Here is a 230686-nt window from a genome sequence, read left to right on the forward strand (position 1 = left end):
AAGGCGCATAGAATATCATTTATATGCTGATTTCCATTCACCGGAATTATGATTTCCTTACACCGGACTGGTGATGGATTCCACACCGGATTATTCACGGCTTCCTGTAAAGCTATCTGTGCTACTTGATGATTAATCAGTACTGCACATTTATTGTTGTTGAAGGGACATTCTTGCATTATGATATGCCTCCTTCCGTTTTTGCCTTTAATCCATGCCGGCATCTCATTGATACTTTTCCTTCGATGAAAACGTCGTATGCATTGTTTGTAATACGGTCCATGATAGCTTCCGCTATAGGGCTTCCTTCGTCGTATTCTGAATCAATACGTCCATACTACTCTTCATTATTGTACTGGCTACAAAGAATCATGGAACCTTTTGGACTATTAATCCTCTTTTCCACGGTTTCAAGAAGGTCATATCTTTCCTGTGCGGTAAGTTTTCGAATTAGCCATTCATCAATAATGAGAAGTTCTGCCTTACAGTAAGCATTCATTACCTTACGAAATGTTCCGTCTGATTTTGCGAGTGAAAGTTCATCAAGCAATTCAGGCATTCTGATATATCGTACGGTTTTGAATTTCCGGCAGGCAGCATTCCCCAGTGCACATGCTATGTAGGTCTTGCCCGAACTGGCGGCTCCCTTCAGGATGATATGATGACTTTCATTTATATACTGACATGTTGAAAACCTAATTAACCGGGCTTTATCAAGCTTGCGATCCGGCAGATACTCTAATCCTCAATACAAGCGGAAGATATAGAAAAGGTGGCTCTTTTTATAAGATTCTTTAGTTTGTTCGCCTGACGCCGGTTCCATTCAGCATCAACAAGAAGAGCTAAGCGTTCTTCGAATCCCAATGAGTTGAATGACCTGAAATCGTTGATCTGATTTTGAAATTCATCAGCCATGGCACTACAGTTGAGAGCCTTCAGTTTTTCGAAAGTAGATGCGTTAATCATTCTGCGTCACCTCCGTTTCTGTAGGCTGCATGACCACGGGTTATACCGTTGCTTCTTTTTTCATTTGGTTGTCTTATACCTTTGACATCAGAGGTAAGTTTATCCTGTCTATTCTTAAGGATGGTAATAATACTTCTTAATGATGGCTGTATTGTAACCGTTAAAAGTCTTTCACAGGCTTTTCTATACGGTAGTTTCCGTATTTTTCGGCAGCTTTCATTAATCCGATACAATACTTGTATCCCTGTTCCGGTTCTTTTTCGGAATATAAGAAATGATTAACCGTTTTTAATATAGATAACCCGATACTTTCAGCCCAAGCAACAAACTCGTCAGGATTATAAGAAAGATACTTCTGATGATTGAGTGGAATATGCATCCTTGATGCAGATAGAATCTCTCTGAGGGTTAGTTTTTCTGGCATGTGAGGCGACGCGGCCACCATGATAAAAAACCTCTACCATTGCATTGGTCAAACGAATATCTACCTGTTCCCCGATTTAATTAAATGGAATTGAGTATTTATTGATTCCGTCACTTATGAGATGGTCGTTTTGAACCTTTGCAGTGGACCAGACTGCCGGTTCGTAAGGGGCTTTGGGAAACGGCTGCATAAACATAACAGCTGCAGGAAAGTACAGCCATAAACAGGTATGCAGGAGTCGCTTCACCTGTAACTTCATCGAATATATCAATTGTCCCACCAGCCCAGTCAACTTCCATTTCATCACCCGGTCTTTACTTCTATCCGGCAGGCGTGTCGGATATGGCAAAGGATGTGAAGCCTTCTGCCCATGGCGAGCTTGAGATTATCACACTCAATGAGAGGTACCTCGATCAGAACCGCCTGGATGTGCAATTGTTAGGGAGTGGCTTTGCTTGGCTCGATATCGGCACGATGGAGAGTCGGCTTGAGGCGGCAGAATTTGTACATAAGGTAGAAACACGCCAGGGAGTGAAGATTTCAGCTCCGGAGAAAATCGCATTCCGATATGGTTGGATTGATAAGGAAGAGCTGTTAAAGTCAGCCGAAAAATACGGAAAGAGTCCTTACGAACAACACTTAAAGGCGGTAGTAGAAGGGGAGGTACGTGGATAATGAAAGCAATAGAAACGTAGATTCCCGAAGTAGTGATTATCGAAACAGATGTATTTGCTGATTATAGAGGATACTTCACAGAGACATATAAGAAACCAAAATATGAAGCAATTGGCATCACAACAGAATTTGTACAGGATAGCATGAGTTTCTCTGCGCAAAAGGGAACCTTGCGTGGTCTCCATTGGAAGAATCCGCCTTCTGCTAAGGCAAAGCTGGTTTCCTACACAAAGGGAAAGGTGATTGATGTTGCCGTAGATATTCTCAAAAGCAGTCCAACATCTGGTTAGTGGGTAAGTTGCGAACTAAGTGAGGAGAATCACAGACAGTTTTTTATTACCCATGGGTTTGCACACGGATTCCTTATGTATACGGTTTGTTGCACAGTAAGTAGGTAATAATCCGTTCATAAAATTAGCCCTCCGTTTTCTGGAGTTTTAGGAGTTGCTTCCAAAACTCTAAAATTTAAAAACTAATTAAGATAGATTTTTACAAAAAATAGAAGTCACTATCTTATTTGACATTTACTGCCCCAGCGAATCGAGTTGCGGCTCTTGCAGATTAAACCTGTTTGTTGTAAAATATAATTACAAAATATAGCCTTAATTAAAGAAATCAATGGAGCATGTAATATGTCAAATATAAAAGAGTTAATATTTAAAAAAAATTGGGAAATTTGGGATAAAAAGGTTTTAGAAGAAGTTGAATTTTCACTGGACAGTATTCAATCAGAGGATATAATCTCTATATCTTTTGGTGAATTACAGGATTTTAATTCAAGGAATATGCCTGCTTTATTGGTGTTGATTTTTCGTATTTATGAAATAACTGGTAAACAGATTTCTCTTATAAACATAGCGGATAAAATCTATAACTATCTTTTGGTGAGAGGAATCTTCAAACTTACACAGTTACGGGCTGACAGGAATCGGATTAAGAAGAAAGTAGAAGTTATTCAGGAATCAGAATCACTTATACCGATAATGTATATCCGGACCCAGGAAGGAATATTTGACTATCATGTTAAATTGCAGCAGGTATTGAATAGAAGCGGTATTAACGATCAATTTGCTCTTTTAAACATGATAATGGAACTTCTGCAAAATGGGGAAGAGCATGGAAGAGGGGAGCTCGCAAAATCTGATGCTGAGAAGAAGGCAAGGTATGGAAAGATTGATCTTTATACATTTTGTGATGAGTGGAATGGAAAGCTTTGTCTAGTGGTAATGGATTTTGGTATTGGATTTTTGGAAAGCCTACGTCAGAATAAGGGATACGAGAATCAAATTTTGACTAATAAAGAGGCAATTACAAAAGTGCTGGAGGACCATATTTCCTGCAGAAACGTAAATGGAGGAATGGGATATATCTGCATTGAGAATATTATAGATAAACATAATGGAAAGTTACTGATTTCATCAGGAGATGCAACGGTAATTTATCGGAATGGAACAGTATATTATTTGGATGACCATAGAAGAATTAGAGGATCAGTTGTATATATTGAAATTTGCAAATGCTAAACAAAATACTGCTTACAATTTATTTGTAAGCAGTATTTTTATGTAATATGATGAATAATGGGTATTAATTGTAGAAAAAAATTTTTTTTCAGAAACTATTGTAAAAATTCATCAGATATGCTAAGATAAAGTTACTTGATATTCACTTATTAAAAGTGATGAATGGAGGAGGGGAATGCGTGCGATGAGAATAATAGGGATAATTGGTTTTGAGTTAAAATAAAAAAATAGTATTATTTTTGGCTCTAATATTCACATTCTAAAAGTGAACAATATAAAAAACATTAACTTGATAATAATATTAAGAAACGATATATTTAGTGATTATTTTGAGCTTTTCACAATCATAGAGTTGACCGCAAGAAGAATTTGTGGAAAGTTTATGCAGAGATTATACAACAGGAAGAACTATAATAATTAAAAAGCAGGAGAAAACTGCAGGGAGGGAGAAAAATAATATGAAAAACAAAGTAATTACAGTATTTTTAATTGCTATTCTGACGATAGCAACATTTTCAGGATGTTCAGATCAAAGAGCAGACAGCATTCCTTATCCGGATGAATTTATTGTTCCAAAAGCAGAAAAAATAGAATCTTCTGCTCAGGATGAAGAGAAAGTCCTCCAAAAAGAGAAGAATGAACGCAGTGAGGACGCTACAGAGAAAAGCGGAGAGATAAGAAATAAAGTGGATGCAGCAGATAATACGACGCCTCATGTGGCCAATAATTTTTTCGACGTATCCGGAAGTATGAGACGTTCGGCGGAAGTTGTGAACATTCATTCGGCGGCCAGTAAATCCGAAGCAGGATTTGAGAGACATTACTACACATTAGATTCAAAGCAGAATCTAATGGAGACAGACGAAAGACTTAGTCTCAGCGGCCAGTACGGGGTCGGCGCAGTGATTGATTTGATTGGAACTGTAGATATTCCGACAGACTCGAACGGAGTCAATATCCTTACCACAGATTTGCAGACTGGAACAAGCTGTACAGAGATTGGGGAGTGGCTTGTGAATACGGGAAGCACTGGATATACATTTTACGTGTTCACCATGACTTATGATGGAAGTCTTCAATTTAGGGCCTATACTTCCAACAGCGTTAAAGAAGATGTTTCCATATCGGATTGTTATTTCTCTGAAAAAGAGTTCCTGATGGTTGTCTTCGGTCAAAACAATCTGGTTGAGGCCTTTGATACGCGTTTTCAATCTAAAATTGGTGATTCTCTCAACTATGATAAGTGTCATGTTTCTCTTAACGTAAAAGAAGAACAGCCTAAGAGTTTTCTGGAATTGCATTCGAGCAAATGCTTTACAGACAATCTGGCCAATATTACATATGACGGGACAAACTACTGCTATGGATTAGCAGAAGCTGTTACCAGAGACACAGAGTTTACTTTGGATAATACATTTGTGTATATGAAAAGTAAGAAGTCTGCAAATGCTGATACAGATGCCGTTAAGGCTGTTCTTTATGGAACATCTGATGAGGGAATTCCTGAAATTATAAAAGACGAAACTAAAATAAAGGTGTTAGAGTTTGATCCTGAATCAAATATGTACAGGGACAGCAGTGTGGGATTTGATGTGGATATAGAATCATGTCCGAATGGTATGAAAGCAGCAGAGGATGAGGAGCTCAATGCTGAATTAGGCGGTAATCTTGTGGCAAAAGGCCCTGTACTTGCTGTTACTGCAGAGAACAAGGCGCTACCAAAAGGATTATATGCAGTGGAAGTACAGCTTGTATGCGCAGCAACAGGTGAAGCTGCTAGTCTGCAGAAGTTTGCTGTTTCCCATAGTGCAGGGCTGGAGGAATACATCTCTGCCCTGAAAACAGAATGTATATCAAAAAAGGTAAATGGCAAAGCTAGTACATCCAGATATAACTATGTAGGGAATCCGGATGATTCTGTGTTCACCAGTCTGCTGGAATTTGAACGGCTGGCTGATGAATTGATTGCTGCAGGGGTGGAGTCCGGGGCTGATAACAATGCTATTACATTCCGACTAATCATTGACAATAGATAGTATCTGTTTTGATATGAAGTATTATAGATAAAATGAATGGAGGACACAGTTATGAACAGTGAATTTACTAATTTTTTCCGCAGTGTAGGAGTAATGATCATGTTAATGGTTTTGGTTACTTTGGGATTATACCGTATTGCTTATATTACCGGGGCGGGAAATGCGGCATTTTATCAGAGCCTGTTGTTTGTCTTCGGACAGGCAGTGGTGCAGATTTTATTTTATGGTCTATGGTACCGCAAGGTTAATCGTCTGGCAGCAGATATGTATGATACTACAGAAAAAAGAAGTATGGCATTCCGCTATAAAAACAGATATCTCCTATTGGCAGTAGTTGTAACAGGATTAATTGCAGGTATTGCTATATCAGCTATGTTGGTACATGTGATTTTTGTGGGAATTAGTTTTACATATTGCAGCAGTTCGGTATGGACTATGTTTTTTGTAGGCAATGTTGCATTGTTTGTACTGATGCGTTTTTGTGGATTGCCAAACCGGGTGACCAATACATATTAAGGGAGATTTGACTATATAGGGAGGATATACATTATGGATAATATGAATTATGTGTTCTTAGAGGGTGGTACCGGAGTCAGAGTCGGTCTGGCAGTCTGTCACTTGGCTGACTGTAAAGCTTATGCATCAAAAGGAAAAGCAGAAGGGTGGAATATGGTATATGAGACCATGGATGCAGGTGCTGAAGAAATCGGTGAGATATTGAAGCTTTTGTCAGATGATGAGCAGTTGGATTTCTGTGATCCGTCCATTAACTTTGCATTTCTGAAGATGGCCGAGCGTGTCAAGAAAAAGCTGCAGGAAGAAGGTGATTTTTGCCTGGAGAAAGTGGCTCCGGAATGGTTTAAAAATGAGCTGCTTCTTACAAAGGAAGAATTGCAGAGAGATCTTCTTGGGGGGTATTACCGTGATCTTGTAATTGGCAGCATTGCGTCTGCTCTGGCAATGGACTGTGCAATGGAAACCCAAGAAGACAAAAAGGCAGGATTCCAGGCTATTGTAGATGCGGTTGTAGCCTCAAATAACAGATATGAGGTAAGAGTGGCATTTGCAGGATCAGGAATCGGTGGTGAAGGTCGTACTAACTTGTGTATGCATCCGGCCATGCTTAAGAAACTCTGTATTGAAAGCGTCATAAAAGAGCTACACATGCAATATAACGATGCAGAGACGTATGTGGAGAAGAATTTGAAGATTGCTGTCATCATGCTTGGAGGTGCATTTCGTTTTCCTGCAATTGAGGGGTTGGATCAGGATGTTGCAGGTCTGGTTGCCGGGACGCTTAGAAATTATCCGAAAGATTCTGCTGATGCGGTGAATCTGTTTTATCTACTGGAGCATGACTGTATGCCGGTACAAGCAGAGTTTCCTTCTGATTCTGGGCTGCAGTTTAAACATGCACATGCCATTGAGCTTGTAGCTGTAGCAATGATTGAGAATTTTTTTAATAGAACCACAGAAGAGGTAGAAAAAAGATGTCCCGTTATTCCACATTACTCTCTTCCAGGCAATTCACGGACAAATTGGGAGAATCTTGGCCTTCCTGATAGTTACCGTATGGCAATGAGTGCTCGTCTTCGGTTTGATGCTGCCTTGTTTTACTGGGTTCGTCCGCAACTAATCTTATCCTCTAAAGAGAGAAATGCAGGTAAGATTTATGATTCAGAGATACTAAGTAAGATGTTTGGCGGGAAAACAGGAAAACGATTGGAGTCTGCAATAGCGGATATTGGATTTGATGTGGACAGTAAGATGATAACCCCCCTCTCAGTTCTTTTGGATAAAGAGACAAGATGGCTTTCTTATCTTAGGGATGTGTGCCTAACAGGAAAGAATTGGGAGACTGGGGCAATGCCTGCAGAATCATTTGGAACAAGTCTTTTTCCTGTAGATCAGATAGATAAACTTTTGGAGCATACACATATTCGGTATGTGGGAGGAATGACAGGTTATAAGCTTGATGCACTGACAGATTGTCCAGAAAGTAACAGATATCATACGGGAATGACACTTGACAGAATCCGTTCACAGATAACATATACCAATCATGGAACACCCAGGGACTTTAAGGAAATCATGGGCGGGCTGTATGAGATGTGCAGTAAAGTAAAGGAGAAAAAATATGGCATTTTCGGAAAGTAGAGAGATAAATAGTGTCAGAAACAGCGAAGTAAATGGCTGCATGGATTTGGAAGGCATTACAATTCAGGAAACTGCTGATTTGATTATGACTGCTGCTTCCAGAGATAATACATATCAGAATGCAAAGAACATTTTAAATGTGTTTGGTAATATTAAAGCCTGGATGCTGAATGCCAATTGCGAGAATGAAAAAATTGCAAAGGCAAATATAAACCATATGAAAGTAATGTATACTTATTGGGCCGGAGCTATTTATAAAGGGTATAAGGTGGAATTTAGAACATATGCCTTTAACAAGGAGAATCCAATAGAAAACAGGTGTATCAATGATCTGAAAAAGATGAGTGGCTGGAGAGAGTCGTCGGAGGCTATACTGGAAATGGCAATTGGAGACCGTACGGTTGGTATTTTTGTTCCTGAATGGAAATGTTTTATTCCAGGAGCCAGTTTCTGTGAAGAATCTATCGACGGGGAAACTCCTGATGATTATTTGAATGCAAATCTCCACATAAAGAAACGCTGTAGGGCTATGTTGGGAAATTTAGTAGAAAATGGGACGGATGTAAAAGTTATCAAGGTACTTTTGGAGCAGCTCGGAGGAAATATTTCTCCAGAAGAACGCAGGATTTATGAAGGTGAAGTGGCAGAGATGCTTTCCGTTGATGTGACCACATATATAGAAAAGACAGCGTCAGGCGCCAATGCCGCAACTATATGCGGACATATGGGGACCAATCATGAGGAAAAACTCCTGAGCCGTCCGGTTTTGGTCAATACGGATGTAAACCCGGTTATCGGACCGGGTATGAAGCAAATTGGAAATAACTTTGTCGTTATTCCGCCCGTGATTCATGTGGACAAGATTAATGATTCGGAATATGCTTTTGGGGAACTGGATATGTATGGGATTCCTGAATGGATTGAGTATACAGCTGAACTGGATGGGAATCTATACCATCAGGTGTATGCTAAGGGTGATAAAGGGTTTAAAACGTGTCGCCCGCAGAACTATATAGATATGTCCTATATGATCCCGGAGGGAATTTTGAAAAAGTATAATTATCTTGTGCAGGATTCGGCAGCGGGTTCCCTGGGGCTGGACGAGGTGGATGTAGGTTGGAATGTTTATCCATATGACGATGAGACTAATGTGGCTAAGCTTGTTACTAAGCAGCATCCGGATGAGAAGTGTGAAATTCATCAGCGGACAGAGAAAATCACACGAATGGAGCTGTGCGATACCCATGGCAATATTCTGGGGACTATCTTTCCGGAAGTAAGAGCGGATTTTGAAAAAAAAGACAATATAGCTTATTTATCTCTGGACCCTGCGGGAGCAGTTAGCGTAAGGCTTATGACGCTTTCCGGTAGCGGTCGGTCAGGAGATATTTGCTATATGAATCTAATACATCCGGTGACACCGATGGCAAAAGGTGAACTGCATCGTGCGGTGGAGCGATGCCTGTTTCCTTTAGAAGGCAAAGGGACACATTTTGATTCTCTTTTGCAGAAGTTCTTTCCTAAAGGCTTTGGCGGATGGGCTGGATTAATGGTAGAAGGCAGAGTATGGCTGCCGGATCAGAATGCATTGTTTGATGCATTGAAGGCTTGTCCGGGTACAATGAGTGCTGCTATGACCGATTTAGGAGTTGTAAGCAATATGAAAGAGATGTTGACCCGTTCCAATTTGAGTCCAAAGGATAAGGAGTCCTGTATGTCAGCTTTGAAGTTATATATTGGTACCATGATTTTGGAAGGAGTTTTTGCTCTTGCCAAAGAGGGGTATGCAGTTAGGGCTGAAAATCTGAAAGTTTTAATCTCTTATCCTGAAAACGGCTCAGGGGAAGGTGTTACCAGATTAATAATACGCGCCATAAGAGGGGCTTTAAGCTTAGTTAACGAATATATGGTGCCGGATAATCAGTTGGTGGTTGATGAAAATGTATTCTTTTACTCAGAAAGTGAAGCAACTGCAGAGTGGCATAAAAATAATCCGCCTGGAAAAAGCTTTATGGGAAGAAATGTTGCAGCGGGAACTCCAGATTATGGACATTCCACTCACGATTATTCTCTCAGAGTAAATGATCATTTATATATGTTTTCCATTCCTTATGCTGCTCAATATATCACGAACGCTACCCTGGCGAAGGTTTATGATGGAAATGCATGTGCTCTGATGCGATGTTTTTTAGGCGGAAGTCAGGAACTTAAAATCAGGGCACTTGAGTCTATTGAGCAATCTATGGAGTCTTCACAGGGGAAGCTTTATGAACGACTCGGGTTTGTCCTTTCATTAAACAGGCTGTTTAGTAGTTGTGTTTTTAAAGTGACGGGAAGTAATGCAGATATTTTTCAGATGAAGGTTCAACAGATTACAGAGGCAAAACTTAATATTGCAATTCCTGCTTATGCTTATACGGTTATTCGTGCACTTAAGGACGGAGAACTTAAGCTTGACAGTAGTATAATATTGGCTCCGGTTGGAAAAGGATCTTTGGCAATAGATAATACTGTAGATGATTTTGAGCGGCGTTTTATTCAGCGTTTAAATAATCAGATTCAGTATATGATCAATAACGATGAAAAATTCCCGAAGAATACAGTTTTTACTGGGGTAATTCAGCTTCTTCCAAATAATGACAGGGAAAAAATCAGTGTTGCCCAGGGAATGATTGATATTGAAGAGAATAGTGGAGCAGATAGGTCAGGCTATATCTCTGTAATTCCTGATCCGATTGAGTATTATCTTGATCTGGCATATAGTGTAGATCAGTCCGGTATAGCTGCCAGGGAGGAAGTGAGCATAGAATTGGAGAAGTTTAATACTCCTGCAATGAGAGCAAGATATAATGCCATGCGGGAAGAGATTTATGATCAGGCATTTGATGCACTTGTCAACAGTTATAGATATGAACAGTTTGAGGAGAGTTTTAATCGTTGGGGATATACGGGTATTGAAGAGGGCGTAGCATACGATGAGGCAGGCATCCTGGATGATACAATTCGCACAATAGTAAAGCAACAGTTTCAAAACCTGGTCGCTGAATTGAAACAGTGCAGAAAAGAGCTCGTTATGTCTTGTCCCTACATCGAAAAGGAGATGATGTGCAGTGCCATGATTGACCTTGCAATTGAGAGATTGTGAGGTGAGAATATGTTTGAAGCAGCAGAAGGAGTAATTATAGGGGCTCAGTCAACCTCTTTAAGTGAGGACTCTTTATTTTGTGTTGTGTTGGTGATGATTCTGGTATTACAGATATTGCTTACGGCTGGCATGGTTATCATAATAATGAAACATATAGATTCTTCCAGAGACCTGAGAAATATACTAAGAAAAGTTGATAAAATGGAGGAAAAGCTTGCAAGGAATGCAGGAAAAAGACAGAAAGAAAAAACTTTTGTATCATACGGTAACGAGAATGATACTCCTCCCCTTGCAAATATATATTATCAGGAATCAACAGACAACATAGTGCAGAATTCGGATAGGCAAAAAAGCATGGAAACACAACCTGATTCTAGTAATCAGGTGATAAATGATCTGGCAGATAGATGTCAGTGTTGTGGTCTGTCTGTCAACGGTTCCGTTCACTACAATCCTGAGGGACCGGCAAAATTCGATGTAAAAGAACTGGAGGAAGCAGAATTCGTTCTACGCTCGGACATGACAGTTATACCTGTGAGTAGTAGCTTTTTGGGATATAATAATGATCAATATTATAGAAGCCGAGAGTTTTTCGTCGTATATGATTTTCAAGATAAAAATGGTAGAGATGTTGTTTGGCAGGAGCCAGTAAAGCTGGTTGCAGTCCAAAAACCGGCAGTTGTAGAAAAGATAGATAACGGTTACCAATTATTAAAAAAAGGCATTCTGATTGTTGAAAAAAAATAATTTTTTCATTACAGAGAAAATGTTGTAAAATTTTCTCTGTAATGATTATCTTTATTCATATTAAATCAAATCTCTGGTGAAAAAGCTGCTTTTTACACCATCTTTTTCGGCTCGGAATCGAATCCTAAGTATTAAATAAAATAATATATATTTTTTTTGTGGGATAATACTATTGTAAAAGAGGATTGATTGTGGTATTATGTCTTTGTTTGGAATCACTTATATAAAGTGAGCGTGTTTTAGAAAGAGAGTTGTATAGGTTATGATTATAAATTTAATGGAAATCATAAGACAGATTTCCAATGCGGATTACTGGTATCTTGCTGGACGTGATAAAGCACAACAAATATTTTCATTAGCATTGGAAGAAAAACTGTCAGACAATACTGAAGTGAATAGAAGGGTTATTGTTGATTGTAAAGATATTCCCCTGGCAACATCTTCTTTTATAGATGAATTGTTTTTTATCCATATTTTTGATTCAAATTGTCGTCATGGTAATTCTATATTAATTTTAAAAAATGTTAGTGATGAGCTTTATTTTAATCTGAAAATGGCTGTTGAAGGCAAAAAAGGATTAATTGAGGAAGCAAAAAAGAAAAATAAATTCTTTTTGACCATAGAGGATTTAAAAAAGTATAAGGAAAGCCATAGCAATGTTAGCAGCTGTCAAGTGGGAAGCCCCTATTTATTATGCGAGCGTAATGGGGGATTAGAAATCCTCGGTTTTTCAGAAGGCGAAAAACAAAAAGTGCTACTGGAAAATATTATACAAGGAGCCAGGTACACAACAAGTCTTTTGGCTTTAAAAGAAAATATTTCAAATACAGCTGCTGCAAACAGGCTGACACGCTTGTACGAGAAGAATCTGGTATTTCGCCAAATAAAGCCAGAGTCAGTTCCGGAAATCTATGAATATTTTTATTCTTGATATAAATAAATCAGCGCCTTTTTATGCCAACAGCAGAAGAATAAATCTAAAGGACAGTTTACAAAATCTCAAGCTCAAGATAAAACTTTTATATATCCCCCTCCCTTATGTATAATGAAACTAGCAAAACATTCTTGTATACTCAAGACGCAACAGGGGCAGGAGGTTTTATGGGGATACATAATTGCATTGCTGCTAAAGAATCATTACCGAAAAAATGTGGAACAATGGGAAAATTCATACCGGCAGATACCAGGCTGACATTTTGTCGTATAAAACACTAGAGGAAATGAAAGACAGCTTTCTCACAGTAAAAGGAGATTATGACGGTTTTTATGTGAGTGGAATTATACTTTATCATGCAATCCAGACCTTTGGTAAAAAGGGCAGAGATGTAGTGATTGGTTATTCCCCTATAGATATAAAGAATACATAAAGGATTTTCATCCAGAAAATGATATCAGTAAAAAATCAGCAGTTTATCATCAGAAGTTAGATTATTGAGATAAAATCCGGCATTGAAATGCGGAAATGCAATAATACAGAATTATGGGTAGATTAATTAAATTAGATTAATAAAAACGTCTGGGCATTCTTTATATTCTAAAGATTACTCAGATGTTTTTATATATGACTTTAATGTGTTGTTGCTCAAAGACAAGAAAGAATCGCAGGACAGACGTAAGCGATATATAACAACCTGTGTGCTCGAACTAGGGAACCCTACACAGTCAGGTTCTCAGGGGGGTTCTGTAATTCCAGGTTATCATCAATGATTCCAGAACACTTCTTTTGTATCAATGGACTCGATGGCGTCAGCTGTTCTATGCCTGTGAGCTCATCTTTGGAATACGGCATATACAGGAGCAGGGTATACAGATATTTGAATGCGTTCAGGTTGTTTGCCCTTGCTGGTTCGATAAAGCTCATTACGATGGTGGTCACTTTGGCACATTCCATGGTTAAGGGGGTAATTCACTGCTATCCAGGGCCAGAATTTAGTCCAGACAGGCGCCTCTTCTAAAGACGTTTCTGCTTACGCTCTTCAGCCGCAAGGTCTTTAAACAGACGTTCTTTAAAAACAGGCGGTTACAAAAGGTAACACCCTTTACAGTTGGTAGGAGGGATATATCATCTGTCGCCCCTTCCGCTGGTTTATCCATAGTCTGTTCGGAATGGATATCCAAAAGATTCAGGAATTTCTGCCGTTCCTTTGGGAATGTTTCAAAAAATTTCCTGCGGCAGTGAGCTATGCAGCATACCTCAACGATATCCAAGGTGCGTCCATATGCGGTTCTGTAAGCAATTGACTCGTGTGCCTGTGGTTTATAGTAGTGTCTTGAAATCCAGTGGTATACAGGGTAAGGTTGGCGCCTGTGATAGATAAAATAGGCTGTATGGTGGAGTAACGGTAACTGACTTTACCATGTCGGAAGAGCTGATTGCCGGAGAAACCTCTCCATCTTATGAACGAAATCGGACAGGTATTTTGAGATACTTTTCCCTAAAGGCTCTACACGGATCATATTCGAACCAACATATTTTTTTGAAAATTGGGTACATAATTTGCTGAATATCTTCGGTAATTAAAAGAAAGAACTAACCGTTTAATTAATATCCGCTTAGACGCTATCTTTCAGTTGCACCTTTTCAAATTTAAATGTAAAATACAATAAAGATATCAGCAATAAATTATACCTAAGAGAGGAATCGCACATGAGCAACGCAGCGGAAACCGTTACTATAGACAATCTCTGGCAAGCAATCACATCCCACCAGGGAGAAACCTTCTACACAAAGAAAATGCTCCCCTTTACCTATACCATCAAAGGCGGCGAGATGTTCACAGACCGCAGAGAGCGCTCCATCACCAGGAGCACCTTTGAAAACGCATACAAAAAAATAAAAAATGCCCCCGACAAAATCACCGGCCCCAAAGCATTGAACATGTACGGCGCCCCATATGTGTGGGCAGTTTTGGCAAAGGTGACAGATATTTGCCAATCATAACCGATACATTCCTATACCTTTAAAAATCATTTTACCATATAAAAATAAGCCAACAAACTCATAAGTGAGGTATTAAAAACCATGCCCGGCTACATCATCCACTTAACCGCAGCGAATTTTTTCCTAAATTCGCTGCCATTTTCACACCCGTTAAATCAGCCAAAAGCCAAAAACGCCTTCCTGGTCGGCAATTTACTGCCCGACACCGTTAAAGACAAATTCCAATCCCATTTCCGAAGCCCTGACACCTTGCAGGAAATTGTCCAATATCCCATACTGTCCAAATTTCTTGATAAATACCGTGACCTTCTCCCGGATCCAAGCGTCCAGGGTTATCTCTTCCATCTATACACAGACTACCGTTTTTTCACGGAATACATGCCCCGCATTGTGCGTTTTACAGACATTCAAGGCAGGTATACCACAAAGAAAGACGACATCGTCTGGGCTCAAATTCAGAAAACCAAGAAAAAAGTAAAGGCAGCAGACTTCTTCTCCGAAGACTATTATTACGGTGATTACACCCGCATGAACACATGGCTGGTCATCCATTACAGACTTCCTCTCCAGATGGATGTCAATATAAAAAATCCCGGCATTTCTGAGGTAGTATATTCCGATATTTCAGAAATCCTGGAGGAACTGAAGTCCTATCTGCTGATGCCTCCGGAAGCGGCAGATGATCTTGCTGTTTTTAATAGGAAGGAACTTCTCAATTACATTTACTCCATTGCCAACCCAAAAGAATTAAAAAAAGTAATTGATTAATGATTTATGTAATGTTAATATAATAATGTTGTTTGAAATGGGAAAGAATAGAAATGATGGCAACACTTTCTTATTTTAAATATATACGAGAGGAATGGAAAGAAGATGAAAAAAGGATTAATTGCAGCAGCAATTATTGTATGCATCGGAATTACCGCCGGTACCGTATTTCTGGTACTTAATCGGGACAAGACAGCACCGGAGATAAAAGTTCCTGGGGACAATACGCTGACTTATGTGGCGGGGCAGGATAAGAAGCTTCTTCTGGAAGGCATCACGGCAGTGGATGACAAGGACGGGGATGTATCAGATACCCTTATGGTGGAATCCGTAAAACCAACTGCTGACGGAACCCAGGCTGAAGTAACCTATACGGCAATGGACAACAGCCGCAATGTTACAAAAAAGAAACTTATGGTAAATTATCAGGCTTCCGGTGAAACAGCACCGGCGGACAGCGGCCAGGCTCCGGAAGGAACGGAGGAAGGCCAGGAAAGCGGGGAAGCAGGAACAGAAGCGCCGGCTCCCGAAGGGGAAACAACAGGTGAAGGTACGGGAGAGGGCGAAGCTGCCCCGGCAGATCCGTCTGCCGACCCGGCTGCCCAAGAGCAGCCTCCTCAGGAAACTGCAGGCGGTGCAGAGGCAGCGGAGGCGGCGATTGCACAGCTTCCGGCCGGCAGCCCACAGTTTCGTCTGAATGAATATGAAGTGACGCTGCCTGTGGGAAGCAAGTTTGATTACAGTACATATATTCAGGATATCACCGACGATAAAGATGACAGAAGCACCCTTTTCAGACAGATTCAGCTGCAGAATCCGGTGGATACCAATACACCGGGAACCTATGAAGTAGTGTATTATGTTGTCGACAGCGATGGAAATCAGTCAAATACTGCCATTTTAAAGGTAAATATCCAGTAGACAAACAGAGGACTTTCCTTTATAATGGTGGGTGAATTTATGGTAAAGGTGGATAAGATTATTGATTATAGACACACACTGCCACATTTTGCCCGGTGTAGATGACGGAGCAAAAAATGCGGACGAAACACGCAGGATGCTGCGAATGGCGTTTAAGGACGGCATCGATGAAATTATTGCTACACCACATTTTAACTGCGACATGGACGCGTCTGTGTTGGAAAAAAGGATGGGAGCCTATCTGCGTACCTGTAAGTACGCAAAGGAAATGAATCCAAAAGCCAGGATATATCTCGGAAACGAGTTGTATTACAGTGAGGGAGTGGTGGATGCCCTTGACAGAGGCGATGCGCTGACTCTGAATCAGACAAAGTATGTTTTGGTAGAATTTCCTGTTTATTCGGAATTCCGCTATATACGGCAGGCTGTGCAGAATCTGCAGTATGCCGGATATCTGCCTGTGATTGCTCATATTGAGCGCTATCAGGGCATGAAGAAAGAAGAACAGGTTGCAGAGCTGGCCGGAATGGGAGCCTGCATGCAGGTTAATGTTTCCAGCGTTATGGGTAAAGCAGGCTGGAGTACAAGATGGTATTTATTAAAATTAATGAGGCACGGACTCATTCATGTACTGGGCACAGATGCCCACGGTGCGACACACAGACGCCCGGAGATGAGAGATTGCCTTTCTTACATAGATAAAAAAATCGGAAAGACATACCGTGAGGAAATCAGCACAATAAATCCGTCAAGAATTATCAGAGGAGAATACATAAGTGGATAAGTTAGAAATCAAAGGAGAAATTTCATTATCAAGCCGGGAACGTGAAGTTTACCGTACCTTGAGAACCAACCTGGAATTTACGGGTGTGGAGAACCGGGTCATTGCAGTCACAAGCTGTACACCGAATGATGGAAAGAGTACAGTCGCTTACAATCTGGCGCTGGCGCTGGCAGAGAGCGGCAGGAATACACTGCTCATCGATGCGGATATGAGAAAATCCGTAATGGTTCACCGTTTGAAACTGGAAGGTGCTGTTAAGGGACTCAGCCATTATCTTTCCGGCCAGGCTGAATTGGGAGATGTGGTATATGGAACGAACAAGAGGAATCTTTTCCTGGTTCCAACGGGAATTTTCCCCAGCAACCCTACAGAGCTTTTGGGAAATGAGAGACTGCTGAAACTGCTCACAGGTCTGAAGAACACATTTGATTATATTATCATTGATACGCCACCTCTCGGAAGCGTTATCGATGCAGCGGTTATCGCTCAGGTGTGTGACGGATCCATTCTGGTTCTGGCAGCGGATAATTCCTCCAGGTCAGAGGCGAAAGGTGTGGTCGGACAGCTGAAGGCAGCTAACAGCAACCTTCTGGGTGTTGTTCTTAACAAGGTGGATGTACATACAGGAAGCTACTACGGCAAGAAGTATGGCGGGTATTATGGAAATAAATACGGCGGATACTATTAAAATCAACAAGACACCGTAAGAAAAATTTTGCAATGAAAGAGGAACAAAATGAATAATAAAGAATACGATGACGAAATGGAGATTGATTTAGGTGCCCTGTTCCATGTACTGATACGGAAATGGTGGCTGATCGCCATCTGTGCGATTATGGGCGGAGTGATCGCATTAGGCGGTACAGCGCTCCTTATCACGCCTAAGTATGAATCAAAAGCGCAGCTTTATATTTTAAATAAGACGACAAGTGTTACATCCCTGGCAGATATTCAGATTGGTAGTGAACTGACAGCCGACTTTGAGGTGATCGCCACCAGTAAGCCGGTTATTGATGCCGCTATTGAACGCATCAAAGAGGAAGAGGACAAAACATTTTCCAGAAAAGAGATACTGGATGTTCTGACTGTAGTAAATAAATCCGGTACACGAATTCTGGAAGTGAAAGCTATAGATGAGAATCCGGCAGATGCCTGTATCATCGCAAATGCAGTTGCCGAGGAAACAGCAGACAGAATGGCAAGTATTATGAAATCTGACCCGCCTACAACTGTGGAGAGCGCGGAGGTTTCAGAAAAACCTGTCAGCCCCAGCCTGCTGAAGAATACCGCTATCGGTATTTTGCTGGGTATCCTGCTTGTGTGCGGCGTGCTTACCGTGAGGTTTATCATTAACGACAATATCAAGACAGAAGAAGATGTTGAGAAATATCTTGGTCTTTCCACACTGGCGATCGTTCCCTATGTGAAAGGCAAGGATAAGAAGAAAGAGGAGCTTCGCAAATTGAAAGAGGCAGACAATGGAAAAGAAAAGAAGAAGTAAATTATTCTGGGTATTTTTGATCATATTTCTGGCAGCCGTGGCTTTTGCTGTATATTACTATACCAGTCAGCAGAAGAAAGAAGAAGTATATGATAAGCTGAAAGAAAGCAATAAGACAGAAGAGACAAAGGATACTGAAGAACCGAAACAGGAGCCGGCAAAGGAAGCGGCAGCAGAGCCGGAGAAAGAGCCTGTGGAGATTCCCATTGATTTTGCAGAGCTGCAGAAAATGAACCCGGAAATCTATGCATGGATACGGATTCCCGGCACAGAAGTGGATTATCCTATTGTGCAGCGGCCCGAGGATGACGCCTACTATCTGGATCACACGATAGAGGGCGAAGAGGGACTGCCCGGATCTATTTACACGGAATCCCTCAACAAAAAAGATTTTACGGACAAGAATACAGTGATATACGGACATAATATGAAAGACTGTACCATGTTCGGCGGCCTGAAGGATTATAAGGACAGTGCTTATATGGATGAGCATTCAGAGGTGTATATTTATACACCGGAGCACATTTTTACTTATAAGATTTTTGCGGCGGTTACTTATGACAGCAGACATATTATGGTGGCTTTTGATTTTACCCAGGAAGAGCAGTTCCAGGCGTATCTGGATTCACTCAGCCAGGTGAGAAATATGGCATCCTATATCAATACAGACATTCCGGTCACAACATCTGACCGAATTATTACAATGTCAACCTGCAATGGAAATAATGATCAGCGTTTTCTTGTAGAGGCGGTACTGATAGATGAAAAGTAAAGAAAAAAAGAGACTGGTTGTGATAGTTTCTGTACTGATCCTTCTGCTGCTGACTCTGGCTGTGGTGGTTTATGTTGTGAAAAATAACAGCAGAGCAAAGACAGTTGCGGACAATATGGAGAAAAGCACAGGCGCATCCGTTTCCCAGGCCAGCGATGATACCATCACTTATAATGGCCAGAAATATGAGTATAATAAAAATCTTACAAATATTTTATTCATGGGTGTGGATAAAAAAGAAACGGTTACTCTGAAGGACACGCCGGGAGTAGCAGGACAGGCGGATTGTGTTATGATCATATCTTTGGATAAGGAGACACAGACAGCGCGTATTCTGCAGATATCCAGGGATTCCATGACAGATATTGATATCTATGACGCAAACGGCAATTATTATACCTCCGTAAATGCGCAGCTTGCCACCCAATATGCCTACGGCAATGGGGAGCAGAGCAGCTGCTGGGCCATGAAGAAGACGGTATCGGAGCTGCTTTTTGATTTGCCGATAGACGGCTATGTGTCGTTGAATATTGACGCGATCAGCACAATGAACGACGCAGTGGGCGGTGTGGAGATCACCATACCGGAAGATTATACGATGATTGACCCTGCGTTCGTAAAAGGTGAGACTGTGAAACTGACAGGAGAGCAGGCGGAGAAATATGTGCGTTACAGGGATACGGATGTACAGGGCAGCAATAATGGGCGTATGCAGCGCCAGGTGCAGTATATTCCGGCTCTGATCTCCTCCCTGAGGAATAAAGTCGGCGCGGCCGGTGATTACTATGAGGCGTTTTATCCGGTGATCAAGCCGTATCTGGTGACAGACCTGAATGCTGACCAGATTAACGATTTAGCCCGCTATCAGCTTGGTGACAGCGAAACCCAGTATGTTCCGGGAGAAGCCGTTGCAGGCGCGGAACATGAAGAGTTTTATGTGAATGATGAAGAATTACAAAAAATGTTGATAGAAACGTTTTATACATTGCGAAAGTAGATGAAAATATACCCGTAATCCCACTAATATCAAGGGATTGCGGGTATGTTCATTTTTGACAAAGTGTGAATCGGTTTTTTGAAACAACATCTGCGCTTATCGGTGAAGGTCCTTTTAAAGCGGAAACGGACAGTTTTGCATCCGCCGTTCATAATAAATTTGGGGGAAATGGCATGACTGAAATTTTCTGAAAATTATCACCGAATCAAAGGTCAGAGCGTCGTACTGCCTCTTCGGTCCAGGAGTGCGGCCTGCATAAATGCGGAAAAAACTAGAAGAAATTTCACTTGAATCCATATATATACCGCCTATGAACTGCTGGAACACAATATATCCCCGGCGAGGCGGCAGCTGGTCCGAAACATGAGAAGTTTTATATAAATGATGAAAAATTAAAAAAAATATTGATAGAAATGTTTTACAAATTACGAAACTAGTGTTATAATAACTTCAAGCTTGTTAAATGTAATAAAGCAAGAAGAAACAAAAGGAGGATTTTATCATGAAGAAACTTATTGCTTTAGTGTGCGCAGCTGTTATGACTGTTAGCTCAGCCGTTGCAGTATTCGCACAGCCAAGTGTACAGGTTACAGGTGTTGTAACCAAAGCTCAGGCAGCTACAGATGCCAACGGTAACGCAGTTACTGTTGAGATCAAGGCAGTTCCTGACGAGTACAAAGAGGCCGTTGAGAACGTTAAAAAAGAGGAAACTCTGAAAGAGGTTCTTGGCGCTGACTTCAAAGAAGGCATGCAGGTTGTAGATGTAAAAGACATCTCTGTTCCGGACGGAACAACATTCCCTGTAACCATCACATTTGAAGTAGCTGGTGTTACAGAAGGTTCTTCTGTTGCAGTTCTGCACTACAACGGAAGCGCTTGGGAGAAGGTAGAAGCAAAAGCTGGTGCTGGTACAATCACAGCAACCTTCACATCTCTGTCTCCAGTAGCATTTGTTGTTGACAAAGACGCAGCAGCAAAAGCATCCACATCACCTAAAACAGGCGAAACAAACGTTATGATGTGGACAGGTATCGTAGCTGTTATTGCAGTAGCTGGAATGGCTGTTACATACAAAAAAAGAAAAGAAGCATAATTTTTAATGCTTAGGAACCCGGGCGAAAGCCTGGGTTCTTTTTTTCTGAAAAAACCCTTGACAGTGACCTTACGTCACCCCTTATAGTAACCTTATCAGAGAAAAAGCAAAGGAGAATACCACATGAAAGTATTAGTAACAGGCGGTGCCGGTTTTATCGGAGGAAACTTTGTACATCACATGGTGAATAAATACCCGGATTATGAGATCGTAAACCTGGATCTGCTCACCTACGCCGGCAATCTGGAAACTTTGAAACCAGTGGAAGATAAACCGAATTACAAATTTGTCAAAGGTGATATTGCGGACGAACCGTTTATTATGGATCTGTTTGAGAAAGAAAAATTTGATATTGTAGTGAATTTCGCGGCAGAGAGCCATGTAGACCGTTCCATTGAAGACCCGGGCATTTTTGTGCAGACCAATGTTATGGGAACAAGAGTGCTGCTGGATGCCTCTAAAAAATATGGTGTAAAGCGTTACCATCAGGTATCCACCGATGAAGTTTACGGGGATCTGCCCCTTGACAGACCGGACCTGTTCTTCACAGAGGAAACACCGATTCACACTTCAAGCCCCTATTCCTCCTCAAAGGCCAGCGCCGATTTATTTGTACTTGCTTATTACAGAACCTTTGGACTGCCGGTGACCATTTCCAGATGTTCCAACAACTATGGTCCCTATCATTTTCCGGAAAAACTGATTCCGCTGATGATCAGCCGCGCCCTGGCAGATGAGGAGCTTCCGGTATACGGAAACGGTGAAAATGTGAGAGACTGGCTGCATGTGTCAGACCACTGCGAAGCGATTGATCTGATCATCCATAACGGAAGAGTCGGTGAGGTTTACAATGTGGGCGGACATAATGAGAGAACAAATCTTCAGGTTGTACAGACAATTCTCAAAGCCTTGAATAAACCGGAAAGTTTGATCAAATATGTCAAAGACCGTCCGGGACATGACATGAGATATGCCATTGACCCGACAAAACTGGAAACAGAGCTGGGATGGAAGCCGAAATATAACTTCGACACAGGAATTGCACAGACCATACAGTGGTATCTGGACAATGAGGACTGGTGGAAACATATTCTCAGCGGCGAATATTCCAACTATTTTGATAAAATGTACGGAGAGCGCCTGGCTTAAGCGCGCGGCAGGATAGAAGCAGACGGAAGGGAGGGATTTTGTGGCGCATTATTATACCACCGGGGAGTTTGCCCGGATGGCTCATGTGACAATCCGAACCATACGGTATTATGATAAGAAAGGTCTTTTAAAGCCCAGTTTTGTCAATGAATCGGGATACCGCATGTATTCCGATGAAGATTTTCTGAGACTCCAGAAAATCCTCTCCCTGAAATATCTGGGATTTTCATTAAAAGAAATATCAAATATGACCATACATGATACCAGTTCCGATATTCTGGAATCCCTGAAGATGCAGATCGATTTGGTGCAGAAGAAGATTGAGAATATGAACCAGATGGAGCACGCCCTGCAGAATACCATGCAGATTGTTCAGCAGACAAACCAGATTGACTGGAATGAGATCCTCAATCTGATCCATCTGACCGATATGGAGAAGATGCTGGTGGAGCAATATAAAAACGGAGCCAATTTAAATATCCGCATTTCCCTCCACGAACGGTATTCCTCCAACCCCCAAGGGTGGTTTGCTTGGCTCTGCGAACAGATCGATCTGGACCAGGTGAAAAATGTCCTGGAAGTGGGATGCGGCAACGGGCAGCTCTGGAAACACGCACCTGATGCGGTGCTGCAGGGAAAATATATCTGCCTGTCTGACGCTTCGGGCGGAATGGTGCACGATGCTGCAGTGAACATTGGAAACGAGAGAAAGAAGTATTTTGATTTCAGAGTTCTGGACTGTCAGAAGCTTCCATTTCCGGACGGGCACTTCCAGCGGGTGGTTGCCAATCATGTGCTTTTCTATGTACAGAACATAGCAAAAGCTCTGGAAGAGAACAGCCGTGTATTGAGTGAGGACGGCATCTTTTACTGCAGCACCTACGGGACGGGGCATATGCATGAGATCACAGAGCTGGTGAAGGAGTTTGATCCCAGGATATCTCTGTCAGAGGTGGCCCTCTATAAGCTGTTCGGGCTGGAAAACGGACAGAAGCTGTTGGAGCCGTATTTCTCCTCTGTGGAGAAACGTATGTACGATGACAGTCTGTGGGTAGATAAGCCGGAGCCGCTGCTTGATTATATTTTGTCCTGTCATGGGAACCAGAGTGAACTTCTCTATCCCAGACAGAGAGAGTTTAAGCAGTTTTTGGAGGAGAAGATCCAAAGAGACGGAGGCATCTCCATCAGTAAAGAAGCGGGGATTTTTATTTGCAGGAAATAAATCGTCTCTGCCGGGTATAACGGGCAGGGAAAAGAAAGGATGAAGGTTATGAGAGTTTTAGTGACAGGTGTAAAGGGACAGTTGGGACATGACGTAATGAACGAGCTGGCTAAGAGAGGCCATATAGGCGTTGGCGTGGATGTGGAGGAGATGGATATCACAGATCCCCAGGCATGCAGAAAAGTGATCGGGGAGGCGGATGTGGAAGCTGTTGTCCACTGTGCTGCCTACACGGCTGTGGATGCTGCAGAGGATAATGTGGAGGTCTGCCGCAAAGTCAATGCTTACGGTACAGAGAACATTGCGAAAGTATGCCGGGAGCTGGGTCTGAAAATGATGTATATCAGCACGGACTACGTGTTTGACGGGGAGGGCACAAGACCCTGGGAACCGGATGATGAGAGAGATCCGCTGAATGTGTACGGGCAGACCAAGTATGAGGGTGAAGTGGCAGTGACAGACCATGTGGAGAAATTCTTCATCGTGAGGATCGCCTGGGTCTTTGGCGTGAACGGCAAAAATTTTATCAAGACCATGCTGAATCTGGGCAAGAAACACACGGATATCAATGTGGTGGAAGATCAGATCGGTTCTCCGACCTATACTTATGATCTGGCTGTTCTGCTTGTGGATATGATCGAGACAGAAAAATACGGCTTTTATCATGCCACAAATGAAGGTCTCTGCAGTTGGTTTGAATTTGCTTCTGAAATCTTCCGTCAGGCGGGCATGAACGTAAATGTACATCCTGTAAGCTCTGAGGAGTTCCCGGCAAAGGCAAAAAGACCTCATAACAGCAGGATGAGCAAGGATAAACTGGAGGCAAACGGCTTTAACCGCCTTCCTGCATGGCAGGATGCCCTGGCGCGTTACCTGCAGACCGATGAGCTGCAGAAACTGCTCCACGAAAATTAAAAAATGCGGGATTCACGTGCTTTTTGACCGGAAAAAATATACTTGCGCAGCCGGGTCTGCGCAAGTAATGCGCTGCCTGTGCATAAGAGCAGGTGCCGGAAATCTAAAATACAGGAAGAAACAGAGGTACAGAGTATGAAGGGAATTATTTTAGCAGGCGGATCAGGAACAAGACTGTATCCACTGACCAAGGTGACATCAAAACAGCTTTTACCTATCTATGATAAACCTATGATCTATTATCCGCTGTCCGTACTTATGGAGGCGGGAATCAGAGAGATACTGATCATTTCCACACCGGAGGATACTCCCAGGTTTGAGGCTCTTTTGGGAGATGGGCATCAGTTTGGCATTGAACTGTCCTATGCGGTACAGCCAAGCCCGGACGGACTGGCACAGGCATTTGTCATCGGTGAGGATTTCATCGGAGATGACGGTGTTGCCATGATCCTGGGTGACAATATTTTCTACGGACACGGACTGAAAAAGAGACTGTGCGCAGCGGCAGCCCGTACAGAAGGAGCTACCGTGTTCGGTTATTATGTGGATGATCCGGAGCGGTTTGGAATCGTGGAGTTTGACAGTGAGGGCAAGGCGGTTTCCATTGAAGAGAAACCGGCACAGCCAAAGTCCAATTACTGTGTCACTGGCCTTTACTTCTATGACAATAAGGTGGTGGAGTATGCCAAGAATCTGAAGCCGTCCGCAAGGGGAGAGCTGGAGATCACGGATTTGAACAGGATCTATCTGGAGCAGAACGAGCTGAACGTGGAACTTCTGGGCCAGGGATTTACCTGGCTGGATACAGGAACACATGAGTCTCTGGTGGAGGCAACTAATTTCGTAAAGACCATGGAAGACCATCAGCACAGAAAAATTGCCTGCCTGGAGGAGATCGCTTACCACAATAAATGGATTTCCAGGGAAGAGGTCATAGAGGCATATGAGGTTCTGAAAAAGAACGAGTACGGTGCCTATTTAAAAGATGTACTGGACGGAAAATATCTGGTATAGTAACCGCGCTGGCTGCCTCGGGATTTTCCGCGGGACAGTGGCGTGTGAACAGGAAATAGAAAGTATTCCAAGTGCCGCGGCGGTTTTTGCCATAGTCTGACAGAGTGGGAGTACATGGGTATGGGACAGTATACAGGCGAACTGATACACTATTTAATAAGAGATATCGCGGATGTGGGGAAATACTTTTTTGCAGGACTTGCCGCATTTTTTGCGGCTGGCCTGACGATTTCTCTGCTGACAAAAGTCCGGGGACAGAATGAGGGACAGCGCAGGCGCTTTTTAGGCGCGGCAGTTCTTGCGGGATATCTGTGTATGCTTCTGTTCATCACATTTTTGTCAAGAGAACCGGGCAGCAGGGACGGGATTGACTGGATGCCTTTCAGTACCCTTGGCAGTGGGCCGCGCGGGGATGCTTTTGTCCTGGAAAATGTCCTGCTGTTTGTTCCGTTTGGTGTATTGCTGCCCGTGGTCTCCGTGAAAATGAGGCGGGTTTGGAGTACATTATGTATGGGATGTGCAGTCAGTCTGTCCATTGAACTTTTCCAGTTCCTCACAAAAAGAGGATATGCCCAGACAGACGATGTGCTCACCAATGTGCTGGGGACGATTTTGGGGTATGCCGGTTATGCAGTATTTTGCCGCTGCAAGAAAAAAATACTTGCAATCTCGCAGCACTCATAGTATAATTATACTCGTTGTAAAAAAGAGATGGTCCTCTGCTGCACACTGCATTAAGAACATCCAGAGTATAAGGAGAAAAGATTATGAACGAAATCATCAAAAACATCGAAGCTGCTCAGATGAAAGCAGAAGTTCCGCAGTTTAATGTGGGAGATACCGTAAGAGTACACGGTAAGATCAAAGAGGGTAACCGCGAGAGAATCCAGATTTTTGAAGGCGTTGTGCTGAAAAAACAGGGTGGAAGCAATCGTGAGACCTTCACTGTAAGAAAGAATTCCAACGGAATCGGCGTTGAGAAAACATGGCCGCTGCATTCCCCCAATGTGGAGAAAGTGGAAGTGATCAGACGCGGTAAAGTAAGACGTGCAAAACTGAACTACTTAAGACAGCGCGTTGGTAAAGCAGCTAAGGTAAAAGAATTAGTAAAATAATAATGTTTAGAAAACAGGGACACATACTTATGTATATGTCCCTGTTTCTAAATGGATAAGAGGATGCTGCCATGAAGAAAAAAGAAAGTAAAGGACCGGAGTTTTCCAAAGACGGCCATGTGCGCCCTCTGCTCATATGGGTATTCGAGATCGCAGTGGTTCTTGTATTAGCTGCAGTGGTATCCATTTTTTTCTGCCAGACCATTGTCATGCAGGAGGGCGGCATGGAACCCACACTGGCTACGGGAGACAAGGTATTGATCAATAAAGTGTCATACAAGCTGGGCGAGCCGGAGAGGGGCGATATTGTGGCCTTTAAGAAGGACGCCAAGCAGCATTCCAGTATGCATGTAAAGCGCATCATCGGTCTGCCGGGTGAGACGGTGCAGATTAAGGACGGGCTGATCCTGATCAATGGGGAGACTTATATGGAGAAGAAGGATTTTCCAAAAATCAGCAATCCCGGACTGGCAGAGACACAGATCACACTGGGAAAAAACGAATATTTTGTACTTGGAGACAACCGGAACAACAGTGAGGACAGCCGTTTTGCCGAGGTGGAAAATGTAAAGCAGAAATATATTGTGGGCAAAATATGGCTGAGAGTTTCTCCTTTTGGAAAATTCGGCCTCATCAAGAGCTGACAGACAGAGAGGAACAATTATGAATTATCAATGGTATCCCGGGCACATGACGAAAGCAAAGCGCATGATGCAGGAGAATATAAAGCTGATCGATCTGATCATTGAGGTGGTGGATGCCAGAATCCCCGTTTCCAGCAGAAATCCTGATATCGACGAGCTGGGCAAAAATAAAGCCCGGCTGATTCTGCTGAACAAATCGGATCTGGCAGACGAGCGGCAGAATGAAAAGTGGACCCAGCACTTTACGGAGAAAGGGTTCTTTGTCGTGAAGGCAAATTCCAAAAGCGGGGCAGGCATCCGCCAGGTGCTTCCTGTGATCATGGAGGCCTGTAAGGAAAAAATAGAGAGAGACAGGAAAAGAGGCATTCAGAACCGTCCGGTCAGAGCTATGGTAGTGGGGATTCCCAATGTGGGGAAATCCACATTTATCAATTCCTTTGCCGGAAAAGCCTGTACAAAGACCGGCAATAAGCCGGGTGTGACAAAAGGAAAGCAGTGGATACGCATCAATAAAAATGTGGAGCTTCTGGATACACCGGGCATTCTCTGGCCAAAATTCGAGGACCAGAGCGTAGGCGCCAAGCTGGCTATGGTGGGCTCCATAAAAGATGAGATTCTGAATCTGGAGGAACTTTCCCTGGAGCTTCTGGGATATCTCCATAGAGATTATGAGGGTATTTTAAAAGAGCGCTATGACGTGGAGGAATCCGAGGACCGCCTGAAAATGCTGGAGGCCATTGCCGTAAACAGAAACTGCCTGCAGAAAGGCAGCGAGCTGGATTATGGAAAAGCATCCAACATTCTGCTGGAGGAGTTCCGGAACGGAAAAATCGGCAGAATTACGCTGGAACAGGTGTGAAACCCGCAGCCGGCCATTAAATCCGTTTTACAGTGGGCCGGGTCAGCGCAGCAAATGCGCAGATCTGTCTGTACTGCTGCAGCGGGGTGTTATTGAAAAACAAAGGATGAGACAGAAGATGAAAAGTATTCAGGAAATCCGTACAGAATTTCAGAATGCAGCGGAAACAGAGCTGGATGATCTGTGCGCTCTTTATCTGGAGGATGAGCGGAAAGGTGTGCAGGCCCTGATCGGGAAGGCCAGAAAACAGCAGGAAAAGCTGGAGGCGGAGCGTGCACGTATTGAAAAAATGAAAGCCTATGAGTATCAGTATGAGCATCTGGGCTATGTCTGCGGCATCGACGAAGCCGGAAGAGGCCCTCTTGCAGGTCCTGTGGTTGCCGGAGCCGTGATCCTTCCAAAAGACTGCAGACTGCTCTATTTAAACGATTCCAAGCAGCTCTCCGAGAAGAGGCGGGAGGAGCTGTATGATGTGATCATGGAAGAGGCAGTCAGTGTTGGCGTGGGATATGCAGGGCCTGCCAGGATTGACGAGATCAATATTCTGCAGGCAACCTATGAAGCCATGCGGGAGGCGGTATCCAAACTCACAGTCCGGCCCCAGATCCTGTTAAATGATGCGGTGACCATACCGCAGATGTATATTCCCCAGGTTCCTATTATAAAGGGCGATGCCAAAAGTATTTCCATTGCCGCTGCCAGTATTATCGCCAAGGTGACCAGGGACCGGCTTATGAGGGAGTATGACAAGGTGATGCCGGAATACGGGTTTGCCTCCCATAAAGGATACGGAGCGGCGTCCCATATAGAGGCGATCAGGAAATACGGGCCATCTCCCATTCACCGTGCCACTTTTATCAGGAATTTTATAGACTGAGGATGACAAAATATGAAAAGATCCGCAAGAGAGACAGGAACGTGGTATGAAGAGAACGCTGCCCGGTATCTGGAGCAGCAGGGTTACAAGATTCTGGAGAAGAACTTCCGCTGCCGGCAGGGTGAGATCGATCTGATCGCCATGGACGGGGAGTACCTTTGTTTTATTGAGGTGAAATTCCGGGAGAACGCTGACTGCGGCGGTCCGTTTCTTGCAGTGGATAACAAAAAACAGCGCCGGATATGTCATACGGCGCTGTTTTATCTTATGGAAAGAGGACTGCCGGAGGACACAGCCTGCAGGTTTGATGTGGTGGGGATCACGCCGGATGAAACGGTGCTTATAAAGGATGCGTTTTTATACCACATATAAAGAAAAAAGGGAGGACACAGATATGGAAATTCATTGGAAATCCGAGACAGAAAATCATATGAAGATACATGAAACAAATGGTGTCACATACCTGACATTCCAGGCTTTTGAAGAGCTTCCGGGCATTGTGCATGGATTTTCCACCAGACTGGGCGGGGTGAGCCGGGGCGACTGCGCTTCCATGAACCTGAGTTTTTCCAGAGGCGACCGCGAGGAGGATGTGAGGGAAAATTACAGAAGGCTTGCCGCCGCGGTAGGATTTTCACCGGAACAGATTGTCTGCTCTGACCAGACACATACCACGAATGTACGTGTGGTCACAGAGGCGGACAGAGGCAAAGGGTTTGCCGCTGACCGGGACTACACGGATGTTGACGGGCTTGTGACAAATGTACCGGGACTGGTGCTTGCCACATTTTATGCGGATTGTGTCCCCCTGTATTTTGTGGACCCCGGGAAGCGGGTTATCGGCCTATCCCATTCCGGCTGGAAGGGAACAGTGGGCAGGATCGGTAAGGTGACTGTGGAGACCATGCAGAGGGAATACGGCTGCAGGCCGGAGGATATTCTGGCGGCTATAGGGCCTTCCATCTGTCAGGAATGCTATGAGGTGAGTGAGGACGTGGCAGAACAGTTTATGAGCGCGTTTCCGGCTTCAGAACACGGGAAGATACTGATAAACAAAGGTCATGGCAAGTATCTTCTGGATCTCTGGGCAGCCAATGCGCTGATCTTTGCTGAGTCGGGTATTCTTCCTGCTCATATTTCTTATCCGGGAATCTGTACCTGCTGTAATCCTGACTTTTTATTCTCCCACAGAGCCAGTAAGGGAAAAAGGGGGAATCTGGGAGCTTTCCTCGGATTGTGCGAAATCAATTGACTTAATGCATAAATTTCAGGGTTGTTTTTTTGTGAATATTACATAGTTGTTACAAAAAACGTAAAAAAGCTTTGCATTTAGTAATCTATGTGTTATAATTATGCTCGTAATAAAAAAGGAGCTTAGAATATGAGAAATAAAAAATGTACAAGCTTATTTTTGACATTCCTGATTGCAAGTCTTACCATAACTCCGGTATACGCGTCTGCAACACAGAAAAAGATTACAGAAGCGGAACAGCAGAAAACTGAGACACAGAGTAATTTGAACGCCTCACAGGATAAGATCAGCTCTCTGGAAGCCAAAAAAGGTGATCTGGAGGCATACCTTACGGAGTTAAACCAGCAGCTTACGGACCTGAGTAAGAACCTCTCAGATTTACAGGAAAAGTCAGATGCTAAGCAGGCAGAGTTACAACAGATCGAGAAAGAACTGGATGATGCGAAAGCCCGCAGGGAAGAGCAGTATGAGAGCATGAAGCTTCGGATTCAGTACATGTATGAGAACGGCAATGATTCCTACATGACTATGCTGACAGAGGCAAAGGACTTCACTGATTTCCTGAACAAGGCAGAGAACATTATGCAGCTTACAAAGTACGACCGGAAGATGCTGGACCTCTACAAAGAGACACAGCAGGAGATTGAAGACAAAGAAGCCGGTGTAAAAAAAGAGCAGGAAGCGCTTGAAGAACTGAAGCAGGAAAGTATGGACAAGCAGGCGGAGGTATCCGACCTGGTGAGAAATACAACCAAGCAGATCGATACATATAGTTCACAGATTGACAGTGAACAGAGCGCGGCAAAAGAGCTGCTGGAGAAAGTGAATTCCCAGGAAGCCGTGATTGACAGCTTGATGAAGCAGCAGAAGGATGAGGAAGCGGCAGCAGCGCTTGCAGCGCAGAAAGCAGCCCAGGAGGAAGCAGCAAGAAAGGCACAGCAGGAGGCCGCAGAACAGCAGGCAGCCGCACAGCAGAGTGCCTCACAGGAATCCTCTGAGAGCTATAATGATGTACAGGAAGAGACTTCTTCCGATACAGAGACATCACAGGAGATCACAGAACAGGAAGATACCTCCTCTGATGATTCTCAGGGAAAATATCTGGGCAGGTTCAGACTGACCGGATATTGTAACTGTGCCCTATGTCATGGACAGGGATACACAGCCAGCGGAACTGTTCCCCAGGCGGGAAGGACTGTTGCCATGAATGGTATTCCGTTTGGAACAAAGCTTCTGATTAATGGAGGCGTCTATGTAGTGGAAGACAGAGGAGTACCTTACGGTAATGTGGATATCTATCACGATACCCATGACCAGGCACTTTCCTTTGGTGTGGGATATGCAGATGTATATCAGTTAAATTAAAAAAGACCTCCGTACAGGCGTTTGGATACGCTGTGTACGGAGGATTTTTTTGCTTTTCGACGTGCCGAAAACCGTGTGCGGATTTATGAGAAACGGTTCAGCAGCATATTGATTTTCTTCGTTGTAGAGCGGACTTTTTCCACAGACAGGTCATGGTTCAGAATGTCCATAATACTTGCAAGATATTTGCTCATATCTGCTTCCAGATAATAAGGACGGTTTAAAAGGTCCGGATTTCTGTAGTTCAGGTTGGTGGTGATGACGCGGTAAATATACCCTTTTTCATAATATTCATCAAATTTTTCCAGGCCGTCAGTGAAGAGTCCGAATGTGGTACAGACAATGACACGCCTTGCTTTCCGGTCTTTTAACTGTTTTGCCACATCCAGCATGCTTTCCCCTGAGGAGATCATGTCGTCAATGACGATCACATCTTTTCCCTCCACGGAGTCACCTAAGAACTCATGGGCCACAATGGGGTTCTTGCCGTTTATGATGGTAGAGTAATCGCGGCGTTTGTAGAACATACCCATATCCACGCCGAGGATATTGGAAAAATACACAGCCCTCTGCATGGCGCCCTCATCCGGGCTGATGATCATCAGATGCTCATTGTCAATCCTGAAGTTGTCGATGGACGCGCACAGGGTTTTCAGGAACTGATAAGTGGGCATAAAGTTGTCAAAACCGGACAGGGGAATAGAATTCTGCACCCGCGGATCATGTGCGTCAAAGGTGATGATATTGGATACCCCCATCTGCACCAGCTCCTGCAGTGCCAGCGCGCAGTCCAGGGATTCCCTCTTGCTTCTCTTGTGCTGACGGCTTTCGTATAGGAAAGGCATGATCACGTTGATCCTGTGCGCTTTTCCCGTAGCAGTGGCGATGATCCTTTTTAAATCCTGGTAGTGGTCATCCGGAGACATGTGGTTGACATGTCCGCTGACTTTATAGGTCAGGCTGTGGTTGCATACATCTACCATAATAAAGAGGTCCGTGCCGCGCACGGATTCATTGATGATGCCCTTCGCTTCACCTGAGCCAAAGCGTGGACACTTGCAGTCAAGAAGAAAAGTATCTGCTGTGTAGCCGCGGAAATTAAGTCCGGACTGATTGTGAGAATCTAATTCCTTTCTGAATTGTACCAGATGGGAATCCACCTGCTGGGCCAGCTCTTTGCAGCTGTCCAGGGCTGCTATTTTAATAGGTGCCACCGGAATGGACTTCTCCAATAAACTGATATTGACCATAATGACCTCCGTTAGAGTTTTTTTGACATATAATTACACATTAAGTTATAACATCAGAAAGTGAGCAGCGTCAAGGAAATTATTGCTTTTTTTATGCTTTATTGGTATGATAATAAATAGCGGGTATAAAAAGACCCGTTTAGAAATGAGGAGAAATTGTGAAAAAATGCAGACATATCATCCGGGAAGTGGAAGCCGGAAGCATTGCCGAGGAGCTGGAACTGGCTCCGGGGGATGAGCTTTTGTCTATCAACGGACAGGAGATTGAGGATGTCTTTGACTACCACTATTTGATGAATGATGAGTATATAGAGGTTCTTGTGCAGAAAGCGGACGGTGAGCAATGGGAGCTGGAGGTGGAGAAGGATTACGAGGAAGACTTGGGAATCGTATTTGAGAACAGTCTCATGGACGAATACCGTTCCTGCAGCAATCATTGTGTCTTCTGCTTTATTGACCAGATGCCCCCGGGCATGAGAGAGACCCTCTATTTTAAAGATGATGATTCCCGTCTCTCCTTTTTACAGGGAAATTATGTGACGCTCACCAATATGAGCGACCATGATATTGACAGGATCATCCACTATCATCTGGGGCCTATCAACATTTCTTTCCATACGACCAACCCCGAGCTTCGCTGTAAAATGCTGCACAACCGTTTTGCCGGGGACATTTTCCCTAAAGTGCAGAGACTCTATGAGGCGGGAATTGAGATGAATGGCCAGATTGTGCTCTGCAAAGGGCTCAATGACGGCAAAGAGCTGGAGAGAAGTATTGAGGAGCTGGCAAAATACCTGCCCCACCTGAAAAGCGTTTCTGTTGTGCCTGTGGGGCTGAGCAAATACAGGGATGGACTGTATCCGCTTCAGTCCTTTGGAAAAGAAGATGCCGAAAATGTGATTTCCCTGATTGAAACATGGCAGAAACGGTTATATGAAGAATATGGATTACATTTTATCCACGCAAGTGATGAATGGTATCTGACTGCCGGGCGCAAGCTGCCCCCTGAAGAGAGGTATGACGGCTACCTGCAGCTTGAGAACGGTGTGGGTATGCTGCGCCTGCTGGAGAACGAAGTAGAGGAGGCTGTCGCTGGACTTTCCGGAGATGAGCGGGCGCTGGAGGTGTCCTTTGCCACCGGTTCCCTGGCGTATCCTTTTATCCGCAGATACGCGGACCGGATCGAAACACTTTATCCAAAGGTTAAGATCCACGGATACTGTATCCGCAACCATTTCTTCGGAGAGAAGATCACAGTGTCCGGTCTTCTGACCGGGCAGGATATCATAGCACAGCTTCAGGGCAGGCCTCTGGGAGAATACCTGCTTCTGCCCTGCAATCTGCTCAGGAGCGGGGAGAATGTATTTCTGGATGATGTAACCGTAGAGCAGGTGGAAGAACAGTTAAAAATTCCCGTAAAAATAGTGGAAGAGGACGGCGCCTCCCTGGTGTCAGCCCTTCTGGAAAAAGAGGCGGGAAGAGCACATAGAAGGAGACAGATGTATGAGCAAACCGATAGTAGCAATTGTTGGACGACCTAATGTGGGAAAGTCCACACTTTTTAACGCCCTGGCAGGAGAGAAGATATCCATTGTAAAGGATACGCCGGGGGTGACCAGGGACCGTATTTATGCGGATGTGAACTGGCTGGATAAATCCTTTACGTTAATTGACACCGGTGGTATTGAGCCGGACAGCAGGGATATTATCCTGTCACAGATGCGGGAGCAGGCGCAGATCGCCATAGATACTGCAGATGTGATCATTTTCATTACAGATGTGCGTCAGGGTCTTGTGGATTCCGATGCCAAGGTGGCGGACATGCTCAGAAGAAGCGGTAAGCCCGTGATTCTGGTGGTGAATAAGGTAGATAATTTTGACAAGTTTATTATGGATACCTATGAGTTCTATAATCTGGGGATTGGGGAGCCGGTGCCGGTTTCTGCCACCGGAAAGCTGGGAATCGGTGATATGCTGGAAAAAGTGGTGGAGTACTTTGATGAGGACGCAGAAGACGGTGAGGAGGAAGATATTCCTAAGATCGCCGTGGTGGGAAAACCAAACGTGGGAAAATCCTCACTGATCAACAAGCTGATCGGGGAATCCCGTGTCATCGTATCCGATATTGCGGGAACCACCAGAGATGCCATTGATACAAAGGTGGAATGGAAGGATAAAGAGTATATTTTCATCGATACGGCAGGACTCAGAAGGAAGAGCAAGATCAAAGAGGAGCTGGAGCGCTACAGTATTATCCGTACCGTGACGGCTGTGGAGCGCGCGGATGTGGTAGTCATGATGATCGATGCCACAGAGGGCGTCACAGAGCAGGATGCCAAGATCGCAGGTATTGCCCATGAGAGAGGCAAGGGTATCATCATTGCAGTGAACAAGTGGGATGCCATCGAGAAAAATGATAAGACGATCTACAAGTTTACCAATAAAGTCAGAGAGGTTCTGTCCTACATGCCGTACGCGGAGATCATTTTTATTTCCGCTGAGACAGGGCAGAGGATACCAAAGCTTTTTGAGACCATTGATATGGTATTGGAGAATCAGACACTGCGGGTGCAGACCGGTGTGCTCAATGAGATCATGACAGAGGCCGTTGCCATGCAGCAGCCGCCTTCTGACAAGGGCAAGCGCCTGAAGCTGTTTTACATTACCCAGGTGGCGGTTAAGCCTCCTACATTCGTTATTTTCGTCAATGACAAGGAACTGATGCATTTCTCCTACACCAGATATCTGGAGAATAAGATCAGAGATACCTTTGGATTTAAGGGAACCTCCCTGAAATTCATCATAAGGGAACGCAAAGAAAAGGAGTAGGATGACAAATGCTGGTACGAATTGTAAGTCTGCTGATTGGTTATGCGTTTGGTCTGTTCCAGACCTCTTATATTTACGGAAGAAAAAACGGAATTGATATCCGGGAACACGGAAGCGGGAATGCGGGGACTACCAATGCGCTCCGCACCCTGGGCAAGAAGGCAGGGGCGGTTACCCTTCTGGGGGACTGCCTCAAATGCGCCCTGGCGATCCTGGCCGTTTATCTGCTCTTCGGCAGGAGCCACCCGCAGCTTGTCAGGCTGCTGGAGCTGTACGCCGGAGCCGGATGTATCCTGGGACATAACTTTCCCTTCTATCTGCATTTTAAAGGAGGGAAAGGGATCGCAGCCTCTGTGGGGCTGGTGGCAGCTTTTGACTGGCGGTTGTTTTTGATTTGTGCCGTGGTATTTTTTACGGCCTTTTTCCTGAGCCACTATGTGTCTCTGGGATCTCTGCTGGGATACTTCTTTTTTGCTGTGGGCGTGATCGTCTCAGGGCAGATCGGCAGATATGATGTGGACCCGGGAGTGCTCCATGAGATGTACATACTGGCTCTGCTTCTGATGGCGCTGGCCTTCTGGCGGCACAGACAGAACATTGTGCGTTTGATCCGCGGCAATGAGAACAAGATTTATCTGGGGAAACATTAAGGAAATACAGTATGGAGGGATAGCATGGCAAAAGTAAGTGTGATTGGAGCAGGAAGCTGGGGAACCGCCCTGTCCATGCTGCTTTGCGGCAATGGGCACGACACGGTTCTGTGGTCTCACAGGGAGGAACAGGCGGAGGAGCTGCGAAGGACAAGGGAGCATAAAGCAAAGCTGCCCGGTGTCAGACTGCCGGAAAAGCTTCACATTACCAGCAGTCTGGAGGAGGCGCTGGCGGGAAAAGATGTGATCGTTCTGGCAGTGCCGTCCGTGGCGGTCCGCTCTACCGCAAGGAAGATGAATCCTTATATCCGTTACGGACAGCTTATTGTCAATGTGGCGAAGGGGATTGAGGAGCACACCCTCACAACCCTGACGGATATGATAGAGGAGGAAATCCCCAATTCCCAGGCATGCGTTCTCTCAGGACCCAGCCACGCGGAGGAAGTCAGCAGGAATCTGCCTACGACCTGCGTGGTGGGGGCAAAAAGAAAAGAAACTGCGGAATATCTGCAGAATATCTTTATGAGTCCCGCGTTCCGCGTGTATATCAGCCCGGACATGCTGGGGATAGAACTGGGCGGAGCCCTGAAAAATGTCATTGCCCTGGCAGCGGGAACCGCGGACGGCCTTGGATACGGGGACAACACGAAAGCGGCGCTGATCACCCGCGGAATGGCGGAGATCGCAAGACTGGGAATCGCCATGGGAGCACGTCCGGATACCTTTTACGGACTTTCCGGAATCGGCGACCTGATCGTTACCTGCGCCAGCGTCCACAGCCGTAACCGCAGGGCAGGATTTCTCATGGGGCAGGGGCGCTCCATGCAGGAGGCCATGGATGAGGTGAATATGGTGGTGGAAGGCGTTTTCTCCGCGAAAGCCGGAAGGGAACTGGCAGAAAAATACGGGGTGGAGATGCCGATCATCGAACAGGTGAACCGGGTGCTCTTTGAGGGCAAGACTCCGGCGGAGGCCGTATCTGACCTGATGGTGAGAGATAAGAAAATTGAATCCTGGGATGAAAGTTGGAAGTGAGGGCGCAGTATGCCCTCATTTCTTTTCTAAAGAATTCTTTAGGGAACGTTAAGAAAAGTTTTCGGATTTCCAAATTGACAATTTAATAATTGTGATGTATGGTTGTACTAATGATGTAGTACAATGATAAAAATTGCACTGCATGAAAGATGCAGGGGAGGATGTGTGTATGGAAAACAATACAGAAGTGAAAAGAGAAGAGTCGCCGCAGAATCTGATTCGGCTTTCCGGAATCTGCAAAATATATAATCCGGGCGAGAATGAGGTGCGTGCACTGGACCATGTGGACCTGCAGATCGATGAAGGGGAATTTGTTGCGATCATCGGACAGTCCGGCTCAGGAAAATCCACACTTATGAATATGCTGGGGTGTCTGGATGTGCCCACAGAGGGGTCCTACTGTCTCCACGGACAGGATGTATCTCATTTAAAGGATAACCAGCTTTCAGAGATACGCAACCGGGAGATTGGATTTATCTTCCAGGGATTTAATCTGATCGCCAATCTGAACGCACTGGAGAATGTGGAGCTGCCTCTTATTTACAGAGGTCTCGGCAGACAGAAGAGAAGGGAGCTTTCCCGGGATGCCCTGAAGATGGTAGGTCTGGAGAACCGTATGGACCACAAGCCCTCGGAGATGTCCGGCGGACAGCAGCAGAGGGTTGCCATAGCCAGAGCTATTGCCGCCAGGCCGCCTGTGATCCTGGCAGATGAGCCTACAGGTAACCTGGATTCCGCATCCAGCAAGGAAATCCTGCAGATTTTGAAGGAGCTGCACAAGGAAGGCAGGACAGTTATCCTGATCACCCATGATGACGGCATTGCCGCCCAGGCCCGCCGTATTATCCGTATTATGGACGGAAAAATCGAATCAGACAGATTAAATGAGCATTACGAGGAAGGAGCACACCATGTTGAGAAAGAATAAAGAAAATCTTCCCGACACTGTGAAAACAGGAAAGAAAAAGAAAAAAGTGCCGCTGATCATCGGCGGTGTCGTTGTAGCTATTATTGCTGTGAGTTTTGCGGCATCAAAAATGACGCCGAAGGCTCTGCCCCAGGTACCGGTAAGCGCTGTCACCAAAGAGGATCTGACGGCAAAGGTGGATACCAGCGGTACTGTGGAGAGTCTCAGGACAAAGACATATTTTTCGCCCGTCAATGCCGCTATAGCCCAGTATCCTCTCAAGGTGGGGGAAGTGGTGAAGCCGGGAGACTCTCTGGTTGCTTTTGATGTGTCCACACTGGAACAGGATAACCAGAAGGCACAGCTCAATGTAAGCGCCACGGTAAACGGTTCCAAGGACAGTATGGCAAAGGCAGCCCAGACACAGCAGAAGGCCAATGAAGCAGCCGGTAAAGTCCCCACACTGCAGGCCAATGTGGACAGCTACCAGGAGTATGTGGCATCTCTGAAAACGGCCATTGCGGACAGGACAAGGGAACTGAGCGATTGGGCAAAGCAGACATCCACAGATGTCAGCGTGGCTCTGACCCAGGCACAGGCAGATCTGACCAAGCTGCAGCAGGACCTTGAAGCCCAGAAAGGCGAACAGCAGCAGATAAATGCCCAGGCAGAGGAGCTGCAGGCGTCTATTGCCGAGGCAAAGAAAAATAATCAGGATACCGCAGATCTGGAAAGACAAATGAAGGATTTAAAGGCCCAGGCGGAAAACATGGAGCCGGCGATCGATGATTTGACTTCACAGATCAATGACAAGAGTGATGAGGTGACACAGCTTCAGATTGATCAGATCGAAAGCCAGTCTGCTTCTGACCCGACAACCGATGCCCAGATTGTAGAGTGGCAGAATGAACTGGAGAGTGCCACCACAGAGCTCTCAGAGCTGCAGTCAGAACTTGCCGAACAGAAGAGTCTGGCAGACAGCGCGGATGGTGTACAGGTGACAGAAGCAGCCAAAGCGCAGATGCAGGCCACCAACAATATAGCCGAGCTGGAGGCAGCTACCCTGGAAGAACTGCTGGAAAAGGGGAAACAGGGACTTCAGGCTGAGTTTTCAGGAATCGTCTCCAAAGCAGACGCGTCGCAGGGCTCTGCAGCCACACAGGGCATGGAGCTTATTACCATTGCCAGCAACGAGGAGGTGGCAGTCAATGTGACCGTGTCAAAATACGATTATGACAAGCTGAAGGAAGGCCAGAAGGCATCCATCACCATAGCAGACCATACATACAAGGGAACTGTCTCACGTATCAGCAAGATGGCTACCACCAATGAAAAAGGTGCGCCGGTCATCTGGGCTGAGGTTAAGATCGACAATCCGGATGACAACATTTTCTTAGGCGTGGAGGCAAAGGTATCGATTGAGACCGGCAGTGCCAAGGGCGTTGTGAGTGTTCCTGTCAATGCGGTGAACACAGGAAAGGACAGTACCTTCTGCTATGTGGTCAAAGACGGCGTGATCGCCAGGCAGGAAGTGGAGACCGGAATTTCATCTTCTGAGTACACAGAGATCAAGAGCGGCCTGAAGCCGGGCGATTCCGTGATTACTGAGCTTCCGGACGGATTTGCGGAGGGCATGAAGGTGGATGAGGCGGCTGCGGGCAGCACGTCCGGCGCGCAGACTGCAGATGTGGTAAAGGAGTAGCCTATGGCACAGTTAGCAGAATACTTGAAGATGGCTCTGCAGAATATCAGGGCAAACAAAGGCCGCTCCCTTCTGACCATGCTGGGAATCATTATAGGTATCTCCTCTGTTATCACCATTATGTCAGTGGGTTCCGGATTTCAGGGTGAGATGAACCGGCAGCTCAATTCCATTGCCGGGGGACAGATCTGCATTTATTCCAATGAAGAGGGGCTCAAGCGGGAGGAATATATGAACGCGGATGATTTCGCCGCGATCGAGCAGGAAATCCCCGGAGTGACAGGAACTTCCCCTATATTTTCCGATTCGGGTACGACCCAGTCCTCAAAGGGCCAGTTTGATCTGTCCGTTACAGGCGGAGGAACGGCCCAGCAGGAGATTTCCAAATGGAAAGTGGTAAGCGGACGCTATTTTAACCAGAGTGATATCGATACAGGAAATAAAGTCTGTGTGATCAGTAAAAAAGATGCCATTTCCCTTTTCGGCACAGATGATGTTCTGGGCATGAATCTGGAATTCAGTGTCTACCAGAGCACTGTGGACTTTACCATCATCGGAATCGTGGAGCAGGAGAATCTGGGAAATATGGTTTCCGTGGATTATGGGGATGTGAAAAGAATATCCGCGGATATTCCTTATACGGCCATGGAGAATTTCGGCTATGACACTTCTGTGACCAATTATCTGTACATCACCACAGACGGCAGTGCAGATACCGGTCAGGTGGCAAATGATGCCATTGCGCTGCTGAACCAGCGCCACTACAGTCAGGGAAAGAATTATTATGACATGGAGGACTTCAATGACCAGATGAAGCAGATCAACTCCATGCTGAACATGATCACAGGATTTATCGCCTTAGTAGCAGGAATCTCCCTGCTGGTAGGCGGCATCGGTGTCATGAATATTATGCTTGTGTCCGTGACGGAGAGAACAAGAGAGATTGGCATCAGGAAATCCCTGGGAGCCAGAACCTCCTCTGTTATGGTCCAGTTTTTGGCGGAATCTGCTATTATCGCCTGCATTGGCGGTGTGATCGGCATCATTATCGGTGTGCTGCTGGCCTATGCGGTCTGTTCCATACCTACCCTGGGATTCGCACCGGGAATCAAGGTGTCTACAATCCTGATCGCAACCCTGTTTTCATCAGGGATCGGTATCCTTTTCGGCGTATACCCTGCCAGAAAAGCAGCGAAGCTGAGTCCCATCGAAGCGCTCAGAAGAAATTAAAAGAAATGAACAAATGAGAAGAAAAAGTACCGCACAGAGTGATATCTAATACTCCTGCGGTACTTTTTGTATGGGGAAAAACCCCGGTATGTATGATGTTTTTGGATATCAGTCCTTATAGTAGGGAATCATATCCTCAGGGATACCGGCAGTGCGCTGGTGGGCATCCATAGCAGTAATGGCATCCATCTCCTCACGGGTCAGGGAAAAATCAAAGATTTCCGCATTTTCCCTGATGCGTTCTTTGTGTACGGACTTGGGAATGACGGATATTCCCAAGTCCGATCTGTGCGGTAGTCTTTTGGTATTTTCTTCCGATTTCCAGAAGAAGCTGGCTGTGCAGATAGGCGCCCCGGGCAAGAGGCGCATAGGCCTGTACCGCAATATTGTTCTCCCTGCAGTAGGACAGAAGCTCCGGCTGGTTGAACAGCGGATGGAATTCCACCTGATTGACTGCGGGTACCACGTCGGAGACTTTTTTCAGCATTTCCAGGTCATGTATGTGGAAGTTAGAGACGCCGATAGATTTCACACGCCCTTGTGTCTGGAGCTTTTCCAGAGCTTTCCAGGTGTCTGTATAACAGCCGGGCACAGGCCAGTGGATCAGATATAAATCCACATAATCAAGTCCCAGGCGCTCCAGACTTCTGTTGAAAGTATCTTCCACGTCGCCGATTCTCTGTGCGGTATTCCATATTTTCGTTGTAACGAATAATTCCTCTCTTGGTATGGTAAGAGCCTTGATTCCGCGCCCCACGCCGTCTTCGTTTTTATAAACAGAAGCGGTGTCAATGAGACGGTAGCCGGCATCTGCGGCATCTGCGATCGCTTGTTCCACCTCGTTCTCACCGACGGCTTTGTAGACACCCAGACCCAGAAGCGGCATCTGGCGGCCATCGTTCAGAATGATTTTTTCGTTGAAAGACATAACAGTCCCTCCTTTAAATATTACCTTATTTCAATCCATGCTCACTGTGTTATTTCTGCCGGATACTTAGACAGTTTACCATAGAAATGTGAAATATTTACTCCGAATTTATTAACTTTTTAATAAATCCGTGCTACTATTATAAGAAGTGCAAGCTAAAATGCAACGAAATGCCAAAATATGGCAGTGGAGGATATCGAATGAAATTTTTTCATATGGCGGATCTGCACCTGGGAAAAAAGCTGCTTGGGGAGCCGCTGTGGAAAGAACAGCAGTATATATTAAGCCGTGTTGTGGCCATGTCTGATGAGGAGAAGCCGGAAGCTGTTTTGCTGTGCGGGGATATTTACGATAAGTCCATTCCCTCCTCGGAGGCTGTGGGGCTGCTGGACTGGTTTCTGGAAGAATTGTCCGTCCGTGGGATACAGACATTTTTGATCAGCGGCAACCACGACGGAGCCCAGAGGCTTCAGTTTGCCAGCGGGATCTTAAAAAAAGAAGGGATTCATATTGCGGGTACGTTTAAAGGGGGGCCGGAACATATTGTGCTGAGTGATGCGTTCGGCCCGGTTCATGTGTGGATGCTTCCTTTTCTGCGGCCCGGTATGCTCCGCCCATTTGCGGAGGAAATTCCGGAAACTTATGAGGAGGCCGTGAAAACCGCACTGCATGGCGCGGTGCTTCACAGGGAAGAGCGGAACCTGCTTCTGGCACATCAGTTTGTCACGGCAGGAGGCAGAAAGCCGGAAATCTCCGATTCGGAACAGCGTTCCCTGGGCGGTATCGATCAGGTGGATGCCTCAGTCTTTGGAGCATTTGACTATGTGGCGCTGGGGCATATCCACAGACCGCAGAAAATGGGGGATGTAAAGATACGGTATGCAGGTTCTCCCCTGAAATATTCTTTTTCTGAATGGAATCAGACAAAGTCCGTGACTGTGGCAGAGCTCAGAGAGAAAGGAAATCTGTCCGTCAGGAAGCTTCCACTGGAACCAAAAACAGAGATGGCTGTCCTAAAGGATACCATGGAGGCCCTCGCTTCGGAAAAATACAGGAAATACAGAGAAGGATATTATCTGTCCATAGTCATGACCGATGAGGAGACTCTGGAGCATCCGATGGAGAGGCTTAGAAAAATATTTCCTGGTATGCTGGAATTTGCCGTCGAAAACCGCCGGAGCAGATCCGGTGGCATATCGGGCAGTGCAGAGCTGCAGTGTCTGAAAAAAACACCCCTTGATCTGTTCGGGGAATTTTATGAAAAACAGAATGGGATTCCCATGTCTGACACAGAACAGGAGCTGCTTGAAGAGGTGATCAAAAGCATGGAAGAGGTGGGAGTATGAGACCGATAGAGCTGGAGATGGAGGCCTTTGGGCCTTATGCGGGCAATACCTGTATCTCTTTTGAGAATTGTCAGAGAGCAGGGCTGTTTCTGATCTGCGGTGACACAGGAGCCGGCAAAACGACAATCTTCGACGGCATTGCCTTTGCGCTGTACGACGCAGCCAGCACGGAAGTCAGAAAGCCTGAAAATCTCCACAGCGATTATGTGGAGGAGAAGGCCATGAGTAAAGTGCGTCTGCTGTTTTCCCACAAAGGAGAGCAGTATCAGGTGACCAGGACGTTTAATTTGAACAGGAAGCATGAAGCGCTTCTGGAGTGCCCGGACAAAAGTGTGCTGACGGGAAGAAGGGCAGTGAACCAGAAGCTGCAGGATATTCTGGGGCTTGATTACAGGCAGTTTAAACAGGTTTCCATGATTGCCCAAGGTGAATTCATGAACCTTCTGCTGGCAAAAAGTGACATGAGAAGCGAGATTTTCCGGAAAGTATTCGACACGGAATTCTATAAAACCATCGCGGACCGTCTGAAAAGCATGAGTATGCAGCAGCGGGAGGAAGAAAGGCTGAGGGAAGAGCGCCGCAGGCAGGTCCTGGAGTCCTGGGATGCGCTGCATCCGGAATGTACACTGGGGGACAGGGAAAAAGAGGATATTTTCGAGGTTCTTGACAGCCGTATCCTTTCCTCCCGGGAAAAGGAAAAGAGCAGCCGGAAGGAGGAGCAGCGCCTGGAAAAAGAGAAAGACAGAGCCCTTAAAAATCTGGAGCGGATACAAAAGGATAACGGAGAACTGAAGAACCTGGATGCCCTGAGAGGGGAGCTGGAAGGGACAAAAGTGCAGGCCGGACAGATCAGAGAGCTGGAAAAAAAGCTGTCTGAGGGGAAGAAGGCAAATCTTTATATCAAACCTCTTGCCGAGGATTGTGCAGCGAAAAAAAAGTTGGAAACTGACGAGGAAGTGCGTATAAAGGAACTGAAGTCTCAGACAAGGGAACTGGAACAGGAGAAAAAGGCACTGCTTATCCAGGCAGCCGCTGCGGAGAAAGAAGAGAAGCTCAGCGCAGAGATAGCAGCGCTGGAAGAACAGCTTTTACTTTACGGGAAATGGCAGCAGGAGGCTGAGGTCCTTCTGAAACTGGAATCACGAAAGGAAGAACTGCTGGAAAGTGCAGAGAAGCAGATCACGGCACAGAAGGAGCAGGCAATCGCTTATGAAACCTACAGGGAGGAATTTTTCAGAAGTCAGGCAGGCCTGCTGGCCAGGGACCTGGAAGAAGGAAAACCCTGTCCCGTATGCGGCTCCAGGGTACATCCGGCAAAGGCTGCCTGTGAAAAACAGGAGCTGAGCGAGGCAGCGCTGAAAGAGATGGAGGCACAAAAGGAGAAGACATCTGCAGAACTGCAGAGGACCCTGACAGCCCTTGCGGAGAATGAGAAGGAATGGCAGACCAGAATGGAGCATCTGCGCAGGGAAGAGGTACTGGCAGGTAAAAAAAGCGGTGCTGCCATGCAAAAAAAAGCCTCCTCACTGATAAAAGAGACAAACGCGCGCCTGGAGAGAAAGAAGGCGAAAAGCCGCCCGGGTCTTCCGTCCCAAGAGGCGGTCAGGAAAAGACTGGAGGAGAATGCGCAGCGCCGGGCAGCCGCGGAAAGAGAGACACAGATCTGTGAAAAACGAGGAGCCAGGCTGGCAAAGGAAAGAAAAGAGGCAGAAGGAAAGCTGCTTCTGGAAGTAAAACAGCAGAAGTTTCCAAGCAGGGCAAAGGCCATGGAGGCATGTCTGGACAGAGAAGAGCTGGACCGTATGGAGAAAGAAACACAGGCATATGAAAATCATGTGAGGGACTTGCAGATCAGGATCAGGAGTCTGGCGCCTTCCCTGCGCGGAAAGAAACTGTGCCCGGAGGAGGAGGTACGGGAACAGATACAGCGGGCGGAACAGCAGCTGAAAATTGTGCGTAATAAACTCCGGGAGGAGTACAGTGCTCTTGAAAGGACAAAAGAGGTGCGCAGACAGCTTCAGGTATTGTTTGAGGAGAGCAGCAGGACAGAGAAGACCAGGCTGGCTCTGCAGGGCCTTTCTGACACTGCCTGCGGCAGCCTGAAGGGAAAGCCGAAGATATCCCTGGAGCGCTATGTGCAGTCCGCTTATTTCCGTATGATCACCCAGGAGGCCAACAGGCGGCTGGAACACATGTCTTCAGGCAGATACGAACTGCTCGTGCGGGAGGAAAAGGAAAATCTGCAGTCCAGGTCCGGTCTGGATCTGGATGTCTATGATTACCATACCGGCAAGGTGAGAAGCATCCGTTCCCTGTCCGGCGGAGAGAGCTTTCAGGCAGCGCTGAGCCTGGCCCTCGGTGTCTCCGGGGTCATCGGGCAGTTTGCGGGAGGCATCCGGGTGGAGACCGTGTTTGTTGACGAGGGTTTCGGCAGTCTGGATGAGCAGTCTTTGGAGACTGCGGTGGAGACTTTATCGGCTCTTTCCAGGGAGGACTGCCTGGTGGGAATCATCTCCCATGTGCCGGAGTTAAAAGAGCGTATAGAATGCAGGATAGAGGTGGAAAAAAACAGGGGCGGAAGTTCCGTGTTTTTCACCGCTTGAACCTCTAAAAAAACATAAGAATAACTTGATAAAAAAGCCGAAAGCATGTATAATGAATTTATTGATAAATTATTGTCATTTACTGCGCCCAAAAGCGGGAAAAGCAGTAGGGAAAGGATGGAAAAATGCATTTAATCAACGACGAAAATGGCAACATGGTTCCTCACGGACATGACCATGAGCATGACCATGTTCACAGCCATGAACACAGCCACGGCTGCAGCAGCTGTTCAGAGGGCGAATGTGGCGGAAATTGTACAGAGGAAGTGGTAGCACTTTTGAACTATATGCTTTCCCACAACGAGCATCACGCACAGGAGCTTGATCAGATGGCAGATAATCTGTCAAAGCTTGGCATGGAAGATGCAGCCAAGACCATCAAGGAAGGCGTTGCTGATTTCCAGAAAGGAAATATGCGTCTGGGCCTGGCACTGACACTGGTAAAAGAACATTTGAAGGAGGCGTAGGCTATGTGTCTTGCAACTGTACAGAGAAGCGATGACAACACGGTCATCTGCAGAAATGTGAGCAGAATCGACGTAGATGGTGAAAAGCTTATCATACGTGACATCATGGGCGAGGAGCGAACCATTATCGGTAAAATATTAATGGTGGACCTTGCAAACAGCCTTGTTAAGCTGGACTGCCAGTAAGCAGCAGAAAAAGTATGGAGGACTTTCTGCTGTGCCAACACACGATTTTAGGGCTTCGGCCTTAAAAATAAATAAACAAAGCGGAGGTAGTAACTATGAAATTATCTGAAGCAATGAAGAACAAAATGCTCCTTTCATTTGAGCTGTTCCCACCAAAGACAGACAAAGGTATGGAAAATCTGCCGGGAACGATCGAGCATCTTTGTAAGTACCAGCCGGAGTACATTTCCTGTACATACGGTGCGGGCGGAACCAATGTGGGCAAGAACATGGATGTATGTAAAATGATCAAAGACGCCGGAACCATCCCGGTAACACATTTTACATGTATCGGTAACACCGCAGAAGGAATCAAAGAACAGCTTCAGAATTACCTGGACAATGGCGTAGATCATATGCTGGCACTTCGCGGCGACCTTCCATTCGGATGGACAGGAACCGGCGGAGATTTCGCTTACGCAACAGATCTGGTAGCTTATGTCCGCAAAGAATTCGGCGATAAGATCGAAATCGCTGTAGCAGGTTCACCGGAAGGACATATCGCATGCCGCAGTCTTGAATCTGATATCGCTGTCCTGAAACAGAAACAGGATAACGGTGCTGACTACATCATGACTCAGCTTTGCTGGGATATGGAGCAGTTCAAACGCTGGCTGGATGCCATCCGTACTGCAGGCGTTACAATGCCGGTTGACGTTGGAATTATGCCGATTCTGGATCAGGCTGCTACAATCAATATGGCACTGTCACGTAATGGCTGTGTAATGCCGCGTAAACTTTGCGAGATCATCTCCAAAAACTGGATCTTCCCGAATCCGTTCGACAAAGATCCGTTTGACGCTGCTGTTGATGAAAAGAAAGCAGCATTCAAAGAGGCAGGTATCGAGTACACGATCAGACAGATCGATGAGTACCGCGCACTGGGCGTTAACGGTATCCATCTGTATGCTCTGAACAAATGGAAAGACGTATCTGAAATCATTGACAGATGCGGTCTTCGCACACTTGTTTAAAATGTATTAAAATCATATTTTAGGAGGTGCCCTTTTCATGGCACATGTAATTGCAATTGCCGGCAAAGGCGGCGTAGGCAAGACGACCCTGACAGGCTTGATCATCCAGTATCTGGCTGAAAAAGGCAGGGGACCGATTCTTGCAGTAGATGCAGATGCGAATTCAAACTTAAATGAAGTCCTGGGCATGGAGCTTGAGGCAACTCTGGGCGATATCCGTGAGGAAGTGGCCCGTGCGGAGATGTCAAAGGAAAATCCCATTCCGGCCGGAATGACAAAAGCTGATTATATGGAATTCAAGTTTGATGATGCATTGATTGAAAATGATGATTATGACCTGCTTGTCATGGGACGTACCCAGGGGAAAGGCTGCTACTGCTTCGTGAATGGACTTCTGCAGGCTCAGCTTGCAAAGCTGCAAAAGAATTATCCATATATCATCGTGGACAATGAAGCCGGTATGGAGCATATCAGCAGAGGCGTTCTTCCCAGTATGCAGACAGCGATTCTGGTCAGCGACTGCTCCAGAAGAGGTGTTCAGGCAGTGGGCAGGATCGCGGAACTGATAAAAGAATGTGACATGCACCCGAAGCAGGTTGGGCTTATCATCAACCGTGCGCCGGGCGGGGTACTCAATGCGGGCACAAAAGAGGAGATAGAGAAACAGGGCCTCACCCTTTTGGGAATCGTCCCGCAGGATGAAACTGTATATGACTTCGACTGCGACGGTACACCCATCGTGAAGCTTCCGGAAGATTCACCGGTGAGAAAAGCGATCAGGGATATCGTGGACAAGCTGGAGTTATAAAACCGGGGAAGCGGACCCGGATAAAAAAGCAAAAAGAGGCGAAAAACAAGGAGGATATTCATGAGTGAATTCAAATTAACCACAGTAGAAGAATTTGAAGCTGCTACTGCACGTCTCCTGGAAACAGGTGCAAAAGTCGGTGCTGACGCTTGGCAGTTCCGCGTAAAAAATCAGACACCCCATTGTAAATTTGGTGAAGAAGGCGTTTGCTGCCGTATCTGTACAATGGGACCGTGCCGTATTACAAAAAAAGCTCCGAGAGGAATCTGCGGATGTGATGTACACGGTATCGTAGGACGTAACTACCTGAAATTTACAGCAGGCGGTTCTGCAACACACTCTGACCATGGCCGTGAAATCTGCCATACCTTATATGAATCTGCAGCTGATGGCTGTTATAAGGTAAAAGATCCGGATAAACTGATCCGTATCGCAAAAGAGTGGGGAATCGAGACCGAAGGAAAAGATATCTATGATCTGGCACACGAAGTTGCTGAGACAGGTCTGATGGAATACGGTAAACCTTTCGGAACTCAGAGATTCTTAAAGAGAGCACCGGAATCACAGCAGGAACTGTGGGAAAAGAATGAACTTGCTCCAAGAGCAATCGACCGCGAGGTTTCCTGTTCCTTACATATGAGCCACATGGGATGTTCTTCCAAACCGGAAGCACTGGTAAAACAGGCGATCCGTGCAGGCTTAAGTGATGGATGGGGCGGTTCCATGATGGGAACAGAGTTCTCAGACGTACTGTTCGGAACACCGAAGCCGATTGAGACAGAAGCAAACTTGGGCGTTATGGTTGAGGAGAATGTCAATATCGTTGTTCACGGACATGATCCCAGTCTTTCTGAGATGATCTGTGAATTCGCAGATGATCCGGAAATGATCGCGTACGCAAAAGAGATGGGTGCAAAGGGCATCACCGTATCCGGCGTATGCTGTACCTCAAATGAAGTTGCAATGCGCCGTGGTATTCCTATGGCCGGTAACTTCCTGCAGCAGGAAAACGTTGTTCTGACAGGTGCTTGTGAAGCGATCGTCGTAGACGTACAGTGTATCTTCCCGGCACTTGGTCCTTTGAGCAAATGTTTCCACACAAAATTCATCACAACTTCTCCGATTGCTCAGATGCCGGATTCTGAATTTATCAGATTCGATGCTCACACAGCAGGCGAGAAAGCAAAATTGATCGTTAAGACAGCTATCGAGAACTACAAAAACAGAAAACCCGAACTGGTACATATTCCGCAGATGAAACAGAAAGCAACTGTTGGATATTCCACAGAAGCGATCGTAAAAGCTCTGGACGGCGTAACCAACTCACAGGTAGATGAGCTGGGAACCACAAAACCGTTATTAGAGTGTATCACCTCCGGTGTTCTCCGTGGTGCTGTTGCAATGGTTGGATGTAACAACCCGAAAGTTCGTCCTGACTTAGCTCATATTGAACTTATGAAAAAACTGGTTGCTAACGATATCATCATCATCGCTTCCGGATGTTCTGCACAGGCGGCTGCAAAAGCTGGTCTGATGGACAAGAGAGCGAAAGATGTCTGCGGCGCCGGACTTAAGAGAGTTTGTGAATTGGCTGACATTCCGCCGGTACTGCACATGGGCTCATGCGTAGATATCAGCCGTATGCTGGTTCTGGCAGCTACATTGGCAAAAGACGCAGGTCTGCACATTTCCCAGCTTCCAGTTGTTGGCTGTGCTCCTGAGTGGATGTCTGAAAAAGCAGTTTCCATCGGTAACTATGTAATTGGTTCCGGTATTGATACCTTCTTAGGTGTTGACCCGTACGCTGCAGGTTCCAGTGAAATGGTTGAAATCCTGACCAACGGAACAAGAGAATGGGTAGAGGCTGCATTTACAGTTGAAAAAGATATTGAAAAACTGGGCGATGCTATGATCGCAAGAATCGAAGAGAAGAGAGCTGCTCTTGGAATCTAATCTTTATCAGGAAAGGTGAATGACATGAAAATTGCAGTAACAGGAAAAGGCGGCGTTGGAAAGACTACTTTTGCTGCGACGCTGGCGCGTTTATATGCGGATGAGGGAAGAAAGGTGCTTGCTGCGGATGTGGATCCGGATGCGAATCTGGGGCTGGCACTTGGGTTTGATGATGAAACTCTGGATTCCATTGTTCCCATTACTAAGATGCGGAAGCTGGTGGAAGAACGTACCGGGGCCAATGAGGAAAATCAGTTCTACCGGATCAATCCAAAGGTGGACGATATCCCGGATACATATTCCAAAGAAGTGAACGGAGTCAAGCTGCTTGTGCTTGGTACTGTGGAAACCGGCGGCGGCGGTTGTGTATGCCCGGAGCACGTCATGCTCCGCAGGATCATCAATAACCTGGTGCTTCACAGAGATGATGTGGTGATCATGGATATGGAAGCTGGATTGGAGCACCTCGGCCGGGGTACTACCGAATCCATGGACCAGTTCATTGTGGTCATTGAACCGGGTGCCAGAAGCGTACAGACTTATAAGAACGTAAAAAGGCTGGCAAAGGACCTGGGCGTAAAACAGGTTCGTGTTGTAGCCAACAAGGTTCGGAACGAAGAGGATGAAGCGTTTGTGAAGGCGCATATACCGCAGGAAGATTTGCTGGGATTCATTCACTATAACACCGAAGTGATGGATGCGGACCGTCAGGGTAAGTCTCCATATGACTTCAGCAATACTGTAAAAGAGGAAATTACAAACATTAAAAACATAATCGACCAAGGATTATGAGAAGGTCAGGAGGAAGAGAACATTGACATTATTTGAAACCGTATTTAGTGGAAATGACGCTGTCTATGGATTAACAGAAGGCGCTATTAATGCTGCAATCGAACAGCACGGTGCTGACAAGGCTGTCAGCTTCCCGAACACCGCTTACTGCTTACCATGCTACTATGCAGTGACAGGCGTGAAGGTTAAAACTTTAGGAGAATTAAAAGAAGCTTTAGGTGTAGTGAAAACTCTGATGACAAGAGAGATGAGATTAAATGACGTATTTATGTCAGGTGTTGCTACCGCTCTCTGTGCAGAGTTCATCGAAGTTCTGAAATATATCGACGGCGCAGAGCCGTATACAGAGCCCTGCTACGGACATCTGGCAGATGCTGTGATCCGTGAGCTGGGTGTACCCCTTGTAACAGGCGATATCCCCGGTGTTGCTGTTATCCTGGGAAGCGCTCCTACAAAAGAGGAAGCAGTTGCCCTGGTTAAGAGCTATCAGGCACAGGGTATCCTGGTAACACTGGTCGGCGGTGTGATCGATCAGGTGGCAGAGGCAGGCATGAAGACAGGCGCAAACTTACGTGTTATCCCGCTGGGCAAAGACGTGACAAGCGTGATCCATGTAGTATCCGTTGCTTTAAGGGCAGCCCTTATCTTCGGAAACGTAACACCTGGTGATGCAGCAAACCTGATGAAATACACCTTTGAGCGTGTACCGGCATTCGTTAACGCATTCGCTCCTCTGGACGATGTGATCGTTGCCTGCGGCGCAGGTGCCATCGCACTGGGCTTCCCTGTTATCACAAACCAGGAAGGCGTATCCACAGTACCGAAGAGCCTGATCTTACAGCCGGATGTTTCCAAATTCAACGCTACATCCCTGGAAGCACGCGATATCAAGATCAAGATCACCAATATCGACATTCCGGTTGCATTTGCATCCGCATTCGAGGGTGAGATCATCCGCCGCGGTGACATGCAGGTAGAGTTCGACGGTTCCCGTGTAGACTGTGCAGAGCTTGTTCAGTCAGCAGAGGCTACAGAGATCGAAGACCACAAGATCACTGTGATCGGACCGGAAGCAGATGAGATGGAGCTGGGCAGCAAGAACAGCATCGCTTATGTTGTAAAAGTTGCAGGCAAGAACATGCAGTCTGACTTTGAACCGGTTATCGAGCGTAAGTTCCATAACTACATCAACTGTATCGAAGGTGTATACCACACAGGACAGCGTGATATGCAGCGTATCCGTATCAGCAAGGATGCATTCAATGCAGGATTCCGCCTGAAACATATCGGTGAAGTTCTGTACGCATCTGTTAAGAATGAATTTGACGCTGTTGTTGACAAATGTGAAGTTGTGATCTACACAGATCCGGCAGAGTGTAAGAGGATCCGTCACGAAGTGGCAGTTCCTACCTTCAACAAACGTGATGACCGTCTGAAATCCCTGACCGATGAGTCTGTAGACGTATACTACAGCTGTATCCTGTGCCAGGCATTCTCCCCGTCACACGTATGTGTGGTAACACCGGAACGTCTGGGCCTGTGCGGTGCCGTTTCATGGCTGGATGCAAAGGCGACCAACGAGCTGGATCCAAACGGACCCTGCCAGGTCATCACGAAAGAGAAATGTATTGACGAGAGGATTGGTGAGTACGAGGACGTCAACGAAGCCGTACGCAAATTCTCCCAGGGTGCTCTGGAAGAGGTATCTCTGTACTCCATCATGGAAAAACCAATGACATCCTGTGGATGCTTTGAGTGTATCTGCGGTATCGAGCCGTTCTCCAACGGTGTAGTTATCACAAACCGTGAGTACGCAGGTATGACACCGCTTGGAATGACCTTCCCGGAACTGGCATCCATGACAGGCGGCGGTGTACAGACACCTGGCTTCATGGGCCATGGAAAACACTTCATCGGTTCTAAGAAGTTCATGAAGGCAGAGGGCGGTATCGAGAGGATCGTCTGGATGCCGAAAGAGCTGAAAGAATTTGTTGCTGAGAGACTGAACCAGACAGCAAAAGAATTATACGGTATCGACAACTTCACAGACATGGTTGGTGATGAGACCATCGCAACAGATCCGGAAGAATTAGTTGCATTCTTAACAGAAAAAGGACATCCGGCTCTTGGTCTGGACCCGATGATGTAAGATTTTGGAAGACAAAATCGCTTAATTGTAGTATCATGTAAACGGTGAATGCGCGTTTTACCGTATTCACCGTTTATAAAAAATATATTAAGGAGGCTAATGAGAAATGCCGTTTAATCAAAAACCACAGAAATTCAATGCAAACATTAACACAGTTGAAATTGGCTGCGGGGACAAAGCGATCAAATTAGGAGGGGAATGCACATTTCCTTTCTATACATTTGATGCTCCCACGGAAAATGCACCAAAAGTAGGCGTGGAAATTTCCGATATGGGACTTATCAACGTTCCGGGAATCCAGGAATATTATGCAGGTGCTGCCACAATGGCCGAGATCGCAAAAAAAGCGGAAGCAATGGAAGGTGCGGACTTCGTATGCTTACGTCTGGAAGGCGGGGATCCAAACGGCGCAGACAAATCTATTGAAGAACTGATCGCAGTTGTCAAAGAAGTCGGCGAAGCTGTTTCCTGTCCTTTAGTTGTTGAAGGTTGCAAGAATGTGGAAAAAGATTCTGAATTACTGCCGAAAGTGGCAGAAGCACTTCAGGGCAAGAACGTTTTAGTCCTTTCTGCAAGAGAAGAAGATTACAAAGCAGTTGGCGCAGCAGCAGGCCTTGCATACAACCAGAAGGTTGGAGCAGAATCCGCAGTAGATATCAACCTGGCAAAACAGCTTAACGTTGTTACAACCCAGTTAGGGGTAAAAGCTCAGGATATCGTAATGAACGTTGGTTCTGCAGCAGTAGGCTATGGTTTTGAGTACGTGGTATCCACAATGGACCGTATTAAAGGTGCAGCTCTTTCCCAGAATGATAACATGTTACAGATGCCTATCATCACTCCAGTTGCCGATGAGACATGGGGAGTAAAAGAGGCCATGGCTTCTGAGGAAGATATGCCGGAATGGGGACCGCTGGAAGAGAGAGGTATCAGTATGGAAGTACAGACAGCAGCAGCAGTTTTAGCTTCCGGTTCTGACGCTGTCATTCTGAGACATCCCAAATCTGTTGCAACAATCTCAAAAATGATTAAAGAATTAGTGTAATCGTAGAACAGGAGGATAAAAACAAATGGGATTATCAGGTATTCAAATTTTTAAACTGACACCAAAAAAGAACTGTAAAGAGTGCGGCTGCCCAACATGTATGGCTTTCTCCATGAAAGTGGCTCAGGGTGCTCTGGAAATTTCCAAATGCCCGCATATGTCTGAGGATGCTCTGGCTCAGTTATCTGAGGCAACAGCTCCGCCGATGAAGACCATCAAAGTCGGAAGCGGTGACAATGAATTTACTTTAGGCGGCGAGACTGTTTTATTCAGACATGAGAAAACATTCGTCAGCAAAACAAGATATGCGGTTTCACTGTGCACATGCATGGATGATGCAGCAATCGACGCGAAACTGGCAGCAATTCCGAAGGTAGACTACGAACGTATCAGCGAGAGAATGTTCGTTGAAATGATTTACGTGAACTACGAAGACGGCGCTGACAAAGACAGATACGTTGAAATCGTAAAGAAAGCAGCAGCTCTTGGCAGAACTCTGGTTCTGGGCTGTAAAGATGTAGAAGCTGCTAAAGCAGCTCTGGCTGTATGCAAAGACGGCAAACCGGTATTAAACGGTGCAGATGCCTCCAACTACGCTGAGATGAGCGCAGTTGCAACAGAGGCAGGTGTTGTACTTGGCGTTACAGGTGCAGACTTAAATGAATTATATGATACAGTTGCAGCTCTGGAAAAAGCAGGCAACAAGAACCTGATTCTGGATGTTGGAACAAAATCCGTAAAAGAAGCTTACGGCAACGCAGTACAGATTCGCCGTGCAGCTTTAAAAGATCAGGACAGAACTTTCGGTTATCCGACACTGGTAAATCTGGCAGTTCTGGCACATGGCGACAGAAATATGCAGCAGGCACTGGCTTCCCTGTTCACAATGAAATATGGTTCCATTGTGGTTATGGAGCAGCTTGATTATGCAGAAGCTCTGCCGTTATTTGGTCTGAGACAGAACGTATTCACAGACCCGCAGAAACCAATGAAAGTGGAACCGGGTATTTATGCATTAAATGGTGCAGACGAGAATTCTCTGTGTCTGACAACCGTAGACTTTGCTCTTACATATTTCGTGGTATCCGGAGAGCTGGAGCGTTCCGGTGTACCGTGTAACCTGATCATCAGTGATGCAGGCGGACTTTCCGTACTGACTGCATGGGCTGCAGGTAAATTATCTTCCACTTCTGTATCTAAATACATTCAGGAGAACGTTGAAGATAAAGTAAAATGCAGAAAACTGGTTATTCCGGGTAAAGTTGCCGTATTAAAGGGCGATATCGAAGCAAAACTTCCGGGTTGGGAAGTTATCGTTGCCCCGTTGGAAGCAGTACAGTTAGTTAAATTCTTAAAAGACCTGACTGCATAAAAGAGGAAAGACAGGCTGGCAGGGAGGATGCTTTTTAGGCATCTTCTCTGTTCGGCCAAAATGAATAATTTAAAAGGAGAACTATTATGGCAAAGTTTGTTACAATTGGTGAGAGAATTCACTGTATTTCCCCGTCTATCCGCAAAGCGATGGCAGAGCGTGATCCGGAACCAATCTTAAAACGTGCAAAAGAGCAGCTGGATGCAGGTGCAACTTATCTGGACGTTAATATCGGACCGGCAGAGAATGATGGAGAAGATTTAATGAAATGGGCTGTTCAGCTGATCCAGTCCAACTTCGACAATGTTCCTCTGGCACTGGATACTGCCAACAAAAAAGCAATCGAGGCAGGTATCTCCGTATACAACAGAAGCAAAGGAAAACCGATTGTAAACTCTGCTGATGCAGGCGGAAGAATCGAGAATATCGATCTGGCTGCAGCAAATGACGCTATCGTAATCGCTCTTTGCTCTGCAGAAGGTATTGCAGCAGACAATGATGAGCGTATGATGCACTGCCAGAACATGCTGGAAAGAGGTATGATGCTGGGTATGGAGCCTACAGATCTGTGGTTTGACCCGTTATTCCTGGTTGTTAAGGGAATGCAGGACAAACAGATGGAAGTTCTGGAAGCAATCAAAATGTTCAGCGATATGGGCCTGAATTCCACAGGTGGTCTGTCCAATAACTCCAACGGTATGCCGAAACATATTCGTCCGATTATGGATTCCGCAATGGTTGCAATGTGCATGATGCAGGGCTTAACTTCCGCAATCGTAAATCCATGTGATTTAAGACTGATGGAAACAATTAAATCCTGTGATGTTTTCAAAAACAACACATTATACGCTGACTCTTACCTGGAGATCTAATCACAGGCAGAGTCGTGTAATAAAAAGCGCCGGGGATATTTTTATCGCCGGCGCAGATAAAAATATACAGAAAGGCTAAATTCCTATGTTCAAAGTGACTTTTAAATTTGAAAACGGCGAAGACGTCACAACTTTCGCCCAGGAAGGAGAAATCCTTTTAGAAGTAGCGAGAAAAACGAATGTGGCTATCGATGCCCCCTGTTCCGGCAATGCTTCCTGTGGTAAATGCAAGGTGAAGCTGGTGGCAGGTGAAATGAATTCTCCAAAGACCCGTCACATCTCCGATGAAGAGTATGCAGAAGGTTGGAGACTGGCATGTGTGAGCAAGCTGACAGGTGATGTGGAGGTACAGGTACCCGACATTGCATCCGCTTACAGGAGCCGGATGAAAGTCGCAGATTTGAGTTCCAAAGAGGAGATTGCCATATTTGATCAGGCAAAATCCGATGTGGAAGCAGCAGGAATTACCTTGAAAAACAGTCTGGATATTATCCATGTGACTATGGATGAACCGACTCTGGACGATACCATGCCGGACAATGAACGTCTGATGCGTGCGATTAAAAGGGAAACCGGTGTAAAAAGAGTGCGTCTGCCTTATTCTGCACTGCGGAAGATTTCCGTTGTTTTCCGTGAAAATCATTTTGATGTACAGTGTATTGTGCGCAGGACAGCAAATGATATTTTTGTGTATGACGTTTACGGCAGAGATGAAAAAGTAGTAATCGGCGGTTTGGCTATTGATATCGGTACAACCACGGTATCTGCACTGCTGGTCAATATGCAGACAGGTGAGATCCTTGGGAAAGCTTCAGCCGGAAACGGTCAGATTCGCTATGGCGCGGATGTTATCAACCGTATTATCGAGTCTATGAAACCGGGCGGAAGCGAGAAGCTGCAGGATGCAGTGGTGAATGAGACGATCAATCCTATGATTGAGCAGATGTGCCGCTCCTGTGGATTCAGCCCCCTGCACATATACCGTATGTGCATTGCATCCAACACTACCATGAACCATCTGCTGACAGGAATGAATGGTGATCCAATCCGTATGGAACCATATATTCCTACCTTTTATAAAACAAATTCACTGTTTGCTTCTGATATCGGAATCAGAGTAAATCCGGATGCCCATATTATACTGGCACCGAATATCGGCAGTTATGTGGGCGGAGATATCACAGCAGGTACTTTGGTAAGTATGCTGTGGAATCGTCCTGAATTTTCTCTGTTTATTGATCTGGGTACCAACGGCGAGCTTGTATTCGGCAATTCTGATTTTATGATGAGCTGCGCCTGCTCTGCGGGACCTGCTTTTGAAGGCGGGGATATCAGCTGCGGTATGCGTGCGACGGACGGCGCGATCGAGGCATGTACCATTGATGCGGAAACGATGGAGCCCAGCTACTCTATTATCGGAGATGAGGGTGAGAAACCCATCGGTCTGTGTGGTTCCGGTATCATTGATGTGATCAGCGAATTGTTCCGAACCGGTATTATCAATCCGAAAGGAAAGTTTGTCCGGGAAGGAAAACGTGTCCGCCATGATGAGTATGGCATGGGCAGCTATGTGCTCGCATTCGAGGAAGAGTCGGGCACTGTCAAGGAAGTGGAGATTAATGAGGTGGATATTGATAACTTTATACGGGCAAAAGGTGCTATCTTCTCAGCCATCCGTACCATGCTTGTCTCTCTTGACTTTGATATCTCCATGATTGACGATGTTTATGTAGCCGGTGGAATCGGCAGCGGCATCAATATGAAAAATGCCGTGAGAATCGGTATGTTTCCGGATATTCCTCTGGAGAAATTCCATTACATTGGAAATTCTTCTTTGTCCGGCGCATATACCATGCTTCTGTCAAAGGAAGCAGAGCAGAAATGTTATGAGATCGCGTCCAATATGACGTACCTGGAACTTTCCACTGTACCGAGTTATATGGATGAGTTTGTAGCATGTTGTTTTATACCACATACGGATACGTCCCTGTTTCCGTCTGTAACAGAGCAGTAGAAGGTACGCTTGGCGGATCCGTTATTGCAGCGAATAAATAGACTGACTGAGGTGAAGAGATGAATTTTGAATACGCAAAGGACAGTAAAGAGCAGCGTCCTTATGAACATTATCTGAACGCATACAGAGAGATGGACCCGAAAGAAATCAGCGGGCGAACCGGTATTCCTTACGATGAGGAAAAAGGGCTTTTTACCGTGAAACTGATGGGAAGTACCTACCAGGTGTCTTTTCCGGATTATGAAATTCATCACGTGGAGGATTCCATTGGGGTATATCCGCTGGAGGACGCCATGAATGCCAAGATTCTCATTGTCCGCTTTTTGACAGAGAGAAGCGCAGCACCTGCATCAGGGAAATTTCTTACCTATCATGATGTTCCCTGGGGTGAGGTTTACTTCAGACAGTTCCAGGGCAGATGTCTGTTTCGGCTGGCATTTGGCTATGGAAATAAGCTTTCTGTGTTCCGTAAGATTATGGAACATTTGGGAGCAGAAAAATGTGCAGAGGGAGACTGTTCCTATAAACTGGAATTTATGGACAATCTGCATGTAAAGTTTATCTTGTGGGAAGGGGATGACGAATTTCAGCCTTCCGCACAGATATTGTTTTCTGATAATTTTGCTGTCACATTTGCCGCGGAGGATTTGGCGGTTGTGGGCGATATCAGTATCAACATGATGAAAGCATTAGAAAAAAAGTTGTCTTAAAAAAGATTGTTATAGTAGAGTAGGTATTACGCGTTAAGTGTCATGGGATGGGAAGTTGTCCATGAACGAAGGCAGCCAAAGGCTCCACGATGTAATATTGCGTCCGCTACTACATTAAAGGCAGATATGAATTCTTCTCTTTGGTGTAGTAAACTACTATGCCATAAGTACATAACGAGAAGGGACAGTTATGCTGTCCCCGGGAGACAACAGATGAAGGAGGATTTATATCTGATGAAAAAAGTGAATAATGTAAAAGTTTTGGCATTTACGGGTGTTCTGGTAGCAATGAGTATCATTCTGACCAGGCTGGTCGCAATCCCTATCGGTACCAGTATTCGGCTCACCGTAGGTCAGACGCCTGTATATCTCTGCGGCTTTTGGTTTGGCCCTTTGGTAGGGGGAATCTGCGGCTTTTTATCTGATTTCCTTGGGGCGATCCTACAGGGGTATGCACCGAATCCCATGATTTCTGTCACTGCTATTCTGGCTGGTGTGCTGCCGGGTCTGTTTCGTCATTTTTATACAAAGAAACTGGAAATCTGGCATGTGCTTGCAGTGATTGTTGTTCATGGAATCGTTGGTTCTCTTGGATTTACATGTCTGGGACTTCATATGTACTACGGAACGCCGTGGGTAGTTTTGTATGCCCAGAGACTGGTTCAGACACCGCTTCTGGTCGCACTGAATACGCTGCTGGTGTTCTTCCTCTATAAGAGTCCTCTGACAGCTATGGTAAATAAGAGCACCATGGTGAAAAATGGGCCTGTAAATGTGACTGACCATGCAAAATGATCCCCTAAAGGGATTTTATATAAAGCCGGAGAAATTCGGCAATGAAAGAAAGAGAGGTATGTGAGAGATGGGATTTTCAACTGTACCATGTAATGAATTTGTAGAAGTACTGGCATCAAAAGCACCGGTTCCGGGCGGCGGCGGAGCATCTGCTCTGGTTGGCGCTGTGGGAACAGCCCTTGGCAATATGGTGGGCAGCTTGACTGTGGGCAAGAAAAAGTATGCAGAAGTGGAAGACGAGATGTGGGAGCTGAAAAAGAAATGTGACGCCCTGCAGAAGGATTTCTTACGTCTGATTGAGAGAGATGCAGAGGTGTTTGAGCCCCTGTCAAAAGCATATGGTATGCCTCGTGCAACAGAGGAAGAGAAGGCTGAGAAAGCAAGAGTTATGGAAATCGTTTTAAAGGATGCCTGCTCTGTACCGATGGAAATTATGGAGAAGTGCTGTGAAGCGATTGAAGTGATCGTGGAATTTGCGGCAAAAGGTTCCACACTGGCAATCAGTGATGCGGGCGTTGGTGCAGCTTTCTGTAAAGCAGCTTTAAAGGGTGCCAGCCTGAATGTATATATTAACACAAAATCCATGGCTGACAGAGCTTATGCAGAAGAGCTGAATAAAAAAGCAGATGCAATGCTGGAGAAATATACGAAGATCGCTGACGAAACCTTTGACAGCGTGCTTTCCAGACTGAAATAATTGTTTGATACCTTATGTGACAGAAGCTGTGGCATAAGTTGCTGAGAGGTTACTATTCACGGCCAATGTCCCGCGAGGTGTTTTGCGAAGCAAAATCCCGAGTTAGCCAGCGCCAAAATGCAATTTATTGCATTTTGTACCCTAAAGGGCAGAACTGTGCATGGCGAAGCGTGCTACTGTTCATAGAACTGCGCTTTTTGCAGGGCTGTGAATAGTAACCTGAGTGCCCAAAGGGCAGGATAAAAAGATGCAGGAGGATTCATAGAGAATGGCAAAAAGATTACTGGGTAAAGAAGTAACAGCAGCATTAAACGAGAGAATTAAAGCAGACGTGGCAGCACTGGAGGAAAAAGGTGTAAAACCAACTCTGTGCATAATCCGTGTAGGTGAAAATGAAAGTGATATTTCCTACGAGAGAGGTGCAACAAAACGCTGTGAAACACTTGGTGTTGCATGCGAGAAAATTCTGCTTCCGGCAGATGTAAGCCAGGAAGAACTTCTGGCAACGATTGACAAGGTGAATAAAGATGACAAGATCCATGGTGTACTTTTATTCCGTCCGCTGCCGAAACACCTGAACCAGTCCGTTATTGAAAATGCACTGGACCCGGCAAAAGATGTGGACTGCATGACCGATGGTTCCATGTCAGGTGTATTTACAGGTAAGAACGTAGGTTTCCCGCCCTGTACCCCTCAGGCTTGTATGGAAATCCTTGACTTTTACGGAATTGACTGCACAGGTAAAAAGGCAGTTGTTGTAGGCCGAAGCCTGGTAGTAGGAAAACCGGCAGCCATGATGCTGATCAAGAAAAACGCAACGGTTACTATCTGCCATACCAGAACTGTGGATATGCCTTCTGTAGTGAGAGAGGCAGATATCGTTATCGTTGCTGCAGGACGCGCAGGTGTTATTGACGATACCTATTTAAGTGCAGGACAGACAGTGATCGATGTTGGAATCAATGTGAACGCGGAAGGAAAACTCTGCGGAGATGTTGACTTTGAGAAAGCAGAGCCTGTTGTGGATGCTATTACTCCGGTTCCGGGCGGTGTTGGAAGTGTAACTACTTCTGTACTGGTTGGACATGTAGTGGAAGCTGCAAAACGTAAATTTGCTTAATACATAAATAAATAGTTAGTATACATGCCCCTGGAAATCCATATCTGTGGATTTCCGGGGGCTTTGTTCTTGACTTTTCAGGCAGAAAGCAGTATGGTGCCCTATGATAACCTATGTGGTTATCTTTACAAAAACAGTAAAGGGTGATAGAAATGAGAAAGTTTAAAATTCGATGGCTGTTATTTATAGTTCTATTTTTCCTGGTCTATCTCGTAGCAGGAGCGGTGGGTCCGTTTGTCCATTATAAAAAGGTGTCAGAGGAGACAAAGAAGAACTTTTCCGTGTCAGAGTGCTACAGAGACCGCACAGGCGTGGACAGAGCGATGCTGCTGGAGACAAATAAGAGCGCATGGGATGAGAGAATCCGGCTGTTTCATCAGGCAAAGGAGCGAATTGTACTTTCCACATTTGACATGAGAGATGGAAAGAGCACAAGGGACTTGCTGGCTGTTCTGTATCACAGGGCAGAGGAGGGAATCAGAATACAAATTCTGGTAGACGGGGTGAGCGGTACCATCCGTCTGGAGGGGAATGAGCTTTTTTATGCTCTTTCTTCCCATCCGAATGTGGAGATAAAAATATATAATAAACTGAATCTGGCAATGCCCTGGAAAACCCAGGGAAGAATGCATGATAAATACGTCATTGTGGATGAAATGGCCTATATTCTGGGCGGCAGGAATACCTTTGACTACTTTATCGGCGATTATCCAAATAAAAATATGAGTTATGACAGGGAGGTACTGATATATAACACGAATCCAAAGCAGCGGGGAGAGGATGAAAGTTCCCTGTATCAGGTGGAGGCGTATTTCAGCCGCATGTGGGATAAAAAAGAGTGCAGGCTGTTTCATGATCAGGAAAACCTGAGGGAGGACCATAAGGTTAAGAGCATGATTGACATGCTGACCAAAAGATATGAAAAACTGAAAAAGGAAAATCCGGGTTTGTTCCGGGATTGTGATTACGGTGAGATGACCTGCGAAACAAACAAGGTGACTCTTCTTTCAAATCCAACGGGAATCTATGGGAAGAAGCCGGTATTGTTTTATGAACTTTCCGAACTTATGAAGCAGGCAAAAGAAAGAGTGATCATCCATACTCCGTATGTGGTTCTGAACGGTTACATGAAGAGAGAACTGACAGAGATCGCGGGGCAGGTACCGGACAGCAGAATGGTCATCAATTCTGTAGAAAACGGTGACAATTTTATGGCATCCAGCGATTATCTGTACAGGAAAAACGAGGTATTTAATACCGGTGTGCAGATTCTGGAATATGACGGCGGCGTATCTTATCACGGGAAATCTGTGGTGATTGATGAGGATATGTCTATTATCGGCTCCTATAATATGGACCTGCGCAGCACATATGTGGATACTGAGCTGATGCTGGCAGTACAGAGCAGGGAACTGACAGAGGAGTTGACCGGATATATGGAGGAGATGGAGAAGGACTGCAGGACCGTGACCGGACCTGATACCTATGAAGTACCTGAGCATATACAGGTGGAGGAGATCCCTTTCTGGAAAAAGGCTGCTATGCGTGTGGTCGGACTGATCATGCAGCCATTTCGCAGTATGGTGTAGAGAATATCCGGGAAAAGTCAGGGGAGATTCCAATCTATGGTTTTCATGGAATCATCCCGGATGTATAATAGAACTATGAGAAGTGAATCGTGTGATGAATGCAGGGAGAGGAGTTGATATCATGTCAATACGTGGTGCTGTTATGGTTCCCCATCCGCCGCTTATCATTCCGGAGGTGGGAAGGGGACAGGAGAAAGGGATTTCAGCTACAACAGCGGCATATGAGAAGGCCGCGCAGCATGTGGCGAAGCTCTGTCCGGATACGGTTGTGGTGACGACACCGCACACTGTCATGTATGCGGATTATTTCCATATCTCACCGGGAAGAGGAGCATCCGGGGATTTCGGACAGTTCAGAGCAAAAGAGATCCGGATGGATGCAGAGTATGATTCAGAATTGCGCAGCTATCTGTGCAGACTTCTGGACAGGGATGGGTTTATGGCCGGAACCAGGGGGGAGCGCGACAGCAGGCTGGACCATGGGGCTATGATTCCCCTGTATTTTCTGAAGAAACAGAACGTCAGATGTAAGGTCCTTCGTATTGGACTGTCAGGACAGTCACTGGAAGCACATTATCGGCTGGGACAGTATATCAGCCGGGCCGCTGATGCGCTTCACAGAAATGTTGTCATGATCGCCAGCGGAGATTTATCCCATAAGCTTTTGGAGAGTGGTCCTTATGGGTACCAAAAGGAGGGGCCGGAGTATGATGAAAGAATCATGCAGGTAATGGGAACCGGAAATTTCGGGGATCTCTTGGAATTCGGGGAGGAGTTCTGTGAGAAAGCAGCAGAGTGTGGGCACCGGTCTTTTGTCATCATGGCCGGGGCTTTGGATGGAAAAGCTGTAAACGTAAGGCGTTTGTCTTATGAAGGTCCGTTTGGCGTAGGATATGGAATCTGTACATATGAGGTTTCAGGTACGGATGAGAAAAGGCATTTTCTCAGTCAGTATGAAGAGATACAGAGACGAAAGCTGGAGAGTATGAGAGCATCCGAGGATGCCTATGTGAAGTTGGCAAGAAAATCCTTGGAGACTTATGTGAAAACAGGGAGAAAGACGGCGGTTTTGGAGAATCTTCCGGAAGAATTACGTTCCGGGCGTGCAGGTGTATTTGTCTCTCTGAAACTGCACGGAAGGCTGCGCGGATGCATTGGAACAATTTCACCTGTGACAGATTCCATAGCGGAGGAGATTGTGGAGAATGCCGTAAGCGCCGGCTGCCGTGATCCCAGATTTTCACCTGTCAGGGAGGAGGAGCTTGACAGACTCGTCTACAGTGTGGATGTTCTGGGGGAAACAGAAGAAATTGCATCACCGGAGGAGCTGGATGTAAAGGAGTACGGCGTGATTGTGTCTAAGGGGAGAAAGAGAGGTCTCCTTCTTCCGAATCTGGAGGGCGTGGATACCGTGGAAGAACAGATATCCATTGCCATGCAGAAAGCCGGTATCGATCATATGGAAGAGGGAATCAAGCTGGAAAGATTTCGGGTGACCAGACACAAGTGATAACAGGATGCGCATGAGTGCGGAGGAATCTTATGGGAAACGTATGTGGAGTTTGTATGCATCACTGCCGGCTGGAAGAGGGACAGACAGGACGCTGCAGGGCAAGGCGGAATGTGAAGGGCAGAATAGAATCTGTCAATTATGGAAGATGTACTGCGCTGGCGCTGGACCCTGTGGAGAAGAAACCGCTGCAGAGATTCTATCCCGGAAAAAAGGTCCTTTCTGTGGGCAGTTTCGGCTGTAACATGTCCTGTCCGTTTTGTCAGAATTTTGAGATTTCCATGGCCGGTGAACAGGAACTGGAATCTGTGCCCTTCAGCCCCAAGGAGCTGGCCAAGCAGGCAGAGGCGTTGAGAACGCGTGGAAATATAGGCATCGCTTTTACATATAATGAGCCTCTTGTGGGGTATGAATATGTGCGGGATACTGCCAGAGAAGTAAGAAAAAGAGGAATGAAGAATATCCTTGTCACCAACGGAGCATTTACAGAGGAGACAGAGGATGCTGTGCTGTCGTATATTGATGCCATGAATATAGATCTGAAGGGATTTACAGAATCGTATTACAAAAAATTGGGAGGGGACCTGGAAACCGTAAAAGCATTTATAGAAAAAGCCGTCAAAGTGTGTCATGTGGAACTTACCACACTGGTGGTGCCCGGAGAAAATGATTCTGTTTCTGAGATGCAGAATCTGGCCAAATGGACGGCATCCTTGAGCTGTGAGATTCCGCTGCATGTGACCAGGTTCTTTCCACGATGGAAGATGCAGGACCGGGAGGCAGCCGATGTTAGGAAGGTATATCGGCTGGCAGAAGAGGCAGGAAAGTATCTGAAGTATGTGTATACAGGAAACTGCTGATTGGGTGTCTTGGCGTGCGCAGGTTCATCACTGGAATTCAGGCATGTGTTTACGGTACCATATGGGCAGCATATTGCGTTGGCAGCGAGGGTTTTTGCGCTGTTCAATGCCGATAGTCTGAAAGAAGGATTTCCAGAGGCCCACATAGGGGTCAAAGCGGTCTTTGGAAGCTTCCATGTAGGAGAGCTCTTCATGTGTCACGGGAGTCAAAAAGTAGTCGCTGTCAGCAGGATGTACGACGGAAAGCATCCGTGTCTTGTCTACGATCATCCAGTGTTCTGAAGGCATACGGTCCTCAAAGTTGGGGGCAAGGAGTGTGAGGACATTACATTTGGGTTCAATGATGGAGAGCAGTACCTGGTTTTTCAGCCGGGAAAAGCGGACAAATTCCCGAAAGAGATGTGCTTCATTGGCTACCTTCCGGTCCAGCTCAAAGAGAGCGGATACGGCAGGATTACCGAACATCCGGGGGGTTTTTTCTCCGCAGACAAAACCAAGGATCATGTAGCGGTAGATAATATCCAGTTTGTCAGGATGGTCGGACATGGCAGCCCGGTAGATGTCATGATATGAATTTTCGGAAATTTTTTGCCTGACGGAGCGGATCACTTTTTGTACTTTCTCTTCGTCGGGGTCTACGTGGCGGTAGTCGCAGAAAAGTTCCGGGGACCAGATGGGTTCAATCTGGAGTTTTATGTTGTTGTGGCCCAGACGGGCGGACCAGGCGTCGTAAATGCAGGTCATCATGGATTCAAAGGTGTCTTGGCAGGTGAATATTACCATGTGGGGGGCTCCTTTCAAATGATATTGGGACGGGAAACTCGCAGGGAAGAGGCCGGGCCGCTCCACTATACATCGCTCACCGCAGACACGGTGCCCCGGCCTCTTCCCTGCGAGTTTCCCTGGGTATTGGCGGTTGAACGGTGTGAAAAGAAAAAACAAAAAAGACTATACTATAGCTGGCCGCTGAGGGTTTTTAGGGAATCCTCGGGGGCGGGGGTGGACAGGTGCAGGTCGTCGAAGAGGGAGAGCTGGCGGTAGGTTTGGGGATGATCCAGGGACCAGGTGGTTTTTTGGTCGGTGGAGGTGAGCTGGCGGGTGATGAAATCCTCTTCAATGGGGGTGCGGTACAGCATTTTGCCGCTGCAGGTGATAAAGTATTGGGCGCGTTTCAGGACGACGCCCAGTTTTTTTAGGGCCGGGAAATCCAGGCGGGTGGTCCGGCGGGCCTGGACGATCCGATAGGCGGATTTGTTGCCCAGGCCGGGGACTTTCAGCAGATCCTCGTAGGATGCGGTCTGAATCTCTATGGGGAACAGCCCCAGGTGGCGCAGAGCCCAGTCGCACTTGGGATCCAAAAGGATGTTGAAGTTCGGACGGCTGGGGTCCAGAAGGTCCTCTGCGTGGAAGCCGTAAAAGCGCAGAAGCCAGTCCGCCTGGTACAGACGATGCTCTCTTAAAAGGGGAGGGGCCGTGTCCAGGGAGGGAAGGGCGGAGTCCTCGTTCAGAGGGACATAGGCGGAGAAAAAGACGCGCTTTAAGTCAAACTGCTGGTACAGGGACTGTGTTACCTGTAAAAGCTGGTAGTCGTTTTCCGGGGTGGCACCGATGATCATCTGTGTGCTCTGGCCTGCGGGGACAAAAGAACGGTTTTGGGCAGCAGGCAGAGAAGGTGTGTTTTGGCGGAAATAAAAGGACGGACTTCCGGCATCCGATGAGGGTGCAGGATGGGCCGGGGAGGCAGAAGGGCCTGTCCCGGCAGGGGTCTGAGGGCCGTTCAGAGCTTTGCTGCCGGAAGAGCCTGTGATGGTGTCCTGTTTTTCTTTTTTGTCTTTGAAGATGGAGTTGGAGAGGTAGCGGTTGGCACTGCTGCGCTCCATCTGGGCAGACTTGCCTATGGAGAGGCGGTAGTCTGTGATGCCGTGCTGTATTTGTTTTATGGGCTTTAAGATATTCTCATGACTTTTGCCGGGTGCCAGGGCATGAAGGGACTCTCTGGTGGGAAGTTCCATATTGACGCTCATGCGGTCAGCCAAATAGCCAATCTGCTCAATGATCTCAGGAGCGGCTCCGGGGACGGCTTTGGCATGAATATAGCCGCGGAAATGGTATTTGGTGCGCAGCAGATAAAGGCTTCGATACATAAGTTCCATGGTATAGGTCGGTGTTTTTACGACGCCGGAGCTTAAAAAGAGACCTTCTATATAGTTTCTTTTATAAAATTCTACGGTAAGGCTGCAGATCTCATCCGGGGTGAAAGTGGTGCGCACTTTGTCGTTGGAACGGCGGTTCAGACAGTATTTGCAGTCATAGATGCACTCATTGGATAATAGAATTTTTAACAGGGAGATACAGCGTCCGTCAGAGGCAAAGCTGTGGCAGATGCCTGCAGCTACGGAATTGCCCAGACTGCCCTTCTCACCGCGGCGGTCAGAGCCGCTGGAGGTACAGGCCACATCGTACTTGGCCGCATCAGATAAAATCTTTAGTTTTTCTTCCAGGGTAAGGGATGATGATAAGTACATATTGCTCAAATCCTTCCGAATGTATGTTCTGCTTACAGAATAGCACAGGGAAGAAAAAGTGTCAAGAACAAATGTTCGGTTCTATGGCATTTTATGAAAGAAAAGGAATATCTGAAGGGCCGGAAGCATATAATTTAGCAGTACGATAAGGGGGTATTTTCATGGATACATATAACATTTATAAAGACATACAAGCCCGCACCAGAGGAGAAATTTACATAGGGGTAGTGGGACCGGTGCGGACGGGAAAATCCACATTTGTCCGCCGTTTTATGGAGCTGGCAGCACTGCCTAACATGGAAGAGACAGCACAGAAAGAGGTGAGAGACCAGCTCCCTTTAAGCGGTTCCGGAAAATTGATCACCACCGTGGAGCCAAAATTTATTCCGAAAGAAGCCGCTAAGATAAAAATCGGTGATGATGTGACCGCGAAGATCCGTCTCATCGACTGTGTAGGGTATATGGTGCCGGATGCAGCGGGCAATATGGAGGACGGCAAGGAGCGTATGGTCAAGACTCCCTGGTTCGGATATGAAATACCTTTCCATCAGGCAGCGGAGACAGGCACAAAGAAAGTGATCGAGGAACATTCCAATATCGGTCTTGTTATCACATGTGACGGTTCTTTTGGAGAGATCCCCAGGAATAATTACATAGAGAGTGAGGAGAAAACCGTTGCGGAGCTGAAAAAAGCGGGAAAACCGTTTTTGATCCTGGTAAATTCCCAGAAGCCCTACAAGGAGGAGACACTTGCTCTGTGTGAGGAGCTGAAACAGAAGTATCAGGCAGGTGTTCTGAGCGTGAACTGTGAGCAGCTCCGCAGGGATGATGTGACCAGGATCATGGAAAAAGTATTGTATGAGTTCCCAATCGTACAGATGGAATTTTTCATACCGAAATGGGTGGAAATCCTTCCTACAGACCATTATCTGAAAGCAGAGCTGCTTAGCTGTATCCGGGAACTCATGGGAAAAATGAAATACGTGAAAGATGCCACCAGGGATAAAATGGTTCTGAAATCTCAGTATGTGCGAAATCTGGTACCGGAGGCCCTGGATCTTTCCACCGGCAGGGTGAGGATACGGGTGGACATGGATGAGAACTGGTACTATGCTGTCTTAAGTGAGATGACAGGGGTATCCATTTCCGACGAGTATGAGCTGATCCATACCATGCAGGAACTGGCTAAAATGAAGGAAGAATACGTGAAGGTGCGGGAAGCCATCTCCTCTGTGAGAGGAAAGGGCTACGGTGTAGTGACACCGGATAAATCGGAAATTAAGCTGGAAGAGCCCATGGTCATTAAACAGGGCAGCAAATACGGCGTGAAAATTAAATCCGTCAGTCCGTCCATCCATATGATACGGGCCAATATTGAGACAGAAATTGCTCCCATCGTGGGAAGCGAGGAACAGGCAAAAGACCTGATCGAATATATCAAGACCAGCGATGAGAGACAGGAGAGTATCTGGCAGACAAATATTTTCGGCAAGTCCATCGGACAGTTAGTTGAGGACGGCATTCACACAAAACTGGTCCAGATCAGCGATGAGAGCCAGGTAAAACTTCAGGATACCATGCAGAAAATTGTCAATGACAGCAAAGGCGGACTTGTCTGCATCATCATCTGACGGAAGTGCGCTTTTACATTGACTTTTCCCGGGGAAAATTATATAATTACAACAGTGATTATATGACCCGGAAACGTTACGGAAGCAGGTGGAATTCCTGTGCAAGTCCGTTACTGTAAAGCCAGATACGTGCGGTGCCGGAGAGGGGGACGTCTGCGGCAACCGGACAGTTCAAAACAACAGGATAAGTGTGTGTTTTTTATTCTGCTGTTACCCATAAGAAAAAGAATCCGTTGTCAGTTTTCTGGCAGCGGTTTTTCATTTATGAAAATAGAAAACCGCAGAGCGGGTTTTCTGAGATTTTAGCAAAAGATGCGGCTGATACCGGCCGATTCGGAGAAATGAACATATGACACATAAGACTGGTCTGGAAGACTATTACATTATCAGGAATAACAGGAAGATGCGTTTCGGTTACACCACCGGAACCTGTGCGGCTGCAGCTTCCGAAGCGGCTGCCCGGATGCTTTTGTCAGGAGAGGAGATCCGGGACATCTCCTTTATGACACCAAAAGGAATACTGCTGAATCTGGAGATTCTGCATATCGAAAAGGGGGAGGATTTTGTGTCCTGCGCTGTGCGCAAGGACGCGGGAGATGACCCGGATATGACAGACGGTCTGGAGATCTTTTCCCGGGTAAAGAAAACCGGTGAATCTAAAATAGTTCTGGACGGCGGCCCCGGCGTGGGACGCGTGACAAAGAAAGGTCTGGAACAGCCGGTGGGCAGTGCGGCAATCAACAAAGTACCCCGCAGTATGATTCTGAAAGCAGCGGAGGACATCTGTTCGGAATATGATCATGAGGGTGGTCTGGAAATCATTATAAGCGTTCCTAACGGGGAGGAGGCGGCGAAGAAGACCTTTAACCCAAGGCTGGGTATTCAGGGAGGTATTTCTATTCTGGGAACCTCCGGAATTGTGGAGCCCATGAGTGAGAGCGCGCTCATAAAAACCATAGAAGTGGAAATGCGGCAGCGTGTGGAAAACGGCAGCCGTTTTCTGCTGGTGACCCCCGGCAATTACGGCTCCGCATATCTGAAGGAGCATATGGACCTTCCCCTTGAGGGGGCCATGAAATGCAGCAACTACGTGGGTGAGACAATCGACATGGCAGTTTCCATGGGTGTGGAAGGCATTCTTTTTGTATCCCATATCGGAAAATTTGTAAAAGTGGCGGCAGGGATCATGAACACCCATTCCCGCTGTGCAGACGCCAGGGCTGAAGTACTGGCTGCCAATGCCATGCGCGCGGGAATATCCGCAGAGACGGCACTGGATATTCTGAACACCGTCACCACAGATGAAGCGCTGGTGCTGATTCAGAGAGAGGGAAAGCTGAAGGAGACCATGAAAGAGGTGACAGACAGGATTTCCTATTATCTGCATCACCGCGCTTATGACAGGATGAAGATGGGTGCCGTTATTTTTTCAAACGAATTCGGCTATCTCGGAGAGACAGAAAAAGCCGGGGAGCTGATGAGGCTGATAAAAGAAGAACAGCGGTAACCGTTCAGCCTTCCGCTGTCACAAAGAAAATACGATATCAAAAGATAAAGGAGAAGGAAACAGATGAAAGGTAAATTGTTTGGATTAGGAGTGGGGCCGGGAGACCCGGAACTGCTTACACTCAAGGCGCTCCGCCTGATCAGGGAAAGCGAGGTCATCGCCGTACCCGGAAATAATGTTAAGGAGAGTGTGGCTTATAAAATTGTAAAAGGTGCCTATGACGGCCTGGATGAAAAAGAACTCATTCCAGTTGCCATGCCCATGACAAAGGACAAAAAGGTATTGGAGGCCAATCACGACAAGGCGGCAGACGATGTGGAAGCCCGGCTGAAAGAGGGGAAAAATGTGGCGTTTCTCACACTGGGGGACCCCACTGTGTACTCCACTTATCTCTATGTACATAAAAGGATCGTGGAGCGCGGATATGAGGCTGAGATCGTAAGCGGCATTACCTCCTTCTGCGCAGTGGCGGCCAGACTGAATATGGGACTTGTGGAGATGGCAGAGCCTCTTCATGTGATTCCGGCTACCTATAATGCGGATACCATGGATGACATTCTGAAGCTTCCGGGCACCAAAGTGCTGATGAAGACAGGTAAAAAACTGAAACAGGTGCGTGAGAGCATACTGGAAAGCGGACAGGCAGCAGTTATGATCGAGGACTGCGGTATGCCCACAGAAAAAATATATGAGTGCGCAGAGGACATACCGGAACAGTCCGGATATTATTCCCTGATTATTGCAAAAGAGAAGGAGACATTATGATACATTTTGTAGGAGCGGGGAGCGGTGCCCCTGATTTGATCACCCTGAGAGGAAAGAAATTTCTGGAGGAAGCAGATATCATCATTTATGCAGGTTCCCTGGTGAATCCGCAGCTTCTGGAGTACGCAAAGGAAGGCTGTGAGATTTTCAACAGTGCCAGGATGACACTGGAGGAGGTTCTGGATGTTATGCGCAGGGCCGAGGAGGAGAATAAAGTGACGGTGCGCCTTCATACAGGTGACCCCTGTCTGTACGGTGCCATCCGGGAGCAGATGGATGTGCTGGATAAGGAGAACATTGCCTATGATTACTGTCCGGGCGTAAGTTCCTTCTGCGGAGCAGCTGCAGCTCTGGATCTGGAATATACGCTGCCAAATGTGTCCCAGAGTGTGATCATCACAAGAATGGCAGGCAGAACGCCGGTGCCGGAAAAGGAGAGTATTGAGTCTTTTGCGGCGCACCATGCCACCATGGTGGTGTTTTTGAGCACAGGCCTTCTGGAAGAGCTTTCCAGGCGGCTGATCGAGGGCGGTTATACCGCGGATACACCGGCAGCAATCGTGTACAAGGCCACCTGGGAGGATGAGAAATCCTTTGTCTGCACAGTGGGAACTCTGGCGGAGACAGCCAGGGAGAACCAGATCACCAAGACAGCACTTATGATCATCGGCGATGTGGTGGCGCATAACGGATATGACCGTTCAAAATTATATGATCCCGGTTTTACAACAGAATTCAGAAAGGGTACGGATTCCATATGAAAGTTTCCATTATCAGCTTCAGCCGTGCGGGATACCGTTTGAGCGAGATGCTCTACTGGGTGATGAAAGAGCGCGGATATGAGGTAGAGTCCTATACAAAAAGTAAATATACAAAAAAAGTCATGGATGAGTCACAGCTTGAGGTGGACGACAGGTCCTTCCGCAATGTAAAGCAGTTTGCAAAGCCTGTTGACGCCTCCATAAAAGAATGGGCGGGCATGCGCTTCCGGGATTCAGATGCCATTGTGTTTGTGGGAGCCTGCGGAATCGCTGTGCGCAGCATTGCCCCCTTTGTGACCAGTAAGAAAATAGATCCGGCTGTCATTGTGGTAGATGAGCAGGGCGGTTTTGCCATTTCCCTGCTGTCAGGACATATCGGCGGTGCCAATGAACTCACGGAGGAGATCGCGGACATCATTCACGCCACACCGGTCATCACCACAGCGACGGATATCAATAAGAAATTTGCGGTGGATGTGTTTGCCAGGAAAAACGGATGCTATATTTCCGATATGGATCTGGCGAAGGAGATTTCCGCAGCGCTTGTGGATGGAAAGGAAGTGGGATTTGCCAGTGATTTTCCATGGATCGGGGATATCCCCTCAGAGCTTGTGCTGCTGGATGAGGAAAAAGAAAAACCGGAGATCGGTATCTATGTGACGGATAATTACCAGAAGCATCCTTTTGTCCATACCCTGTACCTGGTGCCAAGAGTGGTGACAGTAGGTGTGGGCTGCAGAAAGGATACCGAAAAAGAGACTGTGGAGCGTGTCATCCGCAGAGCCTGCGATGAGCTGCTGCTTCCCTCTGTATCTATGGAGCGGGTGGCAAGCATTGACCTGAAAAAGGATGAGGCGGGAATTATAGGGTACTGTCAGGACAGAAACCTGCCTTTTGTCACTTATACAAAGGAGGAGCTGGCACAGGTGGAAGGCACCTTTGCGGAGTCAAAATTTGTGGAAGAGGTGACAGGCGTGGACAATGTCTGTGAACGAAGCGCAGTACTGGGCAGCAGCCAGGACGGCGTGAAGAGTATGTTGATCTTAAGAAAATATGCGGAGGACGGAGTGACCGTTGCTCTGGCCAGAAGGAAATGGAGTGTGCATTTTGAATAAATTATACGTGGTGGGTATCGGTCCCGGTGCCTATGAAAAGATGACAATTGAGGCTGCGGAAGCCCTGAAGAACAGTGATGTGATCATTGGATATACGGTATATGTGGATCTGGTAAAGGACCATTTTCCGGGAAAAGAGTTTCTCACAACGCCTATGAAAAAGGAAGTGGAGCGCTGTGTCATGGCTTTTGAGGAAGCCGTGAAGGGAAAGACCGTATCCATGATCTGCAGCGGTGATGCAGGTGTGTACGGTATGGCCGGCCTGATGTATGAGGTAGGCGTGGGATATCCCAGCGTGGAACTCACTATCATTCCGGGGGTTACGGCAGCCACCGGCGGGGCAGCAGTTCTCGGAGCGCCTCTGATCCATGATTTCTGTCTGATAAGCCTCAGCGACCTGCTGACTCCATGGGAGAAGATTGAGACCAGGCTGTTAGATGCGGCTCACGGGGATTTTGTAGTCTGCTTGTACAATCCGTCCAGTAAAAAGCGCCATGATTACCTGATGAAAGCCTGTGACCTGATGATGAAATACAAGTCAGAGGACACTGTCTGCGGAATTGTGGGCAATATCGGAAGAGATGGGGAAGAGATGAAAGTCATGACTCTGAAAGAGTTGAGGGAGACAAAAGTGGATATGTTTACCACAGTCTTCATCGGCAATTCCCAGACAAAGGAAATCGGCGGCAGGATGGTGACGCCGAGAGGCTATAAAAATGTGTAAGGTCCTTGTGTTTGCAGGCACCACGGAAGGCCGTAAGACTGCGGAATTTCTGGACAGCCAGTCCATACCCTCCCATATCTGTGTGGCTACGGAGTACGGGGAGGAGCTGCTGCCTAAAAGCGGGAATATGACGGTTTCCCATACGCGCCTTACAGAGGAGGATATGGAAAATCTTATGCGCAGCATACAGGCAGACCCGGTCATTGATGCCACCCATCCCTATGCGGCTGAGGTGACAAAGAACATCCGCACAGCCTGCGAGAAGACAGGATGCAGATATGTAAGGCTTCTCCGCAGCAGCAGGGAGAGTGATCAAAAAAATGACAGAGCCGTTTACGTCTCCAGTGTGGACGAGGCTGCCGAGTATCTGAAGGGCACCAAGGGAAACATTCTGGTGACAACCGGAAGCAAGGAAATCGCCAAATATACAGTTATTCCCGATTACAGAGAGCGGGTGTTTGCCCGGGTACTCTCCCTGGCAAATGTGGCGGCACAGTGCGCGGAACATGGATTTGAAGGGAAAAATCTAATCTGCATGCAGGGGCCGTTCTCGAAAGAGATGAACAGGGCTATGATAGAGCAGCTTAACTGTAAATACCTGGTCACAAAAATGTCAGGCGCCACCGGAGGGTATCAGGAAAAACTGGATGCAGCCCTGGAGACAGGCTGTACCCCTATCGTGGTGGGAAGACCTCTTGTGGAGGAAGGAATTTCCCTTGCTGCGTGCAGGAGGATGCTCTGCAAAAAGTTTTCCCTGCATCCGTCCCGGGAAATTTCTCTTGTGGGAATAGGTGTAGGCAGCGAAAAACTCATGACACTGGAGGCACAGCAGGTGCTGAAGGAGGCGGAACTCATCATCGGCGCCAGACGTATGGTGGAGGCAGCCGCTTATGAGGGGCAGGATACCTGCATGGAGTATGACAGTGATAAAATCTGCAGCTATATAGAGGAACATCCGGAATATGAGAAGACAGCCGTTGTATTGTCCGGGGACGTGGGCTTTTACAGCGGAGCAAGAAAACTTCTGGAAAAGCTTTCGGGACATCACGTGCGGGTGGTATGCGGAATCTCCTCCCTGGTGTATTTCATGGGAAAAATCGGCAGATCCTGGGATGACGCATTTATCACAAGCGCCCACGGAAGAAATGCAAATCTGGCAGCAGCAGTCCGCACCCATGAGAAGGTTTTCGCAATTCTTGGCAGCAGGGACGGCGTGTCTGTGCTGGCAGGGAAACTGATGGATTACGGAATGGAGCATGTACGTCTGTTTGTGGGAGAGCAGCTTTCCTATGAACAGGAGAAGATCATTTCCGGTTATCCAAAAGATTTTATCTCTTATACAGGAGATGCTTTAAGCGTGGTATATGCGGAGAACAAAGCATTCGTGCCATATCCGGCCACCCATGGCATACGGGATGAAGAATTTGTAAGGGATAAAGTGCCCATGACAAAGGAGGAGGTGCGCACAGTATCTCTTGCCAAGCTGGGGCTTCTCAGTGACTCTGTCTGCTGGGATGTGGGAGCAGGAACAGGTTCTGTCTCTGTGGAGATGGCGCTTCGGGCCGCCCGGGGAAGGGTTTACGCCATTGAGAAAAAATCCCTGGCTGCGGAACTGCTTCAGAAAAATAAAATGAAATTTGCAGCGGAGAATCTGATCGTTGTGGAGGGGGAGGCCCCGGAGGTGCTGGAAGATCTGGAAGCGCCTACTCATGCCTTCATCGGCGGCTCATCCGGAAATATGAAAGCCATTATGGAACTGCTGCTGCGAAAAAATCCCAGGGTCAGAATCGTGATAAACTGCATTGCCATGGAGAGTGTGGCGGAGGCGCTGCGCTGCTTAAAGGAGCTGCCGGTCACGGATACGGATGTGGTGCAGCTCAGTGTGGGAAGGGCAAAAAAAGCAGGGCCTTACCATATGATGATGGGCGAGAATCCAATCACCATTATTTCCTGTACAGGAGACATCAGATAGGAGAGATATTATATGAAAATACCGCGCATACTTCTTTGTGCCGGTGCCAGCGGCAGCGGCAAAACTCTGCTCACCTGCGGCATTCTTCAGGTATTGAAAAACCGCGGGCTGAAAGTGGCATCCTTCAAGTGCGGGCCGGATTATATTGATCCCATGTTCCATACAAAAGTCATTGGGACAAAATCCAGAAACCTGGACACCTTTTTCACTGACAGGGATATGGTGCGGTATCTGCTTGCAAAAAACAGCCGCTGCATGGATGTTGCAGTTATGGAAGGCGTCATGGGATATTATGACGGGGTCGGAGGGACCACCAGCAGGGCCAGTGCCTATGAGCTGGCAAATGTGACGGAGACGCCGGCAATTCTCATTGTGAACTGCCGGGGCATGAGTGTGTCTGTGCTCCCCTATATCAAGGGATTTGCGGAGTATAAAAAGGACAGCCGGATCGCCGGCGTGATTCTGAATCAAATGACAGCCATGCTGTATCCGAGAGTCCGGAAAATGATAGAGGAGGAGCTTTCCATCCCCGTTCTGGGATATGTGCCGAAGGTGGAAGACTGTGTGCTGGAGAGCCGCCATCTGGGACTTGTAATGCCTGAAGAGGTGGAGGGATTCCGGGAAAAACTCATGAAACTTGCAGGGATACTGGAGCAGACGCTCTGCGTGGACAAAATCCTGGAGATCGCGGGGAGTGCCCCGGAAATCCCGGAGGAAAAGCCCTGGAAGGAGGATAGCGCGTATGCATTTTCCCTACCCGAAAAAGTCAGAATCGGAGTTGCCAGGGATGAGGCGTTCTGCTTTGTCTATGAGGACAACTTAAAGCTGCTGGAGCAGATGGGGGCAGAGATTGTATATTTTTCACCTGTCCATGACAAAAGGCTTCCGGAAGGGGTCTGCGGCCTGATTTTTTACGGCGGTTATCCGGAGCTTTTGGGGAAAGAGCTGGAGGATAATTACCCGATCCGCCGTGCCATTCTGGCAGAATATCAGAGGGGGATTCCTATTCTGGCAGAGTGCGGCGGTTTTATGTATCTGCATGAATCCATGGAGGATATGGATAAAAATCCGTGCGACGGTGTGGGAATCATACCGGGACATGCCTACAGAACGGAAAAACTGGGACGGTTTGGATATGTGACGCTTACCCAGAGGGAGGGAACCGTATTCGGAAAAAATATTGGGAAAAGTCCTGCCCATGAGTTCCATTATTTCGAGTCCACATCCTGCGGCCATGAATTTTTGGCGGAGAAGCCAATGAGCAGCAGGACATGGAAGTGTCTGCATGCATCGGAGCATCTGCTGGCAGGTTTTCCGCATTTTTATTACTATGGAAATCCCAGGCTTCCCCAGGCATTTCTGGAAAAATGCCTGGAATATAAAAAATGAGATATCTATTCAGACGTTCTGCGCAGGGAATGCACTGATCTGCTGAATCGTTACCACAAAATACAGAAAGAGGAAGAGAGGAAAGAAACATGAAACTGGAAGAGGCTTTGAAAAGAATTGAACCGGTCAATGAGGAAGTGATGGAGGAGAGCAAAAAACGCTGGGACAGTATAGCGCATCCCCTTCACAGCCTGGGCAAGCTGGAGGACCTGCTGGTACAGATCACAGGTATCACAGGCTGTCTGGATATCCATCTGGAAAAGAAAGCACTGGTTCCCATGTGTGCGGACAACGGCGTGGTCGAGGAGGGTGTGACCCAGACCGGGCAGGAGATCACAGCTCTGGTGGCAGAGAATTTCCTGCAGACAAAAGCTGTCTCCAGCATCATGTGTAAAACCGTCGGAGCGGAGATCTTCCCTGTTGACGTGGGCGTGGCAAAAGATGTCAGTATCTTAAACCGCAAGATCGCCTATGGAACAAAGAACATGACAAAAGAACCTGCCATGACAAGAGAGCAGGCGGTAAGAGCCATCGAGACAGGCATTGAGATGGTGGAAATGCTGAAAGAGAAAGGATACGGCATCATTGCCACCGGTGAGATGGGAATCGGAAATACCACAACCAGCAGTGCTGTGGCATCCGTGCTCCTGGATATGCCTGTGGAGAATATGACAGGCCGCGGCGCAGGTCTTTCCAGTGAGGGCTTAAACCGTAAGATCAATGCCATCAAAAAAGCGGTGGAGGTGAACAAACCGGATAAAAACGATGCCATCGATGTGGTTGCCAAGGTGGGAGGATTTGATATCGCTGCTATTGCAGGTCTGTTTTTGGGCGGTGCTGCTCTTAAGATCCCTGTTGTCATTGACGGCGTCATTTCAGCCACCGGAGCCCTGGTTGCAGCCGGTATCTGCCCCACTGCAAAACAGTATATGATCGCCAGCCATGTGTCAAAAGAGCCTGCAGGCCATCTGCTTTTAGAAGCCCTTGGCAAGGAAGCTTGTCTGCACTGTGATATGTGCCTGGGAGAGGGAACAGGAGCCGTGGCTTTCTTCCCGCTCTTAGACATTGCCACAGCAGTATTTTACGGAATGAGCGATTTCGGCGGTATCGGCATGGATGCTTATGTGCCGTTAGATTAAGGAAAGCGGAGCGAAATTATGATAACTTTGGTGACGGGGGGAAGCGGGAGCGGAAAATCCGCCTATGCGGAGGATGTGCTCACTGGCTTTGGCAGTTGTGAAAGGATTTACATTGCCACCATGTACCCCTTTGATGAGGAGAGCAAAAAGCGTGTGGAGCGCCACAGGCGTATGCGCGCCGAGAAGAATTTCACAACAATAGAGTGTTATACAGGATTGAAACATGTGCAGGTGCCAAAAGGCGCCTGTGTGCTTCTGGAGTGTATGTCCAATCTGACCGCCAATGAGATGTTTCAGGAGGACGGCGCAAAGGAGAGGACCGTGGAGGCAGTGCTGGAAGGGATTGAGGCTCTGGATGCGCAGGCAGCGGAGCTGGTGATCGTGACCAACGAAATTTTTTCCGACGGCATAGAGTATGAGGAGGAGACCAGACGGTACCAGAAATACCTGGGTGAGATCAACCGGGAGACAGCACGCCGGGCCTGTCAGGTGACAGAGGTGGTGTATGGCATTCCCCTCACATACAAGAACAGGACAGAGAAAACAGACAGGACGGGGGAAATATCGGATGAGACAGAGTAAAGCGGCACAGTTTTGGAACAGTTTTAAGATCGCATTTTCCATGTATTCCAAGATTCCCATGCCTCAGAGTGAATGGACGAAGGAAAACATGCGGTATGTCATGTGCTTTTTTCCATTGATAGGCGTGGTGATCGGCGGGCTTTCCTGGCTCTGGGGTACATATGCCGGCAGTTTTCTGGACAGCCGTATCTTTATCACCATTGTGCTTCTTCTGATTCCTGTTGCGGTAAGCGGCGGAATCCATCTGGACGGCCTTCTGGACACCTCAGATGCCCTGAATTCCTATCAGCCCAGGGAGAAGAAACTGGAAATTTTAAAGGATTCCAATGCAGGAGCCTTTGCCATTATCGTGGGAATCTGCTATTTCCTTCTGTATTTTGGCGTGTACAGTGAGCTGACCGAAGCGGGGCTTCCTGTTGTGTGTATGGGATTTGTACTCTCCAGAGGGATGGGGGCATTTTCAATCGCGTCCTTTCCCATGGCTAAGAATACCGGACTGGCAGCCACTTTTTCAGACGGTGCGCAGAAAAACGCGGTGAGAGTGGTCTCTGTACTTTTTTCACTGGCAGCGGCTGTGCTGATGGTTTTCTATCAGCCGGTGATCGGTGGGTTTGCCATACTGGGTGCGGCGTTGGAATATCTGTATTATTACCGTATGTCCATGAAACAGTTCGGAGGGATCACAGGTGACCTGGCCGGTTTTCATATGCAGATCTGTGAGCTTGTCATTGCCCTGTTCACAGTGATCGGTGAGGTGGTTGTGCGCTGCCTGTAGAAGAAAAGTGACCAAATGCAGCCGGCAGTCAGGCTGAATTCCGTAGACAAAGGACTGTGAGGGTACAAAGGAAACAGAATGGAGGAAAGGTATATGCAGCTGATTATTGGCGGAGCATTTCAGGGAAAAAAGGAATATGTAAAAACCATGCAGGGATTTGAGGAGAAAGAGATGACAGACGGGGCAGATGCCTCCTATGAAGATATTTTCTCCTGCGGATGCCTGTATCATTTCCATGAGTGGATACGGGCGAGACTTTTGGAGGGCAGGGACCTGGATGATCTGGAAAAGGAATTATCCGTGAGAAATCCGGACATTGTGCTGGTCTCCAATGAACTGGGGTATGGTGTGGTCCCTGTGGATGCCTTTGACCGAAAATACCGGGAGGCTGTGGGCAGGATCTGCACAAGGATGGCAGCCGCGGCGAAACGTGTAGTCCGGGTGACCTGCGGAATCGGGACGGTGATAAAAGATGCTTAAGATTCTATTGATCCGCCATTCCATGACGGCGGGGAACAGACTGGGGCGTTATATTGGCTCCCGCACGGATGAACCTCTCTGCGAGGAGGGAATCCTTCTTCTTGGTAAGTTTTCCTACCCGCCTGTCCAGCGGGTTTTTGTAAGCCCCATGCGCAGGTGTCTGGAGACAGCCGGGATTCTGTTTCCGGGTACGGAGAAAGAAGAGGAAGTGCTTTTAAAAGAATGCGACTTCGGCATTTTTGAAAATAAGAATTACCAAGAGCTGTCAGGAAATCCGGAGTATCAGGCATGGATCGACAGCAGCGGAACCCTGCCTTTTCCTGAGGGGGAAAGCCAGGAAATGTTTCAGAAGCGGTGCGTCCGGGGATTTGCCCGCTGTGTGGAGCAGTGTCTGAAGGATGGCCTGCACACAGCAGCCCTTGTGGTGCACGGGGGAACGATCATGAGTATCCTTGGCGCTTGTGCAGACGCGGACAGGAGCTATTTTGACTGGCAGGTGAAGAATGCCCAGGGATACGAGGTACTGGTGGAAGAAAAGAAGTGGAGAGAGAGCCAGAAGATACAGGTGGCCGGCAAATATACACAGGAAGGATTTGACAAGACATGGTAAAATGGACAGCACTGGCCCTGATACTGGGCTTTTTGATAGATCTGCTTCTGGGGGATCCCAGATGGCTGTACCATCCGGTCCGTATCATCGGAAATGGTATCTCACTGCTGGAAAAAATACTCAGGCGTATGTTTCCAAAAACCCCGGGGGGGGAGAAGACAGCCGGATTTTTTCTTGTTCTGCTTATCTGTATAGGAAGCGGAGGAGTTCCGTTTCTGCTTCTGTATCTGGCTTACCATATCCACACGGTTCTGGGGATCGCCCTGGAAACCTTCATGTGCTATCAGATGCTGGCAGTGAAGTCTCTGAAGGCGGAAAGTATGCGTGTGTATGAGGCGCTGAAAAAGCCGGACCTGCCGGGTGCAAGAACCGCGGTTTCCATGATCGTGGGAAGAGATACCCGGAGCTTATCCGCAGCCGGTGTGACAAAGGCAGCGGTGGAGACCATTGCGGAAAATACATCTGACGGCATCATTGCACCCCTTTTTTATATGGCTATTGGGGGACCTGCCCTCATGTTTTTGTATAAGGGGATCAATACCATGGATTCCATGGTGGGGTATAAAAATGAAAAATACCTGCATTTCGGAAGATATGCAGCAAAGCTTGATGATATTGCCAATTACATACCGGCCAGGATCAGCGCCTGGCTGATGATACTGGCCTCCTTTTTTGCGGGATTTGACTGGAAAAACGCGAAGAAAATCTTTCTGAGGGACCGCTACAATCATGCAAGCCCAAACTCTGCCCAGACAGAGGCTGTCATGGCAGGTGCTCTGGACATCCAGCTTGCGGGAAATGCTTTTTATTTCGGAAAATTATATGAAAAACCCACCATCGGAGACGCGGTAAGAGAGGTGGAAACAGAGGACATTAAAAGGGCAAACCGTCTGCTGTATGCAAGCGCTGCCCTGGGGACTCTTTTCTTTGCCCTGATCCGTATGGGGATTTTCATGTTACTGTAAGGAGAAAATAGATGATAAGTTACCACACCCATGGCGGGGATGTCTACCGCCATCAGAATGTGACGGATTTTTCCGCCAATTGTAATCCCTTCGGCACGCCCGAATCTGTAAAGGAGGCTGTAGCCAGAGCCATGGATCAGGTCTGCCATTATCCGGATGTGGAGTGTGAGCGGTTGAGAGAGGCAATCAGCCGGTATGAGGAGACTCCGCAGGAGCAGATCATCTGCGGAAACGGCGCAGCGGATCTGATCTTTGCCCTGGTGCTGGCCCTGAAACCAAAAAAGGCATTGCTTCCCGCCCCTACATTTGCGGAATACGAACAGGCTCTGGAGGCGGTGGACTGTGAGATCAAACGGTACACGCTGAAGGAGGAATGCGGATTTTTGGTGGGAAGGGAGTTTTTGGAGTGCATCACAGAAGAACTGGATATGGTTTTTCTGTGCAACCCAAATAACCCTACCGGTGTGCTTATGGAGCAGGATTTTTTACAGGATGTGCTGCGCCGCTGTGAGAAATGCGGTTGTATCCTTATGCTGGATGAATGCTTTGTGGATTTTGTGGAACATCCAAATGTGCATACCATGAAGCCGTATTTGGCAGAGAGTGAAAATCTTTTTATACTCAAGGCATTTACAAAGCGCTATGCCATGGCAGGTGTCAGACTGGGATATGCCCTGTGCGCAGACAGAGAACTGCTTGAAAAAATGCGGATGGTGACCCAGCCGTGGAATGTGTCCATTCTGGCCCAGGAAGCCGGTATTGCGGCACTTTCAGAGCGGGAATATGTGGAGGAATCCATGAAAGCCATACACAGGGAGCGCATCTGGCTTTTGGATGGCATGAAGCGCCTGGGGTATCAGACCTATGCCTCAAGTGCCAATTACATATTTTTTAAAGGACCCGAAGACCTTTACCGGCAATGTCTGGAAAGAGGGATTTTAATCCGGGACTGCAGCAATTACTACGGACTTTCCAGGGGGTACTACAGGATTGCTGTAAGGCTCAGGGAAGAGAATACAAAACTCCTGCATGTGCTTGAAGAGATTCGGGCGCTGCAGGCAGTCTGAATAGAGAAATACACCGGGAGAAAGGAAGGGAACAGGAAATGGCAAAAGCAATAATGGTGCAGGGGACCATGTCCAATGCGGGGAAAAGTCTTCTGACGGCTGGCCTGTGCCGTATATTTAAACAGGACGGATACAAGGTGGCCCCTTTTAAATCGCAGAACATGGCACTCAACTCTTTTATAACAGAGGAGGGTCTGGAGATGGGCCGGGCGCAGGTGATGCAGGCTGAGGCAGCAGGAATCGCGCCCTCTGTCTACATGAATCCAATTTTGTTAAAACCTACCAATGAGACGGGCAGCCAGGTGATTGTAAACGGAGAGGTTCTGGGAACCATGAGCGCAAGGGAATATTTTGCCTACAAAAAGAACCTGATACCGGAAGTTAAGAAAGCTTATGACAAACTGGCATCGGAATATGATATTGTAGTGATCGAAGGCGCAGGCAGTCCTGCGGAGATCAACCTGAAACAGGAAGATATCGTAAATATGGGAATGGCGAAAATAGCAGGAGCGCCGGTGCTTTTGGTAGGCGATATTGACCGTGGCGGTGTGTTCGCACAGTTGATCGGCACGGTGATGCTTCTTGAGGAGGACGAGAAAGAAATCGTCAAGGGTATGATCATCAACAAGTTCCGGGGTGATAAGACCATTCTGGACCCGGGGATTGCAATGCTGGAAGAAAAGAGCGGCATTCCTGTGGTGGGTGTAGCCCCTTATCTGAACATTGAGGTGGAAGATGAAGACAGCCTGACAGAGCGGTTTGACGGGAAACAGGAAGTGGATCTGATCGATATTGCAGTGATCCGCACCCCGCGTATCTCCAACTTTACGGATTTTAATGCGCTGGAGGTGATTCCGGGCGTGTCTGTGCGTTATGTGAAAACCGTACGGGAGCTGAAAAATCCCGATATGATCGTGCTTCCGGGTTCTAAAAACACCATGGAGGATCTTCTCTGGCTGCGCCAGAACGGTCTGGAGGCTGCTGTCTTAAAAAAGGCGGCAGAGGGAAAAATCATTTTCGGTGTATGCGGCGGTTATCAGATGCTGGGAGAAACACTGTCTGATCCGGATCATGTGGAAGCAGGCGGACAGTTAAAGGGCATGGGGCTTCTTCCAATGGATACCATATTCCGGGGCGCCAAGACAAGGACCAGAGTGCAGGGAAGCTTTCCAAAGGTGGAAGGCGTATTAAAAGGCCTGACAGGCGTTAAGCTGGAGGGCTATGAAATCCATATGGGAGTGACAACCCTGAAAGAAGGAGCCAGCCCCTTTGTGAACATCACAGATACGGTGAAGGGCACATCCAAGGAGGACGGAGCCTGTGCAGGAAATGTCTATGGTTCTTATGTGCACGGTATTTTTGACAAAGAGGAAGTGGCCAGGAAGATAGTGGAAGCCATAGGGGAAATAAAAGGCCTGGATGTAAGCCAGATGACAGGTGTGGAATTTGCAGAGTTTAAGGAGACACAGTACGATATTCTGGCAAGTGAGCTGAGAAAGCATCTGGATATGAAAAAGATATATGAAATCCTGGAAGCCGGCATATAGAAAGGTAACAGTTCAGATAAGCTGAACTGTTACGCATCCAGCCATGAAAAATCGCTTCGCGATGGGCTGGATGCCTGCAGGCGCTACCTGTTCATACGGTCAGTGCAGTAAATGCGCAGACCTGTCTGAACTGTTATATAGAAAGGGCAGATGAGATGAAGACAGAATTAGAAAATGTAAAACCAAAAGAGATTGAAACAAGAAGCTTTGAGATTATTACAGAGGAGCTGGGAGACAGAAAACTGATTCCGGGTACAGAGCTGATCGTAAAACGCTGTATTCATACAAGCGCTGATTTTGATTATGCGGAGAATCTCTGCTTTTCCGAGCATGCAGTGGAGAAAGCCATCGATGCCATTAAGAATGGTGCCTGTATTGTGACAGATACACAGATGGCAAAAGCGGGCATTAACAAGAAAGCGCTGGCAAAGTACGGCGGGGAGGTTTTCTGTTTTATGTCTGATGAGGATGTGGCTTTTGCGGCAAAGAGCCAGGGGACGACACGTGCGGTGGCAAGTATGGACAAAGCCGCTTCCATGGGAAAGCCTCTTATATTCGCCATCGGAAATGCGCCCACAGCCCTGGTCCGTCTGTATGAACTGATCAGGGAGGGGAAAATTTCTCCATATCTCATAATAGGGGTTCCCGTAGGCTTTGTAAATGTGGTACAATCTAAGGAAATGATCATGGAAACAGAAGTTCCCTACATTGTGGCAAAGGGAAGAAAGGGCGGCAGCAACATCGCAGCCTGTATCTGCAATGCGCTTCTCTATATGATTGATAATGAGAGGGACTACTGGAAATAAAATTTCTGTTCACTCTGTGTTATGCAGCATAAACTGCGATACACAGAAAAGAGCACTGCAAAACACATCAGAGTGAAATGGCAGAAAGGGGAAGTATAATATGAAGTGTGAAAGATGCGGCCATGAGCTGGACAACGATGATTTATTCTGCTCAAAGTGCGGAAAAGCGGTGTTCGAGGAATACATGGATGAGGACGACATCTGGGAGTTTTATAAAAGCGACGAAGAGCTGAAGGCCATGAAGATGGAGGCTGCCGCAGCAGCGGATAAGGATACAGAGGATTCCGCTCACAGCGTTGCAGCAGCCGCGGCAGCAGGGTATGAAAAGACTGATAAAGTCTATGTTTCCGAGAATCAGAGGGAGGGGAATGGTTCCGGGAATGTGGATGCGAAAGCGGCAGATGCGGTAAAAGCAGATTATGATGCAGGTGCTAAAGCGGCAGACGTGGTACAAGCAGACTATGATGCAGATTCTAAAGCGGCAGACGTGGTACAAGCAGACTATGATGCAGATTCTAAAGCGGCAGATACGCCAAAAGCTGATTATGATGCAGATGTTAAAGCAGCGGATGCTGTAATAGCAGACCATAATATAGATGGCAGCGCAGCAGATTCCGAAAATACGGATCATGAGGAGACAGATTACAAAGCAGCGGACCCCGTAAGCACAGAGGATTCTGACGCAGAATACAGTGATGCAGATATTATGGATTCAGACTCTGCAGACACAGAGGAACTTCCTTTTGAAAATCTGGTCAGTCAGGCACAGAAATCTGCTGCGAACAAGCCAAAAAAAGAAAAACATCGGGGAGAGCCTGAGAATAAGAGTCCCATCTGGCTCATATCCGGTTGCATTTTGATCGTATGTCTTCTGATCGGCATTCTGTGGGGTGTGCGCACCATGCAGCAGATGGATGAGGAGAAGAAGGCATACTATGCCAAGATAGAGCCGGAAGACAAAACGTCCGGTGCGCAGGCGCAGAATACAGAGAATAAGCAGGATGCAGCCAACAAGGACACAGACAGCGGCGAAGAGGCAGATAAAGATGCCGGCAAGAAGGACAGCGGTGCTGCAGATGCTGACAAGAAAGATAAGGACAAAGAGCCGGAGAAGGAAGAAAAGCCTAAGGAAGAAAAAAAGGAAGAGAAGAAAGAGGAAAAGAAACAGGAATATTTTAAACAGGTGGATGCAGACAGCATTGACTTTTCAAAATTCCAGAAGGTTTCCATTGCATCCGCTGACCAGAATTCCCAGCAGTCCTCCGAAAAATATGATTACAGTGCAGCCAGCGCTGTGGATGGTGACACTGCTTCCTCCTGGCAGGAGGGAGAAGACGGACTGGGCGAAGGCACCGGCATCCGGCTGGATTTTGACAAAGCCCGCAAAGTGCGGTACATGGTGCTTTACCTGGGCAACTGGAGAAGTGAAAACATGTGGGAGGCAAATGCCAGACCTGCGTCCCTGACCATCAGCGTGGGCGATTCCCAGAAAAAGGATGTGGAGTTCTCTGATGAGATGAAAGCGTTCTGCCTGTCCTTTGATGAACCCGTGGAAGCTTCCTATGTATCCCTTTATATCAAAAGCGGATATGAAGGAGACAGATGGAATGACAACTGTATCTCCGAAGTTGAGATATATGAATAACAATATAAAAAGGCCATGGAGCAGAAGAGCAGCTTTCTGCTTCATGGCCTTTTTGGCAACAGCTCCGATGCCTGAATGGCTGCCGGAGACATATTTATCTGTCAATCGCACGGATGTGGTCAATAAAGAGACTGCGTATGCCTTCATATTCACCGAGACCTTTTAACACGGTCTTCACTTCATATCCCTCGTCTTTAAACTGGCTGTACCAGGATTCCGGGTCATCTCCTGCCATATCATTTTTCGCGTGGTCCCCTGCCACGATCATAAAGGGAGCCAGAACTACTTCCTTTGGCCGGTAAGCCTTCACCATTTTTTTCAGGCTTTCCATGGAAGGATAGGCTTCCACGGTCCCAAGGAAGAAATTGTGGTAGCCTTTATCCTTGAACGTGTAATCAAGAGCCGCATAGATGGAGTTGGCAAAATGTGTGGTGCCGTGTCCCATGAATACCAGTGCCTGATCCTTTGTAATATGGGAAAATTCCCGGGCGATGGCAGCGATCACTTTATGGCTGTCATCCTCTGTGGTGAGCAGCGGATCTCCGAAAGAAATGGAGTGGAAGGAATCCCGGAAGGAGAGGGCGTCCTCCTTCATTCGGTCATTTTCAATGCCGTTGATCACATGGGTGGGCTGTACCAGCACATCCGTGATGCCGTCGGCTGCCATCTGCTCCATGGCCTCCTTTACTGTGGGGACAATAATGTTGTCACGGTTTTTCAGCTTCCGTATGATCATTTTGCTGGTCCATGCCCGGTAGACAGGGTATTCGGGAAATGCCTGTCTCATGGAATCTTCAATGGCGTCAATGGTGACCTTTCTGGTGTCCTCATGGCTGGTGCCGAAGCTGACTGCCAGGATTGCTTTCTTTGTCTCTGTGTTCACTGGTGATATTCCTCCGTAATGTGTAGTATTCATATTGACATCTGCGATGTATTTTTCCAGAGTCTTCAGATTTTTGGGGACAGGCAGTGTGGGCTTTAAAATACCCTTCATACACAGACTGTCAAACAGCTCCAGAACAGCAGGCGGTTCCAGGTTCGTCCGGGCGAGGACTGCCTTGTTGCTGAATACATCAGCGGGGGTGCCGTGCATGAGAACCTTTCCCTCATGAAAAAGCATGATCTCATCTGCCCACTCATAGGCATAATTCACATCATGGGTTGCCATGAGGACGGTGATCCCGGCCTCTGTCAGACGATTGACGATGTGGTTGACCATGGTGGTGTGTTTGGGGTCCAGAGCCGCTGCCGGTTCATCTAAAATGATAATATCCGGATGCATAACAAGGATGTCTGCAATCGAGACCTGTTTTTTCTGCCCTCCGCTTAGGGAGTGGGTAGGCTTGTGGCGGAAAGGTGTGATCTCCAGATGATCAATAACCTCCTCCACCTCTTTTTTTGCATCCTCCTCGGACACACCCAGATTCAGGATGCCAAAGGAGATTTCCTGGTATACACTGGCTGAGAAGAGCTGGTTGTCAGGGTCCTGGAATACGATTCCTACCTTGCTGCGCAGTTTTAAGAGTCCCTTCTTGTCATAGGTGACCGGTTCTCCGTCAAAGTACAGGGTACCGGAGGAGGGACGGTGAATGCCGTTGCAGCATAAAAAGAAAGTGGATTTTCCGGAACCGTTGGAACCCATAAACGCAACTTTTTGTCCGCGTTTGATTTCCAGACTGAGACCGTTTAACGAATGGGAATTTTCATCGTCATAAGAAAAATATAAATTCTCTGCTTTCAGTATAATGTCATTGTTCATGTGAAGAACCTCCTCCAGATCATGATGGAAAATAAAAAGATTTCAAATAAAACAATCCACACAATCACTTTTTTCTTAGGAGGATAGGTTTCATTCAAAACATGGATGGTGCCGTCATAGCAGCGTGCTTCCATGGCACTGTAGAGGGCATTGGAGCGCTTTACTGCCCGAATCATCAAAACAGAGCCAAGGGAGCCGAAGGACTTTAAGCTTGTCCTGTAATCCCTGTTTCCAAGGCGGCTGTTCTGTGATGTGGAAATATAATACGCAGTGTCCAGCAGCACGAAGATGAACCGGTAGATGAGCAGCATAAGCTCGATCATCAGTTTGGGACAGTGGAGCTTTCCCAGTACATTTAAGATGTCCGGCATAGGTGTTGTCATGGACAGAAAATACAGGCAGGAGACTGCGGAAAGTGCCGTCAGGATCAACTGCAGAGCGTAGAGCAGGGCATCCAGACTTCCTGTGAGATATAAGCTCCCGATTGGGATGGCAAACAGGTCCAGCGGTTCGTGCTTTACATTCAGAACAATGGCAATGGTGCTCAGAATCAGGAAAGCCAGCGGCACAGTCATAAAGTGCAGATAGCGGGAAAAAGGGATTCCCCCCTTATAAACGGTGAGAATCCCTGTGACTGCTAAAACAATGCATGCGACCACGATGGAACGACTCATTACACAAAAAAGAAGTGTAATCATCGCAAACGCAAACTTTTCACCGGCATTTTCATATCTAAGCTTGGAAGTATAGCAAAGCTTATCAATGGTTATCATAAGTTACTCCTTTCGCCGGATGAAAAGTATCATTCGCCTTTTCCCAGCTTCTTTCTTTCTACAAAACGTCCCATAAAGAAGGCCAGAATGCCCACTCCGATGGAAGACTGTACGCAGAACAGAAGACTTTCCACTTCGCCCGGAAGCTCGCGGCCAAGCATTTTTTCAAGGAGCGGTTCCGCGATGGGCTGGAAGCCGGAATCCACTTCCTCAACTACCTGGCTGCCGGCATCATCAGAGCCGCCGAATTCAGCATCTTTTAATGCAAAAAGCGGAACAAACGCAATTAAGAGAATCACAACTAATAATCCGATCACTGTTTTTTTCATATTACTTTGCCTCCTTTAAAAAACCGATGGTACGAAGTTCCGGTTTCGCATAGGTTTCAAGACCCATGATAATAAGAACTGTGATGATGCCTTCGATAATTGCCAGAGGTAACTGTGTAGGTGCGAACACCAGCAGGAATTTTCCCATGGCGCCCATGATTGTGGTATCTGCATGATGAGCCAGGGCCATCTGAACAGCAGTAACGCAGTATGTAAATAAATCACCCAGAGTTGCTGCAAGGAAAATGGAAATATGCTTGTTTACCCTGCATTTTTTACATACGAAGAAAATTCCGTAGGATACAAAAGGTCCTGCAATCGCCATGGAAAAAGTATTGGCGCCCAGTGTGGTGAGTCCGCCGTGTGCCAGCAGGATTGCCTGGAAGAGCAGCACGATAATACCCAGAATAGAAACTGCGCTGGGACCGAAAAGGATGGCACCCAGTCCGGTTCCTGTCATATGGGAACAGCTTCCTGTCACTGACGGGATCTTCAGAGATGAGATAACGAACACGAACGCTCCTGACATTGCCAGCAGGGTGATCAGATTTCTGTGTTCATTCAGGGTTTTCTTGATGGACATGAATCCTGCGATCAGGAATGGTACGCAGATGACACCCCATGCGATGCAGAACCCTCCGGGAAGATAACCTTCCATGATGTGCATGGCGCTGACGTTGGGCACGATACCAAAGGTCAGTGCGAACATGCTTGCCAGTACAATGATTTTTTTCTGTTTCTTACTCATTTTGTCTTTTCCTCCTTCTGATCGAGTAATAAAGCCTTACCCTTTAACCGGCAAAAGGCCAAAAAGGGTATAAAAAAACCTGGCGGCAGAAATACCGACAGGCCATCAGAAGAACAAACGCGGGGCAGGTGACTTTATACAAAGAATAAATGCCGTATCCGCCTGTTCTTACACAAGGCCATCGTTCGTAACCATTGTGTAAATCGTTTGTGACAGGCAGGTCTTCTGACTCGGGCCTCATCGCTGCATTTTGCCTTCCCAGTTTCCCAGTGACATTATAAAATGCAGCTCTTCCCTCACAGCGGCGTGACCGTGTGAGCTTTTAACTCAACTTTCCTATTCTTCCGCAAAAGCGGACACCTGTGCACACTCAATTCTGTGATTATTGTATCTCCCCGGAAGTTTTTTGTCAATTGAATTCGACAAGAAAAATCAGAAAACTATTATGGCACCAGATCTTCCTGCCGGGTATACGGGGAACAAGATGTTGCACCCGTTTTCATTCTGTGCTAATATGAAAAAACAGCAGGTGCCGTATAAGATTTGGAACAGTCATATTTTATGACCGCGGCATCTAAAAAACGGAAACGAAAGATATGGAGTGTAGGAACTATGAGTATTTCCATGATTGGAATTGATCACAGCAGAGCATCCGTAGATGTCCGGGCCAGATTTTCTTTCACCAAAAAAAATGCGGTGAGCGCTATGGAGCGTCTGAAAGAAGACAGGGACATCTTAGGGTGTATTATTTTGTCGACCTGCAACCGGATGGAGATCTGGGCCAGTGTGCAGGAAGACTGGGAGGGGTCCCTTCTTAGCTTTTTATGCAGAGAAAAAGAAGTTCCCGAGGAGGAATACCGGGAGTATTTTATTACAAGGGAAGGAAGGGAGGCTGTGGAGCATCTGTTTTATCTGACCAGCGGCCTGAAATCCCAGATTCTGGCGGAGGACCAGATCATTACCCAGGTGAAGGACGCACTGACTCTTTCCAGGGATGCCTACTGTACGGACGGTGTGCTGGAGGTGCTTTTTCGGATGGCAGTGACGGCGGCGAAGAAGGTTAAGACAGAAGTGGTATTTTCAAGGGCCAATACCTCTGTCATCCATCAGGCCATTGACAGGCTGGAAAACCAGGGATTTTCCATTCAGGGAAAAACCTGCATGGTCATCGGCAACGGGGAGATGGGAAAGGTGACAGCACTGGCTCTGAAAGAAGCAGGCGCTGATGTGACCGTGACCGTCCGTCAGTACCGGAGCGGCATTGTGACCATTCCCCAGGGGTGTGAGCGTATCAACTACGGCGACAGAATGGAACTGCTGCCAAAATGTGATCTGGTGGTATCCGCCACAGCCAGCCCGAACTGCACCATAACAAAAGAGCTTTTTGAAAACGCAGAGGTTCCCCATCATGTGATACTGATCGACCTGGCTGTGCCAAGAGATATTGACCCGGAGGTGGGAGAGCTGCAGAATGTGACGCTCTATGACATTGACAGCTTCAAGATCGATGCTGCCTCCCCAAGACTCCGGGCCAGCATGCAGAAGGCGGGGGCCATTTTGGATGAGCAGATGTCGGAATTTTATAATTGGTTTTCAGGGCGCGATGTATTTCCGAGAATCCAGGATATCAAGACAGAGGCAGTGGAGGATCTGAACGCGCGGATTCTGAAAATCTTAAAAAAGACGCCCATGGAGGACAGTGACAGGGAAAAACTCCTGAAAGCCATTGACACGGCAGCCGGAAAAGTGGTGAACAAAATGATCTTCGGCCTGCGGGACTCCCTGGAACAGGACGCGTTTATGGAGTGCGTGGCCGGATTGGAGAAGGTTTATGAAGACTGAGAAAAAACTGTTTCCCCTGTATACAGACCTGACACAGAAAAAAGCCGTGGTCATCGGCGGAGGAAAGATCGCTGCCAGAAGGATCACAAGCCTTCTGGGATTTGTGGGGGAGCTGGTGGTGATCGCTCCTCTTGTACAGCCGGAGATCCGGGAGCTTGCAGAGAAGGGGGAGCTTATCTGGAAACAGAAAGAATACCGGCGGGAAGATCTGTATGACGCGGATTTGGCTCTGGCAGCCACAGATGACAGCAGAGTAAATGATGATATTTACAGTGCCTGCAAGTGTCTGGGCATACTGGTGAATACAGCCAGTGACCAGAACAAGTGTGATTTTCATTTCCCGGGACTTATCTGCCATGATGGCGTGGTCATTGGATTTAACGCGGCGGGAAAAGATCATAAAAAGACAAGACAGATGCGGGAAAAAGTGGAAGAATTTTTGAAAACGCCGGGAGGTAGAGCATGAACAGCAGGACAGTGGTAATCGGCAGCCGGGAGAGCCGGCTTGCTGTGATACAGAGCGAAATGGTGAAGGACTACATAGAGAAGAACAATGAGGGACTGAAGGCGGAGCTTCTCACCATGAAGACAACAGGGGATATCATTCTGGACCGAACCCTTGACAAAGTGGGGGGAAAGGGACTGTTTGTAAAAGAACTGGACCGGGCGCTTTTGGACGGAAGAAGTGAACTTTCCGTGCACAGCCTGAAGGATATGCCCATGGAGGTTCCGGATGAACTGCCTCTTCTGGCCTTTTCAAAAAGAGAGGACCCCAGAGATGTACTGGTGCTCCCGGAGGGAGTGACCGAGCTTGACAGGACAAAGCCCATCGGCTGTTCCAGTCTCAGGCGTACCCTGCAGCTTCGGGAATTATTCCCGGATATGGAGTGCAGGAGTGTCAGAGGAAATGTGCAGACGCGGCTTCGGAAACTGGACAGCGGGGAATACAGCGCGCTGGTGCTGGCAGCGGCGGGCCTTAAAAGGCTGGGGCTTACCCACAGGATTTCCAGATATTTTGAGCCGGAGGAGATGCTTCCGGCAGCAGGACAGGGCATTTTGACCGTGCAGGGCAGAAAAGGGAAGGATTACTCTTATCTGGACGGATACGGGGACGCGGACAGTACCTGTGCGGCTTTGGCAGAGCGCTCTTTTGTAAGGTTTTTGGACGGCGGATGTTCCTCGCCGGTGGCTGCCCACGCGGTGGTGGTCCGGGATGAAATCCTGCTTACCGGACTCTATTACGAGGAAGAGACAGGCGCTTATAAAAAGGGCAGTCTGAAAGGGAAAAGAGAGGAAGCAGAGGAGCTGGGCGTGCGTCTTGCACAGAAACTGAGAGAGGAGTGCAGAAGAGAGAATATGACAGCCAGTGAACAGGAAACAGACAATAGATACTGCAAAGGAAAGGTCTGGCTTGTGGGCGCCGGCCCGGGCGACATCGGACTTTTTACCCTGAAGGGCATGGAGACCTTGAAAAACGCACAGGTGGTAGTATATGACAGCCTGGTGGGGCAGGGGGTATTATCCCGGATTCCGGCCGGCGTGCGCCTGATCAACGTGGGAAAACGTGCCTCCCACCATATTATGCCCCAGGAACAGATCAACCAGGTTCTTGTGGATGAGGCAAAAAAAGGTTACCGGGTGGTGCGTCTAAAGGGCGGGGACCCGTTCCTCTTCGGAAGAGGCGGGGAGGAGCTGGAGCTTCTTACAAAAGAGGGAATCCCCTACGAAGTGGTGCCCGGAGTGACCTCACCTTTGGCAGTCCCTGCGTACAACGGGATTCCCGTGACACACAGGAATTACTGTTCCTCCCTGCACATTATCACAGGCCACAAAAAGCAGGGGGAGGCCTATGACATAGATTTTGACGCGCTTGTGCGCACGAAGGGCACTCTGGTATTTCTTATGGGCGTCACCGCGCTTCCGGATATCTGTAACTCTCTGCTGCAGGCGGGTATGCAAAAAGAGATGCCGGCTGCCATTTTACAGAAGGGAACCACAGCGGGGCAGAAGCGGATCGTGGCCACAGTTGCCACACTTGAGGAGGAAGTAAAGCGCCGGGGAATCGAGACACCGGCGATCATTGTAGTGGGTGAGGTGTGTTCCCTTGCGGATACCTTCGGATGGTATGAAAAGCTGCCTCTTGCAGGGTATAAAGTGCTGGTCACAAGACCCAGGGAAACCATTTCCACCATGTCACAAAAACTGCGTCTGATGGGTGCTGAGGTGCTGGAGCTTCCGGCTATCCGCACAGCTCCCCTTGCAGACCAGAGCGCGCTTCATAACGCATTCGGACAGCTTCACACCTATGACTGGCTGGCATTTACAAGTCCTATCGGTGTAAACGTGTTCTTTGAGGAGATGAAAAAAGCCGGGACAGATGTCCGCAGACTAGGCCGCGCGAAGATTGCCGCCATCGGAAAGGGCACGAAAAAGGCACTGGAGGAGAGAGGTCTGTTCGTGGATCTCATGCCTGAAGTGTTTGACGGGGAATCTCTGGGGAAAGCTCTGTGCAGTGTTTGCAGCGGGAATGAGAAGATCCTTCTTCCGAGAGCCAAGATCGGCGGAAAAGAGATCATCCAGGAGCTGGAGAAAAAGCCGGGACTTTTCATCTGTGATGTGCCCACTTATGACACTTTCTATGAAAAACAGGAAGTGATCGATGAGAAAAAAGCTTTTGAGAGCGGAGAGATCAACTGCGCGGTTTTCACAAGCGCATCCACGGTAAGAGGATTTGCGGAGGCGGTAAAAGGGCTTGACTTTACAAAAGTAACGGCTGCCTGCATTGGAAAACAGACGAAAGCCGCGGCGGATGCCCTGGGTATGAAGACATTTATGGCGAAACAGGCCACCATTGACAGTGTGGTGGATTTGGTTGTAGACTTAAAAAATAGCAGATAACAGAGGATAAAAGGAGTGTAGCAACATGGAAATGACAGTCAGACCGAGAAGGCTTCGGAAAAACGATACCCTGCGCAGAATGGTGCGTGAGACCAGGATGGACAAAAGTTCTTTGATCTATCCCATTTTTGTCCGTGAGGGAGAAAATATGGAGGAGGAAATCCCCTCCATGGAAGGACAGTTCCGATACAGCATTGACAGGCTGCCTTATGCCCTGGAAGGACTTATGAAGGCAGGCGTGGATAAAGTGATGTTCTTCGGGATTCCGGATGAAAAGGACGAGGTGGGAAGCCAGGCGTATGCGGAGGACGGAATTGTACAGAGGGCGCTTCGGGAAGCCAGAAAACAGTTCCCGGAAATGTATCTGATCACAGATGTCTGCATGTGTGAGTACACATCCCACGGCCACTGCGGCGTGCTGTGCGGTCATGATGTGGAAAATGACGCGACACTGGAGCTTTTGGCAAAGACAGCCCTTTCCCACGTGGAGGCAGGAGCCGATATGGTAGCACCCTCAGATATGATGGACGGCAGAGTCAGAGCAATCCGTGAGATCCTGGATACCCATCAGCACAAGGACATACCGATCATGTCCTACGCGGTAAAATATGCCTCTGCCTTTTACGGTCCATTCAGGGAAGCAGCAGGTTCTGCCCCTTCTTTCGGAGACAGAAAGAGCTATCAGATGGATTTTCACAACAAGAGGGAAGGCCTGAAGGAGGCGCTTCTGGATGTACAGGAGGGCGCGGATATCATTATGGTGAAACCGGCGCTTTCCTACCTGGATGTGATCAGTGAGGTGAAACAGAGTATACATCTGCCTGTGGCCGCCTATTCTGTCAGCGGCGAATATGCCATGGTGAAGGCAGGGGCAAAGCTTGGCTACATTGACGAGGAGAAGATCATCTGTGAGATGGCAGTGAGCACCTACCGTGCGGGAGCTGACATTTACCTGACTTATTTTGCAAAAGAGCTGGCCGGATATATGGACGAAGGGAGAATCGGGTAATGACAAGATCAGAAGAATTATTTGAGCGCGCCGTAAAACGGATTCCCGGAGGGGTGAACAGCCCCGTAAGGGCTTACGGTGCCATTGGGGAGACCCCACGCTTTATACAGGGTGCAGTGGGAAGTAAAATATTCGATGTGGACGGCAATTCCTACACGGATTATATCGGGTCCTGGGGACCTATGATCCTGGGACACAACCATCCTGCTATTCGTGAGGCAGTGATCAAAGCCAGTGAAAATGGTCTGAGCTTTGGCTGTGCAACTGCAAAAGAGGTGGAGATGGCTGAATTCATCTGCGAGAGGATTCCCCATGTGGAGATGATCCGTATGGTAAATTCCGGAACAGAGGCCGTCATGAGCGCCATCCGCGTGGCCAGAGGCTTTACGGGGAAAGATAAGATCATCAAATTTGCAGGATGCTATCACGGCCACACGGATGCCATGCTGGTGAGTGCAGGCAGCGGAGTCATGACCAGTGGTGTGCCGGACAGCGCCGGCGTGCCCAAGGGCTGTACGCAGGATACCATGATCGCAGTGTATAATGATCTTGAAAGTGTGGAAGAACTTCTGACAGAGAGCAAAGACCAGGTGGCTGCTGTGATCGTGGAGCCAGTGGGCGCCAATATGGGCGTGGTCCCTCCTGCTGACGGTTTCCTTCAGGGGCTTCGGACCCTTTGTGATGCGCATGGGGCACTGCTGATCTTTGATGAAGTGATTACCGGTTTTCGGCTTAAATTTGACGGGGCCGCGGGATTCTACGGGGTGACACCGGACCTTGTCACCTATGGTAAGATCATCGGCGCCGGAATGCCTGTGGGCGCTTACGGCGGAAGAAAGGAAATCATGGAAAAGGTTTCCCCGGCAGGTCCTGTATACCAGGCAGGTACCTTAAGCGGCAATCCCATCGCCATGGCAGCAGGCCTTGCGCAGCTTAAGATCCTGTATGAAGATCCGGAGATCTATACAAGGCTGTACCAGAAAGGGGAGATGATGTTTGAGGGAATCCGCAGGATTTTCCTTGAGAACAATATTCCTTATCAGGTAAACAGTGTGGCATCTCTGGGATGTATCTTCTTTACAGAAAATAAGGTGACAGACTATGCCTCTGCCAAGACATCGGATACAGATGCCTTTGCAAAATATTTTAAATATATGCTGAACCACAGCGTACATCTGGCACCTTCACAGTTTGAGGCCATGTTCCTGTCAGATGCCCATACAAATGAGGATATAGAAGCAGCACTGAAGCTGATAAAAGATTATTTCTGCGCATGAGCGTGTCATAAGATTGCTTTACGGATACGCTCATAACTGGTAAAAGAAAACGGAGGACAGCTATGAGTGAGACAACCTTGTGGACAGGACTGATCATCATTTTTGTGGCAGTCGTATTTGTGACCATGTTTCAGGAAAACAGGAGAAGACAGCGGGAATTTCTCCAGAAAATAAAAAAGGGCTGGGGACAGATTCCGGATCGGGAATACACCTGGGATAAGCTGGAACAGATTGGGGAGTATTTTCGCAGGAGGAAGGACGGGCGGTTTGTCATTGACGATATTACCTGGAATGATCTGGATATGGACCGTGTGTTTATGCTTATGAACCAGACAATATCCTCACCGGGGGAGGACTATCTGTACTATCTTCTCCGTACTCCTGAATATCAGGAGGAAAAGCTTGCGGAGAGGGAACGGCTGTACACATTTTTTCGGGAACATGAAAAAGAACGCCAGAAGGTCCAGGAGATCCTGGCACACATCAGAAAGCCGCCTTCATCGTCTGTTTACCAGGCTATTCATGTGACAAAAGAGTATGACGCGGGAAAACCGTGGAAGCAGATTCTCATGTGCCTGGCTTTTGTGCTTTCTATTGCTGCGTTCATAGCGGTTCCAAGGTACGGCGTCTTTGCCTTTCTGCTTGTGACCTGTATCAATATGGGAACGTATCTGAAAGACAAGGAAGTCATACAGGTATATCTGACCGGATTTAAGTGCATGCTCCAGCTTATAAACTGTGCAGGTGCTCTGGACAAACTGAAGATAGAGGAACTTCACAGGTATACGGAGCGTCTGAATGTCTGTGAAAAAGGTTTTTCCGGCTTCCGAAACGGGGCAAATCTGGTTTTGGACCGGGATGGATTTGCCAGCGGACCGGAATCCTTTATTCTGGATTATATCAGAATGATGACCCATATCGATCTGATTAAGTTCAATTCCATGATGAAGGCCATGAAGGAGCATAAAGCGGAAGCGGAGGAGATGCTGGAGATATACGGACTTCTGGACGCCTGTATTTCCATTGCATCCTTTCGGGAGGCCATGCCGTATTACTGTGTGCCGGATTTTACGAGGTATCAAAAGGGAAGTGATGTGCGGATGAAGGTGGAAAATCTGTACCATCCGCTGATTCATGAACCTGTGGCAAACAGTATTGATGCGTCCGGCGGCATCCTGGTGACCGGCTCTAATGCCTCCGGAAAATCCACTTTCTTAAAAAATGTGGCGATGAATGCCATTCTCGCGCAGACCGTGTATACCTGTACTGCCACAGAATACGCCGCTCCGTTTTTTAAGATACAGACTTCCATGGCACTTCGGGATGACCTGGAGAGCAAGGAGAGCTACTACATTGTGGAGATCAAGTCCCTGAAGAGAATCCTGGAGGAATCCAAGGAGGAAGCCCCCCTTCTGTGCATCATTGATGAGGTGCTCCGGGGAACAAATACCATTGAGAGAATCGCGGCTTCCTCCAATATTCTGGCGCATTTGAAAAAGCCCCATGTGCTTCCCTTTGCGGCGACACATGATATTGAGCTGTCTTATATGCTGGAGGGAGCGTATACCAACTATCACTTTGAGGAGGAATTCAGGGAGGATGACGTGGAATTTAACTATCTGCTGAAAAAGGGCAGGGTTACCACAAGGAATGCCATCCGCCTGCTCTCCATGGTAGGGTACGACAGAGAAATTGTAGAAGAGTCGGAAGCTGCGGTGGCTGATTTTGAAACCACCGGAATCTGGAAAAAGGTAGGAAATGAAAATGCTTGTTAAAATATATACAGATGGTTCTGCCAGGGGAAACCCGGACGGACCGGGAGGATACGGCTGTGTCCTCCACTATACGGACGCAAAAGGAACGCTGCATGAGCGTGAGTTTTCTCAGGGATATGTGCGCACCACCAACAACCGCATGGAGCTTATGGCAGCCATTGTGGGAATGGAAGCGCTGACAAAGCCGTGTGAGGTGGAGCTGTATTCAGATTCCAAGTATCTGGTGGATGCCTTTAATCAGCACTGGATTGACGGCTGGCTGAAAAAGGGCTGGAAACGGGGAAAAAATGAACCGGTTAAGAATGTGGATCTATGGAAACGGCTCTTGAAGGCAAAAGAGCCGCATAAAGTGACATTTATCTGGGTGAAAGGGCACGACGGACACGAAATGAATGAACGCTGTGACTATCTGGCTACCAGTGCGGCGGATGGTGAAGACCTGCTGGTGGACCCCGGTGTGTAACTGCTTCATTTCAAAAGGGACTGCTGCCCGGCTGAATGGTTTCAGTCGGTGCAGCAGTCTCTTTTCTGTGTGGTTATCTGTTTTGTTTTCTCTTCTCGATTTCTGCAGAATATCCCTCGATATCCTTGCTTGACAGCTTATACCCGAATATCAGAATAAGCGCGCCGATTCCTACTGCAATAGCCGGAATTACGGTAAATCCCATACTGATTCCCCTTGCCAGCTTTTCCGTGACCTCATTGGACTGTACCACTGCAAGTGAAAAACCTGCCATGGCAAGACATGCATTGATCAGGATTCCACGGCTCACTACACCGATCTTCAGGGGGATATTACTCAGTCCCATGATCATACCGGTGGCATTTGTGCCTGTCTTATACTCGCTGTAAATTGCACAGTCTGCGTAGAGTGCCGGTCCGCAGGCGTTGGTCATGGTACAGAAAAACTGTGCAATGCTCACCATGATAAGGACCACCCAGGTACTGTTGTAGAAAAGGAAGCCAAGTACCAGCACCACGACCATACTCAGATAAGCGATGATAACGGTGTTTCTGGCCGAAAATTTTCCGGCTGCCTTTTTCGAGAGATAAGAAGCAGCGACGCCCAGCAGATTGGAAATGAGAATAAAGGTGGCGGTCAGACCGGCATTACCGGCAACATAGGTAAAGTAGTAAACGGCAATACCATTTGCTACAAACATGTAGACATATTTTGCCAGATCCGCAACGATCAGACCCAGAAGATAGGGATTTGATGTGAGTGATTTCAGCATTCCATGTCCTTTTTCTGCATGCTGGTCCTGTTTTGCCTTTTTCTCTCTCTGGAGTCTGGCAATCTCCTCTGCGCCGGTTTCTTCATATCCTTCAAACATTTTGAAATGTGCAAAGTATCCGGCTGCCATCAGAGCACCGAACACGAATGCTGCCGCACCGTATGAATTTTTGGCTCCCACAACGGCAGCCAGTATGGATACGGCACCCGGTCCCACGTAAGAATAAAGAACCATGCCCAGTGCGCCCTATAAAGCTCTCGTTGAGGAGAGGGCCATCCTGTCATCCGGTGTTTTGGAGGCAATATTGATCATTGAAATATTGGCCACAAAAGGAATATTCCAGGCAATATGACTGGTGATCGTAGCCACAATGATTACAACAATACCTGCCGCCCCGTCATTCAGCTTGATGAACTGGAATGCATACAAAAACGGCACCAGCCAGGGAATGACTGCCAGCCAGGAGCGGTAACGTCCCCATTTCATAGGTTTCATGGTATTGAGCAGAACACCGTACACCCAGGACAAGGCCGCGTCCACAAGACTGGTCAGTGTGGCTATCAGAGTTACAACAGGTATTGTATATTTTGCAATATCTGTCAGGAAAAACTGGAAATAATAGGTTTCAATATTCGTCATAAGATTGAAACCAAAATCTCCTACGCCAAAAAAGCGTTTTAACGATTTACTGATTTCCTTGCGCTCATTACTACTGTGATCTTCCATAATCCTTCCTCCCGTGCTGTCCGCCAAAAAAGCGGACTTTGTCATTGGTTACACGTTTTGGCACCTCCTGTCCATTTTTATTTTATGTATTCCGTACATAAGTTTCTGATAGTATTGAGGAGTATTTCTCACAGTTTCAGTTGGAATTTTGTTTTGTATACAAATATAGGCGATCATCGGATTCTTTTGGGATAATTATACTGCGGCTGTAAGGTTTATACAATGTTTTGAGGACAAAAATTGAATCTTTGTGACATTTTACAATTTTTAGTGTGGTTTATATGGCTGCACTGCTAAGGGATGCCGTCGGTCAGACGCTGCTTGTCTGTTGTGTACATTTTGTTGAACAAACCATAAGCTGCAGTTCGTTGTTTCCGGCTGGTTTACCAGAGTAATTGCAGAAGGTTTTTTCCATTTTCATTCCTCTTTGGGCTAGGATTGTCTTTAGTTCTTCCGGGGAATATAGTCTTATGGGGTCTCCTTCCCGAATAACAGGCGGTTCTGCGGGTTCGCCATAAGGAATTTCAGTACCGCCGAACAACATAATCCTTTTATCGGAATCCCACTCAAATTCAGTCAGGGACAGGGTTGTGCTGCCTGCGTCCCAACTGCGCATGGGAAAATGGCGTTCTGCAAAATCCGCATTGCAGATGTCCATAAAATGTCTGCCGCCCGGTTTAAGCGCTTTGGAAATAACATCGAATATTTTCAGATTCTCTTCTTCTGTTTCCAGATATCCAACCGCACCGTCTGCGAGATTGAGAACAACGTCAAATTCTTCGGAAAAATTGACATTTCGAATATCCTCATGAATAAATGAAGCATTTGTCAGGCCCATTTTTTCTGCATTTATTCTGGCATCGTGAATATAAGGTTCGGTAATGTCGATTCCTGTAACCGAATAGCCCTTCTTTGCGAAGAGCAGAGCATGGCGGCCATAGCCGCATGCAAGGTCCATGATTTTTTCACTGCCGTTTAGACGCAGAGTTTGAATGATAAATTCTACCTGGCGCTGGGTATCTTCAACCCATGACTGTTGTTTTATTTCCAGTGACCAGTTCTTTTTGTACCAGTCTGATGATTTTGCTTTCATTTCTCTCTCCTATATAGTTATTGCCGGCAGGATTATCATAACAGAATCAGAAAAATTTACTAGACTTGTATTGCTCCGTATGCTATAGTGCTGTAATAGATGCGGACATTTTTTAGGCATGGCTGTGCAGAGTTTTTCCCTGCATGGCCATGCCTTTTTTTATGTTAGCCGCCACTTATCAGACTGCGCCTGAACGCGGAAGGAGTGATTCCCTTTACACTTTTAAAAGTTTCCGCATAATAGCTGGAGCCGGAAAAGCCGTGTTTCAGTGCGATTTCCGTGATGGACAGATCTTTTTTCAGAAGATCCGGAATGCTTTGTTCCACGCGGTAGGCGTTCAGATATTCAAAGGGTGTCTGATGCAGGAGACGTTTGCAGATACGTCCGCATTCCCCGGTGCTCAGGGCTGCGGCGCCTGCAATGTCTGCCAGGGAAATTTTCTGTGTATAGTGGTTCCGGATGAATTCCAGAATGGATTTTGCCTTACCTGCAGCCTCCCGGCTCCTGGCAGTAGTTTTCCGGTCAGTGCCTTTTTCCGTAAATACGGCAAAAAGAGCACCCCAGCAGGAGAGAAGACTGGCCTTTACATGCAGCTCCCAGGCCAGGTCCTTTTCCTCATACAGATGCATGCACTGAAGCAGAAGCCCGGGTATGATGTGGCTCGCATCCCTGTTTTCCGACTTCAGAGGATAAGCGGAGAAGGCGGCGCTGTCCAGAATAGGGGAGATGTATTTTTCCCGAATCAGGCTGTCCTCATACCCGTACAGAAAACGGGGATGGAAAATGACAGATAAGGTGGAAGCCTGTTCACTGACTGCGGTACCCATATGCAGGCAGTTGGAGTTGATAAAAAGTCCCTCGCCCTCCTTAATATCATAGACTGTCTCATTGACCTGATAACGCATGGAGCCGGAGAGGACGATCATCAGTTCCGATTCGGGATGCCAGTGGCAGACAAAATAGGAGGGCGCGCCCGTTCCCTCTGCCTGGAAAACTTCACTGTGCACATCCACCGGAAACGCATAATTTCCGTGGGATATCTGTTCCTTTAAATTTTTGTCCACCGCAACAACAGATGATTTCATAAAAACTGCCTCCAAAATAGAAAATGATGATATTGTTATAAAATCTGCCGTAATTCTGATAGAAAATACCGCTTTTTGTCATTATACTAGAGTTCGGAAACAAGTACAAGCTACATAAAGCTTCAGGAGGAACGAAAATGGAAAGAAAAAATAAAAGAATCGGAATGGCATTCATCGGCATTATTCTGACAGCTGTCAGCGTGGGAATCTTCCGCTATGCGGATTTCGGAGTTGACCCTTACTGCGTACTGCTGACAGGGCTGGCAAAAATCTTTCATACCAGCTTTACCATGGCGGCAAATGTGACGTGTGCCCTGCTGCTTCTTTTCGCATGGAAAATGAAAAAAAGCCTGGTGGGGGTATCCACACTATTAAATCTGCTCATATACGGTGTGGTGGCAGATGCGGTATTTGCAGCGCTGAAAAGCGTGTATGAGACACCATCCCTTATTGTCAGGATCGTATGTCTTGTCAGCGCCCTTTTCCTGCTGGCCTTTTCAGGAGCCATGTATTACACGGCAGATCTGGGAGTATCCACATATGATGCCATTGCCCTGATCATGGATGACAGAAAGATCGGAAAGTTCAAATACTGCCGAATCGCTGCTGACCTTACCTGTCTGATCGCCGGTATCCTGGCAGGAGGGGAAATCGGGATCGCAACGGTTATCATTGCCCTGACAGTGGGTCCCCTTATCCAGTATTTCCGCACTAATTTGGCAGAACCTTTCCTGGAAGGCCGCAAAATTCCCGCTTTTCTTTCTTGAAACCTGACAATTCCTGTGCTATTATTAAAAACAGTAATTTATAGCGGCAGCATTCGCGTGCTGCCCAATCATCAGGAGGTATGAACCGTGCAGAAATACGGAGTGAACGAACTTCGGAAAATGTTTTTGGAGTTCTTTGAAGGAAAAGGCCATCTGGCTATGAAGAGTTTTTCTCTTGTTCCCCATAATGATAAGAGTCTATTGTTGATCAATTCCGGTATGGCGCCGCTGAAACCATATTTTACAGGCGCTGAGGTGCCGCCCAGAAAAAGGGTGACGACCTGTCAGAAGTGTATCCGTACCGGTGATATTGAAAATGTAGGTAAGACAGCCCGTCACGGCACATTTTTTGAAATGCTGGGCAATTTCTCCTTTGGAGATTATTTTAAGAAAGAGGCAATACGCTGGTCATGGGAATTTCTGACCGAGGTGGTAGGACTTGACGCGGACCGTCTGTATCCTTCTGTCTATCTTGACGATGATGAGGCATTTGATATCTGGAATAAAGAGATTGGAATTCCGGCTGACCGTATTTTCCGTTTTGGGAAAGAGGACAACTTCTGGGAGCACGGCGCAGGCCCATGCGGACCATGCTCTGAGATCTATTATGACAGAGGTGAGCGCTATGGATGCGGAGAACCGGGCTGTACTGTGGGCTGTGAATGTGACCGCTACATGGAAGTGTGGAATAATGTATTTACCCAGTTTGAAAATGACGGGGAAGGCCACTATGAGGAACTGCAGCAGAAGAACATCGACACAGGCATGGGCCTGGAGCGTCTGGCTGTAGCTGTGCAGGATGTGGATTCCATTTTTGATATTGACACGATTTGTGCCCTCAGAAACAAAGTCTGTGAGCTGACTCACACAGAATATAAAAAAGATGAAAATGTGGACGTATCTATCCGTCTGATCACAGACCATATCCGTTCCGCTACCTTTATGATCTCTGACGGTATTATGCCCACCAATGAAGGCAGAGGCTATGTACTGCGCCGTCTGATCCGCCGCGCTGCCCGTCACGGACGTCTTCTGGGAGTAAAAGGAAATTTCCTTGCCGCACTCAGCAATACTGTCATTGAGGGCTCCAGAGACGGTTATCCGGAATTGGAAGAGAAGAAAGACTTTATCTTCAATGTACTGACAAAGGAAGAGGAACAGTTCAGCAAGACCATTGACCAGGGACTGCATATTCTGGAAGAGATGGAGGCAGAGATGAAGGCTGCCGGAAGCAGCCAGCTTTCCGGTGAAAATGCATTTAAGTTATATGATACTTACGGATTCCCTCTGGATCTGACCAAGGAAATCCTGGAAGATAAGGGAATCTCCATTGACGAGGCCGGTTTCAAGGCAGCCATGGAAGAGCAGAGAGAAAAGGCCAGGATAGCCCGCGGAGTGACAAACTATATGGGGGCTGACGCCACGGTATATGATGAGATAGACCCGAAAATCACCACAGAGTTTGTGGGATATGACAATCTGTCCCATCCGTCCAGAATCACGGTCCTCACCACAGAGAACGAGATCGTGGATGCCCTGACAGAGGATGAGAAGGGAACCGTATTTGTGGAGGAAACTCCGTTCTATGCTACCATGGGCGGACAGGAAGGCGACAAAGGCGTGATCGAGCTGGGGGATGCCCAGTTCGTTGTGGAGGACACCATTAAGCTGCGCGGCGGCAAAGTGGGCCATGTGGGCAGACTGACAAAAGGCATGTTAAAGACAGGCGATGTGGTAACACTGAAAGTCAGCGCAAAGGACAGGGCAGACACCTGTAAGAACCACAGCGCTACCCATCTTCTGCAGAAAGCCCTGAAGACCGTTCTGGGTTCCCATGTAGAGCAGAAGGGTTCCCTGGTAACTCCGGACAGGCTCCGCTTTGACTTTGCCCATTTCCAGGCCATGACTCAGGAGGAGCTGGATCAGGTGGAAGCAATGGTCAACGAAGAGATCCAGGCAGCGCTTCCTGTGGTAACAGAGATCATGAGTATTGAGGATGCCAAGAAGACAGGAGCCATGGCTCTTTTTGGTGAGAAATACGGGGACAGTGTGCGTGTGGTTTCCATGGGAGACTTTTCCAAGGAGCTGTGCGGCGGTACGCATGTATCCAATACAGGAGTGATCACAACCTTTAAAATCGTATCCGAAGCAGGCATTGCAGCCGGTGTACGCCGGATCGAGGCACTGACCGGTGACGGCGTGTTCAAATACTACAAAGAGATGGAGCAGAAACTGGCCCATATTGCAGCACTTTTAAAAACTACCCCGGCAGAAGCAGCGGACAAGATCGTTCATCTGCAGGCAGAGGTAAAAGAGCTTCACGGAGAAAATGAGTCCCTGAAAGCCAAACTGGCACAAGAGGCAGTGGGCGATGTGATGAACCAGGTAAAAGAGGTGAAAGGCACTAAGCTGCTGGCTGTATCTGTAGCAGATGTGGATATGAACGGACTGCGCGACCTGGGCGACCAGTTAAAAGAAAAGCTGGGTGAAGGTGTGGTAGTTCTCGCCAGCGTTAACGGCGGTAAAGTAAACCTGCTGGCCATGGTGACTGACAGTGCCATGAAAGCCGGTGCCCATGCAGGGAATCTTGTAAAAGGCATGGCTGCAGTAGTAGGCGGAGGCGGCGGCGGACGTCCGAACATGGCTCAGGCCGGCGGAAAGAACCCGGAAAAAGTGCCCGAAGCCCTGGAAAAAGCGGCAGAATTGCTGGAAGGTCAGTTAAAATAAAATTTAAATAAAATATTTTAAAGAAAATAAGTCAAAATAGTTGACGTACGGCAAAAATCTGATATAATATTTGATGTGCAGTAAAAATACCCAGACAGTTGTATTATGCACAATCTACAACTGGAGGGAGGTTAGGTGTGAGACTATGTCAAATGTAATCGTAAAAGAAAACGAAACTTTGGATAGCGCTTTACGTCGTTTCAAGCGTAGCTGTGCAAAAGCAGGCATTCAGCAGGAAATCCGTAAAAGAGAGCATTACGAGAAACCAAGCGTTCGTCGTAAGAAAAAATCTGAAGCAGCTAGAAAACGTAAATATAATTAATGTGCAGTAAAAGCCTCTGGACAATACCAGGGGCTTTTTTACGACTCCGGAGCCAAAAGAGAGGATGGTGAGAAGATGAAAAAGATTATCGATCTGGTGTCCAGCCGGATCTTTGTATTTGTGCTGGCTGTACTGCTGCAGCTTGTGTGGCTGGTGGCGCTGGCCTGGGGTATGAGAAATATTTCCACCACTGTGGGATGGATCATGGATATTTTAAGTCTGTTTCTGGTATTATGGCTGGTCAATAAGAAAATCAATCCCTCTTACAAGCTCGCCTGGACGATTCTGATTCTTGTCATTCCCGTTTTCGGCGCAATTGTGTACCTGCTGTTCGGCGAATCCCGTGTGGCTAAGAAGATGACAAGGGAATCCGAGGCAGTCCTCAATGAAATCGGCAATTATTTCAAGGAAGATCCCAGGACAAGAACAGAACTTCAGGATATGGACCGGGGAGTATCCATCCAGTCTGCCTACATCCGGGATTACGCCGGTTTTCCCCTCCATAAGAATACCACCACAAAGTATTATCCGGTAGGGGATACCATGTTCGTGGATATGCTGGAGGAGATTAAGAAAGCGGAGCATTTTATTTTCCTGGAATATTTTATTATACATGACGGAAGAATGTGGAGAGAAATCCTTCAGGTGCTGGAGGAAAAGGTAAAGGAGGGCGTGGATGTACGCCTGATTTACGATGATATGGGATGTGTGACCACCCTGCCCCACAGATATTATAAAGAACTGCAGAAAAAAGGCATCAAGTGTGCGGCGTTCAATCCGGTGCGGCCTGTGCTGAACATTATCCTCAACAACCGGGACCATAGAAAAATTTTGGTAATCGACGGGCATACAGGGTTCACGGGCGGCATTAATCTTGCCGATGAATATATCAATGAGGATGTGCGGTTTGGGCATTGGAAGGATACCGGTGTCATGCTGCACGGTGAGGGTGTATGGAACCTGACGGTGATGTTTCTGCAGATGTGGGCAGTGATCACCCACACCAGAAGCCATCTGCCGGCGTACGGCCCTTATATCTATCACCCGGAAGAGTTTGAAAATGACGGGTTTGTACAGCCCTATGGGGACAGTCCCCTGGACAATGAGATCGTGGGGGAGAATGTCTATCTGAATATCATCAACCAGGCGAAGCGGTATGTGTACATCTGCACACCATATCTGATCATAGACAATGAGATGATGACAGCCCTGTGCCTGGCCTCCAAAAAGGGTGTGGACGTGCGGATCGTGACGCCGGGAATCCCTGACAAGAAGATGGTATTCCTTCTTACCCAGTCTTACTATGAGCAGCTTCTGGAGGCAGGGGTGAGGATCTTTGAGTACACGCCGGGATTCATCCACTCCAAATCCTTTGTCTGTGACGATGAAATTGCCTCTGTGGGAACCATCAACCTGGATTACAGAAGCCTGTATCTGCATTTTGAGTGTGCAGTCTGGATGTACCGAAGCAGGGCTGTGATGCAGGTGAAGGAGGACATGGAGGATACCTTCCCAAAATGCAGGGAAATCTGTATGAAATTCTGCCGCAGCAGAAATATCTTTGTGCGTATGGCGCAGAGTATTCTGAGACTTTTCGCCCCCATGCTTTAGGAAAAATAATAAAAGCGGCTATGTGTACAGGATTTTTTCTTTACAAGCCGGGGGCTCCCATGATAGAATGGGCACATAAAACTTACTATGAAGACACATGTTACGAGATGCGCCAATGATATAAGGGGAGATTAAGTATGATTTGGACAAAGAGTATGTTTGGTATAGATCTCTACCATGTCACCCAGTGGTTTTTGGTTTACAGTATCCTGGGATGGGTGGTGGAATCTATATACATGTCAATCTGTAACAGGCGGCTTACCAACAGGGGATTTGTGAGAGGGCCATTCTGCCCTATTTACGGAGTGGGAGCGTTGTCTGTGTTTTTTCTGCTGAGGCCGTTCTGCGGCAACCTTCTGCTGTTATATGTGCTGGGCTGTGTGTTTCCCACACTGCTTGAGTATGTGACAGCCAGGGTTATGCTGGCATTGTTCGGTGAAGTATGGTGGGATTATTCGGAGAAACCTTTTAATTACAAAGGTATCCTCTGTCTGGAAAGTACCATTGCCTGGGGGTTCTATACATTGGGCCTGTTTCTGTTTCTCCATGAAGGCGTGGAGCGTTTTGTGGACAGTTATCCGTTTACCGTGGGATACCGGGCCGGATCGCTGATGATCGCATTGTTTACAGCAGATTTTTTACATACCTTATACGAAAAGAAAAAAGACAGTCTGCCTGCCTCCTTGGGTGAGGTGAGAGAAGGGATACGCGCCCTGATTTACGGTAGATTTTAATGTTGAGGGACGCCTGAGGGCGTCCTTTTTAGTTGGTCTTGCGGGAGAAGATTTATGGCAGAGATTTGATCACAGTTCCTCGTGGGAAACGGAGGGAGGATTCGACGTAAATAAAAAAAGTGCAAAGCCATGATAATTCAGCGGGCTTCACACTTATATGGACATTATGCTATTTTGTTTTTCAGTTCGGCAATTTCTTTTTTGAGCTTTTCAACGTCTTCCATCAGATAATTGACTTTAATTTGATAGGCTATTTGCTGGTCAGTAATACTGTTGTTAGCATTGAGTTTTTTGACAAGATTACTGTAATTTTCTGCGAGAAGGGATATGTTTTTGTCACTTACATTTTCAAGATGGAGTCTTATGTCTGTTACCTGATCATCCATGCTGGACATCTTCTCTTCAATTCTCTCAAGATGTGAGTCTGCAGCGGTTACTTTTTGCAGCAACAAGTCAAGCTTTTCATCAACGGTCATTGTATTAACCTCCCTGCTTTATAGTGTATGTATTATACCATATGTATTAGTGTGAAGTCTATGTAAACATTGTTTCACTATTTCCTGATAGTATATATAGTAAGGTATATATCAGCACGGGCAGATTTTCGGTTAGATTTTATCAGGAAAAGGATTCCAGATTGCCTTCTCTAGGATCATAAGGGGAGTCTGTATAATGAATATGTATGGTCCAGATAAAATCCCAGTTTTTCTGCCAGTGACCTTGAAGCGGTATTAGTAAACATACAATCCCAATAAGGCTCGCAGCCATCTTCTAATAATTTAGAAACAAATGATTCTGTAGCCATTTGTGAAAACCCTCTTCTTCTGTGATGTTCTAAGGTTTCAATTCCTATGGTATAAGTATTCTGATATACAAAATTGGTGATACAATAACTTACAATCTTTTTATTTTCTATAACACAAAATCCAAAAGCCTGTTCAAAAAAATAATCTAATGAATCCCACCAGCGCAAAATCTCTGATTCAATAAATTCCGGATTAAGTATCTCTGCTGATTGTATTAAATTCAAATCTATTTTTCGTATATCAGTATCTTTACACAGCCCGTTTGTTTTATGGTATTTCCATTTGTCAAAATCTAACTGATAGACGCATTGTCTGGATTTGATTAGTTCTTTGAAATTAAAGATTTTTTCCAGCACGGAATCCCACATAATACAATCGCCGCTAAATTCAAAATGATTCAGTCCGCTTTGTATTATACGGAATCTCAGGTGATTAATAATAAATTCTATTATTTCGGCATTGAATGTATGATTATCTGGATTGCCAATAAAATAAAACCCTTCAATTCCTTTAGACCATAAAAGTGCAGTGGCGGGGGTTTCCAATGAATCTACAAACACCCATCCCGTATTTATACCGCTTAATACAGCCATTATTTCGATATTGTCCCATTGTTTGTGGACTATATCTTTTATACTGCCAAATCGCTCTTTTTTTAGTTCATAAATCATAGGATTCCTCTCTGCTGTTTTAGAAAATAATAATTACATGTCCTTCTCCAGGCTTTTTATTTGTTATTGTATCATGTGGCTCTATGCATGTCTACTTTAGAAAATAATATATCATCTATCTCATCTCCATCAAATAAAAAGTGCATGGGATTGAAAATTTGACTTTGCATTTTAAGGCGCTTTTTATAAGCCGCCTTATATAAATAAAACGAGAAGAGAAGATGATGCAACATTTCGGTCTTTGATTGACACAGTTATATTAGCATAGAGCATTTTACTGTTGAAAAAGGGGGAATTGTTAAATGAGAGTAAGGAAAACAGGAAAAATATTTGTTATATTGGGGAGTCTGCTGCTATTATGCATATTATTTTTATCTGCCAGCGAACAAAAACGGAATGGGTATTTCCAAGGAGAGGAAGAGGATGAGAATACAATTACCGGAAAGATTATAGAAGTCCGTGATACTTCGATTCTTTTATTACACGAGGGAGATGTGAACGAAGGACTCATGGAAGCAGAAATAAAAAATGTCAAAATATATAGTCAAAATAAACAAGAAATAAAAGCAGATACACTGAAACCCGGAATGTATATTCGATTGTCACTTCAGGAAGGCAGTACGGTTATGGAGTGTTATCCCTTGCTGATCAGTGGTGCGCAGGAAATTCATGTTCTGGAACAGGGGAATGATTACATAGGTTTGTATCTGGATATAATAGAGGAGATTTATGGCAGAGATTCCGCCCTAAACGATGGAATGCGGGTTATGGCCCTGGACTTGACTCAGGTGAGAAATCTTTCTGACAGTGAAAAAGAGGCAATCCGGTATTTGCTTGAGCCACTTCTTGAGACCTGGCAAAAAGACAGTATCGGCAGCCCGGGAACTGTGAAGTGTCCGAATCCGAATGTGATTCTTGTAGCGGAGGAGGATTTGATGGAACAAGGGCTGTTAAGTGAAGATGGTTCATATTTTCCGGAGGGAATATTGATTAAAATAAGGACAGTAAGAAACAGAAAAAACAGTTTTACTTTTTCAGCTAAAAACACAATAAAAATCTGATTATCCGCTAAAACACAGTATCTATCAGCATTTTCAAGGAAACAAACACATCAATTTACTACTTATTTACTACTAACGAATGAGCCTTGATACGCAAGTTTTCCTAGATATGCAAAGATATGGTACAACACATCAGTATTGAAACAAGAAAAAATTGAATAACTTATAGACTATGGAACGCCTAACATGACGTTCCTTTTCTATTTCCAGCCGTTCTTATTGGACGGCTATTTTATTACCCAAAATGAAAGGAGCATTAGATTTATGAAAAAGATGTTAAAACGATTGTGTACGGGCTTCTTAGCTCTTGCAACTGTCGTTACTGCTTTACCGACGACACCCGTTCATGCAGAAAGCAAGCAATACTGGACGGAGTCAAAAGAGCGTGTCGGTATCGTTGAAAAAGTAATGAATGACGGTTCGATTGGTTCTACCTTTAACGAGGGACATTTGACCGTTGAGGGCGAGGACGCTTACTGTATCGACATTAACACAGATTTTAGGAACGGCTACAAGACCAGAGCTGACGCAAGCACCCGTATGAGTGCCGACCAGATAAGCGACGTTGCCTTATCTATCGAATATGTGAAACAGTACACAGACAGCCACAGCGGAATAAGCAACAATCATGCCTACCTTTTAAGACAGCTTGTTGTCTGGCAGAGATTAAGCGTACATCTTGGCTGGCAATGCGATAACGTGCGAGCTTCTTATGATGAAATTCCAAAGGCAACGCAGGACGAAGTTTTCTCTGGTGCAAGAGCCTTTGCCAAAGAAAATAAAGGACGCTATGAATGTGGCGGTTATATCTACTCTGGCGAGGGGCAGGAATTGGGGCAATTCTGGGCGAAACTGAATGTCGGAAATGCGAAACTGCAAAAGACTTCCAGTAATACCAGCATTACAGACGGCAACGGGAATTACTCAATCGCTGGTGCAACATACGGTGTCTTTTCTGATAAGGACTGCACGAAACAGCTTGCCACCCTTACGACTGATGAAAACGGAAATACAGATGTTGTAGAGGTAAAGGCTGGTACAGTTTATATCAAGGAATTATCCGCACCAGCAGGATATAAAGTAGATAAAACTGTATATTCCTTAAAGGTTGAAGCTGGAAAAACAGCGACTTTGAAAGTATCAGATACACCGAAAGTAACAGACACTTTGATTGAGCTTTTCAAGATAGATATGGAAACACAGAAAGAAAATCCGCAGGGTAACGCTTCTCTAGCAGGTGCGGAATTTACATGGAAGTATTATGCAGGATTCTATAACAAAGACACTCTCCCTGCCGAAGCTACTCGTACATGGGTTACAAAGACAATCGCTGAAACAGACAGCGACGGGTCAACCCACTACATCACAAAATTAGCAGACGCATACAAGGTATCTGGCGACAACTTCTATATGCAGGACGGGAAAGCCGTTCTTCCTTTAGGAACACTAACCGTAGAAGAAACAAAAGCTCCAAACGGCTACTTGTTAGAGGGTGCATATATGCAGGCTGGCGATAAGTCCGAACAAATTAAGGGCTTATATGTAACACAGATTACCGAGGACGGCGACCTTGCCGTATTAACTGGAAGTAATCAGTTTTCCGTATCTGATAAGGTTATCCGTGGCGGTGTGAAAATTCAGAAACGAGATTTAGAAACGGGCGATACCAAACCACAAGGAAGTGCAACTTTAAAAGATACTGCCTTTGACATCATTTCCTTAAATGATAATGCAGTATTGGTTGAGGGCAAGCTCTATAAGAAAAATGAAGTGGTAAAGACAATTCGTACCGATATTGAGGGTATCGCTTCTACTTCTGCTGACCTTTTACCTTATGGAAACTTCCGTATCGTTGAGAGCGAAGCACCAGACGGATATTTGACAGACGGTGCGAAGCCGATTGATTTTGCAATCACAGAAAATGGAAAAATCGTGGACTTAACCGACGAAGCCCATTCTATCTACAATCAGATTAAGCGTGGCGATATTGAGGGTGTAAAAATCGGTGCAGGCACACACAAGCGTCTTGCTGATGTTCCCTTTAGGATCACAAGCAAGACGACGGGCGAAAATCATGTAGTGGTAACTGATGATAACGGGCAATTCTCCACTTCTGCTGACTGGGCTTCACATAAGCACAATACAAACGCAGGAAAGACCAGCGAGGACGGTGTGTGGTTTGGAACTTCTGAACCAGACGACAGCAAGGGTGCGTTGCCTTATGATACCTACATCATTGAAGAAATGCGTTGCGACAGTAACAAAGGTTTTGAACTTATCCCACCTTTTGAAATCGTGGTATCAAGAAATAACCTTGTGGTCGATTTAGGAACGCTGACTGATGAATACGAAAAAGAAATCTCTATCCATACCACAACGACCAGCAAAGACGGCGAAAAGACTATCCTTGCAGGAAAAGAGGTAACAATCGTTGATACTGTCAAATTAGACGGACTTACAAAAGGCACAAAGTATCAGCTCAAAGGCTGGCAGATGTTAAAAGAAGAAAATACAGAGCTTATCATTGACGGGAAACGTGTAGAAAACGATTATACTTTTGTCGCTGATGATGAAGAAATGAAAGTAGAAATTTCCTATACATTCAATGCGTCCGAGCTTGGCGGTAAAAATCTGGTAACATTCGAGGAATTATACGACTTGAGCAATCCAGACGAACCCGTAAAAGTTGCGGAACATAAGGACATTGAGGACGACGGGCAGACCGTTTTAATCACAGAGCGTATCATCAAAATTCATACGACTGCTACCGACAAGGACGGCAACAAAGAGCTTGAAGCTGGAAAAGACGTTACAATCATTGATACCGTAACCTTAAAGGGCTTGGAAGTCGGCACACAGTACAAACTTGTGGGCTGGCAGATGTTGAAAGAAGAAAATGCAGAGCTTCTTATCAATGGAAAACGTGTGGAAAGTGATTACACTTTTACTGCTGACAGCGAAACTATGAAAGTGGAAGTTGCCTTTACCTTTGACGCTACTTCTCTTGACGGCAAACAGCTTGTAACTTTTGAGGAATTGTACGACTTGAGCAATCCAGACGAACCGAAGAAAGTTACTGAACATAAGGACATTGAGGATAAGGGACAGACGATTACCTTTAAGGAAAAGCCAGAAGTTCCAGACGAACCAGAGAAACCCGAAACACCACCGACACCAGAAAAGCCAAACAGACCGAGCGACAGTCCCAAAACGGGCGATAACACAAACCTTTACGGACTGCTTGCACTTCTTTTGACCTCTGGTGCTGGACTGGCAGGTATCTTCTTCTACAAACGCCGTAAAATGAAAAAATCATAAGGCGGTAACGGTATGAGGAAAGAAAAATCACGCTCTCCGCCGAAGCGGTCAAACGGCAGACTTTTGCTTATTCTGGCTTGTCTGCCAACAACCTGCAAGAACACGGATAGTCAAGGGTGCGTAAGCATTGATTTTACCCTTTACTATCTGGGGGATTGCTGGTACTTCCCAAACCGCCAGAATAAGAAATCACAATCAATTAACTTATCAAAAATAGAAAGAAACGAGGTAAAACAATATGGAAATGAAATATGTCGTGCCAGATATGGCACAGTCTTTTGGAACTCTTGAATTTGCAGGCGAAAGCGAGCCTATCTTTGAAAGAGATAAAAATAACCGCAGGGTCTTAGCCAGACGAAGCTATAACCTTTATTCCGACGTACAGAAAGGCGAAAATGTTGTGGTAGAAATTCCCGTGCAGGCTGGCGAAAAGAAGTTCAAGTATGAACAGAAAGTAAAACTTGTCAATCCGAAGTTGTACGGCAGAGGTTACGCAATCGGGAATATGGGACATACCGATTATGTATTAGTTGCTGATGATATTGTAGCAGTTGAAGAAAAGTAAAGGAGTGAAGAATTTATGAGATTATCAAACGGGTTTGTTATTGACAAAGAAAAAACATTTGGAGAATTAAAATTTACAGCGGTGCGTGATGTGTTCTTGCAGAATGAGGACGGGACACCGAGTACCCAGCTTAAAAAGCGTATATATGATTTAAAGTGCAGTCTGCATGGAGGAATTATCCCCGTATCTGTACCGCCAGAAGTACAGTTAAAGGAATTTCCGTACAATGCAGTTGTGGAACTTGTCAATCCAGTAGCCGATACGGTATCACGAAAAACCTATACGGGTGCAGATGTGGACTGGTATGTAAAGGCAGAGGATATTGTATTGAAGAATAAAGGCAACCAGAACGCAGGCAGTCCACAGAACCATACACCGCAGGGACAGCCGAAAAAATAGGCTTGCTAAATAGATTTTCATTGTAGTGGATATATGGAACTGTTATAATATGGATATGAAGAAACGGACAAATATGAAGTTTTGGAGGTAAGACATGAAATATTTAGGCACAATTTTAGTTGCATATATCGTTTTATTTATTTTAGATATAATGCAAAAAAGAAATCATAAAACAACAAAATCTTTAAATAAATTTTCTATTCGAACAATATCAGATGTATCATTTATATGTGCAATAGGTGCTTTGTTTGTACTTGTTGTCTTTATTTGGGGATTTTGGAGTGAACCTGAAAATTTTTGTTCTAAAAGATATTTGATGTTCATTATCCCATTTTCTATTATTTGGTTTGGAGTTACTCTTTTTGGTATGATTGCTCCTTTAAAGGGAGTGTGGGAGATAAAAGTTGAAGAAGATAATATCACGGTTATTAAAATGTTTATTTTTAGAAGATATTGGAAAATATCAGACATATCTTATTGTAAAATGAAACGCGGTGGTATGAATGTGTATGTCAATGGAAGAAAGAAAAAAGCATTTTTTGTTGATGGTATGACAGACCATTTTGATAACTTTATAAAACGGATGGAAAAAGAGGGAAAAGAGATTATTATTCCAGAGCCAAAAGATACGAATTGAGTTGCTGGAATAGTAAATTCGAGTTTGAAAACTTCATATCCATATACACAAAGCAGTTAGTCTTAGGATTGACTGCTTTTTTTCATACCCAGAAAGGAGTGATTGATTTATGCAAAAGATTTTTAACAAAGGACACCGTATCAGAGCCAGCGACAAGCACCTTGTTTACCACTTTTCCATAGGAACGCTTCTGTTTGTATTCGTGGCGGTTCTCCTGCTACTGAATATGAAACAGCTCATGCGTACCGATTGGGAGCATTTCAGCTTGTTTGAGAATGGCTTGACCCTCTCCCCTTACAACTTCATAACCATACTGATAGCGACTGGTGTTTGTGCATTGGTCGCTTTTCTGTATTACCGCTTCTGTTATGACAATTTCAAGAAGCTCCTGCACCGTCAAAAGCTGGCAAGAATGATACTGGAGAATAAGTGGTATGAAGCCGATGCCGTACAAGACAGCGGTTTTTTTACTGACCTGCAAAGCAGATCAAGGGAAAAAATCGTCTGGTTTCCAAAGATTTATTATCAAATGGAAAAGGGACTGCTTCATATCCGCTGTGAAATTACGCTGGGGAAATATCAAGACCAGCTTTTACGGTTAGAGGATAAATTGGAAAGTGGCTTGTATTGTGAGCTGACCGACAAGACCCTGCATGACGGCTATATCGAATATACCCTGCTTTATGATATGATAGCGAACCGCATTACCATTGATGAAGTACGGGCAGAAAACGGCTGTCTTAGACTGATGAAAAATCTTGTCTGGGAATATGACGCACTCCCTCACGCCCTTATCGCTGGTGGAACGGGTGGCGGTAAAACCTATTTTCTGCTGACGCTCATTGAAGCCTTACTGCATACCGACGCTGTCCTTTACATCTTAGACCCGAAGAACGCTGACCTTGCGGACTTAGGGACAGTTATGGGAAATGTGTATCACACCAAAGAAGAAATGATTGATTGCGTCAATGCCTTTTATGAGGGCATGGTACAGCGAAGTGAAGAAATGAAACGACACCCGAACTATAAGACGGGCGAAAACTACGCCTATCTGGGACTGCCACCCTGCTTTCTTATCTTTGATGAATATGTGGCGTTTTTTGAAATGCTGGGGACGAAAGAAAGCGTGAGCTTACTTAGCCAGTTAAAGAAAATCGTTATGTTAGGGCGACAAGCAGGTTATTTCCTTATCGTTGCCTGCCAGCGTCCAGACGCAAAGTATTTCTCGGACGGTATCAGAGATAATTTCAATTTCCGTGTGGGACTTGGGCGTATCAGCGAATTAGGTTACGGTATGCTGTTCGGTTCAGATGTGAAAAAGCAGTTTTTCCAGAAGCGTATCAAAGGGCGTGGCTATTGTGATGTGGGAACAAGCGTGATAAGTGAATTTTACACGCCTTTAGTCCCGAAAGGACATGATTTTTTACAAACAATCGGCAGGCTTGCACAAGAAAGACAAGTCATGCCAGAACAACAAGGAAAGGAAGATGTGATTGAATAAGGACACATTAAATGTTTATCACGCACCCACAGAGAAAAACTACCTCTGTTTGTGCTTGAATACAGATATTTTTACAACGGATTGCAGGAAATATATGTTAGATTGTTTTTTAGATTATTCTGTCAATCCAAATCTGCGATTTCATTCAAGGATAGATAAAATCATTGATGATGTTATTCGTGAAAAAATCAACATTCCTCATAAGTTTAGAATGAGATTGGAAAGTAGACATTGCGTTGAAAGCAGGATAATCTATTTTCGATTTCGAGTTTTAGATAAGGCTTGTCTGCAATGTAATGTATTTCTTAAAGGACTGTCTGAAGAAATGAAAGAAGCACTTTCAGATGAAAGAATAGATTTTGCGGTTATCTATGAGGGCATACAAGGTTCACAGCAGGACACAGACACGGACGACAAGGACGGGTTTTGCGGTTCTCAACCGCAAGTTCCGTTCTTGGCGGACGGGGCTTGTCCCGTCCGCTGATAAAACCCCTCAGTATCTAACAGAGGGGTACGTTTGCAAATAGGCAATAGACGAAAAACATAGGAAACATAAGGCTTCTGGCATGGTTTCCTAGTAAAAATCGGCTGTGAAGTCGCCTAAAAAAACTTCACACTTTACAGATTGGGGGTATGGTTCTGAATGAAGAACAATGGATAAAAGAATTACGGGAGAAACGGATTGCTTACGGTATCTCACAAGGCAGGCTGGCGGTGGCTTCTGGTATCACAAGGGAATATCTCAACAAGATAGAAAGCGGAAAAATGAAGCCGTCAAAAGAACTTCTGGAAACGCTGTATAAAGAACTGGCAAGGTTCAATCCAGAAGCACCGCTTACCATGCTGTTTGATTATGTGAAAATTCGTTTTCCCACGCTGGATATACAGCACATCATCAAAGATATATTAAAACTGAATATCAATTATATGCTCCATGAAGATTACGGACATTACAGTTATACGGAGCATTACTCTTTGGGGGACATCTTTATCTATACGTCGGCTGACGAAGAAAAAGGTGTCCTTTTAGAGTTAAAGGGGCGTGGGTGCCGACAGTTTGAAAGTTACCTGCTGGCACAGCAAAGAAGCTGGTATGACTTCCTCATGGACGCACTCGTAGACGGTGGCGTGATGAAGCGTATCGACCTTGCTATCAACGACCATACGGGCATTTTGGATATTCCAGAGCTTGCGGAAAAATGCAGGAAACGGGAATATATCGGAAAGTCCAGAAGCTATAAGTTTTACCAGTCGGGTGAGCTTATCAAGCACAGAGAGGACGACAGAGAATATATGGGACGTACCCTTTATCTTGGTTCGCTGAAATCAGATGTGTATTTCTGTATCTATGAAAAGGACTATGAGCAGTACGTCAAGCTGGGGACACCTCTGGAAGAAGCTGACATTATCAACCGTTTTGAGATACGGCTTCGCAATGAACGTGCCTATTATGCAGTACGGGATTTGCTGACCTATTATGACGCAGAGCAGACCGCTTTTTCTATTATCAATCAATATGTGCGGTTTGTTGATGAAGAACCAGACAAGCGAAAAAATGACTGGAAACTCAATGACCGCTGGGCTTGGTTTATCGGGGATAATCGGCAAAGTCTGAAACTGACGACAAAACCAGAACCTTACACCTTAGACCGCACATTGCGGTGGGTACAAAGGCAGGTAGCACCAACCTTGAAAATGCTGAAAAAGATTGATAAGGGAAACGGTACAGACTACATGGAAACAATCGAACAGCAGGCAAAGCTCACAGAAAAGCATGAAATGATAATCAAACAGCAGACGACCCCTGCAAAAGATTTAGTGGAAAGTTAGGAGTGATAAAAATGTGGGAATTAGTAAAAGACTTCCTGCTGGTATCTATGGGAATGGGTATCGGCGTAGTCTTGATGTGTATTTTGAATGTCGGCAAAGAAGTTGACTATGAAATGAAACAATCAGAAGAAAGCGAGGACAATTAAATGAATTTCGGACAAAATTTGTATCAATGGTTTTTATCAAACGCACAGAGCTTAGTGCTTATGGCGATTGTGGTTATCGGTATCTACTTAGGGTTCAAGCGTGAGTTTTCCAAACTTATCGGCTTCTTGGTAGTTGCCTTAATTGCTGTCGGCTTAGTATTCAATGCTGGCGGTGTGAAAGATGTACTGTTAGAGCTGTTCAATAAGATTATCGGTGCATAGAATTTTATTGTGGTGCTGATATGAGAATGGTATAATGTGGATATATAAAATTCTGATTTATGGGGGGCGTTACTTTGAAGAAAGCAATGATATATGTTCATGGTAAAGGTGGAAGTTATCTTGAAGCTGAACAGTTCAAAAATATTTGTTTAGATTTTGATGTTTTTGGAGTAGATTATAATGACTATTTTCCGTGGATTGTAAAAAATAAAATTATGGAAGTCTACGATAAAATATCTGAAAAATATGACTACATATATGTACTTGCTAATAGTATCGGAGCTTATTTTACAATGCACACATTACAGAATTTCAAGATTGAAAAAGCATTATTCATATCGCCTATACTTGATATGGAACAACTTATAGTAGATATGATGAGCTGGGCGAATGTGTCTGAAAAGGAACTTTCTGAAAGAAAAGAAATACCAACTGATTTTGGAGAAACATTATCGTGGGAATATCTATGTTTTGTTCGGGCAAACCCGATAAATTGGAAAACGCCTACTGAAATTTTGTATGCTGAACATGATAATCTTACATCACGTCAAACGGTAGATAAATTTATTGATAGACATTGTGCAAATCTTACCATTATGAATGACGGAGAACATTGGTTTCATACTGACGAACAGATTTTCTTTAGAGATAATTGGCTAAGAAAAGTTATACAATAGAATTTAGATTTTATATCCACACACAAAGCAGTTAGTTTTAGGATTGACTGCTTTTTTCTTATCAAAATTTCAGATTGGAGTGATGAAATGGTGTCTGTTAGAGCTATTCAACAAGATTATTGGTGCATAAATTGTTGTAAAGCATACATAGAAGTGTTATAATACCCCACAAATAGCAGATATTATAATTTTATATGGGAAGTGATATTGTGGAACTTATTAAAGATATTGTAAAATATTTAAGTAGTGGATTAGTAGAATATTTCTTAGAATGTAGAGTTAGTGACAAAAGACAAGAATATTTTAGTAATAAAGGTGGAAAATGGGCGAAGTTCTGTTTCTATATGTCGTTAATAGTTTCTATCCTTTTAATAATCATAGGTATTGTTGGATTAGTAAAAAAGAAAAGTATAAGTATTTTCTTTTTGATTGCAGGTATGGGTATCGCTTTGTTTATGCTGGTTGACTGGGGAACGTCAAAAAAATAATTTTCTATACAATACAGTTTAATAGCTTTTAAAGCAGTTAGTCTTAGGATTGACTGCTTTTTTCTTACCAAAATTTCAGATTGGAGTGATGAAATGATATACTCTTAGAACTTTTCAACAAGATTATCGGTGTATAAAATTTTATTGTAGTGCTTATATGCGAATGGTATAATCGGGGTGTGAAAAAAGATAAAATAGATTAGGAGTTAAGCTATGGATTATATTATACGAGAAATAAAAAAGGAAGAATATGATTTACTCAATGACTTTTTGTATGAAGCAATTTATATTCCAGACGGTGTTGAGCCACCACCTAAATCAATAATTAACTGTCCAGAATTACAAGAATATGTTTTTGAATTTGGAAAGCGAAAAGATGATAGGGCTTTAGTTGCGGAAGTTCAAGGAAATGTCGTGGGTGCTATTTGGGTGCGAATAATGAACGATTACGGACACATTGACAATGATACACCGTCCCTTGCTATGTCTGTTTTTCAAAAGTATAGAGGACAAGGGATTGGGACTTCATTATTGCAACAATTATTGTTAGTGGAAAAATCTTTTGGTTATTCAAAAATTTCCTTATCTGTTCAGAAAAATAATTATGCAGTAAAAATGTATAAGAAAGCAGGTTTTCTTGTTGTTGATGAAAACAGCGAAGAATATATTATGACTATAAATCTATAACAAACAATCTAGTTTACAATTTCATATCCCTACACACAAAGCAGTTAGTCTTAGGATTGACTGCTTTTTTCATACCTAAATTTCAGATTGGAGTGATGAAATGAACGATATTTTTAAGAATATGCAGGCAAATGTCGGCTGTGAATACATTTCCGACCTGCCCTCTTACAAGCGTAAGGTGTGGCAGGAAATGAAACGGCTGAACCTTGCCGATTATGAAGAAAGACAGTTAGAAGATTTTTCTAAATATGTGTTTGGTATGTCGTACCAGACCTTAAAAGATGTGATGAAACAACAGAAAGGACGTGAGGAACAATGCAGGAAACAAGGGTGTTGGTGGAAACGAAAGGAACAACTGGCGAAGAAACAATATCATACTGGTTCGACCTGCCGATAGATGTTGCAGAGTTTGAAGAAAAGTTAGGTGTCGGTGCAGAAAGTGGGGATTACCGCATTATCGAAAAGGTGTTGCCTTATACTGATGAAGTCCACGAACATACAAGCGTGTACCAGCTCAACGAATTAGATTTTATGTACCGCCAGCTTTCAAGTGATATGCAGGAAGAATATGTATCACTACTTACGGTGTTTGAGAATTTAGAAGCACTTTATATTTGCAGGAACGTGATTACGGTTTATCACGACTGCAAAAGCATGATTGATGTTGCAAGGCAAAAGCTGATGAACGACCCGATATTTAAGCATTTATCCGAGGACTGTCAAGAATACTACTTTGACTTTGAAGCCTACGCTTCTCACTTGCAGGAACACGGGAAATTTTTAGTAACAGAACACGGTATCTTTGAATTGCCAGAGTAGGAAATGAGGTGGTGCTTATGATTGATGACATGGCGGTTTATATTGCTAATCTTGGCAAATACAATGAGGGCTATTTAGTCGGTGCTTGGTTCACGTTTCCTATTGACGAGGAAGATGTGAAAGAAAAAATCGGCTTGAATGAACAGTATGAGGAATACGCTATCCATGATACCGACAACTTCCCCATTGCGATTGGCGAGTATGTTTCCATTGAAGAACTCAACGAGATGTATGAAATGATAGAGGAACTTCCCGACTATATCGTAGAGTGTCTGGACGAATTTATCAGCCACTTTGGGACGCTGGAAGAAGTCGTGGAACACAAGGACGATATTTATTATTATCCCGACTGTGAAACCATGACAGACGTTGCCTACTACTACATAGACGAATTGCAGGCACTTGGCGACATTCCACCCAGCTTACAGAACTACATTGACTATGAAGCCTACGGGCGAGATTTGGATATGGGCGGTTGCTTTATTGAAACAAGCCGAGGTATGTGCGAGATACCATATTAACGCTGGAAGATCAGCGACAAGCATTGTTGCTACTGACAGCGTATTTCTCTTTTAAGGGACAGTCTGAAAATGGCTGTCCTTTTCTATTTAGAAACTTACGAAAGGAGCTGAAAGAACTTGAAAAAGATTAAAAGCTACACGGGTATCTGGAACGTGGAAAAAGTCTTGTATGCAATCAATGACTTTAACTTACCCTTTCCCGTTACTTTTACACAGATTACATGGTTTGTGATTACGGAATTTCTCATCATTCTGTTTGGGGATATTCCCCCACTTTCCATGATTGAGGGAGCATTTCTCAAATACTTTGGTATTCCCGTTGCTCTCACTTGGTTCATGTCGCAGAAAACCTTTGACGGAAAGAAGCCGTACAGCTTTTTGAAATCACAGATAACCTATGCCCTGCGACCGAAAATCACTTATGCAGGAAAAGCCGTAAAACTGCATAAGCAGACCTTGAATGAAACAATCACGGCAGTAAGGAGTGTGAACTATGTTCCCGATAAAATATATTGACAATAACCTTGTCTGGAACAAGGACAAGGAGGTGTTCGCTTACTATGAGCTGATACCGTACAACTATTCTTTCTTATCCGCAGAGCAGAAATTTATTGTGCATGACAGTTTTCGACAGCTTATCGCACAGTCCCGTGAGGGTAAAATTCATGCGTTGCAGATTGCGACGGAAAGCTCCATACGAAGTATGCAGGAGCAGTCAAAGAAGCTGGTTACGGGGAAATTAAGGGAAGTTGCCTGCCAGAAGATAGACGAACAGACCGAAGCGTTGGTTTCTATGATTGGGGACAATCAAGTGGACTACCGCTTTTTTCTTGGATTTAAGCTCATGGTAACGGAAGAACAGCTCAATCTGAAGAACATCAAAAAATCGGCGTGGCTGACATTCAAGGAATTTCTCCATGAAGTGAACCACACGCTGATGAATGACTTTGTTTCCATGCCGAATGATGAAATCAACCGTTACATGAAAATGGAAAAGCTACTGGAAAATAAAATCTCCCGTCGCTTTAAGGTGCGTCGCTTGGAAATCAACGATTTTGGGTATCTCATGGAACATCTTTACGGCAGGGACGGTATCGCCTATGAAGATTATGAGTACCAGCTACCAAAGAAGAACTACAAAAAAGAAACGCTGATAAAATACTACGACCTTATCCGTCCGACAAGGTGTGTGATTGAGGAAAGCCAGCGGTATTTAAGGCTGGAACATGAGGACAAGGAAAGCTATGTATCCTATTTTACCGTCAATGCGATTGTAGGCGAGCTTGATTTTCCGTCGTCTGAAATCTTCTATTTCCAGCAACAGCAGTTTACCTTTCCCGTTGATACGAGCATGAATGTAGAAATCGTAGAAAATCGAAAAGCATTAACGACAGTCCGCAACAAGAAAAAGGAACTAAAAGATTTGGATAACCACGCCTATCAAGCAGGAAGTGAAACCAGCTCAAATGTGGTGGACGCATTAGACAGCGTGGACGAGCTGGAAACGGACTTAGACCAGAGCAAAGAAAGTATGTATAAGCTCTCTTATGTAGTGCGTGTATCGGCTGATGATTTGGACGAATTAAAACGCCGTTGTGATGAAGTCAAGGACTTTTACGACGACCTCAATGTAAAGCTGGTGCGTCCTGCTGGGGATATGCTGGGGCTTCATTCTGAATTTCTTCCTGCCAGCAAGCGATATATCAATGACTATGTGCAGTATGTAAAATCAGACTTCTTGGCTGGGCTGGGCTTCGGTGCGACCCAGCAGTTAGGGGAAACGACGGGTATCTATATGGGCTATTCCGTTGATACGGGAAGAAATGTGTACCTGCAACCGTCTTTAGCTTCGCAGGGTGTAAAAGGTACAGTTACCAACGCTTTAGCGTCTGCTTTTGTCGGTTCGCTTGGCGGTGGAAAGTCGTTCTGTAACAATCTTCTTGTGTACTACTCTGTTCTCTTTGGGGGACAAGCGGTTATCTTAGACCCAAAATCAGAGCGTGGCAACTGGAAAGAAACGCTCCCAGAAATCGCCCATGAAATCAATATCGTAAATCTAACCAGCGATAAAGATAATGCAGGACTTCTTGACCCATTCGTGATTATGAAGAATGTAAAAGACGCTGAAAGTCTGGCAATCGACATCTTGACATTTTTAACGGGTATTTCCTCTAGGGACGGCGAAAAATTCCCCGTACTTCGTAAGGCGGTGCGTTCTGTTACCCAGAGCGACAGTCGGGGCTTGCTCCATGTGATAGACGAGCTACGCCGTGAAGATACGCCAGTATCAAGAAATATCGCAGACCATATCGACAGTTTCACAGACTATGATTTTGCACATCTGCTGTTTTCGGACGGTACGGTGGAAAATGCAATCAGTTTAGATAACCAGCTCAATATCATTCAAGTAGCCGACCTTGTGTTGCCAGATAAGGACACCACTTTTGAGGAATACACGACCATTGAATTATTGTCGGTGTCTATGCTGATTGTGATTAGCACCTTTGCCCTCGACTTCATTCATAGCGACAGAAGCATTTTTAAGATTGTCGATTTGGACGAAGCATGGGCGTTCTTGAATGTGGCACAAGGCGAAACCTTATCAAATAAGCTGGTTCGTGCTGGACGAGCTATGCAGGCAGGCGTTTATTTTGTTACACAATCTTCTGGCGACGTGTCAAAAGAAAGTCTGAAAAACAATATCGGCTTGAAGTTTGCATTTAGAAGCACGGATATTAACGAGATAAAGCAGACCTTAGAATTTTTCGGTATCGACAAGGACGACGAGAACAACCAGAAACGCTTGCGTGATTTGGAGAACGGACAATGCTTATTGCAGGACTTATACGGGCGTGTCGGTGTGGTGCAGATACACCCCGTCTTTGAAGAACTGCTACACGCCTTTGATACCAGACCGCCCGTACAGAGAAATGAGGTGGAGTGATGAAAGAAAGGATAAAAGGTGCGTTCACAAAAAGGAAGATACTTCACTTTCTCAAAATGGCTCTGTTCGTGGTGGCACTTTCCCTTATCCTGCTTTCACTTTTGGGGACGGTGGCTCATGCGACGGGACTTGTGGACGATACCATAAACGCAGAAAATCTTTACTCAAAATATCCCCTTTCCAACTACCAGCTTGATTTTTATGTGGATAATAGCTGGTCGTGGCTTCCGTGGAACTGGCTGGACGGGATTGGAAAATCGGTACAGTACGGGCTTTACTGCATTACCAACTTTGTCTGGACGATAAGCCTTTACTTATCTAATGCAACGGGCTATGTGGTGCAGGAAGCCTACAAGCTGGACTTCATCAATGATATGGCAGACAGTATCGGAAAAAGCATACAGACTCTTGCTGGTGTAACGCAGAACGGCTTTTCCAGCTCTGGCTTCTATGTTGGTTTCCTGCTTCTCATTATCTTAGTGGTGGGACTTTATGTTGCCTATACGGGACTTATCAAACGGGAAACCAGCAAGGCACTTCACGCCGTTATCAACTTTGTGGTGGTGTTCGTGCTGTCCGCTTCATTTATTGCCTATGCTCCCGACTACATCAAGAAGATAAATGAATTTTCATCAGACATCAGTACCGCTTCGTTGGACTTAGGAACAAAAATCATGCTCCCCAACTCTGACAGCGAGGGCAAGGACAGCGTGGACTTGATACGGGACAGCTTATTTTCTATTCAAGTGGAACAGCCGTGGCTACTTCTGCAATTCGGCAACAGCAACGCAGAGGAAATCGGAACAGACCGTGTGGAAGCTCTTGTATCGGCAAGTCCAGAGGACGAGGACGGAAAGACCAGAGAGGAAGTCGTGAAAACAGAAATTGAGGATAACGACAACAACAATCTGACAATACCGCAGGTGGTAAATCGTTTAGGTATGGTGTTCTTCCTGCTGTTCTTCAACTTAGGTATCACGATATTTGTATTCTTGCTTACGGGTATGATGTTGTTCAGCCAGATACTTTTTATTATCTTCGCTATGTTTTTGCCTATCAGCTTTTTACTTTCCATGATACCGAGCTATGAAAGCATGGCAAAGCAGGCAATCGTAAGGGTGTTTAACACCATAATGACACGGGCAGGAATAACGCTCATTGTAACGGTAGCGTTCAGTATTTCCAGTATGTTTTATAACATTTCCACGGACTATCCGTTCTTTATGGTGGCGTTCTTGCAGATAGTATGTTTCGCTGGTATCTATATGAAGCTGGGCGATTTAATGAGTATGTTCTCTTTGAACGCTAACGACAGTCAAAGCATGGGGCGAAGAATTTTCCGCAGACCATATCTGTTTATGCGACATAGGGCTAGACGTATGGAACACCGTATTGCAAGGGCGGTAAGTGCTGGCGGTATTTCGGGCGGTGTGGCTGGTGCGGTAGCTGGAAGTGCCGTCGCTGGCAAGAGGGCTGAAAGAAAAAATACAGCTTCTAAAGAAAATCGGGGCAATACCACTTCCAGCATGGGACAGCGTGCAGGCTCAAAGGTGGGTGCTGTCTTAGATACGAAAAATAAAGTGAAAGACAAAGCAAACGCTGTCAAAGAAAACATCAAGGATATGCCGACACAGACCGCTTATGCGGTATATTCCGCAAAGGAAAAGGCAAAGTCCAGCGTGTCCGACTTCAAGCGTGGCATGGTGCAGGAACAGCAGTCCAGACAGACGGAACGCTTGGAAAAGCAGGAGCAACGCAGACAGAATATCGCTGATAAGCGTATGGAGCTTCAAAAGGCACAAGAGGTAAGGCAGGCACAGCGAAAGGCTGACGGATCAGCGACAACGGGAGCTACCCGTCCCCATGAGCGACCAGCCACAGCTTCAACCATTCCAAAGCCGAGTGTGGAAAAAATGCAGGAAGTCAAACGCCCTGCCACAGTGACCACTTCAAAAGCAAGTGAGCCAGTCAAGACAACTGTTATGAAAGAACGTCCGTTATCTTCTGGTGCTTCTGATAAGAAAGTAACCCAGCCTGCACAGCAAGTACATAGGCAGAATGTAGAAAAAGTGGTATCGCAGGAAACACGACAGAATTACACGAAAGACCGCAGGACAAAGGTTCAGCAGACGCAGAGCGTCCAGAAGAACCAGCAGACCACAGAGAAAAACCGTAACCTTGTAACGAAGAAAGGACAGAAGAAAAAATGAAACTGAAACATATCGCCCTCATTAGCAGTCTGTTTCCTATCCTCTTTTCGCTGGTGCTTTTCTTTGGTGTCCTCATTAGTGCGGACAGCGATGACGAGAACAGCAATTTTTCTTCTGGCATTACGGGTATGAACCTATCCGCAGAAGTCTTGAAACATCAGCCTATGGTGGAAAAGTATGCCAGAGAATACGGCATTTCCGAGTATGTCAATGTGCTATTGGCTATCATTCAAGTAGAAAGTGGCGGTACGGCAGAAGATGTTATGCAGAGTTCGGAAAGTCTTGGTTTACCGCCCAACTCTTTAGATACGGAAAGCTCAATCAAGCAGGGGTGTAAGTATTTTGCGTCCCTGCTTTCTTCCTGCAAAAATCAAGGTATCGACGATTTGAATGTAGCGATACAGTCCTATAACTATGGCGGTGGTTATGTGGGATATGTGGTAGGAAAAGGAAAAAAGCACACCTTTAACCTTGCGGAAAATTTTGCCCGTGAAAAATCGGGTGGAAAGAAAGTAACTTACACCAACCCGATAGCAGTTGCGAAGAATGGGGGCTGGCGGTATGGCTATGGAAATATGTTCTATGTGGAATTAGTCAATCAATATCTGACCGTGGCACACTTTGATAATGCGACGGCACAAGCGATTATGAATGAAGCGTTGAAATATCAAGGCTGGAAGTATGTGTATGGTGGCAGTAACCCGAACACTTCCTTTGATTGTAGCGGACTTGTGCAATGGTGTTATGGAAAAGCTGGTATCTCCTTACCGAGAACAGCACAAGCCCAGTATGACGCAACCCAACATCTTCCACTCTCGCAGGCAAAGGCTGGGGACTTGGTATTCTTTCATTCCACCTATAACGCTGGTTCGTATGTAACCCACGTCGGCATTTATGTAGGAAATAATCAGATGTACCATGCAGGTGACCCGATAGGATATGCAGACCTAAGCAGTAGTTACTGGCAACAGCACTTAATCGGTGCAGGACGAGTAAAACAATAGAAAGGACTTGAAAAATATGTTTAATAAGAATAAGAAATCGACTGAAAATGTCAAAGAAAAAAAGGTGCGTACTGTCAAGGTAGGCACACATAAGAAAACCGTGATTGCGTTGTGGGTGGTGCTTATCGCAAGCGTGAGTTTTGGGGTGTATAAGAATTTTACCGCTATCGACCAGCACACGACCCATGAAAAAGAAATCATAGAGCTTCGCTTGCAGGACACCAACGGGATAGAAAATTTCGTGAAGAACTTTGTGAAGTCCTACTACACATGGAATAACAGCAAAGAAGCGATTGAAGCAAGGACGCAGGCAATCAGCGGTTATCTGACAAAGGAATTGCAGGACTTAAATGTTGATACAATCAGAACGGATATACCGACCAGCTCCACAGTTACAGATGTGATTGTATGGAGTATTGAACAGTCGGGAACGGACACTTTTTCTGCTACCTACGAAGTAGATCAGCAGATAAAAGAGGGAGAACAGACAAGCAATGTCAAGGCAACCTATACGGTAAAAGTCCATGTGGACGCTGACGGGGGTATGGTAATCGTTCAGAACCCTACCCTTGCACCAGCAATCGAAAAATCAGACTATGAGCCAAAGACACCAGAAGCAGACGCAAGTGTAGACGCTGATACTGTCAATGACGCTACCGCATTTCTGGAAACATTCTTTAAGCTGTACCCGACAGCTACGGAAAAAGAGCTTGCTTACTATGTATCGGGAAATGTGATTGAACCTATCGGCAGGGACTACCTTTATTCTGAATTGCTAAACCCTATCTTTACAAAGGACGGGGACAATGTGAAAGTTAAGGTTGCTGTGAAATTCCTTGATAATCAGACAAAGGCAACGCAGGTGTCGCAGTATGAACTTGTACTACATAAGGATAGTAACTGGAAGATTGTAGGGTAAAACTGATTTGGAGGGAGATTTTCTCCCTCTATAAGAATTACATACGAATAGTATGAAAGTGTTGACACTCATTTCATATAGTTATATAATAAACATACAGAACGAATGTAAAAGAGGTGTATGTATGGCGAGAAATAAATATCCTGAAATAACAGTTGAGAAAATATTAGATGTATCTCAACGCTTGTTTCTTGAAAAAGGATATGATAAAACAACAATTCAAGATATTGTCGATGAATTAGGCGGATTAAGCAAAGGGGCAATCTATCATCATTTTAAGTCCAAAGAAGAAATTATGGACGCTCTGGGAGATAAGATGTTTTTTAACAATAATCCATTTGAGAAAGTAAAAGCTCGAACAGATTTAAACGGACTTCAAAAAATGAGAATGGCAATCCTATTAAATCAATCTGACGAAAAACAGATAGAATTGACGAAACAAGCTATTCCCATGTTGAAAAACCCTCATGTATTAGCTCGTATGATTGAAACAAACCGTCGTCGTTTATGTCCCTATTGGGAATTATTTATAGAAGAAGGAATAAATGACGGGTCTATTAAAACACAATATAAAAAAGAACTTGCAGAATTTTTAGTGTTAATGGATATTTGGTTAATACCTTCTATCTTTCCAGCTAATAGAGAAGAGTTACTAAACAGATTTCATTGCATAAAAGAAATGCTTGAAAATATGGGTCTGCCTTTATTGAATGAAGAAATAAGCGAAAAGATAACAGCATTACCTTATTTTGAATAGTTACAAATAAATTGCCTAGAGATAGGCAATTTAAAAAGCATATATACATACATTTGTTCGGTATTATAATGTAAAGGAGATATTATCATGGAAGAATTTAAGTACTCAATATGTGTATCGGCATTGAAGAAAAAGTATAAAGATAAAGAGGTCTTGAGCAATGTAACTTTCTCTGTACCTAAAGGCTCTATTTATACTTTATTAGGGTCAAACGGTGCTGGAAAAACAACAACTATTCGTATATTAACAACACAAATCAAAGCAGACAATGGTACGGTTCAAATTGAGGGATATAATGTTTTTGATAATCCGCAAAAAGTGCATGAAGTGATTAGTTTGACAGGGCAGTTTTCCGCTGTTGATGAATGTTTGACAGGTAAAGAAAATCTAATTATTATGGGGAAATTACGCCACTTATCAAAGCCAGAGGAAACGGCTGAAAATTTGTTAGAATATTTTGAATTAGCAAAGGCTTCAAACCGTATTGTATCTACTTATTCTGGTGGAATGAAGAGAAAACTAGATATAGCAATGAGCTTAATCGGAAATCCTAAAGTCATTTTTTTAGATGAACCAACGACTGGATTAGACCCGCAAAGTCGTCATAGTATGTGGAATATAATTAGAGATTTAAACAAGTCTGGTGTAACGATATTTCTAACTACTCAATATTTAGAAGAAGCAGAGCAACTGGCAGATATAATCGGCATATTAGACAATGGAAAAATCATCGCAGAGGGAACGCCAGAAGAATTAAAAGCATATCTCCCACAAGGAGCAGTACAATTTACATTTGGAAATTCAGAAGAATTTGAGAAAGCTAAATTGTTGATGAAAGATTATAAAGTTTCCATAGAGCCAGAGAAATATAGTATTATTGTGTTTACTGACGGAAAAGCAGATACATTGTCTAGAATATTTAATATATTATATACGAATAAAATTTCTATTCAAAACTTTAAAGAACTTGCACCTACCTTAGAAGATGTGTTTTTATCCATGATTGAAGAAAGAGAGGAAAAATTAAATGAAGTCAAAGACTAAAAGATATAATGATACTTTTACAATGGCAGGACGTTGTTTACTTTTATCGAAAAGAAACCCAGATACTTTTTTAACCAGCATTATTCTACCAGCACTAATGATGTTACTATTTATTTCTCTTTTTGGAAATCTCATTCAGATTGAGGGTATTTCTTATGTAGATTTTATCGTTCCGGGAATTTTATTACAATGCATTGCTCAAGGTTCTTCTACAACTGCTATTATGGTAAATAAAGATGTAACAAGTGGTATTGTTACAAGATTTAGTACATTGCCTATCAATAAAATTTCAATATTGAATGGTCATATTTTAGAGGCTTTCATAAGAAGTATCATGAGTACTGTTGTTGTTGTATTGATAGCAATGTTACTTGGCTTTCGTCCGTCAATCCATATAATAGACATAGGAATTGTATTCATATTATTAGTTGGGATAATATCTGTATTATCATGGTTGGCAGTTATTGTCGGGGTAATAACAAACAGTGCAGAGGGAGCAAGTTCATTATCAGCATTAGCAATCATACTTCCCTATTTAAGTTCTGGGTTTGTACCAACCGAAACATTACCCTCAATTTTGAAAGTATTTGCAGAATATCAACCGATGACTCCTATTATAGATACTATGCGAAATGCCTTTTTAGGAAATTCTTTAGATATTAAGGTATTTATAATTGCTTTAATATGGTGTGTAGGATTAACAATTACGTTTTATCTTGTGTCTTTAGTTTTATTTAAGAAACGTCTACGCAATTAGAAAGAGGGAAAAATGATAGGATTAAAAAAACGAGATATTAAAAAAGCCTTGAAAGCAGGTGCAAAGGCTAGTGGTGTTTCATTAGCTGATGTACGAGCTGATATTGAAGCAACGATTGATGAAGCCATGAACAGTCCAGACCCAGAAGTGCAGGCAAATTTCAAAAAGTATTTTGGGAATAAACGCCCTACGCCAGAAGAATATATTTACAAGATTACCAAAAAGACAAAGATTTGAAAAAAGGCTTGCTCCATACATAGTGTATGATCTGCAAGCCTTAATCTATTTCAGAGGAAATTTAACAGTAAAAGTAGCACCTCCACCAGCAGTATCATTGATAATGATAATACCGTTCAGCATTTGAGTTAATTCTTTGGCGATACTTAGTCCCAGTCCAAAATTCGATTTGTTCGTATGGGACTTGTCGCCACTATAAAATCGGTCAAAGATATACTGCTTATCTTCATCAGAAATGCCTTGCCCGTGGTCTACCACAGAAAAAGCAATATTTTTTTCGGTGGCGATTACTTCTATCTCTATTAAAGAATTATTCTTGGAATGTTGAATGGCATTATCCATAAAGACACACAAGATTTGAAATAATCGGTCTTTGTCGGTAAACATAGCAGGATAACTTTCCTCGGATAAATGCAGTTTTAGTTCTAAATTCTGCTTCATGCAGACAGGTTCGTAGGTTTCATATAACGTAATGAGCAAGGTATCTATATTAATTGTGCTTTTATGCAATGTCCATGTTTTAGCGTCGGAAGAAGCCAAAAGCAACATATCTTTGACTAAACGGGATAACCGCATACATTCAAAATCTATGGTCTGTATGGCTTGCTTTGCCTGCTCGTTTAAGGAAACATTATCAAGAAGCATATCCGTGTTGGAAATCATAACAGCAAGTGGAGATTTTAATTCATGGGACGCTGTTGCAACAAAATCTTTTTGGCTTTGCAGTATTCGTTCCGTTGGAGCAAACGACTTTTTCAGCAGATAACGGGTTAGCATGATAACAACGATACAAGCCAAAAGCCAGATAAGAAGATATATTGGCAATGTCTTTTGTAAAATATCCGTCAAACTGGCTGTCTGATAAAGAAAGGTTGCATGATATACGGTATCATTTGCTGTCCTAATTGTAGCAGGAATAACAAAATAAGTATCGTGATGTTTTCCTCTTATTTCCAGAAAACCGCCTTGTGAAGTTGTGTTGCTTTCTGTTTGTGATAATGGCTGTGTAGAAATCTGCTTTTCTACATCATGCAACAGATTGTTCGCAGAAGTTGGAAATGGGAAATCACTCTGATAAATGGTATTCCCTTTTGTATCGCTAATCAAGGAAAAAATATGATAACTTTCTTCGTAGGCTTTAAGTTCCTTATCCATATCCGAAGAAGCACTTTCCACTTGATAAATCAGTAAGGTTGTTAGTCTTTGAAACAAGGTACTTTCGTTGATTTTTTCCGTATGAACGGTATTTGCAACGACAAAGGAAATCACAAGGGTAATAATCAGCATAACAGAACTTGCAAACAGAATATGAAGTTTTCGGTATAAATTATTTAACATGTTTCTTTCTCCAGTTTGTACCCTGCACCGTAGACCGTTGTTATTTTACAGGAACTTTTTAACTCTTTTAGGCGTTTTCGCAGAAAAGAAATGTAACTGTCTACATTGCCAGTTTCTACCTCGGAAGAACTGCCCCAGATTTTAAGGATTAGCTGTTCACGGGAAAATAGTGTTTCTGGGTTCTGCATAAATACAAAAGTCAATTCGGTTTCCTTTGAAGTTAATAAAAGAGAATTATTTGGTGTGGATAAGGTTCTGCTGTCTTTATCGAAAGTCAAATCTCCATATTGTAATTTAGACGATAACTGAATATTGGCAGGTCGCCTTGTCAATGCCCGAACCCTTGCAAGCAATTCTTTGATATGAAATGGCTTTACTAAGTAATCATCAGCACCGCCGTCTAAACCCTCCACCCGATTGTCAAGGGTACTCATGGCAGTAATGATAAGGATAGGAATAGATATTCCTTTTCTACGCATAGATTTTATGATTGTTAAGCCGTCAATAATCGGTAGCATACGGTCTACAATGGCGAGGTCATAAGCATAGTCTGTATTTAAAGCGTACAGCATAGCGGTTTCCCCGTCATTGCAACAATCAACCATATAGTTTTCTTTTTCGAGAGAAATTTTTATATTTTTACATAACTCTAAATCATCTTCCAGAAGAAGTATTTTCATAATGTATCAATCCTTTTCTATATAAATTATAGACAGTATAACAGAAAAGTCTGTAAAAATCCTCTAAAAAATGATGATGATTTTCTTACTTTTTTACAGGATTTTTAGAATGGTTTGCTCTTACAATAGGGGCATATCAAACAAGAAAGGTGGAATACAAAAATGAAAAAAACAAACATCAGTAAATTTGTAGCAGTTGGATTATGTATCTGTGCATTGACGGGGTGTGGTGCAAGTCCAGATGAAAAACCAGATACGTCTAATCCTATTGTCAATTCTAATACGAATGAAGAAAATGCAAATGGTTCTTCAGAAAATAAAGGAAACGATATATTAGAGTCTGCTAATTTGATGGGAAGTGTTTTGGAGTTTACAGACAATGGTTGTTCCGTAAGTCAAGCAAGAGAAATTGAGGGGGGAGCTGGAATAAAATCGGAAGCAGCGGGATTGGAAAATAAAGACAATGCTGTTTCTGTAACCTATAACCCAGATTGTGAATTTGTCATTGCCACAGTAAATGCACAGTCTGGTGTTAGGAATGTAACAACGGGTTCTATATCCGATGTAAAGAAACAATCAAATGTATATCTTTATGGAGAGTTTGCGGACACAAATCATTTCAATGCAACAAAGGTTGTCATAGCTCGTTGGGAATAGAGGTGTGAAGTATGAAGTTTTATCAACTTGGTTTTCGCTATTTACAGCGAAAAAAAGGAAAAACCATTCTTCTGTTGATTGTTTTGATACTTGTAAACAGTATGATTTTAGGTACAAGCATGATTTTAAGGACTACAAATGAGTCCAAACAAGCCATGCAGGAAAAGACAAATTCTAAGATTGTGGCTGAAATTACAAGTAAGGACAGCAAGATAACAGAGAATGAAGTAAACAAGATTGAAATGCTGGAAGATGTTTCAGCTATCAACCGTATCGGCAGGCAAGATGTATTTCCAGCTAGTTTTGCTCCAGTTACTCTCAATACTTCTACCAAAGAGGAAAATTTGAAAATAGCGTTGCTCTCCTATGATGATTTGGAAAAGGACAGCCCTTTTTCAGAAATGCAGTACCGCTTATCTTCTGGCGATTATATCAAACACGAGAAAAAAGGTGCTGTTATCAATGCGAACCTTGCAAATCAAAATGAGCTAAGAGTTGGAGATACGATTGAATTAAGTACAGAAAACGGAACAAAAGTATCTGTTCAGATTATTGGAATTTTCATGTCCGCAGGAAATGTGGAAAAAGACCAGCCAACAGAAACTACGGCAGTCAATCGAATAGAAAATCAAATCTTTATTGACAACAGCACTTATAAAGAATTGTTCAAAGAAGCTGAATTTGAAAAACTCTGCGTTTATTCAAAAAGACCAGAAAAATTAGATGTGTTGGAAACCAGCCTGCAAAAAATATTCGGAAATGATGTAGAACTTAGTACCTCAGATACCCTTTATCAACAGATGTCTGCCCCATTAGAGCAAATCAGTAAGGTGGCAAATCTTATGCTGGTACTTACCTTGATAACTGGTACGGTGGTTGTTTCCTTGCTGTTATGTATGTGGATGAGAACAAGACAAAAGGAAGTGGCAATCTTTATGAGTCTAGGTAAAGCAAAAAGTGAAATTTTCCTGCAAACTTTATTAGAAGCAGGGAGTGTCTTTACGCTTTCGGTTTTAGGAGCAACAGCCATTGGTAAATTATTCTCGGGCGTTTTGCAAAACATCATTACCAGTTCAGAAAGCGTAACAGAAAATCTGAAAGTGGTGTTGCAGATACAAGATATTGGAATGTTGTTCCTTTTAGGTGGTGCAGTTATTCTGGTGGCATTGTGTTGCTCCATTCTTCCCATATTACGAGCAAACCCAAAAGATATATTAGCGAAAATGGAGGGATAGTACATGAATTTTTTTGGATTGGCAAGGCGTTCTGTGTTCAGAAAGCCCGTAAAAAGTATTCTCTTATTGTTGATTGTTTTTGCAATCAGTACCCTGCTTCTTGCAGGTGTAGCGAGCAAAAATGCCAGTGTTGAGGTGCAGGATAAAACCAGACAAGCCATAGGAGCAGGCTTTCTTTTAGAAAGAAATGCAGAGTACCGAACAAAACGAGTTCGTGAATGCTCAGAAAAGATTGGTAATAAGGAAGGTAGTTTTGGAGGGTATCATCAAAAGAAAGTAGTTGTTAATGGTTCGGAGGGCTGGTCAGGCTCGACAACAAACGAATTTGAAACCTTAGATATAAAAGATATTCAGAAACTGGCAAAAACAAAAGGAATTGCTGATTACAATCTTACAACAGCAATTACAGCCGTAAACCCTGTAAATTTCAAAAGAATTGAAGATAAGGATGTAGACCAAAACGTAGATGTTGGCGGTGTAAGTTTAATTGGAAACAAAGATATGAAACTTGACAGAAATGTTTTGTCTGGCAATCTGCATATCAAAGAGGGACGAATGATAACCCCAGAGGATAAAGATATGTGTGTCATTTCAGAGGAACTGTCAAAGCAAAATAATCTGAAAATCGGCGATAAAATTTCTTTTAATGATTACCATGATACTGAAAATTCAAAGGTATCAGAAGCCGAGATTGTTGGAATTTATCAAGTGGATCAAAAGATGTCCCCACTTATGCAGGGAGATACTTACCGTTCGGAAAATGTAATATTTACGGATTTGAGATTTCCAGAAAAGGCAGAGGGTGAAACAAGTCCTTTATATGAAAAGGCATATTTCAAAGTGGAAGATGTGGAAGCTTACGACGAAGTAAAAGAAAATCTGCAAAAAGTAGACATCAACTGGGAGCAATATGATTTGATTGACAATAACGGAAATTCCGAAACCATGTCCTCAAACTTCAATGATTTAGCAAAAGTAAGCGAAATGATGATATTGGTAATCTCTGTTGCAAGTTTTGTTATCCTTGTTTTAGTATTTCTTTTCTGGCTGAAAAATCGAGTGCAGGAAGTCGGCATTTTCTTATCTCTCGGTGTTCCGAAATTCAGAATTATCGGGCAGATTTGGAGTGAAGCGATTATGATTGCTGTTCTTTCCCTTATGCTATCCTTTGCTGTCGCTCCTGCCGTTTCCAAAGTAACTGCAAATTATCTGGTATCACAGCAGGTTCAGCAAATGCAGGAAGAAGAAAAAAATAACGAGGGAAAAGTATCCACAGAATATGTTGCACCAAAGCAGGACGTGCAGAATATCAGCGTAGAGGTTACGCCAGAAATGTATCTGTTGGACGGTGTAAGTGTTCTTGTGTTGATAACGGCTTCTGTTCTGGTATCTGGAATTGTAATACTAAAGAGAAACCCGAAAGATATTTTATCGGAAATGAGTTAGGAGGACGACGAAAATGTTAGAAGTAAAGAATGTAAGCTATGCTTACAAAACAAAAAAAGATAAAACCATTTTGAATAATGTATCTGCTACTTTCGAGGAGGGTATTTTTTATACTATTGTCGGTCCGAGTGGTGCAGGAAAAACAACACTCTTATCGTTGTTAGCAGGCTTAGACACAGCGGTAAAAGGGACTGTCCTTTGCAATGGCGAGGACATTACAAAAAAAGGGCTGAATTACCACAGAAAGCATAATATCTCATTGGTATTTCAAAATTATAATCTGATTGATTATTTGACAACGGTTGAAAATGTCAAATTAGGTGGTAGTGGAAATGCTGAAAAATTATTGGAAGAAGTCGGCATTGGAAAAGAATACTGGCAGAGAAATGTATTGCAACTATCTGGCGGACAGCAACAGCGTGTAGCGATTGCAAGAGCATTAGCCAGCGACGCTCATGTACTTTTGGCAGACGAACCGACGGGAAATCTTGACGAAACTACCGCTGATGAAATCATTGCTTTGCTGAAAAAGACTGCACATGAATTAGGAAAATGTGTTGTTGTGGTTACACACAGTAAGCATTTGGCAGAAGAAGCCGACGAAATCTTAGAAATTAAAAACGGTGCAATTTCTTTTCTGTCTGATTAAATTAGAATAGTGCCGTAAAGGAGTTGTCATTATGGAATATTTTAGATATACCTCGACGCAATCAGTTTAAACCTAACGGCATTTTTATAACAACTGAATATAGCACAGTTTTAAAAGCTCGTACAGACTATATGTTTTGTGCGGGCTTTTTTCATGCCAGAAAAAAATTTTTTAAAGTTTTCTCGATTTTGGTTACGCTGTCCCCCACTTTCAACGCGGTATATATGAAAAGGGGCAGACACCTCTTTTCGACTAGCGAAAGGAGGTGAGGAAAATGAAACCGTCAGAACTACAAGAAAAAACCTGTCATCAATTCGATTGTGCTATTAAAACAGTTATACGTCATAGAGCGATTGACTTCTATCGAGCGATACGTCGTTCAGAGAAAAAAGAAATGCCATTCGCCGAAATTATGGACGACCTCTTAAATTCCATAGGTACAGAAGATACATATTCTACGGATTATGTTGCGGTATTTGAAGTCTGTGGAGAAAAAGTATCAATCGAAGATGAACAACTGGCTCGTGCATTGAAAGCTATTGAAGAACGAAAGCGTAATATCGTTTTACAGTATTTTTTCATTGGCGACACGGACACTTACATTGGGAAAATGCTTGACTGTTCCAGAGCGAATGTAACGAAGTGCAGAATACAAGCACTAGACAAGTTAAAGCAACTGATTGAGGAGGAAAAAGAAAAATGCCAAAAGAGCTGACACCGACTTTCACGGTTATTTCCAAAGCCTGCGACGGCGACGAAACAGCAATTTCAAAAATCTTGGAATTTTATGACCCATATATCAATCAGTGTTGTATGCGTCCGTTTTACGACGATAACAACAACTTACGTCTTGCGGTAGATTTGGAAATGAAAGGTTTTATCAAAGAAGCGATTATTCGTAAAATATTAAACTTTGATATTAAACGCTTCTAATTCATATTGGGATTGATTATGCCCGTCTGGTCTTTGACAACTGAATAAAGCAGACAGATACGTTTGTGAGATAGCAAGCCACGGGGACTGTACGCCATGACCTTTCCAAAAGAAAGCGAGCGACCCACGCAGTGATCCGAGAGCGACTGTTGGAATAGTCGTTTTGCCACGACCTATCCTCACAGAATAATGATACGTCCGCATGGTGCGGTTCTGCCCACAAGAATGGGAATAGTTGAGATACTAACGGAGCTTTCCAAAGCCGTTTGTCTGCTTGTAAAAAAATGACACACAGTAAAGGGGGTGCATAGATTATGAACAATACTGATGTGCCTATCTGGGAAAAATATACGCTGACGATTGAAGAAGCGTCTAAATACTTCCGCATTGGCGAAAAGAAATTGCGTAAATTAGCCGAAGAAAATCTTGACGCTGGCTGGGTTATCGTGAACGGTAATCGTATTCAGATAAAGCGAAAACAATTTGAAAAAATCATAGATACATTGGACGAAATCTAATGTCATTGAGCCGTAGATATGGTATAATATTAATAGCGTATCACGGCTCATTCCATGACGGAAAGGAGCTTTACACTATGTCTAATGTGAAACGAAAAGACAGTAAAAATCGCAATTTGCGTAATGGAGAGAGCCAGCGAAAAGACGGAAGATACGTTTATAAATATACCGATATATACGGAAAGCCACAATTTATCTATTCTTGGAAACTTGTACCGACAGACAAGACACCTGCTGGAAAGCGTGATGATATATCGTTGAGGGAAAAAGAAGCACAGATAAAAAAAGACCTTAACGACGGTATCGACACAGTCGGCGGTAAAATGACAGTCTGCCAGCTCTACGACAAGAAGAACAGTCAAAGAAAGAACATCAAAAGGGCTACTGAAAAAGGACGACAGTATCTTATGAACGCTCTGAAAAATGACCCATTGGGTATGAGGGCGATTGATACGGTTAAGCAGTCGGACGCTAAAGAATGGGCTATCAGAATGAGCGAAAAAGGATATGCCTATAAAACGATTGATAACTATAAACGTTCCTTGAAAGCGTCATTTTACATGGCAATACAAGACGACTGTATCAGAAAGAACCCATTTGAATTTAAGTTAAGTGATGTTCTGGAAGATGATACCGAACAGAAAGTTATCCTTACACCAGAGCAGGAAGAACGCCTGCTTGCCTTTATGGAAAAGGACAAGATTTACAGTAAGTATTATGATGAGGTTGTGCTTCTGCTGGAAACGGGACTTCGTATTTCTGAATTTTGCGGACTGACGACGCATATTGATATGCAGAACAGAGTACTCAATATAGACCACCAGTTATTGAAAGATAGCGAAATGGGTTACTATATTGAAACGCCAAAGACCAAAAACGGAAAACGGGAACTTCCATTGACAGAACGGGCTTATCAAGCAATCCAAAGAATACTAAAGAACAGAGGAAAGGCACAACCGCTGATTGTAGGTGGTTACAGCAATTTCCTATTCCTAAATCGTGAGGGTTTGCCTAAAGTTGCAGGAAACTATGAGGGCATGGTGCGAGGGCTGATTAAGAAGTATAACAAGTATCACACGGACAAGCTACCGAACATCACACCACATTCATTCAGACATACTTATTGTACGAATATGGCAAACAGAGGAATGAACCCAAATACTCTGCAATATCTCATGGGACACGCTAACATAACCATGACACTTGGCTATTACGCACACGGCACATTTCAATCTGCAAAAGCAGAACTGGAAAGACTGGCTTGTTAATATCGGAGCTTATATTTACTACTCATTTACTACTTTTGGTTGCATTTTCATGCTGGTAAATGCCAGCTTATGCAAGGTATCTTCCAAAAAGAAAATACCGATAAAGCCCTAAAATACGGGATATATCGGCATTTACCAACTTATGAAAAGATAATCAGAAATTTAGTAAGTTTTTCGCTGAAAAAATGGAGTTCCGGTCTTGGGGCAAATGGATATGATGACTGTAAAGCTTCTTTTAAGAAGGGAGCAGGGGCATACAAGCTGAATTTTACATGGATTTCCTGAAGATAGCAGCGATAATGAGAAAGAGGCTTTCCGTATTCTATTTTTTATCCCGGTGTAATACAATTCTATAAGAGCATTTCTACGGGAGAGCGGTATGTTTCGGAAAGCATCTGTTTTTCTGGTCTTATTTTCCCTTATTGTCAATATAGCCCTGCCGGTTACGGTGCACGCGGAGGGGGAGGATTTGATCACCGCACCTCATGGGGTTCTGATGGAGGCTTCCACAGGGACCATAATCTACGAGAAGGACAAAGACACCAAGGTCTACCCGGCAAGTATTACGAAAATCATGACCCTGGTGCTGATATTTGACGAGATTGCCAAGGGCACCCTACATATGGAGGATGAAGTGACTACAAGTGCCTACGCCAAGTCCATGGGCGGTTCCCAGGTCTATCTGGAGGAGGGCGAGAAGCAGACAGTGGAGACCATGATCAAGTGTATTGTCATTGCCTCCGGAAATGATGCCAGCGTCGCCATGGCGGAACATATAGCCGGAAGCGAAGCGGAGTTTGTCAAACGTATGAATGAGAGGGCAGCAGGACTTAACATGACAGGAACTCATTTTGAGGACTGCTGCGGACTGACGGAGTCCACCAACCATTATACCACCGCATATGACGTAGCCCTTATGTCCAGGGAGCTGGTGACAAAATATCCCAAGGTTCTGGATTTTTCCTCTATCTGGATGGAAAATATCACCCATAACACGGCAAAGGGGAGCAGTGAGTTCGGCCTTACCAATACAAACAAGCTGCTGCGAAGCTATGACGGCTGTGTGGGCTTAAAGACAGGGAGTACCAGCCTGGCAAAATACTGTGTCTCCGAGGTGGCAAAGAGAAACGGGATCACTCTGATAAGCGTGGTGATGACAGCACCTGACTATAAAGTACGGTTTAAAGATGCTGCGGCGATGCTGAATCTGGGTTTTGGCGCCTGTAACCTTTATGTGGATGAAAACAAAGACAGCCTGCCGAAGGTTCCGGTGAAGGGAGCCATTCAGGATAAGGCGTCTGTATCCTATGAAGGGGATTTCCGTTATCTGGATACAAAAGGGGAGGCTCTTGATAATGTGCAGAAGAAAATTAACCTGAAGAAGAGCACAGATGCCCCGGTGAAGAAAGGCAGTAAAGCCGGGACCGCGGATTATTATCTGAACGGGAAGAAAATAGGCAGTGTGAATCTGCTTTTTAGTGAAAAAGTAGAGAAGGCCGGCTACATGGACTATGTGAAAAAAGTATTCAAAACATTTTTCTGAAAAAATAAAATTAGGGTATTGCAGGATAGAAATGTTTGCATTATAATAGCCCGGTAACAAAAAGACGGAGGGTGCCCGCTGGCACCTTCCTTTTTCGTGAAAAAATGACTTGATGGCAGGAAGAAGGCAGAGCCTGCGCCTTTTTGCCTGCCGGCGGACACATTGTTTACAGAGAGAATGAGGAGAGGCATGCAGAAAGATATGACGGCCGGCAGCCCGGCAAAAGCGATTGTAGGATTTACAATTCCGGTATTTATCGGAAATATTTTTCAGCAGTTTTACAGTATGGTGGACACCATCATCGTAGGAAAATTCGTGGGTACAAAAGCACTGGCAGCAGTGGGTAGTGTGGGTACCATTAACTTTTTGATCATAGGCTTTATGCTGGGACTGACCGCGGGATTTACGGTACTGACTGCCCAGAGATACGGTGCGGGGGATATGAAGAATATGAGACGGACCGTGGGGTCGGCAGCCGTGCTGTCCCTGATCGTTACTATTGTCATGACTCTGGTGAGTATGCTGGGAATGCATGGGCTGCTGGAATTTATGCATACTCCGGAGGATATTTTCGGTGATGCGTACCGGTATATTATGATCATCTGCGGCGGTATATTTGCCACGGTGCTGTATAATCTGCTGGCAAGTGTCTTGAGGGCGCTGGGAAACAGCCAGGTGCCGCTGTATTTTCTGATCTTGTCGGCACTGCTGAATGTGGTGCTGGACCTGCTGTTTATCATTGTATTTCATTGGGGAGCAGCGGGTGCGGCCTATGCCACTGTGATCTCCCAGGGTGTTTCCGGTGTTCTCTGCTTGGTGTATATAGCGAAGAAAATGCCGGAACTGCGGCTTCAGGAGGAGGATTTTCGTCTGTCAGCCCATATTGTGAAGATGCAGGTGGGAATCGGCATTCCCATGGCGCTCCAGTTTTCCATCACCGCCATTGGTACTATGATGGTGCAGTCCGCGCTGAATATGCTGGGCTCCATGGCTGTAGCTGCCTTTACAGCGGCCAGCAAGGTGGAGCAGATTGCCACACAGGCTTATGTGGCTTTGGGAACCACCATGGCAACCTACTGTGCCCAGAACATGGGTGCAGGCAGAATTGACAGGATCCGTATGGGCTTCCGGGCATCTACCTGGATGGGTGTGGTTTACTCCCTGGTGTTTGGACTTCTGACCGCTTTCTTTGGAAAGTACTTGACCTATCTCTTTGTGTCAAGCGATGTGCAGACACTGATGGGGCAGGTGGATATCTACCTGAAATGCGCCTCCCTGTTTTTCATTGCCCTGAATATTGTAAATGTATACCGAAACGGCATTCAGGGCATGGGATATGGTATACTGCCCATGATGGCAGGCGTGGCGGAGCTTTTTGGCCGCGGTATCGTGGCTCTGGCGGCAGGGCTGAACAGGAGCTACCTGCTTGCCTGCCTGGCAAGTCCGGTTGCCTGGGTATTTGCAGGTGTGCTGCTGCTTTTCATGTACCGTCTGGTTATGAAGCAGCAGGAAAAGGTTTTCGGCAGCAGTTTCAAAAAAAGCAGATAGTCTTACTTTTCTTTTTTCTCTTTATGGGGTAAAATAGAGAGAAAAGAGAGAAGAGCAGGGAATATTTGTGAAGAAATTTGTGACGACTACTTACAGGATAACAACAGATAAGATAAAAAGACATCCGCTGAGATTCGTGATGATTAGTGACCTCCACAATGTGATGTTCGGGGAAAGAAATGAGCCGGTTTTTGAAAAGATCAGGGCTCTTAACCCGGATGCCATATTGATAGCCGGAGACCTGGTGCTGGGAAAAGAAGACGCGTCCCTGAAACCGGCTGCGGCATTTTTAAGCGAGGCCGTTAAACTGGCACCCGTATTATACGGGCCGGGCAATCACGAGCAGCGGATGAAATTATTCACAGAGGAATACGGGGGCCGATTCTCTGCGTTTGAGAAGAAAATGAAACAGATGGGTGTCTCCTATCTGGAAAATGAGCGTGTCGTTTGGCAGATAAAGGGGGAAACCGTGGCGGTGACCGGGCTGGATCTGCCTATTGAATATTATAACAGAGGGCCTCAGAAGGGACCGGGAAGAAAAGAACTGGAAGGGCTGATCGGAAGGCCCGACAAAGATGTATATGAGATCCTGCTTGCCCATACACCCAGGTTTGGGGATGACTATTTTGCATGGGGGGCGGATTTGATTCTGTCCGGGCATTACCACGGGGGAATCATGCGGCTTCCGTTTTTAGGCAGTGTTATCAGCCCTGATTTTCGTCTGTTTCCCCGCTATGCTTACGGGGAATACAGAAAGAAAGACAATACGCCTGCAAAAAGGGCGGGAAGAAGACAAAGAGTAACAGGAAAGGAACAGATCATGATTACAGGTGCGGGACTGGGTGAGCACACACTGCCTCTTCGGATCAACAATCCGAGAGAACTGGTGGTGCTGGAATGTCTGCCGAAAGAGGTGTGAAATGGAAGAGAAAAACGGTATGGTAAAAATACGTGAAAATGTGGGGAAGGTGATTGTGGGAAAAGAAAAGGTGCTGGAGCTTCTTCTCACTGCCCTGACTGCCGGAGGCCATGTCCTTTTGGAGGACGTGCCCGGAACAGGCAAGACGATGATGGCGAAATCCCTGGCCCGCTCCATGGACGGGAAATTCTCCCGCATTCAGTTTACGCCGGATCTGCTGCCCTCTGATGTGACGGGGCTAAACTATTATAACCAGAAGGCAGGGGAGTTTCTATTCAAAGAAGGACCTGCTTTCTGCAACATTCTGCTGGCTGATGAGATCAACCGTGCCACGCCGAGGACTCAGTCAAGCCTTCTGGAGTGTATGGAGGAGCACCAGATTACCATTGACGGGGAAACCAGGACACTTCAGGAGCCTTTTTTTGTCATTGCCACTCAGAATCCGGTGGAGACCACAGGCACATTTCCGCTTCCGGAAGCGCAGATGGACCGTTTTTTTATGCGCCTTTCCATGGGGCTGCCGGACAAGGAGGAGGAGCTGGCCATCCTGGACCGTTTTGAGGACAGACAGCCTCTTTTTGAGCTTTCCTGTGTGTGTACAAAGGAAGAACTTCTAAATGCAAGAGAGGCATACAAAAAGGTATATGTGCACCCGGATCTGAAGTCCTATCTGGTGGAGGTGGTGCAGGCCACCCGAACAGCAGGAGATGTGATCGCAGGTGTAAGTCCAAGGGGTACCCTGGCTCTTTTTAACGGCGCGAAAGCTTATGCCTATGTAAAGGGCAGGGATTATGTGGTGCCGGAGGATATAAAAACCGTGGCGGTTCCCATTCTGGCCCACAGAATGATCATGACCTCCGGATACGGACAGGAGGAGAGCGGCAGCCAGGCAATTCAGCGGATTCTGAATCAGGTCCCTGTACCCACAGAGGAGTGGAAGAGAAAAACATGACAATTTTTTTGCTTTTGCTGGGAGCCGTCCTGCTGCAGTTTTTGGCGGAGTGGTTCTACCGAAAGAATTGGGACAGGCATCTGGAGGTAAATGTAAAATTCCAGGAACAGCCCGTCCACGAAGGGGAGAAGGCATACCTGACGGAAACCATTGAAAACAGAAAATGGCTCCTTCTTCCCATGCTGCAGGCAGCCTTTCGGGTACATAGAAACCTCTTCTTTGAGGAGGAGGAAAATACCAGTATCTCCGACTATACCTATAAAAGAGATATCTTCTCCGTACTGTTTTACCAGAAAATAGAGCGGGAAATCACATTTCTGGCAAGGAAAAGGGGATACTACGAGATTGAGCAGGCAGAGATTCTCACAAGAGGCCTTCTTATGAACCGTGAGATGTATCGGACCATGCCTCTTTCCACCCATCTGTATGTATATCCGAGAACGATTCCCGTCTCCCGCATGGAAATTCCCTTTAAAAAGCTTATGGGACAGGTCTTGGTACGGCAGCGGATGTATGAGGACCCTTTTTCCTTCCGCGGCCTGCGGGAATACCAGCCGGGGGACCCTATGAATAAAATCAACTGGAAGGCCTCCGCAAAAGAAGGCGGTCTTATGGTAAATCTGCTGGATTCCACATCCAGTGCCCAGGTCCTCATCTATCTGGATGTGGAGGATGAGACCATATGGAAATACGAAGAGATCCACGAGGCAGGCATTTCCCTGGCCGTCTCCTTAGCAGAACAGCTTCTGCAGAGAGGCATTGCCACAGGCCTTGTCACCAACGGCAGGGATCACATCACAGAGGCACCCATCGCCGTTTTGCCCGGCACGGGAAGAGGACAGCTTGTAAAACTGTATCAGAATCTGGCAAGACTGGATCTGGACCTTCCCGCCGGAAAGTTTCCCGAACTTTTAAGTGCGCAGCGCCGTCTTTTGTCAGAAGGCCGGGGTATCCCTGTTCTTATTTCCAAAAATCAGGGCCAGCCTCTTTTTACAGAGATGGAAACACTTGCGAAGGCCGGGGGCAGCGCCCTGTGGATTTCCACCCTGTACAAGGATATGGAGTGGAAGCTTCCGTGCTCGCCCCACATGGAGATCATACGCTGGGAGGTGCCGAGATGAAAATAGATCTGCTGGTTGTATACCGCTTTTTTCATACATTTCTTCTGACGGACAGTCTGGCACTTTTGATCCTGTCTTTCGGCGGGGATATCACGCCGATTCAGATGATGAAAAGCCTGCTGCTGTTTGTCCCCATACTGCTCTTATACTGGATACAGCGCCGCTTTCAGAGTCTGCTTCTTTTTGCAGTGTCAGGTGCAGTAAGCCTGGCAGTTCTGTATACTGCCTCTCAAACGGTGTGGGAGAGAGCAGCGTTCATGGTCTGCGGAGCTCTTCTTGTGCTTCTGTACTTCTTTGAGCGGGCGGGAAGCGGAGAGAGCCTTCTTGTGCGGCCTTCCTACGCGGGGCTTCTGATTTTTGCAGGTATCTATATCTATACACTGGCATACCATAAGAGCACTCTGGGAACGGTCATCTGTCTTTTCACAGGGGCTTATTGGCTGCTCACCATTCTTTCGGAAAACCGGCGCTCCCTTCTGAAGCTGTATGCACAGAATGAGAAGCTCCACAGATTCCCGAAAAACAGAATCGCGGAGGGGAACAGGATCGCCCTGGGCGGTTTCTGTGTTCTTGTCACTGCGGGAATGATATTTCTGCCCATGTCCGGCTTTGACAAGGTCTTACAAAGAATTGGGCACCTGCTGGTACGTCTGCTTCGGAGACTTCTGGCAGGTCTTGGCGGGGCGGAGGAGCTGATCCAGGAGGAGCCGGAGATGGCGGAACAGATGCCGTTTTTTCCGGGAGAATTTAAGGAGGCTTCCCCTTTCTGGCAGGCGCTTTTTCAAATACTGGAAAAAGTGTTTGTTTTACTGTTTCTGGCAGCAGTTGTTTATCTTGTCTGCCGTATCCTTTATGATTTATATAAAAAATACCATGAAACCGTTCTTACGGACGGGGACCGCGTGGAGTTTCTTTCCCCCGTGAAGGGAGACCGGAAAGAGGGATTGAAAAAGAGAAAGAGAAGCGGCAGCCTTTTCTCTGCCCGCTCCGCAAATGAGATGATCCGCAGATATTATAAAAAGAAGATAGAGAGCACTGCAAAAAAGACCATCCCTGTGTCATTGGCCCCGGAGGAGATTGAGGAGACAGCAGGGCTGTCGGGTGCCGAGGGGATGGAAGAATTCCATGAGATATATGAGAAGGCAAGATACGGGAAAGAAAGATGCGGACAGGATGAGGTTTTGAGGATGAGAGAGCTGAGGTGACAGTTTGGCCGGTCCGGACCAGACCGGGGAAGATGATGCAAGGAATATTCTGGACTTTTTACTGAAAATAGTGTAGAATGTCGTAAGCGGTATGCCCGATACCATGGAAAGGATGAGAATAAATGGGAATCCCGGTAAAGCTTCCGGTGTTTGAGGGGCCTTTAGACCTGCTTTTACACCTGATCGAGAAGAATAAAGTAAATATTTACGACATTCCCATTGTGGAGATAACGGATCAGTACATGGAGTATATTCACCAGATGGAGAGGGAAGATCTGAATATCATGAGCGAGTTCATGGTCATGGCGGCAACCCTCATTTCTATCAAATGCAGGATGCTTCTCCCAAAAGAAGTCAATGAGGACGGTGAGGAAGAAGATCCCAGAGACGAACTGGTGCGTCAGCTTCTGGAGTATAAGATGTATAAATATATGTCCTATGAACTCAGGGACCGGATGGCAGAAGCGGCAAAAAGTATCTATAAGCTCCCCACCCTTCCAAGGGAAGTGGAGGACTACAGGGAGCCTGTGGATACCAGCGAGCTTCTGGACGGGCTGACACTGGGACGTCTTCACAAAATTTTCCAGGATGTATTAAAACGCCAGGAGGATAAAAAGGACCCCATCCGAAGCAATTTCGGCAAGATTGAGCAGGAGGAGGTCAGTCTTCCGGAGAAAATGACCGACGTGGAGGAGTACGCCAGAAGACACCGGCGTTTCAGCTTTCGTGACCTTCTGGGAAAACAGGCCAGCAAATTCCAGGTGGTGGTTACATTTCTGGCGATCCTGGAGCTGATGAAGACAGGAAAGATATCTATCAGGCAGGAGCATATTTTTGACGATATTCAGATTGAGAGCAAGGAGGCAGGGGACCCGTATGGAAATTGAACATCTGGAAGGCGCTGTTGAGGCGCTTTTGTTTGCTATGGGGGAATCCGTAGAGGTTTCCGCCATTGCCAAGGCTATAGGACATGATACGGAAACCACCAGAAAGATCATTCGGAATATGATGCTGAAATATAATGCCGGGGACCGGGGAATCAAGATCATAGAGCTGGAAAATGCATATCAGATGTGCACAAAGGAAGAGTATTATGACTATCTGGTCAAGCTTGCCCTGCAGCCGAAAAAGGCGGTGCTGACAGACGTTATGCTGGAGACACTCTCCATCATTGCCTATAAACAGCCGGTCACAAAACTTGAAATAGAGAAGATACGCGGTGTCAAGTCTGACCATGCGGTGAACAAACTCATGGAATATAATCTGGTACAGGAGGTCGGCCGTCTGGACGCACCGGGAAGGCCGCTGCTCTTTGGAACCACGGAGGAGTTTTTAAGAAACTTCGGGGTTCAGGGGCTGGATGAGCTGCCGGAGCTGGACCCGGTACAGATAGAAGATTTCAAGGCAGAAGCAGAAGAAGAAATTCAGCTTAAGCTGGATGTATAAACGGGGGAAAGAGACATGCCAACAACTTACACACATGACATTTTCGGCAAGGAGGTATATAAAAGACTTCCTTCTGAGATAAAAGAGGCAATCAGGGAATCCAAAAGTATGTATCTGATCGGCCTGCACGGACCTGATATTTTGTTTTACTATCAGCCCCTGATGAAAAACAGGGTGAGCGGGCTGGGACACCAGGTTCACCAGAGAGAGGCCGCAGAATTTTTCTGTCAGGCTGTTGTAAAATACCAGGAGGAGCCGACTGCGCAGATGTTATCCTATCTGCTGGGATTTGGATGCCACTACATTTTGGACAGCGCCTGCCATCCCTATGTACGGCGGTTTGAAAAGGAAACCGGTGCGTCCCATTCAGAGATTGAATCTGAGCTTGACCGGTACTATATGCTGCGTGAGGGAAAGGACCCGTTTACCTACAGACCTGCCGTAAATATCTTCCCCACAATGGAGGGCTGCAGGACCATAAGCAGGGCCTTTGGGAAGATCACAGTGAAGCAGGCGGCAAAAGCACTTCACGGTATGAGATTTTACACCGGAGCCCTTGTCTGCAGCAGCAGCCTGAAGAGAAAGGGACTGCTGGGAATCATGAAGCTGTTTGGATGCCGGGACACTCTGGGAGGCCATATCATACCGGCAAAGCCGGACAGAAGATGTGATATGGCAACAGATGTACTGCGTCATCTGTATGAAGAGGCATTGGATGAGGCGGTGGAAGCACTTACAAATCTGTACGGCTGCATGGTAAAGGAAGAGCGGCTGTCGCAGCGCTTCGGCAGAAATTTCGGCTGAGAAGAACGGGGGGCATATGAAGGGATTAACCAAACTGGAGAAACAGTGGGTACTGTATGATGTGGGGAACTCAGCGTTCGTCATGCTGTGTACCACGATCATTCCCATTTATTTTAAGAATATAGCCACAGCGGAGGGGATTTCCCTGGCGGATTCCACAGCGTATCTAAGCTATGCACTGTCTGTGTGTACCATCCTGGTAGCGCTCATGGGTCCGGTGTTCGGAACCCTGGCGGACACAAAAGGGTATAAGAAACCCATGTTCGCCACTTTTTTTGTGATCGGCGTAGTCGGGTGTCTTTCTCTTGCCATACCCAAGGAATGGCTGGCTTTTCTGGTGGTACTGGTGATCGCCAAGACCACATATAGTATGAGCCTGATCTTCTATGATTCCATGCTGGCAGATGTGACTGTGGATGAGAGGATGGACATGGTTTCCTCCCATGGCTATGCGTGGGGGTATATCGGGAGCTGTATTCCCTTTATCGCCTGTCTGCTCCTCATACTTTTTGCAGAGAAGCTGGGTATCTCAGGCGTTACGGCAACCATGATCTCTTTTGGGATCACAGGGATCTGGTGGTTTGCAGTCACGATTCCCCTATTGAAAAATTATAATCAGAAGCATTGGGTGGAGGTAAAGGGCAGCCCGGTAAAGGAGAGCTTTTCCAGACTGAAAAAAGTGCTCTTTAAGATCAATAAGGACAAAAAGGTGCTTTATTTTCTGGGCGCGTTTTTCTTCTATATTGACGGCGTTTACACCATCATCGACCTGGCTACCTCCTACGGAAAGGACGTGGGAATTGATGACACGCATCTTCTTCTGGCACTGCTGCTGACACAGATTGTAGCGTTTCCCTGTTCTCTTTTGTTTGGAAAGTTCTCGGCAAGATTTAAGAGTGAGAAGCTGATCAAAGTATGTATACTGGGATATTTGGGAATCGCACTGTTTGCCCTTCAGCTTGACAGGGCATGGGAATTCTGGTTCTTAGCAGTCTGCGTGGCTGTATTTCAGGGGGCCATCCAGGCGCTTTCCAGATCTTATTTTGCAAGGATCATTCCCAAGGAAAACTCCAGCGAGTATTTCGGGTTTTATGATATATTCGGAAAGGGAGCGGCGTTCATGGGAACCATGCTCATGGGCATTTCCACACAGTTGAGCGGAAGTTCAAGGACAGGAGTGGGAATGCTGGCGGTGATGTTTATCATCGGATTTTTCCTGTTCGGAAAGACAGAGAAAATCAGCCGCAGCGCTGCATGACAAAGAACGGAAGCTGTACTGTAACCGGGGCGGACCGGTTTGGTACAGCTTTTTGTTATAATCCTCCCGGGACAGGCATATAATGTATAAGAAATTTTGTGTGCAGGGATGGAAGCATGAAAAAAATTATAAGCTGGATTTTGGTATGCGCAGTGATAACCGGGTGCTTCGTGGTACATAGAGATACCGTCTGGGCAGAGGAAAATGGACAGGGTGTTGGCAGCCTGTACGCCACCTCAGCGGTACTTATGGATGCGGACTCAGGAAGGATACTCTATGAAAAAAACGGGTTTGAGAAAAGGCCCATGGCCAGTACCACTAAGATCATGACCTGTATTCTGGCTTTGGAGAAGGGCAACGCGGAGGATATTGTGACAGCATCCGCCTATGCGGCATCCAGGCCGAAAGTACATCTGGGAGTGACAGAGGGAGAAACCTTCCGTTTTGGAGACCTTTTGTATTCTCTGATGCTGGAGAGCCACAATGATGCGGCTGTGATGATCGCGGAACATCTGGGAGGAAGTGTGGAGGGATTCGCGGATATGATGAACGCCAAGGCCGGAGAACTGGGGTGTGAGGATACTTATTTTATCACACCCAACGGCCTGGATGCCGCTGTCACAGTGGGGGAGGAACAGAAGGTGCATTCCACAACAGCGGCAGACCTGGCACGTATCATGAAGTATTGTATCAAAGAATCTCCCTGCAGGGAGGAATTTCTTAACGTGACAAGGACGGCCTCCTACAGTTTCTCGGACGCGGAGGGAAAGCGGAGCTTTTCCTGCAACAACCACAATGCTTTTCTGAACATGATGGAGGGTGCCCTCACCGGAAAAACCGGGTTTACGGCAAATGCCGGTTACTGCTATGTAGGTGCCCTCACCAGGGACGGCAGAACATTCATTGTTGCCCTTCTGGCATGCGGATGGCCGAATAACAAGACCTACAAATGGAAGGATACCACAAAACTTATGAATTACGGGCTGGAAAATTACAGTTACCGTTCCTTTTCTGACGCGGCACTTCCCGATATACCGGCAGCCATACCGGTTCAGAACGGACAGAGTGAAACCCTGGGAGATACAGCCCTTACTGAGGTGGAGGCTGAGACAGCTAAGGACTTCGGTATGCTGATGCGCCGGGATGAGGAAATTGAAGTGAGTTATGAGGGAAAAGAGACTTTGAAAGCACCGGTCAAAGCGGGAACGCAGGTGGGAACCATCACTTACCGGGTGGGAGGCCAGACATTTCTCACTTGTCCGGTGAAAATCAGGCAGTCTGTCAAGAAGATAGATTTTCCCTGGTGTCTGGAAAAGACCATGGACAAATGGGCATTCGGCGCAGCAGGCTGATCGCGGGGCACTTTACAATTTTTGACGTTGTGATAAAATAAAAGAAAAAACAAGGAGGAATCAGAACATGAATGCAGTGATGGAAAATATTTTGACCAGAAGAAGTATCCGGGCATTTCAAAATAAGGAAATTCCACGAGAAGAGCTGGAACAGATCATCCGGGCCGGACTCTATGCGCCCAGCGGACAGAACCGTCAGACATGGAAATTTACCGTGGTGACAGACCGGGAGCAGATCGGGAAGCTGGCGGAAGTCATAGGAAGGAAACTGGGAAGAGACGGGTATGACATGTACAGCCCTCAGGTTCTGATCATTCCGTCCAATGAAAAGGAAAATCAGCATTCCATGGAGGACAATGCCTGTGCTCTGGAAAATATGTTTCTGGCGGCTCATTCCTTCGGGATTGGTTCTGTCTGGATCAACCAGATGCGGGATATCTGCGATGAGCCTGAGGTGCGGGAGATGTTAAGGAGCTGGGAGATACCGGATTCCCACAGGGTATTCGGCATGGCTGCCCTTGGATATGCTGCGGCATCAGAGAAAAAAGAAGTGAAAAAAACAGGAGAGGTACATTTTGTGTAACAGCCAGGCAGGTATCCGCATTTTCCGTGCGGACCGTAAGTTACCATATTGTATGACAGGACATTTAGCATGGGACATATAACATCAAAAGACGCATATAAAAATCTGGAAGAAAGAATCAACTGGTTTACCCAGGGAGCGCCGCCTTCGGAGACTTTTTATAAGATCCTCCAGGTGCTCTACACGGAGAAGGAGGCAAAATGGGTGGCACTTCTGCCGGTACGCCCCTTCACTTTGAAAAAGGCTGCCCGTATCTGGGGGACCACGGAGGCAAAGGCGGAAAAAGTGCTGGACCATCTGTGTGAGAAGGCGCTGCTGGTGGATTCCACCTACAGGGGAGTCCGCCGTTTTGTCATGCCGCCGCCCATGGCCGGGTTTATTGAATTTGCCCTGATGAGGACCAGAGGGGATATTGACCAGAAGTATCTCAGCGAACTGTATTATCAGTATATGAATGTGGAGGAGGACTTTGTAAAAGACCTTTTCTATGCCACGGAGACAAAGCTGGGCCGTGTCTACGTGCAGGAGCCGGTGCTTACCACGGAAAATACCCTGCATATCCTGGACCATGAGCGGGCCAGCCACATTGTGGAGGAGGCAGAGTACATTGGCCTGGGAACCTGTTACTGCAGACATAAGGCATATCACGCGGGGCATCCCTGTGAGATTGATGCTCCCTGGGATGTATGCCTGACTTTCGGCAATGTAGCTCGCTCCCTGGCAGAGCACGGCGGACATGCCCGGCTTATCTCCAAGGAAGAAGCCATGGACGCTCTGGAACGCTCCTACGATGCGGGACTGGTGCAGATCGGGGAGAATGTCAGAGAGGACCCGGCGTTTATCTGTAACTGCTGCGGATGCTGTTGTGAGGCTCTGCAGGCTGCCAGAAAATTCTCTCCCATGCAGCCGGTGGCAACCACCAATTATATCCCGTCGGTGGAGGAGAAGACCTGTATCGGATGCGGAAAGTGTGAGAAGGCATGTCCCATTTTTGCCATTTCCATGGAGACGGTCCCGGAGGACGGGAAAAAGAAAAGACGTCCCGTGGTGGATACGGATATCTGCCTGGGCTGCGGTGTGTGCGCATCCAGATGTCCCAACGGTTCCCTGAAACTGGAGCGGCGTCCGGTACAGGTGATAACGCCTGTGAACAGTACGCACAGGTTTGTGCTCCAGGCCATAGAAAAAGGAACGCTTCAGAACCTCGTATTCGACAATCAGGCATTTGCCAACCACAGAGCCATGGCTGCCGTGTTTGGAGTGATCTTAAATCTGCCTCCGCTGAAACAGGCACTGGCAAGTAAGCAGTTTAAATCTGTATATCTGGATAAACTTTTGTCAAGTGCTGTGAATAAAAGCAGGAATAAAAAATAAACGGAAAAAGGATCTTTCGCTATCTTGCGCTGCATAAGGCCGCGGTGCATAGAAAACGGAAGATTCTTTTTTTGATATATCAAACAACGAAGGTAAAATGTGAAAAAAGTGTGAAATTAGCACTCGCCTATTGACAGTGCTAATAATGCGTGCTATATTACAATTAGAACAAGGGAAAAGAAAGAATCCCCTGCCAAATGTAACAATTCATTGATTGATATATAGGAAAGGAGAATGACTTATGAGAATGATGCCCAGTATTTTTGGAGAAGATTTATTTGATGAATGGATGGATTTTCCTTTTGAGAAGGAGTTCTTCGGAAGGAAGAATCCGCTGTACGGAAAGAATGAGAAGAATTTGATGAAGACCGACGTAAAAGAGACGGAAGATTCCTTTGAAATTGACATTGACCTGCCGGGCTTCAAGAAAGAGAATGTAACGGCCAGACTGGAGAACGGATATCTCACCATCCAGGCATCCAAAGGACTTGACAAGGATAAAGAGGATAAGGAAGGAAAATATATCCGCAGAGAACGCTACGCGGGAAGCTGCTCCAGAAGCTTCTATATCGGCGAAGGCGTTACCCAGGATGAGATTCGGGCCAGATTTGAGGACGGAATCCTTCGTCTCACGGTACCTAAGAAAGACAAAAAACAGGTGGAAGAAAATAAATATATCTCCATTGAAGGATAAGCTTCTTTGTTACCCCTCCTTTGAGGACCGCCGCTTCGTCTGTAAGCGGCGGTCCTTTTTGGCTTGCCGGGAGACAGACAGCAGCAGTTTACAAGATCTGTCTCTCTGTGCTATGGTAAGAGAAAAAACAGGAGATATTTTAGGATGAAGACAGTTATCATGAATTTTTCCGGTGTGTACCCGGAGGAAGATTTTTATAGACAAAAGGCCGGTGATTATGAGATGGTGGATTTTACCCATGCGGAAGGGGTCAATTGTTACTGTACCTCGGAGGCAGAACAGGAGATTAAGGAAAGGATTCGGGCATATGGCCCCTGCGGCATCCATTTTCTGGATTCCGGCAATTATCACTATTTATCAAAATTTTGGATGGAGATGATTGACACTCCTTTTTCCCTTCTTCTTTTTGACAATCACACAGACATGCAGGAATCCGCATTCTTTGGCCTTCTGTCCTGCGGAAGCTGGGTGAGAGAAGCTATGCTGTCCAATCCCCTGCTGAAAAGTGTGTGTATCATAGGGCCAAAAGAGGCAGATTTTCAAAGGGATATACCGTCAAAACAGGTGACCTGGGTATCTGCCGAGGATCTGCAGGAGGGCAGACTACAGAAGTTCAGAGAATTTTTGGAGGGGGAATCCTGTCCCTTATATCTCTCTGTGGACAAGGATATTCTCCGGGGCAGGGATGCAGTCACAAACTGGGACCAGGGAGAGATGAAACTGGACTGCCTTCTGGGCCTGATCGAGGAGGCGGCAGCGGCAAGGAAATGTATCGGAGGGGACATCTGTGGGGAAAATCCACCCGAGAGTGGTTTCTGTGAAAATAGGGAATTACACATAAACAGTCAGACAAATGAAAGATTAAAAGAGGTAATGGCTAAAGTGATGGTAAATTCTACCAATAATAGTAATTCTTATCAGAAAGATTGACACGGGGAATTGTATGCCTGTATAATAAAAAACAAATTGCAAATGTCGAAATATGTAGAACAGGAAAAGGGAATCTGAGGGGAGAAAAAGACGCGAAAAGTCATGGGACGGGAATGCCGTGGAAGTCTGCACATATGTGCGGAGGGCCGGGCAGTTCGGGGCCTGTGTTTTATTATGTATACGGAGGAAAAAGGGAAAGAATGGAAGAGAGAGCACAAGAGACAAAAGACATCAGGGAATTTCTGCCATTGTCAAACAGCCAGCAGAACATATGGAATCTGGAGATGGCCCATCCGGGTACGCCGATCAATACCATATGCACCGTACTGCGCATTGACGGTAATTTTCATGTGGAGTATCTGCAGGAATGTATCAGGCTTTGTTATGAGGACTATCCTGTTCTGCGCACCAGGATCACACTTCGGGAGGGAGAGGTGTGCCAGTATATTGATCCGCATATACAAAGAAATGTTCCGTTTCTGGATTTTTCCAGGACAAACAAAAAGGGCGCGGATATCTGGGATGTTTCCGTGGCACGGGAGCATATTACGCTTCTGGATTCCCCCCTGTGTCAGATGATACTTTTTAAGAGGGCGGAAAATACAGGCGGAATTCTGACAAAAGTGCATCATATCATAGCGGATGCCTGGTCCCAGACGGTTGTGACCAACCGGATCATTCACAACTATTTCCGCATGTTAAAGGGGGAGGCGCCGGACAGAGAGCCTATGCCGGACTATGCGCTGCATATTGAGCTTGAGAATAAGTATCTCGCCTCAAAAAGCTTTGAACGTGACAGGGAATACTGGAAGTCCATGCTGAAGGATATACAGCCGGCAGCAGCAAAAGAACACCCCTACGCCCAGGTCAGCCCTGTGGGAATCCGCAGGTCTTTTGCAGTCTCCAACCGGATGAACCGTATGATCGCAGGCTTCTGCAGGGAAAAGAAGGTATCCCCTTTTGCCGTGTTTTATATGGCTTTGGCGATCTATCTGCGCAGGATCAAAGGGCAGGAGCGGTTCTGCATCGGTGTCCCCACCATTAACCGTCTGAATTTCAAGGAAAAACAGATGGCAGGCATGTTTGTAAATACTCTGCCCTTTGTCAATGAGCTGGATGCATCCATTTCCTTTCAGGAATTTAATGAAAAGCTGCAGACAGACTGGTACCAGCTTCTCTATCACCAGAGAATGCCGTTTTCGGAGATAAAAAAGCTGGCTGCCCGGAATCAAGAGGGAGCCGCACCGGATCAGCTCTTCGGAATTGTACTGTCCTACCAGAACGGGCAGATCCACCATCTGCAGGGCGCCCAGGTGACCCTGGAAGGGCGCTGGCTCTACAGTGGCTACCAGGCAGAACCTCTGTGTATTCATTTGAGCAGCAGAGATGAGGATAACCGGTTTCAGGTGGATTATGATTATCAGACACAGCTTTTTTCCGAGCGTGAGATCACGACTCTGCATCAGCATTTGATGGACATTCTGCACAGTGCCCTGCTGCATCCCAAGACACCCATAAAAGAACTGTCTGTCATCAGTGAGGAGGAGGAAGAGCGCCTCATCTTTGACTTTAACCAGACAGATACCTGGTATCCGAGAAAACAGAATATAGCCGACCATCTGCGGGAACAGGCAGTCATGAATCCAAAAAGGGCAGCTGTCATATTCAGAAATGAGAGGCTTACCTATGAAAGATTCATAAGGGAGGCAGAGCAGCTTGCAGGGAAAATTGCCTGTTTTTGTCCTGAAGGAGGAAGAAATGTAGCTGTCCTAATGGAGCGCAGTGACAGGCTTCTGGTTGTTATGGCTGCTGTGGCGTTTTCCGGTAATGCATGGCTGCTTATAGACTGCCGCCAGCCGGCTGCGCGTATCAGCGAACTGCTGGAGGGAAGTGAGGCGGTTCTTGTTGTCTCGGACGGGACAGCGGAGATTTTAAATCCCGCCGTACCGGTCTTAACGGAGGAAATGCTTGCAAAGGGAAAGAGTGCCGCCTGTGTTGCTGCAGGACCTGATGACCTGGCCTATCTTGTCTATACATCCGGAAGTACGGGAACACCGAAGGCTGTGGAGGTGGAGCAGCACAGTGTGCTGAATCTGGCGGCTGCCATGGCACCTCTTTATCCCAAAGGGGCGGTTCTGTCCATCTGCAATGTGGGTTTTGATGCCTTTTTGCTGGAGAGCATCAGCGCGCTGTTAAACGGCAGGACCATTGTGATGGCGGAGGAGGCCGTTTGTAACCGGCCTGCAGGTCTGGCAGATCTCATTAACGGTTACGACGCCGGATTTATGGCTTTAACGCCCTCCAGGCTTCTGGAATATCTGAAGGACCCGGCATTTGGAAAGGCCATGTCTCATATAGAATGCGTTGTATGCGGAGGAGAAAGTATGCCTCCGGAGCTTTACCATGCTCTGCGTTTCTGTTCTTCTGTTCAATTATATAACCAATACGGTCCGTCTGAGGCCACTGTGGCAGTGAGTCACAGCGCGGTTACCGGCAATGAGATGATTTCCATCGGGAAACCTCTCGGCAACTGCAGAATTTATATACTGGACGAATCCATGCGTCCCCTGCCTGTGGGTGCTGCCGGTGAGCTTTATATCGGCGGGGACTGCCTGGCCAGGGGGTATCATGGAGATGAGGAACTCACCAGGAAAAAGTTCGTGGAGGACCCCTATATTCCCGGTGAACGTCTGTACCGGACAGGTGATATGGGATACTGGACGCAGGACGGTGAGATCATATTTACGGGCAGGAAAGACGGACAGTTAAAAATCCTGGGGCACAGAATGGAGCCTGCGGAGATTGAGGAAAAACTGGTGTCGCATCCAAAAGTAAATATGGCTGCAGTGAAAGCTTTTGACAATCTTCTGATTGCCTATTATACCTCCGGGGAAGGGCTTGAGGGAGAAGAACTTCTCTCTTACGCGGCATTTTATCTGCCAAGATATCAGGTGCCTGCAATGGCGGTGCTTCTGGAAGAAATGCCGGTCACTGCCAGCGGAAAAGTGGATTATAAAAAGCTTCCGAAACCGTATATGCCTGATGTACAGGAGGCACCTGCCGACGAACTGGAAGAAAAACTGCTGGAAATATGGAGGAAATCCCTGCAGCAGCCCGGGCTGAGCATTCATTCCGATTATTTTCTAAGCGGCGGGGATTCCCTGAACGCGGTTGCCATGCTGACGGAAGTGGAACGGGAGTTTTCTGTCCTTCCTGAGCTGACCAGCCTGTATGCCTGCCGGACTGTACGGCGCTTTGCCAATCTGCTGCGCGGCAGCAAGGCAGATGCGTCCTCTTACCACACAGAGATACCAAAGGCCCCTGACGGTGATACATATCCGCTGACGGCTGCCCAGAGAAGCTTTTATGTGCTGGAGCAGACAGATGAGACAAAGACAGGCTATCACATGCCCGGGATTTTTCTCGTGGAGGGTAATCTGGACAGGGAAACACTGACTCGTGCGTTTCACAGAATCATAGAGGAGGATGAGACCTTCAGGACAGGATTTGAGATATCCGGTTCCAGCGTACAGGCCCGTGTGCACAGGCAGGTGGAGTTTGAGCTGGAGGAAGTGCAGGGGCGGAATATAAAAGAGGCGGCCGCCGGTTTTATACGGCCGTTTTCCCTTGACAGACCGCCGCTTATGCGGGCCGGATTTTTCACGGAGGGGGAAAAGAAATATCTGCTTCTGGATATACATCACCTGATCTCCGATGGCATGAGCAGCCAGCTTGTTTTTGAACGGCTTCACAGAGCGTGCCTGGGGGAAGAGACGGAAATGCCGAATACTACTTACAGGGATTATGCCTGGTGGGTGGATAAAAGACCGGAAAAACTGCAGAAACGCCAGGAGGATTACTGGAGAGCCAGGCTTTTAGAAGACCGGGAGGAGCTTCGTCTTCCCACAGACAGGATACGCCCCGGTGTGTTTGACGGGCGGGGGGCCAGATATTATTTCCATATGCCGCATGAGATGGAGGAAGCGGGAAGAAAATTTTGTGCCCAGCAGCAGGTGACCCCTTACATGCTGCTTCTGTCCGCATTCGGCATATTGCTCTTCGGCGTGTGCGGACAGGAAAAAATCGTGGTGGGGACTCCTGTTTCAGGCCGGCGCCACGGGGATCTGAGCCGGGTGACAGGTGTGTTCGTGAATACCCTTCCTGTATTTTTGGAGCCGGAGAGAAAGAAAAACTATCTGGAATATCTGCATCAGGTGCGGGAACGTGTGCTGGAAATGCTGGACAATCAGGATACACCCCTGGAAGATATCGTAGCCATGTCAAATGCAGAGCGGAACAGGGACAGGAATCCCCTGTATCAGGTGCTGTTTTCCCTGACCGCAGCGCAGACCGAAAATCTGCCTCTGGGAGATGCGAAACTCTCCATGGTGCAGATGGAAGAAGTATCTGTGAAGATGGATCTTCATCTGGAAGTGATCCAAAGCGGAGAGGAAAGCCGTTTTTGTTTTGAGTACGCGAAATCTCTTTTTGACAGTGTGACCATTGCGTTTTACAGCCGCTGTTATCTGGAAATCTTAAGACAGATCCTGGAGCTTCCCCATCAGGAGATCGGCAGCATCAGTCTGTTGGAGGACAGTGACAGAATCCGCCTGCTGGAGGAACCGAATTTTGTGAGAATGCCTTATGACGGTACTCTGATCGACCGGTTGATCGACCGGCAGGCACGTCTCTATCCGTCACGCACGGCTGTATGCTGGGGCAGTAATAAGACATATACGTTCGGGGAATTAAAAGAAAAGTCAGATGGTCTGGCAGCGTATCTGGTCAGCAGGAATATTCAGCATGGAGACAGAGTGGCCTTTCTTTTAAAACGGGATGGGGATATGCTGGCAGCCATGCTGGGAATTTTAAAAGCAGGAGCTGTCTATCTTCCCCTGGACCCTGCACTTCCGAAAGAACGGATCTGCTATATGCTGGAAAATGCGGAGGCAAAGCTGCTTCTGTGCAGCAATGAAGTGAAATTGCCCGGTGAGATCCCCTGTCCGGTGCTTCCCCCTGTCTTTGATGGTGACAGGGCAAAACTGCCTGTAAAGGGACGCAGCGGCGGGGATGTGCTGAATGTGATATATACCTCAGGAACAACAGGACAGCCCAAGGGCGTTATGATGGTACACAAAGCAATTTCAAACCTGGCGGCACATGCAGATGCTATTCTCGGAAGGGAGAATAGCTGTGTGCTCTGTGCGTCCAACTGCGTATTTGATGTGTTTACCATAGAGACGCTGCTGGCCCTTGCCAGAGGAAGGCGTGTCAGTGTGGCGGATGAGGAGGAAATGCTTCTCCCCTGGAAGATGGCGGAGCGGATGAGAAAGGACGGCGCTGCGGTGCTGCAGCTCACGCCTTCCAGAATACAGATGTGTCTGCAGGAGGCTTCCTTTGCGGAAGTTCTTGCACAGACGGAGGTATTGATCCTCATGGGAGAGCCGTGGACACTGGCACTGAAGGAGAAAATCAGGAAGCTTACCAATGCCCGGATCTTTAATATCTATGGTCCCACAGAGACATCTGTTTACAACTGCCAGGGGGATATTACGGATGACAATGCCATCCACATAGGAAAGCCCATCGGCAACTGCCGCTATTATCTTCTGGACCGGGAGATGCGGCAGGTGATGCCTACCGGGACAGGTGAGATTTACATAGCCGGGGAATGCCTTGCAAAAGGGTATATCAACAGGGATGATCTTACGGAACAGGCATTTCTGCCGGACCCCTTCTTTGCGGGTGAGTTCATGTATAAAACAGGTGATCTGGGACGCCTTCGGGCTGACGGGAACTGGCAGTGCCTGGGAAGAGTGGATTCTCAGCTAAAGCTCAACGGACACAGGATTGAGCCTGAAGAAATCGAGGCACAGATGCTGCAGTCCGGTCTTGTAAAAGAGGCGGCAGTGGTGCCTGTGAAAAGAGAGGGAACCGTATCAGCGCTCTGTGCTTTTGCTGTGCCCCAGGCCGGATTTTCGGAAGGATCCGTAAGAGATTTTCTGGCAGAGAGGCTGCCTGACTATATGGTACCCGGTCAGGTGAGAACTCTTGCGCAGATGCCCAGGACCTCCAGCGGAAAAGCGGACAGGAAGGCTCTGGAAGGAATGGCATGTATTTCGGATACAGAAGAGAAAAACGCACAGGCTGCGGAGGACGAGCATTTCGATGAAACAGTTATCGCACCGAAGGACGAACATTCCGATGAAACGGTTATCGCACCGGAGGAAATCTGGCGTGAAGTTCTGGGCCAGGAGCCGGATCTGGATAAGAGCTTTTTTGTACAGGGAGGAACTTCTCTGACTGCTATTGTGGTTCTGAGCCACTATTACAGTCGGCATTGGGATTTTTCACTCAACGATTTTTACCGGCATCCCACTTTGCGGGAACAGATACAGATGATTGGAAAGAGCGCGGATCATGTCTCCGAAAAAGAGGAGAAAACAGAGGGGCTCGAGTCAAAGCCGGCCGCAGCGGAGGAACGTCTGCCAAGATATGTATGCAGTCTTTCCGAGAAAGCAGATACAGGGAAAAATTTATTGCTGACAGGCGCTGCCGGTTATCTGGGAGCACATCTTCTTCGAGAACTGACGGCAGATGATCAGAAAACCATATATTGTCTTTTGAGAAAAGGCAGAGAGGCAAAGCTTACGCAGGTGCTTTCCTTCTATTTCGGAAAAAGCGGTGCAGACAAAATAAAAAGACAGGTCAGGATACTGGAGGGAGATATTACCCTTCCGGATCTGGGACTTGACAGGGAGATATATGAAAACCTCACAGATACCATAGAAACCGTAATCCATGCGGCAGCGGATGTCCGTCATTATGCACCCATGGAGGAACTGCTTCTGACAAATGTGGAGGGGACAAAGCATATGGTTTCCCTGGCTGAGAAAGCGGACGCGCTGTATATTCATATCTCCACAGTCAGTGTTTCGGGAGAATTTTTAAAGGATGCACCGAAGCTGCCGGCAGTATTTTCGGAGAGAGACCTGGATATGGGGCAGAACTGGGAGGAGAATCCCTACGTGAAAAGCAAGATCCTGGCTGAGGCGTGGGTCTGCCGGGCCATGGACAGGGGATTGAAGGCCGGTATTTTCCGGGTTGGACGCCTCATAGGCAGAAAGAGCGACGGGGTGTTCCAGATAAATCCGGAGACCAACGCGTTTTACCGTCTGGTAAAAGGTATTCTGGAACTTGGGCAGATGCCGGAAGAATTTTACCGCATGCTGCTTGAGGTCACACCTGTAGACCAGTGTGCCCGGGCCGTCTGCAGTCTGATGGGACAGCCGGGCGGTGCCTGGCATATTGTGAATCCGGATGAGGTGTCTTTGGGTGCCCTTCTGGAAGAATGCGGGCAGGTAGAGTGTGTATCTGACCAGGTATTTGAGGAAAATTTGAGAAAACAGGCGTCAGCGTCCAGTTCACCCTATATACAGGCTGCAGCGGAAACTTATTTTTCAGGCAGGGCACAGAGAACTGCCATTTATGTGGATGCGAGAAGGACGGTATGTGAACTGAAACGTGTGCAGTTTGACTGGGACCATACGGACTTATATCAGGCAGTGCGCTGTTTTAGAAGCTGAGAGGAAAGCAGGGAGATTTTATGGAACGAATCATGACACATCTGGTGGATGTAGCGGTCACTATTCTGATTTTCTTTCTTTACAGCTGTATCCGGAAGGGCAGACTGCCGCTGCTGCAGAGGCTCTACGTGGCGGCATCGGCGTTTCTCCTTATCTGGCTTCTGGCGATTGCCGGAATCCTGGGGGGTGCTGACAGCAGTATGCAGGTGCTCACCATACTGGACGCTATCACCTGCGGTGCCTGCGCGCTGATGGTGGTCACTGTGCTGCTTTTGACAATTGCGTTTATATACAATTATGAAAAGCTTCCAAGGATATTTTATTTTCTCTATATCCTGCCGGTGGTGACCTCCCTGATCGTATTTACAAATCCATGGCATCATCTTTTTTATAAACAGTTTTCCATCTATGCCTCAGAGGTGAAATTCGGACCGTTGTTCATCCTGTCAGGCAGTCAGTATTATATTTACTGTATTCTGTCCATTGTGCTGGCCTTAAGGAACGGCATCAGGAAGAGAAATAACAGCGCAGTGTGGCAGTCCATTTTATTTGCATGGGGGCTGATCGTGCCGGTGTGTGTCAATCTTTTAGCAACCCTGAAGATTGTCAATCTGTCCATCGCGGCAACTCCCATTGCTTTCATGTTCACGATCATCTGCCACGGAATAGCAATTTATTATCTGAATTTTTTAAACATCAAGCCCATTGCACTGCAGAATATAATTGACAATATTTCGGATGGTTATGTGATCATTTCCTCAGACAGCCAGATCATCAATATGAATGATGCCTTCCGGGAGAATTTCGGGGAAAGCTACGGTATGAAAAATAACGTATATCTGGACCGGCAGGTGGAAGTTCTGGATGAACAGAAAAGGGATGTGATCTACAATCTGTTAAGCTTTTTTGATATCTGCAGGCAGACGGTGAGCGTGATCACCTATGAGCAGGCAGTGATAAAAGACGACAAAAAGATTTATTATTCCGTGGAGCTGACTCCGGTATTCGGAAAACAGAGAATGATGGGCGTGGTGGCGCTTTTCAAGGACGTGACACAGGTAAAAGAGGAGATTCAGCAGCAGCAGCAGAAACTGAGCCAGGAGATGGAGCGGGAGCGGCTGGCTTCCCTGGGACAGATGATCGGAGGCATTTCCCATAACTTAAAGACACCGATCATGTCTGTCTCAGGCAGTGTGGAGTCTCTGGAAAAACTGGTGGATGAATATACGATCAGTCTTGGGGATGAAGATGTGACGATGGAGGATTATCAGGAAATTGCGGGGGATATGAGAGCGTGGCTTGGAAAAATCAGGGAGAGCTGTGCTTACATGTCTGATATCATCACCACAGTGAAGGGACTGGCTACGAATATGAACACCAACAATATTGTGGAATTTACAGTGGATGAAGTGTTCAGAAGAGTGTTTCTGCTGATGAAGCACAGTCTTGCCAAGCACGGCTGTGTTTTATCCATGGAAAATGAACTGCCCGGGGATGCTGTTTTAAAGGGGGATATCAACAATCTGGTACAGGTGGTCAACAATCTGGTGGACAATGCCATGGATGCCATGAAGGAGGAAGGCGGGAAGATCACCCTCTGCGCGGAAAAGAAAAACGGGAATATTCTGATCAAGGTGAAGGACAGCGGACCGGGAATTGCCCCGGAGGTTATGGAACGGCTGTTTCACTCCATGGTGACGACGAAAGGGGCAATGGGAACCGGCCTGGGGCTTTACAGTTCCGCAGGTTTGATACGGGGTAAGTTCAGCGGAAGAATGTGGGCTGAGAATCTGCCGGAGGGCGGAGCTGTCTTCTGCGTGGAACTGCCCCTGCAAAGTTAAGAGAAAAGATTATTTGAGGTGAAGAAGGTATGCGAAAAAATAAGGCAGGACAGCAGAAAAATGGCTTCACCATGCTGGTTCTGGATGACGACAAGAATATTACGGACGCACTGTATTCCTATTTTGAATCCTCCGGCTATACTGTAGAGACGGAAAACGATCCGCTGGGCGCTCTGGAGAAGATGAAGAACAAATCCTATGATATTCTTTTGCTGGATTTTATCATGTACCCCATCTGCGGGGATCAGGTGGTGGCACGTCTGCGGCAGTTTGATACCAGAATTTTTGTGATCATGCTTACCGGGCACAGGGAGGTGGCACCGCCTCTGAACACGATCCGGGAGCTGGATATTCAGGGGTATTTTGAGAAAAGCGACCGTTTTGACCAGCTTGAACTCTTAGTGGAAAGCTGTGTCAAGTCCATCCGGCAGATGCGCACGGTCTACCGTTACCAGGACGGGCTGGGATCCATCTTAGGCTCCATACCCAGTATACATCAGCTTCTCTCCCTGGATGTGGTACTTGGAAGGATTCTGGGACAGATGCTGCTTTTGGGGGATAACAGGCACGGATTTGCCTGGATCAAGCCCAAAAGGATCATATCATCCATGCCTGTGGAAAATCTGCCGGATGATATTTTCCAGGGAAGCGGAAAATATGAAAAAAAACTGGAACAGTTTTTAAAAGAGGATTATCCGCAGTTTGAAAATGCTGTGCAGAAGGCAGGCAGCAGCGGGGAAATTCAGGAGTTTGACGGACTTTTCCTGGTTCCGCTCAAGGCAAACCATGATATCTTTCTGGGAGTTTTGGGAATCGGACGGGATTCCGCCTATTCTGATGTGCAGCAGCGTCTTCTGGCTGTCTACGGGGAACAGGTCACCACAGCGCTTCACAACACGATCCTTCACATGCTTCTGAATATTAACAACAGAAAACTCAGTCTGACGTATTCCCGGCTGAAAGAGAGCTATATGCAGACCGTGGAGGCCCTTCGGCTTCTGGTGGATGCCAAGGATGATTACACCCGGGGGCATTCTGACAGGGTCTCCATGTACGCAGAGAAAATAGCCAAGAAGACAGGGATGGAAGAATCCCAGACAGAATGTGTCAGGTGCGCCGGACTGCTCCACGATATAGGAAAAGTAGGAGTCTCTGACGCAATTTTGTGCAAAGAGGATAAACTGACAGAGGAAGAGTTTGCCGTGATACGAAGACATCCGGAAATCGGAGGGAAGATTCTCTCCTGCATAGACATGTTTCACAATCTGGGAGAGATCGTGCGGGCGCACCACGAACGGATAGACGGCCGCGGATATCCGGACGGCCTGAGAGGGGAACAGATTCCCCCGGAAGCGCGGATGATCTCCATTGCCGATGCTTTTGATGCCATGATGTCGGACCGTCATTACAGAAAACGACTTTCCCTGGCAAAAGCAAAAGAGGAGCTGGAAGCGGGGAAGGGCACACAATTTGACGCAGGGCTGGTGGAGGTTTTTCTGGAGCTGATAGCAAATGGTGAGCTGGGAGAACTGGAGGGGACATGAGACTGGATTATCCTTTAAACAATGTAAATACATATGAGACAGTCGGGGAATTTCTGCAGAAGGCAGAGTCACGCTTTGGGGACAGACCGGCGGTCACTGTCTATGACTGGGAGGGAAAGGAACACTGCTATACCTACCGGATGCTTGCAAGGGATGCAAAGGCGCTTGCGCTGGTGCTCCTGGATATGGGTATCGCAGGGAAACATCTGGCGATCGCAGGGGAGAACGGCTATGAGTGGCTTGTGATGTTTTTGGCCTGCTGTTCTGTGGGCGCTGTGGCGCTTCCTGTGGATGTGGAGCAGCAGGATGAGAAAATCCTGCAGTGCATCCGTTACGGTGACTCCTGCATGGCTGCCGTTTCCCGGGAATATGAATTTCTGTTTCAGGATTTTCCCGGCTGCCCTGTGCTCTGTCTGTGGGATGCTCACAGTGACAACAGCTTTCCCTCTCTTCTTTTAAGGGGATACGAGGCGCTTAAGAGCAGGGAGGAAGAGCTGAACCTTGCAATGGATAAAGTACAGGCAGATGAGACGGCTGTCATCATCTACACCTCCGGTACTTTAAACAGTCCGAAACCGGTCATGCTCAGCCACGGCAATATTATGTTCAATGCCTGCCATGCCCAGGCACTGGTGGAGGCAGGGGATAAGGCATATACCTGCCTGCCTTTATATCATGCGTATTCCCTTGTGTGCGGTGCGTTAAATGTCCTGACACAGGGGCAGCATCTGGGATTGAACGGAAGTGTGAAGAACTGGATGCGGGACCTGCGCCTGTTTTGCCCGGAGATGATACTTCTGGTTCCCATGATGATGGAATCCCTGATCCGCAGCATCCGTCTGGAACAGAAGCGGGACGGCACGCGGGAGGAGGCAAAAAAGGCATTGAAAAGGTACCAAAGCCGGAAAAAATATCATCTGTCCTGCAGTCCTTTTGTGCACGATGCGTTAACACGCGTTCTCGGGGACTCTGTCTCCCTTATCATCTGCGGAGGTGCTCAGCAGAACGAGCGGCTGGCCCAGGAGTTTGGCTGCTACGGAATCTGCGTGCTGCAGGGATACGGGGTTACGGAGTGCGGTCCTCTTATTTCCGTAAACAGAAACCGCAGACACAGGGAAAATTCCGTGGGCGTGCTGCTTCCAGAGACCAGAGTGAAGATTCGGGACGGGGAGATTCTGGTTAAGGGTCCGTCAGTCTTTAAAGGTTATTATAAAGCGGACGGGGAGACAAAAAAAGCATTTTCGGATGGCTGGTTCTGTACCGGAGATCTGGGATATATGGACAGGAAAGGGTTTCTCTACATTACGGGGAGAAAAAAGAATCTGGTGGTGTTCAGCAACGGTAAAAAAGTGGTGCCCGAGGAGTTGGAGGAGCTCATACTGCAGATCCCTCTTGTCAGGGAAGTGATGGTATATGGAGCCAGTAACGGGCAGACAGCCGATGATGTGAAGCTCTCCGCGGTCATTTACGCGGATCCGCAGAAGACCCGGGGCATGACAAGCTATGAAGTGCTGGAGCGGATTCAGGAGGAGATTTATGAGCTGAATAAAAAACTGCCTTTTCATAAAAGAATCCAGCTTATCCGCATGACAGAAGCGGAGTTTAAGAAGACATCCATCTATAAAATAAAAAGGGGGCGTTTTTGATGCGCAGTGAAGCTTACCTGTCTGTTATTGAAGAACTTGTTTATCAGGTGACCGGAATCAGCGAACTGACCCCCGATACGGATTTTATCAGGGATTTGGCGCTGAATTCTCTGGATGTGGCAAACCTTGTCTGTGCCTTTGAGGACAGGTTTCAGGTGGAAATCCCTGTGCGGGATGTATGGCAGTTGTCCCAGGTGCGGGATGTAATAGAATATATGCAGAAAAAAGCAATGCATAAAAAACAGGTGTAAATTTCCCGGAATTATGGTAAACTGTTATAAGTGAAAACCGAGAAGAGGTGTAAAAGAATGAAAAAAATAGGTTTTATCGGTGTGGGAGTCATGGGTAAATCCATGGTCCGCAACCTGATGAAAGCAGGATACGAACTGTCTATCTATACGAGAACCAAAGAGAAGGTGCTGGATATCATCGAGGAGGGAGCCGTATGGTGTGATACCGTAGCGCAGTGCGTCAGAGACAGGGAGGCTGTCATCACCATGGTTGGTTATCCCGAAGACGTATGGGAGGTCTATTTTGGCGAGGCCGGAATCATAGCAAATGCCAGACCAGGAACCTATGTCATTGATATGACCACCACCAGCCCGAAGCTTTCCGTGGAGATTTATGAGAGAGCAAGGGATGCAGGGATTTACGCTGTGGATGCTCCGGTATCCGGCGGGGATGTGGGTGCAAGGCATGGCACCTTATCCATTATGGCCGGCGGGGATGAAGAAGCGTTTGAAGCCTGCCTGGAGCTGTTCAAATCCATGGGCAAGACTATTATCTACGAGGGAAAAGCCGGCAACGGACAGCACACAAAAGCTGCCAACCAGATTGCGCTTGGCGGTGTGATCGCAGGTGTGTGTGAGGCCATCACCTATGCCCGCGCCGCAGGCCTTGATGTACAGACTATGCTGGACAGTATCAGTCAGGGCGCAGCGGGAAGCTGGCAGATGAATAATATGGCACCCCGCATGATCAAAGAGGACTATGACCCGGGATTTTTCATCAAACATTACATCAAGGATATGAAGATCGCCCTGGAGGAGTCCGATGCCAGAAAGCTGACACTCCCTATTCTCATGGAAGTACTGGATATGTACAAGAAGCTGGATGAAAAAGGATTGGGTGATCTGGGCACCCAGGCTCTGATAAAATATTATGAAGAACAGTAGCAGGGAACAGGATGAGAAGTTCCTGTCAAGCAGGCAGGAGAACATCCGCCTTGCAATTGCTCTGGAGCGTTTTTTTGAATTATGCCCTGAGGACGGCCTTTTATATGAGCGGTACAGGGAATATCTGAAGAAGCGTTTCCGTCCTGCCATGGAAAAACTGATGAAAGCCAGGGAGACAGAGAAAGTAAAAGTTCTTTTTGGTTTGGATACAGTGACACCGGTGCAGATGGATGAACTTCTGGCACTGGCGCAGAAGTATGGAAGTACGGAAAGTGTTTTATGGCTTCTGTCAAAAAAAGAGGAGCAGTTCGGATTTGGCGGAAAGGATATGGAATTATGAGACAGGCAGAGGAAATTGCACAGGAAATCTGGGCATTGGCCAAGCAGGAAATTTCCTGCGCCTGTCCTTTTTTTGTGCTGGCATGCAGTTATCTGAAAACGGCAGCAGATGAAACATGTGCCTGCACCTGTACAGACGGCAGGGTGCTCCATTATTCTCCCAAAGCTGTTCTGACTGATTTTGCGGAAAAGGGCAGGAAATACATAAACAGAGTGTATCTGCACAGCCTGTTCCATTGCCTCTACCTGCACCCCGCAGACCGTGAGGAACGAGATGAGGAGCTGTGGAATCTGGCCTGTGACATAGTGGCAGAATATACGGTGGATTGCCTTGGCATGCCCTTCCTTACAGGGGAAGCCGGAAAAGAAAAAACGGAAGTTTACCGCCTGTTCTGGAAGGGGAAAAAATCCAGGACCGCAGCACAGATTTATGACATGCTGCGGGAGGGGGAGTTTGGAAAGAGCTGTACAGATGCCTGGAGAAGTCTGTTTTTTATGGACGGGCACAGTCTCTGGAGAATGCTTTCCAAGGGAGAGCTTGCCGGTATCCGGGATGTATGGGAAAAGGCAGCGGCATATACCAGCAGGGATGCGGGAAATGCCGGTAAGAGGGCAGGAAGTGAAAAAGGGAATAGGCAGGAATGGTATGAGCTGCAGCAAAAAAGAAGGTATGATTACCGGAAATTTCTGCGGCGTTTTGCTGTGCAGAGAGAGGAAGTCCAGCTCGATATGGAAAGTTTTGATTATATTTCCTATTGCCTTGGACTGTCTATGTATGGTAACATGCCACTGGTGGAGCCTCTGGAATATACAGAGGCATGCAAGCTTGAGGAAATCGTCATAGCCATTGATACGTCCAGCTCCTGTTCCCGGGAAATGGTACAGCGTTTTTTGGAAGAGACGTATTCCATGCTCAGTGAGAGAGAAAATTTTTTCAGGAAAATGAATGTCCACGTCATACAGTGTGACTGCTACATCCAGGAGGATGTGACCCTGTGCTGCGAGGAGGACTGGCGGGCTTATATGAAGCAGATTCGGATCCAGGGAAGGGGCGGCACGGATTTCCGCCCGGTATTTACTTATGTGGACAGGCTGATCAGAGAGAAAAAGATCAGAAATTTAAAAGGGCTTCTGTATTTTACGGACGGGGACGGCATCTATCCCGCCGGGAAGCCGGACTATGAGACAGCATTTATTTTAATAAAGGAGCCTCCGGGAAATGTGAAAATCCCTTCGTGGGCTATCCGTCTGTATCTGGATGAGAGAAAGGCAGGATCAGGAGTATGAATATCGGGCAGGCAAAACAGGAAATAGAAAATACCGTGCGGGCCTACACAAAAAAGAAGGCTGACGGAACTTACGCCATACCGGCTGTGCACCAGCGTCCGGTGCTTTTGATCGGTCCTCCGGGAATCGGCAAGACAGCTATAATGGAACAGGCTGCAGAAAGCCTGCAGATCGGCCTTGTGGCCTACACCATTACCCACCATACAAGGCAGAGTGCCATCGGACTGCCGGTCATTGAAAAAAGGCAGTTTGACGGAAAAGAATATACGGTGACAGAATATACCATGAGTGAAATTGTGGCGTCTGTTTACCGGTGCATGGAGCGGACGGGGTGCAGAGAGGGCATCTTGTTTATTGACGAGATCAACTGTGTCTCAGAAACGCTTGCACCCACCATGCTCCAGTTTCTTCAGTGCAAGACTTTTGGGAGCCATAAGATACCGGAGGGCTGGGTCATAGTGGCAGCGGGAAATCCTCCCGAGTACAACAAATCCGTAAGGGAATTTGACATGGTCACCCTGGACAGGATCAAGCGGATCGAGGTGACAGAGGATTACGGCGTATGGAAATGTTATGCCAGAGAGCATGGGATACATGCATCCATTCCCGCATACCTGGATGTGCGGAGGGAGAATTTCTACCGCACCGAGGCAAATGCGGAGGGGCATTATTTTGTCACGGCCAGGGGCTGGGAGGATCTATCGCGGATGATGTATGTGTATGAGGAGCTTGGGATTCCTGTCACAGACGAGTTCGTGTTCCAATATATCCAGCAGCCGGAAGTAGCAAAGGATTTTACGGGATTTTACGGACTCTGCAGAAAATATCAGGAAGATTATGCGTTTTCTTCGCTTTTGGACGGGACTATGGATGATGCTGCGGTAAAGGAGAAAGAGGAACGGCTGAAAAGATCCGGTTATGATGAACGTATGGCGGTGATCAGTCTTCTTTTGGGAGCCGTGCATACAGCGCTTGCCCGGTATGCTGCCGGTGAACGGGAGACAAAGGCCCTTTATGAGGAAGCCCGCAGACTGAAGAACGGTCTGGATGTTCAGGAGCCGGAAGAGGCGGCCCGGATGCTGGATCATGAAATGGAAAAGCGGCAGCGCGCACTGGAGATAAAAAAGGAAGCGGGACTGTACCGGGAGGATGAAGCGTATCTTGCCCGGTATGTGACAGACTGGGTAAGGCGTTATCTGTATGAGTGGAAAAAGGTGAGCAGCCGGCAGGAATGCACGGCTTCCTCTGTATTAAAAGAGATGTTTGAACAGGAAAAGAAAAAACTGGATGATGCAAGAGCAGATGTGCAGCGGCTTTTGGAGCGGGCTTTTGCCTTTGCCGGTGAGGCTTTTTCAGGCGGACAGGAGATGGCTGTGTTCACAGAGGAGATTTCCAGGGATGAGACAGTGATGAAGTTCATCTTGGAAAATGGCTGTAAGGCGTACCGGGAAGCAGGAAAGATCCTGCAGACAGAGAAGAGAGAGCGTGAACTGAAGGAGGAAATCCGGGAGTTGTCGGATTGTCTTCAGACAGGAGAAAACATTTTGTGATTTCATAAATATCCAAAAAAAGAAGATACTAAGTAACAATGCATTACCGTAAAGACGGACGGGCAAAGAACTGGAAAGGACAAAACAATATGCTGAATAATATTTTGACTCGTGTGAACGATTTTATGTACACCTACCCGTTATTGATACTGCTTGTGGGTGCCGGTGTGTATTTTACCGTGCGGACCCGCTTTGTACAGGGACGCCTGCTTGGCGAAGCTTTTCGCGTGCTGCTTGAAAAAGCGGAGGTGAAAGACGGCAAAAAACAGGTATCCTCTTTTCAGGCATTGATGATATCCACTGCCTCCAGAGTGGGAACCGGCAACATTGCCGGAATTGCCACAGCCATTGCTGCCGGAGGCCCCGGCGCTGTGTTCTGGATGTGGGTGATGGCTGTGATCGGCAGTGCATCCGCCTTTATTGAGAGTACCCTGGCACAGGTGTACAAGGTGAAAGATGGAAAAGACTTCAGAGGCGGACCTTCTTATTATATGGAGAAGGCGCTTGGGAAGAGATATCTCGGAATTATATTTTCGGTACTGCTGATCATCTGTTTTGCCTACGGGTTTAACGGGCTGCAGTCTTTTAATATGTCCTCTTCCCTGGAATATTATATTCCGGGGTATGCGGACAGTGTTTATCCGGCTGTTATAGGCGCCGTGCTGGCGGCAGCTACGGCTTTTGTTATTTTCGGCGGGGTCCACAGGATCGGATTTATCACTTCTGTGATCGTGCCGGTGATGGCGGGCGGCTACCTGCTCATGGGGCTTGCCACCATGGTGATGAATGCGGGAAGGATTCCTGAAGTCTTTGCGCTGATCTTCAGGGAAGCCTTTGACGGAAGGGCGATTTTCGGAGGGTTTGCGGGCAGCGCTGTGGTGATCGGGATCAAGAGGGGACTTTTTTCCAATGAGGCCGGTATGGGAAGCGCACCAAATGCTTCTGCCAGCGCAGCGGTGAGTCATCCGGCAAAACAAGGGCTGGTGCAGGTGCTCTCCGTGTTTATTGATACGCTGCTTATCTGTTCCGCCACTGCCATGATGCTGCTGCTTTCCGGTGTGGAAGGAAAGTCAGGGGTTTTGGATGGGATTCCCTATGTGCAGCAGGCTATTTCTGCAAATGTGGGGACGTGGGGGATTCATTTTATCACGTTTTCCATTTTTACGTTTGCGTTTTCCAGTCTGGTGGGGAATTATTATTATGCGGAGTCGAATATTAAGTTTATTAAGGATGATAAGAAGCTTTTGTTTGTGTTCCGGGTGAGTTGTCTTTTGGCAGTGTTTTTGGGGGCGCAGGCGGATTTTTCAGTGATCTGGAATGTGGCGGATATTACAATGGGGGGAATGGCTGTGCTGAATATTGTGGTGATACTGCTGCTTGGGGGGACGGCTGTTAAGGTGCTTCGGGATTATGAGGAGCAGAAGAAGAGAGGGGTTGAGCCGGTTTTCAGGGCTGAGGAATTGGGGATTGAGAATACGGAGTGTTGGGGGGAGGAGGGACTTTAAAATAGGGTGGCTGATGCCGGATATGGCTGATGCCGGACGCCGGACCTGGCCGCAGGTTTCCCTGTACGGACGAGAGCAGAGAACTTTCAAGCTAACACGTAAGCCGCACTAAGTTCATCGCCTTAGGGCTCTTCACTAAGTGCTTGCTAACGTGTGGATCTTGAGAGATTCTCTAAACGCTCTTAAACGTCCGTACAGGGAAACCTGCGGCCAGGTCCGGCTGTTTTTTAGAACGGGACGGACGTAGTTTGTTATGTGTTTGAAAGTTGATTAGATGGACTATGTAGGGATAAGGGGAAAAGCAGTATGAGAATTGAAGATTATTTTGATGATAACGATGTGTTTGCTGAAGATAAGAAGTTTATATTGAAAAAGTTAAGTGAAAATGATAAAGAAGATTTTATGAAGTTACAGATGGATGTTTCTAGTATCAAAAAGGCATACGAAATAAATGATTTTTATGAGTTTTCATGGTCAAGTTTTTTACATGATAAAGATTTGAATTTATCATTGTTTTCAAAGGATACAGGAGTATATCTAGGGAGACTTATGCTTAAAAATCTCTCTGCTGACAAGCAGGAAATTGGAATTGATATTGTAGAAGATTATAGAAGGAAAGGGATAGGCAGCGCGGCTGTTTGTTTGTTGATGAAGCATGCAAAGGAGGTTAGCGGTGCCGATTGGTTTGAGATAAGAATTTATTCTGATAATATAGCAAGTATAAACATGTTTAAAAAGTTAGGGGCAGTTGAAGCAGATCGTGAAGATAGTGAGTTTATAAAAATCATGAAAGTAATGGAGAAATCTTTGAGGAAGGATGAAATAGAAAGGTCGAAAAGAAAATATTCGGATTTATTTGGAAGAGAAGAGGGCAGGAAAATATTGCTATTTAATCTAAAGGCTTTAGATTAAAAGAAACGGGTGTATCATGTTATTGCGTAGAAGGCAGAATTGGTATTTAAGTGTAAGGTCACGTTATGAATTCATAATCTTGGATGGGATATAATTTTGAATGACAGATGATTTTGATAAGAGGAAAGGAATGACGGCAAAAAAGAAAAATTTTTTACGGTTATACTTGACTAATTTTATCTAGATTGTTATAATATTAACAGTCAAGGAAATATTTAGGTAAAAGGATAGTTATTTAATTATTTATTTTTAGGAGGATATTTAAGATGAATCAGTGTTTTGGTTGTAACACATGTGCTAGTGCGGATAAGAAGCTGGAAGGGTATATCCGGGAGCTGCCGATGGAGACTTCACATCACAGGGTGGAAGGGCAGAGTACGAAGTGCGGGTTTGGTCTGCAGGGTATCTGCTGCAGGCTTTGTGCAAATGGGCCCTGCCGGATCACACCTAAGGCGCCGAGAGGAATCTGTGGTGCTACGGCAGATGTGATCGTGGCTCGTAACTTCCTGAGGGCTGTGGCAAGCGGGTCAGGGTGTTATATACATATTGTGGAAAATACGGCGCTGAATGTGAAGAAGACAGCTATGGCAAAAGGGGAGATCAAAGGAGAAAAATCCCTGAAGAGGCTGGCTGAGATTTTCGGTGTGGAAGGCAAAGATAAATGGGAGACTGCGCAGATCGTTGCCCAGAAGGTGCTGGATGATCTGTATAAACCGGAATATGAGAAGATGGAGCTGGTTGAGAAGATGGCTTACGCTCCCAGGTTCCAGAGATGGCAGGAGCTTGGAATCCTGCCGGGCGGCGCGAAAGGCGAGGTGTTCCATGGAGTTGTAAAATGCTCTACTAACCTGAATTCAGATCCGGTGGATATGCTGACAGATTGTCTGAAGCTGGGTATTTCCACAGGTATTTACGGACTGACACTGACGAATCTTCTGAATGATGTGCTGCTGGGTGAGCCAGAGCTCAGACTGGCGCCTGTGGGACTCAGGGTGATCGATCCGGATTATATAAATATTATGATCACAGGACATCAGCACACGATCTTTGTAGATCTGCAGGAGAGGCTGACTTCAAAAGAGGCTGTGGAGAAGGCAAAGGCTGCCGGAGCAAAAGGATTTAAGCTGGTTGGATGTACCTGTGTGGGACAGGATCTGCAGCTTCGCGGGGCGCATTACACAGAGGTGTTTGACGGTCATGCGGGAAACAATTACAGCAGTGAGGCTGTGCTGGCTACAGGCGGTATTGATGCGGTGCTCTCTGAGTTTAACTGTACACTTCCCGGCATTGAGCCTATCTGTGAGGAGCTGAAGATCAAACAGATCTGTCTGGATGATGTGGCGAAGAAGGCAAATGCAGAGCTGAAACCTTATGTATTTGAAGAGAGAGAAAAACAGAGTGAAGAGATCATAGATGAGATCGTTGCGGCTTACAAAGCAAGAAGAGGCAGTGTGCCCATGAATCTTCTGCCCGAACATGGAAATGACAACACCCTTACAGGTGTCAGCGAAGTGTCCTTAAAGGAATTCCTGGGCGGCAATTGGAAACCGCTGATCGACCTGATCGTTTCAGGTGATATCAAGGGTATTGCCGGTGTGGTTGGATGTTCTAATCTGACAGCGGGCGGCCATGATGTGCTGACAGTGGAAATGACAAAAGAGCTGATCGCAAAGGATATTCTGGTACTGACAGCAGGCTGTTCTTCAGGAGGTATTGAGAACTGCGGACTGATGACTCCGGAGGCTGCGAAATATGCAGGTCCGAAGCTGCGCGCTGTATGTGAGAAACTGAATATTCCTCCGGTATTGAACTTTGGACCATGTCTTGCGATCGGACGTCTGGAGATTGTTGCTACAGAGCTGGCAGAGGCAATCGGTGTTGATATTCCGAAGCTTCCTCTGGTACTGTCTGCTGCACAGTGGCTTGAGGAGCAGGCTCTGGCAGATGGATGCTTTGGCCTGGCTCTGGGACTGCCGCTGCATCTGGGAGTGCCGCCTTTTGTGACAGGAAGCAAAGTGGTGACAAAAGTGCTGACAGAGGATATGAAATCCCTCACAGGCGGGCAGGTTATTATCAATGGTGATGCAAAAGAGAGCGCTGAGATTCTGGATAAAATTATCGAGGAAAAACGTGCAGGCTTAAATATCTGATACAGGGGGGATGCGGTTATGAAGAGAATTATGGTGGATGCCAGCAAATGTGACGGCTGTAAAAGCTGCTCCCTGGCCTGCATGCAGGCGCACCGGGAAACACCGGGGACAATTTACGACCTGGACGTGACAGACATTTCCAACGAGACCAGAAACTTTATATATAAAAATCCGCAGGGCGGCTATACTCCTATTTTCTGCCGCCACTGTGATCAGCCGGAGTGTTTGATGTCCTGTATGAGCGGGGCACTTACAAAGGATGAGAAGACCGGGCATGTGCTGTACAATGAGGAAAAATGCGGTTCCTGTTTCATGTGTGTCATGAACTGTCCGTACGGAGTTTTAAAACCGGATGAAAAGACGCATTTAAAAGTGATCAAATGTGATTTCTGCATTGACAAAGGCGAGGAACCCAGTTGTGTAAAAGCCTGTCCAAAAGAGGCTATCTGGGTAGAGGAGGTGTAGCATGGGATATGTGATTTTAGGCGTGGGTGCTGCGGGCATTACTGCGGCAAAGACCATCCGGAAAGCAGAGAAAGAGGCGGAGATCACCATGATCTCCACGGACCGACAGGTACATTCCCGCTGTATGCTGCACAAATATTTGAGCCATGAGCGGACAGCCGAAAAGCTGAGCTTTGTACCGGAAGATTTTTTTGAGACCAACAGGATTCACTGGATAAAAGGAAAAACCGTTACAGGTCTCGATACTGCAAAAAAGAAAGTTATATTGGAAGACGGCGGGGAAGTTCCCTATGATAAGCTGCTGATCGCCACAGGCGCTGAGAGCTTTATCCCTCCTGTGGGAAATCTGCGGGAAGCTGCCAATGTATTCGGGCTGCGCCATCTGCACGATGCGGAAGCAATTGATAAAATGGCAGAAAGCGCAGAGCAGATCGTCATCATCGGTTCCGGCCTGGTGGGGCTGGATGCGGCTTACGGTCTGATGGAAACAGGAAAGAAGGTATCCATTGTGGAGATGGCAGATCAGATCCTGCCTATTCAGCTTGATAAAACGGGTGCTCTCGAATATCAGAAACGTTTTGAGGCGGCAGGTGCTTCCTTTTACCTGGGAAGAAAAGCTGCTGAGACAAAAATGGATGAAAACGGCAGAATCACGGAGGTGATTCTTGACAATGGAGAGTCACTGCCGTGTGATATGGTGATCGTGGCGGCAGGTGTGAGAAGTGCCACCGCAGGTCTTGACGGTGAAGGAATCGTGGTTGACAGAGGCATGAAGGTCAATGATTATTTGCAGACCGGTGCTGCCGATGTCTATGCTGCCGGGGATGTGACAGGGCTTTCCGGTATCTGGCCCAATGCCCAGAAACAGGGAGAGACGGCTGCCCTCAATATGATGGGGGGAAATGTGGAATATGAGGATCGGTTTGCAATCAAGAATACCATTAATTTCTTTGGGCTGGTATCTCTCTGTGTAGGTCTGATCGTTCCGGAAACTACCGATGTGGTGATCGCTAGAGAAGATGCAAGCAATTATAAACGCGTGATAATCCGTGGCGGAAAAGTAGTGGGTGTGCTTCTTCAGGGAGATATTTCCCATGCAGGTATCTGGCAGTATCTCATTAAAAATGAGATTTCCATTTCAGGGATTGAAAAGGATATCTTTGATCTGAATTTCGGTGATTTTTACGGAATCAGAGATAATGGGGAATATACCTGGCGCACAGCGTGATGATGACCTGTGATTTTTATAAAAAAGGGCTTGACAAACTGAAGTTTTAACGGGTATACTTGGTGACATATACAGAAATGCTGTGATGGGAACAAGTAATCCCCGTGGGCTTCCACAGAAAGCTGCCGGCTGATGAGAGGCGCGGAAGGAAGCGGACGATGAATACCTCCCTGAGCTTCACACCGAACAGTAGTTATGCTGCGGACAACAGTGTAAGGCTTAAGTAGGCTGTGACGGAGTGGCACACGTTATCGTGCAGATGAGTATCGCCTTGTCAAAAGGCCGTACTTACTGAGGCAGACGATGTGAATCGTCTGTGAAAAAAGGTGGTAACACGGAAGCAGATACAGCTCCCGTCCTTTGTAAAGAGGACGGGAGCTTTTTATTGTGCGCAGGTGTGCGGATACCGCTTTCGTCCGGTTAGAATTTACAGATAAGTAAAGGAGAAAACACTATGAAAATCTATGAAGAACTGACTGCCAGAGGCTTGATCGCACAGGTGACAGATGAAGAAGAGATCCGTGAGCTGGTGAACAACGGAAAAGCAACATTTTACATCGGTTTTGACCCTACAGCCGACAGTCTGCATGTGGGACATTTTATGGCTCTGTGCCTGATGAAGCGTCTGCAGATGGCAGGCAACAAGCCGATCGCCTTACTCGGCGGCGGTACCGGCATGATCGGAGACCCTTCTGGGAGAAGCGACATGCGCCAGATGATGACAGAGGAGACGATCCAGTATAACTGTGACTGTTTCAGAAAACAGATGAGCCGTTTTATTGATTTTTCAGAGGGAAAAGCCCTTATGGTAAATAATGCAGACTGGCTTCTGGACCTCAATTATGTGGAGATGTTGAGAGAAGTGGGCGCTCATTTTTCCGTAAACAATATGCTTCGCGCAGAGTGCTACAAACAGCGCATGGAAAAGGGACTGAGTTTCTTTGAATTTAACTACATGATCATGCAGAGCTATGACTTTTATATGCTGTACAAGAACTACGGTTGTAATATGCAGTTCGGCGGGGATGACCAGTGGAGCAACATGCTGGGCGGTACAGAGCTGATCCGCCGTAAGCTTGGAAAAGACGCCTATGCCATGACCATTACCCTGCTTCTGAATTCAGAGGGCAAGAAGATGGGCAAAACCCAGTCAGGAGCTGTCTGGCTGGATCCCAATAAGACATCACCTTTTGACTTTTATCAGTATTGGAGAAATGTCAGCGACGCAGATGTGCTGAAATGTCTGCGCATGCTTACATTCCTGCCTTTAGAGCAGATTGATGAGATGGACAAATGGGAGGGCAGCCAGCTCAATACAGCAAAAGAGATTCTGGCTTATGAGCTGACCAGCCTGGTACATGGCGAGGAAGAGGCCGGAAAATCCCAGGAGGCAGCAAGAGCTTTATTTACCAGCGGAAATGCAGCAGATATGCCGTCAGCCGTCATTGAACAGTCAGATCTGCAGGACGGAAATATTGACCTTATTTCACTTCTGCACAAGAGCGGATTGGTGGGCAGCCGTTCCGAGGGAAGAAGAGCCATCGAACAGGGCGGCGTTGCCATTGACGGTGAGAAGATCACAGATGTAAAATATCTGGTTCCGGGAGAAAAACTGGACGGGGACGGAATCGTTCTGAAACGCGGAAAGAAAAATTTCCGGAAAGTGACAATAAAATAAAGCCATAAGGATTCGGTCAACAGAGCCGCAGCAGGTATTCGTCCATAAGAATTATCTTATAATAGGACGGATATCTGCTGTGAACTGTGTCAGCCGTTACGTTTTGTGCAAAATCATCAAATTATTTTTTCTTTGTTAATGCCATTGCATTTTAACTCAGAATATGGTAATCTGGATTTACGAAAAGGTCAGCGCTGAACAATCGAAAACGCGCAGAAAACAATTCTAAAATTAAGACAATATGACACACATTTCCAAATTCTATGGAATTCCCATATTATTTCCAATTATAAAGATTCAGAGCAAAGGAATACCAACATTGTTTTTCTGATTGCGAAGCGCCTGCCGGAACAGAGAGGTTATGAGAATGAACAAAAAAGGAATGATATTTGAAGGGCTGAAAGTGCGCAATGAGATTAAAAAGGCAATGTATCAGGAGGAAAATCTGCCGGACCGCATACAGGAGGAGAACCGTTACCTGACAGAAGCGGAAGGCGAGGACACAGGTAAAAGTGTGCTTAAATGTGAGCGGGAACTGACACGTGTTCTGGAAAAGCTGATGAATGAGGATGGGGAGGAAATCTGCCTTGATGTGACCTATTTTCTGGTTTTTGCAGCAGCGCAGAATCCTGTCTGCCAGGAGGAACTGAAGACACTTACACCGGAGCAGATTCTTGAATATCAGAAGATTTTTTTGGACAATGGGTATCATGGAGAGTATTTCTTGTCCTGCCTGGGCTATGAGGAATATTATTATGCACAGGTGCTCTTTGGCATGCTGGAAGTGATGCGGGAGGGAAGCAGAGAGAAAGCGGAGGATGCTTACAGGCTGTTTATGGGGCTTATCCGCAAAGGCTGGCACAGTGCCAGAAAGGAACTTTTTAAAGAAGAGACCCTGGAGTTTCAGTGTATACAGGAATGGGCAGAACCTTATACAGAACAGCCGGCCATGGGAATGAGCCAGATATGTGTTATTTATCTGCTGGCAGAAGCCTGTCATGTGGAGATAAGGAAGAATGTGAATTATTACCTGATACTGGAGTGTATGATTGACAGAAATACGATCTGGGACAGCAAAAAAGAGGAGATTCTGGAATATGAGGTCTGGGGAAGGCAGGGATATGCGGACAGCAGTTTCAGCAGAATGCTGGCGGAGACTGTACGGAATCCGTTTCAGGCAGCGCTGGGATTTCAGGTGGAAGGATATGAAGAGTTCGATTGTTACCTCCAGAATCTTTTCCATTTGGGAGGCATTGACAGAAATGTGCTTGGCGGGGAAGTGCTGGATGAGAGGACACGTGAGATTCTTCTGGAGATTGGTGAATTTGAAGAAAAATCCGGTTTGGAGAAGTACATTTACTCCCTTTACATTGTTTTGCTGTCCGGTTATGTAAAAAAATGCCTGGATAAGATCCTTGAAAATAATCCGGCCAGATGGCAGAGGTGCGTAGACCGGGAGGCAGAAGAAAAAGATACTTTAAAAAAACAGATCAATGAGCTGGAAGTATACTGCAGAAGCGTAAAGAAGAGAAACCGTGAACTGGAAGAAAAATTGGAGCAGGCAGAACGAACCGTACGCCGCAAAGAGAACCAGATGCAGCGCGCAGTAAAGCAGCACCAGTCTGAAAAACAGGAATTGATAAAGCTGAGAGAGCGCCAATATAATACCGGAAAAGCGGGCTGATGACTTTTGCATAATAGTCTGCAAAAGGGCAATGCTGTAAATTGCGAAAGCAATATTTTTAGCAGAATTAACAAAATATTATATGCAAAAATAGGCACTATTTTTTAACGGTATAAATGGATTTTATCAGCAAAGTATGATATACTTTGAATACAAGAAAGGTCAGTAAAACAATATGAGAGAAAACCAATTGTTAGAGTTAATATATGAGGAATTGACTGTCGTAAAAAATAATACGGAATCTATGAAAGAGGACATTGTTACATTAAATGAAAATGTCAGTATTTTGAAAGAGGATGTCAATGAACTAAAGGGAGATGTAAATGCCCTGAAGAAAGATGTCAGTGTCTTAAAAGAAGACGTCAGTGAGTTAAAAGAAGATGTCAGTGTCTTAAAAGAAGACGTCAGTGAGTTAAAAGAAGATGTCAGCGTCCTGAAGGAAGACGTAAATGGATTAAAAGAAGATGTTAGTGTCCTGAAAGAAGATGTAAATGGGTTAAAAGAAGATGTCAGTGTCTTGAAAGAAGATGTCAACGGTTTAAAGGAGGATGTCGGAATCCTGAAAGTAGATGTCAGCGGATTAAAAGAGGACGTGATTCTTCTGAAAAAGGACGTCAATCATTTAAAGGAGGAAGTCACCAGAATAAAAGCAGCGCAGGCCCGTACGGACCGCCGGATTTCTTTCATTTACAAAGAATTGAAAAATATGGATGATGCCATATTGGGAGAGGTTGAAAGAGTACATGAAATCCTGGACCGCCATGCAGCGGACGGGAGTAAACATTTCGCATAATTTACACGTGCACTTCTAAACGGGCAGTGTTTCATTATTCTATGAAATGCTGCCCGTTGTCTCTGCTCTCTGCAGAAAATTAAAATCAACTATTGACAAATAAAACACATGGCATTATAATTGAAAAAAGTTGAATTGATTAACACTTTAAACCGATGAACAAGAGGAGTAGGTAAGAATATTTACTTCCAGAGAGCCGTTGCTGGTGGGAATGCGGCAGTAAGAGTTTTTACTGAATGGACTTGTGAGGGCAGCTTGAAACCTTTGTGATCCGAATAGGATTTGGGAGAAGGAAGTAGACGCTGACGGGGAGCTTATCCGTTATCAAGGAGCAGTGTATGATAGTACATGAAAGAGCGGTTCATATTACGTTAAGTATATGAGCAATATGGGTGGTACCGCAGGAGTTTTGAATTTACAGCTCTTGTCCCATTGGAGAAATCTGATGGGGCAGGAGCTTTTTTATTTACAGAAAAACCTGATCTCGCTCTTTGGAAAGGGAGGAAAAACATGACGATTACACCAGACTGCAACACAATCCTGAAACTGGCAGAAAAATATTCCATTGTACCTGTATGCAGAGAAATCTATGCGGATGTTACAACACCTATTACGCTGCTCCGCAAACTTACAGGGTTCTCGAAAAGATACTATCTTCTGGAGAGTATCGAGGGCGGGGAGACTTGGGGAAGATATTCCTTTTTGGGATATGACCCGGTCATGCGGGTAACCTGCAGGGACCGCAAAGTATATATAGAAAAGCAGGGGAAGACAGAAACTGTGGAGACAGAAAAGCCTCTGCATGTACTGAGAGAAATCATGAAAGATTACAAGTCTCCGAGGCTTTCCGGTATGCCTCCGTTTACCGGCGGTTTTGTGGGATATTTCGCATATTCCATGGTGGGCTATGCGGAACCGGTACTCAATATTAAAAAAGGCACATTTCCGGATTATGATGTGATGCTTTTTGACAAGGTGATCGCCTATGACCATCTGAAACAGAAAATCTGTATCATTGTCAATATGCGGACTGATAAAGTGATGGAGAATTATGGGGAAGCCACAGCGGAGATCGCCAGAATAGCCGGACTGATCAAAAGTGCACCGGTGCCTGCCATAGCCGGTGAACCGGAGCAGATAGATTTCACCTGCAATGTAAGCAGAGAAGAATACTGCAGCATTGTGGAGAAAACGAAAGAATACATAAGAGACGGAGATATCTTCCAGGCTGTCATTTCCAGACAGTTCAGCAGCCCTATGAAGGGAAGTCTCCTGAATGCCTACCGGGTCCTGCGCACCACGAACCCGTCCCCATACATGGTATATCTCCACTTTGATGAGGAGGAGCTGATGAGTACCTCACCGGAAACACTGGTCCGTCTTCAGGACGGCAGACTGACAACCTTCCCGGTGGCAGGCTCCAGACCAAGGGGCATGGATGCAGAGGAGGATGAAGCTCTTGAGAGGGACCTTCTGCAGGACGAAAAGGAGCTGTCAGAGCACAATATGCTGGTGGATCTGGGAAGAAACGACCTGGGACGTATCAGCCGGTTTGGCTCTGTGGAAGTGACGAAATACATGATGATTCACCGCTACTCGAAAATTATGCACATCTGTTCCCAGGTGGAAGGTTCCATCCGGGAGGATAAGGATGCACTGGATGCCATTGAGGCTGTGCTTCCGGCAGGAACTCTTTCCGGAGCTCCGAAAATCAGAGCCTGTGAGATCATTGAGGAGCTGGAAAGCACAGAGAGAGGTGTATATGGCGGTGCCATCGGTTATTTGGATTTTGCCGGCAATCTGGACACCTGCATTGCCATCCGCATGGCAGTCAAAAAGGACGGAAAGGTCTATGTGCAGGCCGGCGGCGGAATTGTGGCAGACAGTGTACCGGAGCTTGAATATGAAGAATCGGCAAATAAAGCGGCAGCGGTTATGCAGGCCATCCAAAATGCCGGGGAGGTGGATGAGTTATGATAGCATTGATTGACAATTACGACAGTTTTACTTACAACCTGGTACAGATGATAGGAACTATTAACCCTGACATCCGCGTGATCCGGAATGATGAGATGACAGTGGAGGAAATCGCCGCATTACAGCCTTCCCACATCATCCTCTCACCGGGACCCGGATACCCAAAAGATGCAGGCGTATGTGAAGCCGTCATTCAGAGACTGCAGGGCAGAGTTCCCATTCTGGGGGTCTGCCTGGGACATCAGGCAATCTGTGAGGTGTATGGTGCCAGGATCAGCCATGCCAGACATCTGATGCACGGCAAAAAAAGCAGGGTGCACATTCAGACGGAAAGCCCTGTCTTCGCAGGCATGGAGGAGGAGATTGACGCAGCCAGGTACCATTCCCTCATAGCAGAAGACGGTACCATCCCTGACTGTCTGCAGGTATTATCCACAGATGTGGAGAACGGGGAAATCATGGCAGTGGGCCACAGGGAATATCCGGTGTACGGACTCCAGTTCCATCCGGAATCCATACTCACACCAAAAGGAAAAAGCATAATGGAGAATTTTTTAAATATAAAAGCCGGAAGAGGAGATAAGATCATGATCAAAGAGGCAATTCACACACTGATGGACGGTAAGGATTTAAGCTATGAAGTGGCAAAGGCAGTTATGCACGAAATGATGGACGGCATTGCCACACAGGCCCAGATGGGAGCTTTTCTGGCTGCGCTGCGCATGCAGGGCGAGAGTATTGACGAGATTACGGCATTTGCTGAGGTCATGAGGGAAAAAGGAATTAAGATAAAGCCGGAGAGAGAGGTCATAGATATTGTGGGAACCGGCGGAGATGAGGCGGGAACATTCAATATTTCCACAACTGCCGCATTTGTGGTTGCAGCAGGCGGTGTACCCGTGGCAAAACACGGAAACCGCAGCGTATCCAGTAAAAGCGGTGCTGCGGATGTTCTGGAACATCTGGGCGCCAATGTGGCTCTGGATGCAAAGCAGAATGAGACGATCCTCAATAAGACCGGCATGTGCTTCATGTTTGCACCTGTTTACCACTCCTCCATGAAATATGCCGCTCCGGTCAGAAAGGAGATGGGGGTCCGTACAGTCTTCAATATTTTGGGCCCTCTGTCCAATCCGGCAGCTGCCACCATGCAGCTTCTGGGTGTATATGACAAAAACCTGGTGGAGCCGCTGGCTAAGGTGCTGGGCAATCTGGGCGTGACAAGAGGTGTGGCCGTGTGCGGCGAAGATGGCCTGGATGAGATCACCCTGACCGGGGAAACTACAGTCTGCGAAATACGTTTCGGCGAGACTTCCTGCTACACCATTTCACCGGAACAGTTTGGCATGGAGCGCTGTGAGCTGGCCCAACTGGTGGGTGGTTCCCCTGCAGACAATGCCCAGATCACAAGAGACATTTTATCAGGCCGTGAGACCGGTCCAAAGCGCGACGTGGTTCTTTTAAACGCGGGTATGAGTCTCTATCTGGGAATTGACGGCATTACTCTGCAGGAGGGTATTAATATGGCAAGAGAGTTGATAGAGAGCGGAAAAGCGCAGGCGAAATTCGATGAGTTTGTTAAGGCCACAAGAGAACAGTAAAGGAGGGGACTGCAAAATGATTCTGGAGCAGATAGCAAGAGATACAGAAATCCGCGTGACAAATCAGAAAAAGAAGGTTCCCCTCGGAACACTGAAAAAAGCCGCATACAGCATGGAGACAGAGACAGGATTTCCTTTTGAAAAAGCACTGGCAAAAGAAGGTCTCAGTTTCATTTGCGAGGTGAAAAAAGCGTCTCCCTCAAAGGGAATCATTGCAGAGGATTTTCCTTATCTGGATATTGCCAGGGAATATGAGGCAGCTGGGGCAGACGCCATTTCCTGTCTGACAGAGCCGAAATATTTTCTGGGCCGTGACAGCTATCTGAAGGAAATCGCGGAAACTGTAAAGATCCCGGTTCTCAGGAAAGATTTTGTGGTGGAGGAATACCAGATTTATGAGGCAAAGGTCCTGGGAGCCGGCGCTGTGCTCCTGATCTGCGCCCTCATAGAACCGGAGCTTTTAAAGCGTTATATCCAGGTGTGCGACACCCTGGGGCTTTCCGCTTTGGTGGAGGCCCACGACGAGAAGGAAATCTCCCATGCTGTGTGGGCGGGAGCCAGAGTCATTGGCGTAAATAACCGCAACCTGAAAGATTTTAGTGTAGATGTGGGAAACAGCACAAAGCTTCGCGCTCTGGCGCCGAAAGAAGTCCTGTTCGTGGCAGAGAGCGGTATCAAGGGACCTGAGGACATTGCTCGTTTAAAAGAAAATGAAGTGGATGCGGTGCTGATCGGTGAGACACTGATGAAGAGCAGAGACAAGAAAAAAATGCTCTCTTACCTAAAAGGGGAGGGAACATCCGATGGGCAGTAAAGTGAAGATCTGCGGTCTTGTAAGGCCGGAGGATATTGAAACGGCAAATCTGTGCCGGCCGGATTATATCGGATTCGTCTTTGCGGACAGCCGGCGCCGGGTTTCGATAGAGCAGGCGGAGTGTTTGAGAGCAGGACTGGCGGACGGGATTCTGGCAGTCGGTGTCTTTGTAAACGCCCCGGCACAGGAAGCGGCCCGGATCGCCGAAAAGGGGATCATAGATATCATTCAGCTTCATGGAGATGAGGATGAAGCCTATATTCGAACTATAAAAAAATATACCCGGAAACCGGTCATAAAAGCTGTCCGTGTACAGAGCCGAGAACAGATTCTAAAGGCCGAAGAACTGCCCTGTGAATATCTGCTTCTCGATACATATACAAAGGGGCAGTATGGCGGAAGCGGAAAAGGGTTTGACCTGTCCCTGATTCCAAGCCTCAAAAGACCTTTTTTTCTGGCCGGCGGCCTGAATGCTGAAAATGTATCAGGTGCACTGAGAGAAAGCGGCGCGTTTGCCGCAGATGTAAGCAGTGCGGTTGAGACAGGAGGATATAAGGACAGGGAAAAGGTTGAGGCATTTATCCGGGCAGTACGGGAGCAGCAGACAGATACCTGCCGCCACTATTCTTTTGCACGGTCAGCGCAGTAAATGCGCAGACCTGACTGAACAGTTACAAAGGATCAATCATATAAGGAAGAGGATGAAGAGATGAGTAAAGGAAGATTTGGTAATTACGGAGGGCAGTACATTCCGGAGACACTTATGAACGCAGTACATGAACTGGAGGAGGCATATGAAAAATACAGCAAAGACCCGGAGTTTAACAGGGAACTGGACGATCTGCTGAAAAATTATGCCGGACGTCCTTCCCTGCTGTATTATGCAGAGAAGATGACAAAAGATCTGGGAGGCGCTAAGATCTATCTGAAGCGGGAGGATTTAAATCACACAGGTTCCCACAAGATCAACAATGTCCTGGGACAGGTGCTCCTTGCCAAAAAGATGGGCAAAACAAGAGTCATCGCTGAGACGGGAGCAGGACAGCACGGGGTTGCCACAGCTACGGCAGCAGCACTTATGGGGCTTGAATGTGAAGTCTTCATGGGACGCGAGGACACGGACCGCCAGGCTTTGAATGTATACCGCATGGAACTTCTGGGGGCGAAGGTACACCCTGTTGACAGCGGCACCGCGACTTTGAAGGATGCGGTAAATGAGACCATGAGGGAATGGACCAGAAGGATGGATGACACCCTGTATGTGCTGGGGTCTGTTATGGGGCCTCACCCCTTCCCCATGATTGTCCGCGATTTCCAGAAAATCATCGGAAAAGAGATCAAGGAGCAGCTGCAGGAAAAGGAAGGCAGACTTCCGGATGCTGTGATCGCCTGTGTGGGCGGCGGCAGCAATGCCATGGGAGCCTTTTATGAATTTATCCGGGAGGAGCAGGTACAGCTTATCGGATGTGAAGCGGCAGGCCTTGGCGTGGATACAGAAAAGCATGCTGCCACCATCGCCAGAGGTTCAGAAGGTGTCTTCCACGGCATGAAATCCCTGTTCTGCCAGGATGCGTACGGACAGATCGCGCCGGTATATTCCATCTCCGCGGGGCTTGATTACCCCGGCATCGGACCGGAACACGCCAATTTGAATGAGACAGGCAGAGCAGAATATGTGCCGATCACAGACGTGGAGGCAGTGGAGGCATTTGAATACCTCTCAAGGACCGAGGGCATTATCCCGGCCATAGAAAGCGCCCATGCAGTGGCATACGCAAGAAAACTGGCACCGACTATGGACAAAGATAAAATCATTGTTGTAAATATTTCCGGCAGAGGCGATAAGGATGTGGCTGCCATAGCACGATACAGAGGAGTGGAGATCTATGAATAAAATACAGCAGGCATTTGAAAACAAAAAAGCATTTATTCCCTTTATCACAGGCGGGGACCCCACGCTTGACGTGACAGAGCAGCTTCTGTACGCCATGGAGTCGGCAGGGGCTGACCTGATCGAGATCGGCATACCGTTTTCCGATCCCACAGCGGAAGGCCCTGTGATCCAGGAGGCCAACGAGAGAGCTCTGAAAGCGGGATGCACCACAGATAAATTGTTTGACATGATACAAAGGGCGAGAAAGAAAGTCACTGTGCCTATCGTATTTCTGACTTACGTGAATCCTATTTTTACATACGGCAAGGAGCGCTTCATGAAAAGATGTGTGGAGTGCGGGATAGACGGCATCATTGTTCCGGATATGCCCTATGAGGAAAGACAGGAGCTGGCACCTGCCTGCGACGCCTACGGGATTGATATCATCCCCCTCATAGCGCCCACGTCAAAGGACCGCATCACCATGATCGCAAAGGCAGCAAAAGGCTATATCTACTGTGTCTCCTCCTTGGGAGTGACCGGGGTGAGAAGTGAGATCAGGACAGACATCGGTGCCATGGTGGAGCTGGTCCGTCAGGCTACGGATGTACCGTGCGCAGTGGGGTTCGGAATATCTACCCCCGAGCAGGCGTATCACATGGCAAAGGTTTCAGACGGAGCCATCGTGGGTTCTGCAATTGTTAAAATTGTGGCAAAATACGGAAAAGATTGTGTGCCTTATGTGGCTCAGTATGTAAAAGAAATGAAGGCGGCAGTGGACCGGGCAAAGGGTTGAAAACAGCGGAGGATGGGCAGTTCCATCCTCCCTTTTTATGCAGAAAAATCCATATGGCGGAACATTACCTGCGCGTATTATGCAAGTCTGACAAAAAACATACACAATAATTAAATATTTCACAAATTCTTGTTGAAAAATTCCCGGAAAAAGGGTACAATTATAATCGGCAGAAATTGGTTTTGTCTTTTAACTCAACAAAGTAAAACCAGGAGGCGATTTCTGCATGAAAGCCGGATTATCACGCAGATTTTTCGTGCAGAATCCAGGTAAATAATAAAAAATGGAGGGCTGATAAATGAGTAATACAGCACAAAGCTTGGCAAGTAAAAGAATTGCTTCTTTACTTGATGAGAACAGTTTTGTTGAAATCGGCGGCTGTGTCACAGCCAGAAACACAGATTTCAACTTATCTGAAAAGGAAACACCGGCAGACGGTGTCATCACCGGTTACGGTGTCATTGACGGCAGCCTGGTGTATGTGTACAGCCAGGATGCTTCCGTTCTGAACGGAACCATCGGTGAAATGCATGCCAAAAAGATTGTCAGACTTTACGACCTGGCAATGAAGACAGGCGCTCCGGTGATCGGACTTGTGGACTGTGCAGGTCTGAGACTGCAGGAAGCTACAGACGCACTGAATGCTTTTGGCGAAATTTACACCAAACAGGTTATGGCGTCAGGTGTGATTCCGCAGATCACAGGTATCTTCGGGACCTGCGGCGGCGGTCTTGCAATCGTTCCGGCTCTTACCGATTTCACCTTCATGGAGGAGAAGAGCGGTAAACTGTTTGTAAACTCCCCCAACGCTTTAGAGGGAAATGAAATTTCCAAATGTGATACATCCAGCGCAAAATACCAGAGCGAAGAGGCTGGCCTGGTAGATGTTCTGGGAAGTGAGGAGGAAATCCTTGCACAGATGAGACTGCTGATATCTATGCTGCCTTCCAACTACGAAGACAATTCTTCCTATGAAGACTGCACTGATGATCTGAACCGTGTATGCCCGGAACTGGAAAACTGTGTTGGTGATACTGCCATTGCTCTTTCCCAGATCGCGGACAACAATGAGTTCTTTGAGGTAAAAGCTGCATACGCAAAAGACATGGTGACAGGCTTCATCCGTCTGAACGGCGCTACTGTGGGCTGCGTTGCCAACAGAAGCGAGGTTTACAACGATGAAGGGGAGAAGACAGAGTCCTTTGACAAGGTTCTCTCTGTAAGAGGATGCAAGAAAGCAGCAGATTTCGTTAAATTCTGTGACGCTTTTGAAATTCCGGTACTGTCTCTGACAAATGTAAAAGGCTACAAAGCTACAAAATGCTCAGAAGCCAACATTGCCAAGGCAGCGGCACAGCTTACTTACGCATTTACAAATGCAACCGTACCGAAGGTGAACATCGTGATCGGTGAAGCGTTCGGAAGTGCATATCTGGCAATGAACAGCAAATCCACAGGAGCGGACATGGTATTTGCATGGCCGGGCGCTCAGATCGGTATGATGGACGCGCGTCTTGCAGCTAAGATCATGTATGCAGACAGCGATGCTGCTACGATCAATGAAAAGGCCGCTGAATATGCTGACTTACAGTCAAGCGCAATGGCTGCTGCCAAGAGAGGTTATGTGGATTCCATCATCGAGGCAGAAGATACAAGAAAATATGTGATTGGTGCTTTTGAAATGTTATTCACAAAGAGAGAAGATCGTCCCAGCAAGAAACACGGCACGGTTTAGGCGAGGTGAATCATATGAAGCAGACATGGAAAAAATTAATTGGTTTAATCCTGATCGGAGTATGCGTCCTGGCTATGACAGCCTGCGGCAGCAGCAAAGACTCCACAGGCGGTTTGAAAAAGCTGGACGATGCCACCGTTGACTCTCTGGTGGAGAGCTTCGGAAGTGTTGTCGGCAACATTGCCAATCTGGATGAGGAATCCATCGCAAGCCTGATGGAAGGTGACGATGCCTTCAGTGCTTCCGCAGCCAGCGCATGGGACGGAGCCGGAGAAGATCTGGGAACATATGTTGAGACAACCAAGGGCGAGGTGGAGGACAAAGACGGCAGCTATATTCTTACGCTGACCTGTACTTTTGAGAAACGCAGTGCAGACTGCATCTTTACTTTGGACAAAAACGGCAATCCTCTCAGCGTGACTATTGACCCGCAGTACTCAATGGGCGAAAAAATGGCACAGGCAGGACAGAATACACTTCTGGGTGTTGGTACTGTTTTTGTAATGCTTATCTTCCTGTGCTTTGTTATTTCCTTAATGAAATACATTCCGGGCTTTGTAGAGTCCTTTGGCAAGAAGAAAGCTGTTCCGGAAGAGATTCAAGTTCCGGCTGCCCCGGCTGCTCCTGTTATTCCTGAAGCAGCGGAAGAAGAGGTTGTGGATGACGGTGAGCTGATTGCAGTCATTGCAGCGGCGATCGCAGCATCTGAAAATACATCTACAGACAGTTTTGTAGTTCGTTCCATCAGAAAATCAACAAAAAGAAATTGGCAGAGAGCCTAATCACAGGAGGAAATGGTTATGAAATCTTATACAATTACAGTTAATGGCGTTGCATACGATGTAACAGTGGAAGAGGGCGCAGGAAACGCAGCAGCTCCTGCGGCAGCACCGAAGGCTGCTCCCAAGGCAGCACCGAAAGCAGCTCCGGCAGCAAAACCTGCAGCATCTGCAGCAGGCGCAGTGGCAGTTACCGCATCTGTTCCGGGTAAAGTATTCAAAGTGGAAGCAAGTGTGGGACAGGCAGTAAAAGCCGGCGATAACATTGTCATCCTGGAAGCCATGAAAATGGAAATTCCGGTTGTTGCTCCGCAGGACGGTACCATTGCAAGTATTGACGTGGCAGTTGGTGATTCCGTAGAAAACGGCGATACACTGGCATCCATGAACTAGAATTTGCAAGCATTTGTAAATTCCCGACAGCTAAGAGATAAATCTTGCTGATACAATAGAAAGCACACATCGAGAACTTTCTATTGTCACGAATACGAACAATGGGAGGTAATATAATGTCTAACGTTACAGATACACTGTCTAACCTGCTCCACCAGACAGCGTTTTTCAATCTGACATGGGGAAATTACCTTATGATTTTAGTTGCCTTTGTTTTCCTTTTCCTGGCAATTAAAAAAGGATTTGAACCGCTTCTTCTGGTGCCGATTGCTTTCGGTATGCTGTTGGTTAATATCTATCCTGATATTATGGCACAGCCATACACGGATGCAGCAGGAATCGAGCACGCAGGTGGACTTCTTCACTATTTTTATCTGATGGATGAATGGAGTATTCTTCCGTCCCTGATCTTCATGGGTGTTGGTGCCATGACAGACTTTGGCCCGCTGATCGCAAACCCCAAGAGCTTTCTTATGGGTGCGGCAGCACAGCTGGGTATCTACATGGCGTACTTCCTGGCTATCTTCATGGGATTCAACGGAAAGGCAGCAGCAGCTATCTCCATTATCGGCGGTGCTGACGGCCCGACCTCCATCTTCCTGGCAGGTAAACTGGGGCAGACAATGCTCATGGGACCCATTGCGGTGGCGGCATATTCCTATATGTCCCTGGTTCCGATCATCCAGCCGCCGATCATGAAACTTCTCACAACAGAGAAGGAGCGCAAGATCAAAATGGAACAGCTCCGTCCGGTTTCCAAACTGGAAAAGATCCTGTTCCCGATCATCATCACCGTTGTTGTTTGTCTGATTCTTCCTACAACAGCTCCGCTGGTTGGTATGTTAATGCTTGGTAATCTGTTCCGCGAATCAGGTGTTGTAAAACAGCTGAGCGAGACAGCTTCCAATGCCCTTATGTATATTGTAGTTATCTTACTGGGAACTTCCGTAGGTGCTTCCACAAGCGCTGAGGCATTCCTGAAACTGGACACTCTGAAAATCGTCGTATTAGGTCTGGTCGCATTCGCAGTCGGTACGGCAGGCGGTGTGCTCCTCGGTAAGTTAATGTGCAAACTGTCCGGCGGCAAGATCAACCCGTTGATCGGTTCTGCCGGTGTATCTGCTGTTCCTATGGCAGCCCGTGTATCCCAGAAGGTCGGTGCTGAGGCGGACCCCACCAACTTCCTGCTGATGCATGCAATGGGCCCGAACGTTGCAGGTGTTATCGGTACTGCGGTAGCGGCCGGTACCTTCATGGCAATTTTCGGTGTTTAACAGTATGAAAACATGTTTTAAAAATTTAGGAGGAAATTAAGATGGCAGAGGTAGTAAAAAAACCGATTAAGATTACTGAAACAATCTTACGTGATGCACATCAGTCCCTGATTGCGACCAGAATGTCCACAGAGCAGATGCTGCCCATCGTAGATAAACTGGATAAAGTGGGTTACCACTCCGTAGAATGCTGGGGCGGTGCCACCTTTGACGCGTCCCTTCGTTTCTTAAAAGAAGATCCGTGGGAGAGACTGCGTAAGTTCCGTGACGGTTTCAAGAACACGAAACTGCAGATGCTGTTCCGCGGCCAGAATATTCTGGGATACCGTCCTTATGCAGATGACGTGGTAGAGTATTTCGTACAGAAATCCGTTGCAAACGGTATTGATATCATCCGTATTTTTGACTGTCTCAACGATTTAAGAAACCTGCAGACAGCCGTAAAAGCATCCAACAAGGAAAAAGGACATGCACAGGTTGCCCTGTCCTATACCCTGGGCGATGCTTATACCCTGGACTACTGGGTAGATATGGCAAAAAGAGTAGAGGATATGGGTGCGAATTCCATCTGTATCAAGGATATGGCAGGCCTGCTTGTTCCGTACAAGGCAACTGAGCTGGTAACTGCTCTGAAAGCTGCTGTAGATATTCCGATTCAGCTTCACACACACTACACCTCAGGTGTGGCTTCCATGACCTACTTAAAAGCAGTAGAGGCAGGCGTTGACGTAATTGACACCGCTATGTCTCCTTTCGCTCTGGGAACTTCCCAGCCGGCTACAGAGGTTATGGTTGAGACCTTTAAAGGAACACCTTACGATACAGGATTTGACCAGAACCTTCTGGCGGAGATTGCTGACTACTTCCGTCCGATCCGTGACGAAGCACTGGACAGCGGCCTGCTGAATCCCAAGAACCTGGGTGTTAACATTAAGACTCTGCTGTATCAGGTACCGGGCGGTATGCTCTCCAACCTGACCAGCCAGTTAAAGGAACAGCACGCAGAAGACAAATTCTACGATGTTCTGGAAGAAGTGCCGAGAGTGCGTAAGGACCTGGGCGAGCCGCCTCTGGTTACACCGTCCTCACAGATCGTTGGTACACAGGCTGTATTCAACGTGATCATGGGCGAGCGCTACAAAATGGTTACAAAAGAGACAAAAGACGTTCTCAGCGGAAAATACGGTGCTACAGTAAAACCGTTCAATCCTGAAGTACAGAAGAAATGTATCGGTGACACAGAGCCGATCACATGCCGTCCGGCTGATTTGATCCCGGATGAGCTGGATACTTTAAGAAGTGAAATGGCACAGTGGTCCGAGCAGGAAGAGGACGTATTGTCTTATGCATTATTCCCGCAGGTTGCTACCGAGTTCTTTAAGTACAGAGAAGCACAGGAGACGAAGGTAGATCCGAAAGCTGCGGATACAGAGAACGGGGCTTATCCTGTTTAATGTTCAGCATAGAAAGGCGAAGGTGCCGTGACTGACGGTGCCTTTGGCCTTTTTTTCTTTTTTTAGTGAAAAATCATCGGATTTGTGATATTATAACCCATGTATGGGCAAAAACCGCTCATAAATTACGAAATACCCTACGGGTATGTTTTGAAGAGGGGACAGACATGGGTAATGCGGAAAATTTACTCAGTAAGATGAATAAACAGTACCAGAGCTTCAGCAAGGGGCAGAAAAAACTGGCCACATACATCAATGACAATTACGACAAGGCTGCTTTTCTGACTGCCGCCAGGCTGGGAGAGACCGTCGGGGTCAGTGAGTCTACGGTGGTGCGGTTTGCTATCCATCTGGGGTATAAAGGGTATCCGGAGTTCCAGAAGGCTTTAGAGGAGCTGGTGAGGAATAAGCTGAACTCCATACAGCGGATGGAAGTGACTTACGGCAGGGTTCCCCAGTCGGAGATCCTGGATACGGTGCTGCATTCGGATATTGATAAGATCAAGCTGACAATGGAGCATATAGACCACAGTGCCTTTGAACTGGCTGTGGAGACAATCCTCAAAGCGAAAAGTATTTATATTGTAGGGATACGAAGCTGTGCTCCACTGGCAAGCTTTCTGGGATTTTATTTTAATCTTTTGTTTGATCACGTACATCTGATGCATACGAACAGCTCCAGTGAGCTGTTTGAACAGATGATCCATATCAGCGGGGATGATGTTATCATCGGAATCAGTTTTCCGAGGTATTCCATGCGGACTTTGAAAGCCCTGGAATTCGCCAATAACAGGAGTGCCAAGGTGATCACCCTGACAGACAGTATCCATTCTCCGATGAATCTGTATTCCTCCTGTAACCTGATCGCCAGAAGTGATATGGCTTCTATTGTGGACTCGCTGGTGGCGCCGCTGAGTGTGATCAATGCACTGGTGGTTGCGCTCTGTATGAGAAAGCAGAAGGAAGTGGTGGCAACTTTGGAGGATCTGGAGAAGATTTGGGACGAATATCAGGTTTATAATAATGACGAGATCAATATGGCTGACGGACAGGACATAGAACTGAAAAATCCGGGCGGCATGGAGGATTAGATTACGCGAATAAAGGAGCCCGCAATGGCAAAAATAATCATTATCGGCGGCGGAGCTGCCGGCATGTTCACATCTGTGTTTCTGGCTGAGAAAGGTCATCAGGTGCATGTGTTTGAAAAAAATGAAAAATTAGGCAAAAAGCTTTTTATTACCGGAAAAGGACGCTGTAATGTCACAAATGACTGTGACCCGGAGACGTTCTTTGAATCCGTGGTATCCAATCCGAAATTTTTGTACAGCGCCTACTATGGGTATACCAGCCAGGATGTGACTGCATTTTTTTCTTCCCTGGGTGTTAAGCTGAAGACGGAAAGGGGAAACAGGGTATTTCCCCTATCGGACCACTCCTCGGATATTATCCGGGCACTGGAGGCCAGGATGCGCGAGGCGGGTGTGAAAGTACATCTGCATGCTGAGGCGGCAGGACTTCTCCTCAAGGACGGCTGCGCTGTGGGAATCAGGCTTTCGGACGGAGCAGAGATTTTGGGAGATAAGGTGATCGTGGCATGCGGAGGATATTCTTATCAGGCCACCGGCTCCACCGGGGACGGCTACCGCTTTGCAAAAGAGGCAGGGCATACGGTTACGGAACTGTTTCCCGCTCTGGTACCTCTGGAGGTCAGGGAGGCTTATGCAGGCCGGATGCAGGGGCTGGCGCTTAAAAATGTCCGTTTTACGGTGAAGGACGGGAAAAAGGTGCTCTATGATGAGTTCGGGGAACTTCTTTTTACACATTTCGGCATCTCCGGACCTTTGGTGTTGACAGCCAGCTCAAAGATCGCGAAAAGGCTGAAAAAGAAAGAGCTGCAGGGATATATTGACGTAAAGGCGGCACTGTCCGAGGAACAGCTCGATGCCAGAATCCTGCGGGATTTTGAAGAGAACAGGAATCGGCAGTTTAAAAACTCCATAGGAGGTCTGTTTCCGGCTAAAATGGAGCCTGTTATGCTGGAGCTTTCCGGGATACCTCCGGAAAAGAAAGTCAATGAGATCACCAGGGAGGAGAGGCGGCATTTTGTCTCTCTGATCAAGGCACTGCCGCTGACCATAACAGGGCTGCGGGATTTTAAGGAAGCGATCATCACCCAGGGCGGTGTGAAGACCGGGGAGATTTCCCCGGGAAGCATGGAGTCAAAAAAAGTTAAGGGTCTTTATTTTATCGGAGAGGTTCTGGACCTGGATGCGGTGACAGGCGGATTCAATCTGCAGATTGCCTGGTCCACGGCATTCGCGGCGGCTTCCTCCATAAATGAGAGTATATAAACAAAGGAGATTTAAAATAAGATGGCATTTAACATTGCGATTGACGGTCCGGCAGGTGCCGGTAAAAGCACCATAGCCAGGGCGCTTGCAAAAAGGCTTTCCTACATCTATGTGGATACAGGGGCCATGTACCGCGCTATGGCGCTTTACTTGCTGAGAGAGGGCATATCCGCAGAGGACAGCGGCAGGATAGAAGAGGCCTGTGAACGTGTGGATATCTCTATTATATATGAGGACAATGTTCAGAAGGTGCTTTTGAACGGCGAGGACGTAAGCAGCCTGATACGCAGCGAGGAGGTTGGGAATATGGCCTCCAAAAGCGCGCAGAACGGCAGAGTCCGGGAGAAGCTGGTAGAGCTGCAGAGACAGCTGGCGGCTAAGACAGATGTGGTGATGGACGGCAGAGACATCGGCACCTGTGTACTGCCCGGGGCAGATGTGAAAATATATCTGACGGCCAGTGTCCACACGAGGGCGGTAAGGCGTTATAAAGAATATCTGGAAAAGGGTATGGAAGCGGATTTGGCTCAGATTGAAGAAGATATCGAGAAGCGGGATCATCAGGATATGAACCGGGAGATCTCGCCGCTTAAGAAGGCAGAGGATGCGGTCCTTCTGGATTCTTCCGACATGACAATTGAGGAAGTTTTGGATGCCATGACCGCTGTCTGTGAAAAGAATAAGAGCTGAAGGAGCTGGGAATGGAAGTAAAAACAGCGAAAAGCGCCGGCTTCTGTTTTGGTGTGAAGCGGGCAGTGGAAAAAGCATATGAGGTTGCCGGGGAGAAAAAATCCGGTGTGTATACCTATGGGTCTATCATTCACAATGAAGAAGTGGTGGGAGATCTGGAAAAGAGAGGTGTCTCGGTTCTGAACAGTGAAGAGGAGCTTAAGGCCCTCTCCGAAGGAACTGTTATCATCCGATCCCATGGAGTGCCGAGAAGGATTTACGAGGTACTCAGGGAAAAAGGACTGGACTATGTGGATGTGACCTGTCCCTTTGTGCTGAAGATCCACAGGATCGTGGAGCGGGAAAGCCGTGCAGGACGTCATATTGTCATCATCGGAAATAAAGACCACCCTGAGGTGGAAGCGACACGGGGCTGGTGTGAAGGTCCTTCCACGGTCATTGAAACAAGGGAAGAGGCCGAAAAATTCCTTCTGGAAGGCCATGAAAAGGTATGTATTGTATCGCAGACGACATTTAATTACAAGAATTTTCAAGAACTAGTTGAAATTTTAGCCAAAAAGAGGTATGATAGACTTGTTTTAAATACGATTTGCAATGCAACCAATGAGCGACAGGCAGAAGCGGCAGAGATTGCAAAGACAGTAGACGCCATGATTGTCATAGGAGGCAAACATAGTTCGAACACCCAAAAGCTGTTCGAGATATGTAAAGGCGTATGTAAAAACACATACTATATACAGACACTTGCTGACTTGGATTCTGATAGTTTTCGATCCATTCAATGTGTAGGTATTACAGCAGGGGCTTCAACCCCAAATAAAATAATTGAGGAGGTTTCAAAACATGTCAGAATTAAGTTTTGAACAGATGTTAGACGAATCATTTAAGACAATCAGAAATGGGGAGGTAGTCGAAGGTACTGTCATCGGTGTTAAAGAAGATGAGATTATCCTGAACATTGGCTATAAAGCAGATGGTATCATCACAAGAAACGAATATTCCAACGATTCTAATCTTGACCTGACTACAGTAGTTTCCGTAGGAGACACCATGGAGGCAAAGGTTCTGAAAGTCAACGACGGCGAAGGACAGGTTCTCTTGACATACAAGAGACTGGCAGCTGAGAAAGGCAATAAGAGACTGGAGGAAGCTTTTGAAAATAAAGAAGTCCTGACAGCAAAAGTAACACAGGTTCTGGACGGCGGTTTAAGTGTTGTCTTAGATGAGGCAAGAGTGTTCATTCCGGCAAGTCTGGTATCCGATTCTTATGAAAAAGACCTGACAAAATATCAGGATCAGGAAATTGACTTTGTGATCACAGAGTTCAACCCGAGAAGACGCCGTATCATCGGTGACCGCAAACAGCTTCTGATGGCTAAAAAAGCTGAGATGCAGAAAGAGCTGTTCGAGAGAATCCATCCGGGTGATGTGGTTGAGGGAACAATCAAAAACGTAACAGATTTCGGTGCTTTCATTGATTTAGGCGGAGCTGACGGCCTGCTTCACATCTCTGAGATGTCCTGGGGCAGAGTGGAGAACCCGAAAAAGGTATTCAAAGCCGGTGAGCCGATCAAAGTGCTGATCAAAGATATCAACGGTGATAAGATCGCCCTGAGCCTGAAATTCGAGGATCAGAACCCATGGCTGGATGCAGCAGAAAAATACGCTGCAGGCAACATCGTGGAAGGCAGAATCGCACGTATGACAGATTTCGGTGCATTCATTGAGCTGGAGCCCGGTGTAGATGCTTTACTGCATGTATCCCAGATTTCCAGAGCACACGTGGACAAACCGTCTGATGTATTATCCGTAGGACAGATCGTTACAGCAAAAGTTGTAGACTTCAACGGAGAAGAGAAAAAGATCAGCCTGAGTATGAAAGCTCTGGAGCCGGCTTCTGAAGACAGAGAAGAAGCTGCTTACGACACAGAGGAATAAGAAACAGAAATAAAAAAGGCGGGAGTGCTGTGCGCATTCTCTGCCCTGTAACATAAAAGGCCGGCAGCGAAGCACATTCGCTGCCGGCCTTATTTCCTTTTTTATCAGACACGTATCTGGCTTTTCAGATATTCAGACAGAAAAGAAATCTGCATTTCCGGATTTCTGAGAAAGCTGTCTGTCCACTGGATATAGCAGTCGCCGGATTCATAGGAGGATTTTAAAAGAGGGATTTGGGGAGCGCCGAAAGCCCGGAGAAAATAACCGCTCACCCTTTTGCAGCAGTTGGAGGCTTTGGCTTTTTCCCGGCAGGCCGGGTCCACGTATACGCCCACACTTTTGTGGACTGCTTCATCTTCCAGTGGAAGATAGTAATAATTCTTATAGTCAGGATAATAATATTTTAAAGTGCCTTCCAAAAGAGGCATTTTCATTTTGCAGCAGTCCTTTTCCAGAGTAACATAAGCGCAGGGCAGTGAAAAAGAGAGCCGGGTGGGAAAGGAGAGCGGAAGCTTCACAGTAAAGAGGACTTCCTGAAGGAGGCTTCCGTCCATGGCCCTGTCTGTCACTGCCGTTATATCCCGCATCCGGAAATTCCCCCTGAGAAGGGCCAGAAGGGCGCCGAAGGCTAAAAGGCAGCCCATGCCCTCCACGTCATCATGATTGTGAAGGAACAGGAGGTTTAAAAGTGTCTGCCCGCCTGTTTTGGCATAGGTGCGGTAGACCTTGATCAGTTCCTTTCCGTCCATAGCGTCCTGCCGTCTGTACCCTGCCAGCGGCTCTAAGGATTTCTGGCGGAAATTTTCGGTCTGCAGGATCGTGCGCAGGGGGCGGAGTGTCCGGTACAGATCCACAGACACAGCGTCTTTGAAGGGCAATGTAAGCCGGTAGCTTTGATATTTGTGCTGCAGGTAGGGAATATCAAAGGTGCTGCCGTTAAAGTGCAGGAAACAGCGTTTCCGGGCGCACAGAGACTGAAAGGCTTCCAGCACGGCGTATTCCTCCTTCTCATTCTCCTTTTGGGCGAGAAACTGTATCATTTCCCATTTCCCGTCTGTACAAAGAGCAGCACCGATCAGATACACCCGGCTGTTTCTATGGCTCAGACCGGTGGTCTCAATATCAAAAAATAAAATGTCATCTTCTTCAATATCTGCGGGAAGAAAGAGTTTAGCACTTTCTGGCATAAATTGATAATTAAATATCTTGTTTGTTAGCATTTTAACAATAACCTTTCTGATTGTATCAAAAATAATACGAAAAATAGCCAAATCATTGTAGCAGTTTTTTGAAAATAATGTTATATTATATAAAGACGTAATAAATACCCAATGGGGCATCTCTGACTTATGTATAGCAAATATGCCCCTGAAGGGACATAAGAAGGAGGCGTCTATGGATTTTAAAGTTGCAGGAATCTCTCTGTATTATATCATAAACTGGTTTTTTATCTATAGTTTTTTAGGATGGGTGTGGGAATCCTGTTACGTTTCTGTAAAATCAAAAAAACCTGTGAACAGAGGCTTTATCAACGGTCCGTTCTGTACCATTTACGGGTTCGGCGCTGTCAGCGTCTATCTGATTCTGAAAGACTTTGATCAGAATCTTCTGGTGCTCTACATAGGAGGCGTGGTGGTTGCCACTGTGCTGGAATATATAACCGGATGGCTCATGGAGACAATCTTCCATACCAGATGGTGGGATTACAGCAAAAAAAAGTGCAACCTGCACGGGTATATCTGTCTCGGTTCTTCCCTTGCCTGGGGTGTCTTCACCGTTCTGCTCTTTGAGGTGTTCCATCCTTTTGTGGAATGGCTGACCAATCTTTACCCTGTTTCCATCGGAAAGATTGCCGTGAGCGTTGTGGCGGTTCTGTACAGTGCGGATTTTGTTACCTCTGCAGTGGCAGCATTCGGCATCAGCAAGAAATTAGCAAAACTGGAGGATATGATGGAGGAGCTGACCGCATACCTGCAGACTACAAAACTATATGAGACAAAAGAAGAAATCAGCGACAGACTGGAAGAAATCAGAGCTTTCAACCTGGCCGAGGCTGCGGAAAAAATCGGTACAAAGAAAGCAGAGTTCTCAAAACTGTTGGAGGAGCGCTTTTCTCTTTCTGAAAATTATCTGGAAAAGAAAGCGGAGCTTGAGAGACGTATGGATGAATTCTCAGAAAAATACTTATCTGCAAGGAAAAAATCCAACATTGTCGGAAAACGTATGATCCATGCTTATCCTGGACTGCGTGCAGAGTTCCGGCGCTATAAAGAAAGAAAAGCCAAAAAACATTAACTGGCTTCTTAATTATTCAATTAAAGGAGGGACTACACATGGCGTTTTTAACCTTTAAGGGCGGCGTACACCCTTATGATGGAAAAGAACTGTCAAAAGACAAGCCTATCACGGATTACCTGCCGAAACAAGAGCTGGTCTATCCGCTATCACAGCACATAGGCGCACCTGCAAAGGCCATTGTGGCAAAAGGTGACCATGTACTGGCCGGGCAGAAAATTGCTGAGACGGGAGGTTTTGTTTCCTCACCCATTCACGCATCCGTTTCCGGTACCGTAACTGCAGTTGGCAAAGTGCGGAACAATATGGGGAACATGGTGGATGCTGTTACTGTGGAGAATGACGGGAAATACGAGAGTATTGAAATGCAGAAAGTGGACTCTCTGGATGCACTTTCCAAAGAGGAGATCATCAAAAGGATTCAGGACGGCGGTGTTGTAGGTATGGGCGGAGCTGGTTTCCCTACCCATGTGAAGCTGTCTCCGAAGGAACCGGACAAAATTGAGTATGTTCTGGTAAACGGAGCGGAATGTGAGCCGTATCTGACCTCAGATTACCGCAGGATGATGGAACAGCCTGAACTGGTAGTGGGAGGGCTGAAATGCATACTGAAGCTTTTTGACAATGCAAAGGGATGTATCTGCATTGAGGACAACAAACCGGATTGTGTCGCAAAGATGACAGAGATCGTAAAGGATGAGCCGCGCATAGAGGTAAAGACCCTCAAGACAAAATACCCTCAGGGCGCTGAGCGCTGTCTGATCAATGCCGTCACGGAGCGGGAGCTGAATTCATCCATGCTTCCTGCGGACGTGGGCTGCGTGGTGGACAATGTGGATACGGTCTGCGCCATCTGCAGGGCTGTCATGGAGGGACGCCCCGTAATAGAGAAGATCGTCACTGTGACAGGGGACGGTATTGCAAATCCCCAGAACTTCCGGGTAAAGACCGGCACCAGTTTCGCGGAACTGATCGAGGCAGCCGGGGGCTTTAAAGGCTCTGTGGAGAAAGTGATCTCCGGCGGCCCCATGATGGGCTTTGCCATGTTTGATTACCATGTGCCCATTGTGAAGACTTCATCTGCCATTCTGTGTCTGACAAAAGACGTGGTGGCAGCCAATGAGGAGTCGGCCTGTATCAACTGCGGGCGCTGCGTCAGCGGATGTCCCGCAAGGCTTGTTCCGTCCCGTCTGGCAACATATGCCGAGGAGGGACAGGAAGAACTTTTTGTGAAATTCAATGGTATGGAGTGTGTGGAGTGCGGATGCTGCAGTTTTGTCTGTCCGGCAAAGAGGCCTCTGACCCAGTCTGTCCGGTCCATGAGAAAAATGGTTCTTGCCAACAGGAAAAAGCCAAAGTAGGAGGAGAATAACATGAGTGACTTATTACATATTTCATCTTCGCCTCATGTGCGGTCGAAGGTGAGCACCAGCGGCATTATGGGCACGGTACTGCTCGCGCTGCTGCCGGCAGCTTTATTTGGTATCTATAATTTCGGGCCTCACGCGCTTCTGCTGATTCTCATATCCATGGCGACCTGCGTGGCTACAGAGGCCGTGTATGAACACTTCATGCACAAAAAACTGACGATCAAAGACTACAGTGCAGCTGTGACCGGCCTTCTTCTGGCCCTGAACCTGCCGCCGTCCGCACCCTGGTGGATTCCGGTCATCGGCGGTGTGTTTGCGGTCTTAGTGGTAAAACAGCTCTTCGGCGGACTGGGACAGAACTTTATGAACCCGGCTCTGGCGGCAAGATGCTTCCTTTTGATCTCTTTTACAGGCAGGATGACAAACTTTGCCGTACCTGAAAGTGCCTGGGGAAATGTGGTGGATACCGTGTCAGGTGCCACCCCTCTGGCAGCTTTAAAGGCAGGGGAGAGTGTTGATATCATGAGCCTGTTTCTGGGCAATGTACAGGGAACCATTGGTGAGACTTCTGCCCTGGCTATTTTGGTCGGCGCGGCCATTCTGCTGGGAACAAAAGTGATTGACTGCAGGATCCCGCTCACCTATATCGGTACCTTTGCCGTATTTGTGCTGCTGTTCGGCGGACACGGCTTTGATATAAACTATCTTGCGGCGCATCTCTTCGGCGGCGGTCTGATGCTGGGTGCCTGGTTCATGGCAACGGATTACGTGACCACACCGATCACGAAAAAGGGACAGTTGGTGTACGGTGTCTGTCTCGGCGTATTTACCGGACTTTTCCGTATTTTCGGCGGTTCAGCGGAAGGTGTTTCCTACGCCATCATTTTCTGCAACCTTCTGGTGCCTCTCATTGAGCGTGTCACCATGCCGGTTGCATTCGGAAAAGGAGGTAAGAAAGCATGAAAAAGAACACGATTTTAAAAGATACGCTGATTCTTACCGTCATAACCCTGATTTCCGGCCTGCTTTTGGGTCTGGTCTATCAGATCACAATAGATCCGATCGCTGAGCAGAAGGAGAAAGAAAAACAGGAGGCTTATATGGCTGTTTTCGCGGACGCAGACTCCTTTGAGCTGTGTGTTCCGGCGGAAGATGCGGATCTGGCAGCTTATCTGTCAGAGAACGGCTACACAGCCCAGACAGTCAACGAAGTGATGAAAGCTCTGGACGCACAGGGCGAAGTGCTGGGATATGCCATCAATATGACCACATCCGAAGGATACGGCGGAGATATTACCTTTTCCATGGGAATCCAGAATGACGGCACCATGAACGGGATTGAAATCCTGGAGATCGGCGAGACTGCCGGCCTTGGCATGAATGCTCAGAAAGATGATTTCAAGAATCAGTTTAAAGATAAAAAAGTCGATAAATTTGAAGTGACCAAAACCGGATCGCAGTCAGACAGCCAGATTGATGCCTTAAGCGGCGCAACCATCACATCCAAGGCTATGACAGGCGGCGTCAATGCCGGTCTGTGTGCATTCCAGTATGTAGTAGAGGAGGCTAAATAGGATGAGAGAAAATTCACCTGCGGAGCGTTTATATAACGGTATCATCAAAGAAAATCCTACCTTTGTCCTGGTACTGGGTATGTGTCCGACTCTGGCAGTTACAACGGCAGCCATCAATGGTATCGGCATGGGCCTTACCACTACCGTGGTGCTCATGATGTCCAATCTGTTCATTTCCCTTCTTCGGAATATCATTCCGGATAAGGTGCGTATGCCCGCTTACATTGTGATCGTGGCATCCTTTGTTACTGTGGTACAGCTTTTGCTGGAAGGATTCATCCCTTCCCTCTATGATTCCCTGGGAATCTATATTCCCCTTATCGTAGTAAACTGTATCATTCTGGGAAGAGCGGAATCTTTCGCTTCCAAGAATACTCCTGTGGCTTCCATCTTCGACGGTATCGGCATGGGTCTTGGCTTTACCCTTTCCATTACCATCCTGGCAGCTTTCCGTGAACTGATCGGTGCGGGAACCGTGTTCGGATTCCAGGTTATGCCGGGCGCTTATGAGCCGGCAACGATTTTCATCCTGGCACCGGGAGCCTTTTTCGTACTGGCATTTCTGGCAGCCCTGCGCGCCAGAATACAGGATAAGAAGCCAAAAGAAGAACAGCATCCTGTACACTGTATGGAAGGTGGCTGTGCAACCTGCGGCAACAAATCCTGCAGCGGCAAATTTTACGACAACACGGAGAAGAAATAGGAGGATAGGAGCATGAAAGAATTATTGATTATTGCGGTCGGCGCTGCAGTAGTAAACAACGTTGTGCTGAGCCAATTCCTGGGATTGTGTCCGTTCTTCGGCGTTTCCAAGAAAATTGAGACCGCAGCGGGTATGGGCGGAGCAGTTGTCTTTGTTATCACACTGTCCTCCCTGGTCACCAGTCTGATTTATAAGTATCTGCTGGCAAATCCACATGTGAATATGCAGTTCCTGCAGACCATTGTCTTTATTCTGGTCATTGCAGCCCTGGTACAGTTCGTGGAGATGTTCCTGAAAAAGTCCATGCAGGCCCTTTATCAGAGTCTGGGTGTGTATCTGCCTTTGATCACCACCAACTGCGCGGTTCTCGGCGTAGCGGTCATCAATGTGCAGAAGGAGTACAACGTGCTTCAGAGTACCGTAAATGGTTTTGCCACAGCCGTTGGCTTCACCATCTCCATTGTACTTATGGCGGGTCTGCGTGAGAAGATGGAATACAATGATATTCCGAAATATTTCCAGGGATTTCCCATGGTACTGTTGACAGCCGGTCTGATGGCCATTGCTTTCTTTGGCTTCTCCGGCATAATCTAAGGAGGCGCGAGATATGGTTACAGGAATTGTAATTGCGGCGGTTTTGGTAGGCGGTGTAGGCCTCTTTATCGGAGTGTTCCTGGGAGTAGCAGGAAAGAAATTTGCCGTAGAAGTAGATGAAAAAGAAATATTAGTCAGGGAAGAGCTTCCGGGCAACAACTGCGGCGGCTGTGGATATCCGGGCTGCGACGGCCTTGCAGCAGCGATCGCAAAAGGCGAGGCGCCTGTGAACGCCTGTCCCGTAGGCGGTGCGCCTGTGGCAGCCAAGATCGGTGCAGTCATGGGAGAAGAAGTGGGAGAGACAGTGCGCATGACTGCATTCGTAAAATGTGCCGGTGACTGTGAAAAGACGACGGAATTATACGAATATACAGGCGTTTCGGATTGTAAAATGATCTCCCAGATGCAGAACGGCGGAGCAAAATCCTGCAGCTTTGGCTGTCTGGGTTCCGGAAGTTGTGTCAAGGTTTGTCCTTTTGACGCGATACATATAGTGAACGGCATTGCTCTTGTGGACAAGGAAAAATGTAAAGCCTGCGGAAAATGTGTGGCAGCCTGTCCAAGACATCTGATCGAGCTGATCCCTTATGAGCAGAAGCACGCGGTCGCCTGCAGCTCCAAAGAAAAAGGAAAAGCAGTCATGAATGCCTGCAAGGTGGGCTGTATCGCCTGCAAAAAATGTGAGCGAGAATGTCCGGCACAGGCCATCACCATTGAGGACAATCTGGCGCACATTGATTCTGAAAAATGCACCAACTGCGGCAAGTGTCAGGAAACCTGCCCGAGAAAGATTATCTGCTGATGAATAAGAAACAAATATTTATTTTCATATGTCTGACTGCAGTCTGCCTTTTGGTGGGCGGCTGCGGTCAGAAAAAAAGGGACATGGTGTCAAAAAAGGGATTCTTTTTTGACACCATGATTTCTGTTTCCATCCTTTGTGAGGAGCAGGAGCAGGGAGAGCGTGTGCTGGATGAGGCATTTGCCAAATGTGCTGAATATGAGGATATATTCAGCCGGACAAAAGAAAACAGTGAGCTTTACCGTCTGAATCACAGAACAGAGAGCGAGGCAGTGGTGTCCGAGGATTTATATGCGCTGCTCTCCTGTGCGAAGGAGTATTATGAGGTGACAGGCGGAAGATTTGATATCTCAGTGGCGCCGCTGTCGGATCTGTGGGATTTTAAAAATGAAGATCCAAAGGTTCCCGATGAGGAGGAGATAAAAAAGACACTTGAAAAAGTGGGGTATTCCCGGGTGCATCTGGAAGCAGGGGATAAAGTGAAATTTGATGATCCGAATACCATGCTGGATTTGGGCGCGCTGGCCAAGGGGTATATTGCGGACAGGCTGAAGGAGTATCTGGTATCAGAGGGAATCGAGAGCGGGTATATCAATCTGGGGGGGAATGTGCTGACCATCGGGGAAAAAGAGGATGGGAGTCCCTGGGAGATTGGGATACAGAAGCCTTTTGCCGAGAGGAATGAGATTGTGGCTTATGTGGATGCGGCGGGGAGTTCCGTGGTGTCGTCAGGGATTTATGAGAGGTACTTTGAAGCTGACGGAGAGTTGTATTACCATGTGCTGGACCCGGAAACAGGATATCCGGTGGAGACGGATCTGGCGCAGGTGACGATTTTGTCAAAGAGTTCGCTTGAGGGGGATGCGCTTAGTACCAGTTGTCTGATACTTGGGTATGAGAAAGGGAGGAAATTGATTGAGAATACGGCGGGGGTTGAGGCTGTGTTTGTGAGGAAAGATGGGAAGGTGGAGGCTACGGATGGGGTGGAGCTTAAAGGGGATGGAAAAGACTGACACCCCGCCCTCCCCGTCTTATCCCGTCCCCATTGCCACCAAAATCCCCCTCTTGCGAACGTATATTTGCATTTTGGTTCTTCTTATGTTAGAATGTTAAAATGAAAATGAAAAAAAGAGATATAGGACTGATTGGCATTGTATTGCTGATCGCTTTTTTATGCTGGTTTATTCCCTATGTACGGGGGCAGTTTACATATGAAAAGGCACAGCTTCGTATTACCGTGGACGGGGAAGAGTATGGGGTGTTTTCGCTGGAGGAAGACCAGGTCATCCGTATAGGGGATACGAATGTGTGTGAGATAAAGGATGGGTATGTGACGATGACGGAGGCGGACTGTCCGGATCATCTCTGTATGAAGCAGAAGAGGATTTCAAAGACCGGCGGTACGATTGTCTGTCTGCCTAACCGGGTAGTGTTGGAGATTGTAAGCAGGGAGTCCTCGGAGGGGCCAGATGTGGTGGCGTCATAGAGAGAGGATAAGATTCAAGGGCAGCGGTGTAAGACTGTTGAGGATGCAGGGAGATAAGGATATGAAGAAGACAGCGTATATGGGGCTGTTTGCAGCGGTTGCCATTATATTTGGGTATGTGGAGACCCTGCTGCCTGTTTTTGCGGGCATTCCCGGGATTAAGCTGGGGCTGGCAAATCTGGTCACTGTGATTCTGCTGTACCTTTTCGGATGGAGAGAGGCGGCAGTTGTCTCTTTTATCAGAATACTGGTGATTGGGTTTATGTTTGGAAATCTGTTTTCCATATTGTTCAGTCTGGCAGGGGCGGGGCTGAGCCTGCTGGTCATGGTGCTCTTGAAAAAGAACGGCGGTTTTTCCGTGGCAGGTGTGAGTATTGCCGGCGGTGTGACACACAATATCGGACAGATTCTGATCGCAGTCTGCGTGGTGGAGAATGTGAATCTTTTTTACTATCTTCCTGTACTTCTCATAGCAGGGCTTCTGACCGGACTGCTGATTGGTATTCTGTCCGGTGAGATTATGAAACGAATACCTGGAAAGGACTTGACATGATTGCATACTTAAAAGGCGAAGTAGTTGAAATAGAAGAGGAAAAACTGATTCTGGAGTGCGGAAATATAGGATATAATATCTCCATGCCCGCCTCCGCCCTGGACGGAACCCTGCGTCCGGGACAGGAAGTGAAAATACATACACATCTCCATGTGCGGGAGGATGCCATGCAGTTGTATGGCTTTCTCACGCGGGATGATCTGAAAATGTTCCGGATGCTTCTTGGTGTCAGCGGGATCGGGCCGAAGGCGGCTCTTGGGATTCTCTCCGGGCTGTCCGCAGATGAGCTGCGTTTTGCAGTGCTTTCGGATGATGTGAAGACGATTTCCAGAGCGCCCGGTGTGGGGAAGAAGACAGCGCAGAAGATGATCCTGGAACTGAAGGACAAGCTGGACCTACAAGAGGCGTTTGATACGAAGACCATGCATGTGCAGGAAGCCTCCCAGACGGAGACCGGGGACCTTGTGGATGCCAAAAAGGAAGCTGTGCAGGCCCTCACCGCGCTTGGGTATTCCGGCAGCGAGGCTTTGCGGGCTGTGAAGCAGGTGGATGTGACTTCCCACATGAACGTGGAGGAGATACTGAAACTGGCATTGAAAAAAATGAATTTTTAGCGGGATGAGAGCATGGATAAAAAAAGAGTGATTACCACAGACGTAATAGAAGAAGACTTGAAAATAGAGGGAAATCTGCGCCCGCAGTACCTGGATGACTATATCGGCCAGGAGAAGGCAAAGAATAACCTGAAGGTATACATAGAAGCTGCAAAACAGAGAAATGATGCGCTGGACCATGTGCTGTTCTACGGCCCTCCGGGACTGGGCAAGACCACACTGGCAGGTATTATAGCTAATGAGCTGGGTGTACATATGAAAGTGACCAGCGGTCCGGCCATTGAAAAGCCCGGGGAGATGGCGGCAATCCTCAATAACCTGCAGGAGCATGATGTGCTTTTTGTAGATGAGATCCACAGGCTGAACCGACAGGTGGAAGAAGTGCTCTATCCGGCCATGGAGGACTATGCCATTGACATTATGATAGGAAAGGGCACGGCTGCCCGTTCCATCCGTCTGGACCTTCCGAAATTTACTTTGGTGGGGGCCACTACCAGGGCAGGTCTTCTGACTGCGCCTCTTCGTGACCGGTTCGGGGTGGTACATCACCTGGAATTTTACACGGAAGAGGAGTTGAAGACCATTATACTGCATTCTGCAAATGTGCTTGGAGTGGAGATTGACGAGGAGGGGGCCTGGGAGATGGCAAAACGTTCCCGTGGGACCCCGAGGCTTGCAAACCGGCTTTTAAAGAGAGTCAGAGACTTTGCCCAGGTGCGGTATGACGGGAAGATTACAAAAGAGGTTGCTGATTTTGCCATGGACCTTCTGGAGGTGGACAGATATGGGCTTGACCAGACAGACCGGCTTCTGCTCACCACTGTGATTCAGCGTTTTTCCGGCGGACCTGTGGGTCTGGATACTCTTGCCGCGGCTATCGGTGAGGATTCCGGCACCATTGAGGACGTCTACGAACCTTATCTGATCAAGAATGGATTTCTGCTCCGTACCCCCAGAGGAAGGGTGGCAAGCGAGCTGGCATACCACCATTTGGGGCTGAATCAGACAGGGGAATGAGAAAAAGGTTGTTTTTCTGCATATTTCGATTATAATAGACAGTGGAAATAAAATGCAGATGATGGAAAGGGCGCTTTGCGGACTTTCTGTTGTCATGAATGAAAATCGGGAGGAGCCCTTGAATGGCAGTAAAGAATACTACACAGGTTTTAATCGGAGGCAAGATTATTACCCTGAGCGGATATGAAAGTGAAGAATACCTGCAGAAGGTTGCATCTTATATGAATAATAAAATGACGGAACTGGGACAGCTCCCAGGTTACAGCCGTCAGTCCGTGGAGACAAAACACACACTTTTGAGCCTGAATGTGGCAGATGATTACTTTAAGGCCAAACGTCAGGCGGAGATTTTCGAGGAGGACCTGGAGGCAAAGGACAGAGAAATGTATGATCTGAAGCATGACCTGATCACCAGCCAGGTACAGCTTGAGAATGCCAGAAAAGACGTGGCGCTGAAGAATGAGCAGATGGATAAGCTGCAGAACAGAATAGAGGAACTGGAAAAAGAACTGGAAGAATTTTTAAAACAATAGTGAGCATGCTTAAAACTTCCGGAACACAGAATGATAGGGCGCGCTTCGGACAGAAGTAACACGCCCTTTTTCTATCAACAGGAATTTTGGAGGAGACAGATTATGAGAGCAGAACTGCTGGCACCTGCCGGTTCTTATGAGGGGCTTCGTGCCGCTGTCCAAGCGGGGGCGGATGCGGTCTATATTGGAGGTCAGATGTTCGGGGCCAGGGCGTACGCCAACAACCCGGACACAGACGAACTGCTTGAAGCCATTGATTTTACCCACCTGCACGGAAAGAAAATATATATGACCGTGAATACTCTGCTTAAAAACAGAGAGCTGGAAGAACAGTTGTACACCTATCTGGCTCCTTATTATGAACAGGGCGTGGACGCTGTCATTGTACAGGACTATGGCGTTCTCTCTTTTATCAGAAGGGAATTTCCCGGGCTGCCCATCCATGTGAGTACCCAGATGGCGGTGACCGGGCCGAAGGGGGCAGCTCTTATGAAGGAGGCAGGGGCATCCAGGATCGTGACTGCCCGTGAGCTGTCCCTTCAGGAGATTCGTGAGATCTATGAGGAGACAGGGATGGAGATTGAGAGCTTTATTCACGGCGCACTCTGTTACTCCTATTCCGGTATGTGCCTGTTCTCCAGTATGCTGGGAGGAAGAAGCGGCAACAGGGGAAGATGTGCACAGCCCTGCAGGCTTCCCTATGAAGTGTACGACGGAGAGAAAAGGCTGGGAAGTAAGAAGGAGGAATATCCTCTGAGTCCAAAAGATATGTGCACCATTGACATTCTGCCGGAGATCTTGGACGCGGGAGTCTATTCCCTGAAAATAGAGGGGCGCATGAAAAAGCCGGAATATGCGGCAGGCGTCACAAGGATTTACCGAAAATATCTGGATCTGTATAAAGAGAACCCCAAAAGCTTTCGTGTCCTGGACAGCGACAGGCAGGAGCTTTTAAAGTTATACCAGAGAGATGGGTTCAACGAGGGCTATTATAAACAGCACAATGGCAGAAATATGATGGCTGTGCAGAATCTAAAGGCCCGGGACAGCCGGGAAAAGGGACCGGGAAAACGGGATGAAGACTTATTTTCGCAATTGAAAGTTCAATATGTTGACAAGAAATTGCAAGAAAAAATTTACGGAAATGTAATCCTCTTTTGCGGCAGCCCTGCTATACTGGATTTGGAGTACGGAAACCGCCACGTACAGGTGGAAGGGGAAACCGTACAGGAAGCCAGGAAGCAGCCCCTTGACGCAGAACGGGTGAAAAAGCAGATGGAGAAGACAGGGAACACCCCGTTTGTATTTGAACACTTGGATGTGCAGACAGATGAGCAGGGATTTCTGCCCATGCAGAGTCTGAATGAATTGCGCAGAAAAGGCCTGGAAGCGCTGGAAAAAGAGTGCCTGCAGCCCTTCAGACGCGTGCTGGATGTACGGAGGATGGATGGCGGGGAGAAGAAAACATCCCCAAAACCGGAAAAAAGCAGGGGTTCCAAAAAGTTTTACGTGTCTGTGGAGACATGGGAACAAATGGAGGAGGCCTTGAGACGGCCGGAAGTGGATGGTATTTACTGCAGCATATCCATGTTCTGGGGCGATAGTTTTGAGGAAAAGACCAGGTATGCCGTGGAGTATATAAAGGAATTCGGCAAGGAGTGTTATCTGGCATTTCCCTATATCCAGAGAGAGAAAAATCTGGAGAGCAAAGAGGCAGAACTTATGAATCTGGCGGGGTGTCTGGATGGGTTCCTGGTGCGGAATCTGGAAGAGCTGGGGTATGTAAAGAGTCTGGGACTTGCAGAGAAAGCGGTGTGTGATCACTCTTTATATGCGTTTAATGACGCGTCAAAAGCTTTTCTGGAAGACCGGGGTGTGCTGCGCACCACGGTTCCTTTGGAGCAGAACGGCGGGGAGATACGCCGCAGAGATAATGCGGGCAGCGAGTGGATTGTCTACGGGTATTACCCTATGATGATATCTGCCCAGTGTCTGAAGAAGACATATAACGCCTGTGATAAAAAGAGCGGAACTGTGCGGCTGAAAGACAGGTACGGGAATTATTTTACCGCCCAGTGCGTGTGTGATTTCTGTTATAATGTGATTTACAACAGCGTTCCCACAGGTCTTTTAAAGGAGGCAGAGCAGATAAAAGCCTTATCTGTTTCGGCATTCCGTATGAACTTTACGATAGAAGGGAAAGCTGAAACTGGAAGACTGCTCGATTTGTTTCTGGATGTTTACAAGAAAAATAAAGACGTGCCGGATCAGGTGCCTGAATTTACAAAAGGGCATTTTAAACGGGGCGTGGAGTAGGTGAAGATTTGATTAATTTAATTGTAGAACTTTCAAAATATCTGCTGCTTATACTGGCGGCTCTCTATACGCTGGAGAGTTTCAGTGTGTTTAAATACAAGGCTGAGGATGATAAGCGGTATATTTTAAGAAAACAGCTTATTGTGATCTTCTTCATGGATTTTGTGGCTTTCCTTGTTATTTTCCTGAAGACGGAAAAGATGGAAGTCATATATTTCTTTGGAGCACAGCTTTTGTATTTTATTGTGGTTCAGGTACTTTACCGAATCTTTTACAAGAAGGCGTCATTGCTTTTGCTGAACCATATGTGCATGCTGCTCTCTGTGGGCTTTATCATGCTGGCAAGGCTGGATACGGAATCTGCGGTGCGGCAGTTTCAGATCGTGGTGATCGCTACGGTTATTGCCATGGTGATACCGGTCATGATAAGAAAACTGACCTTTTTAAATAAGTGGACTTGGTTCTATGCCGGGGCGGGCATGCTGCTGCTTCTGGTAGTTCTGGTCCTGGGCAAGAATGTCAACGGGGCGAAGATCAATATTTCTCTGGGCGGATTCGCGTTCCAGCCCTCGGAGTTTGTGAAAATCATCTTTGTATTTTTTGTTGCCTGCAGGCTGTACAGGAAAAGAGCTACGTTTCAGGATCATGTGATCACAACGGCAGTGGCTGCCGCTTATGTGCTGGTACTGGTCATATCCAAGGACCTTGGAAGTGCTCTGGTTTTTTTCATCACATACGTGGTCATGCTGTATGTGGCTACCAAAAAGCCTCTGTATCTGCTGGCGGGGCTTGGCTCCGGCTGCGTGGCGGCTGTGGGCGCCTACTTCCTCTTCGGACATGTGCGCCAGAGGGTAGTTGCCTGGAAAAATCCCTTCTCTGTCTATGAAGGGGCGGGATATCAAATTGTACAGGGGCTGTTTGCCATCGGTACAGGAAGTCTGTTTGGCATGGGGCTTTGCCAGGGTTCCCCCAATATGATTCCCTTTGTTAAGCAGGACTATATGTTTGCTGCGATCTGTGAGGAGATGGGGGTTCTCTTTGCCATGTGCCTGATCCTGATCTGTATGAGTATGTTTTTGCTGGTGGTGAATATCTCCCTGCAGATCAAGAAACCGTTTTATAAACTGATCGCGCTGGGACTGGGAACGGAATATGCGTTTCAGGTGTTTCTTACCATCGGCGGTGTGACAAAATTTATCCCCATGACGGGAATCACCCTTCCCCTTGTCAGCTACGGCGGAAGCTCTGTGTTAAGCACGATCATCATGCTGGCGATTATCCAGGGGTTATATATTTTGAGAGAAGACGAGGATGAAGAACTTGAAAAGCAGAAAGAAAAAAGAAGAGAAGCGTCTCTTAAAGGAAGAGAAGGCGTTAGAGAAAAAAGAATTAAAGGCTAAGAAGGCCCGGAACCGGGAATATGCCATAGTCAGTTATTTTTTCGTATGCATCTTTATTTCTTTGATTGGCTATATGGTTTATTTCCAGGTGGTGAAGCGGGAGGGCGTGATCAGCAGTCCCTATAACACCAGGCAGGACCAGTTTGAGGACCGGGTGGTCCGCGGCAGCATCCTGTCCTCTGACGGACAGACTCTGGCCTATACACAGGTAAATGACGACGGTTCGGAAACCAGGGTATATCCCTACAGCAATGTGTTTGCCCATGTGGTTGGATATGATGCCAACGGCAAAAACGGCTTGGAATCCCTGGCGAATTTCCAGCTCATGACTTCCCATGACGGCTATCTCTCACAGGCGGCTAATGAACTGAAAAGTGAAAAGAACCTGGGAGACAATGTGGTCAGCACCCTGAATGCCTCCCTGCAGCAGACAGCCTATAATGCTCTGGGAGACAACAGAGGCGCTGTTGTGGTCATGGACCCTCGAACAGGAGCGGTTCTGGCATCTGTGAGTAAGCCGGATTTCAATCCCAATACAGTGGCCCAGGACTGGGATTATCTGGTCAGCGACAACTCAAACAGCAGCCTGCTGAACCGGGCAACACAGGGCGCTTATCCGCCGGGGTCCACATTCAAGATCGTCACAGCCCTGGCCTACCTGAAAGCCCACGGCAGCATAGACGGCTATTATTATAACTGTGACGGCAGCATTACCATGGATGACCATACTATCACCTGCTATGACGGGGAAGTGCACGGGGAGGAGGATTTCACCACGGCTTTCGCGGAATCCTGCAACAGTGCCTTTGCCAGCATCGGTGTGGATCTGGGAAAATCAAAGCTGACACAGACGGCGGAGAGCCTTTTATTTAACAGCAAGCTCCCCGTTCCCATTGAATACAACAAGAGCAGATTCGACTTGGGTGAGCATCCGGGCAACCCGCTCCTTATGCAGACCTCCATCGGTCAGGGAAACACCCTGGTCTCTCCCATGCATATGGCCATGATCGTCAGTGCCATTGCCAATGACGGCGTGCTGATGAAACCATATTATGTGGACCATATAGAGAATGTGAACGGGGATGTGGTGAAGTCCACCAAGCCGGCGGAATACAAACAGCTTATGGAGAGCAGTGAGGCCCGTGTGATGCAGAACCTTATGGAAGAGGTGGTAAACAGAGGAACCGCGTCCTCCTTAAGCGGCGAGAACTACAGCGCCGCCGGCAAGACAGGATCCGCGGAGTATTACGGTGCAGACGGGGACATAAAGACCCATTCCTGGTTTGTAGGATACTCCACCATGGGAGATGCCCAGATCGCCATCGCAGTCATAGCAGAAGGCGCCGGAACCGGCAGCTCCGTAGCAGTCCCCATTGCCCATGAGGTCTTCAATGAATTTTATTATTAGATTTATATAACTTTCCGCCCTGCACCCTTATTTTACCCACTATGAAACGCATACGGGAAAGCTAAAAACCAGGAAGAGGGAGGGAGCAGGTTAGCTCCGTGGCAGCGCAACGCTTCGCTCACAGACATTCATCCCCGCTCCCTCCCTCTTCCGTCCGCCTTAACTCCCCCCCATTGCAGTTTCCATTTATCCCTTGCACAGGTATCCAAAAAGAGGTATACTGATAACAACGAAACACAACGCTGGCCCGGAAAAGGGTCGTACAGGAGGACTTGCACTATGATTGAAGCAACGAGCTGTGGCGGGGTGGTAATATATCGGGGAAAGATACTGACCCTGTACAAATCCTATAAGCACAAATATGAGGGCTGGGTTTTGCCAAAGGGTACAGTAGAGGAAGGCGAAGACTATAAGGATACGGCACTGCGCGAAGTGAAGGAGGAGGCAGGTGTAGCAGCTAATATCATCAAATATGTAGGAAAAAGCCAGTATAGTTTTTGTGTGCCGGAAGATACTGTGGAAAAGGATGTCTACTGGTATCTCATGGCCGCCAGCAGCTATTACAGCCGGCCCCAGAGAGACGAATATTTTGTAGATTCCGGTTTTTACAAGTTCCATGAAGCTTACCATCTATTACGGTTTTCCAACGAAAAGCAGATTCTGGAAAAGGCTTATAATGAATACCTGGATTTGAAAAAATCAAATCTGTGGGGAAACAAAAAGTATTTTTAGTTATTCAGCTGATGAGAAGGGACTGGTTTTTCCAGCCCCTTTTTGTACTTTTACAGGTGTAGATTCAGACAGTAACTATTAACAGCCGCGCTTTCATAAAAATGGAGGAGGTAGCCAGATGTTAGAACAGATTGATTTGACAAAAGAGATGGGGAAAGAAGAGTACAAAGAAAAGATGGAGGCTCTGGAAGGGACACTTTCACGTCTGCAGAGGGAATGCAGGGATTTGGGAATCCCGGTCATGATTCTCTTTGAAGGGTTTGGGGCAGCGGGAAAGGGCGTGCAGATCAATAAACTGATACATCCGCTGGATCCCAGGGGGTTTAAAGTTTTTGCTATCAAACAGGAGTCAAAAGAGGAGCGCATGTACCCGTTTTTGTGGCGTTTCTGGACTAAGACGCCGGAAAAAGGCAGGATCGCCATTTTTGATACAAGCTGGTACAGGAGAGTTTCCGTGGACAGGTTTGAGGAGAAGATTTCACCGGAAGAGCTTATGTATGCCTATCAGGAGATCAATACATTTGAGAAGACGCTGACAGATGACGGCGCTGTGCTGATCAAGTTCTTTATGCACATCAGCAGAAAAGAACAGAAAAAGCGTTTTGACGGACTTCTGGATAATAAAGAGACAGCGTGGAGAGTCAGCAAGGCTGATTTGAAGCGCAACGAGGAGTATGGCACCTATAAAGCCATGCTGGAGGAAATGCTGGAGAAGACAGAGACAGAGTGTGCCCCCTGGACCATTATCGAGGCCACGGACCGCCGCTTTGCCACGGTGAAGATTCTTTCCTCTGTTATCGAGAGTCTGACAGAGAAGATAGAGGAAGTTAAGACGGAAAAGCTGGCGAAAGAAGAGGCGCGTAAGGCGGAGGCCGGTGCGGGTGAAGCCGTGAAGGAATACGAACCACTGTCCAGGAAAGTTCTGGAATCCTCCACCCTCAGCAAAGCTGATCTGACACTGTCCTACACAAAGGAAGAATATAAGAAGAAATTAAAAAATCTGCAGGACCGCATGGCAATCCTCCACAGTGAGCTGTACAGCCGCAGAATCCCCGTTGTGCTGGGATTTGAGGGATGGGATGCGGGAGGCAAGGGCGGCGCCATCAAGCGTCTTACAGAGGCCATGGATCCCAGAGGATATGTGGTGAATCCCACGGCGGCTCCCTCTGCTGTGGAGAAGAACCACCATTATCTGTGGCGTTTCTGGAAGGACATGCCAAAGGCAGGCCATGTTGCCATATTTGACCGGACCTGGTACGGAAGGGTGATGGTGGAGCGGATCGAGGGATTCTGCACCAAAGAAGAATGGCAGCGGGCCTACAAGGAGATCAATGATATGGAAGCCCATCTGGCCCATTCCGGAGCGATCGTGCTGAAATTCTGGATGCATATTGACAAGGATGAGCAGGAGCGGAGATTCAAAGAGCGCATGGAAAATCCGGAAAAACAGTGGAAGATCACAGACGAAGACTGGAGAAACCGGGAAAAATGGGACCAGTACGAGGAGGCAGTCAACGAGATGGTCATCCGTACGTCAACCTCCTATGCACCATGGATCATCGTGGAGGGCAATGACAAATATTATGCCCGCATCAAAGTGCTGGAATCTGTTGTGAATGCAATTGAAAGAAGGCTGAAAGAATAGGAATCCGCAGCCATTCCGATGGCCGGAACGCTGCAGGACTCTGATTAAGGATGGAAATTTATGCTAAACTGGTATAAGAATCTGTATGTTGGCGATAATGCAAAAAAGAAACAAAAAAAGCTGATACGGAAGATCAATCAGGGTGCAGGGGTCATTGATATTTATCTGGTGACCCTTGCAGTCAACCCGGCGAATTCCCTGGAAATTATATCTGCAAATTATTTGCTGCAGAAGCCGATCAGGAGAAATTGTCCCATGATCGTGGGACTCTGTTCGGGATATTACGAGGCTGTGGAGCTGGTGGAACAGATTGCAGAAGAAGTCTATGAGGAGACAGGCGCCATGGATATCCGCGGCTGGCTTCTTGAAAAAGCAGCCCGGGAGAAAAAAAGAGACTGACAGGTGGGAAGATGATGCTGATACATATAATTTTGGGTATACTAAAAATAATCGGAATTCTGCTGCTGGTGCTATTGTGTCTGCTTCTTCTCCTTCTGCTGTCGCTGGTCTTTGTACCGGTGCGCTACTACGGAAGCGCTTTCCGGGAGGAGGGAAAGTACGAGGGAAAAGTGAGGGTTTCCTGGCTGTTCCATCTGATCTTTGTCACAGCCAGATACGGTTCCGGGACGGAAGGGTTACAGCTTTCCATCCGTTTTTTGGGAATACCCGTGGATGTGGTATTGAAAAAAATCGCTGCCTGGAGGCAGAAACGACAGAAGAAAAAACCTGAGCTGACAGCAGCGGAGGAGAAAAAAACACCACCGGGGGAAGGCACAGAAACAGAAGAACAGGCAGCTATTCCGGCAAAAAAGCCCCGCAGCGCACAGCAGGCCCTGTTGGAGACTGAGAAGGAAAGCAGCGTAAAGGCTGTCGGGACAGAGATGGACGCTGAGACAAAAAACTCCGCGGAGACAAAAGACTTCGCAGAGAAGAAGAAACCGGCTGAGAAAAAGAATCCGGCTGAGAAAAAGAGTCCGGCTGCGAAACTCCGCAGTGTTTTTGAAAAAATTTCGGAGATCATAAAAAAACTTCTTGGGCTTCCCGGGAAAATAAAAGCGGCTTTTGTAAATTTCAGGCGGACAGCCAAAGAGATTTATGGTAAAATAGAGCAAATCAGGGAACTGCTGGCCTCGGAATCCTTTCTGGGTGCCAAGACATTGGTATTTGGAGAACTGGGTATCATAATGAGGCATGTGCGGCCCAGAAAAATAAAAGGCGACATTTATTTTGGATTTGATGATCCGGCGCTTACAGGGCAGGTGCTGGCAGGAGCCAGTATTTTCTATCCTCTTTACGGCAGAGGACTTTCCCTGCATCCGTATTTTGACAGAGTCATACTGGAAGGACGCGCACAGATCTGGGGAAGAATGTACGGGTTTATGTTTCTCCGTACGGTCTGGAAACTGTTCAGGGATGCCAATGTCAGGGATTTGAGAAAAAAATTTAAAAACAAGTAAACATTAAGGAGGAAATAACTATGGCTTCAGATAATAGTTTCAAGACAACGGTGGATTCCCTCTTCAAGGGAATGGACAGCTTTATCACAACGAAAACAGTGGTAGGGGAGGCGATCACTGTGGGAGACACCATTATCCTTCCGCTGATCGACGTATCCTTCGGCGTGGCTGCAGGTGCATTTGCCGATGACAAGAAGAACAACGGCGGCGGCGGTATGGGCGGCAAGGTCTCCCCAAGCGCAGTGCTGGTGATCTCAGGCGGCAGTACAAAACTGGTCAATGTGAAGAACCAGGACGGCCTTACCAAAATTCTGGATATGGTTCCCGATTTTGTAAATAAATTTACGGACGGCAAAAAAGAGGAAGCGGCAGCAGCAAAAGAGCCTGCAAAGAAAGCAGAATCCGAGAAGAAAGAGGCTGAGGAAGTAGATACAGAAGATAAAACAGAAGAGTAAAGAGGATACAGGACATAAAAAAGCCGCCGGGATGTCATTCATGGCGGCTTTGTGCATATATTAAAGTAAACAGGCAAAAGGAGAAACAGAGAGACTGTGCAGAGACTCATTGGATTTTTACTGTTTTGGATTGGAGTAGGGCTGTTTCTTGCCTTGATATTTCCAAAGAGCTTCCTTATGGTATTACTTGCGGCACTGTGCATGCTGGTGGGATACAACCTGTTCTGCTGCTGAATGAATATAGAAGAGGACAAAAAAAGACCTTGTCTCATCGGACAAGGCCTTTCCTCATTCTTTACGCTCTCTCCACTTTGCCGCTTCTTAAGCAGGAAGTACAAACATACATTTTCTTTGCAGCACCGTTTGCTGTTTTTACTTTAACAGATTTGATGTTGGATTTCCACATCTTGTTTGATCTTCTATGGGAATGGCTCACGTTGTTCCCGAAATGAGCACCTTTTTCACAAATTGCACACTTTGCCATGGTAGCACCTCCTTAACATAGAATAAGTCCGTGTATACAAACTCACAACAATAGTTATTTTAACAGAAGATAACAGGATTTGCAAGTGAAAATATAAAAATTTTAAATTAATATTTCGTTTTTGGGAAAGATATGTTAGAATGGTTCTATGAAAAAGCGGCAGACCGGGGAATACCCCGGGCGGCGGCAAAGAAAAAAGCTATGGAGGTGTCCGTGCATGGATGGACTTGTTGATACAGGATTAGGTAAAATAATGATTGATACGGATGTCATCGCTACTTATGCGGGAAGCGTGGCAGTCGAATGTTTTGGAATCGTAGGCATGGCGGCAGTCAGCATGAAGGACGGGCTGGTTAAGCTCCTGAAGAAAGACAGCCTGAAGCATGGAATCAATGTCATCATCACCGATAATAAAATCACTCTGGAATTTCACGTGATCGTCGCGTACGGCGTCAGCATCTCTGCCGTGTCCGACAATCTCATCAGCAATGTGAAATACCGCGTGGAGGAATTTACCGGTTTGACTATAGAGAAGATCAATATCCTTGTAGAGGGCGTAAGAGTAATCGATTAATTAAGGAGGAAACTTGTTTTGAATACCAATACCGTTGACGCGAAGATGCTTGGCAGGATGTTTCTGGCCGGTGCCAAAAATCTGGAAGCTAAGAAAGAATGGATTAATGAACTGAATGTATTCCCTGTACCGGACGGTGACACGGGAACGAATATGACGCTGACGATTCTGTCTGCCGCTTCTGAAGTAAGTGCTCTTGAGAATCCAACCATGAAGACACTGGCTAAGGCCATCTCTTCCGGTTCCCTGCGCGGGGCAAGAGGAAATTCGGGAGTTATCCTTTCTCAGCTTCTGAGAGGTTTTACAAAAACCATTGAACATTATGATACAGTGGATGCACCTGCCTTTGCAAAAGCGTTTGAAAAGGGTGTGGAAACCGCCTATAAAGCTGTTATGAAGCCAAAAGAGGGTACAATCCTGACAGTTGCCAAGGGCGCGGCTGACAAGGCTCTGGAGATCGCAGAGGACTGCAGGGATCTCAGCAGTTTCTTTGCGGATGTGATCGCCCATGCGGAGCATGTGCTCTCCAGAACACCGGACATGCTTCCTGTTTTAAAAGAGGCAGGCGTTGTGGACTCCGGCGGACAGGGACTGGTGGAGGTTCTGAAAGGTGCCTATGACGGCTATCTGGGTAAAGAGATCGACATGAATTTTGAAAAGCCCAAGTCCTCAGGCATGAGCAAACCGGTGTCCGCGGAGGAGAGCAATATCAAATTCGGCTACTGCACAGAATTTATCATCATGCTGGAAAAGGAATTTCCGGAAAAAGAGGAGCAGACTTTCAAAGAATATCTCATGTCCATCGGAGATTCCCTGGTAGTTGTGGCGGATGATGAAATCGTGAAGGTGCATGTACATACCAATGATCCTGGTATGGCAATCCAAAAAGCCCTGACTTACGGACAGCTCTCCAACATGAAGATTGACAATATGCGCCTGGAGCACCATGAAAAGGTGATCAAAGAGGCTGAGAAGCTGGCAGCACAGCAAAGAGAAGCCGTTCCGGAAAAAGAGGTGGGATTCATCTCTGTATCGGTAGGCGACGGCATGGGAGATATCTTCCGGGATCTGGGCGCTGACTATCTGATCGAAGGCGGCCAGACCATGAATCCAAGTACAGAGGACGTGCTGAAAGCCATTGAGCAGGTACATGCAAAGAATATTTTCGTGTTCCCCAACAATAAAAACATCATTCTGGCAGCCAACCAGGCAAGAGATCTGACAGAAGATAAGAATATCATTGTCATTCCGACCAAGACCATACCCCAGGGTATCACGGCGATGATCAATTATGTGCCGGAGAAGACGGTGGAGCAGAATACAGAGGAGATGCTGCAGTGCATCGGCAATGTGAAGACCGGTCAGGTCACTTATGCGGTGAGGGATACGAAGATCGATGATAAGGAGATTCGCCAGGGCAACATTATGGGAATCGGTGACCATGGCATTTTAGCTGTGGGCGAGGGCGTGGAAGGCATTACCATGGAGACCATTGACGCTATGGTGGATGAGGACACGGAGATCATCAGTGTATACTATGGGTCTGATGTGAGTGCAGAGGATGCACAGCGCCTGGGTGAGAAGCTGGAGGAGCGCTACCCGGATTTTGATGTGGAAGTAAACGACGGCGGTCAGCCGATCTATTATTATGTGGTATCCGTGGAATAACCTGCGGGATTGAAAAATAAGAGGTGTGGACGCGGCTTTGCCTGCTGAAACACCTCTTCTTTACACAAAAAGAAAGACAGCGTGTGAGCCGGAGATGGAGTTACAAAGATGAGAGAAGCAGATGCGATCCGTTCCATCAAGGGGATTGGAGAGAAGACAGAAAAATTATTTGCAAAACTGGGGATACGAAGCGTAGGCGACCTGCTTAGGTACTATCCCAGGGATTACGAGGAATACGCGCAGCCGGTAAGCCTGGCAGAGCTAAAGCCGGGCAAAAAAGCTGCTGTGGCCGGAAGGATAGCCGGAAAAGTGGGGGTGCGCAGTACAGGCAGGCTCACTGTGGTGACGGCAGCTCTGAAAGAGGAGGGACAAAGCCTTTCCCTGACCTGGTATAACATGCCCTTTTTAAGAAACACCATAGCCTCGGGAAGCTGCTACATATTTCGTGGAATGGTCACAGAGAAAAAGGGCCGCCTTACCATGGAGCACCCGGAAGTGTTCACCCCCGAAAAGTACGGGGAAATGCTGCACACCCTGAACCCCATATACGGCCTGACAAAGGGACTGACCAACAAGCTGGTAGTCAAGACCATGCATCAGGCATTGGAGGAGAAGGAGATTGTGCAGGAATATCTGCCTGAGGATTTCCGCAGCCACTATCATCTGGCAGAGTATAATTTTGCAATATCGGAAATTCATTTTCCCAGAGATAAAATGAATATGCTTCTTGGCAGGAGAAGACTTGTTTTTGATGAATTTTTGTTTTTTATACTGGCTGTGCGCATGATGAAAGAGAAGACCCAGGACGCAGTCAGCTATTTTAACATAAAGCCGGTCTGGGAGACAGAGAATGTCATAGAAAACCTTCCCTATCCCCTGACCAATGCCCAGAGGCGTGTCTGGGGAGAGATAGAGCGGGATATGACAGGCCATTCCCTTATGTCAAGGCTGGTGCAGGGGGATGTGGGAAGCGGCAAGACCATTATCGCGTTCTTATCCATGATACTGGCAGCCGTAAACGGTTACCAGTCTGCCCTTATGGTCCCCACAGAGGTTCTGGCAGCACAGCATTTTGAGGCGCTGAAGAAGCTGCTGGAGGAGCAGGGGCTTGCTTATGAACCGGTGCTGCTGACAGGTTCCTGTACTGCGAAGGAAAAGCGGCTGATCTATGAGAAGATATCCTCAGGACAAACCAGAATGGTTGTGGGTACCCATGCCCTGATCCAGGAGAAGGTGCAGTATGAGAATCTGGCCCTGGTGGTCACCGATGAACAGCACCGCTTCGGGGTCAGCCAGAGGGATGATCTCTCTAAAAAGGGGGAGAAGCCTCACGTTCTTGTCATGAGTGCCACACCCATACCAAGGACCCTGGCGATCATTTTGTACGGGGATTTGGATATCTCCGTGATTGACGAGCTTCCGGCCAGAAGGCTGCCCATAAAAAACTGTGTGGTGGATATTTCTTACCGTCCGAAAGCATATGCTTTTATGGAGCGGGAGATTCAGGCAGGAAGACAGGTCTATGTCATCTGCCCCATGGTGGAGGAGAGCGAGGGGCTGGAAGCGGAAAATGTACTGGATTATACACAGCGCCTGCGAGATATCATGCCTCCGCAGATCAGGGTGGAACCTCTTCACGGAAGAATGAAGCCTGCCGAAAAAAATAAGATCATGAGTGCTTTTGCATCCAATGAGATACAGATACTGGTCTCCACCACAGTGGTTGAGGTCGGCGTAAATGTTCCAAATGCCACCGTCATGATGGTGGAGAATGCGGAGCGGTTTGGCCTGGCCCAGCTTCACCAGCTCAGGGGACGCGTAGGACGAGGAGAACATCAGTCGTACTGTATCTTTATGCAGGGGCAGGATGCCCGGGAGACAAAGGAGCGTCTGGAGATCCTGGTAAAATCCAATGACGGCTTTGAGATCGCAGGGGAGGATCTGCGGCTTCGGGGACCCGGGGATCTGTTCGGAATCCGGCAGAGCGGGGATATGGAATTTGCGCTGGCTGACATTTACCAGGATGCACAGGTGCTGAAGGAGGCCAGTGAGGCGGGAGGCGCGATCCTCAAGCTGGACCCGGATCTGTCACTGGAACAACACAGAAGGCTCAGAGAACGTCTTCTGGATTATGCGAAGGAACGGCTGGAGCTGCCGGGACTATAGAGAAAAAGGTGTGACAGCATGAAGAAGAATGCGTTAGCAAAAGATTTTTTTATGGAGATAAAAAAGACAAGGAACCGGTTTCTGTCCATAATGCTTA

At 46.6% G+C, this 230686-nt stretch carries 211 protein-coding genes, 4 pseudogenes, 2 riboswitches and 1 other annotated feature (1 of these 218 running past the window's edge); of the genes and pseudogenes, 194 read left to right on the forward strand and 21 right to left on the reverse strand.

Annotated features, from left to right (window positions below):
- Positions 1-337 precede the first annotated feature (337 nt).
- From LC508_RS28305 to LC508_RS02525, 3 genes are all read right to left on the reverse strand, one after another.
- Positions 338-733: an ATP-binding protein gene (locus LC508_RS28305; RefSeq protein ID WP_330425254.1), complete on the reverse strand. Its 396-nt coding sequence runs from the start codon at positions 731-733 to the stop codon at positions 338-340.
- 5 nt (positions 734-738) lie between these two features.
- Positions 739-966 (reverse strand): hypothetical protein, encoded by a 228-nt coding sequence (locus LC508_RS28310; RefSeq protein ID WP_330425253.1) that lies wholly within the window; start codon positions 964-966, stop codon positions 739-741.
- Positions 967-1126: 160 nt separating this feature from the next.
- Positions 1127-1390: a hypothetical protein gene (locus LC508_RS02525; protein WP_146051779.1), complete on the reverse strand. Its 264-nt coding sequence runs from the start codon at positions 1388-1390 to the stop codon at positions 1127-1129.
- A 297-nt stretch (positions 1391-1687) separates the two neighbouring features.
- On the opposite strand from LC508_RS02525, the gene LC508_RS02530 reads away from it, so the two are divergent.
- The 30 genes and pseudogenes from LC508_RS02530 (at position 1688) to LC508_RS02675 (ending at position 31862) form a co-directional block, all read left to right on the forward strand.
- A complete protein-coding gene (locus LC508_RS02530) occupies positions 1688-2065 on the forward strand; it encodes a sugar phosphate nucleotidyltransferase (RefSeq protein ID WP_278308780.1) in 378 nt (125 codons plus the stop codon).
- A gap of 32 nt (positions 2066-2097) precedes the next feature.
- A pseudogene (rfbC, locus tag LC508_RS28690) lies at positions 2098-2463 on the forward strand (dTDP-4-dehydrorhamnose 3,5-epimerase).
- A 234-nt stretch (positions 2464-2697) separates the two neighbouring features.
- Positions 2698-3588, forward strand: coding sequence for a hypothetical protein (locus tag LC508_RS02540; RefSeq protein ID WP_033142829.1), 891 nt, complete (start codon positions 2698-2700; stop codon positions 3586-3588).
- 371 nt (positions 3589-3959) lie between these two features.
- Positions 3960-5624, forward strand: a complete 1665-nt coding sequence (locus LC508_RS02545; protein ID WP_033142830.1) for a hypothetical protein — start codon at positions 3960-3962, stop codon at positions 5622-5624.
- Between the two features lie 51 nt (positions 5625-5675).
- Positions 5676-6140, forward strand: coding sequence for a hypothetical protein (locus LC508_RS02550; RefSeq protein ID WP_033142831.1), 465 nt, complete (start codon positions 5676-5678; stop codon positions 6138-6140).
- Between the two features lie 33 nt (positions 6141-6173).
- Positions 6174-7781, forward strand: a complete 1608-nt coding sequence (locus LC508_RS02555; RefSeq protein ID WP_033142832.1) for a hypothetical protein — start codon at positions 6174-6176, stop codon at positions 7779-7781.
- A complete protein-coding gene (locus LC508_RS02560; protein ID WP_103732635.1) occupies positions 7762-10926 on the forward strand; it encodes a hypothetical protein in 3165 nt (1054 codons plus the stop codon). The genes LC508_RS02555 and LC508_RS02560 overlap by 20 nt, the downstream gene beginning before the upstream one ends.
- A gap of 9 nt (positions 10927-10935) precedes the next feature.
- Positions 10936-11673 carry a hypothetical protein gene (locus LC508_RS02565; protein ID WP_118594154.1) on the forward strand — a complete coding sequence of 246 codons (738 nt, stop codon included), beginning with the start codon at positions 10936-10938 and terminating at the stop codon, positions 11671-11673.
- Positions 11674-11935: 262 nt separating this feature from the next.
- Entirely contained in the window at positions 11936-12604 is a 669-nt protein-coding gene (locus tag LC508_RS02570; protein WP_033142835.1) for a hypothetical protein, read from the forward strand.
- A gap of 1716 nt (positions 12605-14320) precedes the next feature.
- The gene (locus LC508_RS02575; protein WP_033142837.1) at positions 14321-14614 is read left to right on the forward strand and encodes a hypothetical protein; all 294 of its coding nucleotides are present in this window, start codon (positions 14321-14323) and stop codon (positions 14612-14614) included.
- Positions 14615-14863: 249 nt separating this feature from the next.
- The gene (locus LC508_RS02580; protein ID WP_146051754.1) at positions 14864-15382 is read left to right on the forward strand and encodes a hypothetical protein; all 519 of its coding nucleotides are present in this window, start codon (positions 14864-14866) and stop codon (positions 15380-15382) included.
- A 105-nt stretch (positions 15383-15487) separates the two neighbouring features.
- A complete protein-coding gene (locus tag LC508_RS02585; protein WP_103732697.1) occupies positions 15488-16303 on the forward strand; it encodes an immunoglobulin-like domain-containing protein in 816 nt (271 codons plus the stop codon).
- A 61-nt stretch (positions 16304-16364) separates the two neighbouring features.
- Positions 16365-17087 carry a CpsB/CapC family capsule biosynthesis tyrosine phosphatase gene (locus LC508_RS02590; protein WP_103732696.1) on the forward strand — a complete coding sequence of 241 codons (723 nt, stop codon included), beginning with the start codon at positions 16365-16367 and terminating at the stop codon, positions 17085-17087.
- On the forward strand, positions 17080-17775 hold the full coding sequence (locus tag LC508_RS02595; protein ID WP_033142841.1) for a CpsD/CapB family tyrosine-protein kinase: 696 nt from the start codon (positions 17080-17082) through the stop codon (positions 17773-17775). The genes LC508_RS02590 and LC508_RS02595 overlap by 8 nt, the downstream gene beginning before the upstream one ends.
- 48 nt (positions 17776-17823) lie before the next feature.
- Positions 17824-18588, forward strand: a complete 765-nt coding sequence (locus LC508_RS02600) for a YveK family protein (protein ID WP_033142842.1) — start codon at positions 17824-17826, stop codon at positions 18586-18588.
- Positions 18566-19360 (forward strand): class B sortase, encoded by a 795-nt coding sequence (srtB, locus tag LC508_RS02605; RefSeq protein ID WP_033142843.1) that lies wholly within the window; start codon positions 18566-18568, stop codon positions 19358-19360. Before LC508_RS02600 ends, srtB begins: the two co-directional genes overlap by 23 nt.
- Positions 19350-20357 carry an LCP family protein gene (locus LC508_RS02610; RefSeq protein ID WP_118594155.1) on the forward strand — a complete coding sequence of 336 codons (1008 nt, stop codon included), beginning with the start codon at positions 19350-19352 and terminating at the stop codon, positions 20355-20357. Before srtB ends, LC508_RS02610 begins: the two co-directional genes overlap by 11 nt.
- 502 nt (positions 20358-20859) lie before the next feature.
- Positions 20860-21450, forward strand: coding sequence for an LPXTG cell wall anchor domain-containing protein (locus tag LC508_RS02615; RefSeq protein WP_052099637.1), 591 nt, complete (start codon positions 20860-20862; stop codon positions 21448-21450).
- Between the two features lie 123 nt (positions 21451-21573).
- Positions 21574-22599 (forward strand): dTDP-glucose 4,6-dehydratase, encoded by a 1026-nt coding sequence (gene rfbB / locus LC508_RS02620; RefSeq protein WP_033142846.1) that lies wholly within the window; start codon positions 21574-21576, stop codon positions 22597-22599.
- A gap of 40 nt (positions 22600-22639) precedes the next feature.
- A complete protein-coding gene (locus tag LC508_RS02625) occupies positions 22640-23821 on the forward strand; it encodes a MerR family transcriptional regulator (RefSeq protein WP_033142847.1) in 1182 nt (393 codons plus the stop codon).
- 48 nt (positions 23822-23869) lie between these two features.
- A complete protein-coding gene (rfbD, locus tag LC508_RS02630) occupies positions 23870-24736 on the forward strand; it encodes a dTDP-4-dehydrorhamnose reductase (protein WP_033142848.1) in 867 nt (288 codons plus the stop codon).
- 135 nt (positions 24737-24871) lie between these two features.
- Complete coding sequence (gene rfbA, locus LC508_RS02635) at positions 24872-25750, forward strand: glucose-1-phosphate thymidylyltransferase RfbA (RefSeq protein WP_033142875.1); 879 nt, start codon at positions 24872-24874, stop codon at positions 25748-25750.
- A gap of 120 nt (positions 25751-25870) precedes the next feature.
- Complete coding sequence (locus LC508_RS02640; RefSeq protein WP_052099638.1) at positions 25871-26434, forward strand: VanZ family protein; 564 nt, start codon at positions 25871-25873, stop codon at positions 26432-26434.
- Between the two features lie 83 nt (positions 26435-26517).
- The gene (gene rplS, locus LC508_RS02645; protein WP_033142849.1) at positions 26518-26865 is read left to right on the forward strand and encodes a 50S ribosomal protein L19; all 348 of its coding nucleotides are present in this window, start codon (positions 26518-26520) and stop codon (positions 26863-26865) included.
- Positions 26866-26936: 71 nt separating this feature from the next.
- Positions 26937-27509 carry a signal peptidase I gene (lepB, locus tag LC508_RS02650; protein WP_033142850.1) on the forward strand — a complete coding sequence of 191 codons (573 nt, stop codon included), beginning with the start codon at positions 26937-26939 and terminating at the stop codon, positions 27507-27509.
- Between the two features lie 19 nt (positions 27510-27528).
- Positions 27529-28368 (forward strand): ribosome biogenesis GTPase YlqF, encoded by an 840-nt coding sequence (ylqF, locus tag LC508_RS02655; protein ID WP_033142851.1) that lies wholly within the window; start codon positions 27529-27531, stop codon positions 28366-28368.
- A 118-nt stretch (positions 28369-28486) separates the two neighbouring features.
- Positions 28487-29245 carry a ribonuclease HII gene (locus tag LC508_RS02660; protein WP_103732120.1) on the forward strand — a complete coding sequence of 253 codons (759 nt, stop codon included), beginning with the start codon at positions 28487-28489 and terminating at the stop codon, positions 29243-29245.
- Between the two features lie 12 nt (positions 29246-29257).
- Entirely contained in the window at positions 29258-29617 is a 360-nt protein-coding gene (locus tag LC508_RS02665) for a YraN family protein (protein WP_103732119.1), read from the forward strand.
- Between the two features lie 22 nt (positions 29618-29639).
- Positions 29640-30497, forward strand: coding sequence for a peptidoglycan editing factor PgeF (pgeF, locus tag LC508_RS02670; protein WP_103732121.1), 858 nt, complete (start codon positions 29640-29642; stop codon positions 30495-30497).
- A gap of 129 nt (positions 30498-30626) precedes the next feature.
- The gene (locus LC508_RS02675) at positions 30627-31862 is read left to right on the forward strand and encodes a PcsB-like coiled-coil domain-containing protein (RefSeq protein ID WP_103732118.1); all 1236 of its coding nucleotides are present in this window, start codon (positions 30627-30629) and stop codon (positions 31860-31862) included.
- Between the two features lie 83 nt (positions 31863-31945).
- Here LC508_RS02675 and LC508_RS02680 read toward each other — a convergent pair whose 3' ends face one another.
- Complete coding sequence (locus tag LC508_RS02680; RefSeq protein ID WP_033142855.1) at positions 31946-33112, reverse strand: ribose-phosphate pyrophosphokinase; 1167 nt, start codon at positions 33110-33112, stop codon at positions 31946-31948.
- A gap of 158 nt (positions 33113-33270) precedes the next feature.
- Here LC508_RS02680 and LC508_RS02685 point away from each other — a divergent pair, with 158 nt between their 5' ends.
- The 7 genes from LC508_RS02685 to LC508_RS02715 all read left to right on the forward strand — a co-directional run bounded on the left by LC508_RS02685 (position 33271) and on the right by LC508_RS02715 (position 41465).
- Complete coding sequence (locus LC508_RS02685; RefSeq protein ID WP_103732117.1) at positions 33271-34653, forward strand: DUF512 domain-containing protein; 1383 nt, start codon at positions 33271-33273, stop codon at positions 34651-34653.
- On the forward strand, positions 34616-35941 hold the full coding sequence (gene der / locus LC508_RS02690) for a ribosome biogenesis GTPase Der (RefSeq protein ID WP_103732116.1): 1326 nt from the start codon (positions 34616-34618) through the stop codon (positions 35939-35941). The genes LC508_RS02685 and der overlap by 38 nt, the downstream gene beginning before the upstream one ends.
- An 8-nt stretch (positions 35942-35949) precedes the next feature.
- The gene (gene plsY / locus LC508_RS02695) at positions 35950-36591 is read left to right on the forward strand and encodes a glycerol-3-phosphate 1-O-acyltransferase PlsY (RefSeq protein WP_033142858.1); all 642 of its coding nucleotides are present in this window, start codon (positions 35950-35952) and stop codon (positions 36589-36591) included.
- Between the two features lie 24 nt (positions 36592-36615).
- Positions 36616-37626 carry an NAD(P)H-dependent glycerol-3-phosphate dehydrogenase gene (locus LC508_RS02700; protein ID WP_033142859.1) on the forward strand — a complete coding sequence of 337 codons (1011 nt, stop codon included), beginning with the start codon at positions 36616-36618 and terminating at the stop codon, positions 37624-37626.
- 169 nt (positions 37627-37795) lie between these two features.
- Complete coding sequence (locus LC508_RS02705) at positions 37796-38554, forward strand: ABC transporter ATP-binding protein (protein WP_052099639.1); 759 nt, start codon at positions 37796-37798, stop codon at positions 38552-38554.
- Positions 38538-40235: an efflux RND transporter periplasmic adaptor subunit gene (locus tag LC508_RS02710; RefSeq protein ID WP_158587367.1), complete on the forward strand. Its 1698-nt coding sequence runs from the start codon at positions 38538-38540 to the stop codon at positions 40233-40235. The genes LC508_RS02705 and LC508_RS02710 overlap by 17 nt, the downstream gene beginning before the upstream one ends.
- 3 nt (positions 40236-40238) lie before the next feature.
- On the forward strand, positions 40239-41465 hold the full coding sequence (locus tag LC508_RS02715) for an ABC transporter permease (protein WP_033142861.1): 1227 nt from the start codon (positions 40239-40241) through the stop codon (positions 41463-41465).
- Positions 41466-41676: 211 nt separating this feature from the next.
- On the opposite strand, the gene LC508_RS02720 is transcribed toward LC508_RS02715, so the two are convergent.
- Positions 41677-42393: an aldo/keto reductase gene (locus LC508_RS02720; protein ID WP_330659990.1), complete on the reverse strand. Its 717-nt coding sequence runs from the start codon at positions 42391-42393 to the stop codon at positions 41677-41679.
- A 200-nt stretch (positions 42394-42593) separates the two neighbouring features.
- Between LC508_RS02720 and LC508_RS02725 the strand changes: the two genes are divergently transcribed.
- The 20 genes from LC508_RS02725 (at position 42594) to amrS (ending at position 66294) form a co-directional block, all read left to right on the forward strand.
- The gene (locus LC508_RS02725) at positions 42594-43739 is read left to right on the forward strand and encodes an exonuclease SbcCD subunit D (RefSeq protein ID WP_033142863.1); all 1146 of its coding nucleotides are present in this window, start codon (positions 42594-42596) and stop codon (positions 43737-43739) included.
- Complete coding sequence (locus LC508_RS02730; RefSeq protein WP_118594157.1) at positions 43736-46342, forward strand: AAA family ATPase; 2607 nt, start codon at positions 43736-43738, stop codon at positions 46340-46342. Before LC508_RS02725 ends, LC508_RS02730 begins: the two co-directional genes overlap by 4 nt.
- 125 nt (positions 46343-46467) lie before the next feature.
- Positions 46468-46809: a cobalt transporter gene (locus LC508_RS02735; protein ID WP_018597545.1), complete on the forward strand. Its 342-nt coding sequence runs from the start codon at positions 46468-46470 to the stop codon at positions 46807-46809.
- Positions 46810-46812: 3 nt separating this feature from the next.
- Positions 46813-46995, forward strand: coding sequence for a CooT family nickel-binding protein (locus LC508_RS02740; RefSeq protein ID WP_033142865.1), 183 nt, complete (start codon positions 46813-46815; stop codon positions 46993-46995).
- A gap of 95 nt (positions 46996-47090) precedes the next feature.
- Complete coding sequence (locus LC508_RS02745; RefSeq protein WP_033142866.1) at positions 47091-48008, forward strand: methylenetetrahydrofolate reductase; 918 nt, start codon at positions 47091-47093, stop codon at positions 48006-48008.
- Between the two features lie 37 nt (positions 48009-48045).
- A complete protein-coding gene (locus LC508_RS02750; RefSeq protein WP_033142867.1) occupies positions 48046-48816 on the forward strand; it encodes an ATP-binding protein in 771 nt (256 codons plus the stop codon).
- Positions 48817-48876: 60 nt separating this feature from the next.
- Positions 48877-50769 (forward strand): anaerobic carbon-monoxide dehydrogenase catalytic subunit, encoded by a 1893-nt coding sequence (cooS, locus tag LC508_RS02755; protein WP_033142868.1) that lies wholly within the window; start codon positions 48877-48879, stop codon positions 50767-50769.
- A gap of 24 nt (positions 50770-50793) precedes the next feature.
- On the forward strand, positions 50794-51561 hold the full coding sequence (locus tag LC508_RS02760; protein ID WP_033142869.1) for an ATP-binding protein: 768 nt from the start codon (positions 50794-50796) through the stop codon (positions 51559-51561).
- Between the two features lie 22 nt (positions 51562-51583).
- On the forward strand, positions 51584-53710 hold the full coding sequence (gene acsB, locus LC508_RS02765) for an acetyl-CoA decarbonylase/synthase complex subunit alpha/beta (protein WP_148392759.1): 2127 nt from the start codon (positions 51584-51586) through the stop codon (positions 53708-53710).
- Between the two features lie 106 nt (positions 53711-53816).
- Positions 53817-54755 (forward strand): acetyl-CoA decarbonylase/synthase complex subunit delta, encoded by a 939-nt coding sequence (acsD, locus tag LC508_RS02770; protein WP_033141837.1) that lies wholly within the window; start codon positions 53817-53819, stop codon positions 54753-54755.
- 25 nt (positions 54756-54780) lie between these two features.
- Entirely contained in the window at positions 54781-56127 is a 1347-nt protein-coding gene (gene acsC, locus LC508_RS02775; protein ID WP_033141836.1) for an acetyl-CoA decarbonylase/synthase complex subunit gamma, read from the forward strand.
- Between the two features lie 86 nt (positions 56128-56213).
- On the forward strand, positions 56214-56999 hold the full coding sequence (acsE, locus tag LC508_RS02780; protein ID WP_033141835.1) for a carbon monoxide dehydrogenase/acetyl-CoA synthase methytransferase subunit: 786 nt from the start codon (positions 56214-56216) through the stop codon (positions 56997-56999).
- 85 nt (positions 57000-57084) lie between these two features.
- Complete coding sequence (acsV, locus tag LC508_RS02785; protein WP_033141834.1) at positions 57085-59013, forward strand: corrinoid activation/regeneration protein AcsV; 1929 nt, start codon at positions 57085-57087, stop codon at positions 59011-59013.
- A gap of 59 nt (positions 59014-59072) precedes the next feature.
- On the forward strand, positions 59073-59723 hold the full coding sequence (locus LC508_RS02790; protein ID WP_033141833.1) for a DUF3786 domain-containing protein: 651 nt from the start codon (positions 59073-59075) through the stop codon (positions 59721-59723).
- Positions 59724-59736: 13 nt separating this feature from the next.
- Positions 59737-59834, forward strand: a riboswitch (THF riboswitch).
- Positions 59835-59936: 102 nt separating this feature from the next.
- On the forward strand, positions 59937-60518 hold the full coding sequence (locus LC508_RS02795; RefSeq protein WP_033141832.1) for a folate family ECF transporter S component: 582 nt from the start codon (positions 59937-59939) through the stop codon (positions 60516-60518).
- A 67-nt stretch (positions 60519-60585) separates the two neighbouring features.
- On the forward strand, positions 60586-61215 hold the full coding sequence (locus tag LC508_RS02800; RefSeq protein WP_033141831.1) for a cyclodeaminase/cyclohydrolase family protein: 630 nt from the start codon (positions 60586-60588) through the stop codon (positions 61213-61215).
- A 268-nt stretch (positions 61216-61483) separates the two neighbouring features.
- Entirely contained in the window at positions 61484-62335 is an 852-nt protein-coding gene (locus tag LC508_RS02805) for a bifunctional 5,10-methylenetetrahydrofolate dehydrogenase/5,10-methenyltetrahydrofolate cyclohydrolase (protein WP_029468715.1), read from the forward strand.
- 152 nt (positions 62336-62487) lie between these two features.
- Positions 62488-63924, forward strand: a complete 1437-nt coding sequence (locus tag LC508_RS02810; RefSeq protein WP_103732803.1) for a phospholipase D family protein — start codon at positions 62488-62490, stop codon at positions 63922-63924.
- 121 nt (positions 63925-64045) lie between these two features.
- Positions 64046-65434, forward strand: a complete 1389-nt coding sequence (amrA, locus tag LC508_RS02815) for an AmmeMemoRadiSam system protein A (RefSeq protein WP_103732802.1) — start codon at positions 64046-64048, stop codon at positions 65432-65434.
- A 32-nt stretch (positions 65435-65466) separates the two neighbouring features.
- Positions 65467-66294, forward strand: coding sequence for an AmmeMemoRadiSam system radical SAM enzyme (gene amrS, locus LC508_RS02820; RefSeq protein WP_103732801.1), 828 nt, complete (start codon positions 65467-65469; stop codon positions 66292-66294).
- Between the two features lie 27 nt (positions 66295-66321).
- On the opposite strand, the gene LC508_RS02825 is transcribed toward amrS, so the two are convergent.
- Complete coding sequence (locus tag LC508_RS02825; protein WP_103732800.1) at positions 66322-67077, reverse strand: TIGR03915 family putative DNA repair protein; 756 nt, start codon at positions 67075-67077, stop codon at positions 66322-66324.
- Between the two features lie 170 nt (positions 67078-67247).
- Positions 67248-68819 (reverse strand): putative DNA modification/repair radical SAM protein, encoded by a 1572-nt coding sequence (locus tag LC508_RS02830; RefSeq protein WP_118593995.1) that lies wholly within the window; start codon positions 68817-68819, stop codon positions 67248-67250.
- Positions 68820-68980: 161 nt separating this feature from the next.
- Here LC508_RS02830 and spoIVA point away from each other — a divergent pair, with 161 nt between their 5' ends.
- From spoIVA to LC508_RS02920, 18 genes are all read left to right on the forward strand, one after another.
- A complete protein-coding gene (gene spoIVA, locus LC508_RS02835) occupies positions 68981-70450 on the forward strand; it encodes a stage IV sporulation protein A (RefSeq protein ID WP_033141826.1) in 1470 nt (489 codons plus the stop codon).
- A gap of 349 nt (positions 70451-70799) precedes the next feature.
- Positions 70800-71957 carry a cobalt-precorrin-5B (C(1))-methyltransferase CbiD gene (cbiD, locus tag LC508_RS02840; protein WP_033141825.1) on the forward strand — a complete coding sequence of 386 codons (1158 nt, stop codon included), beginning with the start codon at positions 70800-70802 and terminating at the stop codon, positions 71955-71957.
- 63 nt (positions 71958-72020) lie between these two features.
- A complete protein-coding gene (cobI, locus tag LC508_RS02845; protein WP_033141824.1) occupies positions 72021-72722 on the forward strand; it encodes a precorrin-2 C(20)-methyltransferase in 702 nt (233 codons plus the stop codon).
- Complete coding sequence (cobM, locus tag LC508_RS02850) at positions 72719-73483, forward strand: precorrin-4 C(11)-methyltransferase (protein ID WP_054351241.1); 765 nt, start codon at positions 72719-72721, stop codon at positions 73481-73483. The genes cobI and cobM overlap by 4 nt, the downstream gene beginning before the upstream one ends.
- Positions 73480-74598, forward strand: a complete 1119-nt coding sequence (locus tag LC508_RS02855; RefSeq protein ID WP_054351242.1) for a cobalt-precorrin 5A hydrolase — start codon at positions 73480-73482, stop codon at positions 74596-74598. The genes cobM and LC508_RS02855 overlap by 4 nt, the downstream gene beginning before the upstream one ends.
- Positions 74591-75322: a precorrin-3B C(17)-methyltransferase gene (cobJ, locus tag LC508_RS02860; RefSeq protein ID WP_033141821.1), complete on the forward strand. Its 732-nt coding sequence runs from the start codon at positions 74591-74593 to the stop codon at positions 75320-75322. Before LC508_RS02855 ends, cobJ begins: the two co-directional genes overlap by 8 nt.
- A complete protein-coding gene (cobK, locus tag LC508_RS02865; protein WP_118593994.1) occupies positions 75315-77294 on the forward strand; it encodes a precorrin-6A reductase in 1980 nt (659 codons plus the stop codon). The genes cobJ and cobK overlap by 8 nt, the downstream gene beginning before the upstream one ends.
- 12 nt (positions 77295-77306) lie before the next feature.
- Entirely contained in the window at positions 77307-78683 is a 1377-nt protein-coding gene (locus LC508_RS02870) for a cobyrinate a,c-diamide synthase (RefSeq protein ID WP_103733223.1), read from the forward strand.
- An 89-nt stretch (positions 78684-78772) separates the two neighbouring features.
- The gene (gene cobT, locus LC508_RS02875) at positions 78773-79822 is read left to right on the forward strand and encodes a nicotinate-nucleotide--dimethylbenzimidazole phosphoribosyltransferase (protein ID WP_033141818.1); all 1050 of its coding nucleotides are present in this window, start codon (positions 78773-78775) and stop codon (positions 79820-79822) included.
- A gap of 18 nt (positions 79823-79840) precedes the next feature.
- Positions 79841-80404: a bifunctional adenosylcobinamide kinase/adenosylcobinamide-phosphate guanylyltransferase gene (locus tag LC508_RS02880; protein ID WP_103732491.1), complete on the forward strand. Its 564-nt coding sequence runs from the start codon at positions 79841-79843 to the stop codon at positions 80402-80404.
- Entirely contained in the window at positions 80391-81179 is a 789-nt protein-coding gene (gene cobS / locus LC508_RS02885) for an adenosylcobinamide-GDP ribazoletransferase (protein WP_033141816.1), read from the forward strand. The genes LC508_RS02880 and cobS overlap by 14 nt, the downstream gene beginning before the upstream one ends.
- Before the next feature lie 93 nt (positions 81180-81272).
- Positions 81273-81659, forward strand: a complete 387-nt coding sequence (locus tag LC508_RS02890) for a bifunctional adenosylcobinamide kinase/adenosylcobinamide-phosphate guanylyltransferase (RefSeq protein WP_054351243.1) — start codon at positions 81273-81275, stop codon at positions 81657-81659.
- The gene (locus tag LC508_RS02895) at positions 81652-82269 is read left to right on the forward strand and encodes a histidine phosphatase family protein (RefSeq protein ID WP_103732490.1); all 618 of its coding nucleotides are present in this window, start codon (positions 81652-81654) and stop codon (positions 82267-82269) included. The genes LC508_RS02890 and LC508_RS02895 overlap by 8 nt, the downstream gene beginning before the upstream one ends.
- Entirely contained in the window at positions 82263-83234 is a 972-nt protein-coding gene (gene cbiB / locus LC508_RS02900; protein WP_103732489.1) for an adenosylcobinamide-phosphate synthase CbiB, read from the forward strand. The genes LC508_RS02895 and cbiB overlap by 7 nt, the downstream gene beginning before the upstream one ends.
- Positions 83235-83245: 11 nt before the next feature.
- Positions 83246-84301 (forward strand): threonine-phosphate decarboxylase CobD, encoded by a 1056-nt coding sequence (gene cobD, locus LC508_RS02905; protein ID WP_103732488.1) that lies wholly within the window; start codon positions 83246-83248, stop codon positions 84299-84301.
- A gap of 38 nt (positions 84302-84339) precedes the next feature.
- Positions 84340-85848 carry a cobyric acid synthase gene (locus tag LC508_RS02910; protein WP_103732487.1) on the forward strand — a complete coding sequence of 503 codons (1509 nt, stop codon included), beginning with the start codon at positions 84340-84342 and terminating at the stop codon, positions 85846-85848.
- Positions 85849-86003: 155 nt separating this feature from the next.
- Entirely contained in the window at positions 86004-86654 is a 651-nt protein-coding gene (locus LC508_RS02915) for a precorrin-8X methylmutase (RefSeq protein ID WP_054351244.1), read from the forward strand.
- Between the two features lie 100 nt (positions 86655-86754).
- Positions 86755-88299, forward strand: coding sequence for an NADase-type glycan-binding domain-containing protein (locus LC508_RS02920; protein WP_225305303.1), 1545 nt, complete (start codon positions 86755-86757; stop codon positions 88297-88299).
- A 94-nt stretch (positions 88300-88393) separates the two neighbouring features.
- On the opposite strand, the gene LC508_RS28490 is transcribed toward LC508_RS02920, so the two are convergent.
- From LC508_RS28490 to LC508_RS02945, 5 genes and pseudogenes are all read right to left on the reverse strand, one after another.
- Positions 88394-89182 (reverse strand): sirohydrochlorin cobaltochelatase, encoded by a 789-nt coding sequence (locus LC508_RS28490; protein WP_225305384.1) that lies wholly within the window; start codon positions 89180-89182, stop codon positions 88394-88396.
- Positions 89183-89455: 273 nt separating this feature from the next.
- Positions 89456-90058 (reverse strand): annotated as a pseudogene (locus LC508_RS28495) (energy-coupling factor ABC transporter ATP-binding protein); the annotation flags it as partial.
- Positions 90055-90831, reverse strand: coding sequence for a cobalt ECF transporter T component CbiQ (gene cbiQ, locus LC508_RS02935; RefSeq protein WP_033141808.1), 777 nt, complete (start codon positions 90829-90831; stop codon positions 90055-90057). The gene cbiQ and the pseudogene LC508_RS28495, both read right to left, overlap by 4 nt.
- A gap of 29 nt (positions 90832-90860) precedes the next feature.
- Positions 90861-91160, reverse strand: coding sequence for an energy-coupling factor ABC transporter substrate-binding protein (locus tag LC508_RS02940; RefSeq protein ID WP_033141807.1), 300 nt, complete (start codon positions 91158-91160; stop codon positions 90861-90863).
- 1 nt (position 91161) lies between these two features.
- Positions 91162-91908 (reverse strand): energy-coupling factor ABC transporter permease, encoded by a 747-nt coding sequence (locus LC508_RS02945; RefSeq protein WP_033141806.1) that lies wholly within the window; start codon positions 91906-91908, stop codon positions 91162-91164.
- Positions 91909-92106: 198 nt separating this feature from the next.
- Positions 92107-92287, reverse strand: a riboswitch (cobalamin riboswitch).
- Between the two features lie 233 nt (positions 92288-92520).
- Here LC508_RS02945 and hemA point away from each other — a divergent pair.
- The 8 genes and pseudogenes from hemA (at position 92521) to rnhA (ending at position 101172) form a co-directional block, all read left to right on the forward strand.
- Positions 92521-93750, forward strand: coding sequence for a glutamyl-tRNA reductase (gene hemA, locus LC508_RS02950; protein ID WP_033141805.1), 1230 nt, complete (start codon positions 92521-92523; stop codon positions 93748-93750).
- A complete protein-coding gene (locus tag LC508_RS02955) occupies positions 93740-94216 on the forward strand; it encodes a precorrin-2 dehydrogenase/sirohydrochlorin ferrochelatase family protein (RefSeq protein WP_103732053.1) in 477 nt (158 codons plus the stop codon). The genes hemA and LC508_RS02955 overlap by 11 nt, the downstream gene beginning before the upstream one ends.
- Positions 94213-95076 (forward strand): annotated as a pseudogene (gene hemC, locus LC508_RS28500) (hydroxymethylbilane synthase); the annotation flags it as partial. The gene LC508_RS02955 and the pseudogene hemC, both read left to right, overlap by 4 nt.
- 30 nt (positions 95077-95106) lie before the next feature.
- Complete coding sequence (gene cobA / locus LC508_RS28505; protein WP_225305385.1) at positions 95107-96648, forward strand: uroporphyrinogen-III C-methyltransferase; 1542 nt, start codon at positions 95107-95109, stop codon at positions 96646-96648.
- Positions 96649-96673: 25 nt separating this feature from the next.
- Positions 96674-97657 carry a porphobilinogen synthase gene (hemB, locus tag LC508_RS02970; RefSeq protein WP_081960389.1) on the forward strand — a complete coding sequence of 328 codons (984 nt, stop codon included), beginning with the start codon at positions 96674-96676 and terminating at the stop codon, positions 97655-97657.
- Positions 97657-98934, forward strand: a complete 1278-nt coding sequence (gene hemL / locus LC508_RS02975; RefSeq protein WP_033141802.1) for a glutamate-1-semialdehyde 2,1-aminomutase — start codon at positions 97657-97659, stop codon at positions 98932-98934. The genes hemB and hemL overlap by 1 nt, the downstream gene beginning before the upstream one ends.
- A 62-nt stretch (positions 98935-98996) precedes the next feature.
- Complete coding sequence (locus tag LC508_RS02980; RefSeq protein ID WP_033141801.1) at positions 98997-100709, forward strand: MutS-related protein; 1713 nt, start codon at positions 98997-98999, stop codon at positions 100707-100709.
- Positions 100699-101172: a ribonuclease HI gene (gene rnhA / locus LC508_RS02985; protein ID WP_033141800.1), complete on the forward strand. Its 474-nt coding sequence runs from the start codon at positions 100699-100701 to the stop codon at positions 101170-101172. The genes LC508_RS02980 and rnhA overlap by 11 nt, the downstream gene beginning before the upstream one ends.
- 73 nt (positions 101173-101245) lie before the next feature.
- Here rnhA and LC508_RS02990 read toward each other — a convergent pair.
- From LC508_RS02990 to LC508_RS03000, 3 genes and pseudogenes are all read right to left on the reverse strand, one after another.
- A pseudogene (locus LC508_RS02990) lies at positions 101246-102715 on the reverse strand (MFS transporter).
- A gap of 265 nt (positions 102716-102980) precedes the next feature.
- Entirely contained in the window at positions 102981-103763 is a 783-nt protein-coding gene (locus tag LC508_RS02995; RefSeq protein ID WP_054351249.1) for a class I SAM-dependent methyltransferase, read from the reverse strand.
- A gap of 164 nt (positions 103764-103927) precedes the next feature.
- Entirely contained in the window at positions 103928-104848 is a 921-nt protein-coding gene (locus LC508_RS03000) for an AraC family transcriptional regulator (RefSeq protein ID WP_103732856.1), read from the reverse strand.
- Positions 104849-104985: 137 nt separating this feature from the next.
- Between LC508_RS03000 and LC508_RS03005 the strand changes: the two genes are divergently transcribed.
- The 5 genes from LC508_RS03005 to LC508_RS03025 all read left to right on the forward strand — a co-directional run bounded on the left by LC508_RS03005 (position 104986) and on the right by LC508_RS03025 (position 111009).
- Positions 104986-105615 (forward strand): YczE/YyaS/YitT family protein, encoded by a 630-nt coding sequence (locus LC508_RS03005; protein ID WP_103732857.1) that lies wholly within the window; start codon positions 104986-104988, stop codon positions 105613-105615.
- A gap of 87 nt (positions 105616-105702) precedes the next feature.
- Positions 105703-108342, forward strand: a complete 2640-nt coding sequence (gene alaS, locus LC508_RS03010; protein WP_103732858.1) for an alanine--tRNA ligase — start codon at positions 105703-105705, stop codon at positions 108340-108342.
- Between the two features lie 145 nt (positions 108343-108487).
- Positions 108488-108664 (forward strand): 30S ribosomal protein S21, encoded by a 177-nt coding sequence (gene rpsU, locus LC508_RS03015; RefSeq protein ID WP_004222305.1) that lies wholly within the window; start codon positions 108488-108490, stop codon positions 108662-108664.
- Between the two features lie 75 nt (positions 108665-108739).
- Positions 108740-110275 (forward strand): cardiolipin synthase, encoded by a 1536-nt coding sequence (gene cls / locus LC508_RS03020; RefSeq protein ID WP_033141796.1) that lies wholly within the window; start codon positions 108740-108742, stop codon positions 110273-110275.
- Positions 110276-110412: 137 nt separating this feature from the next.
- Positions 110413-111009: a putative ABC transporter permease gene (locus tag LC508_RS03025; protein WP_181014550.1), complete on the forward strand. Its 597-nt coding sequence runs from the start codon at positions 110413-110415 to the stop codon at positions 111007-111009.
- A gap of 164 nt (positions 111010-111173) precedes the next feature.
- On the opposite strand, the gene LC508_RS03030 is transcribed toward LC508_RS03025, so the two are convergent.
- A complete protein-coding gene (locus LC508_RS03030) occupies positions 111174-111485 on the reverse strand; it encodes a hypothetical protein (protein ID WP_052099523.1) in 312 nt (103 codons plus the stop codon).
- Between the two features lie 176 nt (positions 111486-111661).
- Positions 111662-112486: a GNAT family N-acetyltransferase gene (locus tag LC508_RS03035; RefSeq protein ID WP_103732957.1), complete on the reverse strand. Its 825-nt coding sequence runs from the start codon at positions 112484-112486 to the stop codon at positions 111662-111664.
- Positions 112487-112788: 302 nt separating this feature from the next.
- Between LC508_RS03035 and LC508_RS03040 the strand changes: the two genes are divergently transcribed.
- The 25 genes from LC508_RS03040 (at position 112789) to LC508_RS03160 (ending at position 135229) form a co-directional block, all read left to right on the forward strand.
- A complete protein-coding gene (locus LC508_RS03040; protein ID WP_225305304.1) occupies positions 112789-113547 on the forward strand; it encodes a hypothetical protein in 759 nt (252 codons plus the stop codon).
- Between the two features lie 264 nt (positions 113548-113811).
- Positions 113812-116865 (forward strand): SrtB-anchored collagen-binding adhesin, encoded by a 3054-nt coding sequence (locus LC508_RS03045; RefSeq protein WP_225305305.1) that lies wholly within the window; start codon positions 113812-113814, stop codon positions 116863-116865.
- 238 nt (positions 116866-117103) lie between these two features.
- Positions 117104-117430 (forward strand): YdcP family protein, encoded by a 327-nt coding sequence (locus tag LC508_RS03050; RefSeq protein ID WP_025487347.1) that lies wholly within the window; start codon positions 117104-117106, stop codon positions 117428-117430.
- A 15-nt stretch (positions 117431-117445) separates the two neighbouring features.
- Positions 117446-117829, forward strand: coding sequence for a YdcP family protein (locus LC508_RS03055; RefSeq protein ID WP_074441435.1), 384 nt, complete (start codon positions 117446-117448; stop codon positions 117827-117829).
- 94 nt (positions 117830-117923) lie between these two features.
- Positions 117924-118466, forward strand: coding sequence for a DUF6560 family protein (locus tag LC508_RS03060; RefSeq protein ID WP_003432337.1), 543 nt, complete (start codon positions 117924-117926; stop codon positions 118464-118466).
- Between the two features lie 109 nt (positions 118467-118575).
- Positions 118576-119967 (forward strand): FtsK/SpoIIIE domain-containing protein, encoded by a 1392-nt coding sequence (locus tag LC508_RS03065; protein ID WP_074441436.1) that lies wholly within the window; start codon positions 118576-118578, stop codon positions 119965-119967.
- Positions 119960-120451, forward strand: coding sequence for a hypothetical protein (locus LC508_RS03070; RefSeq protein ID WP_009905022.1), 492 nt, complete (start codon positions 119960-119962; stop codon positions 120449-120451). The genes LC508_RS03065 and LC508_RS03070 overlap by 8 nt, the downstream gene beginning before the upstream one ends.
- Positions 120452-120600: 149 nt before the next feature.
- Positions 120601-121797, forward strand: coding sequence for a MobT family relaxase (gene mobT / locus LC508_RS03075; protein WP_003431664.1), 1197 nt, complete (start codon positions 120601-120603; stop codon positions 121795-121797).
- Between the two features lie 11 nt (positions 121798-121808).
- Positions 121809-121943: a DUF3789 domain-containing protein gene (locus LC508_RS03080; protein WP_021421303.1), complete on the forward strand. Its 135-nt coding sequence runs from the start codon at positions 121809-121811 to the stop codon at positions 121941-121943.
- Complete coding sequence (locus LC508_RS03085; RefSeq protein ID WP_002323342.1) at positions 121944-122165, forward strand: hypothetical protein; 222 nt, start codon at positions 121944-121946, stop codon at positions 122163-122165.
- A gap of 74 nt (positions 122166-122239) precedes the next feature.
- On the forward strand, positions 122240-122842 hold the full coding sequence (locus LC508_RS03090; protein WP_225305306.1) for an alpha/beta hydrolase: 603 nt from the start codon (positions 122240-122242) through the stop codon (positions 122840-122842).
- A 209-nt stretch (positions 122843-123051) separates the two neighbouring features.
- Positions 123052-123330, forward strand: a complete 279-nt coding sequence (locus LC508_RS03095; RefSeq protein WP_225305307.1) for a hypothetical protein — start codon at positions 123052-123054, stop codon at positions 123328-123330.
- Between the two features lie 213 nt (positions 123331-123543).
- On the forward strand, positions 123544-124017 hold the full coding sequence (locus LC508_RS03100) for a GNAT family N-acetyltransferase (protein WP_074441443.1): 474 nt from the start codon (positions 123544-123546) through the stop codon (positions 124015-124017).
- Positions 124018-124117: 100 nt separating this feature from the next.
- Positions 124118-124414, forward strand: coding sequence for a conjugal transfer protein (locus LC508_RS03105; RefSeq protein ID WP_074441444.1), 297 nt, complete (start codon positions 124118-124120; stop codon positions 124412-124414).
- Positions 124333-124836 carry an antirestriction protein ArdA gene (locus tag LC508_RS03110; RefSeq protein WP_074441445.1) on the forward strand — a complete coding sequence of 168 codons (504 nt, stop codon included), beginning with the start codon at positions 124333-124335 and terminating at the stop codon, positions 124834-124836. The genes LC508_RS03105 and LC508_RS03110 overlap by 82 nt, the downstream gene beginning before the upstream one ends.
- 17 nt (positions 124837-124853) lie before the next feature.
- Positions 124854-125357, forward strand: a complete 504-nt coding sequence (locus tag LC508_RS03115) for an antirestriction protein ArdA (RefSeq protein ID WP_021379649.1) — start codon at positions 124854-124856, stop codon at positions 125355-125357.
- Positions 125358-125474: 117 nt separating this feature from the next.
- Positions 125475-125873 (forward strand): conjugal transfer protein, encoded by a 399-nt coding sequence (locus tag LC508_RS03120; RefSeq protein WP_010723729.1) that lies wholly within the window; start codon positions 125475-125477, stop codon positions 125871-125873.
- On the forward strand, positions 125851-128301 hold the full coding sequence (gene tcpF, locus LC508_RS03125) for a conjugal transfer ATPase TcpF (RefSeq protein ID WP_074441446.1): 2451 nt from the start codon (positions 125851-125853) through the stop codon (positions 128299-128301). Before LC508_RS03120 ends, tcpF begins: the two co-directional genes overlap by 23 nt.
- Positions 128301-130511 carry a CD3337/EF1877 family mobilome membrane protein gene (locus LC508_RS03130; RefSeq protein WP_207608605.1) on the forward strand — a complete coding sequence of 737 codons (2211 nt, stop codon included), beginning with the start codon at positions 128301-128303 and terminating at the stop codon, positions 130509-130511. Before tcpF ends, LC508_RS03130 begins: the two co-directional genes overlap by 1 nt.
- Positions 130508-131515 carry a C40 family peptidase gene (locus tag LC508_RS03135; protein ID WP_207608607.1) on the forward strand — a complete coding sequence of 336 codons (1008 nt, stop codon included), beginning with the start codon at positions 130508-130510 and terminating at the stop codon, positions 131513-131515. Before LC508_RS03130 ends, LC508_RS03135 begins: the two co-directional genes overlap by 4 nt.
- Before the next feature lie 16 nt (positions 131516-131531).
- Positions 131532-132434, forward strand: coding sequence for a conjugal transfer protein (locus tag LC508_RS03140; protein ID WP_131774988.1), 903 nt, complete (start codon positions 131532-131534; stop codon positions 132432-132434).
- A 124-nt stretch (positions 132435-132558) separates the two neighbouring features.
- The gene (locus LC508_RS03145; protein WP_021421296.1) at positions 132559-133191 is read left to right on the forward strand and encodes a TetR/AcrR family transcriptional regulator; all 633 of its coding nucleotides are present in this window, start codon (positions 132559-132561) and stop codon (positions 133189-133191) included.
- 87 nt (positions 133192-133278) lie between these two features.
- Positions 133279-134235: an ATP-binding cassette domain-containing protein gene (locus tag LC508_RS03150; RefSeq protein WP_021421295.1), complete on the forward strand. Its 957-nt coding sequence runs from the start codon at positions 133279-133281 to the stop codon at positions 134233-134235.
- Positions 134219-134992 (forward strand): ABC transporter permease, encoded by a 774-nt coding sequence (locus tag LC508_RS03155; protein ID WP_021421294.1) that lies wholly within the window; start codon positions 134219-134221, stop codon positions 134990-134992. Before LC508_RS03150 ends, LC508_RS03155 begins: the two co-directional genes overlap by 17 nt.
- A gap of 12 nt (positions 134993-135004) precedes the next feature.
- Entirely contained in the window at positions 135005-135229 is a 225-nt protein-coding gene (locus LC508_RS03160) for a hypothetical protein (RefSeq protein WP_021421293.1), read from the forward strand.
- Between the two features lie 45 nt (positions 135230-135274).
- Here LC508_RS03160 and LC508_RS03165 read toward each other — a convergent pair whose 3' ends face one another.
- Positions 135275-136567, reverse strand: a complete 1293-nt coding sequence (locus LC508_RS03165) for a sensor histidine kinase (protein ID WP_225305308.1) — start codon at positions 136565-136567, stop codon at positions 135275-135277.
- Entirely contained in the window at positions 136561-137247 is a 687-nt protein-coding gene (locus tag LC508_RS03170) for a response regulator transcription factor (protein WP_003431898.1), read from the reverse strand. Before LC508_RS03170 ends, LC508_RS03165 begins: the two co-directional genes overlap by 7 nt.
- 162 nt (positions 137248-137409) lie before the next feature.
- Between LC508_RS03170 and LC508_RS03175 the strand changes: the two genes are divergently transcribed.
- The 56 genes from LC508_RS03175 (at position 137410) to rpsA (ending at position 204743) form a co-directional block, all read left to right on the forward strand.
- Positions 137410-137904, forward strand: coding sequence for a hypothetical protein (locus tag LC508_RS03175; RefSeq protein ID WP_207608611.1), 495 nt, complete (start codon positions 137410-137412; stop codon positions 137902-137904).
- 11 nt (positions 137905-137915) lie between these two features.
- The gene (locus LC508_RS03180; protein ID WP_207608613.1) at positions 137916-139139 is read left to right on the forward strand and encodes an ABC transporter permease; all 1224 of its coding nucleotides are present in this window, start codon (positions 137916-137918) and stop codon (positions 139137-139139) included.
- Positions 139140-139142: 3 nt separating this feature from the next.
- The gene (locus tag LC508_RS03185) at positions 139143-140585 is read left to right on the forward strand and encodes an ABC transporter permease (protein ID WP_207608615.1); all 1443 of its coding nucleotides are present in this window, start codon (positions 139143-139145) and stop codon (positions 140583-140585) included.
- Positions 140586-140598: 13 nt separating this feature from the next.
- A complete protein-coding gene (locus LC508_RS03190; RefSeq protein WP_003431891.1) occupies positions 140599-141234 on the forward strand; it encodes an ABC transporter ATP-binding protein in 636 nt (211 codons plus the stop codon).
- Between the two features lie 274 nt (positions 141235-141508).
- Positions 141509-141949: an RNA polymerase sigma factor gene (locus tag LC508_RS03195; protein ID WP_003431889.1), complete on the forward strand. Its 441-nt coding sequence runs from the start codon at positions 141509-141511 to the stop codon at positions 141947-141949.
- The gene (locus LC508_RS03200) at positions 141934-142167 is read left to right on the forward strand and encodes a helix-turn-helix domain-containing protein (protein WP_003431885.1); all 234 of its coding nucleotides are present in this window, start codon (positions 141934-141936) and stop codon (positions 142165-142167) included. Before LC508_RS03195 ends, LC508_RS03200 begins: the two co-directional genes overlap by 16 nt.
- Before the next feature lie 314 nt (positions 142168-142481).
- Positions 142482-142685, forward strand: coding sequence for an excisionase (locus LC508_RS03205; protein WP_002347229.1), 204 nt, complete (start codon positions 142482-142484; stop codon positions 142683-142685).
- Between the two features lie 77 nt (positions 142686-142762).
- Positions 142763-143953, forward strand: a complete 1191-nt coding sequence (locus LC508_RS03210; protein ID WP_003417815.1) for a tyrosine-type recombinase/integrase — start codon at positions 142763-142765, stop codon at positions 143951-143953.
- A 379-nt stretch (positions 143954-144332) separates the two neighbouring features.
- Positions 144333-145496 (forward strand): D-alanyl-D-alanine carboxypeptidase family protein, encoded by a 1164-nt coding sequence (locus tag LC508_RS03215; RefSeq protein ID WP_033141793.1) that lies wholly within the window; start codon positions 144333-144335, stop codon positions 145494-145496.
- A gap of 189 nt (positions 145497-145685) precedes the next feature.
- Positions 145686-147044: an MATE family efflux transporter gene (locus LC508_RS03220; protein WP_103731100.1), complete on the forward strand. Its 1359-nt coding sequence runs from the start codon at positions 145686-145688 to the stop codon at positions 147042-147044.
- 67 nt (positions 147045-147111) lie between these two features.
- Positions 147112-147963, forward strand: a complete 852-nt coding sequence (locus LC508_RS03225; RefSeq protein WP_033141791.1) for a metallophosphoesterase — start codon at positions 147112-147114, stop codon at positions 147961-147963.
- A gap of 1 nt (position 147964) precedes the next feature.
- A complete protein-coding gene (locus LC508_RS03230) occupies positions 147965-148915 on the forward strand; it encodes an AAA family ATPase (RefSeq protein WP_033141790.1) in 951 nt (316 codons plus the stop codon).
- The gene (locus tag LC508_RS03235) at positions 148912-150036 is read left to right on the forward strand and encodes a DUF58 domain-containing protein (protein ID WP_033141789.1); all 1125 of its coding nucleotides are present in this window, start codon (positions 148912-148914) and stop codon (positions 150034-150036) included. Before LC508_RS03230 ends, LC508_RS03235 begins: the two co-directional genes overlap by 4 nt.
- The gene (locus tag LC508_RS03240; RefSeq protein ID WP_103731099.1) at positions 150033-151241 is read left to right on the forward strand and encodes a hypothetical protein; all 1209 of its coding nucleotides are present in this window, start codon (positions 150033-150035) and stop codon (positions 151239-151241) included. Before LC508_RS03235 ends, LC508_RS03240 begins: the two co-directional genes overlap by 4 nt.
- 122 nt (positions 151242-151363) lie before the next feature.
- The gene (locus LC508_RS03245; protein ID WP_033141787.1) at positions 151364-152128 is read left to right on the forward strand and encodes a segregation and condensation protein A; all 765 of its coding nucleotides are present in this window, start codon (positions 151364-151366) and stop codon (positions 152126-152128) included.
- Positions 152118-152687 (forward strand): SMC-Scp complex subunit ScpB, encoded by a 570-nt coding sequence (gene scpB, locus LC508_RS03250; RefSeq protein WP_033141786.1) that lies wholly within the window; start codon positions 152118-152120, stop codon positions 152685-152687. Before LC508_RS03245 ends, scpB begins: the two co-directional genes overlap by 11 nt.
- A 15-nt stretch (positions 152688-152702) precedes the next feature.
- Complete coding sequence (locus tag LC508_RS03255) at positions 152703-153491, forward strand: zinc dependent phospholipase C family protein (RefSeq protein WP_103731098.1); 789 nt, start codon at positions 152703-152705, stop codon at positions 153489-153491.
- 16 nt (positions 153492-153507) lie between these two features.
- The gene (locus tag LC508_RS03260; protein ID WP_033141785.1) at positions 153508-154749 is read left to right on the forward strand and encodes an MFS transporter; all 1242 of its coding nucleotides are present in this window, start codon (positions 153508-153510) and stop codon (positions 154747-154749) included.
- A 116-nt stretch (positions 154750-154865) separates the two neighbouring features.
- Positions 154866-156101, forward strand: a complete 1236-nt coding sequence (locus tag LC508_RS03265) for a D-alanyl-D-alanine carboxypeptidase family protein (RefSeq protein WP_033141784.1) — start codon at positions 154866-154868, stop codon at positions 156099-156101.
- A 67-nt stretch (positions 156102-156168) separates the two neighbouring features.
- The gene (locus LC508_RS03270; RefSeq protein WP_033141783.1) at positions 156169-156684 is read left to right on the forward strand and encodes a nitroreductase family protein; all 516 of its coding nucleotides are present in this window, start codon (positions 156169-156171) and stop codon (positions 156682-156684) included.
- 69 nt (positions 156685-156753) lie between these two features.
- The gene (locus LC508_RS03275) at positions 156754-158058 is read left to right on the forward strand and encodes a 4Fe-4S dicluster domain-containing protein (RefSeq protein ID WP_103731097.1); all 1305 of its coding nucleotides are present in this window, start codon (positions 156754-156756) and stop codon (positions 158056-158058) included.
- 241 nt (positions 158059-158299) lie between these two features.
- Positions 158300-158752 carry an Hsp20/alpha crystallin family protein gene (locus tag LC508_RS03280; RefSeq protein WP_081960386.1) on the forward strand — a complete coding sequence of 151 codons (453 nt, stop codon included), beginning with the start codon at positions 158300-158302 and terminating at the stop codon, positions 158750-158752.
- A gap of 144 nt (positions 158753-158896) precedes the next feature.
- Complete coding sequence (locus LC508_RS03285; protein ID WP_054351265.1) at positions 158897-159682, forward strand: arginase family protein; 786 nt, start codon at positions 158897-158899, stop codon at positions 159680-159682.
- Positions 159683-159882: 200 nt separating this feature from the next.
- Positions 159883-167268, forward strand: coding sequence for a non-ribosomal peptide synthetase (locus LC508_RS03290; protein WP_103731103.1), 7386 nt, complete (start codon positions 159883-159885; stop codon positions 167266-167268).
- A 20-nt stretch (positions 167269-167288) separates the two neighbouring features.
- The gene (locus tag LC508_RS03295) at positions 167289-169109 is read left to right on the forward strand and encodes a histidine kinase N-terminal 7TM domain-containing protein (RefSeq protein ID WP_103731096.1); all 1821 of its coding nucleotides are present in this window, start codon (positions 167289-167291) and stop codon (positions 169107-169109) included.
- Between the two features lie 29 nt (positions 169110-169138).
- Positions 169139-170653 carry an HD domain-containing response regulator gene (locus LC508_RS03300; protein WP_103731095.1) on the forward strand — a complete coding sequence of 505 codons (1515 nt, stop codon included), beginning with the start codon at positions 169139-169141 and terminating at the stop codon, positions 170651-170653.
- Positions 170650-172299 carry an AMP-binding protein gene (locus LC508_RS03305; RefSeq protein ID WP_103731094.1) on the forward strand — a complete coding sequence of 550 codons (1650 nt, stop codon included), beginning with the start codon at positions 170650-170652 and terminating at the stop codon, positions 172297-172299. The genes LC508_RS03300 and LC508_RS03305 overlap by 4 nt, the downstream gene beginning before the upstream one ends.
- Positions 172299-172550, forward strand: coding sequence for an acyl carrier protein (locus LC508_RS03310; RefSeq protein WP_033141778.1), 252 nt, complete (start codon positions 172299-172301; stop codon positions 172548-172550). The genes LC508_RS03305 and LC508_RS03310 overlap by 1 nt, the downstream gene beginning before the upstream one ends.
- A gap of 57 nt (positions 172551-172607) precedes the next feature.
- A complete protein-coding gene (locus tag LC508_RS03315; protein ID WP_103731093.1) occupies positions 172608-173474 on the forward strand; it encodes an NAD(P)-dependent oxidoreductase in 867 nt (288 codons plus the stop codon).
- Complete coding sequence (locus LC508_RS03320) at positions 173461-173814, forward strand: hypothetical protein (RefSeq protein WP_103731092.1); 354 nt, start codon at positions 173461-173463, stop codon at positions 173812-173814. Before LC508_RS03315 ends, LC508_RS03320 begins: the two co-directional genes overlap by 14 nt.
- Positions 173811-175100, forward strand: a complete 1290-nt coding sequence (locus tag LC508_RS03325; protein ID WP_054351268.1) for a vWA domain-containing protein — start codon at positions 173811-173813, stop codon at positions 175098-175100. The genes LC508_RS03320 and LC508_RS03325 overlap by 4 nt, the downstream gene beginning before the upstream one ends.
- The gene (locus LC508_RS03330; protein ID WP_054351269.1) at positions 175097-176650 is read left to right on the forward strand and encodes an ATP-binding protein; all 1554 of its coding nucleotides are present in this window, start codon (positions 175097-175099) and stop codon (positions 176648-176650) included. The genes LC508_RS03325 and LC508_RS03330 overlap by 4 nt, the downstream gene beginning before the upstream one ends.
- An 89-nt stretch (positions 176651-176739) precedes the next feature.
- Positions 176740-178155: an alanine/glycine:cation symporter family protein gene (locus LC508_RS03335; protein ID WP_103731102.1), complete on the forward strand. Its 1416-nt coding sequence runs from the start codon at positions 176740-176742 to the stop codon at positions 178153-178155.
- Positions 178156-178461: 306 nt separating this feature from the next.
- Positions 178462-179067, forward strand: a complete 606-nt coding sequence (locus tag LC508_RS03340; RefSeq protein WP_103733287.1) for a GNAT family N-acetyltransferase — start codon at positions 178462-178464, stop codon at positions 179065-179067.
- A gap of 266 nt (positions 179068-179333) precedes the next feature.
- Positions 179334-181217 (forward strand): anaerobic carbon-monoxide dehydrogenase catalytic subunit, encoded by a 1884-nt coding sequence (cooS, locus tag LC508_RS03345; RefSeq protein WP_118593992.1) that lies wholly within the window; start codon positions 179334-179336, stop codon positions 181215-181217.
- A gap of 18 nt (positions 181218-181235) precedes the next feature.
- Positions 181236-181682 carry a 4Fe-4S dicluster domain-containing protein gene (locus tag LC508_RS03350; protein ID WP_054351271.1) on the forward strand — a complete coding sequence of 149 codons (447 nt, stop codon included), beginning with the start codon at positions 181236-181238 and terminating at the stop codon, positions 181680-181682.
- Between the two features lies 1 nt (position 181683).
- Positions 181684-182910, forward strand: coding sequence for an NAD(P)/FAD-dependent oxidoreductase (locus LC508_RS03355; RefSeq protein WP_103732855.1), 1227 nt, complete (start codon positions 181684-181686; stop codon positions 182908-182910).
- A 454-nt stretch (positions 182911-183364) separates the two neighbouring features.
- Positions 183365-184588, forward strand: coding sequence for a tyrosine--tRNA ligase (gene tyrS / locus LC508_RS03360; protein WP_033141770.1), 1224 nt, complete (start codon positions 183365-183367; stop codon positions 184586-184588).
- Positions 184589-184955: 367 nt separating this feature from the next.
- Positions 184956-186272, forward strand: coding sequence for a hypothetical protein (locus LC508_RS03365; protein WP_033141769.1), 1317 nt, complete (start codon positions 184956-184958; stop codon positions 186270-186272).
- Positions 186273-186462: 190 nt separating this feature from the next.
- The gene (locus LC508_RS03370) at positions 186463-187065 is read left to right on the forward strand and encodes a coiled-coil domain-containing protein (RefSeq protein ID WP_103733282.1); all 603 of its coding nucleotides are present in this window, start codon (positions 186463-186465) and stop codon (positions 187063-187065) included.
- 146 nt (positions 187066-187211) lie between these two features.
- Positions 187212-187500, forward strand: a binding site (T-box leader).
- A 75-nt stretch (positions 187501-187575) separates the two neighbouring features.
- Entirely contained in the window at positions 187576-189042 is a 1467-nt protein-coding gene (trpE, locus tag LC508_RS03375; RefSeq protein WP_033141768.1) for an anthranilate synthase component I, read from the forward strand.
- The gene (locus LC508_RS03380) at positions 189039-190643 is read left to right on the forward strand and encodes a bifunctional anthranilate synthase component II/anthranilate phosphoribosyltransferase (RefSeq protein WP_103732927.1); all 1605 of its coding nucleotides are present in this window, start codon (positions 189039-189041) and stop codon (positions 190641-190643) included. The genes trpE and LC508_RS03380 overlap by 4 nt, the downstream gene beginning before the upstream one ends.
- Positions 190644-190659: 16 nt before the next feature.
- Complete coding sequence (trpC, locus tag LC508_RS03385) at positions 190660-191457, forward strand: indole-3-glycerol phosphate synthase TrpC (RefSeq protein WP_103732926.1); 798 nt, start codon at positions 190660-190662, stop codon at positions 191455-191457.
- The gene (locus tag LC508_RS03390; protein WP_052099519.1) at positions 191447-192106 is read left to right on the forward strand and encodes a phosphoribosylanthranilate isomerase; all 660 of its coding nucleotides are present in this window, start codon (positions 191447-191449) and stop codon (positions 192104-192106) included. Before trpC ends, LC508_RS03390 begins: the two co-directional genes overlap by 11 nt.
- Before the next feature lie 60 nt (positions 192107-192166).
- The gene (gene trpB / locus LC508_RS03395) at positions 192167-193351 is read left to right on the forward strand and encodes a tryptophan synthase subunit beta (RefSeq protein WP_033141766.1); all 1185 of its coding nucleotides are present in this window, start codon (positions 192167-192169) and stop codon (positions 193349-193351) included.
- On the forward strand, positions 193344-194126 hold the full coding sequence (gene trpA / locus LC508_RS03400) for a tryptophan synthase subunit alpha (RefSeq protein WP_103732762.1): 783 nt from the start codon (positions 193344-193346) through the stop codon (positions 194124-194126). The genes trpB and trpA overlap by 8 nt, the downstream gene beginning before the upstream one ends.
- Before the next feature lie 298 nt (positions 194127-194424).
- Positions 194425-195861 carry an acyl-CoA carboxylase subunit beta gene (locus tag LC508_RS03405; protein WP_033141764.1) on the forward strand — a complete coding sequence of 479 codons (1437 nt, stop codon included), beginning with the start codon at positions 194425-194427 and terminating at the stop codon, positions 195859-195861.
- Positions 195862-195875: 14 nt separating this feature from the next.
- A complete protein-coding gene (locus LC508_RS03410) occupies positions 195876-196643 on the forward strand; it encodes an OadG family transporter subunit (RefSeq protein WP_033141763.1) in 768 nt (255 codons plus the stop codon).
- An 18-nt stretch (positions 196644-196661) separates the two neighbouring features.
- On the forward strand, positions 196662-197033 hold the full coding sequence (locus LC508_RS03415) for a biotin/lipoyl-binding carrier protein (protein ID WP_033141762.1): 372 nt from the start codon (positions 196662-196664) through the stop codon (positions 197031-197033).
- 116 nt (positions 197034-197149) lie between these two features.
- The gene (locus tag LC508_RS03420) at positions 197150-198307 is read left to right on the forward strand and encodes a sodium ion-translocating decarboxylase subunit beta (protein WP_033141761.1); all 1158 of its coding nucleotides are present in this window, start codon (positions 197150-197152) and stop codon (positions 198305-198307) included.
- Between the two features lie 41 nt (positions 198308-198348).
- Positions 198349-199761, forward strand: a complete 1413-nt coding sequence (locus tag LC508_RS03425) for an oxaloacetate decarboxylase subunit alpha (RefSeq protein ID WP_033141760.1) — start codon at positions 198349-198351, stop codon at positions 199759-199761.
- A gap of 167 nt (positions 199762-199928) precedes the next feature.
- Positions 199929-200852, forward strand: coding sequence for a MurR/RpiR family transcriptional regulator (locus LC508_RS03430; protein ID WP_033141759.1), 924 nt, complete (start codon positions 199929-199931; stop codon positions 200850-200852).
- Between the two features lie 24 nt (positions 200853-200876).
- On the forward strand, positions 200877-202115 hold the full coding sequence (locus LC508_RS03435; RefSeq protein ID WP_103732073.1) for a BaiN/RdsA family NAD(P)/FAD-dependent oxidoreductase: 1239 nt from the start codon (positions 200877-200879) through the stop codon (positions 202113-202115).
- Positions 202116-202136: 21 nt separating this feature from the next.
- Entirely contained in the window at positions 202137-202805 is a 669-nt protein-coding gene (gene cmk, locus LC508_RS03440) for a (d)CMP kinase (RefSeq protein WP_054351280.1), read from the forward strand.
- 11 nt (positions 202806-202816) lie between these two features.
- Positions 202817-203668 (forward strand): 4-hydroxy-3-methylbut-2-enyl diphosphate reductase, encoded by an 852-nt coding sequence (gene ispH / locus LC508_RS03445; RefSeq protein WP_033141756.1) that lies wholly within the window; start codon positions 202817-202819, stop codon positions 203666-203668.
- Positions 203649-204743 carry a 30S ribosomal protein S1 gene (rpsA, locus tag LC508_RS03450; protein ID WP_033141755.1) on the forward strand — a complete coding sequence of 365 codons (1095 nt, stop codon included), beginning with the start codon at positions 203649-203651 and terminating at the stop codon, positions 204741-204743. Before ispH ends, rpsA begins: the two co-directional genes overlap by 20 nt.
- 104 nt (positions 204744-204847) lie before the next feature.
- On the opposite strand, the gene LC508_RS03455 is transcribed toward rpsA, so the two are convergent.
- On the reverse strand, positions 204848-205963 hold the full coding sequence (locus tag LC508_RS03455; protein ID WP_158587289.1) for a ribonuclease H-like domain-containing protein: 1116 nt from the start codon (positions 205961-205963) through the stop codon (positions 204848-204850).
- Positions 205964-206138: 175 nt separating this feature from the next.
- On the opposite strand from LC508_RS03455, the gene LC508_RS03460 reads away from it, so the two are divergent.
- The 21 genes from LC508_RS03460 to LC508_RS03560 all read left to right on the forward strand — a co-directional run bounded on the left by LC508_RS03460 (position 206139) and on the right by LC508_RS03560 (position 225697).
- Complete coding sequence (locus LC508_RS03460) at positions 206139-207038, forward strand: putative ABC transporter permease (protein ID WP_033141754.1); 900 nt, start codon at positions 206139-206141, stop codon at positions 207036-207038.
- Between the two features lie 38 nt (positions 207039-207076).
- Positions 207077-208399, forward strand: coding sequence for an electron transport complex subunit RsxC (gene rsxC / locus LC508_RS03465; protein ID WP_103732071.1), 1323 nt, complete (start codon positions 207077-207079; stop codon positions 208397-208399).
- Positions 208400-208411: 12 nt separating this feature from the next.
- Positions 208412-209371 carry an RnfABCDGE type electron transport complex subunit D gene (locus tag LC508_RS03470; protein ID WP_033141752.1) on the forward strand — a complete coding sequence of 320 codons (960 nt, stop codon included), beginning with the start codon at positions 208412-208414 and terminating at the stop codon, positions 209369-209371.
- Positions 209368-209982, forward strand: a complete 615-nt coding sequence (locus LC508_RS03475; protein ID WP_033141751.1) for an RnfABCDGE type electron transport complex subunit G — start codon at positions 209368-209370, stop codon at positions 209980-209982. Before LC508_RS03470 ends, LC508_RS03475 begins: the two co-directional genes overlap by 4 nt.
- Before the next feature lies 1 nt (position 209983).
- On the forward strand, positions 209984-210685 hold the full coding sequence (rsxE, locus tag LC508_RS03480; protein ID WP_033141750.1) for an electron transport complex subunit RsxE: 702 nt from the start codon (positions 209984-209986) through the stop codon (positions 210683-210685).
- Positions 210686-210697: 12 nt separating this feature from the next.
- The gene (locus tag LC508_RS03485; RefSeq protein ID WP_033141749.1) at positions 210698-211279 is read left to right on the forward strand and encodes an electron transport complex protein RnfA; all 582 of its coding nucleotides are present in this window, start codon (positions 210698-210700) and stop codon (positions 211277-211279) included.
- 13 nt (positions 211280-211292) lie between these two features.
- Positions 211293-212081: an RnfABCDGE type electron transport complex subunit B gene (locus LC508_RS03490; RefSeq protein WP_033141748.1), complete on the forward strand. Its 789-nt coding sequence runs from the start codon at positions 211293-211295 to the stop codon at positions 212079-212081.
- Positions 212081-213094, forward strand: a complete 1014-nt coding sequence (locus LC508_RS03495) for an FAD:protein FMN transferase (protein ID WP_118593991.1) — start codon at positions 212081-212083, stop codon at positions 213092-213094. The genes LC508_RS03490 and LC508_RS03495 overlap by 1 nt, the downstream gene beginning before the upstream one ends.
- A 101-nt stretch (positions 213095-213195) precedes the next feature.
- Positions 213196-213567, forward strand: coding sequence for a NusG domain II-containing protein (locus LC508_RS03500; RefSeq protein WP_186971070.1), 372 nt, complete (start codon positions 213196-213198; stop codon positions 213565-213567).
- A 61-nt stretch (positions 213568-213628) separates the two neighbouring features.
- A complete protein-coding gene (locus LC508_RS03505; protein ID WP_033141838.1) occupies positions 213629-214120 on the forward strand; it encodes a Gx transporter family protein in 492 nt (163 codons plus the stop codon).
- Positions 214117-214734, forward strand: coding sequence for a Holliday junction branch migration protein RuvA (gene ruvA, locus LC508_RS03510; RefSeq protein WP_054351287.1), 618 nt, complete (start codon positions 214117-214119; stop codon positions 214732-214734). The genes LC508_RS03505 and ruvA overlap by 4 nt, the downstream gene beginning before the upstream one ends.
- Positions 214735-214746: 12 nt before the next feature.
- On the forward strand, positions 214747-215751 hold the full coding sequence (gene ruvB / locus LC508_RS03515) for a Holliday junction branch migration DNA helicase RuvB (RefSeq protein ID WP_033141745.1): 1005 nt from the start codon (positions 214747-214749) through the stop codon (positions 215749-215751).
- Between the two features lie 122 nt (positions 215752-215873).
- Positions 215874-216284 (forward strand): cell division protein ZapA, encoded by a 411-nt coding sequence (locus tag LC508_RS03520; RefSeq protein ID WP_033141744.1) that lies wholly within the window; start codon positions 215874-215876, stop codon positions 216282-216284.
- 102 nt (positions 216285-216386) lie between these two features.
- Positions 216387-218600 (forward strand): U32 family peptidase, encoded by a 2214-nt coding sequence (locus tag LC508_RS03525; protein WP_103732090.1) that lies wholly within the window; start codon positions 216387-216389, stop codon positions 218598-218600.
- Between the two features lie 8 nt (positions 218601-218608).
- Positions 218609-220000, forward strand: a complete 1392-nt coding sequence (locus LC508_RS03530) for an FtsW/RodA/SpoVE family cell cycle protein (protein WP_033141742.1) — start codon at positions 218609-218611, stop codon at positions 219998-220000.
- Complete coding sequence (locus LC508_RS03535) at positions 219912-221408, forward strand: peptidoglycan D,D-transpeptidase FtsI family protein (protein ID WP_103732088.1); 1497 nt, start codon at positions 219912-219914, stop codon at positions 221406-221408. The genes LC508_RS03530 and LC508_RS03535 overlap by 89 nt, the downstream gene beginning before the upstream one ends.
- Positions 221409-221687: 279 nt before the next feature.
- The gene (locus LC508_RS03540; RefSeq protein ID WP_033141740.1) at positions 221688-222140 is read left to right on the forward strand and encodes an NUDIX hydrolase; all 453 of its coding nucleotides are present in this window, start codon (positions 221688-221690) and stop codon (positions 222138-222140) included.
- Positions 222141-222258: 118 nt separating this feature from the next.
- Entirely contained in the window at positions 222259-223785 is a 1527-nt protein-coding gene (pap, locus tag LC508_RS03545; RefSeq protein WP_103732087.1) for a polyphosphate:AMP phosphotransferase, read from the forward strand.
- Positions 223786-223845: 60 nt separating this feature from the next.
- Positions 223846-224184, forward strand: a complete 339-nt coding sequence (locus tag LC508_RS03550; protein WP_103732086.1) for a hypothetical protein — start codon at positions 223846-223848, stop codon at positions 224182-224184.
- An 11-nt stretch (positions 224185-224195) separates the two neighbouring features.
- The gene (locus LC508_RS03555) at positions 224196-225242 is read left to right on the forward strand and encodes a hypothetical protein (RefSeq protein WP_147398944.1); all 1047 of its coding nucleotides are present in this window, start codon (positions 224196-224198) and stop codon (positions 225240-225242) included.
- Between the two features lie 20 nt (positions 225243-225262).
- Positions 225263-225697, forward strand: coding sequence for a GerW family sporulation protein (locus LC508_RS03560; protein ID WP_054351290.1), 435 nt, complete (start codon positions 225263-225265; stop codon positions 225695-225697).
- A 295-nt stretch (positions 225698-225992) separates the two neighbouring features.
- On the opposite strand, the gene rpmB is transcribed toward LC508_RS03560, so the two are convergent.
- Positions 225993-226181, reverse strand: coding sequence for a 50S ribosomal protein L28 (gene rpmB / locus LC508_RS03565; protein WP_018598007.1), 189 nt, complete (start codon positions 226179-226181; stop codon positions 225993-225995).
- Between the two features lie 217 nt (positions 226182-226398).
- Here rpmB and LC508_RS03570 point away from each other — a divergent pair, with 217 nt between their 5' ends.
- The 4 genes from LC508_RS03570 to LC508_RS03585 all read left to right on the forward strand — a co-directional run.
- Entirely contained in the window at positions 226399-226755 is a 357-nt protein-coding gene (locus tag LC508_RS03570) for an Asp23/Gls24 family envelope stress response protein (RefSeq protein ID WP_033141735.1), read from the forward strand.
- Between the two features lie 18 nt (positions 226756-226773).
- Complete coding sequence (locus tag LC508_RS03575) at positions 226774-228423, forward strand: DAK2 domain-containing protein (protein ID WP_033141734.1); 1650 nt, start codon at positions 226774-226776, stop codon at positions 228421-228423.
- A 108-nt stretch (positions 228424-228531) separates the two neighbouring features.
- Positions 228532-230589: an ATP-dependent DNA helicase RecG gene (gene recG, locus LC508_RS03580; RefSeq protein WP_103732462.1), complete on the forward strand. Its 2058-nt coding sequence runs from the start codon at positions 228532-228534 to the stop codon at positions 230587-230589.
- An 18-nt stretch (positions 230590-230607) separates the two neighbouring features.
- Positions 230608-230686 carry the 5' end (the start) of an FtsX-like permease family protein gene (locus LC508_RS03585; RefSeq protein WP_033141732.1) on the forward strand. Its footprint extends 3719 nt past the window's final position, so 79 of the gene's 3798 nt are visible here — the first part of the coding sequence; its start codon is at positions 230608-230610; its stop codon lies beyond the right edge, outside the window.

The sequence above is a fragment of the Blautia parvula genome (assembly GCF_020215665.1).
Classification (GTDB): Bacteria; Bacillota; Clostridia; order Lachnospirales; family Lachnospiraceae; genus Blautia; species Blautia celeris.

Excerpts from the sequence above, each read along its gene's own strand:
- LC508_RS03000 (WP_103732856.1), bottom strand. The coding sequence starts at position 104,848 with ATGAAATCATCTGTTGTTGCGGTGGACAAAAATTTAAAGGAACAGATA.
- cbiB (WP_103732489.1), top strand. The coding sequence starts at position 82,263 with ATGGTAAAATGGACAGCACTGGCCCTGATACTGGGCTTTTTGATAGAT.
- LC508_RS03215 (WP_033141793.1), top strand. The coding sequence starts at position 144,333 with ATGTTTCGGAAAGCATCTGTTTTTCTGGTCTTATTTTCCCTTATTGTC.
- LC508_RS03100 (WP_074441443.1), top strand. The coding sequence starts at position 123,544 with ATGGATTATATTATACGAGAAATAAAAAAGGAAGAATATGATTTACTC.
- LC508_RS03525 (WP_103732090.1), top strand. The coding sequence starts at position 216,387 with ATGAGAGCAGAACTGCTGGCACCTGCCGGTTCTTATGAGGGGCTTCGT.
- LC508_RS02640 (WP_052099638.1), top strand. The coding sequence starts at position 25,871 with ATGGGACAGTATACAGGCGAACTGATACACTATTTAATAAGAGATATC.
- LC508_RS03115 (WP_021379649.1), top strand. The coding sequence starts at position 124,854 with ATGATTGATGACATGGCGGTTTATATTGCTAATCTTGGCAAATACAAT.
- LC508_RS03335 (WP_103731102.1), top strand. The coding sequence starts at position 176,740 with ATGCTGAATAATATTTTGACTCGTGTGAACGATTTTATGTACACCTAC.
- LC508_RS03275 (WP_103731097.1), top strand. The coding sequence starts at position 156,754 with ATGGGACATATAACATCAAAAGACGCATATAAAAATCTGGAAGAAAGA.
- LC508_RS03260 (WP_033141785.1), top strand. The coding sequence starts at position 153,508 with ATGAAGGGATTAACCAAACTGGAGAAACAGTGGGTACTGTATGATGTG.
- LC508_RS02565 (WP_118594154.1), top strand. The coding sequence starts at position 10,936 with ATGTTTGAAGCAGCAGAAGGAGTAATTATAGGGGCTCAGTCAACCTCT.
- LC508_RS28310 (WP_330425253.1), bottom strand. The coding sequence starts at position 966 with ATGATTAACGCATCTACTTTCGAAAAACTGAAGGCTCTCAACTGTAGT.
- LC508_RS02890 (WP_054351243.1), top strand. The coding sequence starts at position 81,273 with ATGCAGCTGATTATTGGCGGAGCATTTCAGGGAAAAAAGGAATATGTA.
- LC508_RS02910 (WP_103732487.1), top strand. The coding sequence starts at position 84,340 with ATGGCAAAAGCAATAATGGTGCAGGGGACCATGTCCAATGCGGGGAAA.
- hemA (WP_033141805.1), top strand. The coding sequence starts at position 92,521 with ATGAGTATTTCCATGATTGGAATTGATCACAGCAGAGCATCCGTAGAT.
- LC508_RS03310 (WP_033141778.1), top strand. The coding sequence starts at position 172,299 with ATGCGCAGTGAAGCTTACCTGTCTGTTATTGAAGAACTTGTTTATCAG.
- LC508_RS03535 (WP_103732088.1), top strand. The coding sequence starts at position 219,912 with ATGAAGAACTTGAAAAGCAGAAAGAAAAAAGAAGAGAAGCGTCTCTTA.
- rplS (WP_033142849.1), top strand. The coding sequence starts at position 26,518 with ATGAACGAAATCATCAAAAACATCGAAGCTGCTCAGATGAAAGCAGAA.
- LC508_RS03085 (WP_002323342.1), top strand. The coding sequence starts at position 121,944 with ATGAATTTCGGACAAAATTTGTATCAATGGTTTTTATCAAACGCACAG.
- LC508_RS03520 (WP_033141744.1), top strand. The coding sequence starts at position 215,874 with ATGGCAGTAAAGAATACTACACAGGTTTTAATCGGAGGCAAGATTATT.
- LC508_RS03150 (WP_021421295.1), top strand. The coding sequence starts at position 133,279 with ATGGAAGAATTTAAGTACTCAATATGTGTATCGGCATTGAAGAAAAAG.
- der (WP_103732116.1), top strand. The coding sequence starts at position 34,616 with ATGAGCAAACCGATAGTAGCAATTGTTGGACGACCTAATGTGGGAAAG.
- LC508_RS03170 (WP_003431898.1), bottom strand. The coding sequence starts at position 137,247 with ATGAAAATACTTCTTCTGGAAGATGATTTAGAGTTATGTAAAAATATA.
- trpB (WP_033141766.1), top strand. The coding sequence starts at position 192,167 with ATGAGTAAAGGAAGATTTGGTAATTACGGAGGGCAGTACATTCCGGAG.
- plsY (WP_033142858.1), top strand. The coding sequence starts at position 35,950 with ATGCTGGTACGAATTGTAAGTCTGCTGATTGGTTATGCGTTTGGTCTG.
- rfbA (WP_033142875.1), top strand. The coding sequence starts at position 24,872 with ATGAAGGGAATTATTTTAGCAGGCGGATCAGGAACAAGACTGTATCCA.
- LC508_RS03130 (WP_207608605.1), top strand. The coding sequence starts at position 128,301 with ATGAAAGAAAGGATAAAAGGTGCGTTCACAAAAAGGAAGATACTTCAC.
- acsC (WP_033141836.1), top strand. The coding sequence starts at position 54,781 with ATGGGATTATCAGGTATTCAAATTTTTAAACTGACACCAAAAAAGAAC.
- rsxE (WP_033141750.1), top strand. The coding sequence starts at position 209,984 with ATGAGAGAAAATTCACCTGCGGAGCGTTTATATAACGGTATCATCAAA.
- tyrS (WP_033141770.1), top strand. The coding sequence starts at position 183,365 with ATGAAAATCTATGAAGAACTGACTGCCAGAGGCTTGATCGCACAGGTG.
- LC508_RS03175 (WP_207608611.1), top strand. The coding sequence starts at position 137,410 with ATGAAAAAAACAAACATCAGTAAATTTGTAGCAGTTGGATTATGTATC.
- LC508_RS02760 (WP_033142869.1), top strand. The coding sequence starts at position 50,794 with ATGAAAATTGCAGTAACAGGAAAAGGCGGCGTTGGAAAGACTACTTTT.
- LC508_RS02540 (WP_033142829.1), top strand. The coding sequence starts at position 2,698 with ATGTCAAATATAAAAGAGTTAATATTTAAAAAAAATTGGGAAATTTGG.
- LC508_RS03325 (WP_054351268.1), top strand. The coding sequence starts at position 173,811 with ATGAGACAGGCAGAGGAAATTGCACAGGAAATCTGGGCATTGGCCAAG.
- LC508_RS02800 (WP_033141831.1), top strand. The coding sequence starts at position 60,586 with ATGGGATTTTCAACTGTACCATGTAATGAATTTGTAGAAGTACTGGCA.
- LC508_RS03425 (WP_033141760.1), top strand. The coding sequence starts at position 198,349 with ATGGCAGAGGTAGTAAAAAAACCGATTAAGATTACTGAAACAATCTTA.
- cobM (WP_054351241.1), top strand. The coding sequence starts at position 72,719 with ATGATACATTTTGTAGGAGCGGGGAGCGGTGCCCCTGATTTGATCACC.
- LC508_RS03280 (WP_081960386.1), top strand. The coding sequence starts at position 158,300 with ATGAGAATGATGCCCAGTATTTTTGGAGAAGATTTATTTGATGAATGG.
- LC508_RS03390 (WP_052099519.1), top strand. The coding sequence starts at position 191,447 with ATGGGCAGTAAAGTGAAGATCTGCGGTCTTGTAAGGCCGGAGGATATT.
- LC508_RS03435 (WP_103732073.1), top strand. The coding sequence starts at position 200,877 with ATGGCAAAAATAATCATTATCGGCGGCGGAGCTGCCGGCATGTTCACA.
- LC508_RS03080 (WP_021421303.1), top strand. The coding sequence starts at position 121,809 with ATGTGGGAATTAGTAAAAGACTTCCTGCTGGTATCTATGGGAATGGGT.
- LC508_RS03475 (WP_033141751.1), top strand. The coding sequence starts at position 209,368 with ATGAAAAAGAACACGATTTTAAAAGATACGCTGATTCTTACCGTCATA.
- LC508_RS03320 (WP_103731092.1), top strand. The coding sequence starts at position 173,461 with ATGAAGAACAGTAGCAGGGAACAGGATGAGAAGTTCCTGTCAAGCAGG.
- mobT (WP_003431664.1), top strand. The coding sequence starts at position 120,601 with ATGGTTCTGAATGAAGAACAATGGATAAAAGAATTACGGGAGAAACGG.
- LC508_RS03030 (WP_052099523.1), bottom strand. The coding sequence starts at position 111,485 with ATGACCGTTGATGAAAAGCTTGACTTGTTGCTGCAAAAAGTAACCGCT.
- scpB (WP_033141786.1), top strand. The coding sequence starts at position 152,118 with ATGGAAATTGAACATCTGGAAGGCGCTGTTGAGGCGCTTTTGTTTGCT.
- LC508_RS03185 (WP_207608615.1), top strand. The coding sequence starts at position 139,143 with ATGAATTTTTTTGGATTGGCAAGGCGTTCTGTGTTCAGAAAGCCCGTA.
- spoIVA (WP_033141826.1), top strand. The coding sequence starts at position 68,981 with ATGGATACATATAACATTTATAAAGACATACAAGCCCGCACCAGAGGA.
- LC508_RS02730 (WP_118594157.1), top strand. The coding sequence starts at position 43,736 with ATGAGACCGATAGAGCTGGAGATGGAGGCCTTTGGGCCTTATGCGGGC.
- cmk (WP_054351280.1), top strand. The coding sequence starts at position 202,137 with ATGGCATTTAACATTGCGATTGACGGTCCGGCAGGTGCCGGTAAAAGC.
- amrS (WP_103732801.1), top strand. The coding sequence starts at position 65,467 with ATGGGAAACGTATGTGGAGTTTGTATGCATCACTGCCGGCTGGAAGAG.
- LC508_RS03160 (WP_021421293.1), top strand. The coding sequence starts at position 135,005 with ATGATAGGATTAAAAAAACGAGATATTAAAAAAGCCTTGAAAGCAGGT.
- cobI (WP_033141824.1), top strand. The coding sequence starts at position 72,021 with ATGAAAGGTAAATTGTTTGGATTAGGAGTGGGGCCGGGAGACCCGGAA.
- ruvA (WP_054351287.1), top strand. The coding sequence starts at position 214,117 with ATGATTGCATACTTAAAAGGCGAAGTAGTTGAAATAGAAGAGGAAAAA.
- LC508_RS02830 (WP_118593995.1), bottom strand. The coding sequence starts at position 68,819 with ATGTACTTATCATCATCCCTTACCCTGGAAGAAAAACTAAAGATTTTA.
- LC508_RS02720 (WP_330659990.1), bottom strand. The coding sequence starts at position 42,393 with ATGTCTTTCAACGAAAAAATCATTCTGAACGATGGCCGCCAGATGCCG.
- LC508_RS03485 (WP_033141749.1), top strand. The coding sequence starts at position 210,698 with ATGAAAGAATTATTGATTATTGCGGTCGGCGCTGCAGTAGTAAACAAC.
- cbiD (WP_033141825.1), top strand. The coding sequence starts at position 70,800 with ATGACACATAAGACTGGTCTGGAAGACTATTACATTATCAGGAATAAC.
- LC508_RS03500 (WP_186971070.1), top strand. The coding sequence starts at position 213,196 with ATGAAAATGAAAAAAAGAGATATAGGACTGATTGGCATTGTATTGCTG.
- rsxC (WP_103732071.1), top strand. The coding sequence starts at position 207,077 with ATGGCGTTTTTAACCTTTAAGGGCGGCGTACACCCTTATGATGGAAAA.
- LC508_RS03105 (WP_074441444.1), top strand. The coding sequence starts at position 124,118 with ATGAACGATATTTTTAAGAATATGCAGGCAAATGTCGGCTGTGAATAC.
- rpsA (WP_033141755.1), top strand. The coding sequence starts at position 203,649 with ATGTCAGAATTAAGTTTTGAACAGATGTTAGACGAATCATTTAAGACA.
- LC508_RS03040 (WP_225305304.1), top strand. The coding sequence starts at position 112,789 with ATGAGAGTAAGGAAAACAGGAAAAATATTTGTTATATTGGGGAGTCTG.
- trpE (WP_033141768.1), top strand. The coding sequence starts at position 187,576 with ATGACGATTACACCAGACTGCAACACAATCCTGAAACTGGCAGAAAAA.
- LC508_RS02550 (WP_033142831.1), top strand. The coding sequence starts at position 5,676 with ATGAACAGTGAATTTACTAATTTTTTCCGCAGTGTAGGAGTAATGATC.
- LC508_RS02740 (WP_033142865.1), top strand. The coding sequence starts at position 46,813 with ATGTGTCTTGCAACTGTACAGAGAAGCGATGACAACACGGTCATCTGC.
- LC508_RS03050 (WP_025487347.1), top strand. The coding sequence starts at position 117,104 with ATGGAAATGAAATATGTCGTGCCAGATATGGCACAGTCTTTTGGAACT.
- LC508_RS02610 (WP_118594155.1), top strand. The coding sequence starts at position 19,350 with ATGAAAAGTAAAGAAAAAAAGAGACTGGTTGTGATAGTTTCTGTACTG.
- cbiQ (WP_033141808.1), bottom strand. The coding sequence starts at position 90,831 with ATGATAACCATTGATAAGCTTTGCTATACTTCCAAGCTTAGATATGAA.
- LC508_RS03065 (WP_074441436.1), top strand. The coding sequence starts at position 118,576 with ATGCAAAAGATTTTTAACAAAGGACACCGTATCAGAGCCAGCGACAAG.
- LC508_RS03470 (WP_033141752.1), top strand. The coding sequence starts at position 208,412 with ATGAGTGACTTATTACATATTTCATCTTCGCCTCATGTGCGGTCGAAG.
- LC508_RS03180 (WP_207608613.1), top strand. The coding sequence starts at position 137,916 with ATGAAGTTTTATCAACTTGGTTTTCGCTATTTACAGCGAAAAAAAGGA.
- LC508_RS03505 (WP_033141838.1), top strand. The coding sequence starts at position 213,629 with ATGAAGAAGACAGCGTATATGGGGCTGTTTGCAGCGGTTGCCATTATA.
- LC508_RS03460 (WP_033141754.1), top strand. The coding sequence starts at position 206,139 with ATGGATTTTAAAGTTGCAGGAATCTCTCTGTATTATATCATAAACTGG.
- LC508_RS03220 (WP_103731100.1), top strand. The coding sequence starts at position 145,686 with ATGCAGAAAGATATGACGGCCGGCAGCCCGGCAAAAGCGATTGTAGGA.
- LC508_RS02880 (WP_103732491.1), top strand. The coding sequence starts at position 79,841 with ATGATAACTTTGGTGACGGGGGGAAGCGGGAGCGGAAAATCCGCCTAT.
- LC508_RS02945 (WP_033141806.1), bottom strand. The coding sequence starts at position 91,908 with ATGAGTAAGAAACAGAAAAAAATCATTGTACTGGCAAGCATGTTCGCA.
- rpmB (WP_018598007.1), bottom strand. The coding sequence starts at position 226,181 with ATGGCAAAGTGTGCAATTTGTGAAAAAGGTGCTCATTTCGGGAACAAC.
- LC508_RS02615 (WP_052099637.1), top strand. The coding sequence starts at position 20,860 with ATGAAGAAACTTATTGCTTTAGTGTGCGCAGCTGTTATGACTGTTAGC.
- LC508_RS03550 (WP_103732086.1), top strand. The coding sequence starts at position 223,846 with ATGCTAAACTGGTATAAGAATCTGTATGTTGGCGATAATGCAAAAAAG.
- LC508_RS03145 (WP_021421296.1), top strand. The coding sequence starts at position 132,559 with ATGGCGAGAAATAAATATCCTGAAATAACAGTTGAGAAAATATTAGAT.
- LC508_RS03110 (WP_074441445.1), top strand. The coding sequence starts at position 124,333 with ATGCAGGAAACAAGGGTGTTGGTGGAAACGAAAGGAACAACTGGCGAA.
- LC508_RS03155 (WP_021421294.1), top strand. The coding sequence starts at position 134,219 with ATGAAGTCAAAGACTAAAAGATATAATGATACTTTTACAATGGCAGGA.
- LC508_RS02560 (WP_103732635.1), top strand. The coding sequence starts at position 7,762 with ATGGCATTTTCGGAAAGTAGAGAGATAAATAGTGTCAGAAACAGCGAA.
- LC508_RS03300 (WP_103731095.1), top strand. The coding sequence starts at position 169,139 with ATGCGAAAAAATAAGGCAGGACAGCAGAAAAATGGCTTCACCATGCTG.
- LC508_RS02995 (WP_054351249.1), bottom strand. The coding sequence starts at position 103,763 with ATGAAAGCAAAATCATCAGACTGGTACAAAAAGAACTGGTCACTGGAA.
- amrA (WP_103732802.1), top strand. The coding sequence starts at position 64,046 with ATGTCAATACGTGGTGCTGTTATGGTTCCCCATCCGCCGCTTATCATT.
- acsE (WP_033141835.1), top strand. The coding sequence starts at position 56,214 with ATGGCAAAGTTTGTTACAATTGGTGAGAGAATTCACTGTATTTCCCCG.
- LC508_RS03290 (WP_103731103.1), top strand. The coding sequence starts at position 159,883 with ATGGAAGAGAGAGCACAAGAGACAAAAGACATCAGGGAATTTCTGCCA.
- LC508_RS03045 (WP_225305305.1), top strand. The coding sequence starts at position 113,812 with ATGAAAAAGATGTTAAAACGATTGTGTACGGGCTTCTTAGCTCTTGCA.
- LC508_RS03210 (WP_003417815.1), top strand. The coding sequence starts at position 142,763 with ATGTCTAATGTGAAACGAAAAGACAGTAAAAATCGCAATTTGCGTAAT.
- LC508_RS02700 (WP_033142859.1), top strand. The coding sequence starts at position 36,616 with ATGGCAAAAGTAAGTGTGATTGGAGCAGGAAGCTGGGGAACCGCCCTG.
- LC508_RS03265 (WP_033141784.1), top strand. The coding sequence starts at position 154,866 with ATGAAAAAAATTATAAGCTGGATTTTGGTATGCGCAGTGATAACCGGG.
- cobD (WP_103732488.1), top strand. The coding sequence starts at position 83,246 with ATGATAAGTTACCACACCCATGGCGGGGATGTCTACCGCCATCAGAAT.
- LC508_RS03140 (WP_131774988.1), top strand. The coding sequence starts at position 131,532 with ATGTTTAATAAGAATAAGAAATCGACTGAAAATGTCAAAGAAAAAAAG.
- acsV (WP_033141834.1), top strand. The coding sequence starts at position 57,085 with ATGTTCAAAGTGACTTTTAAATTTGAAAACGGCGAAGACGTCACAACT.
- LC508_RS02745 (WP_033142866.1), top strand. The coding sequence starts at position 47,091 with ATGAAATTATCTGAAGCAATGAAGAACAAAATGCTCCTTTCATTTGAG.
- LC508_RS03060 (WP_003432337.1), top strand. The coding sequence starts at position 117,924 with ATGAAATATTTAGGCACAATTTTAGTTGCATATATCGTTTTATTTATT.
- hemL (WP_033141802.1), top strand. The coding sequence starts at position 97,657 with ATGACAAGATCAGAAGAATTATTTGAGCGCGCCGTAAAACGGATTCCC.
- LC508_RS02825 (WP_103732800.1), bottom strand. The coding sequence starts at position 67,077 with ATGGTAATATTCACCTGCCAAGACACCTTTGAATCCATGATGACCTGC.
- LC508_RS02705 (WP_052099639.1), top strand. The coding sequence starts at position 37,796 with ATGGAAAACAATACAGAAGTGAAAAGAGAAGAGTCGCCGCAGAATCTG.
- LC508_RS03035 (WP_103732957.1), bottom strand. The coding sequence starts at position 112,486 with ATGATTTATGAACTAAAAAAAGAGCGATTTGGCAGTATAAAAGATATA.
- hemB (WP_081960389.1), top strand. The coding sequence starts at position 96,674 with ATGGAAATGACAGTCAGACCGAGAAGGCTTCGGAAAAACGATACCCTG.
- LC508_RS02660 (WP_103732120.1), top strand. The coding sequence starts at position 28,487 with ATGAAAAGTATTCAGGAAATCCGTACAGAATTTCAGAATGCAGCGGAA.
- LC508_RS03235 (WP_033141789.1), top strand. The coding sequence starts at position 148,912 with ATGACAATTTTTTTGCTTTTGCTGGGAGCCGTCCTGCTGCAGTTTTTG.
- cobA (WP_225305385.1), top strand. The coding sequence starts at position 95,107 with ATGACAGCCAGTGAACAGGAAACAGACAATAGATACTGCAAAGGAAAG.
- LC508_RS02855 (WP_054351242.1), top strand. The coding sequence starts at position 73,480 with ATGAAAGTTTCCATTATCAGCTTCAGCCGTGCGGGATACCGTTTGAGC.
- LC508_RS02555 (WP_033142832.1), top strand. The coding sequence starts at position 6,174 with ATGGATAATATGAATTATGTGTTCTTAGAGGGTGGTACCGGAGTCAGA.
- LC508_RS03255 (WP_103731098.1), top strand. The coding sequence starts at position 152,703 with ATGCCAACAACTTACACACATGACATTTTCGGCAAGGAGGTATATAAA.
- rpsU (WP_004222305.1), top strand. The coding sequence starts at position 108,488 with ATGTCAAATGTAATCGTAAAAGAAAACGAAACTTTGGATAGCGCTTTA.
- LC508_RS03560 (WP_054351290.1), top strand. The coding sequence starts at position 225,263 with ATGGCTTCAGATAATAGTTTCAAGACAACGGTGGATTCCCTCTTCAAG.
- LC508_RS03005 (WP_103732857.1), top strand. The coding sequence starts at position 104,986 with ATGGAAAGAAAAAATAAAAGAATCGGAATGGCATTCATCGGCATTATT.
- LC508_RS03025 (WP_181014550.1), top strand. The coding sequence starts at position 110,413 with ATGATTTGGACAAAGAGTATGTTTGGTATAGATCTCTACCATGTCACC.
- LC508_RS02805 (WP_029468715.1), top strand. The coding sequence starts at position 61,484 with ATGGCAAAAAGATTACTGGGTAAAGAAGTAACAGCAGCATTAAACGAG.
- LC508_RS03570 (WP_033141735.1), top strand. The coding sequence starts at position 226,399 with ATGGATGGACTTGTTGATACAGGATTAGGTAAAATAATGATTGATACG.
- LC508_RS03555 (WP_147398944.1), top strand. The coding sequence starts at position 224,196 with ATGATGCTGATACATATAATTTTGGGTATACTAAAAATAATCGGAATT.
- LC508_RS03135 (WP_207608607.1), top strand. The coding sequence starts at position 130,508 with ATGAAACTGAAACATATCGCCCTCATTAGCAGTCTGTTTCCTATCCTC.
- LC508_RS02570 (WP_033142835.1), top strand. The coding sequence starts at position 11,936 with ATGATTATAAATTTAATGGAAATCATAAGACAGATTTCCAATGCGGAT.
- rnhA (WP_033141800.1), top strand. The coding sequence starts at position 100,699 with ATGCTTGTTAAAATATATACAGATGGTTCTGCCAGGGGAAACCCGGAC.
- LC508_RS02710 (WP_158587367.1), top strand. The coding sequence starts at position 38,538 with ATGTTGAGAAAGAATAAAGAAAATCTTCCCGACACTGTGAAAACAGGA.
- LC508_RS03200 (WP_003431885.1), top strand. The coding sequence starts at position 141,934 with ATGCCAAAAGAGCTGACACCGACTTTCACGGTTATTTCCAAAGCCTGC.
- lepB (WP_033142850.1), top strand. The coding sequence starts at position 26,937 with ATGAAGAAAAAAGAAAGTAAAGGACCGGAGTTTTCCAAAGACGGCCAT.
- acsD (WP_033141837.1), top strand. The coding sequence starts at position 53,817 with ATGCCGTTTAATCAAAAACCACAGAAATTCAATGCAAACATTAACACA.
- LC508_RS03415 (WP_033141762.1), top strand. The coding sequence starts at position 196,662 with ATGAAATCTTATACAATTACAGTTAATGGCGTTGCATACGATGTAACA.
- LC508_RS03165 (WP_225305308.1), bottom strand. The coding sequence starts at position 136,567 with ATGTTAAATAATTTATACCGAAAACTTCATATTCTGTTTGCAAGTTCT.
- cobK (WP_118593994.1), top strand. The coding sequence starts at position 75,315 with ATGTGTAAGGTCCTTGTGTTTGCAGGCACCACGGAAGGCCGTAAGACT.
- pgeF (WP_103732121.1), top strand. The coding sequence starts at position 29,640 with ATGGAAATTCATTGGAAATCCGAGACAGAAAATCATATGAAGATACAT.
- LC508_RS03330 (WP_054351269.1), top strand. The coding sequence starts at position 175,097 with ATGAATATCGGGCAGGCAAAACAGGAAATAGAAAATACCGTGCGGGCC.
- cobT (WP_033141818.1), top strand. The coding sequence starts at position 78,773 with ATGAAACTGGAAGAGGCTTTGAAAAGAATTGAACCGGTCAATGAGGAA.
- trpC (WP_103732926.1), top strand. The coding sequence starts at position 190,660 with ATGATTCTGGAGCAGATAGCAAGAGATACAGAAATCCGCGTGACAAAT.
- LC508_RS03490 (WP_033141748.1), top strand. The coding sequence starts at position 211,293 with ATGGTTACAGGAATTGTAATTGCGGCGGTTTTGGTAGGCGGTGTAGGC.
- ispH (WP_033141756.1), top strand. The coding sequence starts at position 202,817 with ATGGAAGTAAAAACAGCGAAAAGCGCCGGCTTCTGTTTTGGTGTGAAG.
- LC508_RS03405 (WP_033141764.1), top strand. The coding sequence starts at position 194,425 with ATGAGTAATACAGCACAAAGCTTGGCAAGTAAAAGAATTGCTTCTTTA.
- cooS (WP_118593992.1), top strand. The coding sequence starts at position 179,334 with ATGAATCAGTGTTTTGGTTGTAACACATGTGCTAGTGCGGATAAGAAG.
- LC508_RS03230 (WP_033141790.1), top strand. The coding sequence starts at position 147,965 with ATGGAAGAGAAAAACGGTATGGTAAAAATACGTGAAAATGTGGGGAAG.
- cooS (WP_033142868.1), top strand. The coding sequence starts at position 48,877 with ATGAGTGAATTCAAATTAACCACAGTAGAAGAATTTGAAGCTGCTACT.
- LC508_RS02795 (WP_033141832.1), top strand. The coding sequence starts at position 59,937 with ATGAAGGAGGATTTATATCTGATGAAAAAAGTGAATAATGTAAAAGTT.
- LC508_RS02665 (WP_103732119.1), top strand. The coding sequence starts at position 29,258 with ATGAAAAGATCCGCAAGAGAGACAGGAACGTGGTATGAAGAGAACGCT.
- LC508_RS03270 (WP_033141783.1), top strand. The coding sequence starts at position 156,169 with ATGAATGCAGTGATGGAAAATATTTTGACCAGAAGAAGTATCCGGGCA.
- LC508_RS03205 (WP_002347229.1), top strand. The coding sequence starts at position 142,482 with ATGAACAATACTGATGTGCCTATCTGGGAAAAATATACGCTGACGATT.
- LC508_RS03355 (WP_103732855.1), top strand. The coding sequence starts at position 181,684 with ATGGGATATGTGATTTTAGGCGTGGGTGCTGCGGGCATTACTGCGGCA.
- LC508_RS02915 (WP_054351244.1), top strand. The coding sequence starts at position 86,004 with ATGAAGACAGAATTAGAAAATGTAAAACCAAAAGAGATTGAAACAAGA.
- LC508_RS03430 (WP_033141759.1), top strand. The coding sequence starts at position 199,929 with ATGGGTAATGCGGAAAATTTACTCAGTAAGATGAATAAACAGTACCAG.
- LC508_RS02940 (WP_033141807.1), bottom strand. The coding sequence starts at position 91,160 with ATGAAAAAAACAGTGATCGGATTATTAGTTGTGATTCTCTTAATTGCG.
- LC508_RS03540 (WP_033141740.1), top strand. The coding sequence starts at position 221,688 with ATGATTGAAGCAACGAGCTGTGGCGGGGTGGTAATATATCGGGGAAAG.
- LC508_RS02735 (WP_018597545.1), top strand. The coding sequence starts at position 46,468 with ATGCATTTAATCAACGACGAAAATGGCAACATGGTTCCTCACGGACAT.
- LC508_RS03380 (WP_103732927.1), top strand. The coding sequence starts at position 189,039 with ATGATAGCATTGATTGACAATTACGACAGTTTTACTTACAACCTGGTA.
- LC508_RS03420 (WP_033141761.1), top strand. The coding sequence starts at position 197,150 with ATGTCTAACGTTACAGATACACTGTCTAACCTGCTCCACCAGACAGCG.
- cls (WP_033141796.1), top strand. The coding sequence starts at position 108,740 with ATGAAAAAGATTATCGATCTGGTGTCCAGCCGGATCTTTGTATTTGTG.
- LC508_RS02600 (WP_033142842.1), top strand. The coding sequence starts at position 17,824 with ATGAATAATAAAGAATACGATGACGAAATGGAGATTGATTTAGGTGCC.
- LC508_RS02810 (WP_103732803.1), top strand. The coding sequence starts at position 62,488 with ATGAGAAAGTTTAAAATTCGATGGCTGTTATTTATAGTTCTATTTTTC.
- rfbD (WP_033142848.1), top strand. The coding sequence starts at position 23,870 with ATGAGAGTTTTAGTGACAGGTGTAAAGGGACAGTTGGGACATGACGTA.
- rfbB (WP_033142846.1), top strand. The coding sequence starts at position 21,574 with ATGAAAGTATTAGTAACAGGCGGTGCCGGTTTTATCGGAGGAAACTTT.
- LC508_RS02575 (WP_033142837.1), top strand. The coding sequence starts at position 14,321 with ATGAGCAACGCAGCGGAAACCGTTACTATAGACAATCTCTGGCAAGCA.
- LC508_RS02980 (WP_033141801.1), top strand. The coding sequence starts at position 98,997 with ATGAGTGAGACAACCTTGTGGACAGGACTGATCATCATTTTTGTGGCA.
- LC508_RS02525 (WP_146051779.1), bottom strand. The coding sequence starts at position 1,390 with ATGCCAGAAAAACTAACCCTCAGAGAGATTCTATCTGCATCAAGGATG.
- ylqF (WP_033142851.1), top strand. The coding sequence starts at position 27,529 with ATGAATTATCAATGGTATCCCGGGCACATGACGAAAGCAAAGCGCATG.
- LC508_RS03410 (WP_033141763.1), top strand. The coding sequence starts at position 195,876 with ATGAAGCAGACATGGAAAAAATTAATTGGTTTAATCCTGATCGGAGTA.
- srtB (WP_033142843.1), top strand. The coding sequence starts at position 18,566 with ATGGAAAAGAAAAGAAGAAGTAAATTATTCTGGGTATTTTTGATCATA.
- LC508_RS03055 (WP_074441435.1), top strand. The coding sequence starts at position 117,446 with ATGAGATTATCAAACGGGTTTGTTATTGACAAAGAAAAAACATTTGGA.
- cobS (WP_033141816.1), top strand. The coding sequence starts at position 80,391 with ATGAGACAGAGTAAAGCGGCACAGTTTTGGAACAGTTTTAAGATCGCA.
- LC508_RS03340 (WP_103733287.1), top strand. The coding sequence starts at position 178,462 with ATGAGAATTGAAGATTATTTTGATGATAACGATGTGTTTGCTGAAGAT.
- recG (WP_103732462.1), top strand. The coding sequence starts at position 228,532 with ATGAGAGAAGCAGATGCGATCCGTTCCATCAAGGGGATTGGAGAGAAG.
- LC508_RS03495 (WP_118593991.1), top strand. The coding sequence starts at position 212,081 with ATGAATAAGAAACAAATATTTATTTTCATATGTCTGACTGCAGTCTGC.
- LC508_RS03245 (WP_033141787.1), top strand. The coding sequence starts at position 151,364 with ATGGGAATCCCGGTAAAGCTTCCGGTGTTTGAGGGGCCTTTAGACCTG.
- LC508_RS03195 (WP_003431889.1), top strand. The coding sequence starts at position 141,509 with ATGAAACCGTCAGAACTACAAGAAAAAACCTGTCATCAATTCGATTGT.
- LC508_RS03240 (WP_103731099.1), top strand. The coding sequence starts at position 150,033 with ATGAAAATAGATCTGCTGGTTGTATACCGCTTTTTTCATACATTTCTT.
- LC508_RS03365 (WP_033141769.1), top strand. The coding sequence starts at position 184,956 with ATGAACAAAAAAGGAATGATATTTGAAGGGCTGAAAGTGCGCAATGAG.
- LC508_RS03305 (WP_103731094.1), top strand. The coding sequence starts at position 170,650 with ATGAGACTGGATTATCCTTTAAACAATGTAAATACATATGAGACAGTC.
- LC508_RS02895 (WP_103732490.1), top strand. The coding sequence starts at position 81,652 with ATGCTTAAGATTCTATTGATCCGCCATTCCATGACGGCGGGGAACAGA.
- trpA (WP_103732762.1), top strand. The coding sequence starts at position 193,344 with ATGAATAAAATACAGCAGGCATTTGAAAACAAAAAAGCATTTATTCCC.
- pap (WP_103732087.1), top strand. The coding sequence starts at position 222,259 with ATGTTAGAACAGATTGATTTGACAAAAGAGATGGGGAAAGAAGAGTAC.
- LC508_RS03295 (WP_103731096.1), top strand. The coding sequence starts at position 167,289 with ATGGAACGAATCATGACACATCTGGTGGATGTAGCGGTCACTATTCTG.
- LC508_RS02715 (WP_033142861.1), top strand. The coding sequence starts at position 40,239 with ATGGCACAGTTAGCAGAATACTTGAAGATGGCTCTGCAGAATATCAGG.
- tcpF (WP_074441446.1), top strand. The coding sequence starts at position 125,851 with ATGTTCCCGATAAAATATATTGACAATAACCTTGTCTGGAACAAGGAC.
- LC508_RS02955 (WP_103732053.1), top strand. The coding sequence starts at position 93,740 with ATGAAGACTGAGAAAAAACTGTTTCCCCTGTATACAGACCTGACACAG.
- LC508_RS03350 (WP_054351271.1), top strand. The coding sequence starts at position 181,236 with ATGAAGAGAATTATGGTGGATGCCAGCAAATGTGACGGCTGTAAAAGC.
- LC508_RS02680 (WP_033142855.1), bottom strand. The coding sequence starts at position 33,112 with ATGGTCAATATCAGTTTATTGGAGAAGTCCATTCCGGTGGCACCTATT.
- LC508_RS02920 (WP_225305303.1), top strand. The coding sequence starts at position 86,755 with ATGAAGTGTGAAAGATGCGGCCATGAGCTGGACAACGATGATTTATTC.
- LC508_RS03315 (WP_103731093.1), top strand. The coding sequence starts at position 172,608 with ATGAAAAAAATAGGTTTTATCGGTGTGGGAGTCATGGGTAAATCCATG.
- LC508_RS02675 (WP_103732118.1), top strand. The coding sequence starts at position 30,627 with ATGAGAAATAAAAAATGTACAAGCTTATTTTTGACATTCCTGATTGCA.
- LC508_RS03455 (WP_158587289.1), bottom strand. The coding sequence starts at position 205,963 with ATGCTAACAAACAAGATATTTAATTATCAATTTATGCCAGAAAGTGCT.
- LC508_RS03285 (WP_054351265.1), top strand. The coding sequence starts at position 158,897 with ATGAAGACAGTTATCATGAATTTTTCCGGTGTGTACCCGGAGGAAGAT.
- LC508_RS03190 (WP_003431891.1), top strand. The coding sequence starts at position 140,599 with ATGTTAGAAGTAAAGAATGTAAGCTATGCTTACAAAACAAAAAAAGAT.
- LC508_RS02725 (WP_033142863.1), top strand. The coding sequence starts at position 42,594 with ATGAAATTTTTTCATATGGCGGATCTGCACCTGGGAAAAAAGCTGCTT.
- ruvB (WP_033141745.1), top strand. The coding sequence starts at position 214,747 with ATGGATAAAAAAAGAGTGATTACCACAGACGTAATAGAAGAAGACTTG.
- LC508_RS02870 (WP_103733223.1), top strand. The coding sequence starts at position 77,307 with ATGAAAATACCGCGCATACTTCTTTGTGCCGGTGCCAGCGGCAGCGGC.
- LC508_RS02585 (WP_103732697.1), top strand. The coding sequence starts at position 15,488 with ATGAAAAAAGGATTAATTGCAGCAGCAATTATTGTATGCATCGGAATT.
- LC508_RS02750 (WP_033142867.1), top strand. The coding sequence starts at position 48,046 with ATGGCACATGTAATTGCAATTGCCGGCAAAGGCGGCGTAGGCAAGACG.
- LC508_RS02790 (WP_033141833.1), top strand. The coding sequence starts at position 59,073 with ATGAATTTTGAATACGCAAAGGACAGTAAAGAGCAGCGTCCTTATGAA.